The following is a 173,673-nucleotide window of genomic DNA, read 5'->3' as shown; positions in this document are numbered from 1 at the left end:
GTCTGAAGCCGGGGCGTGGGCCATCCATGGCCCACTCTCCGCACTCCCCCCGCCAACCACCTCCCGCACCACCGTCGTCGGCTTCGGCTGGTTTGGAAAAGCGTTTGCGCTGGACCATTACTGCGTGCTGCGTGCTGCGTGCTGCGTGCTGCGTGGTGGTGCGGGTGCGCGGGTGTGTGCGCGTCGCTGTGTCGTGCAGCTCGAGATGCCCGCCGCGCCGTGCACGGAAGTGCGGCCGTGCGCTGGGGCGAGGTGTCCGTGGGTGTGTCGACGGCAGGGCGGGGGCCGGCCTTCCGCAGGGCACCGTACGGGCAGGAGTGCATGGGAGCGGCCAGGCCTGCGCCGATGCGTCCTGCAGCACGGACCGCATGGGTCCCCGACAACGAAGCCGCGCGCCCCACGTACGCGGCGCGGGTTGCTGCGGGGTGGGTGTGGACAGCGCACATGGATGTGCGCGGTAGCCGCTTCAGCCATGGATGGCTGATGCGGCGGTCCACACCCACCCCGCAGCGACACGCTCACACCCGCAGCCGACAGCCCGCGCGGCTCGCCCGCACAGAGCCCGAAAGAAAACGCCCCGGATCAACCGGGGCGCGTGATGCTTACCAGCTCAGGACGACCTTCCCTGATTTGCCGGACTCCATCAGGTCGAACCCCTTCTGGAACTCGTCCGCCGGCAGCTGGTGGCTCAGCACCTTGTGCAGCGGGAAGCCCGACAGCACCAGCTGCGTCATCTTGTACCAGGTCTCGTACATGCGCCGGCCGTAGATGCCGTGCAGCGTCAGGCCCTTGAAGATCACCCGGTCCCAGTCGATGCCCGCACCCTTGGGCAGCAGGCCGAGCAGGGCGACCTTGCCGCCGTGGTACATGCAGTCGAGCATGTCGTTGAAGGCGGCCGGGTTGCCGCTCATTTCCAGGCCGACGTCGAAGCCGTCCATGTGCAGCTCGGACATCACGTCCTTGACCGAGGTCTTGCTGACGTTGACCACGCGCGTGGCGCCCATGTCGGCGGCCAGCTTCAGGCGGAAGTCGTTGACGTCGGTCACCACCACGTTGCGCGCGCCGATGTGCTTGCAGATGCCCGCGGCCATCACGCCGATCGGGCCGGCGCCGGTGATCAGCACGTCCTCGCCGACCACGTCGAACTCCAGCGCGCAGTGCGCGGCGTTGCCGTAGGGGTCGAAGAACGCGGCCAGTTCGCTCGGGATCTGGTCGGGGATCGGCCACAGGTTGCTGGCCGGCATCACGATGTACTCGGCAAACGCCCCGTTGCGGTTGACGCCGATGCCGACCGTGTTCGGGCACAGGTGCTGTTTGCCGGCACGGCAGTTGCGGCACTGGCCGCAGACGATGTGGCCTTCGGCCGAAACGCGCTGGCCGATCTCGTAGCCGGTCGCGCCCGGGCCCAGCTTCACCACCCGGCCCACGAACTCGTGGCCGATGGTCAGGCCCTGCGGGATGGTGCGCTGCGCCCACTCGTCCCAGAGGTAGATGTGCAGGTCGGTGCCGCAGATGGCGGTCTTCTCGAGGCGGATCAGGACCTCGTTCGCGCCGGGCTCGGGGACGGGGACCTCTTCCATCCAGATGCCCTTGGCGAGCTCGCGCTTGACCAGCGCCTTCATGGTGGTCGGGAGGGGGGGCTGCTGGAGCTGCGACATGGGCGGGCCGGTCAGGTGGGTCGAAACCGTGATTGTACCGCCGGCCGGGGCCGTGCCCGTGGCCGTGACCCCCGGCATTTGCGCCCGCCTAGCGCGCCGGCCTATGGTCGCGGGCTGTCCAGCCCAACCGGAACGCCATGCGCCCGAGTCCCGTCGCCGCCGCCCTTGCCGCCCTTCTGCTGTCCGCTCCCGCCGTTGCCGACGAAGGCATGTGGCTGCCGTCCCAGCTGCCCGAGGTCGAATCGGCGATGCGCGACTCGGGCTTCCAGGGCGATCCCGGGAGCCTGTCCGACCTGTCGAAGCCGCCGATGAGCGCCGTGGTCTCGCTGGGCGGCTGCACCGCGAGCTTCGTGTCGCCGAAGGGGCTGGTCGTGACCAACCACCACTGCGCGCACGGCGCGATCCAGCTGAACTCGACGCCGGAGAACAACCTCATCGTCGACGGCTTCAACGCCGCGACCATGGCCGACGAGCTCTCCGCCGGCCCGGGCGCCCGGGTGCTGGTGACCGATCGCTTCGAGCGCATCACCGACCGCATCCTGGCCGATGCCCGTGGCGCGACCGGCCGCGCCTACCACGACGCCGTCGAGGCCGCCTCCAAGGCCGCCGTCGCAGAGTGCGAGGCCGAAGCGCCCGGCTACCGCTGCAGCGTGGTCGACATGTACTACGGCACCGACTTCCACCTGGTGCGCCAGCTCGAGATCCGCGACGTGCGCCTGGTCTACGCGCCGCCGGACGCCATCGGCAGCTACGGCGACGAGATCGACAATTTCATGTGGCCGCGGCACAGCGGCGACTTCACGTTCTACCGTGCCTACGTCGGCCCCGACGGGAAGCCGGCGGCGTATTCGCCGGACAACGTGCCGTTCAAGCCGGCCGCGTGGCTGACGGTGTCGACCGATCCGCTGGCCGAGGGCGATTTCGCCATGCTCGCCGGCTATCCCGGCCGCACCTTCCGCCACCGCACCGCGGCCGAGTTCGCCGACCAGGTGGAGTGGCAGCTGCCCTCGCGCGTGGAACTGATGTCCGCGCTGCTGGCGGCGATCGAGCGCGGCTCGGCCGGCAGCGCCGACGCCGGGGTGCGCTACGCCGCCCAGGTGGCCAGCCTCAAGAACACGCTCAAGCGCGCCCAGGGCGAACTCGACGGCCTGCGCCGCAGCGATGCGGTGGCCGAGCGCCGCCGGCAGGAAGCCGCGATGTCGGCCTGGCTCGCGAGCCAGCCGGACGCGGCCGCGACGCGCGCCGACATCGACGCCGCGTCGCGGGTGATCGCGTCCGCGCGCGCCACCCGCGAGCGCGACCAGCTCTTCGGCCTGATGCAGGCGCAGACCCAGCTGCTGGGCGGCGCGATGCGGCTGCAGCGCCTGGCGCTGGAGCGCGGCAAGCCCGACGCCGAGCGCGAGGGCGGCTACCAGCTGCGCGACGAGGCCCGCATCGAGGCGGCGCTGCGCCAGGCCCAGCGGCGCTACGCGCCGGAGGTGGAGCGCGCGATCCTGTCCGAACTGCTGGCGCGCCACCGCGCGCTGCCGGCCGACCAGCGGGTGCCGGAGATCGAGCAGGTGTTCGGCGCCGACGCCGCGGCCGCCGACGCGGCGCTTGACACGCTGTACGCGGACACCGTGCTGGCCTCGGAGGACGAGCGCCTGCGCCTGCTGGCGGCCGCGCCGGCCGAGGTGCAGGCCTCCACCGATCCGCTGATGCGCGCCGCCGCCACCCTGCTGCAGGCAGTGCTGCGCTTCGAAGACGGCGACAAGGCCCGCGCCGGCGAACTGCTGCGCCTGCGCCCCGCCTACATGCGCGGGATGATCGGCCACGCACGCAGCGAGGGCAGGGCGGTCTACCCCGACGCCAACTCGACGCTGCGGGTGAGCTACGGCCGCATCGAAAGCCTGCAGCCGCGCGATGCGGTCAGCTGGGCGCCGCTGACCACGGTCGAAGGCATCGTGGAAAAGCACACCGGCGTGGCGCCGTTCGATGCGCCCGGCCCGCTGCGCGACGCGATCGCGCGGCGCGACTTCGGCGCCACCGCCGATCCCGGCCTGGGCACCCAGACCGTCAACTTCCTCACCAACCTCGACACCACCGGCGGCAACTCCGGTTCGCCGGTGATGGACGCGCGCGGCCGCCTCATCGGGCTGAACTTCGACAGCAACTGGGAGGCGGTCAGCGCCAGCTGGAAGTTCGACCCGCGCTACAAGCGCGCGATCCACGTCGATGCCCGCTACATGCGCTGGATCATGGCCCGCGTCTATCCCGCGCCGCAGCTGCTGGCCGAGATGGGCCTCCCGCTCGACGGCGCCGACCGTGGCCCGGCGCCGGCCGCCGCCGCGGGCCGCTAGACTCGGCCCATCCGTTCGACCCCCTTTCCACACCGCACCAGGAAACCAGACATGGGCAAGACCGTCCTCGCCACCGCAGCGGCCGCCTTCGTGGCCGCCATCGCCAGCCCCGTCCCCGCGCACGCGGGCGAGGGCATGTGGGTGCCGCAGCAGCTTCCGGAGATCTCCCGGCCGCTCAAGCGCGCCGGCCTGAAGCTGAAGCCCGAGCAGCTGGCCGACCTCACCGGCGACCCGCTGGGCGCGGTGGTCTCGCTCGGCGGCTGCACCGCGAGCTTCGTTTCGCCGCAGGGGCTGGTCGCCACGAACCACCACTGCGCGTACGGCGCCATCCAGCTGAACTCGACGCCCGAGAACAACCTGATGCGCGACGGCTTCTACGCCGGCGCCATCGGCGACGAGATCAGCGCCGGCCCGACCTCGCGCATCTACGCGCTGGAGTCGATCGAGGACGTGACCGACCGCGTGCAGCAGGCGGTGGCCGCGGCGCCGGACGCGCTGGGCCGCACCAGGGCGCTGGACGCGATCGAGAAGTCGCTGGTGGCCGCGTGCGAGGCCGAGGACGGCTACCGCTGCCGCCTGTACAGCTTCGCCGGCGGCAACACCTATCGGCTGTTCAGGAACCTCGAAATCCAGGACGTGCGCCTGGTCTACGCCCCGCAGGGCAGCGTCGGCGCCTACGGCGGCGAGGTCGACAACTGGATGTGGCCGCGCCACACCGGCGACTTCGCGTTCTATCGCGCCTATGTCGGCAAGGACGGCAAGCCGGCGCCGTTCGCGGAAGACAACGTGCCCTACCAGCCGAAGCAGTGGCTGCGCTTCGCCGACGAGCCGCTGCGCGAGGGTGACTTCGTGATGGTGGCCGGCTACCCGGGCCGCACCGCGCGCTACGCGCTGGCCAGCGAGTTCCGCGACACCCAGGACTGGCAGTACCCGACCATCGTCCGCCACTACAAGGCGATGCAGAAGATGGTGGCCGAGGCCGGCAAGGCCAATCCGGACATCGAGGTGAAGTACGCCAGCACCATGCGCGGCTGGGAGAACGTCTACAAGAACTACGACAGCCAGCTCGCGGGCTTCCAGCGCACCAACGCCATGGCCACCAAGGAACAGCAGGAAGCCGCGGTCCTGGCCTGGGCGCGCGAACAGGGCGAGGCCGGCCAGCCGGTGCTCGATGCGCACGCGAAGCTGCTCGAGCTCAACGAAGCCAGCCGCGCCACCCGCGACCGCGACCTGGTGTTCAGCCAGTTCAACGGCACGGGCATCCTCGCCACCGCCATCCGCGGCTACCGCCTGGCGATCGAGCGCGAGAAGCCCGACGCCGAGCGCGAGCAGGGCTACCAGGAGCGCGACCTGCCGACCCTGGAGGGCTCGGTGCGGCAGATGGAGCGTCGTTACGTCAAGGAGATGGACCGCGGCCTGCAGCGCTATTGGCTGGACGAATACGCGAAGCTGCCCGAGGGCCAGCGCATCGAGGCCCTGGACGAATGGCTCGGCGGCCCCGGCGACAAGGCCATCGACGGCGCGCTCGACCGCCTTGGCCGCAGCGAGCTGGCCGACGGCACCGACGCGCGCCTGAAGTGGCTGCAGGCCGACCGCAGCGCCTACGAGGCCAGCAAGGACCCGGCGATCCGCTACGCGGTGGCGGTGATGCCGACCCTGCTGGCGCAGGAGGCCGAGCGCAAGGCCCGCGCCGGCGACGCGCTGCTGGCGCGCCCGGTCTACCTGCAGGCGGTGGCCGACTACAAGGCCAGCAAGGGCGAGTTCGTCTATCCCGACGCCAACTCCTCGCTGCGCATCACCTTCGGCAACGTCAAGCCCTACACCAAGCTCGACGGCACGCCGCAGAAGGCGTTCACCGTGCTCGAGGAGATTCCCGCCAAGGACACCGGCGAGGATCCGTTCGACGCGCCGAAGGCGCTGCTGGACGCCGTGGCTGCCAAGGAGTACGGCGGCCTGGCCGATCGTCGCCTGAAGTCGGTGCCGGTCAACTTCCTCGCCGACCTCGACATCACCGGCGGCAACTCCGGTTCGCCGGTGCTCGACGCGCACGGCAAGCTGGTCGGCCTGGCCTTCGACGGCAACTGGGAATCGGTGGCCTCGAACTGGGTGTTCGATCCGGTGATGACGCGCATGATCTCGGTCGACCAGCGCTACATGCGCTGGATCATGCAGGAGGTCTATCCGGCGCCGCGCGTACTGGCCGAACTGGGGCTGGAGCCGAAGCGGTGAGGATCCTGCTCGCCCGCCACGGCGAGACCGAGTGGAACCGCGCCGGCCGCTACCAGGGGCAGGAGGACATCCCGCTGTCGGACACCGGCGCCAAGCAGGCGCTGCGCCTGGGCGAGCGCCTGCACGACGTGCGCATCGACCGCGCCGTGGCCTCGCCACTGGCGCGCGCCTACGACACGGCGCGCCTGGCGCTGGGCGAGGCGCGCGCGGACATGCTCGAGGTCGACCAGGGGCTGATGGAAATCGCCCACGGCAGCTGGGAAGGCAAGCTCGCCAGCGAGATCCGTGAAGCCGACCCGGAACGCCTGGCCGCCTGGCGCGATACCCCGGACAAGGTGCAGATGCCCGGCGGCGAATCGCTGAAGCAGGTGCTCGAGCGCGCCTGGCCGGCGTTCGCCGCCGCCTGCGAGGGTCTCGGCCCCGAGGACACGCTGCTGGTGGTCTCGCACGACGCGGTCAACCGCGTGCTGCTGTGCCGCGTGCTGGGGTTGCCGCTGTTCCGCCTGTGGACCTTCCGGCAGGCGCCGGCGACGCTCAACCTGCTGGAAGGTCCGGATCCGCAGCATCTGGACGTGGTGCGCCTGAACGACTGCGCGCACCACACCCTGCTGTTCGGCGAAGCGGTGCACCGGGCGCTCTGAACCATGGCGACATCGCGAACCCTGCAGGACTGGCTCGTCGACATCGAGGGCCGGCATCCGCGCGAGGTCGAGCTTGGGCTGGGGCGCGTGGGCGAAGTGGCTACGCGGCTCGGGCTCGGCCGGCCGGCACGCTTCGTCGCGACGGTGGCCGGCAGCAACGGCAAGGGCTCGACGGTGGCCTTCATCGAGGCCATCGCCGCCGCCTCGGGACTGCGCGTGGGCGCCTACACCTCGCCGCACCTGCTGGCCTACAACGAACGCGTGCGCATCGACGGCCGTGACGCCGGCGATGCCGCCCTGGTGGAGGCCTTCGAGGCGGTCGAGGCCGCGCGCGGCGACACCTCGCTGACCTACTTCGAGTACGGCACCCTGGCCGCACTGTGGCTGTTCGCGCGCGCGGACCTGGACCTGGCGGTGCTCGAGGTCGGGCTCGGCGGGCGCCTGGACGCGGTCAACCTGGTCGACCCCGACGTCGCGGTGATCACCACCGTCGACCTCGACCACCAGGACTGGCTGGGCCACGACCGCGAGGCGATCGGCGCGGAGAAGGCCGGCATCGCCCGCGCCTGGACGCCGCTGGTGCTGGGCGAGGACGACCCGCCGTCGAGCGTGCTCGGCCACGCCTACGCCATCGGCGCCTCGGCGATCCGCGCCGGCAGCGACTACCGCTTCGGCCGCGACAAGGATGGCGACGGCTGGTGGTGGCGCGAGCCCGGATTCGAGCTGGCCCTGCCGCTGCCCGGCCTGGCGGCGCCCGCGCAGCTGCGCAACGCCGCCGCGGCGATCGCGGCGCTGCGCGCGCTGGACCTGGAGATCGATGATGGCGCCTGGGCGCGCGGCGTGGCCGCGGCGCGGGTGCCGGGGCGACTGCAGCGCTTCGAGCACGCGGGCGTGGAGGTGCTGGTCGACGTCGGGCACAACCCCCAGGCGGCGCGCGCGCTGGCCGACTGGCTGCGCGCGGCGGCGCCCGCGCGCACGGTGGCCGTGTACGGCGCGCTCGCGGACAAGGACGCGGCCGGCGTGGTGGCGGCGCTCGCGGACGGGGTCGACGCCTGGCATCTGGCGGGAACCACCGCCGCCGGCAGCCGTGGCCGCGATGCCGATGCGTTGGCAGCCGCGCTTGCCGGCAGCACGGCCGCCGGCGCGTCGCGCCATCCCGGCGTGGAGCAGGCGCTGTCCGCGGCGCTGGCCGATGCCGGCGCCGGCGGGCGCGTGCTCGCCTTCGGCTCGTTCCACGTCGCCGGTGCGGCGCTGGCGTGGCTGGCTGCCGCAGGTTCAGAAGCGGCGACCGACGCGGCCGTATAATTCCCCGGCCTTCCCGCTGCCCGAGCGCCCATGGATTCCGGACTGAAACAGCGCCTCATCGGCGCCGCGGTATTGATCGCCCTGGCCGTGATCTTCCTGCCGATGCTGGTGCAGGGCCCGGCGCCCGACAGCGGCGTGTCGGACCTGTCGATGCAGGTGCCCGACGCGCCCTCCGGCGACTACGTCACCCGTGACCTGCCGCTGGTCGCGCCGGCGGCGACCGGCAGCTCCGGCCTGCTGGCCGACGATGGCAGCCTGGCGACCGTGGACACGGCGACCGCCCAGCCCGCGGGCGACGTCGTCTCCGAGGACGCCGCCGACCTCGCGTCCGGCGTCGAGACCGCACCGCTGCAGGACACCGCTGCGGTGGCGCAGCCGCTACCGGCACCGATGCCCGGGGACACCCGTACGACGGACACCGCCGCTGCAGCGCGCGAAGCGGCCGCCGAGCGGGCCAGGCTGGCCGCGGCCGAGGCGGCGAAGCCGGAGCCCCCCAAGCCTGAACCTGCCAAGCCGGAACCCGCGCCGCAGCCCGCACCCCGCCTTCCGCCCGCGACCGCCGGCGGCGACTACGCGGTGAACTTCGGTGCCTACGGCAGCCGCGGCGACGCCGGCACCGTGGTCACCCGCCTGCGCCAGGAGAACCTGCCCGCGTACGTCGAAGAAACCCGCGTCGGCGGACGCGACGCCTGGCGCGTGCGCATCGGCCCGTATGCCACCCGCGCCCATGCCGAAGCGGCGCGGGTGCGCGCCGGCAGCATCGGTTCGCGCGCGCAAGCCACCGTGGTCGCGCTCGATGCCGCGGCGCCCGCGTCCGGCGGCACGACGTCCGCGGCGGCCGCGCCGCCCACCCGTGCGCCTGCCGCCGCGACGCCCGCAGCCGCTGCGCCGGCGCCGGCCGAGGCGCCTTCCGGTGCCTCGTCGACCGGCTTCGCGGTGCAGCTGGGCGCGTTCGGCAGCGCCGCCGATGCCACCGCGCTGCGTGACCGCCTGCGCGCGGCCGGCATCACCGCCTTCACCGAGACCGTGCAGACCGACAAGGGCGCGCTCACCCGCGTCAAGGCCGGCCCGGTGGTGACGCGTGCCGAAGCCGACCAGCTCAAGGCGCGGGTGAAGTCCAGCGTCGGCATCGACGGCCTCGTGCGCTCGCATCCCTGATTCCTCCGCTCCACCCTGACCTGGAAAGACCCCCATGTGCGGCATCGTCGGCATCGTCGGAACCACTGAAGTCGCAGCCGCGCTGTACGACGGCCTGACGGTGCTGCAGCACCGGGGGCAGGACGCCGCCGGCATCGCCACCGGCAAGGGCACCCGCCTGCGCGTGCACAAGGGCAACGGCCTGGTGCGCGACGTGTTCGACGCCGAGGCCATGGCCCTGCTCGACGGCCGCGTCGGCATCGGCCACTGCCGCTATCCCACCGCCGGCAGCGAGGGCCACGACGAGGCCCAGCCCTTCTACGTCAACTCGCCCTACGGCATCGCGCTGGCGCACAACGGCAACCTCATCAACACCGACGCGCTGCGCCAGGAAATCTTCGAGACCGACCGCCGCAACATCAACACCGAGTCCGACTCGGAGGTGCTGCTCAACGTCTTCGCGCACGAGCTCGACGGCCAGCGCGGGCTGACGCCCGATGCCGCGCTCAACGCGGTCGAAGGCGTGCACCGGCGCGCGCGCGGCGGCTATGCCGCGGTCGCGCTGGTGCTGGGCCTGGGCCTGGTCGCGTTCCGCGATCCCAACGGCATCCGACCGCTGGTGCTGGGACGGCGCGAGACCGACGCCGGCACCGAGTACGCGGTGGCCTCGGAATCGGTGGCGCTGGACATCCTCGGCTTCGAGCGCATGCGCGACGTCGCACCGGGCGAAGGCATCGTCATCACCGCGCGCGGCGAGCTGCATGCGCGCCAGTGCGCGGAGCCTTCGGACAGCGCGCCCTGCATCTTCGAGTACGTCTATTTCGCGCGCCCGGACTCGATGATCGAGAACATCTCGGTGCACAAGGCGCGCATGCGCATGGGCGTGACCCTGGGCGAGAAGATCCTGCGCGAGCGCCCGGACCACGACATCGACGTGGTGATCCCGATCCCCGACACCTCGCGCGACTCGGCGATGGAGCTGGCCAACGTGCTGGGCGTGAAGTACCGCGAGGGCTTCGTCAAGAACCGCTACGTCGGCCGCACCTTCATCATGCCGGGGCAGGGCGAGCGCGCGAAGTCGGTCAAGCGCAAGCTCAACCCGATCCCGCTGGAGTTCCGCAACCGCGTGGTGCTGCTGGTGGACGACTCGATCGTGCGCGGCACCACCTCGAAGCAGATCGTGCAGATGGCCCGCGACGCCGGCGCGCGCAAGGTCTACCTGGCCTCGGCTGCGCCGCCGGTGCGGCATCCCAACATCTACGGCATCGACATGCCGTCGGTCGAGGAGCTGGTCGCGAACGGCCGCAGCGAGCAGGAGATCGAGGCCCTGCTGGGCTGCGACTGGCTGGTCTACCAGGACCTGGCCGACCTCGAGGCGGCCGTGGCCGGGCACAAGTTCCCCGGCAAGACCTTCGACAGCTCCTGCTTCAGCGGCGAGTACGTGACCGGGATCGATCCCGGCTACTTCGAGCGCCTGCGCCAGCTGCGCTCAGACGAGGCGAAGAAGAAGCGCCGCGCGGGCGCCTGAGCGCGTGGCCGGCTCGCTGTTCGACGCCGCGCGCGACTGCCTTGCCGCGGCGTCCCCGGACGACAAGGTCGCGGCCACGCACGCCGCCGCGCTCGCGTTTGACCAGGGCCTGCTGGTGACCGATGCCGGCGCGCCGCCGCCGGAGCCGATCCGCATGCCGGGCCGCCCGGAGCGCCCGCGTCTGGTGCATCCGCGCGAGCTGCCGCGCCGCGGCTTCGGCAGCACCGAGGGCCGCGCGGCCTTCATCCACGCCATCGTCCACATCGAGCTCAACGCCATCGATCTGGCCTGGGATGCGGTCTATCGCTTCCGCGACATGCCGGCGGAGTACTACGCCGACTGGGTGCGGATCGCGAACGACGAGGCGCGCCACTTCGGGATGCTGCGCGCGCGGCTGGCGGAGCTGGGCCATGCCTACGGCGACTTCGACGCCCACAACGGCCTCTGGGAGATGTGCGAGAAGACCGCGCACGACGGCCTGGCGCGCATGGCGCTGGTGCCACGGGTGCTGGAGGCGCGCGGCCTGGACGTGACCCCCGGGATGATCGTGAAGCTGCGCGCGCTGGGCGACGACGCCACTGCGGACATCCTGGAGGTGATCCTGTGCGAGGAGGTCCCGCACGTCGCCGCCGGCAGCCGCTGGTTCCGCTGGCACTGCGAGCGCCGCGGCATCGACCCCGAGCCGAAGTTCCGGGAACTGCTGGCCGAGTACGCGCGCGCGGTGCTGCACGGGCCGTTCAACGTCGATGCGCGGAGTGCGGCGGGCTTCAGCGAGGACGAGCTGGCGGCGCTGCAGCAGCTGTCTGCCTGAGCCCAGGCCTGCATCCGCAGCCCAGCCCCTCCCCGTAGGAGCAGCTACAGCTGCGACCACGCCGCCGCCGGGTCCCGTGGTCGCAGCTGTAGCTGCTCCTACAGCTGCTCCTGCAGGGGGGCGAGGCCTTCCAGCCGCATTCCCGCTGCATCCACCCGCAGCACCGACCCCTGCTCGTACCAGTCGCCCAGCACCACCCGCTTGCGGGCGCGACCATCGACGTCGAGCGTGTGCACGGCCGGCCGGTGGGTGTGGCCGTGGATCAGCAGGTCCACGTCGTGCTCCCGGAACACCGCCTGCACCGCCGCCGGTGCCGCGTCGGTGATCGTCTCCATCGTCCCCGCATCGCGCAGCTCGCCCTGCCGCGCCTGGCTGGCCGCGCGGGCCTGCTGTGCGAAGGCCAGCCGCGCGGCCAGCGGCTGGGCGAGGAACTGTGCCTGCCAGCGCGGATCGCGCGTCTGCGTGCGGAACTGCTGGTAGGCGACGTCATCGGTGCACAGGGTGTCGCCGTGCATCAGCAGCGCCGGCCGCCCATGCAGGTCGATCCGCGCCGGATCGGCCAGCAGCCTCATCCCGGCGCGCTGCGCGAAAGCTTTGCCGACCAGGAAGTCGCGGTTGCCGTGCATGAACAACACCGGCACGCCGCTATCGGCCAGCGCCTTCAGCTTCGTTGCGACGAACGCTCCGGTTTCCGACGGATCGTCATCGCCCACCCAGGCCTCGAACAGATCGCCAAGGATGTAGAGCGCCTCCGCGCCGCGCGCCTCGCGGTCGATGAATTCGCCGAACAGGCGGGTGATGTTTGGTCGTTCAGGATCGAGGTGCAGGTCGGATATGAAAAGCGTGGTCATTCCCGGATTGTAAGCAGCGGGCGGCCGGTGGCGCCGAAACGCTAGAATCGCCGGTCACCTGGCCAGCACCGAACACCCCATGACCGTCCGCACCCGCTTCGCCCCCAGCCCCACCGGCTACCTGCACATCGGCGGCGCCCGTACCGCGCTGTACTGCTGGCTCGAGGCGCGCCGCCGCGGCGGCCAGTTCATCCTGCGCATCGAGGACACCGACCGCGAGCGCAGCACCCAAGCCGCGATCGACGCCATCCTCGAGGCCATGGACTGGCTGGGCCTCGACTACGACGAGGGCCCGATCTACCAGACCGCGCGCGTCGAGCGTTATCGCGAGGTCGCCGAGCAGCTGGTCGCGTCCGGCCAGGCCTACTACGCCTACGAGTCGAAGGACGAGCTCGACGCCATGCGCGAAGCCGCCATGGCCAAGGGCGAGAAGCCGCGCTACAACGGCGCCTACCGCGACCAGGGCGCGCCGTACCGCGACGACCCCAACCGCGTGATCCGCCTGAAGAACCCGCTCGACGGCGTCGTCGCCTGGGACGACAAGGTCAAGGGCCGCATCGAGATCAGCAACACCGAGCTCGACGACCTCGTCATCTTCCGCCCCGACGGCTACCCGACCTACAACTTCGCCGTGGTCGTCGACGACCTCGACATGGGCATCACCGACGTCGTCCGCGGCGACGACCACGTCAACAACACCCCGCGCCAGATCAACATCTACCGCGCGCTGGGCGCCGAGGTGCCGGCGTTCTCGCACCTGCCGATGATCCTGGACGAGCAGGGCGCCAAGCTCAGCAAGCGCACCGGCGCGGCCGACGTCATGCAGTACCGCGACGCCGGCTACCTGCCGCACGCGCTGCTGAACTATCTGGTGCGCCTGGGCTGGTCGCACGGCGACCAGGAGATCTTCTCGATCGAGGAGATGAAGTCGCTGTTCGACCTCAAGGACGTCAATGCCAAGGCCTCGCGCCTGGACATGGCCAAGCTGGGCTGGCTCAACCAGCAGTACCTCAAGGAGGACGCGCCTGGCGACGTGGCGAAGCATTTCGAATGGCACCTGCGCGAAGCCGGCTACGACCTCGCCGCCGGCCCGGCGCCGGCCGACGTGGTGCTCGCCCTGCGCGATCGCGTGCAGACGCTGAAGGACATGGCCGAGCGCGCGGCGGTGTGGTTCCAGCCGCTGACGGAGTACGACGACAAGGCCGTCGCCAAGCATCTCAAGCCCGAGGCGAAGGCACCGCTGGCCGAGGCGCGCCATCGCCTGGATGCGCTGCCGGAGTGGACCGTCGACGCGATCGCGGCCGCCCTGCAGGCCACCGCCGAAACGCTCGGCCTGGGCATGGGCAAGGTCGCGCAGCCGCTGCGCGTGGCGATCACCGGCACCCAGGTGAGCCCCGACATCGCGCACACGGTGTACCTGGCCGGACGCGATGAAGCGCTCGGCCGCATCGACGCCGCCATCGCGCTCATCCCCGCGGCTTGAGTCGCCGGTCGATCGCCACCATCATCGGGGCATGGCCGCGCATGCCTGCACCGATCCCAAGCACCACGTCCACGACGGTCCCGCCTTCGTGGCCGCGGTGGAGCGTGCCTGCCGGGACCGCGGGCTGCGCCTGACCCCCATCCGCGCGCACGTGCTGGGCCTGATCGCGGACGCCGGGCAGCCGCTCAAGGCCTACGACCTGCTCGACCGCGTCCGCGGCGGCGACGGCCCGGGCGCGGCGGGGCCGCCGACGGTGTACCGCGCGCTCGACTTCCTGCTCGCCAACGGCTTCATCCACAAGCTGCAGTCGGTCAACGCCTTCGTCGCCTGCCACCATCCGAGCACTGCGCAGCACTCGGTGCCGTTCCTGATCTGCGATGCCTGCCACGCGGCGGTGGAGCTGGAGGACAGCAAGATCGTGGCCGCGCTGGACGAACGCGCGCGCGCGCTGGGGTTCCGGCCGCGGGCGCAGACGCTGGAAGTGCACGGCACCTGCGCGGACTGCGCGGCCGGGACGTCCGCCAGCGGCTGAATCCCGCCGCGCGGCGGGATGCAGCGGCCGGTGCCGCGCCGGGAAACGACTCAGGCCTGGAACAGGGGCCCGGTGCCGCCGGGAAGCGCGCCCTCCAGCCGCAGCAGGAAGGCCTTCGTCGGCAGCCCGCCGCCGAAACCCGTCAGCGAACCGTCGGCGCCGATCACCCGGTGGCAGGGCAGCACGATCGGCAGCGGATTGCGGCCGTTCGCGGCGCCCACGGCGCGCGTGGCCGAGGGCCGGCCGATGCGCTGCGCGAGGTCGCGATAGCTCCAGGTCTCGCCGTAGGGAATGTGCGCCAGCGTCAGCCAGACCTCGCGCTGGAACTCCGTGCCGTCAGGCGACAGCGGCAGGTCGAAGTCGCGGCGTTCGCCGGCGAAGTAGTCCTCGAGCTGGCAGCGGGTCTCGCGCAGCACCTCGCTGTCGCCTTCGGTCCAGTCCTCGCCGGCTGGTGGCGTTCGCGGCGGCGGGAAGTCGATGCGGCGCAGGCCGTCGTCGTCGGCAGCCAGGGTCAGGACGCCGATCGGCGTCGGCATGTGCATGAAGCGGATGCTGCCCATCAGGTTGTTCCTCGCATGAAGTCTTTCCAGAGGTGGATCACCGCGTAGGCGCGCCACGGGCGCCAGCGCTCGGCGCGTGCTGCGGTGGCCTTCTCCGTCGGCGCGGCGCCGCCGTCCGCGAGTGCCTTGCGCAGCACGAGGTCGCCGAACGGGAACGCGTCCGGATGCCCGAGCGCGCGCATGGCGATGTACTGCGCCGTCCACGGGCCGATGCCGGGCAGCGCCACCCAGCGCGCCGCGAATTCATCGAGCCCATGCTCCGGCCTGAAATCGACGCGCCCGTCCAGCAGCGCGGCCGCGACGCCGCGGACGGTCGCGGCGCGCGCGCGGGTGAGGCCGATCGGCTCGAGGTCGGCCCCGGCCAGCGACTCCGGCGTCGGGAACAGGTGCTCGAGTCCGTCGCCGAAGGGTTCCGGCAGCCGCTCGCCGAAGCGCTGCGACAGCCGCGTGGCCAGGGTGCGCGCGGCCGCGACGCTGACCTGCTGGCCCAGCACCGCGCGCACCGCGATCTCGAAGCCGTCCCAGCCGCTCGGCAGGCGCAGGCCGGGGCGCAGCGCGAGCAGCGGCCGCAGGCGCGGATCGGCGGACAGCGCGTCGGCGATCACCTGCGGGTCGGCGTCGAGGTCGAACATCCGCCGCAGCCGCTGCACCACGTCCAGCAGGCGCGCGGCCGGCACGGCGTGCAGCTCCAGCCTCAGCGCGTGCTCGCCCGGCCAGGGCGAGACGCGCAGCCAGCCGTGGGCGCCGTCGGGGCCGGCGATGACGCGAGCGTAGGCCGCATCGTCCACGCGTTCGACGCCGGGCAGGGCGCGGCCGCGCAGGAAGTCGAGCATCGCGGCGAAATCGTAGGGCGGGCGATAGCCCAGCCGCAGCGTGAGCGTGTCGCCGTCGGCGCGCGCGGCCACGCCCGGCTGCCGGCGCAGGTCGCGCGGCGGCATGCGGTAGGCGTCCTGGAACGCGGCGTTGAAGCGACGCAGGCTGCCGAAGCCCGCGGCCATCGCGACCTCGGTGACCGGCAGCGCGGTTTCGGTGAGCAGCTGCTTCGCGAACAGCAGGCGACGCGTGCCGTGTACGCCGACCGGCGGCGCGCCCAGGCGCTCCACGAACAGCCGGCGCAGCTGGCGTTCGCCGAGGCCGACGCGCGCGGCCAGCCGTGACAGCGGTGCATCGGCCAGCGCGCCCTGGTCGATCAGGGTCAGCGCACGCGCGATCGCGGCGTCGCCGCGGCGCCAGGTACCGTCGGACGGCGACAGCTCGGGCCGGCAGCGCAGGCAGGGCCGGTAGCCGGCGGCCTCCGCGGCGGCGGCGTTGGCGTAGTAGCTCACGCGCTTCGCGTACGGCGCCGGGCACACCGGGCGGCAGTAGATGCGGGTGCTGTGCACCGCGGTGAAGAACAGCCCGTCGAAGCGCGGATCGCGGCTCCGGCGCGCCTGGTCGCAGGTGTCGGGCGGTGGCAGGGCGGGCCGGGACATGCAGCGAGGCTAGCACCGGTCCGGGGCCATTGACTGGCCGTTTTCGGACATCAGCGCCGGGAGGGCCACGGTGGGCCCGCCCGGACGCGGGCTAGAACAGGATCCGCACGCCGGCGCTCACGCCTCGGCCCGCCTGCGGCGCCAGGTCCTTCAGGAACGAGGTGTGCACGCGCGCCTCCTCGTCGAGCAGGTTGCTGCCGTTGAGGAACAGCTCGACCGCGTTGCCCTTGGCGGTATCCATGTGCCAGGCGACGTTCGCGTGCACCAGGGTGTAGCCGGGGGTGGCCGTCTCATGCGCCGCCACGTCGTCCTGGCGGGCATGGCGCACCGCGCCGAGCCCGGCACGCCAGTGGTCCCCGGCCCAGCGCAGCTCCGCGCCCAGGCGTGCGGGTGCGATGCGCGGCAGGTGGCCATCCAGCGCCAGCTCCGCTACGTAGTCATGGCCGTGGTCGCCATGCGGCACCGACACGTCCACCGTGCGCGTGCCGTCGCCATCCAGCCGGCCGCGGACGACGTCGCCGAACACACGCGCGGTCCAGGCGCCGCTGTCGTTGTCGATGAAGGTCCATTCCGCCTCGACCTCGCCGCCGGTGAAGCGCGCATCGGCCTGGTTCCAGGCCCGCACGTCGAACCCGCCGTCGACGATCCCGGTGTCGGCCAGGTAGATGAAGTCGCGGTAGCGCACGTGGTACAGCGAGGCGCCCACGCGCAGCGGCCCCTGGTGCCAGTGCAGGCCGATCTCGGCGCGGTTCGCGGTTTCGACGTCGAGCGTGGGGTCGCCGAGCTCGTGGCTCTGCGTCGCCACGTGCAGGCCGCTGGAATACAGCTCCTCCGCCGTGGGCGAGCGCTGCGCGCGGTCGAGCCCGAACGAGAGGTGGACGTCAGGCGAGAGGTCCCAGCGCGAGGCCAGCGACAGGCTGGTGGTGCTGAAGTCGCGCGATGGGCCGGCGTCGGCCGCGATGTCGATGGCGTTGCGGTCGTGGCGCAGGCCGAGCTCGAGGCTGGCCGCCCCGAAGTCGCGCTCGCCGATCCAGAACAGGCCGGCATCGCGCGACTCCGAATCCGGCACGAAAGCCTCCGCGCCCACGGCGGCGAAATCGCGCTGCGACCACTGCAGGCCCAACGCGCCCTCCCAGCCGCCGAGCGGCCGGTGCGCCAGCTCCAGCCGGCCTTCCACCGTTTCGTTGTCGAACACGGTGCCGACGGCGGCGCCTTCGTATTCGGTGTGGGTGTAGTCGGTATGCGCGACGCGGGCGCGCAGGCTCTGGAACGGACCGAGGTCGTCGAGGCCGCCGCGCAGCTCCGTGCGACGCTGGTCCATCACGATGTGGACGCCGCCGTGGTCGTCGCCCTCGTGCTCGCCATGGTCATGGCCATGGTCGTGACCGTGCCCGTGCCCGTGGTCGTCTTCGGCATGCACGTGGCCGGGCACGCCGTAGCGCGTGTTGAACAGGCTCTGGCCGATGCCGATGAAGCCCCTGTCGCCCACCCAGGACAGGCCCAGGGCGCCGCTGTCGGTGCGCACGAAGCTGTTGGGCAGGGTGCCGCGCGCGTCCTCGTGGTCGCCTTCGTCGTGGTCATGGTCATGGTCATGATCGTGGTCGTCATGGCCGTGGGCATCGCGCAGCACCGCGCTTTCGGCGTAGCCGGGGATGTCGATGTCGCCGGTTTCGCGGTGCAGGGCGTCGATGTGGAACACGAGCCGTCCGGACGCCGAAGTGCCGTCCAGCCGCACCATGCCGGTGCGCTCGTCGTTGACGCTGCCGGCGCGCAGCTCGGCGCGGCCTTCCAGCGGGCGCGACGTGGCGGCCTCGGGAATGCGCCCGTCGACCACGTTGACCGCACCGCCGATGGCGCCATTGCCGTACAGCAGGCTGGCCGGTCCCTTCAGCACTTCGATCTGGGTGGCGAGGAAGGGCTCGATGCTGACCGCGTGGTCGACGCTGACCGTCGACACGTCGCCGGCGGCCAGTCCGTCGCTCAGTACCTGCACGCGTGCGCCCTCGAGGCCGCGGATGATCGGCCGGCCGACGCCGGCGCCGAAGAACGAGGACTGCACCCCGGGCAGGCGCGAGACGGTTTCGCCGATCGACCCGGCCTTGGCTTCGTCCAGGCGTTCGCCGGCCAGCACGGCCACCGGGCGGGCCAGGTCTTCGGCGGTGCGGGCGAGGGGATTGGCGCGGACGGTGAGGGCATCCAGGTCGGTGACGCCGTGTTCGTAGTCATGGTCATGGGCGTGCCCGGCCGCGTCCCCGGCGTCCTGCGCGATCGCGGGCGGGGTGGACAGGGCGAGCAGCAGGGCGGTGGCGAGCAGGGCGGGGCGGGGCGGGAATGAAGAAGGCATCGGAATCACGTGCATGGGTTCGGATGGAATGTTATATTGTTTCAACTTCGACGCCACCCAACCAATTACATGGCTACAGACTGCAAGCTCGACAGGGCCGACCGGATCGGTTTCGCGGCGTCCTTCCTGTGCGCGCTGCACTGCGCGCTGCTGCCGCTGGCGCTGGCGCTGATGCCGACGCTGGGGCTGTCCGTCGGCGGCTGGGTCGACATCGACCAGGCGGTCACCGTGTTCGCGACCCTGCTCGGCTGCACCACGCTGGCCATCGGCTGGCGCCGCCATCGCGCCTTCCGCGCCTGGATGCTGCTGCTTCCGGGTCTGGTACTGGTCTGGGTGGGTGCCTTCAGCCCGCTGCACGACCATGGGCCGCTGCACGCCGGGCTGATGACCGTGGGCGGGCTGATGATCGCCGGCGCGCACCTGCTGAACCTGCGCCTGACCCACGCCGCGGCGGCGTGCCCGCCGGCGTGAAACCCGCGCCCGTGCTAGGATGCGCGCCCTGTGGCGTGCAAGGGCGCGCCCACCGAACGATACGAATCCAGGAGCATCAGATGGGCAAGGGCGACCGCAAGACGGCCAAGGGCAAGCGCTACAACTCCAGCTACGGCAACGCCCGCAGCAAGGCCACCGACAAGGCGACCGGCTCGGCCGCTTCGCCGGTCGCGAAGAAGGCCGCCGCGAAGACCGTGGCCAAGGCGCCGGCCAAGAAGGTCGTGGCCAAGAAGACCGTCGCCAAGGACTGAGTCCCGGCTGCCAGCGTCACCTGCGAAGCCCCGCGACCAGCGGGGCTTCGTCGTTTCCGGGGCCGGAATCCATCCGGGCCTCGAACCCTCCAATGCCCGGATCTCCCTCGCCCCTGGATCCCCCTCGCCTCTGTAGGAGCAGCTACAGCTGCGACCGGCATTCTCCGCGGCCCCGGTCGCTGTAGCTGCTCCTACAGGAATCAGGGAATCAGGGAATCAGGGAATCAGGGGCGGTGGTCGCGGTCAGCGCTTCGCGCCGGCCTCGATCTCGGCCCAGACCCGCATCAGGTTGCCGCCGAGGATCTTGCGGATGTCTTCGTCGGAATGCCCGCGTGCCTGCAGGCCGGCGATGAAGTTGGGGAAGTCGGCCACCGTGCGCAGGCCCTCGGGCAGCTCGCCGTCGACGCCGTCGAAATCCGAGCCGATGCCGACGTGGTCGACGCCGATGAGCTTCACCGCGTAGTCGATCTGGTCGAGCACGTCGCTGATCGGCGCTTCCACCTTCGGGTGGTCCTTCTCCCACTGCGCCTCGAAGGCCTTGCGGTCCAGCGGCGGCTCGCCGGCGGCGACGCGTTCCGCGCTGCGGCGGTCGAAGGCCAGCGATTCGCGGAACCAGTCGCGGGTGTTGGCCGCGGCCTGCGGGTTGACGAACGCGGTGCCGAACGGGATCTGCACCACGCCGCCCTTGGCCGCGATCAGCTTCGCGAGTTCGTCGCTCAGGTTGCGCTCGAAGTCCGGCGTGAAGTGGCGCAGCGCCGAGTGGCTGGCGATCACCGGCACGGTACTCAGTTCGATCGCCTGGCGCGTGGCCTCGTCGGAGATGTGCGAGACGTCGACCATGATGCCGAGCCGGTTCATTTCGGCGATCACCTCGCGGCCGAAGGGGCTCAGGCCGTTCCAGCGCTTCTCCACCGTGTACGAGGAGTCGGCGATGCGGTTGTTGCCGCTGTGCGCGAGGGTGATGTAGCGGACGCCACGCTGGTGGAAGAACGCCAGCTGCGCGAGGTCGTCGCCGATCGGGCCGCCGTTCTCCATGCCCAGCGGCAGCAGCACGCGGCCGCCTTCGAGCAGGCGCTGCGCGTCGGTGGGCGAGGTCAGGATGGCGAAGCGGTCGGGATGGCGCGCGACCAGCGCCTCGATCGCGTCGATCTGCGCGTTGGCGGCCTGCCAGGCGCTGCCGGCCTCGTCCTGGCGCGCGGAGGTGTAGATCGACATGAAGGCGATGTCCAGGCCGCCTTCGCGCGCGCGCGGATAGTCGAATTCGCGGTCGGGCGCCGGCCCGCCGAGGTCGGCCCAGCTCGAGACCAGCACGCCCGGCGCGTCGATGTGGGTGTCGACGATCAGCGCGTCGGCGGCCAGCGCACGGGCCGCGTCGGTGGCCTGGGCCAGCGCGGCGGCGGGGGCGGCGAGTGCGAGCGCGAAGGCGCAGGCGAGGGCGTGGCGGTGCTGGGGGCTTGGCATCGGGCGGTCCTGTGGGGTTGATGGTTGACTGTGGCGGATGGCGGATGGCGGGAATTGGGGGCGGGTCGCAGCTGTAGCTGCTCCTACAGGAAACACCTCGACACTCCACTGTAGGAGCAGCTACAGCTGCGACCGCCCCTCACCGGATGAAGGCCATGGCCCGCGCCATCAAACCACCCTGCGCCCGCCGCAATGGACGGAGGCGACCAGGTCGCCACCCAGCCAGTAGCACAGCGCCGCCGGCTCGCGCACGCGCCAGCGCACGAAGTCGGCGCGCAATCCGGTGCGCAGCACGCCGCGATCGCCCAGCCCCAGCGCGCGCGCGCCGTGCACGGTGGCGCCGCGCAGCGCTTCGGCAGGCGTCAGGCGGAAGTGCGTGCAGGCCAGCTGCATGCCCTGGCGCAGCGACATCAGCGGCGAGGTGCCGGGGTTGCAGTCGGTGGCCACGGCCATGGCCACGCCGGCCTCGCGGAAGGCGTCGATCGGCGGCAGCGTCGTCTCGCGCAGCACGTGGAAGGCGCCCGGCAGCAGCACCGCGACGGTGCCGGCCGCGGCCATCGCGCGCACGCCGGCGGCCGACGTGTGTTCGACGTGGTCGGCCGAAAGTCCGCCGAACTCCGCCACCAGCGCCGCGCCGTCGCCGTCGCTGAGCTGGTCGGCATGCAGCTTCACCGGCAGGCCGAGTGCGCGTGCGGCTTCGAACACGCGGCGGGTCTGCGTGCCGGTGAAGCCGATGCGCTCGCAGAACGCGTCGACCGCGTCGACCAGGCCTTCGGCGTGCAGGCGCGGCAGCCAGTCGCAGACCGCATCGATATAGCCGTCGGCATCGCCCGCGAACTCCGGCGGCAGCGCATGCGCGCCGAGGAAGGTGGTGCGCACCGGGACGCCGAGCGCGTCACCGAGCGCGCGCGCCACGCGCAGCATCTTGCGCTCGTTGGCGAAGTCCAGGCCGTAGCCCGACTTCACCTCGAGCGTGGTCACGCCGTCGGCGACGAGCGCGCGTGCGCGCGGCAGCGACTGCGCCAGCAGCTCGTCTTCCGACGCGGCGCGGGTGGCGCGCACCGTGGACACGATGCCGCCGCCGGCGCGCGCGATGTCCTCGTAGCTGGCGCCGGTCAGGCGCTGCTCGAATTCGGATGCGCGGTCGCCGGCGAACACGAGGTGGGTGTGGCAGTCGACCAGGCCCGGCGTGACCAGGTCGCCGCCGGCATCGATCACGGCGGCCGCCAGGTCGGCGGGCGCGGCGGGCAGGGCGTCCATGCGGCCGGCGAAGACGATGCGGCCGTCGCGCCAGCCCAGCGCGCCGGCTTCGATCAGCCCGTATCGTGACGCGCCATCCCTGTCGTCCGACGGAGCCGCAGCGGAGCCGCCATCGTCGGTCGCCGCGTCCAGCGTGGCCAGGCGCGCCCCAGTGAGCAGTCCGTCCCAGCGCTCAGCGGCCATCGCGGGCTCCGGCGTTGTCGTCGTCGTGCGGATGCGGCATGGAGCGGACCTCGTCTGGCGTCGACGCGGTAGCCTATCGCACCCCGCCGCCGGATCGCCCGCCATGACCGCCACTTCCACCCGCGACGCTGCCGCCATCGTCGAGCCGGTCGACGGCGGCTGGCGGCTGCCCGGCATCGCCAACCTGCATTCGCACGCCTTCCAGCGCGCGATGGCCGGGCTGGCCGAGCGCCAGACGCACCCCGAGGATTCGTTCTGGACCTGGCGCGAGACGATGTACCGCATGGCCGGCCGCTTCGATCCCGACACGCTGCATGCGGTGGCGAGCCAGCTCTATGTCGAGATGCTTGAGGCCGGCTACACCACGGTCTGCGAGTTCCATTACCTGCACCACGCGCCGGACGGCCGGCCCTACGACGACCCGGCGGCGATGTCGCGCGCGCTCGTCCAGGCCGCGCGCGACACCGGCATCCGCCTGCTCCTGCTGCCGGTGCTGTACATGACCGGCGGCTTCGACGGCCGCCCGCTGGGCGAGCGCCAGCGGCGCTTCGGCCACGACGTCGACGGCTACCTGCGCCTGTTCGAGGCGCTGCGCGCGGAGCAGGGCGACATGCTCCACGTCGGCTGCGCCCTGCACAGCCTGCGCGCGGTGCCGCCCGACGCCATGCGTGCGGTGCTGGCCGCGCTGCCGGCCGATGCACGCATCCACATCCACATCTCCGAACAGGTGGGCGAGGTGCAGGACTGCCTCGCCATCCGCGACCGGCGTCCGGTGGAATGGCTGCTGCAGAACGCCGGCGTCGACGCGCGCTGGACCCTGGTGCACGCGACGCATCTCAACGACTGGGAAGTGGCCGGCATCGCGAAGAGCGGGGCCACCGTGGCCATCTGCCCGACCACCGAGGCCAACCTCGGCGACGGCCTGTTCCGCCTGCGCGACTTCCTCGATGCCGGCGGCGCCTGGGGCATCGGCTCGGACTCGCACATCTCGGTGTCGCCGGTGGAGGAGCTGCGCTGGCTGGAGTACGGACAGCGGCTGGCGACGCACCGGCGCAACATCGCGGTGTCGCCGGCCTCGTCGAGCGTGGGCGGCACGCTGCTCGCCGGCGTGGCGGCGAGCGCCGCCGATGCCACCGGCTTCGCCAGGGTCGCGGACGCGGATGCCGTGGTGCTCGACGGCGCTTCGCCGCTGCTGGCCGGCGCCACCGCCGCGGACGTCGCCGACCGCTGGATCTTCAGCGGAAACCGCAGCATGGTGCGCGACGTGCACGTGGGAGGGCGGCGGGTGGTGGCCGGCGGCGTGCACCGCGATCGCGATGCCGCAGCGGCGGGCTGCGCGCGCGCCATGGCCACGCTGCTGCGCGATTTCTGACCCGAAGCGCGCGCCGTGAGGCGCTCCGGTCAGACGATCGGCGGCGCCACCGCGCGCCAGGCGTTGGCGATCACCGAGGTCACCGCCGAATAGACCTCCTGCAGCACGCGCTCGACCGGGTCGACGAACTCGTGCCGGTAGTCCGCGCGTGCGTCGATCTGCGCCTTCAGCGGCCCGATGTTGTGCGCGTCGCCGATGTTGGACAGGCCCGCGGGATTGTTGAACTGGATGTGGGTGCCGAGCGTGTCGGGCAGCATGTCGATGATGGGCATCTGCCGCTGGGCGAAGGTCGCGAAGTCGCCGTCGATGCTGTAGTGGCGCATCTGGCCCTGGTCGGCGCGGTGCCGGACCACCACCGGATCCAGCCCGTGCTGGCGCAGCACGTTGTCGTGCACGCCCTGGGCGCTGAAGGTCACCGCGGTGCTGCCGGTGGCGGCCGCCGCGATCGAGGCCAGGCCGCCGCCCAGCGAGTGCCCGGTGTAGACCACGTTGTCGCCACCGAAGGCGTGCTCCACCTGGTGCGCGAGCGTGACCGCGTTGTCGTACTGCCGCGTCTGGAAGCCGGCCGACTGCGCGATCACCGTGCCCACGTCCTGCACGCCGCCGGTGTCGTTGCCGGCATAGGCCACGACGTAGCGGCCATCGCCGTCGGTGTAGATGCCAGCCTCCATGCCATCGGCGTACAGCAGCCCGGCGTCGATTCCCGCGGCCTGCAGCTCGCCGTCGCCCATGCGCGTCCAGCCCGGCGCGTCGCTGCGCGAGTACACGGCGCCGGCGACGTCGGCCATGGCGCCGTCGAAACCCCACTTCGGCTCCGCCCCGCTCACCGACTGGTCGAAGCCGCCGTCGCGCCCGGGCACCTGGCCGCGCGAGGGATTGAACTCCGCCTGCACCTGGCGCAGGAACTGGTCGGCAGCGCGGATCGCGTCCTGGATGAGGGGCTGGAGCATGCGGCGGGTCCCGTTGCGGTGGCGTGCGCCGAGTCTCCGGAGGCCGCCAGGCCCGGACAAGCTGGGGCGGGACCCAGCCTGGATGGGGGTCACGCTTCGGCACGGCTTGGGGATTACCCCATGTGGCGCGGCCGCCGGCGCTGTGGCCTCGTGGCGGCACCAGGGGGCCACGAACGACACGGGACGGGAGAGTCCATGAACAAGTTGATGTTGCCGGCCGCAGCCCTGCTGCTGGCCGCCGCGGGAACGGGGTACGCCGGTCTGGCGCATGCCGGCGGGCAGGGGAGCAGCCTCCGCGCGGAGGCGAAGGCACAGGATCTGGAACGGCGCGAGGCACTGGCGCGGCAGGCCCGCGAGCGGGCCGCCTACCCGGCGTACTTCGCGCGAGCCTACGAGCACTACGACACGCTGCCGCGCGGCGTGCTCGAGGCGATCGCGTTCGCCGAAACGAACTGGACGCATGCGCAGCCCGATCCGCACGAGAAGTCCGGGCACCGCCACATGCCGGCCTCCTATGGCGTCATGGGCCTGTACCGCGGCGAGGGCTTCGCCAACCAGGTCGCCGAGGGCGCGAAGCTGCTGGGCGTGAGCGAGCGTCTGGTGATGTCCGATCCGGAAACCAACATCCTCGCCGCAGCGGCGCTGCTGGCGCGCGCGGCGAAGCAGGACGGCCACCAGGTGCGCGCCGACGGCGGCGTGGAAGCCATGGCCGGCGCGCTGGCACGCTACGCCGGCTACGGCCCGGGCGATGGCAACATCCAGGGCTTCGCGCGGCAGAGCTTCGCCTACGAGGTGCTGCAGACCCTTTCGCGCGGCGTGGAGGCCGACGGTGTGCGCATTCCCGCCATGCCGGTGGAAATGGCGCGTGCGTTCCCGCGCGAGCGCCTGGCGCTGCTCGGCGCTCCGGCACTGCGCATGGATCACGGCGCAGACACCGTCACCGCCATCGACGAAGCCGCTGCGGCCCCGGCGCCGCTTGCCGCCGTCCCGCGCGCGGCGGCGAAGGCCGGCGACGTCGGCCGCGCCGCGCTGGACTTCGGCGAGGCGATCTGGAATCCGGCGCACTCGAGCAACTACAGCACCGCCGGCAACGGCCGCTCGGCGGTGATCATGCACACCATCGAAGGCAGCTATGCCGGCGGCATCTCCTGGTTCCAGAACCCGGCGGCCAATGTGTCGGCGCACTACGTGGTCCGCCGTTCGGACGGACAGATCACCCAGATGGTGCGCGAGCACCACCAGGCCTGGCACGCGGCGTACCACAACCACTACACCATCGGCATCGAGCACGACGGCCGCGCCGGCGACGCCGGCAACTGGACGTCCGCGATGGTGAACGCGTCCGCGCGCCTGACCCGGAGCATCTGCGCGCGCCAGCCGGTCAACTGCGCATCGGCCTGGAAGGGCCCGGGCTACGACTACTGGCAGGTCGTGCCCGACAGCGTGCGCATCAAGGGCCACGGCATGCTGACCAGCAACCAGAACCGCTACGACCCCGGCCGCTACTTCCCGTGGGCGAACTTCTACACCCTGATCAACGGCGGCTCGCCGCCACCGGCGACCGCGCCGACCTACTGGGTCGACACCCACGCCGCCGCGCCGGGCTTCCCGTCGCCCACCAGCACCGCGCAGAGCGGCACCCTCAACCGCGGCACGCACTATGTCTACTGCAAGGCCTGGGGCCGCGAGATCCGCAGCGGCACCGCCTTCAACCGCTGGTGGTTGAAGACCGACCTCGACGTCGGCCCGGCGGGCCAGTACGTCTCGGCCTACTACCTCTCGCGCTGGGGCAACGACGAGGCGCGCGACAACGACGGCTACGACATCCCGCGCTGCGACCTGCTGCCATACGGAAAGATCGGCGAGAAGTACTACGCGATGGGTGGCGTGCGCAGCCACCTGGGCGTGCCCGAGCTCGCCGAAGCCGCGGCCCAGCTCGGCGGACGCTTCCAGCAGTTCCGCAACGGGATGATCCTGTGGCACGCCGACGCCGGCGCGTTCGCGGTGCACGGCCGCATCCTCGACGGGTATCGCGCCACCGGGTCGGAGACGCGCTGGGGCTTCGCGCTGATGGACGAGCTCGATGCGGCGGTGTCGCCGGTGTCGGGCCAGCGCGGCCGCTTCCAGTACTTCGAGGACGGCCTGTTCCTGTGGACGGCGGCCACCGGCGCGCATCCGGTGCACGGCGCGATCCTCGCGCACTTCGAGAACAACGGGCGCGAGGCCGCGTTCGGCTATCCGAAGTCGGCGGAACAGGCGCACGGCAGCAACGGACGCAAGCAGGCGTTCGAACGCAGGACGCTGTACTGGACGCCCGAGCGGGGCGTCTGGGCCGAATAACCGGCCCGGGGGGGGGGGGGGGCGCCCCCCCCGCGACGCGGGCAGGATGTCCCGGCCGCGCGATGCGGCCGGATGAAAATTTCCGGCGGCCGCTGCGACTAATCCTTTCGAGACACATGCTGGAAGGCGTTCGCACGGAATGGACAGGGACACGGCGTTCACCGCCATGGTCGGGGAGAATCGCGGCGCACTCGTGCGCCTCGCACGGCGCTACGCCGGCCCCGACGACTGGCAGGACCTGCTGCAGGAGATACAGCTCCAGCTCTGGCGCAGCTTCGACGCCTTCGACGGCCGCTCGCAGCGCTCCACCTGGCTGTACCGCGTCGCGCTCAACACCGCGCTGAGCCATGTGCGCAAGCCGCGCCGTGACCACCGCCCGCTCGACGAGGTCGCCGAGCCGGGCGACGGCGGGCACGCGGGCGATCCGCTGCACGTGCTCGACGACTTCCTCGCCATCCTCGATCCGCTCCAGCGCAGCGTGCTGCTGCTCGACCTGGAAGGCCTGCCGCGCGAGCAGGTGGCCGAGGTGCTGGGGCTCAGCGTCAATGCCGTGGCCGTGCGCATGACACGCCTGCGCCACCTGTTCGAACAGCTTTTCGTGGAGGGTTGAACATGGACTGGGACAAGCTGAGGAGCGAGTGGCGCGAGGCAACGCCGGAGGCTTCGATGATGGCGGCCGAGGAGTTGCGTGCGCGCGACCGCTCGCTGTGGAAGCAGGTCAGGCGGCGCGACCTGGTGGAGACGGTGGCCGCGGTGATCGTGGTGGCCTTCTTCTCGCTGGTCGTGATCGGTGCACTGGCCGAAGGCGAGTGGCTTCAGGTCGCATCCGCGCTGCTGATCGCGTCCTGGGGCGCCTGGCTGCCGTTCAAGCTCCGGCAGGCACGCCGGGCTGCCGAGCCGGACAGGCCCGGGGCGCCGACGCTCGACTACCTGCGGCAGCAGCGCCACGCCTCGCTGCTGCAGGCGCGGATGCTCGAGCGCGTCTGGCTCTGGTACCTGACGCCACCGGCCATCGGCATCATCGGGCTCAGGCTGGCGCAGGACGGCCCCACCGCCGGGTCGCTCGCCTACCTCGGTGTGATGCTGGTGCTGTACGTGGGGCTGGCCTGGCTCAACCGCTGGACCGCGCGCACCCGGTTCCGCGCCCACGCCGACGTGCTGCAGCGCCAGATCGACGAACTGACGGCCAATGGCGGCTGAGCCGGTCACATCCCGTGCCGCACCCGCATCACCGTCTGACCAGGCATTTCCCAGGGAGAACCACATGAACACACGGACCTCGATCCTTCCGCTGGCGGCCGGCATCGCGCTGGCGGTCTCGTGCAGCGTCCACGCGTCCGATGACGCAACGCTGTCGGCGCTGGTCGACCAGCGCCTGGCCAATGACCGCACCGGCGCCTGCATGGCGGTGGCGGTCCTCGACAAGGGCGCGGTGTCGCGCGCCTTCCGCTGCGCGAAGGCAGGAGACGCCGCGCGCATCGGCGCCGACAGTGCCTTCGAGATCGGCTCGGTCAGCAAGACCATGACCTCGACCCTGCTGGCCGAACTCATCGTGCAGGGCAAGGGTTCGCTCGACGATCCGCTGTCGACCTGGCTGCCCGAGGGCACGGTGGTGCCGGAGTTCGAGGGCCAGCCGATCCTGCTTCGCCACGTGGTGACCCACACCAGCGGGCTGCCGGCGCTGCCCTCGCGGATGGGCACGCCGAATCCCGGCAACCCCTATGCCGCGCTGACGCCCGACGACCTGCTGGCATCGCTCGGGGACGCGACCCTGTCGCGTGCGCCGGGCACGCAGTTCGAGTACTCCAACTTCGCCTCGATGGTGCTGTCGCTGGCGGTGGCCCGTCGGGCCGGCGTCGACTTCGAGACCCTGCTGCAGCAGCGCCTGTTCGAGCCGCTGGGGATGAAGGGCGCCCACGTGGGCCTCGCCCGGCGTCCGGAGGGCGTGCGCGCGGCCGGCGGGCACACCGCCAACGGCCTGCCGACGCCGGCCTGGACCTTCGCCGGCGATCTCGCTGGCGTTGGAGGCGTGCGAGCAACGCTGGACGACATGGTGCGCTACGTGCAGGCCAATCTCGATCCGTCCGCGACGCCGCTCGCGGAAGCGATCGAACTGGCGCAGACGCCGCTCAGCGAACAGCCGCCGATGGCGATGAACTGGATGCTGCTGCCGGTGGCCGGACGCACGGTGCTGGTGCACGAGGGCGGCACCGGTGGCTTCTCGTCCTTCGTCTCGGTCGACCGCGAAGCACGGCGCGGCGTGGTGATCCTGTCCGACACGTCCTGGAGCGCGGTCGGCAACCTGGGAAGCCTGGGCCTGCACCTGGTCGACGCCTCGTTCCCGCTGGGCAGCCCGCGCACGGTCGAGGCGCCGCCGCAGGCGCTGCTCGACGGCCTGGTCGGCGAGTACCAGCTGCAGGGCGCGATGAAGATCAGCCTGCGCCAGCGCGACGGCACGCTGTTCGCGCAGGCGGAGGGGCAGCCGGAGTTCGCGCTTGGCTACGACAGCGAGGGCGACTTCTTCCCCGGCGTGGTGGATGCGCTGCTGAAGCCGCAGCGCAAGGCCGATGGCAGCCACGTCTTCACCTGGATGCAGGGCGGTGGCGCGCTGCCGGCGACGCGGCTGGATGGGCCGGGTGCCGCGGCGCCGCGACCCGCGCTGGACCCGGCGGCGCTTGCGGGCTACGCCGGCGAGTACACGCTGATGCCCGGCTTCGCGCTGACCGTGCGGGCGCGCGACGGCGGGCTGTTCGCCCAGGCGACGGGACAGGGCGAATTCGCGCTCGACGCCGCCGGGCAGGACCGGTTCGAAGCCGCCGCGTACGGCATCGAGATCACGTTCAAGCGCGGTGCCGACGGCGAAGTCGTGTCGCTGGACCTGCACCAGGGCGGCGGGGTGCTGAGCGGCCCGCGGAAGCAGCGGTCGCGCCGCGCACCGCTGTCCAAGGTTCCGGCGGACGCGCGGTGCAGTGGCCGCATCGCTACCATGGGCGCATGAACCAGACATCCTTCCACGACATAGGCACCCCGGGCACTCCCTGGGGCGCCGCCGAAAAGACCGCCTGGCGCGAGCGCCAGCAGCGCCAGCGCAGCTACCACGACGAGGTCGTCGCGGCGATCGACGCCCTGCGCGACCGCTTCGACGTCGAGCAGTACGGCGAGCTCGACTACGGTGATGACGGCCGCTACCCGCTGTTCGCGCTGCGCAGCCGGAACTGGGACGAGGCGCTGCCCGTCGCCCTGGTCACCGGCGGCGTGCACGGCTACGAGACCAGCGGCGTGCACGGCGCGCTGCGCTTCGCACGCGAGGACGCGGCGGCCTATGCCGGGCGCGCCAACCTGCTCATCGTCCCCTGCGTCAGCCCCTGGGGCTACGAGCGCTTCCAGCGCTGGAACGCGGATGCCGTCGATCCCAACCGCTCGTTCGTGGCCGACAGCCCGGCCGGCGAATCCGCGGCGCTGATGGCGCTGGTGGCCCCGCTGCGCGGCCGCGTGCTGATGCACATCGACCTGCACGAGACCACCGACAGCGACGAGAGCGAGTTCCGCCCGGCGCTGGCCGCGCGCGACGGCAAGCCCTTCGAGCCCGGCACCATCCCCGACGGCTTCTACCTGGTCGACGACAGCCGCAACCCGCGGCCGGCGTTCCAGCGCGCGATCAACGACGCGGTCGCGCGGGTGACCCACATCGCCCCGGCCGATCCCGACGGCACCCTGATCGGCTCGCCGGTGGTGGCGCCCGGCGTGATCGAATACGACGTGGTCGGGCTGGGGCTGTGCGCCGGCGTGTCCGGCGCGCGCTACACCACCACCACCGAGGTCTATCCGGACAGCCCGCGCGCCACGCCGGAGCAGTGCAACCAGGCACAGGCCGTGGCCGTGCGCGCCGCGCTCGACTTCGCGCTGGCGCAGCACATCACCCGCATCGACGCCGGCCCGCGCATGTCCGAGGCCTGCATCCACGGTGGCATCGTGCATCTCGCCGGGCAGGTGCCGGAAACCGCCGGTGCAGGCATCGAGCAGCAGACGCGCGAAGTGCTCGAGGCCGTCGACGCCCTGCTCGCGCAGGCGGGCACCGACAAGACCCGCGTGCTGCGCGCGCAGATCTACCTGGCGGATCTCGCCGACTTCGACGGCATGAACCGCGCCTGGGATGCGTGGGTAATGCCGGGCCAGGCGCCGGCGCGCGCCACCGTGGAGGCGCGGCTGGCCGACGCGGACTGGAAGGTGGAGATCGTGGTGACCGCGGCGCTCTGAGCGCCGCCCGCGGGCCGCGCTGCTTCAGCGCGGCCCGGGATGCGAGCGCTGGTTCCGGAACGGGTTGCCGCGCACGAGGGCAGCGGGAAGCCGCCCCGGATGTGCCTCAACGCAGCGTGGCCTCGCGACGTGCGGGCAGCAGCGCCGCGGCGTTGCCGTCGTGGTCGGCCGCCGGGATCCCCAGCAGCCGCGTCATCAGCGGATACACGTCGACGTTGTCGATCGGATCGATCACGGCCCCTTGGCGGAACGCCGGCCCGCTGGCGATGAACACCGCGCGCATCGACGGCAGCGCCGGGTCGTAACCGTGCGAGCCGCGCGTGCCGCCCTGCGCGCGCGCCTCCAGCATCCGCGGCGGCAGTGCGTCCCAGCCCTCGTCCATCTGGCAGACGATGGCGGGGATGCGCGGATGCGTGCCGTAGTGCCAGCGTGCCGGGAGTTCATCGCGGCGCCAGCACTCGTAGTGGTCGTGGCGGCCGAGCAGGCGTGCCTCCACTTCGGCCTCGAAGCCGGGATTGGGCTGCACCTGGACCACCTGGCCGATGCTCGACAGGCGCGCCTGCTCCATCGTGACCATGTCGCTGACGGAGAGCTGCTGGCCTGCCGGCACCGGCGCCATCCCGTGGTCGGACACCAGGATAATGTTGGTGTGCTCCAGGCGGCCGCCACGCGCGAGCTGGTCGAGGAGCTGGCCGATGGCGGCGTCGATCTCCGCCAGCGCCGCGCGCGCCTCGTCCGAATCCGGGCCGTGCGCGTGCGCCGCGCTGTCGACGGCGTGGAAATAGAGCGTTGCGAGGCGCGGACGCGTGGCCTCCGGCTCCAGCAGCCAGCCGCCGACGGTCGCGGCGCGCTCGGCCGCCGGGATCGACTCCTCGTACAGGTGCCAGCGCGTGGGCCGCACGCCCGCGACTTCGGCTTCCGAGCCCGGCCAGAACATCGTGGCCGTGGGCAGGCCGGCCTTTTCAGCGCCCACCCAGATCGGCTCGCCGCCCCACCAGTCGCTGGTGCCGACGGCGTCGCGGTCGGAGAGGCGGAAGGTGCCAAGTTCCTCGTCGTGCATCGAGTTGTGGACGATGCCGTGGCGGTCCGGGCGCAGTCCGGTGGCGATCGTGTAGTGGTTGGGGAAGGTGAGGCTGGGGTAGGAGGGCGTCATCCAGCGCGCCTGGACGCCGGTGGCGGCGAGTCGGGCGACGTTGGGCGAGTCGGTGGGGTTGATGCGGTCGGGATGCAGGCCGTCGATGGAGATCAGCAGCAGTGCGTCCGGGGCCGCCGTGGATTGGTGCTGGCCGTCGAAACGAGGGGGCGCCGGCTGTCCGGGCGTGGTGCTGCAGGCAGCGAGGGAGAAGGCGGCGGCCAGCAGCACGGCAAGCCTTGCCGTGGATCGTGCGTGTGGTTGCATGCGGCCATGATACGGCGACTGCATGACGGCTTCGCTCCGGGACCGGGATCTGAAAGCGTCGTAGGACTTCTCCGTTCTCTGGCCGAAGTCACACAAATGCCACAAAAACCGTATTGAACCGCACTTCGTCCGCGGTTAGCGTTCAGCCATGGCGCGAGGGGAGGCATCGCGCAGTCCGCAGCGGAACGCGGCAGAAAGGGGTACCACGGCCGAGGACAAGGATCGTTCTGGCCTCTTCATTTCGATGACGGAAACAGGCCAGGGAGGGTGGCATGGGCAGGAAGCCCTTTTTATTCGTCTGCGCTGTTGCGGCCACGGTGGTGGTGATGTCCGCCGGCACCGGCTGCGCCAGCCGCGAGGCGCGCGACTTCGGGGGCAGGTGGACGCCCGCGAACCAGTATGCGGCGGCGACCGAAGCGATTCCGCTGGTGGGGGCGCCGGTGTACCAGGCCTCGCCGATGGACGGGACGCTGCGCAACCTGTTGATGCGCTGGGCCCGTGACAGCGGCAGCGAACTCGACTATCGGCATCCGGCCGACTTCACCCTGCACCAGCCCGTGCGCGAGGTGCGTGCGCAGAACCTGCCCGATGCGCTTGCGCAGCTGGCACGCGCGTTCGGCGGACAGGGGCTGCTGCTGCGGATGGAGGGCAACCGGGTCGTGGTGATGGCACAGGCCACCGCGGACGGCTGACCGGCGCCTGGCGTGGCGCTCCAACAACATTGCATGGATTGCAGAATGTCCAAGGACAAGCGGCCGGGGCCGGCGAGCAGGGAAGCGATCGCCCGCGCGGTGGACTACGAGACCAGCATCGCCGACCTGGCGTGTCGAAGCGAGCGTCGCGCCTGGCGGGTGGCGGCTGTGGCCTCGATGCTGGCGCTGCTGCTCGGGGCAGGCTACCTGCGGGTCATGCCGCTCAAGGAGCGCGTGCCGTTCCTGGTCATGGCCGACGCGTCCAGCGGCAACGCCACCGTCGCGCGGCTGGACGAGGACTTCCGCCACAAGAGCGTCAGCGCCAGCGAAGCGATCGCGCGCGCGAACGTGGCGGGCTTCATCAGCCTGCGCGAGTCCTACGACGTGGCGATGATGAATCTGCGCGACTGGCGCGCGGTGCACGCGATGTCGGCGCCGGAGGTCGGGAAGGAATACGCCGCGCTGCATGCCGCCAACAATGCGGACAGCCCGTTCAATACCTGGGGGCGCAGCCGCGCGATCCGCGTGCGGATCCTGAGCATCCAGCTTCTCGATGGGCCGGATGGCGCGCCTGGCGGCGCCACCGTGCGCTTCCAGCGCAGCGTGTACGACAAGGCCAGCGGTGCGACGCGGCCGCTGGACAGCCGCATCGCCACGCTGGGCTTCACCTACAACCTCGCGTTGCGCATGGACGAACCGGACCGGCTCGAGAATCCGCTGGGGTTCCAGGTCACCAGCTACCGCGTCGACACCGACTATGCGCCGCTGCCACCCGCGGAAAGCGAGCCTGCGGTATTCGGGCCCGACCCCTTCGTGGCAGACAGTGACCTGCCGGAGGCAACGCACGCGAACGTCGGCGGAGTCGCCACGGAAGGAGCCAGCCAATGAGGCACGTCATCGCCGCGCTTGTCCTGTGGATGTGCCTTCCGCTCGCGTGTCCCGCCGCGATGCAACCGGCCAGTGCATCGCCGCAGGTCGATACCTTCGACTACGTGCCCGACGGCATCTACCAGGTCCGCACGGCGCTCGGCATCACCACCCAGATCGAGCTCGACCCGGCCGAGGAGATTCTCGATTTCAGCGCCGGCTTCAGCGCTGGCTGGGACCTGACGCGCCGCGGCAACGTGTTCTACCTGCGCCCGCGCGACGTCGACGTGGACACGAACATGCTGGTGCGGACGCGGGCGCACTCCTACATTTTCGAGCTGAAGGTCGTGGCTGCCGACTGGACCAGCCTCGAACAGGTGCGGCGCGCAGGCGTGCAGTACAGGATCGGCTTCCGCTATCCCGCCGATGCCGCCTTCGCGCAGCCGGAAGAGGAAATGCCGGCCGATGCCGGGCAGAGCACCGTGCTGGCCGGGGACAGGGCCTACCACTTCGATTACGACGTCGCCGCCCGCCGCGCACCTGCCTGGCTGGTCCCGATGCATGTCTACGACGACGGTCGCTTCACCTACCTGCGCATGGGAAGCCATGCGTCGCTTCCCACCGGCACCTTCCCGGCCGTGTTCGGCCGACGGAGCCGGAATGGCGACGAGTTCGTGGTCAACACCACGGTCGAAGGCGACGTCCTCGTGGTGCATGGCACGTATCCGTTCCTGGTCGTGCGCCACGGACGCGAGGTGGTGGGACTGAGGAGGAACGCGCGATGACCGCAACCGGCAGGGATGATTCGGTGGGCCAGGGACACTACGCGGCGCGCCAGGCCGGGCCCGACCTCGATGCCGCCGCGCCGGTGCTTCGCGCCGAGGATGTCCAGCGCCTCAACCGCAAGGCCCTGGTGTTCCTGGCCGGCATCGTCCTGCTCCTGGTGTTGGCCATCGTCGGCATGCTTCGCGCGGCGGGTGGCGACGATGCCGGCACCGCCGGCCCCCGCGCGCAGGATGTCGTGATCCCAGACCTGCCTCGCGTGGGAGCGGCTCCAGTGCCTCCGCCGGTGCCGCCGATGGCGATGGAGCCTGTGCCGGTCGTGCCCCTGCCGCCGCCGGCGTCGAATGCGCCGTCGTGGAGCGGGCCTGCGCTCGCGCTGCCCCAGCCGCCATCGGGACCGGGCCTGCGCGAACGGCGGAGTGCCGGGGCCGAAGCCCCGCAGGCGCATGACCCCTACATGCAGGCGATGCTCGCGGGGCTGCCAGGCGCCGAGCCAGCCGAGGCTGCCGGTCCGCCCGGAGCCGCGACGACCGCCGCGAGGCCGATCGCCCGTCCGGATGCGCTGCTCGTGCGCGGCACCTACATCCGCTGCGTGCTGGAAACGCGCATCGTCACCGATATACCCGGCTTCACGTCCTGCGTCGTCACCGAGCCGGTCTACTCGATCAATGGCCGGCGCCTGCTGCTGCCGAGCGGTTCCAAAGTGCTCGGACGCTACGACGCCGAGCCCAGGGGGCCGCGGGTGGCGGTGGTCTGGGACCGGATCACCACGCCGGAGGGCATCGACATCAGCATGGCCAGCCCCGGCGTGGACGGGCTGGGTGGTGCGGGCCATCCCGGGCACTACAGCGCACACTGGGGCTCGAGGATCGGTTCGGCGCTGCTGGTGAGCCTGGTCAGCGATGCATTCAAGTACGCGGCGGCCAAGGAAGGGCCGGCAGGCGCCGTGATCGGCGAGGGTGGCGTCGTGGTCAGTTCGCCCTACGAGAGCAGCACCGCGCGCACGATGGAGCGGCTCGCCAACCAGGCGCTGGACACCCGGCGGCCGCCGACGGTGACCATCCAGCAGGGAACCCTGCTCAACGTCTACGTTGCCCGCGACGTCGACTTCTCGGCCGTGGTGGCGCGGCTGTGACGGTCGCCGGAGCCCTTGCAGCGACCATGGGGGCGGGCGATGCCTTCCTCGAGTACCAGTACCAGGTGCTCGGTATCGACGCTTACATGACCGCGCCGGACATCACCGAGATCTGCATCAACCGCCCCGGCGAGGTCTGGCTGGAGCGCAGCGGGGGCTGGCAGCGTGTGGATGTCCCGGGCCTGAGCTTCGAGCGCGCACGCCAGTTCTGCACCGCCGTGGTCAACGAGAGCAATACCGGGCAACGCATCACCGACGCCGAACCGGTGGTCTCGCTGACCTTCCCGACCGGACAGCGGGCGCAGTTCGTGATCCCGCCCGCCTGCGAAGCGGGCGCCGTGTCGATCACCATCCGCCTGCCGTCGCGCAAGCTCCGGCGACTGGAGGACTACGAAGCGGAGGGCTTCTTCGCGTCGATCCGGGCCAGCGGGGCCGATGGCACGCGCGATGCCGGACTGCTGGAACTGCACGCCGCGGGCCGGCATGCCGAGTTCTTCCGGCGTGCGGTCCAGCTGCGGCGGAATATCGTGGTTTCGGGCGCTACCGGCAGCGGCAAGACGACGTTCATGAAGGCGCTGGTCGAACACATCCCGGCCGACGAGCGCCTGGTCACCATCGAGGACGCACGCGAACTCTTCATCAGCCAGCCGAACGCCGTGCACCTGCTGTACTCCAAGGGCGGCCAGGGCACGGCGAAGGTCACCGCCAAGTCGTGCATGGAGGCCTGCCTGCGGATGAAGCCGGACCGGATCATCCTCGCCGAACTCCGCGGGGACGAGGCCTTCTACTTCATCCGCAACTGCGCATCAGGCCACCCGGGGTCGATCACGAGCTGCCACGCAGGCAGCACCTCCCAGACCTGGGACCAGCTCGCGCTGATGGTGAAGGCCTCGGACGAAGGCGCGGGGCTGGAGTTCGACACGATTCGGCGGCTCCTGGCGATGACGATCGACATCGTTGTCCACGTCAGCGCGCAGGGTGGACGCCGGTGCATCACCGGGATCGAGTTCGGCAGCGGTGCTTCGGCCGGGGGGCAGGCATGATCCCCGGGCTTGAAATGCTGGCCTGCCCGGACCTGGCGGTACCGATGGCCGTGATGGAACACGTGGTGGGCGTGGAATCCTCGTTCAATCCGTACGCCATCGGGGTTGTCGGCGCGCGCCTTGCCAGGCAGCCGCGCAGCCTCGGGGAAGCGGTCGCGACGGCGGAACATCTCGAGCGCGGGGGCTACAACTTCTCGCTGGGCCTGGCGCAGGTGAACCGGCACAACCTGGCGAAGCAGGGGCTGGACAGCTACGAGAAGGCCTTCACGGCGTGCCCGAACCTCGCGGCCGGCGCGCGGATCCTTGCCGACTGCCATGCGCGTGCCGGCGGGGACTGGGGCAAGGCCTTCAGCTGCTACTACTCCGGCAACTTCGTCCGTGGCTTCCAGGACGGCTACGTGCAGAAGGTCCAGGGTTCGATGCAGCGGGCAGGCGTGGTCCCGGCCACGGAATCCCTGACGGCCATCCCGCTGGCCGGCCGGCGACCCGTGGAAGCGCGTGGTGCAGGCGTCGCCAGCCTGCGCGAGCGCCGTTCCATGCCGGCGGCGCTGGTGGCTGCGCAGGTCCAGGGCGATGCGGATGCCGACGTGCCCGCGGGGACGTTCTCCCCGCCGCCGGCGCCAATGCCCTCGACGCAGCCGTTCGTGCCGCACGTGACCGGCCCGCGGCCAGTACCGCCCAATTCGGCAACGGGCGATCCGCCGCGCTCAGGGTCCGGCAGTCAGGCGCGGGACGCCGCCTTCGTCTTCTGACATACCGCCGCGACAGGGAACGCGGCACCCAGCCACCACCAACGCAAGGACGCATCATGGACACCCGCACACACCGTAGCCGCTCCATCCGCTCCATCGGCCGCCATGAACGCCGCCGGCCCGGCACGCGCATCGCGACCGGAGGCCTGGCCGCCACCTTGGCCGCCGCGCCCGCCACAGTCCTTGCGCAGGCCTTTGGCGGCGCCGACGCCAAGGTCTGCGGCTTCTTCGACAACGTCAACGGCCTGCTCAACATGGCCTCGATCGCGGTGGTCACCATCGCCATCATCTTTGCCGGTTACCAGATCGCCTTCGCGCACAAGCGGATCTCGGACGTGGCTCCGATCCTGGTCGGGGGTCTGCTGATCGGCGCGGCGGCACAGATCGCGCGCATGCTGCTCGGACCGGAGGCGGGCGAGTGCACGGCGATGCTCGACGCCGTGCTGCCCGTGTTCCATGCGTAAGGACGTGCTGTTCCGCGGCTGCACCCGGCCGGCGATGTTCTTGGGGGTGCCTTACGTGCCGTTCTTCATCGGCGCCGGGGCCTGCCTGTTGCTCGCGGTGTACGTGAACCTGCTGCTGCTGGCGCTGATGCCGCTGGTGATCCTCGGCATGCGGCAGATGGCCAGGCGCGATGAGATGGTCTTTCGGCTGTTGGGCCTGCGCTGGCAGGTCCTCGCCAGGGTGCGGAATCGCGGGATCCGCGGGGGTGACTGGTCGTTCTCGCCGATCGCAGGCCGTGCGCCCGGAGGGCGCGGATGAATGCCCAGGTCGCCGACGCCGCGGTTGCCGGCTTCGTGCCGCTGTCGAGCCATGTCGCCAGCGACGTGGTCAAGACCACCGGGGGTGACTACCTCGTCGCGTGGCGGCTTGCCGGGCTGCCGTTCGTCGGTCGTGAGGAGTGGGACCTGGAGCACCGGCACGCCACCTTCAACCGCATGCTGCAGACGCTGCGAGCACCGGATTTCGCCAACGTCGCGTTCTGGACCCATGACATCCGCAGGCGTGGGCGCATCGAAGGGGGCGGACGCTTCGCAGGCGTCTTCAACCAGGAACTCTCGGACGCCTACTTCCGCAAGCTGGAAACGCAGGATTCGCTGCAGAACGAGCTCTACCTGACCCTGCTTTACCGGCCCGTGGTTGCGGGTCGCCGCCTGGCCGAGCGGTCCGCCGATCTGGACAGGCTGGCCGCGGCGGAGCAGCAGGCGGTCGGCCGGGTGCGCGAGCTTGCCGGCAACGTCGAAGCGGTGCTCGGGGACTACTCCCCGCGGCGCCTCGGCATGTACGACCGGGACAACGGGGTCGCGTTCTCCGAGGTGCTGGAGCTGTATGGCTACATCCTCAACCGCCTGGACGAGCCGGTTCCGGTGCTGCCCGCGCCGATCGCCGACTATCTCTCCGTGAGCCGGCATACGTTCTCGGCACGGACCGGCGATTTCGTCGTCGCGCTTCCGGACGGCGGCCACGAGTACGGGGCCATCCTCAACATCAAGGAGTACACGGACGCCACCTGGCCCGGAATCCTCAACGGACTCAAGTACCTCGGCTTCGAATACGTGCTCACCCAGTCCTTCAGCCCCATGGGCCGGCAGGACGCACTGCGGGTGCTCGACCGCACGAAGGGAATGATGGTGTCCTCCGGCGACCGCGCGGTCAGCCAGATCGCCGAGCTCGACCAGGCGATGGACCAGCTCGCTTCGGGGAACTTCGTGCTGGGCGAGTACCACTTCTCGCTGGCCGTTCATGCCGCCACCCAGGACGCGCTGTCCCGGCACGTCGCCGAGGCCCGCGCGGAGCTCTCGAACGCCGGCTTCGTGTCCGCGAAGGAGGATCTTGCCGTCGCATCGGCGTTCTATGCCCAGCTTCCCGCCAACTGGCGCTACCGGACGCGCCTGGCCAACGTCAGTTCGCTGAACTTCCTCGGACTCTCGCCGCTCCACAACTTCGCCAGCGGAAAGCGCAGGGGAAACCCGTGGGGCGACTGCGTGACCACGCTGCAGGCCAGCAACGGCCAGCCCTACCACTTCAACTTCCACGCCACGCATCCCGGCGAGGATTCGCTGGGCGAGAAGGCGCTGGGCAACACGCTCGTGATCGGTAAGTCCGGCACCGGCAAGACGGCCCTGGTGAACTTCCTGCTGGCGCAGTCGCAGAAGCTCGATCCCGCCCCGACGGTGTTCTTCTTCGACAAGGACCGCGGGGCCGAGATCTTCGTGCGCGCCTGCGGCGGCAACTACCTGGCGCTGGAGAACGGCCGGCCGACCGGCTTCAATCCCCTGCAGTGCGAGCGCAGCGACGCCAATGCCCAGTTCCTGGCGGACCTGGTGAGACTGCTCGCGGGCAAGCCGGCGTACACCGCGCGCGAGGACGAGGACATCTTCCGCGCCATCGCCGGCCTGCTGGACACGCCCATGCACCTGCGCAGCATGGCCAACCTGCAGAAGAGCCTGCCCAACATGGGCGACGACGGCCTCCACGCGCGCCTGCGCAAGTGGACCGCGGGCCACAGCCTGGGCTGGGTATTCGACAACCCGGTGGACACGATCGACCTGTCGCGCTCGAACATCATCGGTTTCGACTACACCGACCTCCTGGACAACGCCGAGGTCAGGGTGCCGGTGGTGCGCTACCTGCTGCACCGGCTGGAAGGGATCATCGATGGCCGTCGGCTGGTCTACGTGATGGACGAGTTCTGGAAGATCCTGGACGGCGGCGGCGCGCTGAAGGAGTTCGCGCGCAACAAGCAGAAGACCATCCGCAAGCAGAACGGGCTCGGGATCTTCGCGACGCAGAGCCCGGAGGATGCGCTGGCCAGTGACATCGCGGCCGCACTGGTCGAACAGACCGCGACGCTCGTGCTGCTGCCCAATCCCAACGCCAGCCGCCGGGACTACGTGGAAGGACTGAAGCTCACCGAGGCCGAGTACCGCGTCGTCGTCTCGCTCGACGAACGTTCGCGGAGCTTCCTGGTCAAGCAGGGGCACGCGTCGGCCGTCTGCAGGCTCGACCTGGAGGGACTGGACGACATCCTTGCCGTGATCTCGGCCTCCACGGACAACATCGCGGTGATGCACGAGGTGGTCGCCGAACAGGCGGCCGAGCGGGGCGTGGCGCCGGACGCGCTGCGCCCGCAGGACTGGCTCGGGGCGTTCCAGGCGCGACGCAAGGGCAGGCGGCCATCCGGGACCGCCGACGGACACGGCGGCAGCTGATTCAACCCAGGGAGAGGGACATGGACGACAGGGAAGTCGCAGGGGCAGGGACGCCCCGCCTGCGGGTGGCGGGGCTGGTGCTGGGCGTGTGCGTCGGGCTGGCGGCGTGGCCGGCGTCCGCGCAGTGGGCGGTGGTGGATATCCCGCACACCGTCAAGACCGCGCTGGGCTGGGTGGCCCAGTACCAGCAGATGATCGAGGACTACAAGCGGCAGGTCGAACAGCTGCAGACGCTGGACAAGCAGTTCGAGCAGGCGCTGGTGACCGGCGAGGCCTATGCGGGCGGCAGCAGCCACCGCGAGAACTTCCAGCAGGTCGAAGAGGATGCCGGCGTCGACGAGCGTTGTGGAACGGCATCGCCGAAGAATCCAAAGGGCGTGGAGCTGCACGCCTACTGCGTGTCCATCGTGCGCACCGAGAACCGCCGTTTCAACGCACTGGTGGCGATGCTGGACGACGTGAACGAGCGTGACCGGGAACTCCGCGAGGCCTATGCCGAGCGCGGCGGGATCCAGCCGGAGGAGGAGGGCAAGCTCGCGTCCAACACCAATCGCATCCTCTCCATCCAGGGCCAGCTGCAGAACGACGTCCAGAGCGGCGAGCGGTTGATGTCGGCCTACGACACCGCGTTGCGCGCGCTGCGCGACAACCATGTCCGCGTGGCCAACGAGGCCCTGGAGGGTTCCGGAGCGGGCGCGGTCGCGCAGGGCGTGATGCTGAAGCTTGCGCTTAGGGCCGCCCGCGAGCGGGACCGGTAGGGGCGCGGGCGTGGCGATCGAGAGCGTGGCCTGGCTGGCGGTGGCCGGAATGGACTGGGCGCAGGCCCAGGGCCTGCCCAACATGGTCTTCTTCCAGGAGATCAACGGTTTCCTCGATGCCGAGATCGGCGAGTTCGCGGGGAACCTGCTGGGCCGCGTGGTGACGGTCGCCGGCAGCGCGGCGCTGACCCTGCTCACGTTCTGGATCCTGGTCCAGGGCTATCGCATCGCCACGGGGTTGTCCCGGGAGCCGATGATGGCGCTGGTGGGGGATGCGCTGAAGGCCGTGCTGGTGATCGGCATCGCGACCGGCGCGGCGGCCGGCGCGGGCTCGACATACCGCGTGCTCACCGACGGACTGGGAGAGGCCGTGTCGCAGATGGTGACCGGAGACGAAGAGGGCGGCGCCTACGAGGACATCGACCAGGTGCTGGCAATCATGCAGGTCGCGCTCCAGGTGATCGATTCCATCGACGGCGGCGGCGACCTGCTCACCGAAGAGCGCAAGTCGCGCGCGATGTGGTTTGCAGGCGTCGGGCTCGGCGGTCCGGCAATCATCGCCGCGGCCATGCTGCTGTTGAACAAGGTGGCCATCGCGCTGGTGGTGGGGCTGGGGCCGCTCTTCATTCTTTGCCTGCTGTTCCGGGCCACGCGCCAGCTGTTCAGCAAGTGGCTGTACTACGGGCTGGGGACGCTGTTCTCGCTCGCACTGCTGACGGTGATGGTGACGCTGGCCCTGGACATGCTGATCGCTGTGGGCCTGGCGTTCTGGGTGGCCGACTGGCTCACCGGCGCGCCGCAGGAGAGCCTGGTTTCGATGGCGATGCAGCAGGGAGGCATGGGCCTGATCCTGACCATGCTCATCGTCAGCGCCCCGCCAATGGCGGCGATGTTCTTCAACGGAGTGCTGGGCCAGTTCTCGCCCTACAACGCGGTCGGCGTGGCGACCGGCGGCGGTGCGGCCCCGCCGCCGGGTTCGGGGCTGCCACCCGGCGTGGTCGGACGCGGCGGCTGAGATTCCGGGTTCCGTCCGGCCGCCGGGTTTCGGCTAGAATCGGGCCGCATCCCCGGGAGACAGGTGGCCCGCGCCAACGCGCCGGCCGAGCGTGCGACATGGACACTACCTCCGCCCATTGCTGATCCCGCCCGCGGCCGATTCCGGAAGGCGCCCGCGTGGCGCCTTTTTCATGCCCACGGGCGCCGGCCAAGGCCACTGCCCGAACCCACCAGACACCCCACCGCCATGATCACCATCACGCTCCCCGACGGCAGCCGCCGCGAGTTCGACGCCCCCGTCACCGTCATGCAGGTCGCCGAGTCCATCGGCCCGGGCCTCGCCAAGGCCACCGTGGCCGGCAAGGTCGACGGCCGCCAGGTCGACGCCTCCGACCTCATCGACCACGACGCCAGCCTGCAGATCCTCACCCCGAAGGACGCCGAGGGCGTGGAGATCATCCGCCACTCCTGCGCGCACCTCGTGGGCCACGCGGTCAAGCAGCTCTACCCGGACGCCAAGATGGTCATCGGCCCGGTGATCGAGGACGGCTTCTACTACGACATCTGGCGCGCGCAGCCGTTCACGCCCGACGACATGGCCGCGATCGAGGCGCGCATGCGCGAGCTGATCGACACCGAATACGACGTCATCAAGCGCATGACCCCGCGCGACGAAGTCATCGAGACCTTCAAGGCCCGCGGCGAGGACTACAAGCTGCGCCTGATCGACGACATGGGCCCCGAGGTCACCGCCATGGGCCTGTACCACCACCAGGAATACGTGGACATGTGCCGCGGCCCGCACGTGCCCAACACGCGCTTCCTGAAGGCCTTCAAGCTGCTGCGCACCTCCGGCGCCTACTGGCGCGGCGATGCCAAGAACGAGCAGCTGCAGCGCATCTACGGCACCGCCTGGGCCGATGCCAAGCAGCTCAAGGCCTACGTGCAGCGCATCGAGGAGGCCGAGAAGCGCGACCACCGCCGCATCGGCAAGCAGCAGGAGCTTTTCCACCTGCAGGAAGAGGCCCCGGGCCTGGTGTTCTGGCACCCCAAGGGCTGGGCGCTGTGGCAGGTGGTGGAGCAGTACATGCGCGGCGTCTACCGCGCCAGCGGCTACGGCGAGGTGCGCTGCCCGCAGATCCTCGACGTCAGCCTGTGGCAGAAGTCCGGCCACTGGGACAACTACAAGGAGAACATGTTCTTCACCGAGTCCGAGAAGCGGACCTACGCGGTGAAGCCCATGAACTGCCCGGGACACGTGCAGGTCTTCAACCAGGGCCTGCACAGCTACCGCGACCTGCCGATCCGCTACGGCGAGTTCGGCAGCTGCCACCGCAACGAGCCCTCCGGGGCGCTGCACGGGATCCTGCGCGTGCGCGGCTTCACCCAGGACGACGGCCATGTGTTCTGCACCGAATCGCAGATTGAGCAGGAGGTCACCGACTTCCACGCCCAGGCGATGAAGGTCTACGCCGATTTCGGCTTCACCGACGTCCAGGTCAAGCTGGCCCTGCGCCCCGAGTCGCGCCTCGGCGACGACGCCACCTGGGACAAGGCGGAGGCCGCCCTGCGCGGCGCGCTGTCGGCCGCCGGCGTGGAGTGGCAGGAGCTGCCGGGCGAGGGCGCCTTCTACGGCCCGAAGATCGAATACCACCTGCGCGACGCCATCGGCCGGACCTGGCAGCTGGGCACGATGCAGGTCGACTTCATGATGCCGGGCCGCCTGGGCGCCGAGTACGTCGACGAGAACAGCGCCAGGCGCACCCCGGTCATGCTGCACCGCGCCATCGTGGGCTCGATGGAGCGCTTCATCGGCATCCTGATCGAGCACCACGCCGGCGCCTTCCCGGCCTGGCTGGCCCCGGTCCAGGCGGTGGTGGCGAACATCACCGACGCCCAGGCCGACTGGGCCGCCGAGGTCCGGAAAACCCTTGCGGATCAAGGGCTCAGGGTCGAATCGGATTTGCGCAACGAGAAGATCGGCTATAAGATCCGCGAGCACACGCTTGCGCGCGTGCCGTACCTGCTCGTGGTGGGGGACCGCGAGAAGGAACAGGGCGCGGTCGCCGTCCGCACGCGTGCAGGGGAGGACCTGGGTTCGATGCCGCTGGCCGATTTCACGGCCCGCCTGCACGCGGAGCGGGGTCCCTGAGTATCATGTAGCCCGGTGCCTGCCATGCGGCAGGCGCCTTGGGTCCCGGAAATGGGCCCAGCCAGAAGTGCCACCCACGGAGATCGCAATATCAGTACCCCGGACAAGCAGAACCGCAGGAACCTCGAAATCCGCGTCCCCCGCGTACGCGTGATCGGCTCGGATGGCGAGATGGTCGGCGTGCTTTCGCGCGACGAGGCCATCGCCATGGCCGAGGAAGAAGGACTAGACCTTGTCGAGATCCAGCCCAACGCCGATCCGCCGGTCTGCAAGATCATGGACTTCGGCAAGTTCCGCTTCGAGGCGCAGAAGCGCGCCAACGAGGCCAAGAAGAAGTCGAAGCAGGTCGAGATCAAGGAAGTGAAGTTCCGCCCGGTGACCGACGAGGGCGACTACCAGATCAAGCTGCGCAAGATGCGCGGGTTCCTCGAGGAAGGGGACAAGATCAAGGTCAACATCCGCTTCCGTGGCCGCGAGATGAGCCACCAGGAGCTCGGCCGCGGCATGGCCGCGCGCATCGAGGCCGACCTGGGCGAGGACATCGTGATCGAGTCCCGGCCGCGCCTGGAAGGCCGCCAGATGGTCATGATGATCGCGCCGAAGAAGAAGTGAGCCCGCGCGCCGCCCGGCGCGCATGGGTCGCCCAGGCCGCCCGAGCCCCCTGATTTGCAGACAGAACCCCATGCCGTGCATAATGCGCGGCTCGGTCCGCATGCCTTGTGCATACGGACCGGTTGGACCCGCCACGGCGCCCCTGGGGCCGCGGCCATCAAACCGGCAAGGGCAGGACGGAAAGCGTGGCGCAGGCCACCGCCCGGGCCAGTAGCGAAGCACCGACAAGGACACAGCAATGCCCAAGATCAAGACGCATCGGGGCGCGGCCAAGCGCTTCCGGAAGACCGCTTCCGGCAAGTACAAGGCTGGCCACGCCAACCGCAGCCACATCCTGACCAAGAAGGCGACGAAGCGTAAGCGCAACCTCCGCCAGACGAACCACATCCCGGCGTGCGACTCCGGTCGTCTCGACCGCATGCTGCCGTATCTCTGAGGAGGACTGAACCATGGCACGAGTCAAGCGTGGCGTGCAGGCGCGCCGTCGTCACAAGAAGGTCCTCAAGCAGGCCAAGGGTTACTACAACGCGCGCCGCAAGGTCTTCCGCGTTGCCAAGCAGGCCGTCACCAAGGCCCTGCAGTACGCCTACATCGGCCGCAAGCAGAAGAAGCGGAATTTCCGCTCGCTGTGGATCACCCGCATCAATGCCGCGGCCCGCATCAACGGCATGAGCTACAGCCGCTTCATGAACGGCCTGATGAAGGCCGGCATCACCCTCGACCGCAAGGTGCTGGCCGACATCGCCGTGCACGACGCGGCGGGTTTTGCCGCGCTGGCCGAGAAGGCGAAGGGCGCGCTCGCAGCGTAAACCTGCCCGGCGCCGTCCTGCCGACGTTGTGGGAGCAGCTACGGCTGCGACCGGCAATCCGGCGAGAACGGGGTCGCAGCTGTAGCTGCTCCTACAGGAGCGCTAGGCGGAAAGAGGCAGTCGATACACGCATGGGGAAGGGCGCAAGTCCTTCCCCATGTTTCGTTTACGGCCCGGGAAAGGGCCCCCGATGGTGCTCCGATGACCGAGATCGAATCCATCCGCGAGCAGGCGCTCGCCGATATCGCCGCAGCCGCGAGCCCCGACGCCGTCGAGGGCCTGCGCGTGGCGCTCCTGGGCAAGAGCGGCAGCGTCACCGCGCAGCTGAAGTCGCTGGGCGCGCTGCCGGCCGACCAGCGCAAGGCCGCGGGCGAAGCCATCAACCGCTCCCGCGACGCTATCGGCGAGGCGCTGGCCGCGCGCAAGGCAACGCTCGACGCCGCCGCGCTCGACGCCCGCCTGGCCTCCGAAACCATCGACGTGACCCTGCCGGGCCGCAACGGCGAAGCAGGCGGCCTGCACCCGGTCAGCCGGACCATGGAGCGCATCGCCGACATCTTCGGACGCCTGGGCTACGAGCTCGCCGACGGCCCCGAGATCGAGGACGACTGGCACAACTTCGAGGCCCTGAACTTCCCGCCGCACCATCCGGCGCGGGCCATGCACGACACCTTCTACTTTCCCGACGGGCGCCTGCTGCGCACCCACACTTCGGGCGTGCAGGTGCGCTACATGCAGGACCTGCTTGCCCGCGGCGGCCAGCCGCCGCTGCGCATGATCGCGCTGGGCAAGGTCTACCGCAGCGACTCCGACCAGACCCACACGCCGATGTTCCACCAGTGCGAGGGCCTGCTGGTCGACGAGCACGCGAGCTTCGCCGACCTCAAGGGCACGCTGTCGGAATTCGTCCGCGCCTTCTTCGAGCGCGACTTCGAGATGCGCTTCCGCCCGAGCTACTTCCCCTTCACCGAGCCCTCGGCCGAAGTCGACATCGCCTGGGCGCAGCCCGACGGCAGCACCCGCTGGCTGGAGGTCCTGGGCTGCGGCATGGTGCATCCGAACGTGCTGCGCGCGGTCGGCATCGACCCCGAGCGCTACAGCGGCTTCGCCTTCGGCCTGGGCGTGGAGCGCTTCGCGATGCTGCGCTATGGCGTCGACGACCTGCGCAGCTTCTTCGACAACGACCTGCGCTTCCTGCGCCAGTTCGCCTGACGCGCCAGCGTCAGTCCTTCGACCCTGACAACCGGGTGTTGCGATGAAATTCTCCGAGAACTGGCTGCGCCAGCACGTGCCGACCACGGCCACCCGCGACGGGCTGGCCGCGACCCTGACCGCGATCGGCCTGGAGGTCGAAGAGGTCACGCCGCTGGGCGAGGCGCTGGACGGCGTGGTGGTGGCGCGCATCGTGTCCGCCGAAAAGCATCCCGAGGCCGACCGCCTGCAGGTTTGCCAGGTCGATGCCGGGGCCGCGGGCATGCTGCAGATCGTCTGCGGCGCGCCGAACGCGCGCCCCGGCCTGGTCGCGCCGCTGGCGACCATCGGCACCACCGTCGGCGAGCTCACGATCAAGGCCGCGAAGCTGCGCGGCGTCGAATCGAACGGCATGCTGTGCTCGGCGAAGGAGCTCGGCCTCGACGCCGACGCCTCGGGCCTGCTCGAGCTGCCCGGCGACGCGCCCCTCGGCGCGCCGCTGGCCGGTTACCTCGGCCTGCCGGACGCCAGCTTCGAACTCAAGCTCACGCCCAACCGCGCCGACTGTTTCGGCATCCGCGGCATCGCCTTCGACGTGGCCGCGGCCTGCGGTGGCGAAGTGGCCGCGCTCGACGCCGCGCCGGTTCCGGCCGCCAGCGAGGCCACGGTCGACGTGCGCCTGGAGGCGGGCGCCGACGCCCCGCGCTACCTCGGCCGCGTGATCGAGGGCGTCGACGCCGCCCGCGCCACGCCGGCGTGGATGGCCGAGCGCCTGCGCCGCAGCGGCGTGCGACCGGTCTCGCTGCTGGTGGACGTGACCCAGTACGTGATGCTCGAACTCGGCCAGCCGATGCACGCCTACGACCGCGGCCTGCTGAAGGGCCCGGTGGGCGTGCGCCGCGGCCGCGCCGGCGAATCGCTGAAGCTGCTTGATGGGCGCGAGGCCGCGCTCGACGACGGCTTCCTGGTGATCACCGACGCCGACCGCCCGGTCGGGCTGGCCGGCCTGATGGGCGGCCACGACACCCGCGTGACCGATGCGACCCGCACGGTTTTCCTCGAGGCTGCGCACTTCGCCCCGGCCGCGATCATCGGCCGCGGCCGCCGCCTGGGCCTGCACACCGATGCCGGCCACCGCTTCGAGCGCGGCGTCGACCCGGAGCTGCCGCGCACCGCGATCGAGTACGCCACGAAGCTCGTCCTCGACATCGCCGGCGGCTCGCCGGGTCCGGTCACCGAGGCCGTGCTGCCCGAGGCGCTGCCGCGCCCGGCGAAGATCGTGCTGCGCCGCGCCCGCCTCGCCCGCGTGCTGGGCGTGGACATCGCCGATGCCGAAGTCGAGCGCATCCTGCGCGCGCTGGGCCTGGGCGTGGAGGCCACGGCCGAAGGCTGGACGGTCACCGCCCCGACCCGCCGCTTCGACCTCGCGATCGAAGAGGACCTGGTCGAGGAAATCGCGCGCATCCACGGCTACGACGCCATCCCGACCACGCTGCCCGGCGGTGCCACGCGCCTGGTGGCGCCGACCGAAGGCCGCGTGCCCGAGCGCGACCTGCGCCGCGCGCTGGCCGGACGCGGCTACCTGGAAGCGATCAACTACGCCTTCGTCGACGCCACGCTGCTCGCGCGCTGGCAGGCCGACGAGGCCCTGGTGCCGCTGGCCAACCCGCTCAGCGCCGAACTCGGCGTGATGCGTCCGCGCCTGCTGCCAGGGCTGGTCGACGCGCTGGCGCGCAACGCCGCGCGCCAGCAGGGGCGCGTGCGCCTGTTCGAACTCGGCAAGGTGTTCAGCGCCCGGGCTGGCGAAGCCCCGCTGGAAACCCCGCGCATCGCGGCCGTCGCCAGCGGTGACGCCCTGGCGGAGCAGTGGGGCGTGCCCGCGCGCCGGGTCGACTTCCACGATCTCAAGGGCGACCTCGAGGCACTGGCCGCGCTGTCGGGTGCACGGCTGGAGTTCCGCGCCGCCGCGCCGTCGTGGGCACATCCGGGGCGCGCCGCCGAGGTGCTGCGCGACGGTAGCGTGGTGGGTGCGATCGCCGAACTCCATCCGCGGCTTCAGCAGGCGCTCGACCTCGACCATCCGGTGGTGGCCTTCGAGCTCGACCTGACCGCCATCACCGCGCGCGCGCTGCCGCGGGCGGGCACGCTGTCGAAGTTCCCCTCGGTGCGCCGCGACCTCGCGTTCATCGTCGCCGACAGCGTGTCCTGGGGGGAGCTGGAAGCGACCGCCTCGGCGGCGGCCGGCCCCTTCCTGAAGGCCCTGCACCTGTTCGACGTCTACGCCGGGAAAGGCGTGGAAACAGGATTCAAGAGTGTCGCCATGGGCTTGATTCTGCAGGACGCATCGCGCACGCTGGTCGACCGCGACGTGGATGCGGTGGTGGCCTCGGTCACCGATGCCGTCGCGGTCGCGCATGGAGCGCGGATCAGGGGCTGAGGAGACTGGCGGCATGGCGTTGACGAAGGCTGAAATGGCTGAGCGGCTCTACGTGGAGGTCGGCCTGAACAAGCGCGAGGCGAAGGAGTTCGTCGACGCGTTTTTCGACGCGCTGCGCGAGGCGCTGCAGGGCGGCCGCCAGGTCAAGCTGTCGGGCTTCGGCAACTTCGACCTGCGCCGCAAGAACCAGCGCCCCGGCCGCAATCCCAAGACCGGCGAGGAGATCCCGATCTCGGCCCGTACCGTGGTCACCTTCCGCCCCGGCCAGAAGCTCAAGGAACGCGTGGAAGCGTACGCGGGAGGCACCCATGCTTGACCCCGGCAGCAACCGCGAACTCCCGCCGATCCCGGCCAAGCGCTACTTCACCATCGGCGAGGTCAGCGAGCTCTGCGACGTCAAGCCGCACGTGCTGCGCTACTGGGAAACCGAGTTCCCCAGCCTCAGCCCGGTCAAGCGCCGCGGCAACCGCCGCTACTACCAGCGCCACGACGTGCTGATGGTGCGCCAGATCCGCGGCCTGCTGTACGAGCAGGGCTACACCATCGGCGGCGCGCGCCTGCGCCTGGAGGGCGAGGACGCCCGCCAGGAATCCGCGCTCAGCACCCAGATCGTCCGCCAGGTGCGGATGGAGCTGGAGGACGTGCTGCAGCTGCTGCGGCGCTGAGCACGGTGAAAGTTTCGATGCCGCGCGGCTCCCATCGGGGCGCCGCGGCGGCTATAATTCTCCGACCGGGGTATAGCGCAGCCTGGTAGCGCACTTGTCTGGGGGACAAGTGGTCGTCGGTTCGAATCCGGCTACCCCGACCATCTCGAACACGAAGCCCGCCTCGCGCGGGCTTCGTGCTTTCCGGCGCCGGGAACCTTCGGGGCGCGCCGTGTTCCAACCGCGTCATCGCCCTCAGGGAGAGTGGAGCATGCGGGGAAGGCAGGCGGGAATCATCGTGCTCTTGGCGTTGTGCAGCGCGACCGCCACCGGCGCGCGCGCGGTGCCGCCTGCGGCCGCCGCGACGGCGCGGCCAGCCATCGTGGGCGGGGAGGAGGGCTCCGGGGCTGCCCCGGACCGGGGCATCGTCGACCTTGACGCCATGGTGGTGTCCGGTGCCCAGCCGGGTCCGGGCATGTGGAAGGTGCGCAAGGGCGACCATGTGCTGCACATCCTCGGCACGGTATCGCCTCTGCCGAAACGCATGGACTGGAGTTCCGCCGACGTCGAGGCCGTGATCGCCGGCTCGCAGGTCGTGATCGGGGCGCCGTCGATCGCGGTCGATGCCGACGTCGGGTTCTTTCGCGGCATGGCGCTGGTGCCGGCGATGCTCCGCGCCCGCAACAACCCGGGCAAGCGGCCGCTGCGCGAGGTGGTGTCGCCCGAGCTGTACGCGCGCTGGGAAGTCCTGAAGGCGCGCTACATGGGTCGCGACCGCGGCGTCGAGAAGCGCCGGCCGCTGCTGGCCGCGCAGGCGCTGTACGAGGCGGCGCTCGACAGGTCCGGGCTGCGGATGGGCGGCGTCGTCGGTCCCGTCGTGCGCAGGGCGCGCAAGGCTGGCGATGTCCCGCTGGTCGAGACCACGGTGCGGCTGACGGTGGAGGACCCCAAGGCGGTGCTCAGGGAGTTCGCCGAGAGCGACCTGGCTGACCGCGAATGCTTCGCCGGCACCATGGACCGGATCGAGACCGACCTCCACAACATGCGTGCGCGAGCCAATGCCTGGGCGGTCGGCGACATCGACGGGTTGCGCGCGTTGCCCTACGAGAACCACTACGCGAGCTGCCAGGAGGCGCTGACCGGCAGCGCGCTGGCGCGGCGGCTCGGCATCGCCGACCTGCCGCGCCGCGCCGGCGAAGCCTGGCTGGAAAACGTGGATGCGGCGCTGGCCGAGCACCCGTCCAGCTTCGCGATGCTGCCCATGCACCAGCTGCTCGGCGCGGACGGGATGCTGGAGAAGCTGGCGGCCCGTGGCTATGCCATCGAGGCGCCCTAGGGACGCCTGCGGCCGACCTCAGCCGGTCGCGCCCAGTGCCTCCCCCGGCGACAGCACCAGGCGATTGCGGCCGCCGCGCTTGGCCTCGTAGAGCGCCGCGTCCGCCTCGTGGATCCAGTCCTCGATGCGCGCGTGCCCGCGGTCCGCCAGCGCGATGCCGATGCTCACGGAGTGCCCGTGGCCCGGCGCCTCCGCGAGCACGATCGCCTCGACCGCGGCCCGGTAGGCTTCGGCCAGCCGGGCGGCCTCCCCGAGGCCGGTGGCGGGACAGACCACTGCGAACTCGTCGCCGCCATAGCGGCCGGCGATGTCGCCCGGGCGCAGCAGCGCGCGCAGCGCGGCACCGGCGGCCCGCAGCAGGGCGTCACCGGCAAGGTGGCCGCTGGCATCGTTGACGCGCTTGAAGCCGTCCACGTCGATGAGCAGCAGGGCCGCAGGGCGATCCAGTGCGTGGACGTCGTCGAGCGCCAGGGCGGCGTCGCGCTCCCAGTGGCCGCGCAGCGCCAGGCCGGTGACCCGGTCGACGCGGCCGAGCAGGTCGAGCTCGCGGTTCTTCTGCACCACCTTGCGCACCAGCTGCTGCCGCCCGAGGCTGACCAGTCCGGTGTGGATCAGCAGCATCGGCAGGCAGGCCAGGATCACCGCGGTGCTGGAGGTCGGCTCGAAGGCGAAGCCGGTGGCCAGGCCGCCGGCCAGCAGGGCGGCCAGGGAGACCGGAAGCGTCCGGCGGAAGATCCCGGGCACGTCGGAGTTGACCTTGTCGGCGGCCGACAGCGCCACCAGCAGGACGCTCGGCAGCAGGTTGAAGTGCAGCAGTGGCACCCAGAGGGCGGCGATCGCGGAATCGGCCAGCAGGTTTCGCTGTTCGGCCTTGAACGGATCGGCGCTCCGCTTCGCGAGCTGGTAGGCGAGGTGCGGCCAGGCCAGGCCGGTGAGCGCGCACAGGATCCAGCGCAGCGGCCCGGCCTGAAGTTCCCAGAGCACCATCGCCATCGCAAGCGCGCCCAGTCCCATGCCGAGCATGCGATAGCGGTAGATGCGCCTGGGCAGCGCGGCGCGTGCGCGTGGCGAGCCGAAGACCGTCGCCTGCGAGGCTTCCGTGCCCGATGGTCCTGTCTTCACTGGCCCTCCCCCCGGTCGGCCGCCCGGCAGCGGCGCGCCGGATGCCGGGAGTATAGACGCAGGGGAGCGGTGTCAGCCCGCCGCGCTGCGCGCACCGGCCGCGTCCGCCTGGCCGGCCTGCGGCCAGCGTTCGAGCACGGCGGCGCGGATCCCCGCGGCGTCGATGCCGGCTTCGGCCAGCAGGTCCTCGCGGCTGGCATGGTGCTGGAAGGCGTCGGGCAGGCCGAGGTGCAGCACCGGCAGCAGCACGCGCTCGGCGGCCAGCAGCTCGGAGACGCCCGAGCCGGCGCCCCCGGCGACCACGTTGTCCTCGGTGGTCACGAAGCCTTCGTGCGTGCGGGCGAGTTCCAGCACCAGGTCGCGATCGAGCGGCTTGACGAAGCGCATATTGACCACGGTGAGGCCGAGTTCGGCGCCCACCGCCTCGGCAGCCGGCACGGTGGCGCCGAACGCCAGCAGCGCGATGCCCGTGCCCTGGCGGCGCAGCTGTGCCTTGCCGATCGGCAGGGGGTCGAGCGAAGCGTCGATCGCGGTGCCGGGGCCGCTGCCGCGCGGATAGCGCACGGCGGCCGGGCCTTCGAAGCGGAAGCCGGTGGACAGCATCTGCCGGCACTCGTTCTCGTCGGCCGGCGCCATCACCATCATGTTCGGGACGCACCGGAGGAAGCTCAGGTCGAGGTTGCCGGCGTGGGTGGCGCCGTCGGGGCCGACCACGCCGCCGCGGTCGATCGCGAACAGCACGTCGAGGCCCTGGATCGCGACGTCGTGCACCAGCTGGTCATAGCCGCGCTGCAGGAAGGTCGAATAGATCGCGACCACCGGCTTGGCGCCTTCGCAGGCCATGCCGGCGGCGAGCGTGACCGCGTGCTGCTCGGCGATGGCGACGTCGAAGTAGCGCTCCGGGTACTCCTTCGAGTAGCGCACCAGGCCCGAGCCTTCGCGCATCGCCGGGGTGATGCCCATCAGCTTCGGTTCGGCGGCGGCCATGTCGCACAGCCAGTCGCCGAAGACGTCGGTGTAGGTCGGCTTCTTCACCGCGCCGGGCTTCTTCACCACGCCCTGGTCGGGGTCGAAGGGGGAGACCGCGTGGTAGCCGATCTGGTCGCCCTCGGCGAGCTCGTAGCCCTTGCCCTTGGTGGTGATGACGTGCAGGAACTGCGGACCCTTCAGGCCGCGCACGACCTTCAGCGCCGAGACCAGCGCCTTCATGTCGTTGCCGTCGATCGGGCCGGTGTAGTGGAAGCCCATTTCCTCGAACAGCGTGGACGGCAGCAGCATGCCCTTCCAGTGCTCCTCCCAGCGGCGCACGAAGCGCGCGGGCGGGCCGTTCCGGTCGCCGAGCAGCTTCTTGCCGCCTTCGCGCAGGGCGTTGAGCGTCTGGCTGCCGGTGGCGCGGCCGAGCATCTTGGTCAGGCCGCCGACGTTCTCGCTGATCGACATCCGGTTGTCGTTGAGGATCACCAGGATGTCGGGCTCGGGCTCCATGCCGCCGGCGTGGTTCAGCGCCTCGTAGGCCATGCCCGCGGTCATCGCGCCGTCGCCGATCACGGCCACCACGCGGCGGTCGTCGCCGGCGCGCGCCGAGGCGATCGCCATGCCCAGCGCGGCCGAGATGCTGGTCGAGGAGTGGCCGACGCCGAAGGTGTCGTACTCGCTCTCCTCGCGCTTGGGGAAGGGCGCGACGCCGTCCTTCTGCTTGACGGTGTGGATGCTGTCGCGGCGGCCGGTCAGGATCTTGTGCGGATAGGCCTGGTGGCCGACGTCCCAGACGATGCGGTCGCGGGGCGTGTCGTAGAGGTAGTGCAGGGCGGTGGTCAGCTCGACCACGCCCAGGCCGGCGCCGAAGTGGCCGCCGCTGCGGCCCACGGATTCGATGAGGTAGGCGCGCAATTCGTCGGCGATCGCGGGCAGCTCCGCTTCGTCGAATTCGCGGAGGCGGGCCGGGCTGTCGATGCGCGCGAGGCGCGGATGGCGCGTGGAGTCGATCATCCGCGCATTGTAAGACGGTGCGGCGTACCGCGGCGCATGTACGCCGCCGGGCGGCCTCCGACCCTGTTCAGCGGTTGCGCAGGCGGCCCAGCAGTCCGCCGCGTGCCTTCACTGGTTCCTCGGCCACGGGCGGCGCCTCGACCACGGGTTCGGCGAAGCCGGTGGCGAGATTGGCGTTGATGAAGTCGGCAACGTCGGGTTCGGGCACGCCGCTGGCCTGCGCGATCTCCGGCAGCGTCGCCGGACCCTTCATCATCTGCGTGGCGATGCGGAAGTGGCGCGGGTATTCGCGCTCGGTCTGCGGCCACTTGTTGAGCTGGAAGCGGTCGGAGGCGCTGAATCCGGGCAGCAGTTCGCCCTTGCCCGCGAGCAGGCCGCCCAGCCAGCGCAGGCGGGACAGCGGCTGCGGGGCACCGGCGGCCGCGGATTCGCGCAGCCAGGTGGCGTCGTCGACCTTCTCGAGTTCGTCCCGGGCGATGACGCCTTCGAAGCAGCCGGCCACCGGCTTCAGCGCCGTCGGTCCGTGCCAGGTGTCGGTGCCCGCATCGATGAGCAGCACGGTGCCATCGGCGCCGCGGCAGCGCACGCGCCCGGCAAGCACGCCCGGCCGCAGCCAGGCGGCCAGGTCGCGTCCGGCGTCGACGCCGGCGGGCGGGGACTGCGGTTCCGCTTCGTCCTTCGCGACGGCTGCGTTCGCGGGCCCGGACACCGGGGCTGCAGCCACGGCCTCGGGAACGCCGGCTTCGCGAGCGTCGGGTTCGACTGCGGCGGGTTCGACTGCGGCGGGCTCGGACTCCGCGCGGGTCGCTTCCGACGGACCCGGGACGGGCTCGGATTCGGGCCCTGCTGCCGACGGAGAGACGGACGCGGCTTCGGACGACGTGGCCGGCGCGGGCTCGGCAGCCGGAGTGGCCGACACGGCCGGGCGCGCTTCGCCAGCGGCCTGCAGTCCGATGCCGGTGCTGCGCGCCACGTCGACCAGCAGCTGCATCAGCTGCTCCACGTCGAAGGGGCGGCCGAGCCGGAAGTCGGTCTGCGTCCGCGGCGCTGAGGTCAGTCCGATCACGTGGCGGCCAGCGGCGTGCAGCCGCAGCCAGCTCATCGGACCGTACATGCTGTCCATGTCGACCACGACGTGGCCGGCCTCCGCGTCGGGGACCAGCGACCAGTGACCGCCGAGGCGCGCGTTGGCTTCCTGGAAGGCGGCCTTGAGGGCGGCTTCGGTGGCTGGATCCATCCCGGTCAGGCCGAGGGTCAAGGACATCGCGCGGCATTCCCGACGGTGGTGAGTCGGGGAGTGTTGCGGAGGCCGCCACCTGCGTCAACGCGCGCTGGACGGCACTTCCGGCTTCTATGCGTCACCTGCTGCGGTGTTTGGTGACGCGTGTCGCGATCGCACTGCGAACTGCTGCGCTGCGACTCTCAGTGTCCGCGGCGCTTCGGCAGCTGGCTGGACAGGAACGCCATCTGGTCGGCCAGGATGTTGCGGTTGGAGAGGATCAGGTGCTCGATCCAGCTCGGGCGGTACGGCACCGCCAACAGCGGCATCGAGGCCTGCGTGGGCGTCCGGTTGCCCTTGCGCGAGTTGCAGGCGAAGCAGGCGGTGACCACGTTCTCCCAGATGTCGGCGCCGCCGCGCGAGACCGGATGCACGTGGTCGCGGGTGAGCTGCTGGCGGGGGTGGCCGCGCCCGCAGTACATGCACAGGTGCTGGTCGCGCGCGAACAGCGCGCCGTTGGTGAGCGCCGGCGTGGGGTCGATGGCCCGGGCGTGGGCCTGGCCGCGCGCGGCCACGATCGGGTGGAGTTCGACCAGGCTGCGCAGGCCGGTCGCGCGGCTGGTGCCGCCGCGCACCGCCAGGCAAGGCTGCCCGAGGGTCCAGGCCACCGCGCCGCGCACGTAGAGGCAGGTGGCTTCCTGCCAGCTCATCCAGTCGAGGGCGCGCCCGTGCGCATCCAGGGCCAGCAGGCGTACGCGTCCCAGCGCCGGGACCCCCGTGCCGGCCACCTGCCGGGACGCCGGCGCTGCCGGGGGTTCCATGCCGCTGACAAGGCGTAGCCGCGCTCTGTCGGGTTCCATGGGAACAACAGCTTATACGCCCATGGTGACAGCTTGTGTAGCGGCGCGACCTCAGTCGCCGAAGCTGTCGGCGTCGAGCGCCATCAGCGGGCCGGCGCCAGCGCGGATCGCCTCGGCATGGGCCAGCGTGCGCGGCAGGATGCGGGCGAAGTAGAACCGCGCCGTTTCGCGCTTGGCGTCCTTGAACGCCGCGGGCATCGACGAGTCCCGGGCGGCCGCGCGCGCGCGCAGCCACCAGTACGCCAGCACCACGTAGCCGGAATAGAAGAGATAGTCCCAGGAGGCCGCGCCGAGCTCGTCGGGATTGTCCGCGGCCGACTGCAGCATCCCGGTGGTGAGCGCGGTCCACTCGCCGCACTTCGCGCGCAGGGTGGCGATGTCGGCGGCGAGTTCGGCGTCTCCTTCATGCGCGGCGCAGAAGGCTTCGACCTCGGCCAGGAACAGCTTCAGGCCGGCGCCGCGCGAAGAGGCGGTCTTGCGTCCCACCAGGTCCAGCGCCTGGATGCCCGTGGTTCCTTCGTAGAGCGTGGTGATGCGGGCGTCGCGCGCCAGCTGCTCCATGCCGTGCTCGGCGATATAGCCGTGGCCGCCGAAGCACTGCAGGGCGTTGTAGGTGTTCTCGATGCCCCACTCGGTCTGGCAGGCCTTGGAAATCGGGGTGAGGAAGCTCACCAGGGTCTCGGCGCGCTCGCGCTCGGCTGCATCCGCTGCGTGGCTGGCGACGTCGAGCAGGCTGCCGGCGTGCATCGCCAGCATGCGGCTGCCTTCGGTCAGCGCCTTCACCGAGAGCAGCATGCGGCGCACGTCGGGGTGGACGATGATCGGATCGGCCGGCTTGTCCGGGCACTTTGGTCCGGTGAGCGCGCGCGACTGCAGGCGCTCGCGCGAATAGCGCAGGGCGTTCTGGTAGGCGCGTTCGGACAGGCCGATGCCCTGCAGGCCGACGCCCAGGCGCGCGGAGTTCATCATGGTGAACATGGCCTTGAGCCCGCCGTGCGCCTCGCCGACCAGCCAGCCCTCGGCGCCGTCGAAGTTCATCACGCAGGTGGCCGAGCCCTTGATGCCCATCTTGTGTTCGATCGAGCCGCAGCGCACCGCGTTGCGCTCACCCACGCCGCCGTCGCGGCCGACCTTGAACTTGGGGACCACGAACAGCGAGATCCCCTTCGCGCCGGCCGGGGCGCCGGGCAGCTTGGCCAGCACCAGGTGGATGATGTTGTCGGTGAAATCGTGCTCGCCGGCGGTGATGAAGATCTTGGTGCCGGTGATCGCGTAGGCATCGTCGCCGACCGGCTCGGCGCGGGTGCGCAGCAGGCCGAGGTCGGTGCCGCAGTGCGGCTCGGTGAGGCACATCGTGCCGGTCCAGCGGCCTTCGATCAGCGGCTTGAGGAAGACCTCGCGCTGCCAGTCCTGGCCGTGCTGGCGCAGCGCCTCGACCGCGCCGTGCGAGAGCAGCGGGAAGTTGCCCCAGGCCAGGTTGGCGCCGTTGATCATCTCGCTGACCACCGTGCCGACCAGGTGCGGCAAGCCCTGGCCGCCGTGCTCCGGCGCGGCAGTGAGGCCTGGCCAGCCGCCATCGACGTACTGTGCGTAGGCGGCCTTGAAGCCCTCGGGCGTGGTGACGTCGCCGGTCGCGGCGTCGTGGCGGCAGCCCTGCTGGTCGCCGACGGCGTTGAGCGGCGCGAGCACGCTGCCGCTGAAGCGCGCGGCCTCCTCGAGCACGGCGTCGATCACGTCCGGCGTGGCGTCGGAATGACCCAGCCGGGCGAACTGTGCCTGCGCGTCGAGCACGTCGTCGAGGACGAAGCGGAAGTCTGCAAGCGGGGCGGTGTACTGGCTCATGGGCGGGGAGGATCCTGTCTGTCTTCGATGGGGCGCGCTCAGCGCAGCACGCCCGCCAGGCCCGGGGCAGGGCTCAGCGCGCTCTTGCGCTTCACGGGGTAGCTGCGGGCGCCGCCGCGGTCGGCGGGGGCCGCGCTGATCGTGCCGTCCAGTGCGTAGTCGACGCCGCGGCCGGCGGCGAGCGCGTCGGCCAGGAGCATGCGGGCGCCGGATGCAGGCTGCATGCGCACGGCGACCACGTCGGCCGATTCCGGTCCGATCTCCAGTCCCGGCGCGTCGGCCAGCGTGCCCGCGGCCTGGTCGCCGACGGTGACCTGGAGCTCGACCGCGTCGAAGCGCATCGGCACGCTGCTGTAGTTTTGCAGGCGCAGGCTGAGCGACCAGCTGCCGTCGGGCTGCACCGCCAGCTCCTGGATGCTCGCGGCCGGCTCGGACACGCGGCGCGCGGGACCGCTGGAGCAGGCTGCCGCCAGCGCGACGACCAGCGACAGGACCAGGAGGGTGATTCGACGACCCATTGCTGTCTCCGGGGAGGACTCGCCGGAGCATAGCACCGCTCGATACGGTGGCGGATGGTGCGCGTCAGCCGATGCGCAGCGCGATGCCCAGCGCCGGAATCTCGGCCGGTTCGCCCGCGAGGTCCGCCTGCAGCAGCGGGCGCTCGTCGAGATAGCGCGGAGGCAGGCGAAGCTCCAGCATGGTGCCGCGCGCCACGGCATCGAGGCCGGGGATCTCGGGCTGTTCGTGGCCGCGGTGCAGCAGCACGGCCAGCCGCAGCAGCACCGACAGCTGGCGCGCCGCCGGCAGCAGGCGGTCCGGGAGCGCCTCGAACACGTTCTTCGGGACCTTGCGCCGGTGCGCGCGCACCAGCGCGGCCAGGAATTCCTGTTCCTGGCGCGAGAAGCCGGCGATGTCGGAGTGCGCGAGGATGTAGGCGCCGTGCACCTGGTACTGGCTGTGCGCGATGGTGAGGCCGAGCTCGTGCAGGCGCGCGGCCCAGGACAGCATGAGGCGGTCGTCGGGCGTCAGCTGCCAGGCGGGCGCGACCAGGTCGAACAGCCGCAGCGCGCTGGCCTCCACGCGCAGCGCCTGCGCCACGTCGATGCCGTAGCGCTGCACCAGCGCGTCGACCGAAGCCTCTCGCGGGTCCTGGTCGCCGGCGCGGCCGACGAGGTCGTGGAGCACCCCTTCGCGCAGCGCCGCCTTGCTGACCGCCATTCGCTGCAGGCCCAGGCTGGTGAACGCCGCTTCCAGCACCAGCAGTCCGCCGGCGATGATCGGCCGCCGTTCGGCCGACAGCCCCGGCAGATTGATGTCGTCGACGTGGCCGGCACGCAGCAGCGCGTCGCGCACCACGGGCAGGGCTTCGGCCGTGATCGCGCCCTTGGTGAGCTTCATCGCCGCGCAGATCTCGCCGATCGCCTTGTTGGTGCCGGAGGCGCCGATCGCCTCCTGCCAGCCGAGGCTGCGGTAGGTCGCGGCGAACTGCTGGAATTCCACCGAGGATTCGATCAGGGCGTCGCGCCACTTGCGCCGCGACAACCGGCCGTTGCCGAAGTAGCGCAGCGTGCCCGCGACCGCGCCGAGCTGCACGCTCTCGCGCTCCAGCGTTTCGAAGCCGCGGCCGATGATGCATTCGGTCGAGCCGCCGCCGATGTCGAGCACGAGGCGGCGGTGGCCCGGCTTGGGCGGCTGCGCCTGCGCGACGCCGAGGTAGACCAGGCGGGCCTCCTCGCGTCCGGCCACCACTTCGATCGCATGCCCGAGCGCGGTCTCGGCCGGCATCAGGAAGGCCTGCGGCGCCGCCAGCCGGCGCACGGTGTTGGTCGCCACCGCGCGCACGCGGTGCGGCGGGATGTCACGGATCCGCTGGCCGAAGCGCGCCAGGCACCGCAGCGCGCGCTGCCGCACCTCGGCATCGAGGCCGCCGCGCGCGTCGAGGCCTTCGGCCATGCGCACGGTCTCGCGCAGGCGATCGACGATGCGCAGCTGGCCGAGGGTGTAGCGGGCCACGACCATGTGGTAGCTGTTGGAGCCGAGGTCGATGGCGGCGAGCATGTCGCCGTCGGCCAGGGGCTGGCTCTGCGATGCCGCGGCGATCGCCGCGCTCATCCGCAGATCCCCGCCAGCAGGGCGGACTGCGCCGAATGCGGAAGCTCGCCGTCGACCGGCGACACCTGCACGTAGCTGCCGTCGGCCTGCAGTTCCCAGGCGTTGGTGTTGTCGTCGAGGTAGGTCTGCAGCGCTTCGCGATAGACGCGCGCGGCGATCGCTGGGTCGAGGATCGGGAAGCAGGTCTCGACCCGGCGCAGCAGGTTGCGTTCGAGCCAGTCGGCGCTCGCGCACCAGGTCTCCGGGGCACCGTCGTTGCCGAACCAGTACACGCGGGTGTGCTCGAGGAAGCGACCCACGATCGAACGCACGCGGATGTTGTCCGAGACCCCCGGCACGCCGGGACGCAGGGTGCAGGCGCCGCGCACGACGAGGTCGATCCGCACGCCGGCCTGCGAGGCCGCGTACAGCGCACGCACCACCTGCGGCTCGTTGAGGGCGTTCATCTTGGCGATGATGCGCGCCGGCCGGCCGGCGGCGGCGAGGCGCGCCTCGCGCTCGATGCGTTCCAGCACGCCGCCGTGCAGGGTGAAGGGCGACTGCAGCAGGCGCTCCAGGCGGATCGCAGGCGCAAGGCCCGAGATCTGCTGGAAGATCTGGTGCACGTCGCTGCCGACGTCGGGATCGGCGGTCATCAGGCTGAGGTCGGTGTACGCGCGCGCGGTGCCGCTGTGGTAGTTGCCGGTGCCCATGTGCACGTAGCGGCGCAGGCGGCGGCCCTCGCGGCGCACCACCAGCAGCATCTTGGCGTGGGTCTTGTAGCCGACCACGCCGTAGACCACCTGCACGCCGGCGTCCTGCAGGCGGTCGGCCAGGCCGAGGTTGGCCTCCTCGTCGAAGCGCGCGCGCAGTTCGACCACCACGGTGACGTCCTTGCCGTTGCGCGCGGCCTGCACCAGGTGCTCGACGATCGGCGAGTCGCGCCCGGTGCGGTACAGCGTCTGCTTGATCGCCAGCACGCCCGGATCGGCCGCGGCCTGCTTGAGCAGTTCGAGCACTGGCGTGAACGCGTCGAAGGGGTGGTGGAGCAGCACGTCGCCGGCGGCGAGGCGCTCGAACATGGCGTCGCTGCCGGCCAGCTGGCGCGGCTGGAAGGGCGGGAACTTGAGCTCCGGCCGGTCGGCCTCGTTGTAGACCTGGATGACCCGGTTGAGGTTCACCGGCCCGTTGATGCGGTAGACCGCGTTGTCCGGCAGGTCGAAATTGCGCAGCAGCTCGCGCACGATCGGCTCGGGACAGTCGGCGGCGATCTCCAGCCGCATCGCGCGCAGGTAGCCACGGCCGACCAGCTCGTCGCGCAGCGCCAGCGCCAGGTTCTCGACCTCGTCCTCGTCGACGATCAGCTCGGAGTTGCGGGTGACGCGGAACTGGTAGGCGCCGCGCACGGCCATGCCCGGGAAGAGGTCCTCGACGAATTCCGACAGCATCGCCGAGAGGAACACGAAGTCGTGCTCGCCGCCGGAGACGCGCTGCGGCAGGCGGATGATGCGCGGCAGCGAGCGCGGCGCGCGGACGATCGCCAGGTGGCCGCTGCGGCCGAACGCATCGCGGCCCCTGAGCACGACCACGAGGTTGAGCGACTTGTTCAGGATCTTGGGGAACGGGTGCGCGGGATCCAGGCCCAGCGGCGACAGCACCGGCAGGATCTCCTCGCGGAAATAGGCGCGCAGCCAGCGCCGCTGGCGCGCGTTCCAGGTCTCGCGCGCCAGCACGCGGATGCCGGCATCGGCCAGCGCCGGGCGCAGGACCTCGTTCCAGCAGGCGTACTGCGCGTCCACCAGCTCGGCGGTGCGCTCGTGGATGCGGCGCAGCACGGTCACCGGCGAAAGGCCGTCGGGCGCCAGCGGGACGTCGAAGTCCTGCGCATGGCGCACCGTCGCGGCGCGGATCTCGAAGAACTCGTCGAGGTTGGTGCAGGAGATGCACAGGAAGCGCAGGCGCTCGAGCAGCGGGATCGTGGCGTCCTGCGCCTGCGCGAGCACGCGGAAGTTGAAGTCGAGCTGCGACAGCTCGCGGTTGAGGTAGAGCGACGGATCGCGCAGGAGGTCCTCGGCCTGCGGCGGCGCGACCACGGCGGGCGCGGCGGCATCGGCCGGGGTCTTCGCGCGGCGCGCGCGCGGGCTACGCGTGCTGCCGGGAGGCGTGCTGGTCTTGCGGGTGCTCATGGGGGTCCTTTCCGCGCGGGACGATGCGGTCCGCGCCGAAGCTGCAGGTGAAGGTGCTGCCGCGGCCGACCTCGCTGGTGATGTCCAGGCGGGCCTGGTGCAGCTGCAGGACGTGCTTGACGATGGCGAGCCCGAGGCCGGTGCCGCCGGTCTCGCGGGTGCGGCTGCTTGAGACGCGATAGAAGCGCTCGGTCAGCCTTGAAATATGCGACTCGGGGATGCCGTAGCCGCTGTCTTCCACCGACAGCGTCGCGCCGCCGCCTTCGGCCGGGGCGAAGCGCACGGCGATGCGTCCGCCGCTCGGGGTGTAGCGCACGGCATTGGCGACAAGGTTGGAGAACGCGCTGTGCAGCTCGCGGCCGGAGCCGAGCAGGTCGACGCCGGCCAGGTCCTCGACCACGATCCCGTGCCGTCCCTGGCTGAGCGCCTCGGCCTCGCGGCGCAGGGTGGACAGCATCGGCCCCATCGCCACGTCCTCGTCCTCCAGCGCGTCCTGGGCCTCCAGCCGCGACAGCGCCAGCAGGTCTTCGACCAGCTGGGTCATGCGCTGCGACTGTCGCCGCATCTCGCCGATGATCGGCTCCCACTCCTCGTTGTCGGCGGGGTCGAGCATGTCGAGGTAGCCATGGACGACGGTCAGCGGCGTGCGCAGTTCATGCGAGACGTTGGCCACGAAGTCCCGGCGCACCTGCTCCAGGCGCATCAGCTTGCCGACGTCGCGCGCCACCAGCAGCCACAGCGCGTCGGAGTAGGGGATCAGGCGCAGGCTGATGCGGATCGACGGGTCGGCGGGCGAGGCGGCGTCGACGATGGGCTCGGCGTGGCGCCCGGCGCTGAGCCAGTGCGAGATCGGCAGCGGCTGCAGCCGTTCGACCAGGCTGGCGCCCTTGTCGCGTGGATAGTCGAGGCCGAGCAGGCGGCCGGCGCCGGCGTTGCACCAGATCAGGCGCTGGGTGTTGCGGTCGACCACCACCAGCGCGTCCGGCAGGGCGGTGGCGACGGCGCGGTAGGCACGCATCATCTCCACCAGCCGGCGTTCGCGGCCACGCACTTCGGCGCGCGCGCGATGCAGCAGGCGCTCGACGTTGGCCCAGGCCCCGCCGCCCGACCGCGGTGGGGGCAAGCGCACGCGCGCTTCGAGCAGGTGCGAGATCCGGCGCAGGCGCAGCAGGTGCGCGGCCAGCAGCGCCAGGGCCGCCAGTGCCAGCGCCGGCCAGGGATGGCCTACGGCCAGTCCCGCGAGCACGGCGGTGCCCAGGACCACGGCCAGCGTGGCCAGGGTCCGCTGCCAGGGTGTCTGGAGGGTCGGCGGCATGCCGCCAGTCTAGACCGAGGCGGAGAATCGGTAACCCGCGCCGCGCACCGTCTGCACCATGGTATCGAGGCTGAAGGGCTCCAGCGTCTTGCGCAGGCGGCGGATGTGCACGTCGACCGTGCGTTCCTCCACGTACACGCTGCCGCCCCAGACATGGTCGAGCAGCTGCGAGCGCGTGTAGACGCGGTCGGGATGGGTCATGAAGAAATGCAGCAGGCGGTATTCGGTCGGGCCGATCGAGACCGGCTCGTCGCCGGCGAACACGCGGTGCGCGGCGCCGTCGATGCGGAGCCCGCCCACCACCACGCTGCCGTCCTCGTCATCGTCGCGCGAGCGGCGCATCACCGCGCGGATCCGCGCCAGCAGTTCGCGCGCGGAGAACGGCTTGACCACGTAGTCGTCGACGCCGGCCTCGAGGCCGCCGACGCGGTCGTTCTCCTCGCCGCGCGCGGTCAGCATGATGATCGGGACTTCGCGGGTCAGCGACTCGCGGCGCCAGCGGCGCGCCAGCTCGATGCCGCTGGTGCCGGGCAGCATCCAGTCCAGCAGGATCAGGTCGGGCACCCGGTCGGCGATGGCTTCCTGGGCCTGCTGGGCATCGCCGGCGTGGACCGGCTCGTAGTCGCCCTTGCGCACGGCGAAGGCGACCATGTCGCGGATGGCGGGTTCGTCATCGACGATGAGGATGCGCTTCTGCACGCGGTCACCGCTCGCTTCTGGGGGTCGGGGCCATTAGACGACGGTTTGGTGACAGTCCGGTGACACTGTCACGAGGCGGCCCGCAGTCCCTACTTGCGCAGGTCGGGATCGCGGATGCCCTGGCGGCGGAGTTCGAGCACGGTCGGGGTGATGGCGGCGATGCGGGCGTCGATGCGCGCGCGGGCGTAGTAGTCCAGGTCGTCGCGCCGGCGCAGGGTGTTGAGCTGCATCAGGGCCTGTTCGGCGCGGCCGTTCAGGTAGGCGCTCTCCGCCCAGGCCTCGCCCGCGCGTACCGGGTCGCCGGCGATCTCGCTGGCGCGGGCGAAGGTGCGCTGGAACACCGGGTCGTCCCCGGACGCCGCCATCAGCGGCCTCAGGATGTCCTGGGCGCGGCGGCCCGCCTCGGCGTTGTTGCGCTCGGCCAGGACCTCGGCATAGGCGAGCACCACCGCGCGGTTGCGCGGCATGCGCCGGACCAGCGCCTCGAAGCGGGCGTCGGCGGCGGCGTGCCGGCCCTGGCGGGCTTCGGCCTGGGCCAGCCCGAGCAGCAGCCAGGTGTCGTCGGGATGCGTGGCCAGCAGCGCCTCGAAGCCGCGTGCCGCTTCGGCGCCGCTGCCCGCGAGCAGCTGCGCCACCGCGAGCCCGTAGCGCTGGGCGTCGTCGAGCGGGGCGGAGCGGCCAAGCCGGCCGTATTCGGCGATCGCCTCCCGGGGGGTGTTGGCGCTCAGCACGCGCAGGCGCTCGCGGACCCAGCCGAACCGGATCGTGCCGTCGGTCGCGCCGGCTTCGCCGTGCCCCGGACCCGGGCGCAACCCCGGTGGCAGCAGGAGGCTGTTCCCGGCCAGGCCGCCGGTGGCGAACGAACCTGCCTGGTGTCCGCGGTACTGCTCGGCGAGCTGCCGCGTCTCGCTGATGCGCGTGGTGGTGACCGGATGCGTGCGCATGTAGTCGGGCAGCCGCTCGCGTTCGCCGCCCTGGTTGGTGCGCGACATCGCCTGCATGCGTTCGAACATGCGCGCCATGGCCGCGGTGTCGTAGCCGCTGCGCGACAGCGTGCGCATGCCGAGGCGGTCGGCCTCGGACTCGTTGGAGCGGGTGTAGTCGATCTGCCGCTGCAGGGCGAGGCCCTGCAGGCTGGCGATGGCGGCCATGCCGGCGTCGCCGGAGGAGCTGCCTCCGCTCTGCGAGGCCACGGCCACGGCGCCCAGCATGGCGAGCAGGAGCGGGATGCTGTCGCGCTGCGCGCGCTCGACGCTGCGCAGGACGTGCGCCTGGGTGACGTGGGCGACCTCGTGGGCGATCACGCCGGCCACCTCGTCCTCGGTCTCGGCCGCCAGCACCAGGCCCGCGTTCGTGCCGATGTAGCCGCCGAGGGTGGCGAAGGCGTTGATCGAGCGGTCCTTCATCATGAAGAAGGTGAAGGGCTGGGCCGGCTGGTCGCTGGCGGCCGCCAGGCGGTTGCCGAGGCCGCGCAGCCAGGTGTCGACCAGCGGATCGTCGAGGACGTAGTCGTAGTGGCGCAGCTGCGCCAGCAGCATCTGGCCGTACTCCTCCTGCTGCGCGGGTGCGAGCAGGGTGTCGGCCGAGGATCCGATGTCGGGCAGGCGCTGCTGCGCGGCCGAGGGCGCAAAGGCGAACGCGAGGACCATGGCGATGGCGGCGGAAAGCGGGCGCATGCGGATGTGCGGTCGGGTCCTGGGAAGGCTGGAGACAGGATGCGGGCGGCGCCGGCGCGAGGAGTGAATACCGCGTTAATCCGCATGGCCGCGACGCTGCGGCCCGCGCCTGCGGGGTGGCTTTCACGCGTCGGGGCCGCACAATCGGACCATCGCCACCCCCGCAAGTTCCCGGAGACCGACTTGAACGAGCAAGCCACCCCCCAGATCACGATGTACACGAGCGCCGTGTGCGCCTACTGCGTCGCCGCCAAGAACTTCCTGCGCAGCAAGGGCCTGGACTGGTCCGAGGTCCGGGTCGACCTCGACGCCGCCGAGCGCGAGCGCATGGTGGCGCGTGCCGGACGCACCTCGGTGCCGCAGATCTTCGTGGGCGACGTCCACGTCGGCGGCTACGACGACATGATGGCCCTGCACCGCGCCGGCGGCTTCGAGCCGCTGCTGGAAGGGAAGGGCGCATGAGCGACGACCGCGTCCGCGCCTTCACGGAATTCCGGGAGCGCATGAACGAACGGATCCTCGCCGAGCCCAACCAGGTGGTGCGCCGCTTCTTCGCGCTCGATACCCAGGCCTACCAGGCCGGGGTGCTGGACGTGGCGACCAAGGAGCTGCTGGGCCTGGTGGCGTCGCTGGTGCTGCGCTGCGACGACTGCATCAGCTACCACGTGGCCAAGTGCCGCGACGCCGGGGTCGGGCGCGACGCGATGTTCGAGGCCTTCTCGATCGGCCTGGTGGTGGGCGGCAGCATCGTCATCCCGCACCTGCGCCGTGCGGTCGACTTCCTCGACCAGCTCGAGGCCGGGGCCGAGGCGCCGGCGGAGCATGCGCACGGCTGAGGCCCGGGAGCACGGCGACGGCCAGGCCGCTCCGTAGCGGCCCCGCTCCGGCAGGGCGGGGCCGCTTTTGGCATAATTGGCTGCTGCATTCCGTCCCACGACGCCCCGCATCGCGCCCGGCGTCCCCCCTGCATGGACCCCACTTCAATGACCCAGACAATCACGGTCATCCGCGGCGATGGCATCGGCCCGGAGATCATGGACGCCACCCTGCACGTGCTCGACGCGATGAAGCTCGGGCTGGTGTACGAAGAGGCCGATGCCGGCCTGGTGGCCCTCGAGAAGCACGGCGAGCTGCTGCCGCAGGCCACGCTGGATTCCATCGGCCGCAACAAGGTCGCGCTGAAGAGCCCGCTCACCACGCCGGTCGGCGGCGGCTTCTCGTCGATCAACGTGCAGCTGCGCCGCCACTTCGACCTCTACGCCAACGTGCGCCCGGCCACCTCGTTCCCGAACACGCGTTCGCGCTTCACCGAGGGCGTGGACATCATCACCGTGCGCGAGAACACCGAGGGTGCCTATACCGCCGAAGGCCAGGAAACCGCGCCCGACGGCAGCTGGGCGGTCTCGATCACCCGCAACACGCGCAAGGGCTCCGAGCGCATCGTGCGCTACGCCTTCGACCTCGCCCGCAAGGCCGGCCGGAAGAAGGTGACCGTGGTGCACAAGGCCAACATCCTGAAGTCGACCTCGGGCATCTTCCTCAACGCCGCGCGCGACGTGGCCAAGGAATACCCGGACATCGAGTGCAACGAGATGATCGTGGACAACACCTGCATGCAGCTGGTGATGCGCCCCGAGCAGTTCGACATCATCGTGACCACCAACCTGTTCGGCGACATCATCTCCGACCTCTGCGCCGGCCTGATCGGTGGCCTGGGCCTGATCCCGGGCGCCAACATCGGCAAGGACGCTGCGATCTTCGAGGCCGTGCACGGCTCCGCGCCGGACATCGCCGGCAAGGGCGTCGCCAACCCCTGCGCCCTGCTGCTGGGCGCGGCGCAGATGCTTGAGCACATCGGCATGGTCGACGAGGCGGCGCGGCTGCGCGCGGCCATCGTCGCCACCCTGGAGGCCAAGGACTCGCTGACCCCCGACCTCGGCGGCACGGGCACGACGATGTCCTTCGCGAAGGCGATCGCGGGCCGCGTGGCGGCCTGACCCATCGCCTGCGCAGGCAGGCCCCGGGCGGATATGGAACGGGCGCTTCGGCGCCCGTTTCGTTTCTGGAACGCCGGCATCCCGGCGGGCGCCTCGACAGCGCTGGCCCACGACCGCCACAATCGCGAATCCCTTCATGCGGATAAAGCGATGGAAACCCGTCCCAGCGCCGTGGCGCTGACCCCGCTGCTGCTGTTCCTGGCGCTGTTCTTCGGCAGCGGCCTGTACTTCACCCTGCAGGGCGAGGACATGGGCTTCTACCAGCTGCGCGCACCCGTCGCGATCCTGCCGGCGCTGGCGCTGGCGGCCTGGATCGCCCATCGCCGCGGCGTGCGCGCCGGCGAAACCCTGCTGCGCGGCATGGGCGACCCGAACATCATGACCATGTGCCTGATCTTCCTGCTGGCGGGCGCCTTCGCCTACGTCTCGCAGGCGATCGGTGCCGTCGACGCGGTGGTGGCGCTGGGCATCGGCGCGGTGCCGTCGGCGCTGCTGCTGCCCGGGCTGTTCGTGGTCGCGTCGCTGATCTCGCTGGCCATCGGCACCTCGATGGGCACGATCGCGGCGGTGGTGCCGATCGCGCTCGGCGTGGCCGACGCATCGGGCCTGGACCGCGCGCTGGTGCTGGGGGCGGTGATCGGCGGCGCCATGTTCGGCGACAACCTGTCGGTGATCTCGGACACCACCATCGCCGCGACCCGCAGCCAGGGCGCCGAGATGCGCGACAAGTTCCGCGAGAATTTCGCGATCGCGCTGCCGGCCGCGCTGGTGACCATCGCCCTGCTGGCGTTCCTCGGCGAGCCGGCGCCGGTGACGACGGACGAGCCGGCCTCGGCCTGGCTGGTGCTGCCCTATGTGCTGGTGCTGGTGCTGGCGCTGAGCGGGCTGGACGTGATCCTGGTGCTGGGCATCGGGCTCGCGCTGGCCGGCATCTCCGGCATCGCCCTGTCTCCGGGCTACGACGTGGTGCACCTTGCCGGCGACATCTGGACCGGCTTCGAAGGCATGACCGAGATCCTGCTGCTGTCCCTGCTGATCGGCGGTGTCGGCGCGCTGATGAAGGCCGCCGGCGGCCTCGAGTGGCTGGCGCGTGCGATCGCGCGCTTCGCCCGCGGACATACCGGGCGCCGCACCGGCGAGTTCAGCATCGCCGCGCTGTCGGCGACCGCGGACGTGTTCACCGCCAACAACACGGTGGCGATCCTGGTCAGCGGCGATGTCGCCCGGGACATCGCGCAGCGCCACGGCATCAGTCCGCGCAGGGCAGCCAGCGTGCTCGACATCTTCGCCTGCGTGCCCCAGGGCATCCTGCCCTACGGCGCGCAGATCCTGCTGGCCGCCGGCCTGGCCTCGGTCTCCCCGCTGGCGCTCGCCGGCACCGTCTTCTACTGCTGGATCCTGGCCCTCGTCGCCATGGCCTTCATGGCCTGGCCGCGGCGCGCGGACGCCCCGGCGGCGAGCCCGACGCGCGCGGCCTGAGCACCTTCCCGGGCGTTGGCGGGGGCGTGGGAAGCAGATGCCTTGCCACGGATGACGCGGATGGACGCGGATCTACACGGATAGAGCAGGAGCTTCCTTCAGTTTGATCCCGGAACACCGCGTCTGCAGCGGGCTGAAGCCCAGGCGGGTCGCAGCAGTTGCTGCTGCCAGGTTTCCGGCCGCTCCCCGAGCCACGGTTGCCCTCCTGCAAAAAACAGCTCTTGCCCTATCCGTGTAGATCCGCGTCCATCCGCGTCATCCGTGGCAAAAGCTTTTCCTTTCTCCCGGCAAAAAAAGCGAAGGGCGCCCGACAAGGCGCCCTTCCTCTCACTGCATGTGCGGGAGGCTCAGTCGCGCGACTGCAGCTTCGCCAGCAGGCGCAGGAATTCGATGTACAGCCAGACCAGGGTGACCATCAGGCCGAAGGCGCCGTACCACTCCATGTACTTCGGCGCGCCCTGTTCGGCACCGGCCTCGATGAAGTCGAAGTCCAGCACCAGGTTCAGCGCGGCGATCACGATCACGAACAGGCTGAAGCCGATGCCGACGATGCCGTTGTCGTGGATCATCGGGATGTTGATGCCGAAGAAGCCCAGCACGATCGTCGCCAGGTAGACCAGCGCGATGCCGCCGGTGGCCGCGACCACGCCCAGCTTGAAGTTCTCCGTGGCCCTGATCCAGCCCGAGCGGTAGGCGAAGAGCAGGGCGAACAGGGTGCCGAAGGTCAGCATCACCGCCTGCAGCACGATGCCTTCGTACAGGTGGTTGTAGAGCGCCGAGATCGCGCCGAGGAAGAAGCCCTCGACCAGGGCGTACAGCGGCGCGGTGACCGGCGCCCATTCCTTCTTGAACACCGTGACCAGTGCCAGGACGAAGCCGCCGATCGCGCCGCCCCACATGTAGACCGAGAAGCCGGGCGCGAGCTCGCCGGGGGCGGCGAACGCCTGGCTCCAGGCGAAGGCCGCCGTGAGCACCGTCAGGAGCAGCAGGAACGCGGTCTTGTTGACCGTGCCGTTGATGGTCATCGCCCCGGCGTCGCGGGAGACGACGGTGCCGCTGCCGAGGTCGAGGAACGTGGAGTCCGACAGGACCGGATTGCCGCTGCGCATGAAGTCCCCCCAAGGGTTCGATGAAAGGTGCCGGCCCCGAGGATACACGGGGTGCGCGGCGTGCATCTGCAGGGGGTGGTGCGAAAGGGGGGACTCGAACCCCCACGCCTTGCGGCACTGGTACCTAAAACCAGGGCGTCTACCAATTCCGCCACTTTCGCATCGGCCCGGGGTGGGCCCGGGCAAAAAAAACGCCCGGCGGTGCCGGGCGCTTCGGGTTTGGTGGGCCGTCAAGGATTCGAACCTTGGACCTATTGATTAAGAGTCAACTGCTCTACCAACTGAGCTAACGGCCCCGAGCGGGAAATGGTACCAAAGCGCTGGCCGGTCGATCAACACCCGCCGGCCAGGCGGGAAAGCTGGGGTGGAAGACGGGATTTGAACCCGCGACCCCCGGAATCACAATCCGGTGCTCTAACCAACTGAGCTACATCCACCACTGGGTGCCGCCGGCAGTGCCGGGGGCCGGCCATTGTAGCGGCTCGATGCGAAAAGTGCGACGTGCGCGTGGGCAGGCCTGTGGCGCGCCCGGCAGGACTCGAACCTGCAACCACCGGCTTAGAAGGTTGGAGCAGTCAGTCGGGAATTCAACGCGTTAGGCGTCCTGATAATCAGGAGCCCGGAGCCGTTGAGCGCCGCTGCAGCGCCTTGCGGACGGAATTGTCAGGAGCCTGCGGAGCCCGTTTCAGGGTCCGCGGCGGCCTCCACTACCGGCACGTCATGGTCGTACACGTGCACCATGGCGAGCGTCTTGTGGCCGCTGGCCAGCTGCTTGTCGCCGTGGTTGCCGGGGGTGTCGGTCACGCCGCGGTGCTTCAGGCCATGCAGGCCGAACCGGTCCGCCTGGTCGATCGTGCCGGCGGTGACTGCCGCGCGCATCATCTTGCCCCACGCGGTGTTGAAGCCGGCCCTGGTCAGCTGTGTGCCGTCCTCGCTGACGAACAGCGGCCGTTGCTCGGCGTGGATCGGCGTCGGGAATCCGCGGCGCGCCCACACCTCGCGGCGATACGCCTGCAGCGTGGTGATCGCCTCGCGCGTGCGGGCGCCCAGCCGCACTTGGTTGTCGCGGCTGCCCTTGCGCCGGTTGGTGAGCAGGAGCTCGCCGTCGGCGTCGACCAGGCCGTCATGCAGGGTCAGCACCTCGATGCCGCGCAGGCGCGCCTGGTAGGCCAGCTCCATCGCCGCCCACAGGTAGGGTGGCTGGCGACCCTTCTCGCGGGCACCGAGCGCGCCACAAGCCTTGGCGTAGGCCTGGACGGCACGGAAGGCGACGCGGCTGGGCATGCGATGGTCGGCCACCTCGGCCACGGCCTTGACGCCCTTCGCCGGATTGGTCTGGCAGTGCCCGTGCTCGATCCCCCAGCCGAAGGCCCGGCGCAGGTAGCGCAGCCAGTGGTTGGCCTTCGTCGGGTATCCGGGAACGGCTTCGCGCCCGGCCTCGGCCGGGACGCCGTCGGCGATGCGGTCGACCAGGGCGCGGATGAAGGGCGGCCCGATGCGGTCGACGAGGATTTCGCCAAGCGGGCCGGATTTCGACTGGTAGGCCTTGATGGCCTGTGCGTAGGCCGCGTAGTGCGTGCGCGTGCTGGCCGCCAGCGTCTTGAAGTCGCGGTGCGCGTGGAAGGCGTCGAGCACGAAGGCCACCGTGCCCTTCCTGGCGCCGCCGGCGCGCGCTTCGGCGATCGCGTGGAGGTCGGACAGTCTGGCGCCGCGCTGCGCCACCACGCGGGCCCGGGTGCCGCCCTCCGGCTTCGGCTCGCGCACGTACCAGCGGCCGTTGCCGCTGCGGTCCCACAGGATCCCGGGCGGCAGCTTCGTCTGGTCGATGTGCGCCGGGATTGTGGGGTCGTGCTTGCGGGGGCGGCCGCGGGCCACGTCAGCGGATCTCGTTGACCCGGGTTACCCGGCCGTCGTGCACCGTGAAGTTCACCTGCTTGTCGCGCAGGTAGTATTCCCAGCGCTCGCCCACGGCGGCGCCGCGGTGGTTCTCGATGGTGACGATCCGGTCCGGCTGGCCGCCCTTCTGGATCAGCACGGCGGTGCTGTCGCCGGTGCTCACGATGCCGCGCGAGAACGCGAAGCTGTCGAAGGCCTGGGCCTGGAAAGCGGCGAGGGCCAGCAGGCCCGCGAGGATGAAGCGCATGGTCTCTCTCCCTAGAACGCGTCGGCGCCCAGCTTGTCGTCGTTGGCAGCGGGGCGGGTGAGGCCGATCGCCGCGTTGAAGGCGTCGACCGTGGTGATGATGCCGCCTTCGGCATCGTAGGTGTAGTTCAGCCCGATCTTCCGCGCCCAGCGCTCCACGGTGGCCAGGCGCGGGTTCGCGCCGGGCTTGCAGAGCTCCTGGAGGTCGTGGAACTGGAGGATCGGGCCGATCATGGTCAGGCGGCCAGCCGCTCGGCGCGGGCTTCCAGTTGCTCCGCCCTGTCCGCGAAGCCCTCAACTCGCCTTGCCACCTCCGCCCTCAGCGCCTCGATCTCGGCGTCCTTTGCAGCGGTGGCGTGGGCGACGCAGGCGCGGGCGTAGGCGTGTGCTTCCTCGCGGAACTCGGATTCGGTCATGAAGTCGCCCTGCCACTCTGGCATCGGCAGCAGATCCTCGTTACTGCTCATCGGTCGGCTCCTACTGCCGCGCGGGCTTGCTGCAACGCCTGCTCGATCTGCGCCAGCGCGTCGCGGGCCTGCCCTGGCCACAGCGCGCCTGTGGCGATGTTGTTGGCGAGATTTTCGGCGACCGCCGCCACCACGCGCAGCGGTGCCACGGCGTCTCTCTTACTCACGGTCGGAGCCTCCGGGCTGGGCGGCGAGGGCCATGTCGATGGCTTCGCGCCACGTGTCGGCGCAGAACTCCTCACCATCGTCCGCGCGGATCACGCGCCGCATAACCTCGCGGCCGCCGGTATCCCAGTCGGCGCAATGTGCGCGCCCATCGAGCCAGTCAAGCCGCCGCGTGTCAGCCCCATCCGCGGCTGCGGGCTGCTGGGCGAGGGCGGCCTCCTGCACGAGCCGAATCAGCGCGTCGAAGTCGCCTCCATGCTCAGCCAAGTGCGCCGCCACTTTGTCCAAATCCACCCCCACGGGCGCGCTCAGTGCAGGGCAACACTGCTCACACCCCGGCAAATTCCAACCTCCGCAAGCGCCGCATTGGGTAGCGCCATCAGAGCGAACCCCCACGGGCGCGCTCGGGGGTGCGGTGCGCGCAGCAAGGGCCGAAGCCGCCGCCTCAATGACCCGCGCCTGCACGGCGTTACCGTTCTTCCGGAGCTGAGACGCAATCGCCCGGAGCAGAAGGTCGTGATCCTCGTCCCACACCTTCCTGTCGCCCTGCGCCTGCGCCTCGGCAGGGGGCTGGGGCGCGCTCATGCGGCTTTCGCCGTGCGCTGGATGTCGGCGAGCGCAGCCTCGAGGTCCGCCACACGAGTCTTCGCGTACCGCAGGTCGACCTGGTCCAGGCGCCACTGGCGCGCGCGGTCGCGGAAGGCTGCAGCGTTGATCTCGTTGCCGTTGGCGAGTTCGACGTCGGCCACGCGCTCGAGGAAGTCGGGGCCGCTGATGCTGTTGGTCGTGTCCATGGTCAGTCCTGGCAGTCGTCCGGGTGGGTGAAGAGCTTCGTGACGTCGAGGCACTCGATCCGGCCGCCCTTGCGCTCGAACTCGGCGATGTCGGCGGCCAGGCGGGCGCTCGCGGCGCGTCGGGCGTTGAAGGTCGGATCGGTGATGGCGATCGGCGCGAGGAAGTTGCTCTCGGCGCGCCGCGGAGCGGCGGTGCGCTTCGCGGCGGCCAGCGCGCTGATCGCCTTGGCGGCCTCGCGCGTGGGCGGCGGTGCTGCCGGGTTGCGGCGGGGGCGCGTGGTGGCAGTGGCCTTGGCCCTGGGCACCGCGGCGCGTGGCTTGGCCGTCGCCGCACTGCGCCCTGTTCCCGGCGCCCTGCGCCGGTCGATCGTGGCCATGCCGCGTGGCCAGAAGTAGTGCACGCGGCCCGTGCCCGCGCCCAGCCGGGCGATCGCGCCGCGGCTGGCCATCGACGTCATCGTGGCGGAGAACACGTCGACACTGGCGCCCGGCTCGACGGCGTCGCGGGTCTCCCGCGCGGTGAACGCCTCGTTGCAGTGCTTCGAGAGGAACTCGCGGATCAGCTGAGTGCGGCCGGAGCCGTGTACGCCCCGGGCCATCAGTCGCAGCCTCCGCCCACTTCGCCCGGCCGCCCCGGGGCGGTGAAGTCGCGCCAGTGCACCCAGCCGCGCTCGGGGCAGTGGAAGCCCCACTCGCGCACCGTCGGCCCGAACAGGAACAGCGTGACGCACGGCACCTTGACCGGCTGCGCGTCGTCGTTGGCCGCCCCGGCCAGCAGTTCCTGAAGCTCGATCCGGTGCGTGTGGCGCGTCGGCAGGAAGCGCAGGCTTCCGGCTTCCCAGGCGCGGCGCTGGTGGATGCCGCCATCGGCGATGGTGTGCTCGATGTAGGCGCCGTCCAGGATCAGGCTGCAGGCCCAGCTCGGGTGATCGTGGAGCGCGCGGTCGTCGTCGTCGCGCAGGAACATGTGCACGTAGAGGTTGGGCAGCACGCGCGCCACGGCGGCCTTGGCGCTGCGCCAGGCGGTCGGGTCGGCTTCGGCCTGCTCGCGCCAGCGGCGCCACGGCGTGACGTACCAGCGCAGCAGGTAGGGGCCGCCCAGGGCGTCCTCCCCGACGATGAAGTCGGGCCAGCGGGCGAAGATGTAGCGGTTGCGCGCCCAGGTGAGGGCGTGCTCGGCGATGCCGGGCATATGCAGGTGCATCAGCCGACCCTCGCCTGCCGCGTGGGCGCCAGCAGTTCGGCCAGGGCGCGGAGGCCCTTGTCGGTGAGGCTGGCGCCGCTGGAGAACGGCCCGTGCAGCTGCACCAGCCACTCGTTGTTCATGGCGCGGACGGTGCGCATGGTGATGGGCGCGGCGTCGCGCGCGGCCACGCCGGCGGCGCGGTAGCCGCCCGAGCAGCGGACCAGTTCGCGGGTGGGGCTGGCGGCGAACGCGCGCAGGGCTTCGGCGACCTTGGGTGTGATGTGCATGCGGAGGCTCCTGGAGGTCAGGCGGCTGCGGCCCGGGCGCGCTCGGCGGCCAGTCGCAGGGTGGGAAGGGCGGTGATGTCGACGAGGTCCGCCTGCACGCACCAGGCGAGCTCGGCGAGGCGGGCGGAGGGGTGGATCTGCGTGGACACGCCGCACCGCGAGCACTCCACGTGCCACGCCCGCGCGGGCGTGCCGAGCAGCCGCAGATCGCCGCACACGCGGCCGCGGGCTTCAATCAGGTGCGGCGCATGGCCGCAGGTGGAGTGGGGCGCCAGCGGGCGCCGCGGCTTGATGGCCACGAGCATCATCGGGCGGGCTCCTTTCGCGGGGCCTTGCGGCGGTCGGGGAGGGAACCGTCGGCGTGCATGCGGCCGAGCTCGGTCTGGAAGTCGCGGGCGAGCTCGTCGAGCGGCGCGAGCAGCCGCGCGACCATGGCGTCGGTCTCGGCCTGCACCTGGGCGGGCTGCCGCACGCGGAACGCGGCCAGGGCCTTGGCGAAGCCGGTCATTGCGCACCGCCCAGGCGCATCAGCGCGATCGGGATGACCACCAGCCAGCCGACCACGCCCCATGCGAACAACGCCTTGCGGGCGAGCGGCTCGACCCAGCTGGCCGGGTCGATCTGGTGCTCGTGTCCGGGCAGCGTCGGGCGCTCGGCAGCACCGGGCCACGGGCGCCAGTCGGGGACGCCGGACAGGTCGGAGTTGCCGGTCAGCACGCCGGTGGCGTCGGTGGCGTGCTCGGGCTGCGCCGGGGTGTCGGGGAGCGTGCGGGCGTTCATGCCGTCACCTCCGGTGAGCCGGTGTCCAGGCCGAGGGTCTTCGAAGTGACAGCGCTCCAGACCCGGAACCCGGCGGCGAATAGCACCTCGGCGGGCTCGCGCCCGAGCCAGCTGGCCCACGCGACGCCGTCTTCGAGGATCGCCGCCGCGTACGCGGCGCGGCTGACGAGCCGCTCCTTCTGCCACGGCTGGAGATCGCCCCACTCGACATGCCCGTCGCCGTCGCAGCCTTCGCACTCGCGCTCATGGCCGCAGCAGCTGCACTCGTCGACGCCTTCGCCATCACAGGTGGGGCATTCCACCTTCATGTCGGCCGGCCTGTTGGCGATCTGCTCGTCGCGCCACGCTTCGAAGCTCATAGGCCTGAAGGACGCGCTCATCGCGCACCGCCTTGCTGAAGCTTCGCCAGGCGGTTCTCTTCGCGCCGGCAGGCGGCGACGATGCCCTTCCACTCGCGGGCTTCCCCGGAGCGGAGGTACAGGTCGAAGCGGCCCGCGGCCGTCTCGCGCCCGTCGATCTCGGCATCGAGGGCCTGGTGGGCACGCTGATGCGCAACCCGGAAGGCGGCCTCGGCCGAGAGCTTGGCCATGTGCACGTGGTAGGCGCGCTTCACCAGCGCCACGGGCGGCTGGGGCGCGCTCACAGCGGGCCCCTGCGGAACCTGTCGCGCTGCGCGCGGCGCGGGTTGAGGCTGGGGCTGTTCGCTGCCCGGCCCGGCCACGCGGCGGCGTCGCTATGCCGCTGCTCCGCGCTGAGCGCGATGTCTTCGTTGGCGCGGCTGATCAGGGTGGCCAGCATCACGCCGGCGATCAGGGCCACCAGCGAGGCGGCGGCGAAGCCCTGCCAGAAGGTGGGGTTGGTCAGTGTGTCCAGCAGTTCGTGCACGGCGCACCTCCTCGGATTCGAAGAGGGCGCCGGCGGGTCGAGCTCAGGCCAGGGGAGGGGCCGTCGCAGCCGGAGGGGAGGCCGGCGTGGCGACCCGCCGGTCGCCCGCCCCGGGGCGTCCGGGGCATGCACACCTTAAGACCCCTTAAGCGTAGAAGTCAAGCGGCCTTAAGTCCTGATCCGCCAAAATGTCCCCAAGGAGGGCGAATGGACACTTCAGCAGGGATTGCGGCCGGGCATGGCGCCGACAGCAGCTTCTGGCAATCGCCGCGCGGTGTTGCGCGAACGGCGCGGCGCGCGGGCCGGAGAATCTTCCAGATCGAACTCCCGGTCAGCCGCACGACCGGCGAGGTGTACGCCTTCGTTGGCGCACGCGTAGCGACTGCATCGCTCGCCGCCGACGCTTCGCTCGACGGCATCGAGGCGGAAGGCTGGGTGCTGGTGCACGCCGGCTACGTCTACCGCCCGCTGTCAGCCTCGACGCGGGACAAGTTCATGTTCTCGGGCCAGCAGGAAGCCATGACCGGTGAGCTGGTGGGCGTATACGTCTTCCGCGCCACCGAAGGCGAGCCACCCACGTTCGGGGACGCACCGGCTGGACTCGACGAGGGCGGCGGGCGCGAGACCTTCCGCGCCTTCTGATCAGCGTGCGACGGGGCAGTCCGGTGGATCGAAGCCTTCGCGAGCACAGTCCTCGAGCATGACCAGGCGCTCGTGGGCGAGCGCGACCTGGTCGTCGTCAAGGCTCGAAAGGCTGGAAGCGCCGAGGCCGTCCAGGAGCCGCTGGATCTCGGCAATCCACCCGTAGCTGGTCGCGATCCGGTTGATCGCGCGGATCTGCCGGGCGCGTTCGCTGTCATCAAAGGCGGGCAGGGGGTCGTTGGCCGCGAAGGATTGGAAGCGCCGCCAGGCATCGTCTTCCCCCGGGCCCTTGGGAGGCTCGACCGGAACGGCCTCGGAAATGATCTGGCGAAGGCGTGACACCTTGGCCTGCAACTCACGATCGCGCATGGGCTCCCCCTGTGCGGCGTCAGGCCGCTGCGGCGAGGACGAAGCGCAGCACCTTCGCCCGGGGCAGTCCCTCCTCGAGCAGCTCGAAAGCTACTTTGGCGATCTCGCCGAGCTTGGAGGGTGGCAGCGTCTTCCCGTGCTTGCCGAGTTCGGCGAGGGCGTCCGTTGCCAGCTGGAACGCGAGGGTGAGGGTGTCGGGTTGCAGATCCTGAGACCTGTAGGCGGGCACCGACTCATGAATGGAATTAGTTCGAGACGGTTCACCGAGAAGCAGCTCCCGGGGGTCCATCTCCACGGCGTCGGCGATGCTCAGCAGCATGGTGGCCTTCACGTGGTCCGGGGAGATCTTGTCCCCCAGCCAGTTGCTGACCGTGGCCTCCGTGGTGCGCGCGCGCCTGGCCACCTCGGCAGCGTGCAGGTCGAGCTCCCCCATGCGGCGGGCGAGGCGGGTTCCGATGGATGCGGAAGGCATACGCCAGCTTAAGACGCCTTCACTCAAGTGGGCTTGACTCTGCACCTTAAGACCCCTTAAGGTTGGGCCAGCCATGAACAACATTACGAAGCGCCAGCTCCGGGTCGCCCTGCGCGATCCCGATGGGTCCGACCTCAGCGACGCCGATCTGGCCCGCTGGTTCGGCATCAGCCAGTCGGCTGTCTCGCAGTGGGAGGAGGACGCCCCGATCCCGCGCCTTCGCGCGCTCGAGGTGGCGGTCAAGCGTCCCGATCTGCTGCCGGGGCAGGTGGCCTGAGTGGCCGGCTTCCGCACGCCGGAAGAGCAGGGCCACGACGTCCCCCGGACCCCGGGTGACGTGCCAGGTGCGCAGCGCTTCAAACCGTATTCCGTCCATGCCGACAGCCTGACTGCCGGCGCTTTCGCTTTCCACGTTCGCAGGGGGCATCGATGAACGTTGCAGACGCCGCGCATGCGTGCGTGCACGCCTATCCGGGAGGTGCCGAGTCACTGGCCCCGCGCTTGGGTATGCGTGCCGCCGTGCTCAACAGCAAGGTCAACCCGAAGACCACCACGCACCACCTGAGCCTGGCCGAGGCGTCCCGCATCATGGGCCTCAGCGGCGATCTGCGGATCCTCCACGCGCTGGCGGCCGAGCACGGCCAGGTGGTGGTCTCGCCGGCCGGCGCGGAAGACGCCTGCGACATGGCCGTGCTCGAGGCCATCAGCGCCCTGTGGTCGCGCAACGGCGACCTGGGCACGGCCGTGCACACCTCGCTGGCCGACGGCGCGCTCACGCAGTCCGAGCTGGCGCAGATCCGCACGGCGGCCTATGCGGTGCAGCAGCGCATGGCGTCCCTGCTGGAGCGGCTGCAGGCCATGGCCGAGCCGGAGGGCAGCGTCGATGCCTGACTTCATGGATGCCGTGCAGGACCGCGTGCTGGCCGAGACCGAGGCCGCCGTGGCCGCACAGACCCAGCGGGCGCAGGGGCGCACGCATTGCGCCGCCCACGACTGCGGCGAACCCATCAGCCCCGAGCGCACCGCGCTGGGCGCCCAGTTCTGCATGGACTGCCAGCGCGGTGAGGAAGCACGCGAGGTGCACTTCCGCACGTGGGGCAGGCGGTGAGCCGTGGCCACCTGGGCCGGCCCGCGCCGAGTGACGCACGCGCCGCCGAAGCCCGCCTCGATGCGGGGCATGGCCGCGGCGCTGGCCGTGCTGTCGGCACCCGTGACGGAGCAGGGCAGCGATGCACTGCTGGCCGAGCGCGAGCGGTTGGCGCGCGAGGCGGAAGCCACGGCGCGCAGGCAGGGCGAGCTGCGGCTCGGGACTTCGGCCTCGTGAGTTCGCGGCCCCGCACCCCCTCGCCCCCGGGTGAGAGGAATGATCGCGCTGCGATTGCAGGGGCGGGCGTGCGCGGGGGCGTCGCCTCTGTCTCGCCGCCTCGTTCGACGGCCGGGCGCGGGTCCTCCTGGGGTGCAGCGGACGCGGGTAATGGCGGCCGCAATTGGTGGGTAGTCAGTGCCGGCGGGAGTTACTGAAATGGGCACGAACTACGATGACGTGCTGCGCCAGCTCACCGCCTTCGGCCTGATCCTCGACCGCGGCGGCCTGGAGATTGGCCGCATGGTCCGCTGCAAGGTGGAAGGCGGCGGCCGCGAGAAGCGCGGCTGGTACATGCTCCACGAATTCCCGAAGTCGGACGGCACGCTGCTGATCGTCGGCAGCTACGGCGTCTGGCGCGGCAACGAGAACAACGCCCAGAAGATCGAGCTGGGCAAGGCCGATCCGCTCACCGCCGACCAGGCCGCCGCGCTGAAGCGCCGCCTGGCCGAGGACCGCAAGCGCATCGAGCTGGAGCGCGCGCGCGAAGCCGCCCGCGCCGCCGAACGCGCCCGCAAGGCCTGGGCGGTTCTGCCTGCCGAAGGCGAGGCGCCGTACCTGAAGCAGAAGGGCGTCGGCGGCCACGGCCTCAAGTTCACGAAGAACGGCTCGGCCGTGCTGCCCATCGTCGACACCGGCGGCAAGATCCACGGACTGCAGTTTCTCCGCACGGCGGCCCAGGCCCGCGAGGCCAATCGGCCGGCCAAGGAGTTCTGGCCCGCCGGCCTGGCGAAGAAGAGCCACTTCCACCTGCTCGGCCACGCGCCGCAGTGGATCGTGCTGCTGGCCGAAGGCTATGCCACGGCCGCATCGCTGTACGAAGCCACGGGGCTGCCGGTGGCCTGCGCCTTCGATGCCGGCAACCTGCTGCCGGTGGCCGAGGCGCTGCGCAAGCGCTACAAGCGCGCCCGCATCCTGGTGTGCGCCGACGACGACCTGTTCGGCACCTGCCAGGCGCGCGCCGAAAATGGCACGCGCTGCGCCGCGCGCGTGGTGCTGACCGAGCACCCGGCCACGTGCCCGGAGTGCGGCCAACCGCACCGCTGCGACAACGCGGGCATCAACGCCGCCGGAGCGGTGGCCGTCGCCGTGTCGGGGGCCTGGCTGAAGCCGGCGTTCCACGATGAGGCGGCGCGGCGCGAGAAGTTCATCTCGTCCGGCCGCAAGGATTCCGACTTCAACGACCTCCACGCGCTGGAGGGGCTCGCCGCCGTGGGCGCGCAAGTGCGTGCCCGCCTCTCGGAATTGCAGTGGGATGCTCCAAAACCGCGCGCCGTTTCTTCCTCCACACCAGGGGGCGGGGCGGCCAAGCTCAAGCCGATCCAGTACGTCGACGAGCTGCTGTCGCGCTACTCGCTGGTGTACGCCGCCGGCGGCGCCGTGTTCGACCGGCAGGAGCACTGCCTGCTGCCGATCACCGACATGCGCAACCTCTGCATCCGTCCGGACGTCCACAAGGCGTGGATGGAGCACGGTGACCGCGACGTGGTGCGCCAGGAGGAGGTGGGCTTCGACCCGGCCTGCAGCGACCCCAGCGTGACCTGCAACCTGTGGGGCGGCTGGCCCACGTCGCCGAAGGCCGGCAAGTGCGACAAGCTGCTCGAGCTGCTGGCGTACATGTGCAGCGGCGAGCGCAACAGCCGCGAGCTGTACGAATGGGTGCTGCGCTGGGTGGCGTATCCGATCCAGCACCCCGGCGCGAAGATGAAGACCACCATCGTGGTTCACGGGCCGCAGGGCACCGGCAAGAACCTGTTCTTCGAAACGGTGATGGCGATCTACGGCAAGTACGGCCGGATCCTCGACCAGGACGCCCTGACCGACAAGCACAACGACTGGGCCAGCCGGAAACTGTTCCTGATCGCCGACGAGGTGGTGGCCCAGGCGCACCGGTTCGAGGTCAAGAACAAGCTCAAGACCCTGATCACGGGCACGTGGATCCGGATCAACCCGAAGCACATCGCCGCGTACGACGAGGCGAACCACGTCAACCTGGTGTTCCTGTCGAACGAATCGATGCCGGTGGTGCTCGAGGAAGACGATCGGCGCCACTGCATCATCTGGACGCCGCCGAAGAAGCCGAAGGAGTTCTACGCCGAGCTGCTGGCGGAGATCGACGCCGGCGGCGCCGCGGCGCTGCACGACTACCTGCTGCACCTGGACCTGGGCGACTTCAACCCCGGCACCCTGCCGCCGGAAACCGCGGCCAAGCGCGAGCTGATCGACCTCGCGCAGGACAGCCCGGTCGAGTTCATCGATGCCGTGTTCCGCCGCGACGTGGCCAACACCATCGTCGACGTCGGCGGGAAACCCGTGGTGCCGGCGGGGCTGACGCAGGACTGGTTCGACATCTACCGCCACTGGTGCTCCCAGGTGGGCGTGAAGCCCGCCTCGCTCAAGCGCTTCGTCAACGCGCTGGAGAAGAAGCGCGCCTACCGGGCGGACCGCAAGCGGTACATGACCTGGCCGGAGTACGGCGTGCCGACGAAGGTCGGCCCGCACAGCGTGCTGCTGCTCGGGAACGAGGCTCCGGAGGGCGAGGACGAGGCCGAGTGGCTGGGCAAGCACGTGGCGGCGCTGCGCGCGAAGTCCGGCGACCAGAGGGCGTCGCGATGATGGCGGCCGTGGCTGTGCGGGCACGTCCCCGCACCAGTGCGGGGACCTGTGCGGGCAGAAATGGCGTCATTGCTGGCCTGTGCGGCCTGTGCGGGCACTTCGCGCGCCCGCGTATGGGAGTACCGGCCAGCCAGTGCGGGCACCCGCGCGCGCACATGCGCGCACGTGGGGCGCACGCCGCACAGGCCGCACAGGCCGCACAGACGTTGCGCATCAGGCACTTGCGGGCGGCCGTCCCCGCACAGGTCCCCGCACAGCCGGCCGCGACCCCGCACAGGGCCGATCGCGCGCGCGCGCACGACTTCCTGACCCTGAATCCTGAAAAGAAGATTGAAGGAGGCCGCCTCCATGGCTGAGCCGCGCGAGCTGCCCGCGACCCTTGGCTTCCGGGCCTTTGCCGACCTGCAGGGCTGGCGCCCCAGCTACATCACCGAGCTCAAGGGCAAGGGCCACCTGGTGCTGACCGACGACGGCCGCCAGGTGCGCGTGCCGGAGTCCCTGGCCAAGCTGGCCGCCCTCCGGGACCCGTCCAAGATCGGCGTGAAGGAGCGCCACGCCGCGGCGCGAAATGTCGCGCGGACTTCTTCCTCCACCCCGGGCGGCGAGGGGCAGGATGCGGCGGACGTGGCGCCGCCCACTTTCGTGCCTGACGACCCGCACGCCAAGCGTCGCGCCAAGGCGCTGGCCGACCAGGCCGAAGCCGCTGCCCGCAAGGCGCTGCGCGACGAGCAGGTGGAGCTGGGCGAGCTGATCCAGCGCGAAGACGTGGAGCGCGTGCTGGCAGACGCCGCTACCCGCCTGCGCACCACGCTGGAGAATGTGCCGGCTACCCTGGCGCCGGAGCTGGCCGCCACCACCGACGAAGCCCGCTGCCGCGTGCTGCTGGCCAACGCCATCGAGCACGCACTCGAAGATCTGTCGCGCAAGTTCGCCGTGGCGGGGAAGGGCGCATGACCTTCGCCGCCGCCGAGCCCATCGTCGCCAACGTCCTGGCGCGCTCGCTCGCCCCGCGCAAGCCCATGCGCGTCAGCGAGTGGGCGGCGCGCTACCGCGTGCTGTCCAGCAAGGGCAGCCAGGAGCCGGGTCCGTGGCGCAACGACCGCAACCCGCTGCTGGTCGAGATCATGGACTGCTTCAGTGCGCGCAGCCCGGTGCGCGACGTGGTGGCGCGGCTGCCGATCCAGTTCGGCAAGTCGGAGCTCGAGGTCAACATCCTCGGCTACACCATGTGCGAGAACCCGATGCCGATCATCGTGGCGCTTCCGGCCGAAGTGTCCATGAACAAGTGGATCGACCAGAAGCTCAACCCGCTGATCGAAGAGACGCCGGCCATCCAGTCGGTGATGACCAGCCTGTCTAGCCGCGAGGCGTCGAACCGCCGCAGCTTCAAGGATTTCCAGGGCGGCCAGCTGTACGTGGAGCACGCCGGCGCGCCGGTGCGCCTGAAGTCCACCAGCGCCGGCCTGGTGCTGGCCGACGAGTTCTCCAGCTTCGCGAGCCTGCTGAAGTCCGGCGACGACCCCAGCGAGATGCTGGACGGCCGCACCTCGGCGTTCCCGTCGAAGTACAAGCGGCTGAAGGTGGGCACGCCCGAGATCGCCGGGCGCTGCCGCATCAGCGAGCTGTACGACAAGAGCGACCGCCGCCTGTGGTACGTGCCGTGTCCGGAGTGCAGCCACGAGCAGCCGCTGCAGTGGGCCGGCCTGATGTGGACGCCGGACGGCTCGCAGTGCTGGTACGTCTGCCGCGAGTGCGGGGCGGCCATCGACGAATACCAGAAGACCACCATGATCGCGAAGGGCGGCTGGGTGCCCGAAGAGCCCGGTGCGCTGATCCGCGGCTACCACGCCAACGCCCTGTACTACCCGATGGGCCTGGGCCCGCGCTGGCACGAGCTGGAGCGCATGTGGCGCGATGCCCAGGGCGACAACGCGAAGCTGAAGACCTTCATCAATGACCGCTTGGCCGAGCCGTGGGAAGACCCGGCGATGCGCGGCGTCAAGTTCAACGTGATCGAGGACCGGGCCGAGCCGCTGCCGCTGCGCCCGGTGCCCGGCTGGGTGCTGGCCGCCACCGCCGGCATCGACACGCAGGACAACCGCCTGGCGGTGCAGATCGTCGGCTGGGGCAAGGGCATGACGTGCTGGCCCATCGACTACGTGGAGCTGCCGGGAGACCCGGCCGACGACGAGGTGTGGACCGCGCTGGTGGAGCTGCTGAGCCAGCCGATCGAGCACGCCAGCGGCGCGGTGCTGCGCGTGGAGTGCAGCGCCCAGGACATGCTCGGCCACCGCACCGAGGCGGTGAAGGCCTTCGTGCGCTCGCGCCGCCTGCGCCGGCATATCGCCATCTTCGGCGCCACCGCCAACACCGCGCCGCCGCTGGGCAAGGCCAAGCTGCAGGACATCAACTGGCGCGGTCTGGTCGACAAGCGCGGCGTGCACGCCTACCCGGTCGGCACCGTGGCCATCAAGCACCACCTGTTCGGCCTGCTCTCGACCGACGCCGACAAGCCGGCCGAGGACCGTCGCGTGCGCTTCAGCGACCAGCTTTCGCGCGAGTACTTCGGCGGCCTGGTGAGCGAGACCTATGACCCGAGGAAGAACCGGTTCGAGCGCGTGCGCGGCGCGCCGCGCAACGAGCCGCTGGACACGTGGGTGTATGCCTACGCGGCGGCGCTGCACCCCGAGCTGCGGATGAACCGGTGGACGCGGGCGCAGTGGGATCTCCGGGAGGCGCAGCTCCTGGCCAGCGCCGGCAAGGTGGCGTTGGCGGATTCCCGTGAAACACCGGCGGGGGCGCTCCCCGCCGCGGCGCCCGATTCCCGTGGAACACCGATCCGACGGCCTCGGGCCGGCATCACGACGCGTGACGGGTGGGGCCTGTGAGCCGCGCGGTTGCCACCGCCGAGCAGCTGCGCGCCAAGATCACCGATGCGCTGATCCGCGACGTCGGCGTGAGCGAGCAGATGGCCCAGCCGTTCGTGGACTCGATCCTGCGCTGCTTCGCCGGCGAGCAGCCGTACTTCCCTGCGGCACCTCGCGAGTATCCGGTGCCGCACATTCGCGCGGCGCTGGAGTCGGGCGCGCCCGTGAAGCGGGTGATGCGGGAGTTCGACGTCTCGCGTTCCACGCTCCACAAGTTGTTCCCCGGAGGCCTGCCGCGGCCTGAAATCGCATCGGAAGAGGGGTGATTCCGCGGTTTCATTGAAAGTGCGGACAAATTAGTTTTTGGTCCCTTTCAAATCAGTAACTTGCAAAGGGGGTTGTCCGCGGTTTCATTTAGTCCGCGGACACCGACATCGCCACGCTATACACATGGCGACGGCGCAAGAGATGTTGGTGTTCTACACCGATGCGGAGATCGCGGTCCTGAAGGGCCAGCGGGTCCGCTTCGGTGAGCGCGATCTCACGCGCGCGGACCTGGCCGAGATCCGCGCCGGCCGCCGCGAGTGGCAGTTGCGCGTCGACGCCGAAGGCCGCCGCGGGCGCTGCGGCTGGGCCACGGCCGACTTCGGTGGTACCACGTGAGCAGCGCCGTGATCGCCCGCAGCCGCCTTTCGGCTGCCGTCGCGACCGATCGCGCCACGCAGGCGGCGCTCGCGGTCGCCCGCCGCGCCGAGGTCAAGGCCCGTGCGCACGAAGTCACCCGCCCTTCGCGCGCCCGCAAGCTGGCGCGCGACTGGGGCAGCGGCAACACGATCGTCGGGATGGACGCGCGGCAGCTGCGCGACCAGGCGCGCCACCTTGAGCGCGATCTCGACCTCGCCGACAACGCGCTCAACATCCTGGTGCAGAACACCGTCGGCAGTGGCATCGACGTGCTGGCTGCGCCGCGCCTGCCGGGCGAGCCGATCAATCGCGACCTGGCGCTGCAGCTCGACGACCTGTGGGATGCGTGGTGGGACGCGCCGGAAGTCACCGGCATGCACGACTACGGCGCCTGCCAGCAGCTGCTGGCGCGCACGTGGTTCCGTGATGGGGAGAGCTACTACCAGGACCTGATCGGCCCCGTGCCGTTCCTGCAGCACGGCAGCGTGGTGCCCTACAGCATCGAGATGATCGAGCCGGACCTGATCCCGCTCGATATGACCGATCCGGGCCGCAACATCCTGCAGGGCGTCGAGCGCAACGCATGGGGCCGGCCTGTCGCCTTCCACGTCTACAAGACGCACCCGGGCGACCGCATGGGCTGGTCGCAGGAGACCAAGCGCGTCAGCGCCGACATCCTGCACGGCATCCACAACATCAAGCGCCTGCACCAGGTGCGCGGCCTCAGCGTGTTCGCGTCGTCCATGTCGCGTTTCGAGGACGTGAAGGACTACGAAGAGTCCGAGCGCATCGCCGCCAAGGTGGCTGCCTCGATGTGCGCCTTCATCAAGAAGGGCAACCCCGAGCGCTACGGCGCGAACGCCGGCAGCTCCCTCACCGGCGAGATGATCGTGCCTGATGGCGGCCTGGACCGCGATCTCCGCTTCACCCCCGGCATCGTCTTCGACGACCTGCTGGAAGGCGAGGACATCGGGATGATCGCGAGCAATCGCCCGAATCCGAACGCGGCCGCCTGGCGCAAAGAGCAGCTGCGCGCTGCCGCCGGCGGCATCGGCGTCAGCTACAGCAGCCTGTCGCTGGACTACGACGGCAGCTATTCCGCCCAGCGCCAGGAGCTGGTGGAGAAGTGGATCGCCTACCAAATGCTGTCCGAGCGTTTCATCGCCATGGGCGTGCGCAAGCAGCGCGTGCGCTTTGTCGAGGCCGCGGTGCTGGCCGGGCGCGTGCGCCTGCCGCGCGGGTGGGAGCTGCGACACCTGGCCGCCAGCACTTACGTGCGCCCGGTGATGCCGTGGATCGACCCGCTGAAGGAAGCCTATGCCCGCGGCGAGGCGGAGGACCGTGGCTGGACGTCGCCGCAGGCCAACACGCTGCAGTACGGCAACAACCCGAATGAGGTGGCCATGCAGACCCGCGACTGGAACGCGCAGCGCGAGGCGGTCCTGCCGGCGCCGGCCAGCGCGCCTGCCGGCCCGGCCGCGGCCGCCGCGGCGGCCATCCGCGCTTCGCTCACCGCATCGATGCTGAGGGACTGAACTGATGAACAAGACCGCACTCGCGCTGGCGATCCTGGGCACCTGCCACGGAATGGCCGCCGTCACCGCCGATGCCGGGGAAGGCAGCCTTTCGCCCAGCTACATGAAAGTCACCGCGCTCGCCAGCGGCGTGGCCGAGGTGATGATCTACGGATCCATCGGCGAAAGCCTGTGGTGCGATTCCGTGTCCGCGCGGCAGCTGGCGCAGGACATCGCCGCCATCAACGCCGCCACCATCCACGTCCGCATCAACAGCGAGGGCGGGGTGGTGCCGGACGGCATCGCCATCTACAACGCGCTGCGCTCGCACCCGGCGCGCAAGATCGGCTTCGTGGATGGCCAGGCGGCCTCCATCGCCGGCGTGGTGCTGATGGCCTGCGACGAGGTGGTGATGTACGCCACGTCGCTGTTCATGCTGCATGCGCCGTCCACCATCGGCATGGGCAATGCGAGCGACTTCCGGGAGTTCGCGGACACGCTCGACACGCACTCGCGTGCCATGGCCGAGGCCTATGCCGCCAAGACCGGCAAGCCGGACGAGATCGCCGGCCTGCTCGGCGATGGCCGCGACCACTGGTACACCGGCGGCGAGGCCGTCGAGTTCGGTTTCGCCGACCGCGTCGAAGCGAACGAGGCCGCCGTCGCTGCCGAGTCCCTCCGCGTGGTGGCCATGGCCAGCTATCTGGCCGCCGTCGCCAATGCACCCGCACCTGTCACCGCCTGCCTCCGCGGGCACATCACCGCGGCCCTGTCGCCCACCGTCTTCGCCTCGCTTCCCGAGGTGTCACAGCAGGCCGTGATCGGCCAACTCGAGGATCCCACCATGAAGCAGCACTACAACGAACTCCGCGTCCTCGCGTCGGCTGCGCCGGCGTCCGCGTCGGCCGGCGCGCCACAGGCCAGCGCGGCACCGGCCACTCCGGCCGCGGTGCCGGCCGCCCCCGCCGCCCCGGTGACCGCCGCGGCCCCGGCGCCTGTCGCGGCCGCTGCGCCTGACGCGGTCACCGCGGCGCTGGGCGCCATCCGCGCCCGCAACGCCGAGATCCGCGCCATGGCGCAGCCGCACATGGGCAATGCCCAGGTCAGCGAGTACGTCGCGCGCGTGATCGACGAGGCGGACCCGGCCGTGACCGCCGACAACGTCGGCCGCCACGTGCTGGCGCTGCTGGCGCAGGGCGCGGCTCCGCTCGCCGGCAACATCACCGCCGTCGCCGGCGGTGACCAGCGCGACCTCACCCGCTCGGCGATGGCCAATGCCCTGGACTCGCGCGCCGGCCTGGTGCAGGCCACGGGCGACAACCCGTACCGCGGCCACACCCTGGTCGATCTGGCGCGCGAGTGCGTCACCGCCGCGGGCGTGAACACCCGCGGCATGGACCGCATGCAGATCGTCGGCACGGCGTTCACCCACTCCACGTCGGACTTCCCCGGCCTGCTGGGTGACGCGGCCCGCCGCTCGGTGCTGCGCGGCTACGAAGAGGCCGAAGAGCAGATCGATGCGTTTACCCGCGCGGTCAGCGTGCCTGACTTCAAGCCGACCAACCTCGTGGGCCTGGGCGCGTTCTCGGACCTGCTGGTCGTGCCGGAGGGCGGCGAGTTCAAGTACGGCACCTTCAGCGAGCAGTCGCAGGCGATGAAGATCGTCACCTACGGCCGCCTGTTCTCCATCACGCGCCAGGCCATCATCAACGACGAGCTCGGCATCTTCAGCGAGGTGCCGCGCAAGCTCGGCCAGGCCGCGCGCCGCACGATCGCCAAGGCGGTGTTCGACCTGATCAACAGCAACCCGATCCTCCCGGACGGCTTCGCGCTGTTCAGTGCCGAGCACGGCAACCTGCTCACCGGGTCGGCGATCAGCACCACCAGCGTCGACGCCATGCGCGCGGCGATGGCGAAGCAGAAGGACAAGGACGGCAACCGCATCCGCGTGCCGCTGAAGACCCTGCTCACCCCGATCGCGCTGGGCGGCCTGGCCCGGACGGTGCGCGAGAGCCAGTACGCGGTCGACGGCAACAAGAACCTCACCACGCCCAACATCGTCCGTAACACCTTCGACGTGGTCGACGACGCGCGCTTCGACGATGCCGATCCGGCTGCGTGGTACGGCGTGGCGGCCTCGCAGTTCGTCGACAGCATCGTGGTCGGCTACCTCGACGGCAACCAGACGCCGTATCTCGAGCAGGAAGAGGGCTTCACCGTCGACGGCGTGGCCTGGAAGGTGCGCCTGGACGCGGCGCCGGCGATCGCCGACTACCGCGGCATCTTCAAGAACCCCGGCGCGTGACGGGAAGGGGGCGGCGGTGGGCGTGAGCCCGCCGCCTCCCCGGTCTCGCAGCACAAGCCATCACCCCGCACTTCCGGAGAAAGACCATGAAGAACGCATTCCAGGACGGCCGCGTGCTGGACGTGACGCTCGCCGCCGATGTCGCCAGCGGTGGCGTCGTCTTGCAGAACCGCCTGCTCGGCATCGCCGTCACAAACGGCAAGACCGGCGACACCATCGCCGCGCACGTCGAGGGCGTGTTCACCCTGCCGAAGCTGAGCACCGCCGTGATCGCCGTGGGCGCGCCCGTGACCTGGGACGTCAGCGCGGGGCAGATCATCACCGGCGCGCCGGCCAACGGCGACCTGGTGGGCTTCGGCTACGCGGTCGAAGCCGCGGCGAATCCGAGCCCCACCGTGAAGGTGCGGCTCTGCCCCGGCGCCGGCGCCATTCACAGCGCCTGACCTCTCTCCCTCCCGTCCGCGCGTCCTGTGGCCAGGCGCGCGGGCGGGCAGGGTCTTCGAACACTCGGATGCTCCCATGACCGACCGCTTCCACATCTTCATCGAGCGCGTGCTGGCCCACGAGGGCGGCTACGTGTTCGACAAGCGCGACCCCGGCGGCGAGACGAAGTGGGGGATCAGCAAGCGCAGCTATCCGGCGCTGAACATCAAGGCGCTCACGCGCGACCAGGCGGTGGCCATCTACCGCCGCGACTTCTGGGATGCCCAGCAGCTCGGCAAGCTGCCGCAGGCCGTGGCCTTCCAGGTATTCGATGCCGGCGTGAACCACGGCACCGGCAACGCCGTGCGCTGGCTGCAGGCCGCCGCCGGCGCCGCGGCTGACGGCCTCATCGGCCCGCGCACCCTCGCCGCGGTGCGCGCCGCGGACCAGAACGATCTGCTGCTGCGCTTCAACGCCGCGCGGCTGGACTTCTACGCCTCGCTGTCGACCTTCGCCACGTTCGGCCGCGGCTGGGTGCGGCGCGTGGCCGGCAACCTGCGGCACGCCGCCGGGGACAACGCGTGATGGACCTGCAGAGCCCGGGCGGTGGCCGCATGCACTTCGTCCTGGGCGCGGTGGAGCGCTGGGTGGTGGGCCTGGGCGCAACGGCGCTGGTGGCGCTGATCGGCCTGCTGTACGTGGGCATCACCACCAAGATCGACGAAGGCAGCCAGAACACCAAGGCGCTCACCGCGACCGTCGGCCAGGTGGTCACGCAGCAGGCCGTTACGAACGGCCAGGTGGCCACGCTCACCCAGCAGCTCAGCGACGTGCCGCGACTGACGCGCGACGTGGCTGAAACCAAGGTGCGCGTGGATCGGCTGGAGCAGGACACGAAGGAGCTGCGCCAGCTCCAGGGGCTGAAGCGATGAACGGCGATGCACCGCACACGCCCTGCGCCTCGCCCCGCTGGGACTGGTCGTGCCTGTGGGTGCGGATCTCCACCTGGCTGGCCATCGCCTCGGCCGCGGCCACGGCGGGGCTCGGCGCGTACGCGCTCATGCCGGAGCGCGCGCAGGCGTTGTTCCCGGACTGGGCGCTCATCGCGCTGGGCGCGGTGGCCGTGGGCTCGGCGATGGCCGTGCCGGTGGCCACCAGCTTTCGCCAGCGCGGCCTGGAGACGCGGCGATGACGCCGGGCACGTGGGCTGCGCTCAAGTGGGGCGGGATCGCGCTGGCCGTGGCCCTGCTGTTCTTCTGGGTGCGCGGCCTGGGCTACGACGCCGGCCAGGCGGCTGGGGTGGCGCTCGGCGACAGGGACCGCGCGCAGCTGTCCGCCCGCCTCGCCACCGCCCAGTCCGACGCCGCCGCGTGCGGCGCCACGCTCGGCCGCGTGAACCAAGAGACCGCCCGGGCCATCCGGGAGGCGGACGCCCGCGCCGCGGCCGGTGCGTCCGCGGCTGCCCAGGCCGCGGCCGCCGCCCGCGATGCCCAGGAAGAGGCGGCGAGGGCTTCCGGGGCCCTGACTGCTGCCAAGCGCCTGCCCACCTGCCGTGCCCAACTGGAGATGCCGCTGTGCGACGACATCCCGCTGCTCTGATCGCCTGCCTGGCGCTGTTCGCGCTGTTCGCGCTGGCCGGCTGCAAGACCACGGAGCCTCAGCGCGTGGTGGTGCCGGAGATCGTGACGGTGCCCGTGCGCGAGTACGTGCCCGTGCCGGACGAGCTCACGCGCGCCTGCCCCGAGCAGCGCGCCGAGCAGCGCACCGTGGAGGCGGTGGTGCAGGCGTACAACGCCAACATCGTCGCGCTGCGCCAGTGCAACCGGCAGCTGCGCCTGATCAGGGCGCTGGAGGCCGGCGAGCCGTGAGCCAGCGCGCCTTCCTCGCCGAATTCGATGCCGACCTGCACTGGGCCTTCGCCGGCGCCGGCATGGCCGACAACGGCGTGTACACACCGCCGGCGCCGCTGCCGCCCGTCGACCCTGACGCGCCGCCGCCGGCCGCCATGTCGTGCTCGGTCTACGTCGACCGCGACACGCAGACCCTCGGCGAAACCCGCCAGTTCAAGTCCGGCCGCGTGGAGGTGTCCTACCTGCTGGCCGCCATGGCCGAGCCGCCGCGCAAGGGCGGCCGCCTGCTGGTGGACGGCGACACCTACATCAACGACGACGAGATCAGCAACGACGGCTCGCTGAGCCGCTGGGTGGTGCGCCGTGGCTGAAGCCGCTGCCGCCAGCTGGCTGCTGTTGGAGTGCCTGCAGGAGCGCGTGCAGGGCATCACCCGCGCCGCCGGCTTCATGACCGACCTCGGCACCGGGCCCGTGGTGCTGGATGACGACACGCTCGACGACGACACGCCCGGGACGGTGATCCAGGCCGGGCTGATCAGCGTCACCAGCTCCAGCGGCAGCGCCGTGAACTTCGACATGGACATCACCGTCGAGTTCAGCGTGAAGCGCGACAGCGCCGCCGGCGCCCAGCACGGCGTGCAGCAGATGCACCGCTGCCTGCTCGATCTCGCGCGCGCGCTCCTGTTCAAGGACCTGCGCGAGCTGCCGCGCTTCGTGCGCACCTTCGAACAGACCGGCGCCCAGCTCGCCACTGGCGACGACGAGCGCGGCGCCACGTACCTCGTTGCCCAGGTCACCGCACGGGCGGGCCTGACGCAGATCCACCAACCCGCCACCTGAGGAGAACACCATGCCCGCACCCGCAGTCACCAAGTTCGGCGGCGACGTCCGCCTGTGGCGGAAGACCGCCCTCGGCGCCCTGATCCCCGTGATCCTGGAACCCAACGACCCCACCGGCAACCAGCCCATCGAAGCCAACGCGATGGTCTTCAGCCGCGAGGAAGGCGAGACCATCGAGATCGCCTCCAAGCGCCGCGGCACCCGCTACAACCAGCCGATCTACTCCGAGCAGGAGCCCGGCACCACCAGCATGGCGCTGACCCTGCTGGAAGTGCCGCCGCTGATCCTGGGCCGCGTGCTGTTCGGCGAGGCCGCCACCGAGGTGACCGTGGCTGCCGGCACCGCCACCTCCGCGCCCGTCACCGGCATCGTGAAGGACCGCCCGGTGCAGCTGCCGCACCGCTACCTGTCCGACACCGTCGCCCCGGTGGTGGAGAAGAACGGCACGCCGCTCATCGCCGGCACCGACTACACCATCGACTACCGCCGCGGCCAGATCATGTTCCGCAGCGCGGCGGTGAGCGCCGGCGATACCGATGTCACCATCAGCTACTCCTACGCCGGCTACACCTACATCGACATCGCCGGCGGCGGCACGCCCACCGAGACCTTCTATGTCACCGGCGACATGGAGAACCGCGTCACCGGCGACGACGGCGAGCTGGTGGTGTACGAGTGGCGCGCAAGCGTCGACGGCGAGGTGGACCTGTTCGGCAGCGAGCCGATCAGCCCGACCCTGACCGGCCCGTGCATCGTGCCGGCCGACCAGGAGGCGCCGTACAACTTCCGCGTGATCAAGGCTGCGGCCTGACCTTGCGCGCGGCGGCGGCCAGCTGGGGTGGGGCGTCGGCACCGTGGGTCAGCCCGGTGCCGGCGCTTCTTTGCGCGTGCGGTGAGGGGGCGCGCTGATGGCGCGCTTCACGCTCAGCCAGGCTCGCGCGTCCAACCGCGCCGCCGTGCAGCGGCTGCAGGCCGCGCTGGAGGGTTACAGCCCACGCCAGCTCGAGCAGGCAGGCAGCCGCACGCTCGCAGGCGCGCGGCGCCGCTTCGAGCCCGCGGCCAAGCGCATCATCCGCGGCAGCTACAACGTCAAGGCCAGTGAGCTGTCCGGCAAGTTCCGCGTGCTGACCGGCGGCGACACCGATGGCGAGTACATCGCCCTGCAGGCCGACACCCGCGCCACGCCGCTGATCCGCTTCGCCGGCCGCTGGGGCGGTCGCGCGCGCGTCAACGGCAGGTGGGCGCAGTCGGCCAGTGCCCAGATCCGCCGCGGCGGCCGGAAGATTTACCTGTCCGCCTTCATCGCCACCCTCAACGGCACCCGCCGGATGGTGGTGCGCCAGCTGCAGCGCGATGGCGGCGGCAAGCGCGACCCGCGCAACCGGCTGCGCAGCCTGACTGGCCCCAGCCCCTACCAGATGCTCGAAGGCGACCAGGACGCGAACGCTCGCGCCGTGGCCGACGAGGTCAATGCCTTCATCGCGCGTGAGCTGCCGCGGCAGCTGCGTCTGCTCAGGAAGACCCGCTGATGGCCGTTCGTAACGTCCTCGAGGAGAAGATCCGCCTCTACGTGGAGGCCGCCGGCGACGAGGAGCTGAAGCGACTGGTCGAAGGCCTGGGCGACCTTGGTGACGTCGCCGACGAGCAGGCGGGCGTGGCCCGCAAAGCCATGCAGCGGCTGGCCGACGCGATGGACGCGATCGGCAAGGTGGATGCGTTCGACAAGCTCAAGCGCTCCGTGCAGGCAGCGGAGACCGAGCTCGAGGAGGCGCAGCAGGCCGCGCAGCGCCTGTTCCGTGAAATGGCCGGCGCCGAGACCACCAGTCCCAAGGCCAAGCGCGAGGCCGAAGCCGCAGCGCGGCGAGTCAACCAGCTGACCGACGCGGTGCAGCGCCAGCGTCAACAGCTGCAGGCGCAGCGCGGCGACCTCGCTGCGGTTGGCATCGATACGCGCCGGCTGGGCACCGCACAGGGCGAGCTGCGGCGCCAGATGGGCGAAGCGCGCACCGCGCTAGCCTCGGCGGCGCGATCCGTCGGTCAGTACCGCAGCGCGGCGACCAGGGCCGCCGCCGACGTGCCCGCGGCGAACGAGCGCATCGCCCGCAGCTACGACGGCATCGGCGGCGCGCTGCAGCGCCTGCGCGGCCTGGCCGCCCCGGTGCTGGCGCTGCTGACGTTCCGCAGCGCGGCGCAGGGCGTCAAGGCGCTGGGCGACGTCCAGCAGCAGCTGGAGAACGCGCGCCGAGCGATGGCAGAGCTGTACGGCAGCCAAGAAGAGGGCAACCGCGTCTTCGGCCAGCTGGAAGTGCTGGCCAAGCGCAATGGGCTGGCCATCGGCGACATCGTGGAACAGGCCAAGCGCATGAAGGCGTTCGGCATCGACCCCCTCAACGGGTCCCTGCAGGCGCTCGTCGACCAGAACGCCGCCGCCGGCGGATCCATGCAGGACCTGGAAGGCAAGGTGCTGGCCGTCGGCCAGGCCTGGGCCAAGCAGAAGCTGCAGGGCGAGGAAATCCTGCAGCTGGTGGAGCGCGGCGTACCAGTCTGGGACCTGCTGCAGAAAGCCACCGGCAAGAACGTCCAGGAGCTGCAGAAGCTCAGCGAGAAGGGCGAGCTGGGGCGGCAGAGCATCGCCGCGCTGATCGAGGAAATCGGGCGGGCGAACGAGGGTGCCGCCAGCCGTTCGCTCGGCACGCTGTCCGGTCTGCTGTCGCAGGCGTCGGCTCGCTGGCTCCAGTTCAAGCAGGACGTGGTCGAGGCCGGCCTCGGGCAGTACCTGAAGGACCAGCTGGCCTCGATGCTCGGTGCCACCGGCGACATGGCCGGGCTGGCGAAGCGGGTATCGGACGCGATCATCGGCTCGATCGAGGCGCTGAAGCGCTTCGGCCTGCAGCTGGCTCCGGTCGCCAAGGCCATCGGCACCGGCACGATTGCCCTGGGCCGGCACGCCGAGGCGGTGCTCTACCTGGCCAAGGTCTACGCGGTGCTGAAAATCGCTCAGCTCGCTGGCCAGTTCTCCGCGCTGACGCGCGCCAAGCTCGCTGACGCCGTCGCCTCGGATGCCGCCGCCGCCGCCGCCGGGCGGCATACGGCCGCCACCACGGGCCTCGGTGGCGCGCTCTCGCGACTCCCGCGCCTGGTGCGCATCGGCATCGCCGTCGCCGGCGTCGACTGGGCCATCCAGCAGATGGTCGAGCTCGGCCGCGTTATGGAGGAGCGCCAGGCCGCAGCCCAGCAGGTCGAGGCCTACGAGCGCGGCCAGCGCCAGCTGCAGCAGGAACAGCTGCTGCTGGGCCGCCAGCTGCAACAGGTGTACCGCGAGTACTCCGGCACCGCCGTGCAGAGCGCGGCGCAGCTCAACCAGATGACGCGCGACCAGGCCGCGGCGTACCAGTTCGCGCTGGCGAACGCGCGGCAGTACTACGCCGGCGTGATCCGCGAGGCGCGGGCCGCGGCGGACTCGCAGGCCGAGGCCGCGGCGCTGGAGCAGTGGAAGGCGCTCGGCCTCGCGCAGGAGCAGGCGAAGGCCCGGCTGCTGGACCTTGACCGCGCGGCGGCTTCGTCGCAGGGCGTGAAGCGCTTCGTGGCCGATGCGTCCGAGAAGTTCGACGAGCTCACCGGCAAGGGCAAAACCGCCGCCGCGGCGATCAAGGGTGCGTTCGACGGCATCGACCTGGGATCCGCCGACGGCCTGCAGAAGGCGGCTGGCCTGATCGAATCGATCGGCGTGCGCGGCACGGCAGCCGGCAAGGCCATCGAGGACGAGCTGACGAAGCGCCTCGCCCAGCTGTCGGCCGAAGAGCTGACGAAGGTTGAAGCCGCCGCCACCCGCGCCTTCGCCGCCGGTGCACGCGAAGCCAAGATCATGGCCGACGCCATCGATGGCGCCCGACTCAGCAAGCTGGGCGTGGACCTCGACGCGATCCGTACCGGGTTCTCCAAGGCCGGCCGCGAGGTCACCACCGCCTTCGCCGACATGGTGGCCGACCTCGGCACCCTCGGCCTGACGGCCGAGCAGCGCAGCGCCGCCGTTGCCCAGGCCTTCGACAACGCCTTCCGCCAGACGAGCACGAAGCAGGAGCTGCAGGCGCTGAAGGCCTCCCTGCAGGACGCGCTGAATGCCGGGCACATCGGCTTCGAAGAGTTTCAGCGTCGCGTCGCGCAGGTGGACGCCCAGCTGGCCCAACTGGCCGGTACCGCCGCGGCCGTCCCGGCCGCCATGGGTGACGGCCTCGCGCGCCTCGGCGGCCAGCTGCAGGACGTCGCCGGCGCGGCCGAAAGCGCCACCGACCAGATGGCCAAGGGCGTCGACGGCGTCGCCAAGTCCAGCGAGAAGGCCAGCCAGGAGACGCAAGGCTTCGGGGTCGCGCTCGACGGCCTCAGCGACGAGCTGATCAAGGCCTACTTCGCCACCAACCGCTACGTGAACACCGTGAGCAGCGGAATCTGGTCGGACGCCATGAACCGCATCACCGCCGAGGCCAACGCCCAGGCGGAAGCCCTCGCGCGCCTCAACGACGAGTACGACAGGGAACTCGCCAAGCAGGACCCGCTGGTCGAGGCCATGGAGAAGCTGAAGGCCCAGTACCCCTACGTGCAGGAAGCCCAGCTCCGCGCCACCGCCGAGAAGCAGGCGCGGCTGGAGGAGCAGAAGCGGCGCGCCCGGGACGAGGCCCAGGCCCTGCGCGACGAGGCGCGGCGCGAGCGGGATGAGGCGATCGCAGCTGCTCAGGGACAGGGCGGCGGGTCCACCGGTCCGGTGCGCAGCGCCGCCTTGGTGGAGCGGCGCGTGGCGTTCGACGTCCGGACCGACGAGGGCGAACGCACCATCGAGGTTCCCGAAGACCAGGCCGAGATCGCCATGTCGATCTTCCAGGAGCTCCGCCGCGCTCAGCGCATGTCGACGCGCGCGATCGCCCGTGGGGTGCGCCGATGACGACGCTGGGCGCGCTCGAGCTTCCGGAAGACCTCCGCTGGTCGGACGAGTACAGCTGGCTGCCGACGGCATCGCAGGTTGAGGTCGCCTGCAACGGCGCCCTGTGGGTGGAGGAGAGCGCCCAGCTCGCCGGCCGGCCGATCACCCTGGAGAGCGGCACCGACACGTCGACGCGCCACTGGGCCCTCGCCACCCGCGCCACCGTCGACGCCCTGCGCGCCATGGCCGCCGTGGTGCAGGCGGCGCCGCTGGTCCTGGCCCTCGAGGACGGCCGCAGCTTCAACGTCCGCTTCCGGCATCACGACGGTGTCGCCGTCGAGGCGCGCCCTGTGCGCCACATCGTCCCGCACCAGGCGGACGACCTCTATCACATCACCCTTCGCCTCATGCAGGTCTGACGAATGTCCGAGATCAAGCTCTTCCGCCCCCAGCGGCTGACTGACAACCCCGACGGCGGCGGCCTGGCCACGGCCACCGTGGTCGTTGACGGCGAGGTCAACAACGTCTTCGACGACATCAGCCGGATCGACCGCGTCAACGGCGAGCTGTCGCTGCGCAAGGTGTTCGCGATCGCCGACACCGAGGACACCGAACTATTCTCGGACCTGCACGCCATCGTCCAGGCGCCCCCGCTGGACCCGCGTGTGTCGAGCGTGATCTTCCGCACCAATGCCGGCTGGGGCGACGTGCGCGCCGACGCGCAGAACTACGTCGAGCGCTACCTCGATCCGTCGGTGATCACCCGGATGATCCCCTACGACCGGCAACTGGAGGGGCAGCGCACCGTCCTGGTCTACCAGCGCCCGGAGCTGTCGCTGCCTGAGATCGGAGAGGTCTACGCCCTGGTCAACGATACGGCCGGCGCCAGCGAGTTCTTCCGCGTGCAGGACGTGGACCACGAGGTCCAGACGTTCACCGACGACCGCGGCGACTACACGGCCCGCATCATCACCCTGACCATCAGCCAGCCGCTGTCGCGCGAGTTCGCGGGCAGCCAGCCCAACCGGTTCTTCTCCGCAGCTGGCACGGCCAGCCTCGTGCGCAAGACCATTGCCAGCGACGCGGCGCGCTTCCGCGGGGTGGTGCGACTCGCGCAGGATGCGCCGTCGGGGTCGCTGACGGTGAAGGTCGAGTCGATCTTCTCGCAGCTGGTGCCGGCGGCGACCAGCGAGACCGCGGTGACGGATGCCCCGCCGGCGGGGACGGTGTCGCTGCTGGCGGCGGCGGTGAATCGCATCACCGCGTCGGATACCTCGATGGCCAACTGGGTGTTTCCGACCTCGATCGAGCCGGGTTCGATCACGTACTCGGGTTCCGCGGTGGGTTCGGATGATGGAGCCGGCCGTCTGGTTGGCTCCAGCGGCAATACGGCGGGCTCCGTGGACTACGTCCAAGGCACCGCAACGTTCAGCAGCGTGCCTGGCACGGTCAACTTCACCTATCGGCCAGCGGCGGCGGTGTCTGCCGCGGCGCACACGGAGATCATCCCGGTCACGCTGAGCAACCGCGGCTACGTGTATCCCTTGACCCTGCGGCCCATCCCCACGGCGGGGTCGCTTTCGGTGAGCTTCCGCGCCCAGGGGCGCTGGTACACCCTCCAGGACGATGGCAGCGGCGCCCTGCGTGGCGACACGGGGGTCGGCGTGGGCTCGATCAACTTCCAAACCGGCACGGCGTCCGTGTCGCTGGGCGCGATGCCGGACGTCGGGTCGGCCATCGTGTGGGCATGGGGCACCGGGTCGGAGTACGAGATCCGGACGGGCGACGTCGAGATCGAGCCGCCGAGGTTCCGATTCCAACTCGGCGAGGGCCACTGCGAACCCGAGACGTTGCAATGGTCCTGGACCGCCGGCGGGACGCCGCGCACGGCCACGGCCGGTGCGGATGGCAGCATCACCGGCGACGCCACCGGCCGGGTGATACACGCCACCGGCGAGGTGCTGCTGCGCCCTGCCGTGTTGCCGGACAGCAATACGCTGTTCACCGCGGACTATGAGTCCGGGACCACCACCACCGAGGTCTTCACGCCGAGCGCCGGCGGCGGCTCCGTAGTCCTGACCCTGTCCAGCCTGCCTCGCCCCGGATCGACGGGTCTGACGTTCCAGGCGTTCGGCGAGGGCAGGTACGGGGAAACGCTGTCGACCCAGATCCACCTGCTCGACGACGGGGCTGGAGGTCTTCTGGACGCTGCCGGGGCCCCTGTGCCGGGCGGCAGCATCGTCTACGCAACTGGCGTGGTCACGTTCCCCACGACCTACATGACCGCCAGCGCGGAGATGATCCGCGGCGACTATGCCGGCACACTGCCAACGCGTGTGGCGGCCGTTGACACCGGGCGATACGGGCTCGGAAGCCGGCTGGTCAGAAAGATCATGGGAGCGACATCGGTCAACGTCCTGGCCGGATTCATCAACGGCTCGGCCGTGTCCGTGACCTACAAGGCCGACGATGTCGTCGACGCCCAGGTGACCGAGTCCCACGAGGCGAATTCGCTCGAGTTGGATCTGACACCGGGAACGCGCAACAGGATCGTCCCCGGCGGCCTGAACTTCCACTTCAACGGCCGCACATACTTCGAGCGCGCCGGCAACCTCTACTTCGGCTCCGACAGCCGCGCTGGCTCCGCGACCCCGGCAGGAACCCTCGACCACATCACCGGCATCGCGTCGATCACGTCCTGGCAGGGCGGCTCGGCGCCCTCCCTCACGATCCGGGCACTCCTGACGGAGGTGGCGACGATCCCGGTGTACGTCGTCAACGGCCGTACGCCCGGCGCGCCCCTCCGGCCTGGCACGTTCACCATCCGGGCCATCCGCGCCCGCGACAGCGTGGAAGTGATGGCCACGTCCGATGCCAACGGGAACCTGACGGCGTCGGGAGTCCACGGTGTGGTGGACAGCGTCAACGGCGTCTTCAGCGTGGGCTTCGGTGCGTACGTGTTGGACAGCTCTCTCTCTCCGGAGGAGCGGGACGAGCCCTGGTACGACATCGAATTCGTCGACGACGACGGCTACATCTGGCGGCCCGAGGAAGTGCTGCCGAACTCCGTCCGCTTCAACTGCGTGGTGCAGGTATCGCTGCCGATCGACCCGGCGATCATCAAGGTCAACCCGGTGCGCCTGCCGATGGATGGGCGGGTGCCGGTGGTGCGCGCTGGCGACACCCTGGTGATCCACGACCCGCAGCCATACTCGCTACCGAACCCGCTGACGCCCGGCGGCACGATCACCCTGCCGCGGGATGGGCTGGCCAGCGTTGCCGTGTACGACCAGGCCGGTCTGGGTGTGCCGCTCAGCTTACTCGGGGAGGTCGACCTCGAGGCGGGCGAGATCACCCTCGCAAATCCGCTCGATCTGGATGGCTACGACATGCCCCTGGTTGCCATCCATTCGGTCGAGGACATGGCGCTCTGCCTCGACGCCCAGATCACCGGGGACGTCTCGATCGCGCAGCCGCTGACCCACGACTACACCGCCGACAACAGCCTGCTCAGCACCGCCCTGATCCTTGGCGATGCCCAGGCCCGCTACGAACATCTGTTCGCACAGAACACCTGGACCGGTGTCTGGAGCAACGATCTGATCGGGTCTCCTCCCAGTGGTGGCGCCCAGTACAACGACGCGCTGTTTCCGCTGCAGGTCGTCAACAGGCACGCCATCACCGAGCGGTGGCGGCTGGCATTCACCAGCTCTACGGCGTTCAACATCATCGGCGAGGGGCTCGGCGTCATCGGCACCGGCACCACGTCGACCGGCGCCGCGCCGCCCAACCCGGCCACCGGAGAGCCGTACTTCGTGATCGAGGCTGCGGGGTTCGGTTCTGGCTGGGCCAATGGAAACAACCTCCGCTTCAACACCGTGGCTGCTGGCGGCCCGATCTGGGTCGCGCGCACGGTCCTGAGCGGGCACGGAACGCACGACGACGACCGGATCCGCCTGCAGACCCGCTGGGACAAGGACTGAGCCATGGCCGATCCCGCGACCAACACGAGTTATCCGGGCAGCTTGGACCTGCTGCCCGAGATCGGCCCCAACGACAAGCAGAATGACCCGGACCTCGAGCACGACGTGGTCCACGACAAGGCGAATGCCGTGCTCAACGCGCTGCAGGCCCTGGTGGGGTTCACCGGAGACACCGCCGAATCCGGGTCTGTTCTCGGCCGCCTCCTGGCTCTGGAGAGCGGGGGGCTGCTGGATGTGATCAGTGAGCCTTCGGCGTTCACCGCCGACCCGGCCGCGCATGCAGGCCGGCGCCGGTACATCCGCGCTGGCGGCGATGTCACCTTCGACAGCGCCAAGAGCTACGTGATGGGACAGGTGTTCAACATCCGCGCGACCGCGGCGATGGAGCTGTTCGGGACGGGCGTTACGCTGTCGCCCACAGCTGGCGGGACGTTGGAGCTGGATGCCGGCATGGCGGTCACGGTGGTGATGACCAGTGCCACGACGGCCGACGTGATCGGCCTGACGGTGGCAGCATGATGCTGGGCATGTTCGCGGCGGCTGCAGGTTTCAGGGGCGTCGCTCCTGTGGTCGAAATTGTCCCGGAGCAGCAGCAATACTCCGTCGCAGCTACGAAAACGACTTTCGATATCCAGCCGACGGACGGGCGCGCGCATCTGGTCGACAACGCCTTTTCTTCTCTCGCCGGACTGGTGCCGCAGCAGCAATCGGGAACGACCACATTGGTCCCTGGAGGGGTACAGATCAGTGGAACAATCAACCAATACACCCAAGGCCCGGTGCCAGAGGCGCCACTTCAGTTTATTTCAATAGATGTCAATGAAATCAGCACGGTAACGTCTGGTTACAACGCCCCCGTCGTTGGGTGGGTCATCGACAATACCAATCATGTGCTGGCGGCATGGAACCGTGATAACGGCTTGCTGCAGCTGTTCATTAAAAAGAACGATGTCAATACATTTGTGGGTTCGGTGAACCTGACGACCGTGGTCGGCTCCAGATCAAGTGTGCGCATCGGCATTGGTATGAACAGCGATAGCGTTTCTGTGTATTACGATATTGGAGCTGGCTGGGTTGTGGCCGTATCGGCCTACGGCATTCTGTCCCGGTTCAACATCCAGTCTCCGGCAGTTCTGGCGACAATGAAGCCATGCTTCGGGGTTCGAAGTACCCCCGTGTCTACTTGGAGCTTCTCGCGCTTTACGGTCGGCGCGCTCGGCACTTGTGGCATGCGAGATATTCGCCCCGTCACGCATCCGGACGGCTCCCCAGTTGTTCGGGGCAACAAGCTTGTATTCTCTGCGCACACGTTCGATGTGACGAGCAACGGGTTCCTTTCGATATGGGAACTTGACTTGGTCACCTACGCTGCTACACAGATCAGCAGCTTCCAAGGAACTCGAGGCGGCGTGTTCGAACGTGATGTCGCGGCTCACGTGGTTATGAACTCGGAAGATAGTTTCGACATCTACGCGGGCACCTGGGGCGAGCGTGCGCGGCCTGGTGGCACCATCACCAGCATTTGGTACTCGACGAGCAAGCGGATTCTTGATGGTGGCATCCATAACATTGGGACGGCCGTCCCGATGGTGCTTCCCGGGATGCTCACGTCGGAGTACGGGGCATATGACACGCATATCGTTTTTGATGGCAGCCGCTACCTGTGCGCGTACACGATCACTGAGAGGCACGACTTCTCTGGATCGCCGTTCTATAGCGCGGTCGCCGAATCGGTAGATAGGGTCACGTGGACATTGGTCTGGTCCGATCCGACCCGGCAGAGGTACGAGGGAAACTCTGCCCTGAAGGCGGGCGGCGCATGGTGGTATCTGAGCGGTGGCGAAACCAGCATGAATATCCACGATGCAGCGGGCAACTACATCGGCAAGCTGGATGGTGCTCATGACGGAAGACCAACAACCCAGCCTTGGCCTTCTGTTGTGCCTGTTGGCGACGTGTACATCATGCTCTCATTCGACGGCGTAGTTAAACCGCCGTCCTCCAGGTGGGGAAACCTTGTCGTGAAGACGGCCCCGAGATTCGCATGAAGCTTTCGAGCGCGGGGGTACGGCCAGGCATTGCCACCCCCCAGCAGAACCCCCTACACATCGGCCGTGCCGCGATGGTCATGCCGTTCCCGGCGGTCGTCTAGGGAGGCTGGCATGGGTGAGCTCACCAACAGCTACCGCACGCCTGCAGCGTATCGATCCGCTGCGAACTACCGCCGTGGTTACCTCGCTGGTCAGGGCTATCGCTCGGGGCTGCCCTACCGGCACCCTGGCCGTTACCGTGGGCATGACACGGCCTCCGGCGTTCCCGCGCCCAGCCTCGTCGCCGACGGTGGCCTCGCCTGGGAGAGTGGCACGTCGGGGAGCGTACCCACTGCGCTCGTGGCCATCGACCCGGCGGCGGTGGCTAGCAGCGAGCGCCTTCCTTGGGGCGCGCTGGATCCCGCGTCCGCCTACGCCAGTCTGGTGACCCTGACGCGCGATGGCGAGAGCGCCGGCGCGGCCCTCCCTTGGGCGGAGACGTCGGACCGGAGCGGCCGCATGACATCCATGCCGACCTCCGCCATGGCCGCAGGCGGGAGGGGCACGGCCGTGGCCTGGGAGGACACGCGCATCCGCAAGGCGCGTCTGGCCGCGCTGGCGTGGTCCGCCGTTGACGCGCACTCCGGCGGTCTCTCCCTGCCGTGGAAGCGCTACCTCGCCCACGCCGCGGCCGCCTCGCTGCTCTGGCGCCGCGTGGCCGAGCAGGGTGGCTATGTCGCGCTCCCCTGGTCCCCGATCGCCGCGCGCTCCAGCTCCACCGTCATCGTCTGGCCGCCGACGCCGCCCGTCGACGACGACACCATCCTTGTCCCCGACCTTCCGGTGTACGTGATGCTCCCGACCATGACCGCCGTCCGCCTGCCGGACCGCACGCCGCTGCCGCTCCTGTCGACCTCCCTGCAGGAAGAACGCGGCGGCTACACTTGGTCCTTCAGCGCGCCGATGCACCGCGAGGGATTGGACCTGGTGAACCCCGACGACGGCTCGCTGCCGGAGATCGAAGTCACGATCAACGGCTACGTGTGGACGCTGGTGGTCGACGCCTACGACGACAATCGCCGCTTCGGCAGCAACACGGTGAGCCTCCGTGGCTACAGCACTTCGGTGCTCCTGGCGGCGCCGCACGCGCCGACGCGGACGTACACCGCGCCGGCGGACCGAACGGCCGCCCAGCTCGCGGAGGAGGAGCTCCCGCCGGGGTGGACGCTGGTCTGGGATGCGGTTGACTGGCTGGTGCCGGGCGGCACCTTCAGCTACGCGGACCTCGCGCCCATCGAGGCGATCGCGCGCCTGGCCAGCGCCATCGGCGCGTCGATCGAGAGCGACCCGGCCACGCGGCAGATCCGCGTGGCGCCGGGCTACCCGGAGAGCCCGTGGCAGTGGGCCAGCGAGGCGCCCTATGCGGTGCTGCCCGCCGGCGTGCTGGCCAGCGGCTCGAGTACCTGGAAGGGCGGCACCAATGCCGATGGCGTCTACGTGTACGCGCAGAACGCCGGCAGCGGGGCCTTCGTGAAGCTGGCCGGCAGCGCCGGCGCGGTGCAGGTGCCGATGGTCGTGGATCCGCTGCTGGTGCACGCGGACGCCCAGCGGGAGCGCGGCCGCCAAGAGCTTGCCGCGGCAGGGCGTGCGCGCACCGTGCAGCGCACCGTGCCGCTGTTCCCCACGCCGGCGCCGGAGGGGATGCCTGAGCTCGGCGTGGTGCGCACGGGCGTGCTTCTGGAGGTCCAGGACACGGACGAGACCTGGGTGGGCATGGTGGTCGGCGTGCGCATCGACGCGCAGCGGCAGGGCAGGGCCCTTAGCGTCCGCCAGCACCTGACGATCGAGAGGCAGTACCGATGAGGCTCTGGGAGGAATTCGAACAGCTCTCGGCGGACCCCCTGCTGGTCGCCCAGGTGATCGCGCACAACGCCGACGGCACCAGCACCGTCCAGTTCCCCAACTCGTCGACGCTGAAGGTGATGGGGCAGGGCGTGGGGGTCGGGGATTTCGCGTTCATCCGCGGCGGCGAGATCCGAGGCGAGGCGCCGCCGGTGGTTCCCGTCACTTTGGAGGTCTAGTTCTTCCTGCGACGCGCGCCGCCGCCTGCGCCACGATCTTGCTCCGAGAAGGATATGTACGCGGCTACGCCGCCGCTGTTAGTCTGCACCGAGCCATGGGCGGAAGCGGCTTCGTTCTTAGGGGGCGGTGTGGGGATAAAATTTGGGAACTTCCTGTTGCTGCTCACCAGGCAGTCTCGCGCCCTGCAAAGGTCCGGCGATGCCTATTGGAAGCGTGCACGGGACACCTATCACGCTCCTCCTGAATTTTACGCTGAGCGGGAACGCGCACTCAGAGAGATTCTCGGACCACTAGGGGAGATCGGGCTAGCGATTGACGTCGGCTGCGGCGACGGGCGCTATTCGCGCGTGATTGCAGAATATGCAGAGTTGGTCCAGGGATTCGACATCTCGCCCTCACTGATAAGCCGCGCCAGAGCGGCTGGTTCGGCAGGGAACGTGGAGTTCAGCGTGGGGACTGTGGCAGAAATTGCCTCCTCCGGCATGGCCGATCTGGTTACTTGCATGGGAGTCACCAGTTGTATCGTGGACCCGGTAACTTTTGACCAGTCCTTGTCCCTCCTTCGCCGGCTCTTGAAGCCAAGTGGGTCCCTTTTAATGATCGATACGCTTTCAACCGGAAGCGATATGCACCGGGCGTACCGTAGCGGCTATGTCGCCCGATATCGCGCCCGCAGTAGCTACGAGCGTGCCATTCAGTGCGGCGGGCTGGAAATAGTTCGGGAAATGGATATGGCCATGTTCGGCGGCGGGCTCGTCAACCGCATGTACCTGCTCCGAAAGCATGCCAGTCATAGCGCACAGCAACTGGACGCTGCAGGCTGACGCGAACGCGAGATCACTGGCGAAGTGTCGCCACGGGTTCCGGCGTGGGTAAAGGCATTGCGACGACGGTGGACCGGGGGATTATCCGACTCCGGTGATCAGCTCAAGGTGGCAACCTGTCTCCTCCAGCAACGCGCCCCACGTCATCGTCCCGCGCGGGCCTGCAACGGCAGGCCGCTGGTACTCTCGCCCCACGCCAGCAACGTCCGGCTCAGGCGCGCCCACAATGCGGTGCAGCCACTACCGCCGGGCGGGCGTCGCTGGATGCGGCGCTGCTGGCGGCCTCAACCCCGGTCGCAGGGCTCGTCATCGCCGGGGATCAGGCCCGCGTCCCGCAGGATGCACTGCAGCTCGGACCAGATGTGCTCCCGGTGCTCGCCGGCGGACTCGAGGATCTCGTCGGCGACCCCGGCGAAGGCTTCCATCTGGTCGGCCTCGTCCATGGCCAGGATGGCGGGCATGTGGCTGCGCAAGGCTGAGACTCGCGCTTCGAGCTCGGCCAGGTCGACCAGTGCTGCGGGCGCCTCGATCGGCACGTCGTCGAGTTCCGGCGGCGCTGCATATCCGTAGTCGTCGGCCATCGCCCTGGACTCCAGCAGCTCGTCCTCGAGCTCGGCGCGCTCGGCTTCGTCTGCGGCCCGGGCCAGCAGCGCGGCCTCCTGCTCTCCGAACCACGCCCAGAACTGGCGCCGCGTCTTCCCGTACCAGTTCGCGTGCCGGAACCCGGCCCGGAAGCCCTCAATGGCGTCTCGCATCTCGTCGCGCATCACGCTGCCTCGCGGTGTTCGTAGTAGGGGCGTTCGCGATCGTCGAGGATCGCGTAGATCGCCTTCGGGTCTGCGACCGGATTGAGCCAGGCCTCGAGGTTCTCGGCCCGGATGGGGATGATGCATCGATCGTGTCCGGCGGCGGCGACCTCCGGCGGCGGCTCGTCGGTGATGGCCGCGAAGGACAGCAGCTCCTCGCCGTCCTTGCCGATCCAGCTCGACCACAGGCAGGCGACCAGCATCTCGCTGCCGTCCTGAGGGCGGAACTCCAGCACGGTGTCCTGGCCGTCGCGCTCCACGTGCTCGTAGAAGGCGCGCGCCAGCACCACCCCGTGGGTCTTGCCGAACAGGCCGCGCCAGAAGCCCTCGAGGTTGTCCCGGCGGGCGTTGTAGGTGCCAGGGAACTTGCGGTCGTAGAACTCGGGCTTGCCGGCCGGCCGGCACTGGTAGCGCATCGGCAGCACCACAGGTCCGCCGTCCTGCCACATCATCACGGGCGCGTAGTAGCCGGGATAGATCCTGCCGTCGCGCGGCTTCGGGTCCTTGCGCCGCAGGTTGGCCAGCCGGTCCTCGAGCTGGGCCACCTTGTTCGTGCCGATGCGCACGTCGTCGGTGGCTTTCTTCGTGAGCCTCACCGCGAGCGAGGCCTCGCCTTCCGCAACACGCCGCTGCTGCTTGTCCAGCTCGCGCTCGGCCTCGGCGCCGGTGGTTCCCGTGATACTAGAGGTGTGACCAACGCCGGCGGCCCCCGGGATCCAGGTTTGGGCTGGTGCCCGACCTAGGTGCCGTCGCAGGATCAGAGACGGCAGCGGGGAATCGTGGGGGCTGGCCACCAACGAGAACCGACATGCCCCGCTACCGCACCATCTCCTGTGACTACTGCGGCTTCATGCAGCTCAAGCGCGATCGCGAGTGCGAGGGGTGCGGCCGGCTGACCCGCCGGGAGCGGCGCCTCTGGATTGCCAAGTCGATCCAGGTCGGCATCGTGCTGGTGGTCGGCTTCGTGTTCTACGCGAGGGTGAAGGGGCTGGTTCCGGGCTGAGGGTCGTTCGCGAAGATCCCCGGCAGCTTGTTCGGAGTTCTCTGACTGACAGTCCTTCGCTTTTGGTAGACGCTACACCCACGCCAGCAACGCCCGGCGCTCGCGCGGCCACTACCTGCACGGTCCGGCTGCAGCAGTCCACCCGGGCGGGCGTCGCATGGATAGCGGCGCTGCTGGCGACTTTGCAGCTAGAAGATAGATGCTCTTACTGAGCAGCCGCGCGTACTACGCCCTCACGGAGGCGGCAAAAATGCACGGACATTTTCAGGACCAAGGCCCAATGGCCTCGATCGGACAGCACAGCAAGGCGTTCGCAGTGGCCGGCATTGAGGATATCCGCGCTTGCTGAGAATGCTTGATCCAGCATCGCGAGACAGTCCTCCTCCAAGCCCGCACCTGCTTCAACGAAGAAGACGCGTGTACTTTCATTGAGTCGAATGCTTTGGACGATGCTGTTAATGCGATCTTGAGGCAGCCCACCATTCGTGAGCATGCGCTCGAAGGCCGAGATGCGAACTACTGGAACATAGGTCACATGTGCCCGGTAGTCGCGCGCGTTCTCTTCGGCTATGTCGCACGTGTTTGATAAGAGCATCGCGCGCGCAGGCCGTGCGGCCGCATGGCCATCAGCGCTAATGCGAACAATAGGAAGCCCTGACCAAATGTCTCCCTGCAGACGGGGGATCTCGTGATGCGCCGCGAGGAAGCCGCGGCCTTCCTGAAGCTTTTGGATCTGCCGGACTACTTCCTTTAAGTCGTCTTCTGCCAGCTCAGGCGCGAACAAAGCGCGAGCGTGTTCAATCGTCAATGGCACAACGACTAGTCCAGATAATCGAACAGATCCCGCGAGATGATCTGTTGCACGTCAGCCGGCAACGGATTCTCAATTGCGGCCAAGGCAACCAAAGTTGCGGCGAACATGGCGGCATCGCCAGGGCGGGGTGCAGACACCTGCCGAATCGTGACTGACGAAGAGGACACGCTGCGCAGCGGCGACAAATAAGCGTGCTCCGGCTCTCCGTTGTAAGTAGGTGGTGCAAATGGCGTAGTGGCTGTCCACATCGCGCCAAGAGCGGCTAAGGTACCGCCACGAACGATGTTTGTCCCTAGATTATGCATAAAGAGCCCCCCAGCTTTTTAGTGCCTTATCAGTCACAGCGCCTAGAAAAACTTGCTTTGCAATTTCGTGTGCCTCGTCAATGAGGAGGCCACCGCGCGTCACAAAGTCGGAAAGATCGCAATTACTCAATACGTCAACGTCGAGCACCGTGCCTGGCCGAGGTGCGGAACTCGGGCTAATCTGGGAATTAACTTGTGCGTGAGTGACAACCTGCAAGATCTCGAGAAAGTTCGGTCGTGCCGTTTGCATTACTAAGTGCAAGCGCTGGTCTTGGAATTGGGTATCACCCAGTTCAACTTTCAGGCGCAGCAATTCATGCAGCGGAGTGGCAGGGTCATCAATAATGTTGATGAATTTAATGGACACGCGCTCCACCTTGTTCAGCGCACCTACTTCTTCCAGAGCAGCCCATAGCTCAAAAATGCGTTCTCGGAAAGTTTCCCAGTTTTGGTATTCGGACAGCACACTCACGGATGCGACCCGATCTCCCAACCCAATGCTCTCCTTCTCACCGACAAATCGAATCCAAGGAACATATTGCAGGTTGGGATCAGCTGCTCTGATCGGGCTTGGCACATCTGCAACGGGCTGGCGCTGCATCTCCGGATAGCGGGCGCGAAGATTCGGGTACAACAACCCAGGAAGCATGTCGGCTGGCACCCCCTCTGGTTGTGCGAACCGCACCTCACAGGTGGCTTCTACAATTGGAGGATGGGTCAGCCGTAGTGGAGCGCCACGCATCAAGTGTCCGTACTGAACGCTCATTGCAGTCGGCGGGCCTCAAGTGTGATTTTTCAGGATGTCTGGACCCATACCGCGATAGTTCCGCGGATGAGCCTCAAAGACGGTAGTCGAGCGACTTTATCTCGGCCTATGAGACTGTCAACAAGCGTCGGATTCGTGCCCACATATAGGACGCCGTTGAGTGCGCGACCACAACATATTGTGGCCGTATCATTGGCGTGTGAGACAGGTGCCTGTGAGTTGCGCTGCCGACTGCTCACGTCATGGCCAGTCAGCGGCAGTCTCAAGCTGCTTCGCGATGCTCGTAATAAGGGCGTTCCCTGTCATCCAACACCCGATATAGGTCCTGGACGGAGCTGGTGTCCGGAATCAGCCAGAGGTCCAGGTTCTCCCTGCGGATCGGGACGATGCACCGGTCGTGGCCGGCTGCGGACACCTCGAGCGGCGGATCGTCTGTGATCGCGGCGAACGAGAGCAACTCCTCGCCGTCCGGGCCGATCCAGCTCGACCACAGGCAGGCCACAAGCATCTCGCTGTGGTCCTGCGGCCTGAACTCCACAACCACGTCCTTGCCCTCGCGCTCCACGTGCTCGTAGAAGGCGCGCGCGAGGACCACGCCGTGGGTCTTGCCGAACTGGCTTTTCCAGAACCCCTGGAGATTGTCACGGCGGGCGTTGTAGGTGCCCGGGAACTTGCGGTCATAGAACTCGGGCTTGCCGGCAGGCCGGCACTGGTAGCGCATCGGCAGTACCACAGGAGCGCCGTCCTGCCAGACCAGCACGGGCGCGTAGTAGCCCGGGTAGATCCTCGAGTCGCGGGGCTTGGGCTCCTTGCGCCTGAGGTCGACAAGCCGCGCCTCGAGTTGCTCGATCTTGTTGCTGCCGATTCGCACGTCGTCGGCGGCCTTCTTCGTGAGCTTATCGGCAAGGGCGGCCTGGCCGTCGGCAACCCGCCGCCGCTGCTTATCCAGCTCGCGCTCGGCCTCGGCGATATCCTGCGCGATCCAGAAGCGCACCGCGTCACGCAGCTGCGCCGCCTCCGGCGACGGATCCGCGGCCGCGGCGTCGCGCATGCCCTTCGGCCACTTCGGGCGCTTGCCCTTGCCGGGATCGGCCATGGCCTGAGCCGTGAAGTCCTCGAGCGAGACGCTCGCACCGAACTGGCGCACATAGCGCCGGTAGTCGGCCTCGATCAGAGCGGAGTAGCACATGGCGGCGAACAGGGGCGGGCGGGACACCGAGGTTACGCCGGGTCACCGTCTCAGTTCGTGAGCGCCGAGGGCCTAGGATTGCTCCCATGCTGCCCACCGCCTTCATCTGGAAGGACCGCTACCAGCACGCCAAGGGCGAGCTGGCGCTGCTCTGTCAGGGGAAACAGGTGGCGATGCTGATGCGCCGCGCCGATGGCGGATGGGTGGCTCGTCTGTGGGCGCATCGACCGATCACGGCGCCCCTGGTGTCCCGGCCGTGCTTGAGCTTCGAGTCCGGGAAGGCAGGCCTTGAAGCGTGGGCGCGGCGTCACGCGGAACGCATCCGGCGCGAGATCACGGAAAGCACTGCCGGGGGACAGCCCGGCAGTGCCGGCTCTCCTACCGCTTCTTTCCCTTCGGCGCCGCCGGGCGCTGAGTCAGCGCCGATCCCGCCGCCGTCTTCGCATCCTTGCTCGAGGTTCGGTTACTGAGCACCTTCGACGCCGCGGTGCCCGCCTTCTTGCCGGTGGTCTCGTTCTTGGCCATTGGTTGATCCCCCTGCGGCGTTTTCGAATGCAGGCCATCGCCGCCTGGCCTGCCGCCTGAGAGTGCGCCTACCTCGTGGCGCCTTCAAGGAGCGGTGCCGGGAGGCGCAGCACGCCGGAGACGTCAGCGGATCTCGTCGACCCGGGAGACGCGGCCGTCGTGAACTTTGAAGTTCACCTGCTTGTCGCGGAGGTAGTACTGCCAACGCTCGCCGATCACGGCGCCGCGGCTTTTCTCGAGGTTCACGATCCGGTCTGGCTTCCCGCCCTTCTGGATCAGGACCGCGCCGCTGTCGCTCTCCGCCACCTCGCCGGGGTGCTGCGTCTCCTCTGCCACCCAGTCGCGGAACGCGGAACGGAACCCGTGCACGGTGAAGGGCAGGCCGAAGCCCTTCGGGGCCGGCTTCTACATAAGATCGAGCATGGCGGCGATCGAAAGCCCGAATGGCATGGACTCGCCGCGGCGCGCGCAGAGGATGGCCAGCGCCGCCGGCACCAGTACACGCAGATTTGCGACGCACGCTCCAGAATTGTCGGGAGATTAATCAGGAGCGTCTCGCTCGTTCCGCGTAAGTCATTGACGCGGCTGGCGCGCCCGGCAGGACTCGAACCTGCAACCACCGGCTTAGAAGGCCGGTGCTCTATCCGGTTGAGCTACGGGCGCGGGGATGGTCGGGGTAGAGGGATTCGAACCCCCGACATCCTGCTCCCAAAGCAGGCGCGCTACCAGACTGCGCTATACCCCGACGGACGCGGCCCGGAGCCGGTGGAATGGCGGGCCACGGGGCATTGTCGGGAGCGCCCCGGATGGTGTCAACGCGCAGTGCTGGCGGCAGCGGCGGGATTCCGCCAAAATATCCCGTTCCGTCGCCGGACGCGGGCACTGCCCGGCAGGCCGGCCAACCAGACAACCAGAGCACGCGGCAACGGCCGCGGCGGCAGGAGTGGGTATGCAAGTTTCAGTCGAGACCGTCGGCAACCTCGGGCGCAGGATGACCATCAACCTGCCGGCCGATCGCCTCCAGGAACAGGTCGGCGGCCGCCTCCGCGAGATCGCCCGCACCGCGCGCATCAAGGGCTTCCGCCCCGGCAAGGTGCCCGCGAAGGTGATCGAGCAGCGCTTCGGCCAGCAGGTGCGCGGCGAAGTCCTCGACGGCCTGCTGCGCGAAGGCTTCGACGGTGCCGTGCGCGACAACGCGCTGCGCATCGCCGGCCAGCCGAAGATCGAGCCGGCCGAAGGCGACGAGCTCGCCTACGTCGCGACCTTCGAGGTGGTGCCGGACTTCGGCGACCTCGACGTGTCCGGCCTCAAGGTCGAGCGCGCGGTGGCCGAGGTCACCGAGGAAGACATCGACCGCATGATCGAGAACCTTCGCCAGCAGCGCCGCAGCTGGTCGGCGGTGACGCGGGCCGCGAAGGAAGGCGACGCGGTCGACATCGAAACCTGGTCCGACGTCGAGGGCGAGCGCCTGCCCGCCGAGGGCGTCGAGCGCGGGGTGTCGGTGATCGGCTCCGGCGCGATGCTGCCCGACATCGAGCAGGCGCTGGTCGGCATGTCCACCGGCGACGAAAAGGACATCGAGGTCGCGTTCCCGGCCGAGTGGCGCGTGCCGCAGCTGGCCGGCAAGACCGCGAAGGTGCACCTCAAGGCCGAGCAGGTCTCCGAAGCGGTGCTGCCCGAGGCCGATGCCGCGTTCATCAGGAGCTTCGGCGTCAAGAGCGGCGAGATGGAGCAGTTCCGCGCCGACATCCGCACCAACCTCGAGCGCGAGCTGAAGGGCGCGCTGATGAACCGCCTGCGCCGCGCCGTCGGCGAGCAGCTGGTCGAGGCCTTCGCCGGCGTCGAGCTGCCGCCGAACCTGGTCGAGCAGGAGGCCCGTGCGCTGGTGGCGCAGGTCGCCGAGCAGAACCGCCGCCAGGGTCGTCCCTCGCAGCCGCCGGCCAACGCCCACGAGAACTTCATGGAGCCGGCGCGCAAGCGCGTGCTGGTCGGCCTGCTGGTGGGCGAGGTCGCCCGCAAGCACCAGCTGGTGCTGGACCGCAAGCGCCTGGACGAGACCCTGCGCCTGATCGCCTCGACCTACGAGGAGCCGCAGCAGGTCATTGACTTGTACCGGAACGATCCCCAGCTTATGTCGGGACTGCAGAACCGGGTGATGGAGGAGCAGGTGATCGACTGGATCGCCGAGCGCGCCGAGCACACCGACAAGCAGCTGACCTTCCAGGAAGCGATCGCGCCGCAGGCGTGACGCTTCCGCTGACACGGGACTGAAATGAGCATCGAGACCAAGGCCCTCAACCTCGTGCCGATGGTGGTCGAGCAGACCAGCCGCGGCGAGCGCGCGTACGACATCTATTCGCGCCTGCTGAAGGAGCGGGTGATCTTCCTGGTCGGCGGCATCGACGACCACGTCGCCAACGTGATCGTGGCGCAGATGCTGTTCCTCGAGGCCGAGAACCCCGAGAAGGACATCAACCTGTACATCAACTCGCCCGGCGGCATCGTCACGGCGGGCATGGCGATCTACGACACGATGCAGTTCATCAAGCCCGACGTCAGCACCATCTGCGTCGGGCAGGCGGCCAGCATGGGCGCGCTGCTGCTGGCGTCCGGCGCGGCGGGCAAGCGCTACGCGCTGCCGAACTCGCGGGTGATGATCCACCAGCCCCTGGGCGGCTTCCAGGGACAGGCGACGGACATCGAGATCCACGCCCGCGAGATCCTCTCGATGAAGCAGAACCTGAACGCGATCCTGGCGCGCCACACCGGCCAGTCCATCGAAACGGTGGCCCACGACACCGAGCGCGACAACTTCAAGAGCGCCGAGGCCGCACGTGAATACGGCCTGGTCGACCAGGTCCTCGAGCGCCGGCCGGAAGACTCCATCCAGCCCGCCTGACCGGGCGGCCGACCGGCCACTCGGAGCCGCGGCCAGCCCGCGGCAACCCGGCCCCGCCGCGCTTGCGGCACGGGGCCTGGGTGCTATTCTCGACCCGACTCCCCCCGATTCACCGATTGGCGAAGGCATGACCGAAGACAGACAGGGCCGCTCCGGCGACAGCAGCAAGATCCTCTACTGCTCGTTCTGCGGGAAGAGCCAACATGAGGTCCGCAAGCTGATCGCGGGCCCGAGCGTGTTCATCTGCGATGAATGCGTGGAGCTGTGCAACGACATCATCCGCGAGGAGCTCGAGGAGAAGGCCCAGAGCGCGCGCAGCTCGCTGCCCAAGCCGAAGGAGATCCTCGAGGTCCTCGACCAGTACGTGATCGGGCAGCAGCGGGCCAAGAAGACGCTCGCCGTGGCGGTGTACAACCACTACAAGCGCATCGAGAGCCGCCAGAAGAACGACGACGTCGAGCTCGCCAAGTCCAACATCCTGCTGGTCGGTCCCACCGGTTCCGGCAAGACGCTGCTGGCCGAGACCCTGGCGCGCATGCTCAACGTCCCGTTCACGATGGCCGATGCCACGACGCTGACCGAGGCCGGCTACGTCGGCGAGGACGTCGAGAACATCATCCAGAAGCTGCTGCAGAAGTGCGACTACGACGTCGACAAGGCGCAGCAGGGCATCGTCTACATCGACGAGATCGACAAGATCTCGCGCAAGAGCGAGAACCCGTCCATTACCCGCGACGTGTCCGGCGAGGGCGTGCAGCAGGCGCTGCTGAAGCTGATCGAGGGCACCGTGGCCAGCGTGCCGCCGCAGGGCGGGCGCAAGCATCCGCAGCAGGAGTTCCTGCAGGTCGACACGCGCAACATCCTGTTCATCGTCGGCGGCGCGTTCGCGGGCCTGGACAAGATCATCCAGCAGCGTTCGACCGAGGCCGGCGGCATCGGCTTCGGCGCCAAGCTCAAGAGCAGCGAGCGCAAGGCCGAGGTCGGCAAGGTGCTGGCCGACGTCGAACCCGAGGACCTGATCAAGTTTGGCCTGATCCCCGAGTTCGTCGGCCGCCTGCCGGTCGTCGCCACGCTCGAGGAGCTGGACGAGGCCGCCCTGGTCAAGATCCTCTCCGAGCCGAAGAACGCCATCACCAAGCAGTTCCGCAAGCTGTTCGAGATGGAGGGCGTGGAGCTGGAGTTCCGCCCGGACGCGCTGTCCGCGATCGCCCGCAAGGCGCTCAAGCGCAAGACCGGCGCGCGCGGCCTGCGCACCATCGTCGAATCTGTGCTGCTGGACACGATGTACGACCTGCCGTCGCAGGAGAGCGTCAGCAAGGTGGTGGTGGACGAGTCGGTGATCGAGCACAAATCCGATCCCTACCTGATCTACGAGACGCCGGCCGCGCCGGCCGCCAAGGCCGCCTCCGGCGACTGAGTTCCCGGCGGGGGCCCTGCGTGGTTCCCGGCCGTCGACGTTCGACCTTTGTCCAGCCTGCAGGAGCGGCCATGGCCGCGCCCGCCCCATGCATCGGGTATTGCGGGTCCCGCGCCGGCAGATCGGGTGGACCAGGTCGTCGGCGTGGTCGTTCCTGTACGGCCTGGCCCGGCTTTTCCCAGCGCAAGCTGAACGTGGCACAGGCGCCGCGCCAGCGGTGATCGACGCCGTCCGCACCGCTTGCAAGGACCCCCGGCGGGCCCCATAACGGGAGCCATGCGGCCACCCGCCGCCCGCCATTCCAGGAGTCCCGATGAGCACCTCCCAGCCCACCACCATCGACCTGCCGGTCCTGCCGCTGCGCGACGTCGTGGTGTTTCCCCACATGGTCATCCCGCTGTTCGTCGGCCGCGACAAGTCGATCCGGGCGCTGGACCTGGCGATGGAGGGCGACAAGCAGGTCCTGCTGGTGGCGCAGAAGTCCGCGGAGACCGATGACCCGGGGGCCGACGACCTGCACCCGGTCGGCACGCTTGCCCAGGTGCTGCAGCTGCTGAAGCTGCCCGACGGCACCATCAAGGTGCTGGTGGAAGGCGTCGCGCGCGCCACCGTCGAGTCGGTGCGCGAGGTCGACGGCGCCCTGTCGGGCACCGGCGCGGTGGTCGAGCCGGTCGAGGACCGCGAGCCGCGCGAGGTCGAAGCGATCGCGCGCTCGCTGATGGGCCTGTTCGAGCAGTACGTCAAGACCAACCGCAAGCTGCCGCCGGAGCTGCTGCAGACGCTGGCCGGCATCGACGAGCCCTCGCGCCTGGCCGACACCGTCGCCGCGCACCTGGGCGTGCGCCTGGCCGAGAAGCAGCGCCTGCTGGAGACCTTCCCCACGGCCGAGCGCCTGGAAATGCTGGTCGGCCTGGTCGACGGCGAGATCGACGTGCAGCAGATGGAGAAGCGCATCCGCGGCCGCGTGAAGTCGCAGATGGAGAAGTCGCAGCGCGAGTACTACCTCAACGAGCAGATGAAGGCGATCCAGAAGGAACTGGGCGACATGGACGACGCGCCCAACGACCTCGAGGAGCTTGCGCGCAAGATCGCCATTGCCGGCATGCCCAAGGCGGTGGAGACCAAGGCCAGGTCCGAGCTCAACAAGCTCAAGCAGATGTCGCCGATGGCGGCGGAAGCCGCGGTCGTGCGCAACTACCTCGACTGGCTGCTCGGCGTGCCGTGGAAGAAGCGCAGCAAGGTGCGCAAGGACCTGAAGCTCGCGCAGGACGTGCTCGATGCCGACCACTACGGCCTGGAGAAGGTGAAGGAGCGCATCCTCGAGTACCTCGCGGTGCAGTCGCGCGTGTCGAAGATGAAGGGTCCGATCCTGTGCCTGGTCGGCCCGCCGGGCGTGGGCAAGACCTCGCTGGGGCAGTCCATCGCCAAGGCCACCAACCGCAAGTTCGTGCGCATGTCGCTGGGTGGCGTGCGCGACGAGGCCGAGATCCGCGGCCATCGCCGCACCTACGTCGGCTCGATGCCGGGCCGCATCGTGCAGAACCTCAACAAGGCCGGGGCGAAGAACCCGCTGTTCGTGCTCGACGAGATCGACAAGATGTCGATGGACTTCCGCGGCGACCCGTCCTCGGCGCTGCTGGAAGTGCTGGATCCGGAGCAGAACAACGCCTTCAACGACCACTACCTGGAAGTCGACCTAGACCTGTCGGAAGTGATGTTCGTGGCGACGTCCAACTCGCTCAACATCCCGGGCCCGCTGCTCGACCGCATGGAAGTGATCCGCATCCCCGGCTACACCGAGGAGGAGAAGATCAGGATCGCCATGCGCTACCTGCTGCCCAAGCAGGTCAAGGCCAACGGCCTGCGCGACGGCGAGCTGAAGGTCGCCGAGGAAGCGGTGCAGGACATCGTCCGCTACTACACGCGCGAGTCGGGCGTGCGCGGGCTCGAGCGCGAGATCGCCAAGATCTGCCGCAAGGTGGTCAAGGAGATCGCGCTCGCCGGTCCGCAGAAGAAGAAGGCGCGCGCGGTCAGCGTGACCTCGAAGAACCTCGACAAGTACCTGGGCGTGCAGCGCTATGACTTCGGCCGCGCCGAGCAGGACAACGAGATCGGCCTGGTCACCGGGCTGGCGTGGACCGAGGTCGGCGGCGACCTGCTGCAGATCGAGTCCACGCTCGTGCCGGGCAAGGGCCAGCTGACGCTGACCGGCCAGCTGGGCAACGTCATGAAGGAATCCGCGTCCGCGGCGCTGTCGGTGGTGCGCGCGCGCGCCGAACGCCTCGGCCTCGAGCTCGACTTCCTGCAGAAGCACGACGTGCACGTGCACGTGCCCGACGGCGCCACGCCCAAGGACGGCCCCAGCGCCGGCATCGCGATGGCGACCTCGCTGGTGTCGACGCTCACGAAGGTGCCGGTGCGAGCCGACGTGGCGATGACCGGCGAGATCACCCTGCGCGGCAAGGTGACCGCGATCGGCGGCCTCAAGGAGAAGCTGCTGGCGGCGCTGCGCGGCGGCATCACCACGGTGATCATCCCCGAGGAGAACCGCAAGGACCTGACCGACATCCCGAAGAACGTCACCGACGGCATGAGGATCGTGCCGGTGAAGTGGATCGACGAGGTGCTGGATCTCGCCCTGGAGCGTCCGCTGCCGCCGGTGAAGCAGGCCGGCGCGGTGGTCGCGCAGCGCGCGCGCGCGCCGCGGAAGCCGTCGTCGCGCGCGGCTGTCAAGCACTGACGGAGCGCACGCTTTTCTTGCGTGGGTGCGGGCGCGCTGGTATAAAGTCGCGCTCGCATCGACGGCCCCGCGCCGCACGCGATCCCGGAGCCGCCGGCGGCGAACACCGCCCGCAGGCCCGCCACCACACGAGCGGCCTTGTGCTGCGCAGGAGCACCGAATAGATGAACAAGAATGATCTGGTCCAGGCCGTTGCCGACGAGGCCAACCTGTCCAAGGCCGATGCCGCGCGTGCCGTCGACGCCGTGCTGTCGTCGGTGGGCACGGCCCTGAAGCAGGGCGACACCGTCGCGCTGGTCGGCTTCGGCACCTTCCAGGTCAAGGAGCGCGCCGCGCGCACGGGCCGCAATCCGCGCACGGGCGAAGAGATCGCGATCGCCGCTTCGAAAAATCCTGTGTTCAAGGCTGGCAAAGCGCTGAAGGATGCAGTAAACTGAGCAACTCCGCTGGGGTGCTTAGCTCAGCGGTAGAGCGTCTCCCTTACAAGGAGAGGGTCGGGGGTTCGATCCCCTCAGCACCCACCACCGGGGATTGACGCTCGCAACAAGGTTCGACAACGCGGAGTGGTAGTTCAGTTGGTTAGAATGCTGGCCTGTCACGCCGGAGGTCGCGGGTTCGAGTCCCGTCCACTCCGCCAGTCACACCAGGAAGGCGCCCGAAAGGGCGCCTTTCTTCTTTTCCGGTCCACGGGGCCGCTGCGTCCGGGCATGCGCTAGACTGCACGGCTACGTCCAACGCGCGCCCTGACATGCTGCAAGCACTTCGAGATAAGACCTCCGGCTGGATCGCCGTGGTGATCGTCGCGATCCTCGCGATCCCGTTCGCCTTCTTCGGCATGGAGCAGTACCTGTTCCAGAATTCGGCAAGCTATGCCGCGAAGGTCGAGGCGCCGCCGTCATGGTGGCGCTCCGCGCCCGACGTGTGGCCGGTGCGCAAGGCGGTATGGGTGTCGCGCGAGGTGTCGCCCGAGGAGTTCCGCAACGAGTTCGAGTTCGCCCGCCAGCGGGCGCGCGCGGCACAGGGCGAGGCCTTCGACGCGCGTGCGTTCGAACAGATGGACAACAAGCTTGCGGTCCTCGACCAGCTGGTCGACCGCGCCGTGCTCGGCCTCGCCGCCGAAAGCGCGGGCGTGGCCGTGGGCGACGACCAGGTGCGCGAAGTGCTGCAGGCGATGCCTGAGTTCCAGGTCGAAGGCCGCTTCGATCCCCAGCGTTACCAGATGCTGCTGCAGTCCCGGGTCCCGGTACAGACGCCGCGCCAGCACCAGGACGACCTGCGCGCGCGCCTGCAGATGCTGGTGCTGCCCAGCCGGGTCGCCGCGACCGCCTTCGTCAGCGAGGGCCAGCTGGCGCGCACCATGGAGCTGCTGGGCCAGCAGCGCGACGTCTCCGTCGCCATGCTGCCGGCGCCCGCGGCGGATACCGGTGCCGTGTCCGCCGCCGAAATCCAGGCCTGGTACGACGCGCATCGCGCCGAATACCGCGCGCCGGAGCAGGTCTCGATCGAGTACGTCGAGATCACCGCCGACGCCGTGCCCGCTGCGCAGCCTGCCGACGAGGCCACGCTGCGCGCGCGCTACGAGCAGGAGAAGGCGCGTTTCGTCGAGCCTGCACAGCGCCTGGTCTCGCACATCCTGGTGCGCGCGCCCGAAGGCGGCGACGCCGGTGCGCGCGACGCGGCCAAGGCGCGCGCGGACGCCATCGCGGCGAAGGTGCGGGCCCCCGGTGCCGACTTCGCGGCGATCGCCCGCGAGGAATCCGACGACGAAGGCTCGAAGGCCGCCGGCGGCGACCTCGGCTGGATCGAAGGCGGGATCATGGGCGAGAGCTTCGACCAGGCGGTCGCGTCGGTCGAGCCCGGCGTGCCCAGCGAACCCGTCCTGACGGATTTCGGCTGGCACGTGCTGCTGGTGCGCGAGGTGCGCGAAGGCCGCGAGGTCGGCTTCGAGGAGGCCCGCGCCGAGCTTGCGGCCGCGCAGGCGGTGACCGACGGCGAGCGCGCGTTCAACGATCTCATCGGCCGCCTGGTGGACCAGGTCTACCGCAACCCGAGCTCGCTGGCGCCGGCTGCGCGCGAAGCGGGCCTGCCGGTGCAGAAGGCCGGTCCGTTCGTCCGCGGCGGCGGCGAGGGCATCGCCGCCAACGAGCAGGTGCAGCGGGCTGCTTTCTCCGAGGCGCTGGTGCAGGACGGCACCGTCAGCGATCCGATCGAACTGGCTCCGAACCACAGCGTGCTGATCCGCGTCACCGCGCACGAGCCCGAGCGCGAGCGCCCGCTGGCCGATGTGCGCGACGAGGTGGTCGCGGCCATCCGCGCCGATCGCGCCGCCAAGGCCGTGCTCGCCGAGGCCGACGCGGCCGTGGCCGAGGTCGCCGGCGGCAAGCCGCTGGCCGAAGTCGCGGCGGCGAAGGGATGGATGCACATGCCGATGCCCGGGACGCCGCGTGGCATGCCGATGCCGTCGGCGGAGGCCAACGAGGCGATCTTCGCCGCGCCGGTGCCGGCCGAAGGCAAGGTCTCCGCGGGCCGCGTGCTGCAGGCCGACGGCAGCGTCGTGGTCTATGCCGTCGAGAAGGTCATCCCCGGCGACGCCGCGGCGGCCAGCGCCGAGGAGCGCGCGATGCTGAAGACGCAGCTGGAGCGCATGGCCGGCGACGAGGACGCGATGGCGATGATGCGCGCGCTGCGCCAGCGGATGCGGGTGACCACCGTGGAAGCGCGCCTGTAGCGCACCGGGCCGCGGCGACGCCCGCGGCCGCAACGGACACGAAAAAGCCCGGCACTGCCGGGCTTCTTCGTGTCCGGGCAGGCCGGCCGCGACGATGCGCGGCGGGCCTCTCCGATCCGGCTATCCGGCCGTGGCCTCGCCGGGGGCAGGCTCTTCCAGCCCGGTCATGCTGACGATGTTGTAGCCGCCGTCGACGTAGGTGACCTCGCCGGTCACGCCCGATGCCAGGTCGGAGCACAGGAAGGCGGCGACGTTGCCGACGTCCTCGATGCTCACCGTGCGGCGCATCGGTGCGTGCGCTTCGACGTGGCCCAGGATCTTCCGGAAGCCGCCGATGCCCGACGCCGCCAGGGTCTTGATGGGGCCGGCCGAGATCGCATTGACGCGGATGCCCTCCGGCCCGAGGTTGTAGGCCAGGTAGCGCATCGTGGCCTCGAGGCTGGCCTTGGCCACGCCCATCACGTTGTAGCTGGGCAGGGTGCGCACGGCGCCCAGGTAGCTCAGCGTCAGCACGGCGCCGTTGCGGCCCTGCATCAGCGGGCGCGCGCCCTTGGCCAGCGCCGCCAGCGAGTAGGCGGAAATGTCTTGGGCGACCGAGAACGCCTCGCGCGACAGGCCGTCCAGGAACTGCCCTGCGATGGCTTCGCGCGGTGCGAAGGCGATGGCGTGGACCAGGATGTCGAAGCCGTCGGGCCAGTGCCGGCCGAGGTCGGCGAACAGGGCGTCGATCTGCGCGTCGTCGGTGACGTCAAGCGGGAACGAGGGGCCACCGCCCAGGCGCGAGGCGACATCCTCGACGCGCGACTTGAGCTTCTCGTTCTGGTAGGTGAAGGCCAGCTCGGCGCCCTCGCGGTGCATGGCCTCGGCGATGCCGTTGGCGATGGAGCGCTGGCTGGCGATGCCGGTGATGAGTGCGCGCTTGCCCTGCAGGAATCCCATGGTGTGTTCGACCCGGTGGAGTGGGCCGGCTAGTTTGCCACGCCGGCCGCCGCCGGGGCCGCCGCCATGGGGACCAGGGCCTTGTGGCCGCGCGGCACCTTGCCGGAGAGCGCGGGGTTGAGCCGGCGCAGGTGCGCGGCGTCGAGGGCGTTGCGCCTGGCATAGCCGTCGAGGCCCGCGGGCTCATCGGCCAGGTCGACCGCCACCAGGCGCGCCACCGGACGGTCGAGCGAGCGGGTCCAGGCCGGGTCGCCGCCGGCCTCGACCATCAGGCAGGACAGCGCATGCAGCTTGCGCACGTAGGCGCGGGTGATGCCCGAGAGGCTTTCCAGCCCCTCGGGGTCAGCATTCGCGGCGCGCTGGCCGTGGCGGCGCAGGGCGCCCAGCACGCGGTACTCGCCGGCGTTGAAGGCCATGACCGCGAGCCTCCAGTCGCCGGCGAACATGCCGTGCAGCGTCTTCAGGTAGCGCACCGCGGCGCGGGTGGCGTCGACCGGCGACAGGCGTCCGTCGTAGCCGCTGCGGACCGGGATGTCGTGGTTGCGCGCGGTGACCGCGATGAACTGCCACAGCCCCGCCGGGCCGCTGCCGCTGCGCGCGCCGGGGCGGTAGCCGCTCTCGACGAAGGGGATCAGCGCGTACTCGGTCGGCAGGTGGGCGGCGCGCAGCGCCTCGACCACGTAGCCGAACAGCGGCAGCACCTCGCCCTCGCCGGAGACGAGCTGCCCGGGCACGTGCGCGAAGTGCGCGCGCCAGCGCGGGCTGGCGTCCTCGCAGGCCGGCTGCGCCAGGCCTTCGACGAAACGGTCGTAGATGGCGGTGCCGCTGGTGGCCCCTGCCGGCGCCGGGACCGCGGCGGCCTGGCCGGCCGCTGCCGGGACCGCCGAGGCCTGGCCGCCCGACGCGGGGACGGCCGTGGACGTGGCTCCGGCGACCGGGGCCGTGGCAGTCGTCGTGATCGCGGTCGTGCTGGTGGCCGTGCCGCTGTCCGATACGTCGGCGACCGCGTCGGCGGCCGCCACCGGTCCCGCGGCCAGCGCCATCAGCAGCGCCCCCGCGGCGAAGCTGCGCGCCCTCATGCGCGGAATCCGTCCTTCCAGCGCCGCAGCGCGGCGAAGGCATCGACGCGCGCCAGCACGTCTTCCCCCGACCAGGCCGCGATGGCGGCGCGCACAGCCGGCGCATCCACGCGCAGGAAGGGGTTGCAGCTGCGCTCTTCGGCGAGCGTGACGGGAAGCGTGGGTCGGGAATCGTCGCGCAAGGTGGCCACCTCTTCGCTGCGGCGCGCGAGCGCCGGGTTGTCGGGGTCGACCGTCCGCGCGAAGGCGGCATTCGACTGTGTGTACTCGTGCCCGCAGCACACCAGGGTGTCGCCGGGCAGGGCTGCCAGCCGGTCGAGCGAGGCCAGCATCCGGGCCGGCGTACCCTCGAACAGCCGGCCGCAACCGAGACTGAACAGCGTGTCGCCGCAAAACAAGAGGCCATGGCCGTGGAATGCGATGTGGCTCACGGTATGGCCGGGCACCGCCAGCACATCGAAGGCGTGGCCGGCGACCTCGACCCGGTCGCCGTTGCCGACCCGGCGGGTGGCAACGGGGATGCGTGCCTCGTCGGGCGCGACGACCTCCAGTCCCGGCCAGCGCTCGCGCAGCGCCGTCACGCCGCCGATGTGGTCGTCGTGGTGGTGGGTCAGCAGCACGGCATCGGGCCGCCACCCGCCGGCACTGGCGGCGGCCAGCACCGGCGCGGCGTCGCCGGGATCCACCAGCAGCGTGCCGCGGCCGGACTGCGCGGGCAGCCGCCAGATGTAGTTGTCGGCGAACGCCGGAATGGGAATGGGAGCCATGGGCGGGGGCGCGTGGCGGGAACCTGGCGTCTAGAATGGCGACCATGCCGCTCCGTTCCCGCTCCGGTCAACCCGACGCTGCCCAGGCTTGGTTCGCATCCAGCGAAGGCGCGGCCCTGCTCCAGAGTGAGCACGACGCCATCGCCGGTGCGCTGGCGGAGCGGCCCGCCCAGCACTGGCTGTGGCTGGCGCCGCTGCCGCCGGAACGTCCCGAGGGCGGGCGGGGGGTCGCGCTCTATCCACGCGGCGGCCGCTTCGGCGGCGACGTGTCCTGCGGCCTGCCGCTGCCGCTGCCCAGCGAGGCTTTCGGCACGGTGGTGCTGCAGCACGTCGCGATGCCGGCCGCGGCGGGCAGCATGCTGCTGGAGGAAGTCGAACGCCTGCTGCTGCCCGGCGGCCGCGTGCTGCTGTTCGGGCTCAATCCGCTGTCGCCCTACCGGTGGCGCTGGCGCGGCCATGGCCTGCGCGCCGCCGAGCCGCTGTCGTGGCGGCGCCTGCTGCGCCGTGCCGGCCTCGAGCCGGGGGCGGTGTCGGAAGGCATGGGCCCGCGCTGGGAGCCGGTGGCCGATGCGCGCCGCCAGGAGGGCGCCGGGCTGCGCGCGGCCTACCTCCTGCGCGCGGACAAGCGCAGCCTGCCGCTCACGCCCATCCGTCGGCGGCGCCTGCTGCCGGTGGCGCCGGGGGCCGCGACGGCATGAAGGCGGTCGAGGTGCATACCGACGGGGCCTGCCTGGGCAACCCCGGCCCGGGTGGCTGGGCGGCGCTGCTGCGCTACGGCGCGCGCGAGCGCGAGCTGGTGGGCGGCGAGGTGGACACCACCAACAACCGCATGGAGCTCATGGCCGCGATCGTCGCCCTCGAGACCCTGACCGAGGACTGCGTGGTCACGCTGCACACCGACTCCCAGTACGTCCGCAAGGGCATCACCGAGTGGATGCGCAACTGGGTCCGCCGCGGCTGGAAGACCGCCGGCGGCGATCCGGTGAAGAACCGCGACCTCTGGGAACGCCTGCACGCCGCCACCGGCCGCCACCGCGTCGACTGGCGCTGGGTGAAGGGCCACTCGGGTGATCCCGACAACGAGCGCGTCGACGTCCTTGCGCGCAACGAAGCCATCCGGCTGCGCGCCGCGGCGCGCTGAGCCCGCACCCTCCGTCCACCTGGAAGCCACGACCACCGATGCGCCAGATCGTCCTCGACACCGAAACCACCGGCCTGGAATGGCGCAAGGGCAACCGCGTCGTCGAGATCGGCTGCGTTGAACTGGTCGAGCGCCGGCCGACGGGACGCACCTGGCACCAGTACATCCATCCCGACCGCGAATTCGAGCCGGGCGCGCAGGAAGTCACCGGCCTGACGCTCGACTTCCTGGCCGACAAGCCCCGGTTCGCCGCGATCGCCGACGAGTTCCTCGACTTCATCGAGGGCGCCGAGCTGGTCATCCACAACGCGGCGTTCGACGTCGGCTTCCTGGACTACGAGCTGTCGATGCTCGATGGCCGCGGCCGGATCACCGACCGCGCCACGGTGCTCGACTCGCTCGAGCTGGCGCGCCAGCGCTTCCCCGGCCAGCGCAACTCGCTCGACGCGCTCTGTCGCCGCCTGGGCGTGGACAATGCCGCCCGCCAGCTGCACGGCGCGCTGCTCGACGCCCAGCTCCTGGCCGAGGTCTATCTGGCGCTGACCTCGGGCCAGACCGAACTGGGCCTGGCCGGCCCGGCCATGCCCGAGCCTTCGGTGGTGCGCATCGACCTGCCGCGCCCCGGGGCGCTGGCCCCGCGGCCGCGCGTGGCGGTGGATCCGGTCGAACTCGAGGCGCACCTGGCGCGCGTCGCCGTGATCCGCGGACGCGCCGGAACGGCGCTGTGGGACGAGGTCGGCGCGCCCGCCCTCGAGGCCACCGCCCCGTAGCCACGGCTGCGGCCCGATCATTGCGGCCCCGCGGCGCCGGCGCGTCATGCGCCGCGCCGGCGCCTCAGTGCCGGCGGACCAGCACCACGGTGACGTTGTCCGAGCCGCCGCCGTCCAGCGCCGCGGCCACCAGCCCGTCGACGCACTCCTGCGCGCTGCATTCGCCATGCGCCAGCACCCGGGCGATGGCGCGGTCGTCCACCTCCTCGGTCAGGCCGTCGCTGCACAGCAGCAGCTGCATGCCGGGGCTGAGCTCGCCGGACATGGTCTCGACGTTGAGGGACTGCGGATCGGTCACGCCCAGCGCCTGGGTGACCACGTTGCGCTGCGGATGGCTGCGCGCCTGGTCGATGCTGATCGCGCCCTGGGTGATCAGTTCCTGGACGTAGCTGTGGTCCTGCGACAGCTGCGCGAGCTTGCCGTCGCGCCACAGGTAGACGCGGCTGTCGCCGACCCAGGCGACCTCGAAGCGGCTGCCCGTCACCCGCGCCGCGACCACCGTGGTGCCCATCGGCAGGGCGTCCTGTCGCCTGCGCGAGGCGCCGATGATCTCCTCGTCGGCGATGCGGATCGCCTGGGCGAGCGGCGTCCCCTGGCGGGTCTCGCGCACGATCGCCTCGCGCGCCAGCGCGCTGGCGACCTCGCCGTACTCGTGTCCGCCCATGCCGTCGGCGACCAGCCACAGGCCCAGCTCGCTGTCGCCGTAATAGGTGTCTTCGTTGAGTTCGCGTCGGAGGCCGACGTGGGTGAGATGGCCGAATTCGATCATGCGCTGGCCGCGGCGGTTCCCGGGTGGGCTGGATGGAACAACGGAAGCGGCGGGCGGCGGAGGTCAGCGGGCATGCAGTGCGGGCGGCGGCGGAATCGGATGTGGGGATGGTATACGCGGTGTGGACGGCGCGTGGGATTGGTCGATGGTGTCATGCGCGGGGAGGAATGCGCGCGGAGGAGCATGCGCGGCGATGTGCGTGGGGTGGAGCCCGGCAGTGCCGCGCTGCGCTGTCTTCCGTGGCACCTGGCCGGTGGGGATGGCCCGGCCTTTGGCCGGGCGCCCTGCGGCGCTGGCGCGCCGTCGGGTCGAACCGGAGGGTTGAATCAGATTCCCCCTCTCCGCCAGATACGCAAAACGCCCCTTTCGGGGCGCTTTGCGTATCTGGCGGAGAGGGGGGGATTCGAACCCCCGAGGCGCTATTAACGCCTGCCTGATTTCGAGTCAGGTACATTCAACCGCTCTGCCACCTCTCCGGGGTGTCCCCGACCGCGAGGCCGGGGGCGCAATGATACGGGCCGCGGGCAGCGGCGACAAGGCGAAGCGCTACACTGGCCGGCCCCTCCGACGCCCCGGCGGTCCCCGATGTCCGAAATCACCGTCCCCGTCTCCTTCGGCGAGCTGCTGGACAAGATCTCGATCCTGCAGATCAAGTCCGAGCGCATGAGCGACGAGGCCAAGCTGGCCAACGTCCGCCGCGAGCTGTCGGCGCTGGAGAAGACCTGGATGGCGCACCCCGCCGCCGGCGGCGATGTCGCCCGCCTGCGCGCGGATCTGAAGGCGGTCAACGAGCGGCTCTGGGACATCGAGGACGAGGTCCGGCTGAAGGAGAAGGCCGGGTCCTTCGACCAGGCCTTCGTCGAGCTGGCGCGCAGCGTGTACATGCAGAACGACGAGCGCGCGCGGATCAAGAAGGCGATCAATCTCGCGCTGGGCTCCAGCTACGTCGAAGAGAAGTCCTACCAGGACTACCGGAGTGGTTCCGAGGGCTGAACGCCGCCCCGGGCTCAGCGCGGGTGGTCGGCGCGGTAGCGCTCGAAGGCGCCGATCGCATCGTCCACGCTGACCAGGTCCATCACGCCCTCGCGCTCGATCTTCGTGCCCCAGCGCAGCGCCGACGCCGGCCGCCGCAGGTACAGGCGCGCGGCCTCGTCGTAGCGGTCGACGCAGTAGCGGCGGTCGGAATAGGGACCGCTGCGCGCGGGGTCGGTCGCGGCGTGCAGGCCCAGCACCTTCGTGCCCATGGCGTTGGCGATGTGGGTCGGGCCGGAGTCGGGCGTCATCACCAGGTCGGCGCGCTCCAGCAGCGCCGGAAGCTGCTTCAGGGTGTCCTTGCCGACGAGGTCGAGCAGCGGCACGCCGGCCCGGGCGAGGATCGCGTCCGCGGTGTCGCGTTCGAGCTGGCTGCGGCCGCCGCACAGCACCACGCGCCAGCCCTGCGCCACCGCGTGCGCGGCCACGGCGGCGTTGCGTTCCGCGCTCCAGTTGCGCAGCGGGTGGCTGGAGCAGGGGGAGACCACCAGCGTCGGGCGGCCGTCGTCGGGCCACTGCGCGTGCGCCCATTCGCGGGCGTCGGCGGGCACCGGCAGGCTCCACTCGATGCGGTCCTGGTGCAGGCCCAGCGGCCGGGCGAAAGCGCCCAGCACGTCCAGCACGTGGCCGTCGGCGATGGCCGGGATGCGTTCGTTGACGAACAGGCCATGGAGCTCCTTCGAGCGCGCGCGGTCGTATCCGATCCGGCGCCGCGCCCGCACCGCGCGCGAAAGCAGGTTGGCGCGCAGCGCGAGCTGCATCAGCAGCAGCGCGTCGAAGTCGCGGCCGGCGAGCTCGCGGCGCAGCGCGCGCATGCCCTCGCGGCCGCTCTTCTTGTCGTGGACGATGAATTCGACGCCCGGCAGGCCCTCGAGCAGGCGCTGCTCGCCCTTGCCGATGATCCAGGTGAGCGCCACGTCCGGCCAGGCGCGCCGCAGCGTGTGCACCAGGGGCAGCACGTGGGTGACGTCGCCTAGCGCGGACAGGCGCAGCAGGCAGATCGAGCGCGGCGGATCGGGTTGTGGCTGCAAGCTTGCTAGACTCCGGCGGATGGCAGTGTTCGACGCCGCCGAGAGCCTGACGCCGTTCCGCGCCGGTCCCGGAGGACGCGGCGCGGGCTCGATTCTGTTCGACCGGACGCAGCTGCGGCAAGCCGACCCGCGCTGGTTCGATCCCGGGGCCTGGGGCCCGCGCGCGGTCCCGGTGTCCGGCAGCGGCCGCGGCGGGGCCTGGTTCATCGACGACACCAGCAACGGGCCGACCGTGCTGCGCCACTACCTGCGCGGCGGCCTGGTCGCGCCGCTCAACCGCGACCGCCACCTCTGGCGCGGCGCCAACCGCGCGCGCAGCTTCGTGGAGTTCCGGCTGCTGCGCGAACTGCTCCGACGCGGCCTGCCCGTGCCGCAGCCGATCGCGGCCTCCTACGTGCGCGACGGCCTGACCTATACCGCCGCCATCCTGATGCAGCGTCTGGTGGGCGTGCGTTCGCTGGCCGACCTGGCCGCCGCCGATCCCGCGACCGTGCCATGGGCGGAGACCGGCCGGCTGGTCGCGCGCTTCCACCGCGAGGGCCTCGACCATGCCGACCTCAACGCGCACAACATCCTCTACGACGAGGCCGGCAAGGGCTGGCTGATCGACTTCGACCGCGGCCGGATGCACATCCCCGAAACCGCCTGGCGCGAGCGCAACCTGGCGCGCCTGCAGCGCTCGCTGCTCAAGCTGCGCGGCGCGCGCGACGAAGCCGACGTGCGCGCCGACTTCGCGCGCCTGCGCGCCGGCTACGACGCGCAGTGGGACAAGGGCTTCTGAGCATGGCCTGGACGCTGCGCTTCCAGGGCGTGGGCAGCGCGTCGGCGGTGGCGCTGGGCTCGCCGATGGCGACCATCGAGCGCGACGGCGCGCCGTGGCTGGCGATCGACTGCGGCGCCGAAGGCCTGACGGCGTACCTCGCGCACTACGGCGAGCCGCCCCCGGCGATGTTCGTCACCCATGTCCACCTCGACCACGTCGCCGGCTTCGAGCGCCTGTTCGTGGCCAACTATTTCGATCCGGCGCGGCGCGGGCGGATGCCGCTGTACGTGCCGGTCGACGTGCTGCCGCTGCTGCACCGGCGCGTGGCCGCCTACCCGAATGCCCTGGCCGAAGGCGGGGCGAACTTCTGGGACGCCTTCCGCGTGGTGCCCGTCGGAGATGCCTTCTGGCATGACGGCGTGCGCCTGGAGGTGTTCGAATCGCGCCACCACTGGCCGCGCACCGCGTTCGGCCTGCGCCTGCGCGGCAGCCTGGCCTGGACCGGCGATACGCGTCCGATCCCGGAGGTCCTGGCGGCGGCGGCCGGCGAGGGCGAGCTGGTCGCGCACGACTGCGGCCTGGTGGGCAATCCGTCCCATACCGGCATCGATGACCTGGAGCGCGAGTACCCTCCGGAACTGCTCGCACGCTGCGTGCTCTACCACTACGCCAGCGAGGCCGACGGCGAGGCGCTGCGCGCACGCGGCCATCGCGTCGCGCGACCAGGGGAGGCGTTCGCACTCGCCGAACCCCGGCTGCACCCGGCGCCGGCATCCTGAGGAGGTGGGTGGCAGCCCCGCCGACTGGCCTCGGCACCCGCGTCGATCGATACCGTTGCTGCCTTCCGGCCCTGGCGGGGTTTTCGACCTAGCGTCGCGAGGGGCCGACGGGGCCACCATGGAAACCTGCTGGCAGGCCCTTGCGGCGTGCCCCTGGAACTGGCGGAGAGAGGGGGATTCGAACCCCCGAAGCGCGGTTTAGACGCTTACACACTTTCCAGGCGTGCTCCTTCAACCACTCGGACACCTCTCCGCACCTGGCCCGGACGTCATGCCTGCCTTGGCGCGGCGCACGGGGCCGGCAATTCTAGCGCTCCGCCGCCTGTATCGACAAGGAACCATCGCGGAGGCGCCGAACGCCCGCCCGCCGCGTGGCAGAATGTCCCTCATGTCCTACCTCGTCCTCGCCCGCAAGTGGCGCCCGAAGCGGTTCGCCGAGCTGGTGGGCCAGGAACACGTCGTCCGCGCCCTGGTCAACGCGCTCGATTCCGGCCGCGTCCACCACGCCTTCCTGTTCACTGGCACCCGCGGCGTGGGCAAGACCACGATCGCGCGCATCTTCGCCAAGAGCCTGAACTGCGAGCGCGGCGCGTCCAGCGACCCCTGCGGCGAGTGCGAGACCTGCCAGGCCATCGACGCCGGCCGTTACATCGACCTGCTGGAGATCGACGCGGCGTCGAACACCGGCGTCGACAACGTGCGCGACCTGATCGACAACGCGCAGTACATGCCCTCGCGCGGCCGCTACAAGGTCTACCTGATCGACGAAGTCCACATGCTCTCGAAGGCGGCGTTCAACGCGCTGCTGAAGACGCTCGAGGAGCCGCCGGAGCACGTCAAGTTCCTGTTCGCCACCACCGACCCGCAGAAGCTGCTGGTAACGGTGCTGTCGCGCTGCCTGCAGTTCAACCTCAAGCGCCTGGAGGAGGAGCAGATCCGCGGCCAGATCGCGAAGATCCTCGGCGCCGAGGGCATCGAGGCCGAGTCAGGCGCGGTGCGCCAGCTGGCGAAGGCGGCCGACGGCAGCCTGCGCGACGGGCTGTCGCTGCTCGACCAGGCCATCGCCTACAGCGGTGCCGGCACCGGCGCCGCCCTGACCGACCAGGCGGTCGCGACCATGTTGGGCTCGGTCGACCGCACCAGGGTGGCGGCGCTGCTGTCGGCGCTTGCGCAGGAGGACGGCGCCGGGCTGATGGCGACGATCGAGGTGCTGGCCGGATTCTCCCCCGACTGGGGCGGCGTGCTCGATGCGCTGGCCGAAGCCCTGCACCGGATTCAGGTGAAGCAGCTGGTGCCGGGCAGCGAGGTCGAGGCCGACGGCGTCGACGTCGATGCGCTGGCCGCGTCGCTGCGTCCCGAGCTGGTCCAGCTCTGGTACCAGATGGCGGTCTCCGGCCGCCGCGACATCGCCCTCGCGCCCAGCGCGCGCGTCGGCTTCGAGATGAGCCTGCTGCGCATGCTCGCGTTCCGGCCGGGCGAGGGGGGAATCGGTGCGTCGCCGGCGGCGGGCGGAAGTGCCGCCAGCGGCGCCGGTGCGGGGGCGGGTTCGGGGCGGTCGGCCGCTGCGGCCGCGCGCGCGGCGCTTGAAGGCGCGGCTTCGGCACGCGCCGACGTGCCCGCCCAGCCGCCAGCGCCGACATCGTCGCCTTCGCCGGGTCGCATCCCGGACACCGATGTCCGGGCGCAGGATCGCGCGCCGGCACCGGCAACCCCCACTTCGGCGCACAAGCTGTCGATGCCGCCGCCCGCGCCTTCGCCGGTCGTGCACCAGCCCGCACCTGCGCCTGCGCCGTTCGACGATGCGCCGCCCTGGCCGGAAGCGCCGGCGCAGCGTGCCGAAGCGCCGCGCGCGTCCGCCGTCGCTGCCGCCCCCGCGCGCCCCGCGCCGCGACCTGCCGCCGCGGCAGCATCGGTTTCGCCGGCGCGGGCGGAGGCGACGGCCGCGTCGCTCGATGCCGGAACCTGGCCCGACCTGGTCGCCGCGCTGGACCTCCGCGGCCCGGTGCGCGAGCTGGCCGCCAGCTCGGCGTTCATCGCGCGCGAGGGCGAGGTGCTGCGCCTGTCGCTGCCCGAGTCCGACGACCACCTGCGCGCGCCCTTCCTGGTGCAGCAGCTGGCGGCCGCGCTGGGCACTCGCTGGGGCGCGCCGCCGCAGATCCGTTTCGAGGCCGGCGCGCCCTCCGGCGAGACCCTGCACGCGCGCAACGAGCGCGTGCGCGACGAGCGTCAGGGCGCCGCCGAAGCCGCTTTCCACAACGATCCGCACGTGCGCCGCCTGGTGGAGCAGGGCGCGCGCCTGGTGCCGGATTCGATACGACCGATCCAGGAACAGGAGCACTAGACATGCGTGGAAACATCGCCCAGCTGATGCAGCAGGCGCAGAAGATGCAGGAGAACCTGCAGAAGGCGCAGGCCGAACTGGCCAACATCGAAGTCACCGGCAGCGCCGGCGGCGGCATGGTCAGCATCACCCTCAGCGGGACCAAGGAGTGCCGCAAGGTGCGCATCGACCCGAGCGTGCTGTCGGACCCGGAGATGGCCGAAGACCTGATCGCCGCCGCCTTCAACGACGCCAGCAACAAGGTCGACGCCGAGTCGCAGGCGAAGATGGGCGCGGCCACCGCCGGCATGCCGCTGCCGCCCGGCATGAAGATGCCGTTCTGATCCAGGGCCCGGGCAGCCGTATCTCCGCATGAGCGTCCCCCTCCTCGAACAGCTGGTCGAGGCCTTCCGGGTGCTGCCCGGTGTCGGCCAGAAAACGGCGCAGCGCATGGCCTACCACGTGCTCGAGCGTGGCCGTGACGGCGGCCGGCGCCTGGCCGAGGTGCTGGGCGAGGCGGTGGAGAAGATCGGCCACTGCGAGCGCTGCCGCGACTTCAGCGAGACGCCGCTGTGCCCGACCTGCGCCAGCGCCTCGCGCGACGCGCAGCTGCTGTGCGCGGTGGAGTCGCCGGCCGACCGCCTGGCGATCGAACAGGCCACCGGCTACCGCGGCCTGTACTTCGTGCTGCAGGGCCGGCTCAGCCCGCTCGACGGCATCGGTCCGCGCGAGCTCGGCCTGCACCAGCTTGGCGAGCGCCTGGCGCAGGGCGAGGTGCAGGAGCTCATCATCGCCACCAACCCGACGGTGGAAGGCGAGGCCACCGCGCACTACCTGGCGCAGCTCGCGCGCCAGCACGGCGTGCGCCCGAGCCGTCCCGCGCACGGGCTGCCGCTGGGCGGCGAGCTGGAGTACGTCGATCGCGGCACGCTGTCGCACGCCTTCGGCAGCCGCGGCGAGATGGCCTGAGGCCGGCGGCCGGCGTCGGCCGCGGCGGCGTGCCGGTCGAAGCGAAGCGCTACCATCGCGGCAACGTCCGCTGCCAGGTCTTCGCGATGAGCACCATCTTCCACCGCATCATCAAGCGCGAGCTTCCCGCCGACATCGTCTACGAGGACGAGCACCTGATCGCGTTCCGCGACATCGCGCCGCAGGCGCCGGTGCACGTCCTGTTCGTGCCCAAGGTGGACGTGGCCACCTTGAACGACCTGCAGGCCGGGCAGGCCGAGGTCGTCGGCCGGCTGGCGCTGGCCGCGGCCGCGTATGCGAAGAAGGAAGGGTTCGCCGAAGACGGCTACCGCATCGTCATGAACTGCAACGACGACGGCGGGCAGACCGTGTTCCAGATCCACCTGCACCTGCTGGCGGGCGCGCCGCTCGGGCGCTTCGGTACGCCCGCCTGACCGGCCGGCTTACCAGTAGCCCCACCACGGCCACGGCGCCGGCCGCGTGATCAGGCTGCGCTCGCGCTTGGGCCACAGGTAGACGATGTCCGCGTCCACCAGCGGGAAGCGGTAGCTGTAGCCGCCGATGCTGCGGCTCTCGTGCCCGGCCAGGCGCCCGGTGAAGGTCACTTCGCGGTTCACCTCGAACACCGCCGGATCGTAGAAGCCGGCGCGGCAGGCGATGAAGCGGCCGCCGGTGTCGTCGCTGGCCCAGTACGGGCGGCCGTAGTGGTCCAGACGCGTGGATACCATCTCGAAGCAGGTGCTGTCGGCGCGCGGCTCGACCTGGACGATGCGCCCGCCCCAGCGCACGGGGCTGCCGGTGGCGTCGGTTCCGGCGGCATCGCGCGGCGTCAGCGCGGCGTATTCGCCCTGCAGGGGCTTCGGCTGAGACGCGCATGCGCCGAGCAGCGCGACCGCGGCGAGGGCGAGAAGGGTGGTGCGCATGGGAATCTCCGTTGGGGTCCGGGCGTCGGCCGCGCTCACGGCCGGTGGGCGCGCAGGTCGCGCAGCAGGTCGCGCGCCCCGTCCTGGGCCGGAGCGTAGCGCCAATCGTTGAAGCGCGCGGTGAGCGGCAGCAGCGACGCCGAGCGCGGGCGCAGCGCGACCACGCGCGCGGCCCAGTCGGAGGCCGTCTCGTGGCGGTGCCGCGCCAGCCCCAGCCGCGCGTAGCGGGCGCCGAGCCGGTGCCAGGCGCGGAGCACCGGATCGCGCTCGCGTTCGCCGCGGGCCACCATCCAGAGCATCGCGGCTAGCGCCAGCCCGGCGACCAGCGCGAACAGCAGCACCAGCTGGCGGCTGCCGAGGTCGCCGCCGCCGAAGGCGTGCAGCAGGCGCTGCTGGCGTCCGGCGTCGAAGCCCAGCACCAGGTCGTTCCAGCCGCGGCGCATCCAGTCGCCGATGTCGACCATCGGCGCGAGCGCCTGCAGTCCGCCGGGGCTGCGCGAAGCGCGGTCGGCGACGGTGTCATAGATGCGCTCGGGTGCAACCGCGGCCGTCGGATCCACGCGCACCCAGCCGCGCTCCGGCAGCCAGACCTCCGCCCAGGCGTGGGCATCGGAATTGCGCACGATCCAGTAATCGCCGAAGGGATTGCGGTAGCCGCCGACGTAGCCGGTCACCACGCGCGACGGCACGCCGGCGGCGCGCATCAACACCACGAAGGCGCCGCTGAAGTGCTCGCAGAAGCCCTGCTTCTGCTCGAACAGGAATTCGTCGACGGCGTGGCGGCCGAGCAGCGGCGTGGTCAGCGTGTAGCCGAACTCGCCGCGGATCCATTCCAGCGCGCGATTGGCGATCGCGGCATCGGCCTGCGCGCCGTCGCCGGCCTCCGCGCGCCACTGCCGGGCGAGCGCGACGGTGCGCGGGTTGAAGCCCTCGGGCAGGCGCAGGGCGGCCTGGCGGAGGACCGGGCGCAGCCCGGCGTCGAACGTCCTCGGCGCGGCCGACTGCATGCGCCAGCGCGTGATCGCGGTCAGCGGGCGTCGCGTGGACAGGGTGTGGTCGTAGCCCTGCTGCACGCCGTCCGGCGCGGCCAGCGGCAGCTCGAGCGCGACCAGCATGCGGCGCTCGGTCGGCTCGACCTCGAGCTCGTAGCGGTATCGCGTGGGGCCGTGTTCGACCGCGGCCGGGGGCAGGGCGCTGAACCAGCGCGAGGCGCTCCACTCGCGGCCGTCGTAGTCCAAGAGCACGGGACCGCGCCAGTACATCTCCGAGGTCGGCGGCGCGACGCCATCGAAGGTGGCGCGCAGCGCGGGACGGTCGTCGACCATCATGTCGACCCAGTCGCCGGGGCGCATGGTGTCGGACAGGCCGGTGCGGGTGATCGCGCGCTCCGGCACGCCCCACAGCGGGGTGGCCATGCGCGGGAACAGCCAGAACGCGGCCAGCGCCAGCGGCAGCCCGATCGCGACCATGGCGCCGACGCGGCGCAGGCGCTCGCGCGGGCGCAGCGCGGCGGTCTCGCCGCTTTCCAGCTCGGCCAGCCGGAGCATGGCCGCCAGCGCGAGCAGGGCCGCGGCCAGGCCCAGCACCAGGCTCACCGGTCCCTGGTCGAGCAGGAAGGTCGCGAACGGCGCGAACAGGGCGAAGCCGAGCAGGCTGCGCGCGTCGCGCAGGCTCACCAGCTCCATCGGCTTGAGCGCAAGCATGGCCGCCAGCAGGGCGCAGCCGGTGTCGCGCCCGAAGGAGAAGCGCGACTGCGCCAGCACCAGCGCGACCACGGCCAGCGACAGCGCCAGGCGCAGGGGCGCCGGCAGCCGGTGCCACCAGGACAGCGCGCCCACCACCGCGGACACCGCCGCCAGGGCCACCGCCAGCGGCCCAGGCAGCTGCAGCAGCAGCGGCAGAAGGCAGGCCGCGGCCGCGGCCAGCGTCCAGGCGCGGGCCTGGGGATCGAGCGGGAGGCTCCGCGCCGGCTCAGCCATCGTGCGTCCCCGCGCCGGGGTCCGCCGGCGGCAGCAGCGCCAGCGCGCGCAGGCAGGCGTGGCGGTGTGCCGGGCCGCTGGCCGGACCGATCGCCTGGCGCGGGAGCTGCAGGCGGTAGCGGCGGCCTTCGCGCTCGGCCTCGTCGACCCAGCGCGCCAGGCGGCGGATGCGGTCCTCATGCGCCAGCACGAGCGTCGACCAGTCGAGCACGACGTCCGCGCCCTGCGGCTGCTCGTACTCGCGCACCAGCAGCGCGCCATGGCGTGCGGAGGGCTTCCAGGCGATGGCGCGCCGCGAATCGCCGCGGCGGTAGGCGCGCAGGTGGTGGACGTCGTCGCCCGCGGGATGCAGGCGTGCCTGCGCCGTGTCTCCGGCGCCCAGCGGCAGCGGCGGTCCGTCGGCTTCCGGTCGCGGATACACCAGCAGCGGCGCCGAGGGCCAGGCGTAGGCCCAGGCGCGCGCGATGCCGAGCGGGCGCGTGGTGGACACGGTGATCCGCCCCGGGTGCAGCCAGCCGCGGCGCCGCGTCGGCAGGGCAAGTCGGGCTTCGCCGGCGCCGTCGACCAGCGACGCCGTGGCAATGGCGTCGCCGAGCCGGAGCCGCAGGCCTCGGCGCGCGCGCGCCGGATCGGCGCGCAGGTGCACGCGCAGCGCCATCGGCGATCCGGCCGCGACCGGCTCGGCGTCGACCGCCGTCACCGCCAGTCCGGACAGCTGCAGGTGCGCGGCGAACAGGCTGGTGTTGGCCGCCCCGCCCAGCAGCAGCGCCAGCAGCAGGGCGGGATTGTTGTTGTAGTTGAGCGCGCCGACCAGCATCACGGCCAGCAGCACGACGAAGAACGCGCCGAAGGCGGTCGGCAGGACGTAGATGCGGCGGCGATCGAACGCCACCGGCAGCGGCTCGGGCCCGCGCGGCCGCGCCAGCGCCTCCAGGCGCGCCCGCAGGCCGGACAGCCGCCCGCGCGCCACGGTCAGTCGACCGCGACGGCGTGCAGGATCGCCTGTGCCAGCGCCGCGGCGTCGCCGGCGTCGGCATCGCCCACCAGGCGGTGTGCGGCGACCGCGCCGAACAGGGCCTGGATGTCGTCGGGCAGGACATGGCCGCGGCCGAGCAGCAGCGCGTGCGCGCGCGCCGCGCGCAGCAGGGCGATGCCCGCGCGCGGCGACAGGCCCACGCGCACGCCGGCGTGGTGCCGGCTGCGTTCCAGCAGCGCCTGCACGTAGCGCACCAGCGCGTCGCTGGCATGCACGGCCAGCACGGCCTCGCGCAGGCGCAGCACCTGGTCGGCGCCGAGCACGGGCGCCGCCTGCGCGATCAGGTGGCGGCGATCGCTGCCGGCCAGCAGCGCGCGCTCGGCCTCGGGATCGGGATAGCCCAGCTGCAGGCGCAGCAGGAAGCGGTCGAGCTGGGAATCCGGCAGCGGGTAGGTGCCGGCCAGGTCGACCGGATTCTGGGTCGCGATGACGAAGAACGGCCGCGGCAGCGCGTGGGTCGTCCCGTCCACGGTGACCTGGTGCTCGGCCATGGCCTCGAGCAGCGCGCTCTGCGTGCGCGGCGGCGCGCGGTTGATCTCGTCGGCCAGCAGCACGTGCGCGAACACCGGCCCGGGATGGAAGCTGAAGCCCCCGCCCTGGGCCTCGTAGACCGACACGCCGACGATGTCGGACGGCAGCAGGTCGGAGGTGAACTGCACGCGCTGGAAGCCGAGGCCCAGGGTCGCGGCCAGGGCGTGCGCCAGCGTGGTCTTGCCCAGTCCGGGCAGGTCCTCGATCAGCAGGTGGCCGTCCGAGAGCAGGGCGGTGAAGGCGAAGCGGACCGCCTGCTGCTTGCCCAGTACCAGTGAATTCACCTGCGCCTGCGCATCCTGCAGGGCCGTGCGCAGTGCGTCGGGTAGCATGTCCGGATTTGCGGACTGGGCTGTCATGCCGGGCTCCGTGTGGCTCGGTCGAAGTGTAGCGAGGTCGTTGCAGGATGCGGGAAAAGATCGATGCGCGCGCGACATTCGTCGCGCTCTGGTGCGCGCTGCTGCTGCTCAAGGCCGTGGTCGCCGCGCGCCTGCCGCTGTTCGTGGACGAGGCGTTCTACTGGCAGGAGAGTCGCCACCTGGCGTGGGCGTATTCCGATCTTCCCGGCCTCACCGCGTGGCTGATCCGCATCGGCACCACCGTCTTCGGCGAAGGCACGCTGGCGCTGCGCATGCCGTTCCTGCTGCTGGCCTCGCTGGTGCCGTGGCTGGTGGTGCGGGTGACCGCGCGCGAGTCCGGCGAGCGCCACGGCTGGCTCGCGGGCATCGCCACGCTGCTGCTGCCGCTGTCGGGCTCGCTGGGCCTGATGGCGCTGCCGGACACGGCGATGGTGCTGGCCACGCTGCTGTGCCTGGACGCCGGCGCGCGCCTGCTGCGGGGCGTCGGCTACGGCGCCGCGCTGCAGCTCGCGCTGGGGCTCGCCATCGGCGCGCTCAGCCATTACCGCTTCGCCGCGGTGATCGGCGTCGGCGCGCTCGCGCTGCTGGCGCTGCCGCAGGGCCGGCAGGCACTGCGCGACCCGCGGCTGTGGATCGCGATCGCCTTCGGCATCGCGGCGTGGACGCCGCTGCTGGCCTGGAACTTCGAGAACGCCGAGGCCGGCCTGCGCTTCCAGCTGGTCGACCGCCATCCCTGGGCCTGGCAGTGGGACGGTATCTGGTTCATCGCGATCCAGGCGCTGCTGGCCACGCCGCTGCTGTTCGTGGCCCTGCTGTGGGCCGGAGCCCGTGGCCTCCGCGACGACAGCGGGCCGGTGCGCTTCATCGCGCTGTGCGGCGGGCTGGTGGTGCTGGGTTTCTTCGTGCTCGGCTTCTTCGCCGACACCGAGCGCGTGAGCTTCCACTGGCCGCTGCCCGGGCTGGTCGCGCTGCTGCCGCTGCTGCCGACCCTGCTCCTGGCCTGGCCGCGCTGGCTGCGCGTGCTCACCTGGGCAGGCGCGGGCCTCGGCCTGGCCGCGGTGCTGGGCTATTACGCCTTCGTCTCCGTGCCCGACCTGCGCGCGCGCACCGCGGCGATGAAGTGGTACCCGTCGAATTTCGCCGGCTGGGACGTGCTCGCCGACGGCGTGCGCGAGGTCCGCGACGGCATGCCCGAAGGCACCCGCGTCGTGGCCGACAACTTCAAGGTGGGGGCCGAGCTGGGTTTCGCGCTCGACGATGCCGCCATCGAGGTGCTGGAGCATCCGGTCAACCGCCAGCACGGCCGCGCCCCGCAGCTGCGCCTCTGGAACCTGGAGGCCACCGGCGCCACCGATCTCGGCGGTCCGGTGCTGCTGGTGATCGCGGCCAGCGAGGTCGAGTACAAGCACCTGCTGCTGCGCTACCACGCGCTGTGCCGCCGCTTCGGTCCGCTGCCGCCGCCGCGCGTGCTCAACGTCGACCACGGCCGCACCCGCTTCCTGCTGTTCGCCATCGAAGGCGGGCCGCGCGACCCCGGCGCGGCGTGCACGCTCCCGGCGATGGCCTGGGTCGACGCCCCCGTGGCGAATGCCCGGGTCGGCGGCGACTTCACGGTCCAGGGCTGGGCCTTCAAGGACGGCGTCGGCATCGAACGCGTGGAGATCCTGCTCGACGGCCGCGTGGTCGCCGAGGCCACGTACGGGCTCCCCAGCCCCGGCGTGGCGCGGTACTGGAAGATCTCCACCGATCCGGGCCATCCCGATGTCGGCTTCTCCGCCAAGGTCGAGTTGCCGCCGGGCAGCGAAGGCACGCACTGGCTCGGCCTGCGCCTGCACGGGCGCGACGGCAGCGTCGAGGACTGGTCGGAGCAGCGTATCGAGGCCTCCCGCGAGGCCCCGCGCTGAGGGATCAGGGCAGGGCGAGGCCCGATTCGCGCAGCAGGCGCGCGGTGGCGATCAGCGGCAGGCCCACCAGTGCGGTGGGGTCGCCGGTCTCGATGGCGTCGAAGAGCGTGATCCCCAGGCCCTCCGACTTGAAGCTGCCGGCGCAGTCGTAGGGCTGCTCGAGGTCGACGTAGCGTTCGACCTCGCCCGGTGCGAGGTCGCGGAAGCGCACCACGGTGGTGTCCAGGGCGCTGGCCACGCGACCGTCCACCGCGACCGCCACGGCGGTCCGGAAGGCCACGCTGCGGCCCGACATCGCCATCAGCTGGGCGACCGCCGCTTCGCGTCCGCCCGGCTTGCCGAGCGGACGGCCGTCGAAGTCGGCGACCTGGTCGGAACCGATCACGCAGTCACGCGGCCGCTGAGTGGCGACCGTCGAGGCCTTGGCCACGGCCAGTCGCAGGGCCAGTGCCTGCGGGGTCTCGTCCGCCAGCGGCGTCTCGTCGACCTCCGGGCGCACGGTGTCGAAGGGCCACCGCAGCCTCGCCAGCAGCTCGCTGCGATAGCGCGAGGTCGAGGCCAGTACCAGGCGTGGCATGGCGCTCACGGCAGCGGCGCCCGGGCGCGCTCGATGCGGCCCAGCTGGTGGTCGATGCGCGAGCGGGCGGCGTCGATGGAGTCGCGCACGGCGTCGAGCTGGCCGGTGGACGCCGATGAGCCGTGCTGCTGCAGCCACAGGCGCTGGCGCAGCATTTCCTGCATGGCCTCGCGCACCGGGTCGGCGCCGTCCCCGGCCACCGCCTCGATCTCGCTGCGCGCGGTGCGCAGGCGGGCCTCGAGGGCATCCGCGGCGTCAAGCACGCCGGCGAGCGCCCGCCGGTGGCGGTCGTGGCCACTGCGCCGGCGGAAGAGGAGCCAGGCCGCCAAGGCCACGGCGATCGCGATCAGCAGCGGTATCAGGCTCAATCGCGGGTCTCCGGTGGGGCCCCGCAGTCTGCCGCGGGACCCTCGCGCGAGGCAAATTGCCCGCGGCGACAAGGGTTTGCCGGGATGCCGGCGGTTTGACATGGGTGCATCCGAGGCATAACATTCCGCGGCTTATGTCCGCAGACGTGCCCGAAGTACTCGACGCCTGGCGCATGGTCGCGGCCCGTCGCGAGTTCGCCGGCCGCCTGCCGTTGTCCGCCCTGCCGCGCCTGCGCGAGCTGTTGGTCGACGCCGAGGGCGACGTGGCGTTCACGCTGTCCTTCGACCGCGACGCGCTGCGGGTGCCCTACGTCGAACTGGGGATCGAGGCGCAGCTGCCGCTGCTCTGCCAGCGTACGCTGCAGCGCTTCGTGCATCCGGTGGCGGTGGTGCAGCGGCTGGGGCTGCTGCGGGCGGGGGACGAGGAGGCCGAGGTCGCCGAGGCCGCGCTGCCGGAGGGCTACGAAGTCCTCGAGGTGGGCGAGGACGGCGCCATTCGCCCCGCGGACCTGGTGGAGGATGAGTTGATCCTGGCAGTGCCGGTGGTGCCGGTGTCGCCCGGATCGGAAAGCGTCGATCGTGACTGGCCGGTCACCGACGACGAGGAGGCGCAGGCCAATCCGTTCGCGGCACTGGCGGCGCTGAAAAAGAACACGTGATGTACCCGATCGTCCCGATCGTCCCGATCGTCCCGAATTCGTTGCTGGAGCAATCCCATGGCTGTTCAGAAGTCCCGAGTGTCCCCCTCCCGCCGCGGCATGCGCCGTGCCCATGATTCGCTGAGCGCGAAGCAGCTGTCGACGGACCCGACCTCGGGCGAGACGCACATCCGCCACCACATGACCGCCGACGGCTTCTACCGCGGCCGTCAGGTCATCGTGCCGAAGACCCGCGTCGTCGAAGAAGACTGATTCGCGAAATGAGCGAATCCCCCGTGCCGCGCGTGTACGCGCGCATCGCCGGAACCGGCAGCTACCTGCCGGCCAAGGTCCTGACCAACGACGACCTGGCGAAGTTCGTCGACACGTCCGACGAGTGGATCGCCGCGCGCACGGGCATCCGCCAGCGCCACGTGGCCGCCGAGGGCGAGACCACCGGCGACCTGGCCGTGCATGCCGCCCTGCGCGCGCTGGAAGCGGCGGGCACCGATGCCTCGGAGATCGAGCTCATCGTGGTCGGCACCACCACGCCGGACCTGGTGTTCCCGTCCACGGCCTGCCTGGTGCAGGCCCGGCTGGGTATCGCCGGCTGTCCCGCGTTCGACGTCAACGCCGCCTGCTCGGGCTTCATCTTCGCGCTCAGCGTGGCCGAGAAGTTCATCGCCTCCGGCTCGGTGAAGACCGCGCTGGTGATCGGGTCGGAAACGCTCACCCGCATGGTCGACTGGAGCGAGCGCACCACCTGCGTGCTGTTCGGCGACGGCGCCGGCGCAGTGGTGCTCAAGGCCGACACCGAGACCGGCATCCTCAGCACCCACCTCCACGCCGACGGCGCGAAGAAGGAACTGCTGTGGAACCCGGTGGGCGTGTCGGTCGGCTTCAAGGAAGGCGAGAAGAACGCCGGCGTGCGCATCAACATGGCCGGCAGCGACGTCTTCAAGCACGCGGTCAAGGCGCTGGACGCGATCGTCGAGGAGACGCTCGAGGCCAACGGCATCGACCGCCACGAGATCGACTGGCTGATCCCGCACCAGGCCAACCTGCGCATCATCGAAGCCACGGCGAAGCGCCTGGACATGCCGATGGAGCGCGTCGTCGTCACCGTCGACCGGCACGGCAACACCTCCTCGGGCTCGGTGCCGCTGGCGCTGGACGAAGCGGTGCGCTCGGGCAAGGTCGAACGCGGCCAGCTGCTGCTGCTGGAAGCCTTCGGCGGCGGCTTCACTTGGGGCTCCGCGCTGCTGCGCTACTGAGCCACGCCGCACCGTTCCACGCAAGGGCCGCGCATGTCGCGGCCCTTTGTTTTTTTGGGGCGTGGCGGGAGAACTTTTTCATCCGTGGTAGTGCTTTCGCTCCATCAACCCATCCGGCGATCGCGACGATGTCAGGCGGGGCGGGATTGGCGTCAATACGGGCGGGTACAGACGGAGCGGGGGGTTCGCGCTTATCATCGCCCGGCTTTTTTCGAATGGATGTGCGCGTGACCGGTTCCCAGCTTGCTTTCGTGTTTCCCGGCCAGGGTTCGCAGTCGCCCGGCATGCTCGCCGACCTGGCCGAGGTGCATGCGGTGGTGCGCGAGGCCTTCGCCGAAGCCTCCGAAGGCGCGGGCGTCGATCTCTGGGCGCTGTCGCAGGACGCGGCCGATGGTCGCCTCGACCGCACGGAGTTCACGCAGCCGGCGCTGCTGGCGGCCGGCGTCGCGACGTGGCGCGCATGGCAGGCGGCCGGCGGCGCGATGCCGTCGCTGCTGGCCGGCCACAGCCTCGGTGAGTACTCGGCGCTCGTGGCCGCCGGCGCGCTGCCGCTAGCCGACGCCGCGCGCCTGGTGCGCCTGCGCGGCCAGCTGATGCAGGACGCCGCGCCGGCCGGCACCGGCGCGATGGCCGCGGTGATCGGCGCCGAGGACGCGCTGGTGCGCAAAACCTGCGCGGAGGCATCGGCTGACGACGTGGTGGTGCCCGCGAACTTCAACTCGCCCGGCCAGGTGGTGATCGGCGGCCATGCGGCCGCGGTCGACCGCGCGCTGGAGCTGCTGGCCGCGAAGGGCGTGCGCAAGGCGGTCAAGCTTGCCGTGAGCGTGCCCTCGCACACCCCGCTCATGCGCGAGGCCGCCAACCGCCTGTCCGAAGCCATGTCCGGCCTCGCCTGGCGCGATCCTTCGCTGCCGGTGGTGCAGAACGTCGATGCCGAAGTGCACGAAGGCGTGCAGGCCATCCGCGATGCGCTGGTGCGCCAGCTCTACCTCCCGGTGCAGTGGACCGGCTGCGTGCAGGCACTTGCCGGCCGCGGCGCCACCCGTATCGCCGAGTGCGGCCCCGGCAAGGTCCTGACCGGCCTGGCCAAGCGCATCGACAAGACCCTCGACGCCCGCGCGCTCGGCACCGCTGCCGACTTCGACGCGGCGCTGGCGGAATGGAAGAGCTGATCTTTTGCCACGGATTTGCGCGGATCACGCGGATTTACGCGGATAAGGCAGGAGCAGGGTGGTTCGCTGCAAGCATGGGCCCATGCGCTCTTCTTTTTTTTTGCTCTATTCGTGTAAATCCGCGTGATCCGCGTTCATCCGTGGCAAACGCTTTTGACTGACACAGGCAGGAACGATATGACCCAGGAACTGAAGGGCGAGATCGCGCTGGTCACCGGCGCCAGCCGCGGCATCGGCGCGGCGATCGCCGACGAACTGGCCGCGCGCGGCGCGACGGTGATCGGCACCGCGACCAGCGAGGGCGGCGCGAAGGCCATTGGCGAGCGGCTCGGCGCGCAGGGTGGCCACGGCCGCGTGCTCGACGTGTCGGTGGCGGGCGCGGTCGAGGCACTCATCGAGTCCATCGGCAAGGACGTGGGCGCGCTCTCGATCCTGGTCAACAACGCCGGCATCACCCGCGACAACCTGCTGATGCGGATGAAGGACGAGGACTGGCAGGCCATCCTCGACACCAACCTCACCAGCGTCTACCGCAGCAGCAAGGCGGTGATGCGCGGGATGATGAAGGCGCGCAAGGGCCGCATCATCAACATCGCCTCGGTGGTGGGCGTGACCGGCAATGCCGGCCAGGCCAACTACGCCGCGGCCAAGGCCGGCATCATCGCGTTCTCGAAGTCGCTGGCGAAGGAAATCGGCAGCCGCGGCGTGACCGTGAACGTGGTCGCGCCGGGCTTCATCGCCACCGACATGACCCGTGACCTGCCCGAGGACGCGAAGGCGGCGATGTCACAGCAGATCGCGCTCGGCCGCCTCGGCGAGCCTTCCGACATCGCCCGCGCCGTCGCCTTCCTGGCCGGCCCGGACGCCGGCTACATCACCGGCGAGACCCTGCACGTCAACGGCGGGATGTACATGCCGTGATGCACCCGGGCGCCAAGCCCTTGAATCGAAAGGGGAGCCGACGGGCAGTACCGCCCCGGACCGAATCCCTTACACTACCCACCGCAACAGCCTCCACCGGAGCCAACAACACATGAGCAGCATCGAAGAGCGCGTCAAGAAGATCGTCGTCGAACAACTGGGCGTCAAGGAAGACGAGGTCAGCGCAAGCGCCTCCTTCGTCGACGACCTGGGTGCCGATTCCCTCGATACCGTCGAACTGGTGATGGCCCTCGAAGAAGAGTTCGAGTGCGAGATCCCCGACGAGGAAGCCGAGAAGATCACTTCGGTGCAGCAGGCGATCGACTACATCAAGGCCCACGTCAAGGCCTGATCGCCGGCGGCGCGGATGCGCCGACCGAATGCACAACCCGGGGCCGCTGATGCGGCCTCGGGCGTTTCCGGCGCGCCGTCGCGGCGCGCATCGCACAGCACGCACAACCGTCCGGAGTCCCCATGTCCAAGCGTCGCGTCGTCATCACCGGCCTCGGCATCCTGTCGCCCCTCGGCAATGACCTGGCTTCGTCCTGGCAGGGCATCGTGGACGGCCGCTCGGGCATCGGCCCCATCACCAATTTCGACGCGTCGGCGTTCGCCACGCGCATCGCCGGCGAGGTCAAGGGCTTCGATCCCACGCAGTGGATCGCGGCCAAGGACGTCAAGAAGATGGACCCCTTCGTCCATTACGGCGTCGCCGCCGCGATGATGGCGCTGCAGGACGCGGGCCTGGACGTCGCGGCCGATCCCGAGCGCGTCGGCGTGGCCATCGGCGCGGGCATCGGCGGCCTGAAGGGCATCGAGGAAACCGCGATCAAGTGGCATGAGGCCGGTCCGCGCAAGATCTCGCCGTTCTACGTGCCCAGCACGATCATCAACATGATCGCCGGGCAGGTGTCGATGATGACCGGCGCCAAGGGTCCGAACATCGCCGCGGTCACCGCCTGCACCACCGCCACGCACAACATCGGCCTGGCGATGCGCATGATCCAGTACGGCGACGCCGACGCGATGATCGCCGGCGGCGCCGAGTTCGCCACCACCCCGACCTCGCTGGGCGGCTTCTGCGCGATGAAGGCGCTGTCGACCCGCAACGACGATCCGCAGCGCGCTTCGCGTCCCTGGGACGAGGGCCGCGACGGCTTCGTCATGGGTGATGGCGCCGGCATCCTCGTCATCGAGGAGTACGAGCGCGCGAAGGCGCGCGGCGCGCGCATCTATGCCGAGCTGGCCGGCTTCGGCATGAGCGGCGATGCCTACCACATGACCGCGCCGAGCGAGAACGGCGAGGGCGGCGCGCGCTGCATGGTCGCCGCGATCCGCGACGCCGGCATCGATCCGTCGGCGGTCGGCTACATCAACGCGCACGGCACCTCGACCCCGGCCGGCGACCTCGCCGAGACCATGGGCATCAAGAGCGTGCTCGGCGAGCATGCGCGCAAGGTGATGGTCAGCTCGACCAAGTCGATGACCGGCCACCTGCTGGGCGCCGCCGGCGGCGTCGAGGCGGTGTTCTCGGCGATGGCGCTGCACACCGGCGTGATTCCGCCGACCATCAACCTCGACAATCCTTCGGAAGGCTGCGACCTCGACTACGTGCCGCACACGGCGCGCGAAGCGCAGGTCGACGTCGCGATGTCGAACTCGTTCGGCTTCGGCGGCACCAACGGCAGCCTGGTCTTCCGCCGCATCTGATCCACGGCGCCGCCCCGACGGGCGGCGAGGCCCGCACATGACCCACGTCCGCGCGCTGGCGCACGGCTTCGACCTGCTCGCGCTGCAGCAGCGTGCGCCCGCGCGCTATCCGCTGCTGCTGGAATCGGTGGCCTCGGGCACCGCGCACGGGCGTTGGGACATGCTGCTGGCGGCCGATGGCGGGCGCCTGGTGCTTGGTCGCGATGGGCGGGTCCTGCGCGAAGGCGTTGCCGCTGGTGATGCCGGGATCGGCGGGATCGATGCCGCGGAGGCGGACGACAGCGTGCCCGGCCGGGATGCTGCACCTCCCGGGCGCCACGCCGTCGACCACGATTTCCTGGACGCCCTCGACGCCGACTGGCGGGTGCTTCGTCGACCGGCGGACGCGTCCCCCTGGCCCTTCCAGGGCGGCTGGGCCCTGCTGCTGGGCTACGAGCTGGCCGCGCAGGTGGAGCCGGTGCTGCGCCTGCCGGCGGCACCGGGCGCGCTGCCGGTGGCGGTGGCCTGCCGCTGTCCCGCGGCCGTGCTGCGCGACTGCGTCAGCGGCGAGATGGTGGCCGTCGCCGAGGACGGCGCCGAAGTGCTGCTGCAGGCGCTGCTGGACGACGTGGCGATGCTGCTGCAGCCGGTGCCGGCTGGAGCGGGCGGCACGGCGTCCGCGCGCGATGCGCCTGTGCCCAGTGCCCAGGCCGGCGCGATGGCGGGAGCCGGCGAGGCCGCGGGTCCGACCGACGACGCCCGCTGGCCTCGACTGCTCGAATGCGCCGAAGCCCCCGGCGAGGCCTACACCGCCGCCGTCTCCCGCGCGCTCGACTACATCCGCGCCGGCGACGTCTTCCAGGTCAACCTGTCCCGCGGCTGGCAGGCGCGCTTCGACGCGCCGCTGGCGCCGGCCGCGCTGTACGAACGCCTGCGCCGCGCCAATCCGGCGCCCTTCGCCGGCCTGTTCGACCTGGGCGAAGCCGGCGCCGTGGTCAGCGCCTCGCCCGAACGCCTGGTCTCGGTGCGCGGCGACCTGGTCGAGACCCGCCCCATCGCCGGCACCCGTCCGCGCCTGCCCGGCGACGACGACGCCGGCCGCATCCGCGAGCTGATCGGCCACGCCAAGGAGCGCGCCGAGCACGTGATGCTGGTCGACCTCGAGCGCAACGACCTCGGCCGCGTCTGCCGCGGCGGCAGCGTCGAGGTCGACGAGCTGATGGTGGTGGAGAGCTACGCGCACGTGCACCACATCGTCAGCAACGTGCGCGGCCGCCTGCGCGACGACGCGACCCCGGGCGCGGTGCTGCGCGCGGTGTTCCCGGGCGGCACGATCACCGGCGCGCCGAAGGTGCGCTGCATGGAGATCATCGCCGAGCTGGAGGGCGTCGGCCGCGGCGCCTACACCGGCGCGATGGGCTGGCTCGACCGCAGCGGCGACCTCGACCTCAACATCCTGATCCGCAGCGCCGAAGTGGCGGGCGACACGCTGCGCTTCCGCACCGGCGCCGGCATCGTCGCGGATTCGGACCCTGCGCACGAACTGGACGAGACCCGCGCCAAGGCCCGCGGCATGCTGCAGGCGATCGGTGCCTGACCGGCGCCACGGTCGGCACGGTATCCTTCGGCGCATGCATCCGACCCCCGATCACCGCCCCGCGCGGCGCGTGCCATGAAGGCGCTCAAGCGCATCGTCCTGGTCCTGTTCCTGCTCTCGGCGCTGGTCGCCGGTGCGGCGGCCTGGTGGGCCTGGAGCAGTTACCAGGACTTCGCCAACGCACCGCTGGCGGGCGTCGAGGCCGGCGACAACCTGGTCGTCGAGCGCGGCGACACGCTGCGCAGCGTGGTCGCGCGCCTGCGCGAACAGGGCATCGACGCCGGCCGCGACCTGGAATGGCGCCTGCTCGCGCGCCAGCTCGGCACCGGCGGCCGCATCCAGGTCGGCGAATACGCGCTCGAGCCCGGCATCACCGCCGGCGAACTGCTGCGGCACATGCGCGACGGCAAGGTCGTGCGCCACCACTTCACCATCGTCGAAGGCTGGAACATCCGCGAGCTGCGCGCCGCCCTCGGCCGCGCCACGCCGCTGGTGCAGACCCTGCACGAGGTCGACGACGCGGCGCTGATGGCGATGCTGGGCCGCGAGGGCGTGCATCCGGAAGGCCGCTTCCTGCCCGAGACCTATGCCTACGACCGCGGCGACACCGACGTCGACCTGCTCGAGCGCGCCGCCGACGACCTCGACCGCGCCCTGGCGGCGGCGTGGGAGGCGCGCGCCGACGACCTGCCGATCGATACGCCGGAGCAGGCGCTGGTGCTGGCCTCGATCGTGGAGAAGGAGACCGGCATCGCCGAAGAGCGCCCGCTGATCGCGGGCGTGTTCACCCGTCGCCTGCGTATCGGCATGCGCCTGCAGACCGATCCCACGGTCATCTACGGCATGGGCAGCGCGTATGCGGGCAACATCCGCCGCAGCGACCTGCAGGCCGACACGCCGTACAACACCTACACCCGCGACGGCCTGCCGCCGACCCCGATCGCGATGGCCGGCGCCGATGCGCTGCGCGCGGCGACGCAGCCGGAGGAGGGCGATGCGCTGTACTTCGTCGCCGTCGGCGACGGCAGCGGCCGCCACGTGTTCTCGCCTTCGCTCGAGGCGCACAACGCCGCCGTGCGCCAGTACGTGCAGCGCTACCGCGAACGGCACGGGCCGCGATGAGCGCGCTGCCCCTGCATCCGCGCTTCGTCTCGCTGGAAGGCGGCGAGGGCGCCGGCAAGACCACGGTGCTGGCCGCGCTGCGCGCTGCGCTCGAGGCCGGCGACCGCGAGGTGGTGGTGACCCGCGAACCCGGCGGCACGCCGCTGGCCGAGAAGATCCGCGCCCTGCTGCTGCAGCCCGACGACGAAGCGGTGGCGGCGGACACCGAGCTGCTGCTGATGTTCGCCGCGCGCGCGCAGCACGTGCGTACGACGGTGCTGCCGGCGCTGGAGCGCGGCGCCTGGGTGCTGTGCGACCGCTTCACCGATTCGAGCTACGCCTACCAGGGCGGGGGGCGCGGGCTCGATGCGGATTTCATCGAGGCGCTGGAGCGTCGCGTGGTCGGCATCCGTCCCGGCCTGACCCTGCTGCTCGACCTCGACGTCGCGCAGGGCCGCGAGCGCATCCAGGGCCGGGATCCACGGCCGGACCGCATCGAGCGCGAGCGCGCGGCCTTCTTCGAGCGCGCGCGCGCGACCTTCCTGGCGCGGGCCGCCGCCGAGCCGCAGCGCTTCCGCGTCGTCGACGCCTCGCGCGCGGTCGAGCAGGTCGTGGCCGACGCGGTCGCGGCCCTGCGGGCCTTCGCGGAGAGGGCATGAACGACGACCTGCCGCTCGCGCCCTGGCAGCAGCGCATGCACGACCATGCGGCCACGGCGATCGATGCCGGGCGCATGGGCCACGCGCTGCTGTTCTGCGGCCCGGCGATGCTGGGCAAGCGCCTGGTCGCCGAGCGGCTTGCGCAGCGCGTGCTGTGCCTGTCGCCGGACGCCGCCGCGCGCCCCTGCGGCCAGTGCCGGTCATGCGCCCTGTACCGCGCGCGCGCGCAGAAGGATCCGGTGGAGCAGCGGCCCGACGGTTCGCCCTCGCATCCCTGGGGCCACCCCGGCCATCCCGATGCGATCTTCGTCGGCCATGCGTGGCGGCTGACGCCGTCGCCGCCGCGGCAGCTCACGGTCATCCCGGTCGACCAGGTGCGCGAGCTGTCGGCGCGCCTGGCCACCACGCCGCAGTACGGCGATGCCAAGGTGGCGATCATCGACCCGGCCGACGACATGAACGAAGCCGCCGCCAACGCGCTGCTGAAGACGCTGGAGGAGCCGGTGCCGGGCCGCTACCTGTGGCTGCTGAGCGCGAATCCCGCGCGCCTGCCCGCGACCATCCGCAGCCGCTGCCAGCGCCTTGAGTTCCGGCTCCCGCCGGCGCACGAGGCCGTGGCCTGGCTGCGCGCGCAGGGACACGCCGACGGCGCCGCCGCGGAGGCGCTGACCGCCGCGCGCGGCCATCCCGGCCTGGCCGACGCCTGGCTGCGCGACGGCGGCATGGCGCTGCGCCGCGAAGTCGCGGCCGACCTGTCGAAGCTGGCGGGCGGCAGCGCCTCGCCGCTCGAGGTCGCCAAGGCCTGGACCGCCGACGAGCAGGCCACGCAGCGCCTGCTGCACGCCGCCGACGTGGCCCGCGACGAGGCCACCGGCTTGACCGATCCGGCGCGAATCCGGAAGCTGGCCGCCTGGTTCGACAGCGCCAACCGCACGCGCGAACTGCTGCGCAGCACGGTCCGCGCCGACCTCGCGGTGGTGGACCTGCTGCTCGCATGGCGCGACGCCGCGGGCGGGAACGCAAGTGGAGTGACGCGATGAGTGCAACCGGTGGCGGCGCGCGGCAGGGCATCCTGTCGCTGGCGGTCAAGGACAAGGCCCAGCTGTACGCGGCCTACATGCCGTATCTCAAGCACGGCGGCATCTTCGTGCCGACGACGCGGCGCTACTTCATCGGCGACGAGGTCTTCGTGCTGCTGACCCTGCCCGAGTCCAGCGAGCGCCTGCCCGCAGCCGGCAAGGTGGTCTGGGTGACGCCGCCCGGCGCCCAGGGCAACCGCACCGCCGGCATCGGCGTGCAGTTCGCCGACACCGCCGAGGGCGAGAACGTGAAGGGCCGGATCGAGACCCTGCTGGCCGGCTCGCTGAACGCGGACAAGGCCACGCACACGATGTAGCGCGGCCGGCGGATGCCCTGTCCGAGCCGGCGCGTGCGCCGCGTTGGACCGGACGTCCCCCGACCATCCGGAGGCCGCCATGGCCGCTCCGCGCGCTCTTCCCCTGTCCTGCCTCGCGACCCTGCTCGCGCTGGCCTGCATCGGCTGCCGGCAGCAGCCTCCCATGGCGATCGAAGCGCCGGTGTCGCCCCCGGAGATGGCCCTGATCGGGGCCGTGCTGCTCGACGGCCTCGGCGACTACAGCTTTCCCGTCACCAGCGACCATCCCGAAGTGCAGCGCTGGTTCGACCAGGGACTGGCGCTGGCCTACGGCTTCAACCACGACGCCGCCGAGCGCGCCTTCCTCAAGGCCACCGAGCTCGATCCCCGCTGTGCGATGTGCTGGTGGGGCGCCGCGCTGGTGCTGGGCCCGCACGTGAACGCGGCGATGGATCCCGCCGACAGCGCCGACGCCTGGACGCGGCTGCAGCGCGCCGTCGCGCTCGCGCCGTCCGCCAGCGCGCGCGAACAGGCCTTCATCACCGCCCTGTCGGCGCGCTATGCGGAGCAGCCGCTGGAGGATCGCCGTCCCCTGGACGAGGCCTATGCCGCCGCCACCCGCGTGATGGTGGCGCAGCGCCCGGAGGACCCCGACGCCGCCGTGCTGCACGCCGAGGCGCTGATGGACCTGCAGCCCTGGGACTACTACGACGCGGCGCTGCGGCCGACGCGGTGCTGGCCAACCAGCGCGCGATCGAGGCCGACGACGCCTACCTCGCGATCTGTCGCGGCAACGTCCAGGGCGTGTACCCGCTGGGCTACGTCCCGCACAACCACCACTTCCTGTGGTTCGCCGCCAGCATGGAAGGCAACAGTGCGCTCGCTGCCGAAGCCGCCCGGCACACCGCCGAGCGCACCGGCCTCCCCGACCTGATGCGCCAGCCGGGCTATGCCGGCCTGCAGCACTACTGGATGACGCCGTGGTTCGAACGCGTGCGCTTCGGACGCTGGGACGACATCGCCGGCCTCGCCAATCCGGCGCCGGACCTGCCCTACGTCACCGCGATCTGGAGCTGGGCGCAGGGCGTGGCCGCGGTGCGCCAGTCGCGCCTGGACGACGCCGACCGGCACCTGGCGGTGCTGCAGCCGCTCGCCGCCGATCCGGCGATGGACGCGCTGATGGTCTGGGACCGCTATCCGCTCTCGCACGCGGTGCGGATCGCCGAGCGCTCGCTTGCCGCGGAGCTTGCCTCCGCGCGCGGGCAGCACGACGCGGCCATCGCCGCGCTGCGCGAGGCGGCGGCGATCGAGGACGCGATTCCCTATGACGAGCCGCCCGGCTGGCACGCGCCGGTGCGGCACTCGCTCGGCGCCGTGCTGCTCGCTGCGGGGCGCCCGGCCGAGGCCGAGGCCGTCTATCGCGAGGAGCTGCGCCGCAACCCCGGCAACGGATGGTCGCTGCACGGACTCGCGGACAGCCTCCGCGCGCAGCGCAAGCGCGAAGGGCTGGCCGACGTCGAACGCCAGCTCGCGGCCGCGTGGCAGCACGCCGACATCCGGCTGACCGCCTCGCGGCTGTAGGGGATCAGCGCCGCAGCGCGGGCGAGTCCCAGCCGGGACGCGGCGCGAAGCGGTCGCCGTGGGTTGCCTGCAGGGCCTTGAGCCGCAGCAGCACCGCCTCGGCGCCGGTCTCGCGCACGTACTGGATCGGGCCGCCGCGGAAGGGCGCGAAGCCGGTCCCGAAGATCACGCCGGCGTCGAGCAGGTCGCCGTCGGCGACCACGCCCTCGTGCAGCGCCGCCACCGCCTCGTTGACCAGCGGCAGGATCAGCCGGTCCTCGAGGTCGGCCGGGGCCTGGTAGTCCTTCGGCACCTCGGGCTTCTTCGCCTTGCCGTCTTCCCAGGCGTACAGGCCCTGGCCGTCCTTCTTGCCGCGCCTGCCGGCCTCCGGCGGCGTGGACAGCGAGGCCGGGATCGGCAGCCCGAGGAACGGTGCCAGCTCCGCGCCGACGCCCGCGGCCACGTCCAGGCCCACGGTGTCGATCAGCTCGATCGGCCCCATCGGCATGCCGAACCTCACCGCCGCTCGGTCGATCACCGCGCCCGGGATGCCTTCGGAGTACGCGGTCGCGGCCTCGAGCATGTAGGGGAACAGCAGGCGGTTGACCAGGAAGCCCGGCGTGCCGGCCACCGGCACCGGCAGCTTGTCGATGGCCTTGCAGAAGGCGGCCAGGCGGCGCTCGGTCTCCGGGTCCATGGCGTCGTGGCGCACGATCTCCACCAGCGGCATCAGCGCCACCGGATTGAAGTAGTGCAGGCCGGCGAACTGCGCCGGACGGGCGAGGCCGGTCCGCAGCTCGTGCAGCGGGATCGACGAGGTGTTGCTGGTGAGGAGCGCATCCGGCTTCAGCGCCGGTTCGATGCCCGCGTACAGCGAGCGCTTGGCCCCGGGCTGCTCGATGATCGCCTCGATCACCAGGTCGGCCGTCGCCACGCCGTCGCCTGCGAGGTCGGACTTCAGCCGCGCCGCGACCTCCGGGCGCTTCGCGTCGACCTTCACCTTCTTCGCGAACAGCTCCTGCGCGCGCGCCAGGGCCTTGTCGATATAGGTCTGCTCGCGGTCCTGCAGCGTGACCTCGAAGCCCTTCAATGCCGACCAGGCGGCGATGTCGCCGCCCATGACCCCGGCGCCGACGACGTGCACGCGGGAGATGCCGCTGTCCTTGCCGCCCAGGCCCTTCAGCCGCTCCTGCAGGAAGAACACGCGCGTCAGGTTGCGCGCGGTCGGCGTGCCGGCCAGCTTCACCACCGACTTGCGCTCGGCGGCCAGCCGGGCCTGGATGCCGCCGCCGCTGCGGCGCCAGGTCTCGATCAGCGCGTAGGGCGCCGGGTAGTGCTCCTTGCGGGCCTTGCGCGCCACCTGCTTGACCAGCATCGGCGCCATCAGCTGCCGCACCGGCCAGGTGTTGGTGGCCCAGCCCATGAAGCGCTGGCGGAACGGCCGCTCCGCGCCCGTCAGCGCCACGTCCACCGCGGCGTCGAGCAGCTGCGCGGGATCGGCCACGCGGTCGACCAGGCCGATGGCCTTCGCCGCGGACGCCGACAGCGTGCGGCCGGTCAGCATCATGTCCATCGCCGCCGGCGTGCCCACCAGCCGCGGCAGGCGCACGCTGCCGCCCCAGCCGGGATAGATGCCCAGCTTCACTTCGGGCAGGCCGATGCGCGTGGACGGGTCGCTGCTGGCGACGCGGTAGCGGCAGGCCAGCGCGATCTCGGTGCCACCGCCCATGCAGAAGCCGTGGATGGCGGCCACGGTCGGGCAGGGCAGTTCGGCCAGGCGCTGGAACACCTGCTGGCCGCGGCGGATGGAGTCGCCGATCGTGCCCTTGGCATCGAACTCGGCGAACTCGCGGATGTCGGCCCCGGCGATGAAGCCCTTGGCCTTGCCCGAGCGCAGCACGAGGGCCTTGGGCGGATCCAGCGCCAGGCGTTCGAGCAGGGTGTCGAGTTCGACCAGCACGTCCTGGGCGAAGGTGTTGACCGACTCGCCGCCGCGGTCGAACGTCAGCAGGACGACGCCGTCGGGGCGCTGCTCGGCGTGCCAGTGGCTGAAGCGCAGACCATCGAGTCCAGCGATCATGCGGAACCATCCGTGCGGGTATGGGAACTGCCTATGATCCAGAGTCCCTTTCGCCGCCGTCAAATCGGCGCCAGGGCGGGGCGGCGGCTTGCGGGAGGCTGAACCCGGCCCCAGATCATCGTGCAGGGCGGAACTTTCCGCCTGCGTGAAGGTCACATCCGGTCCCAGGGCCGGTTCCCAGGAGAGTGCCGGCCCATGGTCGAGATCGACAGCAGCCAGCTTGACCAGGACCTCGTGCGCCGCGTGCAGCGCGGCGACATGGCTGCGTTCGACCTGCTGGTGCGCAAGTACCAGCACCGTGTCGCCGCGCTGGTGGGCCGCTACGTCCGCGACTGGAGCGAGTGCCAGGACGTCGCGCAGGAGACCTTCATCCGCGCGTACCGGGCGATCGGCAACTTCCGCGGCGACGCGCAGTTCTACACCTGGCTGCACCGGATCGCGGTCAACACCGCCAAGAACCACCTCGTGGCCAGCAACCGCCGTCCGCCGACCGACGACATCGATCCCGACGACGCCGAGCACTTCGACGTCGCCACCGGCCTGCGCGACCACGACACGCCGGAACGCGAGCTGATGCGCCAGCAGATGGAACAAACGGTGCTGCGCGCGGTCCAAGCCCTGCCCGAGGAGCTGCGCACGGCGATCACGCTGCGCGAGGTCGAAGGGCTGAGCTACGAGGAGATCGCCGCGCGCATGGACTGCCCGATCGGCACCGTCCGCTCCCGGATCTTCCGGGCCCGCGAGGCGATCGACGTCGAGCTCAAGCCGCTGATGGACAACGAGGCCGCGCCCGAACGCGCGGCGCGATGAGTACGAGATGAGCCACCCCAACGACGACATCGACATCGAATTCCAGCCCGAACCCGACAGGCTGTACGCCCACAACCGCCGGCAGCTGTCGGCGATGCTGGATGGCGAGCTGTCGCCCGACCAGGCGCGCTTCATGCTGCGCCGGCTCCAGCACGACGCCGAGCTGGCGGCATGCTGGGAGCGCTGGCAGGTCTGCGGCGACGTGCTGCGCGGCGGCGGCCACGCGCTGCTGCCGGCGGACTTCTCGAAGCGGGTGGCGGAGGCGATCGCGGCACCCGCTGCCGACGCCGTCGCGACGGCCGCGGCGCCGGTTACCGCGCCGCACCGGTCGCACCGGCTGCTGCGCTGGGGCGGCGGCGCGCTGGCCGCTTCGGTGGCGCTGGTGGCGCTGTTCATGGCCCGCCAGATGCCGTATGCCCAGGCACCTGCAATGGTCGAGGCGACGGACGATGCGCGTCTGGCACCGGCGATGGTCGACGCGGCGCCGCGCGTGCCGGCGGATGCCGGCGAGGTCGCGCTGGCCGTGGCACCGGAGCCGGCACCGGCACCGGCCCGGTCCGGTGACGCGCCCGCGCTGCTGGCCGCGGCGGCTCCGGTGGCGATTGCCGTGGCCGAAGTGCCGCGGCGTGCCGCCCAGCGCAGCGGCACCCGCAGCCAGTCCCAGCGTGCCGCCCTGCGGCGGACCGATCGCGTGGATGCCCCTGTGCGCACCGCGGCCGCCGCGGTGCCGCGGCCGGTGATCCCGGCTGCGTCGATGCCTGCGACGGTCACGCCCGGGAGCGGTCTCCAGGCGCTGGCCGGCCTGTCCCGGGCCGGCACGGACAGTGGTGGCGATGCGCTGTTCGGTGGGCCGGCCGCGGTGGCGCGTCCCTGGCCGCGCGCCGTGTTGCCGGGCCTGTCGCGTTCCCAGCCCTTCGCCGCCGGCTACGGGCTGCCGCAGCAGGCGGAGGCCTTCGCGCCGTTCCAGCCACGCCTGGATGGATCGCACGCCGCGTTCCCGGCGCAGGCCGCGCCCCGCCCGGACGTGCCGCGCGGCTCCGCGCACGAGGCCGCGGACGAAGCCGCGGCCGAAGCCGCGACCGCCCAGCCTTCCGGCGACTGATCCCGCCTGCAGACCCTTCTCTTTCGATCCTATCGTCGAGGTTACCGACTTGATGAAATCTCCCGTCTTCGCCTTCGCCCTGGTCGCCCTCACCGCGGCCGGCACCGCCGCGGTCGTGTTTCCCGCCGCCACCGCCCAGTCCCCGCAGGCCCAGGCCGCCAGCGCGCCCCCCGCGGCGCCGCTGGTCACCGGGCTGCCCGATTTCACGCGGCTGGTCGACCGGGTCGCCCCGGCCGTGGTGAACATCGAGGTCATCGTCGGGTCGCGTGACACCCGCCAGGCGCAGCAGCAGCTGCCCGACGACATGCCCGAGTTCTTCCGCCGATTCTTCGGCCCCGGCTCGCCGTTCCCCGGCATGCCCCAGGATCCCGGCGGCCGCGGCGGCCTGTCGATGGGCAGCGGTTTCCTCATCTCGGCCGATGGCTACGTGATCACCAACCACCACGTCGTCGACGGCGCCACCACCGTGCGCGTGACCCTGCCCGACCGTCGCGGCTTCGACGCCGAAGTGGTGGGCAGCGACGAACAGTCCGACGTCGCCCTGCTCAAGGTGGACGCCAGCGGGCTGCCGTTCCTGCGCGCCGGCAAGGCCGCCGACGTGAAGCCGGGGCAGTGGGCGGTCGCCATCGGTTCGCCCTTCGGCTTCGACCAGTCGGTCACCGCCGGCATCGTCAGCGCCGTGGGGCGCGCCAACCACTACGCCAACCAGCGCTACGTGCCCTTCATCCAGACCGACGTCGCCATCAACCGCGGCAATTCCGGCGGTCCGCTGCTGAACACCAGCGGCGAAGTGATCGGCATCAATTCGCAGATCTTCTCCAACTCCGGCGGCTACATGGGCGTGAGCTTCGCGATCCCGATCGACGTGGTCATGAACGTCGCCGACCAGCTCAAGGCCACCGGCCAGGTGCGCCGCGGCCAGATGGGCGTGCAGGTGCAGGAGATCCGCCCCGAGGCCGCCAAGGGCCTGGGCCTACCGGACACCCGCGGTGCGCTGGTGGCCGACGTCATCGCGGGCGGCGCGGCGGCCAGGGCTGGCATCGAGCGCGGCGACGTGATCCGAGAGGTCGACGGCGTGCGCATCAACCAGTCCAGCGACCTGCCGCCGATGATCGGCGCCAAGGCGCCGGGCAGCCGCGTGGCCGTGAAGGTCTGGCGCGAGGGCCGCACCCGCGACCTCACCGTGACCCTGACCGAACTCGACGAGGGCATCGCCGCGGGTCCGCAGCGTCCGGGCGCGGGTGCGCCGGCGGCGAAGCAGAGCAATCCGCTGGGCATCGTCGGCAGCGAACTTGGCGCCGAGCAGCGCCGACGCCTGGATCTCGGGCCGGACGAGGGCGTGGCCGTGGCCCGGGTCGAGGGCCTGGCCGCGCGCAGCGCCGGCATCCAGCCGGGCGACGTGATCCTGCAGGTGGGGCGCGTCAACGTCGCCACGCCGGCCGAGCTCGACCGCGAGCTGGGCAAGGCCAAGGCTGGCGAGACGGTGATGCTGCTGGTGCGCAACCGCAGCGGCGGCACCCAGTTCATCGCGGTGACGCCGAGGAACGAGTCGAAGTAGGCTTCGTTCCGGCCGCCCCCCCTTCTCCCGTAGGAGCGCCATAACTGCGACAGACGGTCCGGGTCGCAGCCATGGCTGCTCCTGCGGCGGGGGCGGGCCCACGCGCCGGCACGGCGGCTCCCCCGGGCTGTGCGACAATATCCCGTTCGATCGCCCAGCCCCGACACGGGGCCCCAGACTGCCGCCCATGCCTCCCGAATCAATGCGGAACATCCGCAACTTCTCCATCATCGCCCACGTCGACCACGGCAAGTCGACGCTGGCCGACCGCATCATCCAGCTCTGCGGCGGCCTGACCGCGCGCGAGATGGAAGCGCAGGTCCTCGACAACAACCCGATCGAGCGCGAGCGCGGCATCACCATCAAGGCGCAGTCGGTGTCGGTGCCGTACACGGCCCGCAACGGCGAGACCTACCACCTCAATTTCATCGACACCCCCGGCCACGTCGACTTCTCCTACGAGGTCAGCCGCTCGCTGGCCGCCTGCGAGGGCGCGCTGCTGGTGGTCGACGCCGCCCAGGGCGTGGAGGCGCAGTCGGTCGCCAACTGCTACACCGCGGTGGAGCAGGGCCTGGAAGTGGTGCCGGTGCTCAACAAGATCGACCTGCCTACGGCCGACATCGAGCGCGCCAAGGCCGAGATCGAGGCCGTGATCGGCATCGACGCCAGCGACGCGGTGGCGGTCAGCGCCAAGACCGGCCTGAATGTGGAAGAGGTGCTGGAGGCCATCGTCCACCGCATCCCGCCGCCGCAGCCGCGCGACACCGACAAGCTGCAGGCGCTGATCATCGACTCCTGGTTCGACAACTACCTGGGCGTGGTGTCGCTGGTGCGCGTGATGCAGGGCGAACTCAAGGCCGGCGCGAAGATGCTGGTCATGTCCACCGGCCGCACCCACCAGGTCGACAAGGTCGGCGTGTTCACGCCCAAACGCAAGGAGACGCCGTCGCTGCGCGCGGGTGAGGTGGGCTGGATCAACGCCTCGATCAAGGACGTGCACGGCGCGCCGGTGGGCGACACGCTCACGCTCGCCGGCGATCCCGCCCCGCATCCGCTCCCGGGCTTCCAGGAAATGCAGCCGCGCGTGTTCTCGGGCCTGTTCCCGGTCGACGCCGACGACTACCCGGACCTGCGCGAGGCGCTGGAGAAGCTGCGCCTCAACGACGCCGCGCTGCGCTTCGAGCCGGAAAGCTCGGAGGCCATGGGCTTCGGTTTCCGCTGCGGCTTCCTCGGCATGCTGCACATGGAGATCGTGCAGGAGCGCCTGGAGCGCGAGTACGACCTCAACCTGATCAGCACCGCGCCGACCGTCATCTACGAGATCCTGATGACCGACGGCGAAGTGCGGCCGCTGGACAACCCGGCCAAGCTGCCGCCGGTCAACACCATCGACGAGATCCGCGAGCCGATCATCCGCGCCAACATCCTCACGCCGCCGGACTACGTCGGCAACGTGATCACGCTGTGCGAGGAGAAGCGCGGCAGCCAGGTGGGCATCAACTACCTCGGCAGCCAGGTGCAGGTCAGCTACGAGCTGCCGATGGCGGAAGTCGTGCTGGACTTCTTCGACCGCCTGAAGTCGGTGAGCCGCGGCTATGCCTCGCTGGACTACCACTTCGTGCGCTTCGAGGCCGGCCCGTTCGTGCGCGTGGACACGCTGATCAACGGCGACAAGGTCGACGCGCTGTCGATCATCGTCCACCGCAGCCACGCCGATCGTCGCGGCCGCGACCTGACCGAAAAGATGAAAGACCTGATCCCGCGTCAGCAGTTCGACGTCGCGATCCAGGCCGCCATCGGTTCGCAGATCATCGCCCGCAGCTCGGTCAAGGCGCTGCGCAAGAACGTGCTGGCCAAGTGCTACGGTGGCGACATCAGCCGCAAGAAGAAGCTCCTGGAAAAGCAGAAGGAAGGCAAGAAGCGCATGAAGCAGGTCGGGCGCGTCGAGATCCCGCAGGAAGCCTTCCTCGCGGTGCTCCAGGTGGACAACAAGTGACGGCGGCCCACGGGTCCGCCGCGGACGGGGTGCGCGCATGAAGTGGTTCGAACTCGGCCTGGTCATCCTGACCTTCGCCTCCGGCCTCGTCTGGCTGCTCGACCGGCTGTTCTTCGCCAAGGCGCGCAAGGCGCGCGCGGGCCTGCTCGACGAGGACCGCGAGCCGGTGGTGGTGGACTATGCCCGCGCCTTCTTCCCGATCCTGGCGGTGGTGCTGGTGCTGCGCAGCTTCGTGGCCGAGCCCTTCCGGATTCCCTCGAGCTCGATGATGCCGACGCTGCTGATCGGCGACTTCATCCTGGTCAACAAGTTCGCCTACGGCCTGCGCCTGCCGGTCAACAACAGGAAGGTGGTCGCGATCGGCCTGCCCGAGCGTGGCGACGTGGTGGTGTTCCGCCCGCCGGCGCACCCGGACCAGGACTGGATCAAGCGCGTGGTCGGCCTGCCCGGCGACCGCATCGCCTACCGCGACAACGTGCTGTACGTGAACGGCGAAGCCTCGGCGTACCAGCCGATCGGCGCCTACGTCGGCAAGGGCCGCGGCGAGGACATGACCGGCGCCAGCCTGCTGGCCGAGGACCTCGGCGGCGACGGCCGCCACGAGGTGCTCGAGATCGACAGCCCGCTGTTCGCGCACCACGGCGTGGGCGAGTGGACGGTGCCCGAAGGCGAGTATTTCGTCATGGGCGACAATCGTGATAGAAGCGACGACAGCCGCTTCTGGGGCACGCTGCCGGAGACGCAGCTGCGCGGCAAGGCGTTCCTGGTGTGGATGAACTTCGACAGCGCCGCCGGCGGCGTCGACTTCGACCGCATCGGCACGCGCCTGTAACCACGCCGGGAGGGGCCTGGCGCCACAATGACCAACCGCATCGGGGATCGAGGGGAGAGGGCAATGAGGAATTCGCAACGCGGCATCACCCTGCTCGGGTTCATCATCGTGCTGGCGGTCGTGGGCCTGTTCGCCTACGTCGGCATGAAGCTGTTCCCGATGTACTCGGAGTACTACAGCGTTCGCTCGGCGATGAAGGGCCTGGCCAGCGAGCCGGGCATCGGCAACACCGACCCGCGCAAGATCCAGGACCTGTTCTTCCGCCGGCTGTACATCAGCTACTCGGAGAACGTGAAGCCCGAGCACGTCAAGATCAAGCGCGTCGGCGCCGGCTGGCAGATGGACGTCAAGTACGAGGTCCGCAAGCCGCTGATCGCCAACCTCGACGTCGTGGGCAAGTTCGAGTCCACGCAGATGCTGACCAGGACCGGTGCGGTCGACTGATGCCGATGCGCGCATCGCGGGGCATGTGTTCCGCGATCCCGCGCTGCTTGCACAGGCGCTGACGCACCGCAGCGCCGGGGCGCCGCACAACGAGCGCCTGGAATTCCTCGGCGACGCGCTGGTGGGGTTGGTGGTGGCCGAGGCGCTGTACCTGCGATGGCCGAAGGCCGACGAGGGCGCGATGACCCGCGCCCGCGCCGAGCTGGTGCGCGAGTCCTCGCTGGCGCGGATCGCGCGCGACCTGGACCTCGGTGCCCGGATCACCCTGGGGCCCGGCGAGATGAAGTCCGGTGGCCACCGGCGCGATTCGATCCTGTCCGACGCGCTCGAGGCCGTGGTCGGCGCGATCTATCTCGACGCCGGCTTCGAGGCCTGCCGCAGCGCCGTGATGCCGTGGTTCGAGGCGCAGCTCGCCGCGCTGCCGGCCGGTGGCATCGGCAAGGATCCCAAGACCCGGCTGCAGGAATGGCTGCAGGGTCGCCAGCGCCCGCTGCCGGCCTACGAACTGGTCTCGGAGAGCGGCGAGGAGCACGCCCGCACCTTCCACGTGCGCTGCCTGCTGTCCGATCCCGCGCTCGAGGCCGAAGGCAGCGGCAGCTCCCGCCGCGCCGCGGAACAGGACGCCGCCGCGGCGATCCTCACCCAACTGGAACCCCTGAAGCCATGAACTCCCCAGCCGCCAGCCGCAGCGGCGCGGTCGCCGTCGTCGGCCGGCCGAATGTCGGCAAGTCCACCCTGGTCAACGCGCTGGTCGGCGCCAAGATCAGCATCGTGTCCAACCGCCCCCAGACCACGCGCCACCGCCTGCTGGGCATCGCCACCTTCCCGGGCGGCCAGCTGCAGCTGGTCGACACGCCCGGCATCCATCGCGGCGAGCGCAGCCAGTCCGCGACCGCCATGCACCGGATGATGAACCGGGCCGCGCGCGGCGCGCTCGAAGGCGTCGACGCCGCGGTGCTGGTGGTCGAGGCCGGCCGCTGGGACGAGGAGGACACGCTCGCCTACGAAGCCCTGCGCGAAGCGAAGGTGCCGGTGGTGCTGGTGGTCAACCAGGTCGACCGCATCCGCGAGAAGGCGAACCTGCTGCCCTACCTGCGGCAGGTGGTCGAGGGCCGCGACTTCGCCGGCGTGCATCCCGTGTCGGCGCTGAAGCGCACCGGCCTCGACGCGCTCGTGGCCGAGCTGCTGGCGCTGGTGCCCGAAGGCGAACCGGCCTACGGCGAGGACGAGATCACCGACAAGAGCCAGCGTTTCCTGGCCGCCGAACTGCTGCGCGAGCAGCTGATGCGCCAGCTCGGCGCCGAGCTGCCGTATGCCACCACGGTCGAGATCGAGTCCTTCAGCGAGGAGGCGACGAAGTCCGGCCCGATGATGCGCATCGGCGCGGTGGTCTGGGTCGAGCGCGACGGCCAGAAGGCGATCGTGATCGGCAAGGGCGGTGCGCGCCTGCGCGAGATCGGCAGCAAGGCGCGGCTGTCCATGGAGCGCCTGTTCGGCTGCAAGGTCTTCCTCGAAACCTGGGTGCGGGTGCGCGCCGGCTGGTCGGACGACGAGGCCGCCCTGCGCAGCTTCGGCTACGACAAGTAGGAGCCGCTCCTACAATGGCGTGATGCGGATCCTTGGCGAGCACGCCTTCGTCCTCCACGCGCGGGCCTGGCGCGAGACCAGCCTGCTGGTGGAAGTGCTGTGCGCGGAGCATGGTCGGCTCGGGCTGGTCGCGCGCGGCGTGCGCGGGCCGAAGCGGCAGGCGCTGCGCGCGGCGCTGCAGCCGATGCAGCACGTCCGCTTCGACGCCGTGCTGCGCGGCGAACTGGCCCACTTGGCGACCGCCGAAGCCCTCGACGCCGCACCGCGCCTGCAGGGCGAGGCGATGCTGTCGGGCTTCTACGCCAGCGAACTGGTGCTGCGGCTGGCGCCACGCCAGGATCCGCAGCCCGAGCTCTACGCCGCCTACGGCCAGCTGCGCGCGCGCCTGGGCGAGGGCGAACCGCTGGCGTGGACGCTGCGCCGCTTCGAACGCGATCTGCTCGAGGCGATCGGCGTCGGCCTCGACTACGCCCACGAGGGCGACGGCGACCCGGTGGATCCGGCCGCGCGCTACCGGCTGGACCCGGGCCATGGCCCGGTACGCGTGCGCGGCGAGCGCGGCGGCGAGCGCGACCGCACCGCCACCGGGCGCGCCCTGCTCGGGCTGGCCGCGGACATCGCGCCACCTACCGAAGAACTCGGCGGGCTGCGCCGCGTGCTGCGCGAAGTGCTCGAGGCGCACCTGGGCGGCAGGCCGCTGGCGTCCTGGCAGCTGCTGGGCGACCTGGGCCGCATGACCCGTCCGGCGCCTCAGGGCGACAGCAGCTCCTGAGCCGCGGCGTCGAAGCCGTCCACGGCCGCATCCGAGTCCGGCGCCGCCTGCAGGGTTTTCACCGCTGCTTCCAGCCGCGCCGCGCCGACGAAGCCGCAGCTCGCGCGCAGGCGGTGCAGGGCATCGCGCAGCGCGTCGCTCCGGCCGCTCCGGGCCGATGCCATGACCTGGCCGTGCGCCGCCGGCAGCTCGGACAGGAACAGCTGGCGCAGCGCGTCGACGTGCGCGCGCTCGCCGTTGAGCGCACGCAGCGCGGCGTCGTCGTCCCAGGCCTGCGTGCAGGATCCTTCGCCGGGCTGTCCCGGGCCGGCCTCGGCCACGCGCAGCGGCGTGCGTCCGGCCATCGCGCCGGCCAGCGCCGCGCGCAGCGCCGCCGCGGCCAGCGGCTTGACCAGCACCGCGTCGAAGCCGGCCCGGTGCAGGCTCTGGTGCAGGTCCGCGTCGCGCGCTGCGGTGTGGGCGATGGCCGGCGTCTGGAGGCCAAGGGCGCGCAGTTCGGCCAGCAGGCCGGCGCCGTCGCCGTCGGGCAGGTGGGCGTCCACCAGCCAGAGGGCGTAGGCGATGTTGGTCGCCTGGGCCCGCGCCGCGGCGCGCGAACCCACGGTGTCGACGTTGGCCGGGAGCGCCTCCGCGGCGGCGCTCAGGAACGCGGCCGTGGTGGGGTCGTCCTCCACGAGCAGGATGCGTGGTTTCATCGGCGCGTCCCCTCCGGTCGCTACTCTGGCTGCCATGCCCGCGTGGATCTTAACCCTGCTCGTCCTGTTTTCGCTGCTGCACGCCGGCGGGGCGGAGGCGCGCGTGCTGGTGGCAAAGATGGCGAAGGTGTCGACGCCGGTGGCGACGCTGGAAGGCGTCGAGGTGCGGCTGGACTGGCCGGCGGACGCCGCGACCGGGGACCTGCGCATCACCGCCCGGCGCGCGCGGGCGCCGGACCTGGGACAGGACCATGAATCGCTGGCCTGGCGCTGCCCGTTGCGCCGCGACGGACGCGGCGGCTGGGCCTGCGACGGCGAACTGAGGCAGGGCGGCGGCGCGCCGCTGCGCCTGGCGCTGGCGCTGCCGCCGGAGGGGATCGACGCCGCGCTGTCCGGCCCGGGCGGCGCGCGGCTGGCGCTGCGCCACCGCGCCGCCGCCCCCGACGCCTTCGACATCGAGATCGCGCGCGTGCCGGTGGCCTGGGCGCAATCGCTGGCCGAAACCGCGTGGGCGGGCGTGCGGCTCGGCGACGGGCGCATCGACGGCCACATCGACCTGCGCGTTCCCGACGCCGGCCCGATGCGCCTGCAGGGCGAACTGGCGCTGGCCGGAGGCGCGTTCGACAGCGCCGACGGAACGCAGGCCGGCGCCGGGCTGGGCGCGCGGCTCGCCATCGACTGGCTGGCCGCCGACACGGGGCCGCTGCTGGCGATCGAGGGCCGGCTGCTCGGCGGCGAACTGCTGTTCGGCAGCGGCTACGTCGTGCTGCCGGAGACGCCGGTCGGCGTGCGCCTGCGCGCGCAGGGCCACGACGCCGGCTGGGCGATCACCTCGTTCTCGGCCGAGGACCCCGGCGTGCTCGACGTGCACGGCAGCGCCGACGTCGCCTCCGGTGGCCTGCGCGCGCTCACCCTCGGCCTGCGCAGCGCCGACGCCTCGCAGCTGCCCGCGCGCTACCTGTCGGGCTGGCTCGGGCAGGCGGGCCTGGGCGGGCTGGCCATGTCCGGTGCGCTGGATGTCGATGCCGTGGTCGCGGACGGTGCGCTGGCCGGCCTCGACCTGCGCGCGCGCGCGCTCGACATCGCGGCACCCGACGGGCGCTTCCGCTTCGACGGCCTGGACGGCGACGTGCGCCTGGTGTCGGCGGGCAGCGCCGACAGCGAACTGCGCTGGCGGGCCGCGGCGATCGGCGCGATCCCCTTCGGTCCGGCGCGCCTGCCCTGGCGCAGCAGCGGCGGCGAGCTGCACCTGCGCGAAGGCGTCGATATCGACCTGCTCGGCGGTCGGCTCGACATTCCCGCGCTGCGGCTGCGCCCGGCCGGGAGCCACGGCCCGCTGCTGGTGGAAGGCGCGCTGGCCGTGGAGTCGCTGGACATGGCCACGCTGGCCTCGGCGCTCGGGCTGCCGGCGTTCCCGGGCACGCTCAGCGGCCGCATCCCGTCGGCGCGCTACGTCGGCGACCGCCTCGACTTCGACGGCGGCCTGGTGGCCCGCGCCTTCGACGGCGAGGTCCGGGTGTCGTCGCTGGCGATGGAGCGGCCCTTCGGCGTGGCGCCCACGCTGCTGGCCGACATCGACCTCGACGGGCTCGACCTGGAAGCCCTGACCGGCGTGTTCGACGTCGGCGGCATCAGCGGCCGGCTGCACGGGCGGATCCACGGCCTGCGCCTGGTCGACTGGGAGGCGGCGGCGTTCGACGCGGAGCTGCATACCGAACCGCGCCGCGGCGTCCGCCAGCGCATCAGCCAGCGCGCGGTGCAGGACATCTCCAGCGTCGGCGACGCCTCGTTCACCGCCAGCCTGCAGGGCCGGCTGCTGGCCCTGTTCGACGACTTCGGCTACCGCCGCATCGGCATCTCCTGCCGGCTCGCCAATGGCGTCTGCACGATGGCCGGGCTTCAGCCTCGCGGCAGCGGGTTTGTTATCGTCGAGGGCGCCGGGCTGCCGCGCCTGGACATCGTCGGCTACAACCGGCGCGTCGACTGGGACACCCTGGTCGAGCGCGTGGCCGCGGCAGGTTCGGGCGAGGTTTCGCCCGTGTTCGACTGACCGTCCGAGGAGGACTGCATGCGCTGGACCGGACTGCCCTTCGTCGCCGCGCTGGCGCTCACCGCCTGCGTCACCATCAACGTGTATTTCCCCGCAGCCGAGGCCCGCGAGGCGGCGCGCGAGTTCGTCGAGAACGTGATCGGCGAGGAGGGCGCGGGCACCGCGCCGGAGGTGCCGGCGGACGATCCCGGCGGGATGCCGGGCGGGATGGCGCTGGAGGGCGGCGCGACCGGCCGCGGCCTGGCGTTCGACCCGTGGATCCTGCTCGGCATCGCCCCGGCACACGCGCAGACTCCCGACATCACCATCCGCACGCCGGCGATCCAGGCGATCCAGCAGCGCATGGAGTCGCGCTTCGCGTCCACGCTGCGGCCGCACTTCGACAGCGGTGCGCTGGGCTTCGGCAGCGACGGTCTGGTGGTGGTGCGCGACGCCGGCTCGCTGCCGCTGAAGGACCGGGTGGCGGTGAACGCCGCCGTCGCCGACGACAACCGCGACCGCAACGCCGTCTACCGCGAGGTGGCGGTCGCCAACGGCCATCCCGAATGGGAGGCCCAGATCCGCGAAGTGTTCGCCAGGCAGTGGATCGCCAGCGCGCGCCCCGGCTGGTGGTACCAGCAGGCCGGCAGCTGGAAGCAGAAATAGCCAGCACCCTGCAATCCCTCCTGTAGGAGCAGCTACAGCTGCGACCGCCCCCAGGGATGTCCGCCGCGCCCGTTTGAGACAATGGCCGGCCCACCGCACCGGCAGCAGCACATTGGCACGCATCGACAAGACGCCCTTCGAGACCGTGATCCTCGGACTCGGCCATGACGGCCGCGGCATCGCGCAGCGGCCCGAGGGGCATCCCCAGGCCGGCAAGCCGCTGTACATCGCGGGCGCGCTGCCGGGCGAGCGGGTGCTGGCACGGCAGGTCCGGCGCTGCCGCCGCTTCGACGAGGCCGAGGTGCTGGAGGTGCTCGACGCCTCGCCCGACCGCGTCGAACCGCGCTGCCCGCACTTCGGCACCTGCGGCGCCTGCAGCGTCCAGCACCTGGCGCCGGAGCGGCAGGTCGAAGGCAAGGCGCGGATGCTGGCCGATTGCTTCGAGCGCGCCGGGGTGGCGCCGGAGGCCACGCTGCCGCCGCTGACCGGCGCGGCCTGGGGCTATCGACGCAAGGGCCGGCTCTCGGTGCGCCGCGTGGAGAAGAAGGACCGCACCCTGGTCGGCTTCCGCGAGCGGGATGCGCGCTTCGTCGCCGAACTCACCGAGTGCCACTCGATCGTGCCGCAGGTCGGCCTGCACCTGCAGGCGCTCTCGGCGCTGGTCGACAGCCTCGAGGCGCGCAGCACCATCCCGCAGATCGAGTTCAGCGCCGGCGATGACGCGACCGCGCTGGTGATCCGCCACCTGGAGCCGCTGGGCGAGGGCGACCGCGCCGCGCTGATGGCGTTCGCCCGCGAGCACGGCTTCTGCATCTACCTGCAGCCGGGCGGCCTCGACACCGTCGCGCCGCTGTGGCCGGAGGCGCCGCGGCTGTCGTTCCGCCTCGCGCCCTGGGACGTCGAACTGGACTTCGAGCCGCTGGACTTCATCCAGGTCAACGCCGACCTCAACGCGAAGATGATCGCGCACGCGCTGGCGCTGCTGGACGTGCAGCCGGGCGAGCGCGTGCTCGACCTGTTCTGCGGCCTGGGCAACTTCAGCCTGCCGCTGGGGCGCCACGCGGCCGAGGTCGTGGGCGTGGAGGGCGACGCCGGGCTGGTGGCGCGCGCGCGCGCGAACGCCGCGCGCAACGGCATGGCGCACGTGCACTTCCACGCCGCCGACCTCACCACCGACCTCTCCGCCGAGCCGTGGATGGTCGGCGGCTTCGACCGGCTGCTGCTCGATCCCGCGCGCGCGGGTGCGCTGGAGGTGCTGCAGCAGCTGCCGCTGGACGGCCTGAAGCGCATCGTCTACGTCAGCTGCAACCCGGAGACCCTGGCGCGGGACGCGGCCTATCTCGTCGATGGACGCGGCTGGCGGGTGCGCGCCGCGGGCGTCATGGACATGTTCCCGCACACCACGCACGTGGAATCGATCGCGGTGTTCGAGCCGGCGTGAATGCCGGGGGAGCTGCATCGGGCCCCGCGTGTGCGGGAGTGGACATGGCCGCGATATGCTGCCGGGCCGGGTCGCGGCCATGGCCGCTCCCACAGTTGCAGGGCACGTGCTGATGGCGATCGAGATCGAACGCAAGTTCCTGGTCACCGGCGACGGCTGGCGCGACGCCGCGCACGCCGTGGTGCCGATGGCGCAGGGCTACCTCAACGACCAGTCGTCGATGGACGAGGGCCGTCAGCGGGCCTCCGTGCGCGTGCGCCTGGAGGGCGACGCCGCCTTTCTCAACATCAAGTCGCGCGAGCTCGGCCACACTCGCCAGGAGTTCGAATACCCGCTGCCGGTGGACGAGGCGCGCGCGCTTCTGGACCTGTGCGTCGGCGGCCTGGTCGAGAAGCGCCGTCACCTGGTGTGCCACGGTGCGCACCTGTGGGAGGTCGACGAGTTCCTCGGCGACAACGCCGGCCTGGTCGTGGCCGAGATCGAACTGGGCAGCGCCGACGAGGCCTTCGAACGCCCCGCCTGGGCCGGCAGCGAAGCCACCGACTGTCCCCGCTACTACAACCTGGCCCTGGCCGCCCGCCCGTACTCGCTGTGGAGCGATGCCGAGCGCGCGGGCCCGGGCACCTGAGGAGAGACTCGCATGCTTGTCATCGGCGTCGCCGGAACCGGACTCACCGCGCAGGAGCGCGACTGGCTGCAGCACGATGCCTGCGCCGGCGTGATCCTGTTCACCCGCAACTTCGCCTCGCGCGCGCAGGTGGCCGAGCTGTCGCAGGCCATCCGCGAAGCCGCGCCGCGCCCGCAGCTCATCTGCGTCGACCAGGAAGGCGGTCGCGTGCAGCGCTTCCGCGAGGGCTACAGCGCGCTGCCGCCGCTGGAGGTCTTCGGCCGCGACTACGCCCGTGACCGCGAGGGCGCGCTGGCCCGCGCCCGCGAGCACGCCTGGCTGATGGCCAGCGAGATCCGCGCCACCGGCGTGGACCTCAGCTTCGCGCCGGTGGTCGACCTCGGCCGCGGCAACCTCGCCATCGGCGACCGCGCCTTCTCCGACGATCCGCAGGTCGTGGCCGCCTTCACCCGCGCCTACGTCGAAGGCATGCACGAGGCCGGCATGGCCGCCACGCTCAAGCACTTCCCCGGCCACGGTTCGGTGCTCGAGGACACGCACTTCGACGACGCCGTCGACGACCGCCCGCTGGAGACGATCCGCGCCGAGGACCTGGTGCCCTTCGTCGCCGGCATCGAGGCCGGCGCCGACGCGGTGATGCTGGCGCACGTGGTCTATCCGCAGGTCGCGCCCGAGCCCGCCGGCTACTCGCCGCGCTGGATCAACGACATCCTGCGCCAGGAGATGGGCTTCCGCGGCGTGGTCTTCTCCGACGACATCGGCATGGCCGCGGCGCACGGCGTTGGCGGGATCAAGGCGCGCGTCGATGCGCACCTGGACGCCGGCTGCGACGTGGTGCTGGTCTGCCATCCGGAACTGGTCGAGGAATCGCTGGCGGCGGCCGAGGGTCGCGCGCTCAACACCATGGCGCTGGCCGGCCTGATGGGCCGCGGCGCGCTGGGCTGGGACGGCCTGCTCGCGGATGCGCGCCACGGCACCGCCTCCACGCGCCAGGGCGGCGGGGTGGTGGCATGACCGCGCCCACGCTCGCGGCGGTGCTCGCTGACGCCGACGTCATCCACGGTCGGGAAGTGCTCGAAGCCGCGATCGCCACCATGGCCGACGCCATCCGCGACGAATACGCCGGCGACGAACGCCCGCCGCTGTTCGTCACCATCATGCACGGCGGCATGCCCTTCGCCGCGCAGCTCGCCTTCGCGCTCGGCGAGCGCGGCCTCGACGTCGAGTTCGACTACCTGCACGCCACCCGCTACCGCGGCGGCACCACCGGCTCGCGCCTGGCCTGGCTGCACCGTCCGGCGACGTCGATGCGCGGCCGCCGCGTGATCCTGGTCGACGACATCCTCGACGAGGGCCACACGCTCAAGGCCGTGACCCGCTGGTGCGAGGACGAGGGCGCGGCCGACGTGCGCGTCGCCGTGCTCGCGACCAAGGTGCACGACCGCTGCGTGGACGGCGTCTGCGCCGACTGGTCGG

176 protein-coding genes, 10 tRNA genes, 1 other RNA gene and 2 pseudogenes (1 of these 189 running past the window's edge) are annotated in these 173,673 nt (G+C 70.9%); 122 read left to right on the top strand and 67 right to left on the bottom strand.

Annotated elements, in window-relative coordinates; genetic code table 11:
* Positions 1-602: 602 nt before the first annotated feature.
* The gene (gene tdh, locus H9645_RS04145; protein WP_191728480.1) at positions 603-1,622 is read right to left on the bottom strand and encodes an L-threonine 3-dehydrogenase; all 1,020 of its coding nucleotides are present in this window, start codon (positions 1,620-1,622) and stop codon (positions 603-605) included.
* 173 nt (positions 1,623-1,795) lie between these two features.
* Here tdh and H9645_RS04140 point away from each other — a divergent pair, with 173 nt between their 5' ends.
* Genes H9645_RS04140 through H9645_RS04110 form a run of 7 tightly spaced genes read left to right on the top strand, consistent with a single transcriptional unit; the run spans position 1,796 to position 11,648 of the window.
* A complete protein-coding gene (locus tag H9645_RS04140) occupies positions 1,796-3,997 on the top strand; it encodes a S46 family peptidase (protein ID WP_225217934.1) in 2,202 nt (733 codons plus the stop codon).
* Positions 3,998-4,048: 51 nt separating this feature from the next.
* Positions 4,049-6,226 carry a S46 family peptidase gene (locus H9645_RS04135; RefSeq protein ID WP_191728413.1) on the top strand — a complete coding sequence of 726 codons (2,178 nt, stop codon included), beginning with the start codon at positions 4,049-4,051 and terminating at the stop codon, positions 6,224-6,226.
* Positions 6,223-6,867 carry a histidine phosphatase family protein gene (locus H9645_RS04130; protein WP_191728412.1) on the top strand — a complete coding sequence of 215 codons (645 nt, stop codon included), beginning with the start codon at positions 6,223-6,225 and terminating at the stop codon, positions 6,865-6,867. The genes H9645_RS04135 and H9645_RS04130 overlap by 4 nt, the downstream gene beginning before the upstream one ends.
* A 3-nt stretch (positions 6,868-6,870) precedes the next feature.
* Positions 6,871-8,172 carry a bifunctional tetrahydrofolate synthase/dihydrofolate synthase gene (folC, locus tag H9645_RS04125; RefSeq protein WP_191728411.1) on the top strand — a complete coding sequence of 434 codons (1,302 nt, stop codon included), beginning with the start codon at positions 6,871-6,873 and terminating at the stop codon, positions 8,170-8,172.
* Between the two features lie 30 nt (positions 8,173-8,202).
* Positions 8,203-9,330: an SPOR domain-containing protein gene (locus H9645_RS04120; RefSeq protein WP_191728410.1), complete on the top strand. Its 1,128-nt coding sequence runs from the start codon at positions 8,203-8,205 to the stop codon at positions 9,328-9,330.
* Between the two features lie 34 nt (positions 9,331-9,364).
* On the top strand, positions 9,365-10,837 hold the full coding sequence (gene purF / locus H9645_RS04115) for an amidophosphoribosyltransferase (protein WP_191728409.1): 1,473 nt from the start codon (positions 9,365-9,367) through the stop codon (positions 10,835-10,837).
* 4 nt (positions 10,838-10,841) lie between these two features.
* Positions 10,842-11,648 (top strand): ferritin-like domain-containing protein, encoded by an 807-nt coding sequence (locus H9645_RS04110; protein ID WP_191728408.1) that lies wholly within the window; start codon positions 10,842-10,844, stop codon positions 11,646-11,648.
* Positions 11,649-11,746: 98 nt separating this feature from the next.
* Here H9645_RS04110 and lpxH read toward each other — a convergent pair whose 3' ends face one another.
* A complete protein-coding gene (gene lpxH / locus H9645_RS04105; RefSeq protein WP_191728407.1) occupies positions 11,747-12,499 on the bottom strand; it encodes a UDP-2,3-diacylglucosamine diphosphatase in 753 nt (250 codons plus the stop codon).
* A gap of 79 nt (positions 12,500-12,578) precedes the next feature.
* On the opposite strand from lpxH, the gene gltX reads away from it, so the two are divergent.
* Positions 12,579-13,982, top strand: coding sequence for a glutamate--tRNA ligase (gene gltX / locus H9645_RS04100; protein ID WP_191728406.1), 1,404 nt, complete (start codon positions 12,579-12,581; stop codon positions 13,980-13,982).
* A 31-nt stretch (positions 13,983-14,013) separates the two neighbouring features.
* Positions 14,014-14,514, top strand: a complete 501-nt coding sequence (locus H9645_RS04095) for a Fur family transcriptional regulator (protein ID WP_191728405.1) — start codon at positions 14,014-14,016, stop codon at positions 14,512-14,514.
* 50 nt (positions 14,515-14,564) lie between these two features.
* On the opposite strand, the gene H9645_RS04090 is transcribed toward H9645_RS04095, so the two are convergent.
* The 3 genes from H9645_RS04090 to H9645_RS04080 form a co-directional block, all read right to left on the bottom strand.
* On the bottom strand, positions 14,565-15,074 hold the full coding sequence (locus H9645_RS04090; RefSeq protein WP_191728404.1) for a methylated-DNA--[protein]-cysteine S-methyltransferase: 510 nt from the start codon (positions 15,072-15,074) through the stop codon (positions 14,565-14,567).
* Positions 15,074-16,546 carry a DNA-3-methyladenine glycosylase 2 family protein gene (locus H9645_RS04085; RefSeq protein ID WP_191728403.1) on the bottom strand — a complete coding sequence of 491 codons (1,473 nt, stop codon included), beginning with the start codon at positions 16,544-16,546 and terminating at the stop codon, positions 15,074-15,076. Before H9645_RS04085 ends, H9645_RS04090 begins: the two co-directional genes overlap by 1 nt.
* Positions 16,547-16,637: 91 nt before the next feature.
* Positions 16,638-18,890 carry a TonB-dependent receptor gene (locus H9645_RS04080; RefSeq protein WP_191728402.1) on the bottom strand — a complete coding sequence of 751 codons (2,253 nt, stop codon included), beginning with the start codon at positions 18,888-18,890 and terminating at the stop codon, positions 16,638-16,640.
* Positions 18,891-18,959: 69 nt separating this feature from the next.
* Between H9645_RS04080 and H9645_RS04075 the strand changes: the two genes are divergently transcribed.
* The gene (locus H9645_RS04075) at positions 18,960-19,361 is read left to right on the top strand and encodes a MerC domain-containing protein (RefSeq protein WP_191728401.1); all 402 of its coding nucleotides are present in this window, start codon (positions 18,960-18,962) and stop codon (positions 19,359-19,361) included.
* An 80-nt stretch (positions 19,362-19,441) separates the two neighbouring features.
* Positions 19,442-19,633 (top strand): 30S ribosomal protein THX, encoded by a 192-nt coding sequence (locus H9645_RS04070; RefSeq protein ID WP_191728400.1) that lies wholly within the window; start codon positions 19,442-19,444, stop codon positions 19,631-19,633.
* Positions 19,634-19,876: 243 nt separating this feature from the next.
* Here H9645_RS04070 and H9645_RS04065 read toward each other — a convergent pair whose 3' ends face one another.
* Both H9645_RS04065 and hutI read right to left on the bottom strand, forming a co-directional pair.
* On the bottom strand, positions 19,877-21,094 hold the full coding sequence (locus H9645_RS04065) for a dipeptidase (protein ID WP_191728399.1): 1,218 nt from the start codon (positions 21,092-21,094) through the stop codon (positions 19,877-19,879).
* Between the two features lie 168 nt (positions 21,095-21,262).
* Complete coding sequence (hutI, locus tag H9645_RS04060) at positions 21,263-22,537, bottom strand: imidazolonepropionase (RefSeq protein WP_191728398.1); 1,275 nt, start codon at positions 22,535-22,537, stop codon at positions 21,263-21,265.
* A gap of 103 nt (positions 22,538-22,640) precedes the next feature.
* Here hutI and H9645_RS04055 point away from each other — a divergent pair, with 103 nt between their 5' ends.
* Positions 22,641-23,909, top strand: a complete 1,269-nt coding sequence (locus H9645_RS04055; protein ID WP_225217933.1) for a formimidoylglutamate deiminase — start codon at positions 22,641-22,643, stop codon at positions 23,907-23,909.
* Between the two features lie 29 nt (positions 23,910-23,938).
* Here the strand turns inward: H9645_RS04055 and H9645_RS04050 are convergent, their stop codons facing one another.
* The gene (locus H9645_RS04050; RefSeq protein WP_191728397.1) at positions 23,939-24,859 is read right to left on the bottom strand and encodes a Tle-like phospholipase domain-containing protein; all 921 of its coding nucleotides are present in this window, start codon (positions 24,857-24,859) and stop codon (positions 23,939-23,941) included.
* Between the two features lie 195 nt (positions 24,860-25,054).
* Here H9645_RS04050 and H9645_RS04045 point away from each other — a divergent pair, with 195 nt between their 5' ends.
* The 6 genes and pseudogenes from H9645_RS04045 to H9645_RS14150 all read left to right on the top strand — a co-directional run bounded on the left by H9645_RS04045 (position 25,055) and on the right by H9645_RS14150 (position 31,456).
* Entirely contained in the window at positions 25,055-27,199 is a 2,145-nt protein-coding gene (locus H9645_RS04045; protein WP_225217932.1) for an N-acetylmuramoyl-L-alanine amidase, read from the top strand.
* 139 nt (positions 27,200-27,338) lie between these two features.
* Entirely contained in the window at positions 27,339-27,809 is a 471-nt protein-coding gene (locus H9645_RS04040) for an RNA polymerase sigma factor (protein ID WP_191728395.1), read from the top strand.
* 2 nt (positions 27,810-27,811) lie between these two features.
* Complete coding sequence (locus H9645_RS04035) at positions 27,812-28,399, top strand: hypothetical protein (RefSeq protein ID WP_191728394.1); 588 nt, start codon at positions 27,812-27,814, stop codon at positions 28,397-28,399.
* Positions 28,400-28,463: 64 nt separating this feature from the next.
* The gene (locus H9645_RS04030) at positions 28,464-30,197 is read left to right on the top strand and encodes a serine hydrolase (protein WP_191728393.1); all 1,734 of its coding nucleotides are present in this window, start codon (positions 28,464-28,466) and stop codon (positions 30,195-30,197) included.
* Positions 30,194-31,108 (top strand): annotated as a pseudogene (locus H9645_RS04025) (M14 family metallopeptidase); the annotation flags it as partial. The gene H9645_RS04030 and the pseudogene H9645_RS04025, both read left to right, overlap by 4 nt.
* 6 nt (positions 31,109-31,114) lie before the next feature.
* Complete coding sequence (locus H9645_RS14150; RefSeq protein WP_318240489.1) at positions 31,115-31,456, top strand: RidA family protein; 342 nt, start codon at positions 31,115-31,117, stop codon at positions 31,454-31,456.
* Positions 31,457-31,562: 106 nt separating this feature from the next.
* Here H9645_RS14150 and H9645_RS04020 read toward each other — a convergent pair whose 3' ends face one another.
* Complete coding sequence (locus H9645_RS04020) at positions 31,563-32,855, bottom strand: alkaline phosphatase family protein (RefSeq protein WP_191728391.1); 1,293 nt, start codon at positions 32,853-32,855, stop codon at positions 31,563-31,565.
* A 272-nt stretch (positions 32,856-33,127) separates the two neighbouring features.
* Between H9645_RS04020 and H9645_RS04015 the strand changes: the two genes are divergently transcribed.
* The 21 genes from H9645_RS04015 (at position 33,128) to H9645_RS03915 (ending at position 52,274) form a co-directional block, all read left to right on the top strand.
* A complete protein-coding gene (locus tag H9645_RS04015) occupies positions 33,128-33,547 on the top strand; it encodes a toxin co-regulated pilus biosynthesis Q family protein (protein ID WP_225217931.1) in 420 nt (139 codons plus the stop codon).
* A 45-nt stretch (positions 33,548-33,592) separates the two neighbouring features.
* Positions 33,593-34,435 carry a VirB8 family type IV secretion system protein gene (locus tag H9645_RS04010; RefSeq protein ID WP_191728390.1) on the top strand — a complete coding sequence of 281 codons (843 nt, stop codon included), beginning with the start codon at positions 33,593-33,595 and terminating at the stop codon, positions 34,433-34,435.
* On the top strand, positions 34,432-35,199 hold the full coding sequence (locus tag H9645_RS04005) for a TrbG/VirB9 family P-type conjugative transfer protein (RefSeq protein ID WP_425490192.1): 768 nt from the start codon (positions 34,432-34,434) through the stop codon (positions 35,197-35,199). Before H9645_RS04010 ends, H9645_RS04005 begins: the two co-directional genes overlap by 4 nt.
* A complete protein-coding gene (locus H9645_RS04000) occupies positions 35,196-36,332 on the top strand; it encodes a TrbI/VirB10 family protein (protein WP_191728389.1) in 1,137 nt (378 codons plus the stop codon). Before H9645_RS04005 ends, H9645_RS04000 begins: the two co-directional genes overlap by 4 nt.
* Positions 36,333-36,358: 26 nt before the next feature.
* Positions 36,359-37,375, top strand: a complete 1,017-nt coding sequence (gene virB11 / locus H9645_RS03995) for a P-type DNA transfer ATPase VirB11 (protein ID WP_191728388.1) — start codon at positions 36,359-36,361, stop codon at positions 37,373-37,375.
* Entirely contained in the window at positions 37,372-38,127 is a 756-nt protein-coding gene (locus H9645_RS03990; RefSeq protein WP_191728387.1) for a lytic transglycosylase domain-containing protein, read from the top strand. Before virB11 ends, H9645_RS03990 begins: the two co-directional genes overlap by 4 nt.
* A gap of 56 nt (positions 38,128-38,183) precedes the next feature.
* Positions 38,184-38,591: a TrbC/VirB2 family protein gene (locus H9645_RS03985; RefSeq protein ID WP_191728386.1), complete on the top strand. Its 408-nt coding sequence runs from the start codon at positions 38,184-38,186 to the stop codon at positions 38,589-38,591.
* Entirely contained in the window at positions 38,584-38,889 is a 306-nt protein-coding gene (locus H9645_RS03980; protein WP_191728385.1) for a VirB3 family type IV secretion system protein, read from the top strand. The genes H9645_RS03985 and H9645_RS03980 overlap by 8 nt, the downstream gene beginning before the upstream one ends.
* The gene (locus H9645_RS03975; RefSeq protein WP_191728384.1) at positions 38,886-41,339 is read left to right on the top strand and encodes a VirB4 family type IV secretion/conjugal transfer ATPase; all 2,454 of its coding nucleotides are present in this window, start codon (positions 38,886-38,888) and stop codon (positions 41,337-41,339) included. The genes H9645_RS03980 and H9645_RS03975 overlap by 4 nt, the downstream gene beginning before the upstream one ends.
* 20 nt (positions 41,340-41,359) lie before the next feature.
* Complete coding sequence (locus H9645_RS03970) at positions 41,360-42,097, top strand: hypothetical protein (protein WP_191728383.1); 738 nt, start codon at positions 41,360-41,362, stop codon at positions 42,095-42,097.
* Between the two features lie 10 nt (positions 42,098-42,107).
* Positions 42,108-43,112 carry a TrbL/VirB6 family protein gene (locus H9645_RS03965; protein WP_191728382.1) on the top strand — a complete coding sequence of 335 codons (1,005 nt, stop codon included), beginning with the start codon at positions 42,108-42,110 and terminating at the stop codon, positions 43,110-43,112.
* A gap of 228 nt (positions 43,113-43,340) precedes the next feature.
* The gene (thrS, locus tag H9645_RS03960) at positions 43,341-45,245 is read left to right on the top strand and encodes a threonine--tRNA ligase (RefSeq protein WP_191728381.1); all 1,905 of its coding nucleotides are present in this window, start codon (positions 43,341-43,343) and stop codon (positions 45,243-45,245) included.
* Between the two features lie 51 nt (positions 45,246-45,296).
* On the top strand, positions 45,297-45,857 hold the full coding sequence (infC, locus tag H9645_RS03955) for a translation initiation factor IF-3 (protein ID WP_191728380.1): 561 nt from the start codon (positions 45,297-45,299) through the stop codon (positions 45,855-45,857).
* 238 nt (positions 45,858-46,095) lie between these two features.
* Positions 46,096-46,293 (top strand): 50S ribosomal protein L35, encoded by a 198-nt coding sequence (rpmI, locus tag H9645_RS03950; protein ID WP_055249161.1) that lies wholly within the window; start codon positions 46,096-46,098, stop codon positions 46,291-46,293.
* A gap of 13 nt (positions 46,294-46,306) precedes the next feature.
* Positions 46,307-46,666: a 50S ribosomal protein L20 gene (rplT, locus tag H9645_RS03945; RefSeq protein WP_133000809.1), complete on the top strand. Its 360-nt coding sequence runs from the start codon at positions 46,307-46,309 to the stop codon at positions 46,664-46,666.
* Between the two features lie 201 nt (positions 46,667-46,867).
* Positions 46,868-47,878, top strand: a complete 1,011-nt coding sequence (pheS, locus tag H9645_RS03940) for a phenylalanine--tRNA ligase subunit alpha (RefSeq protein ID WP_191728379.1) — start codon at positions 46,868-46,870, stop codon at positions 47,876-47,878.
* Between the two features lie 43 nt (positions 47,879-47,921).
* Complete coding sequence (gene pheT, locus H9645_RS03935) at positions 47,922-50,294, top strand: phenylalanine--tRNA ligase subunit beta (protein ID WP_191728378.1); 2,373 nt, start codon at positions 47,922-47,924, stop codon at positions 50,292-50,294.
* A gap of 13 nt (positions 50,295-50,307) precedes the next feature.
* Positions 50,308-50,610 (top strand): integration host factor subunit alpha, encoded by a 303-nt coding sequence (locus H9645_RS03930; RefSeq protein WP_189496773.1) that lies wholly within the window; start codon positions 50,308-50,310, stop codon positions 50,608-50,610.
* Positions 50,603-50,959: a MerR family transcriptional regulator gene (locus H9645_RS03925; protein WP_189496771.1), complete on the top strand. Its 357-nt coding sequence runs from the start codon at positions 50,603-50,605 to the stop codon at positions 50,957-50,959. Before H9645_RS03930 ends, H9645_RS03925 begins: the two co-directional genes overlap by 8 nt.
* Positions 50,960-51,025: 66 nt before the next feature.
* A tRNA-Pro gene (locus H9645_RS03920) sits at positions 51,026-51,102 on the top strand.
* A gap of 107 nt (positions 51,103-51,209) precedes the next feature.
* Positions 51,210-52,274, top strand: a complete 1,065-nt coding sequence (locus H9645_RS03915) for a TraB/GumN family protein (protein ID WP_191728377.1) — start codon at positions 51,210-51,212, stop codon at positions 52,272-52,274.
* Between the two features lie 18 nt (positions 52,275-52,292).
* Here H9645_RS03915 and H9645_RS03910 read toward each other — a convergent pair whose 3' ends face one another.
* The 11 genes from H9645_RS03910 to H9645_RS03860 all read right to left on the bottom strand — a co-directional run bounded on the left by H9645_RS03910 (position 52,293) and on the right by H9645_RS03860 (position 67,273).
* Positions 52,293-53,396, bottom strand: coding sequence for a diguanylate cyclase domain-containing protein (locus H9645_RS03910; RefSeq protein WP_191728376.1), 1,104 nt, complete (start codon positions 53,394-53,396; stop codon positions 52,293-52,295).
* Positions 53,397-53,468: 72 nt separating this feature from the next.
* Positions 53,469-55,385, bottom strand: coding sequence for a 1-deoxy-D-xylulose-5-phosphate synthase (gene dxs / locus H9645_RS03905; protein ID WP_191728375.1), 1,917 nt, complete (start codon positions 55,383-55,385; stop codon positions 53,469-53,471).
* A 67-nt stretch (positions 55,386-55,452) separates the two neighbouring features.
* Positions 55,453-56,649: a hypothetical protein gene (locus H9645_RS03900; RefSeq protein WP_191728374.1), complete on the bottom strand. Its 1,197-nt coding sequence runs from the start codon at positions 56,647-56,649 to the stop codon at positions 55,453-55,455.
* A 158-nt stretch (positions 56,650-56,807) separates the two neighbouring features.
* Positions 56,808-57,464: an HNH endonuclease gene (locus H9645_RS03895; RefSeq protein WP_191728373.1), complete on the bottom strand. Its 657-nt coding sequence runs from the start codon at positions 57,462-57,464 to the stop codon at positions 56,808-56,810.
* Positions 57,465-57,515: 51 nt separating this feature from the next.
* Positions 57,516-59,306, bottom strand: a complete 1,791-nt coding sequence (locus H9645_RS03890; protein ID WP_191728372.1) for an acyl-CoA dehydrogenase C-terminal domain-containing protein — start codon at positions 59,304-59,306, stop codon at positions 57,516-57,518.
* Positions 59,307-59,344: 38 nt separating this feature from the next.
* On the bottom strand, positions 59,345-59,824 hold the full coding sequence (locus tag H9645_RS03885) for an LEA/WHy family protein (RefSeq protein ID WP_191728371.1): 480 nt from the start codon (positions 59,822-59,824) through the stop codon (positions 59,345-59,347).
* 64 nt (positions 59,825-59,888) lie between these two features.
* Positions 59,889-61,418 (bottom strand): Ppx/GppA phosphatase family protein, encoded by a 1,530-nt coding sequence (locus tag H9645_RS03880; RefSeq protein WP_191728370.1) that lies wholly within the window; start codon positions 61,416-61,418, stop codon positions 59,889-59,891.
* The gene (gene ppk1 / locus H9645_RS03875; RefSeq protein WP_191728369.1) at positions 61,415-63,583 is read right to left on the bottom strand and encodes a polyphosphate kinase 1; all 2,169 of its coding nucleotides are present in this window, start codon (positions 63,581-63,583) and stop codon (positions 61,415-61,417) included. Before ppk1 ends, H9645_RS03880 begins: the two co-directional genes overlap by 4 nt.
* On the bottom strand, positions 63,540-64,898 hold the full coding sequence (phoR, locus tag H9645_RS03870) for a phosphate regulon sensor histidine kinase PhoR (RefSeq protein WP_191728368.1): 1,359 nt from the start codon (positions 64,896-64,898) through the stop codon (positions 63,540-63,542). Before phoR ends, ppk1 begins: the two co-directional genes overlap by 44 nt.
* Positions 64,899-64,907: 9 nt before the next feature.
* On the bottom strand, positions 64,908-65,597 hold the full coding sequence (gene phoB / locus H9645_RS03865) for a phosphate regulon transcriptional regulator PhoB (RefSeq protein WP_191728367.1): 690 nt from the start codon (positions 65,595-65,597) through the stop codon (positions 64,908-64,910).
* 89 nt (positions 65,598-65,686) lie between these two features.
* On the bottom strand, positions 65,687-67,273 hold the full coding sequence (locus H9645_RS03860; RefSeq protein ID WP_191728366.1) for a M48 family metalloprotease: 1,587 nt from the start codon (positions 67,271-67,273) through the stop codon (positions 65,687-65,689).
* A gap of 213 nt (positions 67,274-67,486) precedes the next feature.
* Between H9645_RS03860 and grxC the strand changes: the two genes are divergently transcribed.
* The 4 genes from grxC to H9645_RS03840 all read left to right on the top strand — a co-directional run bounded on the left by grxC (position 67,487) and on the right by H9645_RS03840 (position 70,749).
* Positions 67,487-67,735, top strand: coding sequence for a glutaredoxin 3 (grxC, locus tag H9645_RS14145; protein ID WP_225218000.1), 249 nt, complete (start codon positions 67,487-67,489; stop codon positions 67,733-67,735).
* On the top strand, positions 67,732-68,109 hold the full coding sequence (locus H9645_RS03850) for a carboxymuconolactone decarboxylase family protein (RefSeq protein WP_191728364.1): 378 nt from the start codon (positions 67,732-67,734) through the stop codon (positions 68,107-68,109). Before grxC ends, H9645_RS03850 begins: the two co-directional genes overlap by 4 nt.
* A 147-nt stretch (positions 68,110-68,256) precedes the next feature.
* Positions 68,257-69,270: an isocitrate dehydrogenase gene (locus H9645_RS03845; protein WP_191728363.1), complete on the top strand. Its 1,014-nt coding sequence runs from the start codon at positions 68,257-68,259 to the stop codon at positions 69,268-69,270.
* Between the two features lie 33 nt (positions 69,271-69,303).
* A complete protein-coding gene (locus H9645_RS03840; RefSeq protein WP_343218347.1) occupies positions 69,304-70,749 on the top strand; it encodes a Na+/H+ antiporter NhaC family protein in 1,446 nt (481 codons plus the stop codon).
* 347 nt (positions 70,750-71,096) lie between these two features.
* Here the strand turns inward: H9645_RS03840 and H9645_RS03835 are convergent, their stop codons facing one another.
* The 20 genes from H9645_RS03835 to H9645_RS03740 form a co-directional block, all read right to left on the bottom strand.
* Positions 71,097-71,858 carry a Bax inhibitor-1/YccA family protein gene (locus H9645_RS03835; RefSeq protein ID WP_189496739.1) on the bottom strand — a complete coding sequence of 254 codons (762 nt, stop codon included), beginning with the start codon at positions 71,856-71,858 and terminating at the stop codon, positions 71,097-71,099.
* 76 nt (positions 71,859-71,934) lie between these two features.
* Positions 71,935-72,019: transfer RNA gene (locus H9645_RS03830), tRNA-Leu, on the bottom strand.
* Positions 72,020-72,078: 59 nt separating this feature from the next.
* Positions 72,079-72,154, bottom strand: a tRNA-Lys gene (locus tag H9645_RS03825).
* A gap of 64 nt (positions 72,155-72,218) precedes the next feature.
* Positions 72,219-72,295, bottom strand: a tRNA-His gene (locus H9645_RS03820).
* 226 nt (positions 72,296-72,521) lie between these two features.
* On the bottom strand, positions 72,522-73,733 hold the full coding sequence (locus H9645_RS03815; RefSeq protein WP_318240486.1) for a site-specific integrase: 1,212 nt from the start codon (positions 73,731-73,733) through the stop codon (positions 72,522-72,524).
* Position 73,734: 1 nt separating this feature from the next.
* On the bottom strand, positions 73,735-74,001 hold the full coding sequence (locus H9645_RS03810) for a hypothetical protein (protein WP_191728361.1): 267 nt from the start codon (positions 73,999-74,001) through the stop codon (positions 73,735-73,737).
* Between the two features lie 11 nt (positions 74,002-74,012).
* Positions 74,013-74,234, bottom strand: a complete 222-nt coding sequence (locus H9645_RS03805) for a hypothetical protein (protein WP_191728360.1) — start codon at positions 74,232-74,234, stop codon at positions 74,013-74,015.
* Positions 74,235-74,236: 2 nt separating this feature from the next.
* A complete protein-coding gene (locus H9645_RS03800; RefSeq protein WP_191728359.1) occupies positions 74,237-74,467 on the bottom strand; it encodes a hypothetical protein in 231 nt (76 codons plus the stop codon).
* Positions 74,464-74,634 carry a hypothetical protein gene (locus H9645_RS03795; RefSeq protein ID WP_191728358.1) on the bottom strand — a complete coding sequence of 57 codons (171 nt, stop codon included), beginning with the start codon at positions 74,632-74,634 and terminating at the stop codon, positions 74,464-74,466. The genes H9645_RS03800 and H9645_RS03795 overlap by 4 nt, the downstream gene beginning before the upstream one ends.
* Complete coding sequence (locus H9645_RS03790; RefSeq protein WP_191728357.1) at positions 74,627-75,217, bottom strand: hypothetical protein; 591 nt, start codon at positions 75,215-75,217, stop codon at positions 74,627-74,629. Before H9645_RS03790 ends, H9645_RS03795 begins: the two co-directional genes overlap by 8 nt.
* Positions 75,214-75,426, bottom strand: coding sequence for a hypothetical protein (locus H9645_RS03785; RefSeq protein ID WP_191728356.1), 213 nt, complete (start codon positions 75,424-75,426; stop codon positions 75,214-75,216). The genes H9645_RS03790 and H9645_RS03785 overlap by 4 nt, the downstream gene beginning before the upstream one ends.
* A 2-nt stretch (positions 75,427-75,428) precedes the next feature.
* Positions 75,429-76,025, bottom strand: coding sequence for a hypothetical protein (locus H9645_RS03780; protein WP_191728355.1), 597 nt, complete (start codon positions 76,023-76,025; stop codon positions 75,429-75,431).
* On the bottom strand, positions 76,025-76,630 hold the full coding sequence (locus H9645_RS03775) for a hypothetical protein (RefSeq protein ID WP_225217929.1): 606 nt from the start codon (positions 76,628-76,630) through the stop codon (positions 76,025-76,027). The genes H9645_RS03780 and H9645_RS03775 overlap by 1 nt, the downstream gene beginning before the upstream one ends.
* Positions 76,630-76,899, bottom strand: coding sequence for a hypothetical protein (locus H9645_RS03770; protein WP_191728354.1), 270 nt, complete (start codon positions 76,897-76,899; stop codon positions 76,630-76,632). The genes H9645_RS03775 and H9645_RS03770 overlap by 1 nt, the downstream gene beginning before the upstream one ends.
* A gap of 17 nt (positions 76,900-76,916) precedes the next feature.
* Entirely contained in the window at positions 76,917-77,207 is a 291-nt protein-coding gene (locus tag H9645_RS03765) for a hypothetical protein (protein WP_191728353.1), read from the bottom strand.
* Positions 77,204-77,407, bottom strand: coding sequence for a hypothetical protein (locus tag H9645_RS03760; protein ID WP_191728352.1), 204 nt, complete (start codon positions 77,405-77,407; stop codon positions 77,204-77,206). Before H9645_RS03760 ends, H9645_RS03765 begins: the two co-directional genes overlap by 4 nt.
* A complete protein-coding gene (locus H9645_RS03755; protein ID WP_191728351.1) occupies positions 77,404-77,679 on the bottom strand; it encodes a hypothetical protein in 276 nt (91 codons plus the stop codon). Before H9645_RS03755 ends, H9645_RS03760 begins: the two co-directional genes overlap by 4 nt.
* Positions 77,676-78,059 (bottom strand): hypothetical protein, encoded by a 384-nt coding sequence (locus H9645_RS03750; protein WP_191728350.1) that lies wholly within the window; start codon positions 78,057-78,059, stop codon positions 77,676-77,678. The genes H9645_RS03755 and H9645_RS03750 overlap by 4 nt, the downstream gene beginning before the upstream one ends.
* Positions 78,056-78,322, bottom strand: coding sequence for a hypothetical protein (locus H9645_RS03745; RefSeq protein ID WP_191728349.1), 267 nt, complete (start codon positions 78,320-78,322; stop codon positions 78,056-78,058). Before H9645_RS03745 ends, H9645_RS03750 begins: the two co-directional genes overlap by 4 nt.
* Complete coding sequence (locus H9645_RS03740; RefSeq protein WP_191728348.1) at positions 78,319-78,564, bottom strand: hypothetical protein; 246 nt, start codon at positions 78,562-78,564, stop codon at positions 78,319-78,321. The genes H9645_RS03745 and H9645_RS03740 overlap by 4 nt, the downstream gene beginning before the upstream one ends.
* A 207-nt stretch (positions 78,565-78,771) precedes the next feature.
* Between H9645_RS03740 and H9645_RS03735 the strand changes: the two genes are divergently transcribed.
* Positions 78,772-79,206, top strand: a complete 435-nt coding sequence (locus H9645_RS03735) for a hypothetical protein (protein WP_191728347.1) — start codon at positions 78,772-78,774, stop codon at positions 79,204-79,206.
* Here H9645_RS03735 and H9645_RS03730 read toward each other — a convergent pair whose 3' ends face one another.
* A complete protein-coding gene (locus tag H9645_RS03730) occupies positions 79,207-79,575 on the bottom strand; it encodes a hypothetical protein (RefSeq protein ID WP_191728346.1) in 369 nt (122 codons plus the stop codon). It lies immediately after the preceding gene.
* Positions 79,576-79,594: 19 nt separating this feature from the next.
* The gene (locus tag H9645_RS03725; protein ID WP_191728345.1) at positions 79,595-80,074 is read right to left on the bottom strand and encodes a helix-turn-helix domain-containing protein; all 480 of its coding nucleotides are present in this window, start codon (positions 80,072-80,074) and stop codon (positions 79,595-79,597) included.
* A 46-nt stretch (positions 80,075-80,120) separates the two neighbouring features.
* Here H9645_RS03725 and H9645_RS03720 point away from each other — a divergent pair, with 46 nt between their 5' ends.
* The 29 genes from H9645_RS03720 to H9645_RS03580 all read left to right on the top strand — a co-directional run bounded on the left by H9645_RS03720 (position 80,121) and on the right by H9645_RS03580 (position 108,343).
* Complete coding sequence (locus tag H9645_RS03720; RefSeq protein WP_191728486.1) at positions 80,121-80,324, top strand: helix-turn-helix domain-containing protein; 204 nt, start codon at positions 80,121-80,123, stop codon at positions 80,322-80,324.
* A 152-nt stretch (positions 80,325-80,476) separates the two neighbouring features.
* A complete protein-coding gene (locus H9645_RS03715; protein WP_191728344.1) occupies positions 80,477-80,938 on the top strand; it encodes a phage regulatory CII family protein in 462 nt (153 codons plus the stop codon).
* On the top strand, positions 80,931-81,155 hold the full coding sequence (locus H9645_RS03710) for a TraR/DksA C4-type zinc finger protein (RefSeq protein WP_191728343.1): 225 nt from the start codon (positions 80,931-80,933) through the stop codon (positions 81,153-81,155). Before H9645_RS03715 ends, H9645_RS03710 begins: the two co-directional genes overlap by 8 nt.
* Before the next feature lie 3 nt (positions 81,156-81,158).
* The gene (locus H9645_RS03705) at positions 81,159-81,371 is read left to right on the top strand and encodes a hypothetical protein (protein ID WP_191728342.1); all 213 of its coding nucleotides are present in this window, start codon (positions 81,159-81,161) and stop codon (positions 81,369-81,371) included.
* 198 nt (positions 81,372-81,569) lie between these two features.
* Entirely contained in the window at positions 81,570-84,026 is a 2,457-nt protein-coding gene (locus H9645_RS03700) for a DUF5906 domain-containing protein (protein WP_191728341.1), read from the top strand.
* Positions 84,027-84,374: 348 nt separating this feature from the next.
* Positions 84,375-84,980, top strand: a complete 606-nt coding sequence (locus H9645_RS03695) for a hypothetical protein (RefSeq protein WP_191728340.1) — start codon at positions 84,375-84,377, stop codon at positions 84,978-84,980.
* Positions 84,977-86,914 (top strand): phage terminase large subunit family protein, encoded by a 1,938-nt coding sequence (locus H9645_RS03690; protein ID WP_191728339.1) that lies wholly within the window; start codon positions 84,977-84,979, stop codon positions 86,912-86,914. The genes H9645_RS03695 and H9645_RS03690 overlap by 4 nt, the downstream gene beginning before the upstream one ends.
* Positions 86,911-87,219 carry a helix-turn-helix domain-containing protein gene (locus tag H9645_RS03685; protein ID WP_191728338.1) on the top strand — a complete coding sequence of 103 codons (309 nt, stop codon included), beginning with the start codon at positions 86,911-86,913 and terminating at the stop codon, positions 87,217-87,219. Before H9645_RS03690 ends, H9645_RS03685 begins: the two co-directional genes overlap by 4 nt.
* A gap of 124 nt (positions 87,220-87,343) precedes the next feature.
* Entirely contained in the window at positions 87,344-87,556 is a 213-nt protein-coding gene (locus H9645_RS03680) for a primosomal replication protein PriB/PriC domain protein (RefSeq protein WP_191728337.1), read from the top strand.
* A complete protein-coding gene (locus H9645_RS03675) occupies positions 87,553-89,112 on the top strand; it encodes a phage portal protein (RefSeq protein ID WP_191728336.1) in 1,560 nt (519 codons plus the stop codon). The genes H9645_RS03680 and H9645_RS03675 overlap by 4 nt, the downstream gene beginning before the upstream one ends.
* A 4-nt stretch (positions 89,113-89,116) precedes the next feature.
* Positions 89,117-91,396, top strand: coding sequence for a ClpP-like prohead protease/major capsid protein fusion protein (locus tag H9645_RS03670; RefSeq protein ID WP_225217928.1), 2,280 nt, complete (start codon positions 89,117-89,119; stop codon positions 91,394-91,396).
* 86 nt (positions 91,397-91,482) lie between these two features.
* Positions 91,483-91,839: a DUF2190 family protein gene (locus tag H9645_RS03665; RefSeq protein ID WP_191728335.1), complete on the top strand. Its 357-nt coding sequence runs from the start codon at positions 91,483-91,485 to the stop codon at positions 91,837-91,839.
* Between the two features lie 76 nt (positions 91,840-91,915).
* Positions 91,916-92,404 carry a glycoside hydrolase family 108 protein gene (locus H9645_RS03660; RefSeq protein WP_191728334.1) on the top strand — a complete coding sequence of 163 codons (489 nt, stop codon included), beginning with the start codon at positions 91,916-91,918 and terminating at the stop codon, positions 92,402-92,404.
* Positions 92,404-92,751 carry a hypothetical protein gene (locus H9645_RS03655; RefSeq protein ID WP_191728333.1) on the top strand — a complete coding sequence of 116 codons (348 nt, stop codon included), beginning with the start codon at positions 92,404-92,406 and terminating at the stop codon, positions 92,749-92,751. The genes H9645_RS03660 and H9645_RS03655 overlap by 1 nt, the downstream gene beginning before the upstream one ends.
* Positions 92,748-93,011 carry a hypothetical protein gene (locus H9645_RS03650; RefSeq protein WP_191728332.1) on the top strand — a complete coding sequence of 88 codons (264 nt, stop codon included), beginning with the start codon at positions 92,748-92,750 and terminating at the stop codon, positions 93,009-93,011. Before H9645_RS03655 ends, H9645_RS03650 begins: the two co-directional genes overlap by 4 nt.
* The gene (locus H9645_RS03645; protein ID WP_191728331.1) at positions 93,008-93,418 is read left to right on the top strand and encodes a hypothetical protein; all 411 of its coding nucleotides are present in this window, start codon (positions 93,008-93,010) and stop codon (positions 93,416-93,418) included. Before H9645_RS03650 ends, H9645_RS03645 begins: the two co-directional genes overlap by 4 nt.
* Positions 93,394-93,687, top strand: a complete 294-nt coding sequence (gene lysC / locus H9645_RS03640) for an Rz1-like lysis system protein LysC (RefSeq protein ID WP_318240485.1) — start codon at positions 93,394-93,396, stop codon at positions 93,685-93,687. Before H9645_RS03645 ends, lysC begins: the two co-directional genes overlap by 25 nt.
* Positions 93,684-94,040 carry a hypothetical protein gene (locus H9645_RS03635; protein WP_191728330.1) on the top strand — a complete coding sequence of 119 codons (357 nt, stop codon included), beginning with the start codon at positions 93,684-93,686 and terminating at the stop codon, positions 94,038-94,040. Before lysC ends, H9645_RS03635 begins: the two co-directional genes overlap by 4 nt.
* Positions 94,033-94,509, top strand: coding sequence for a hypothetical protein (locus tag H9645_RS03630; RefSeq protein WP_191728329.1), 477 nt, complete (start codon positions 94,033-94,035; stop codon positions 94,507-94,509). The genes H9645_RS03635 and H9645_RS03630 overlap by 8 nt, the downstream gene beginning before the upstream one ends.
* A 10-nt stretch (positions 94,510-94,519) precedes the next feature.
* Positions 94,520-95,320, top strand: coding sequence for a phage tail tube protein (locus tag H9645_RS03625; RefSeq protein WP_191728328.1), 801 nt, complete (start codon positions 94,520-94,522; stop codon positions 95,318-95,320).
* Positions 95,321-95,417: 97 nt separating this feature from the next.
* Positions 95,418-96,038 carry a hypothetical protein gene (locus H9645_RS03620; RefSeq protein ID WP_191728327.1) on the top strand — a complete coding sequence of 207 codons (621 nt, stop codon included), beginning with the start codon at positions 95,418-95,420 and terminating at the stop codon, positions 96,036-96,038.
* Positions 96,038-99,445 (top strand): tape measure protein, encoded by a 3,408-nt coding sequence (locus H9645_RS03615; RefSeq protein WP_191728326.1) that lies wholly within the window; start codon positions 96,038-96,040, stop codon positions 99,443-99,445. Before H9645_RS03620 ends, H9645_RS03615 begins: the two co-directional genes overlap by 1 nt.
* Entirely contained in the window at positions 99,442-99,843 is a 402-nt protein-coding gene (locus H9645_RS03610) for a hypothetical protein (RefSeq protein ID WP_191728325.1), read from the top strand. Before H9645_RS03615 ends, H9645_RS03610 begins: the two co-directional genes overlap by 4 nt.
* Before the next feature lie 3 nt (positions 99,844-99,846).
* On the top strand, positions 99,847-103,407 hold the full coding sequence (locus tag H9645_RS03605) for a hypothetical protein (protein WP_191728324.1): 3,561 nt from the start codon (positions 99,847-99,849) through the stop codon (positions 103,405-103,407).
* Positions 103,408-103,410: 3 nt separating this feature from the next.
* Positions 103,411-103,926 (top strand): hypothetical protein, encoded by a 516-nt coding sequence (locus H9645_RS03600; RefSeq protein ID WP_191728323.1) that lies wholly within the window; start codon positions 103,411-103,413, stop codon positions 103,924-103,926.
* Positions 103,923-105,455, top strand: coding sequence for a hypothetical protein (locus tag H9645_RS03595; RefSeq protein ID WP_191728322.1), 1,533 nt, complete (start codon positions 103,923-103,925; stop codon positions 105,453-105,455). The genes H9645_RS03600 and H9645_RS03595 overlap by 4 nt, the downstream gene beginning before the upstream one ends.
* Before the next feature lie 510 nt (positions 105,456-105,965).
* Complete coding sequence (locus H9645_RS03590; protein ID WP_191728321.1) at positions 105,966-107,300, top strand: hypothetical protein; 1,335 nt, start codon at positions 105,966-105,968, stop codon at positions 107,298-107,300.
* Positions 107,297-107,518: a hypothetical protein gene (locus tag H9645_RS03585; protein ID WP_191728320.1), complete on the top strand. Its 222-nt coding sequence runs from the start codon at positions 107,297-107,299 to the stop codon at positions 107,516-107,518. The genes H9645_RS03590 and H9645_RS03585 overlap by 4 nt, the downstream gene beginning before the upstream one ends.
* 156 nt (positions 107,519-107,674) lie before the next feature.
* Entirely contained in the window at positions 107,675-108,343 is a 669-nt protein-coding gene (locus H9645_RS03580; RefSeq protein ID WP_191728319.1) for a class I SAM-dependent methyltransferase, read from the top strand.
* A gap of 284 nt (positions 108,344-108,627) precedes the next feature.
* On the opposite strand, the gene H9645_RS03575 is transcribed toward H9645_RS03580, so the two are convergent.
* Both H9645_RS03575 and H9645_RS03570 read right to left on the bottom strand, forming a co-directional pair.
* On the bottom strand, positions 108,628-109,098 hold the full coding sequence (locus H9645_RS03575) for a hypothetical protein (protein ID WP_191728318.1): 471 nt from the start codon (positions 109,096-109,098) through the stop codon (positions 108,628-108,630).
* A gap of 11 nt (positions 109,099-109,109) precedes the next feature.
* On the bottom strand, positions 109,110-109,745 hold the full coding sequence (locus H9645_RS03570) for an SOS response-associated peptidase family protein (RefSeq protein WP_318240484.1): 636 nt from the start codon (positions 109,743-109,745) through the stop codon (positions 109,110-109,112).
* Positions 109,746-109,957: 212 nt separating this feature from the next.
* Between H9645_RS03570 and H9645_RS03565 the strand changes: the two genes are divergently transcribed.
* A complete protein-coding gene (locus tag H9645_RS03565) occupies positions 109,958-110,152 on the top strand; it encodes a hypothetical protein (protein WP_191728316.1) in 195 nt (64 codons plus the stop codon).
* A gap of 205 nt (positions 110,153-110,357) precedes the next feature.
* Here H9645_RS03565 and H9645_RS03560 read toward each other — a convergent pair whose 3' ends face one another.
* From H9645_RS03560 to H9645_RS03530, 7 genes are all read right to left on the bottom strand, one after another.
* Positions 110,358-110,960, bottom strand: coding sequence for a hypothetical protein (locus H9645_RS03560; RefSeq protein WP_191728315.1), 603 nt, complete (start codon positions 110,958-110,960; stop codon positions 110,358-110,360).
* A gap of 303 nt (positions 110,961-111,263) precedes the next feature.
* Entirely contained in the window at positions 111,264-112,037 is a 774-nt protein-coding gene (locus tag H9645_RS03555; RefSeq protein WP_191728314.1) for a TIGR04255 family protein, read from the bottom strand.
* Positions 112,038-112,299: 262 nt separating this feature from the next.
* The gene (locus tag H9645_RS03550) at positions 112,300-113,226 is read right to left on the bottom strand and encodes an SOS response-associated peptidase family protein (RefSeq protein ID WP_191728471.1); all 927 of its coding nucleotides are present in this window, start codon (positions 113,224-113,226) and stop codon (positions 112,300-112,302) included.
* Between the two features lie 378 nt (positions 113,227-113,604).
* Entirely contained in the window at positions 113,605-113,751 is a 147-nt protein-coding gene (locus tag H9645_RS03545) for a hypothetical protein (RefSeq protein ID WP_191728313.1), read from the bottom strand.
* A gap of 123 nt (positions 113,752-113,874) precedes the next feature.
* A complete protein-coding gene (locus H9645_RS03540; RefSeq protein ID WP_191728312.1) occupies positions 113,875-114,120 on the bottom strand; it encodes a hypothetical protein in 246 nt (81 codons plus the stop codon).
* A 217-nt stretch (positions 114,121-114,337) separates the two neighbouring features.
* Positions 114,338-114,414, bottom strand: a tRNA-Arg gene (locus H9645_RS03535).
* Between the two features lie 5 nt (positions 114,415-114,419).
* Positions 114,420-114,496 (bottom strand) — tRNA-Pro (locus tag H9645_RS03530).
* Positions 114,497-114,700: 204 nt separating this feature from the next.
* Here H9645_RS03530 and tig point away from each other — a divergent pair.
* The 8 genes from tig (at position 114,701) to H9645_RS03490 (ending at position 123,535) form a co-directional block, all read left to right on the top strand.
* Positions 114,701-115,999, top strand: coding sequence for a trigger factor (gene tig, locus H9645_RS03525; RefSeq protein WP_191728311.1), 1,299 nt, complete (start codon positions 114,701-114,703; stop codon positions 115,997-115,999).
* 24 nt (positions 116,000-116,023) lie between these two features.
* The gene (gene clpP / locus H9645_RS03520; protein WP_189496735.1) at positions 116,024-116,650 is read left to right on the top strand and encodes an ATP-dependent Clp endopeptidase proteolytic subunit ClpP; all 627 of its coding nucleotides are present in this window, start codon (positions 116,024-116,026) and stop codon (positions 116,648-116,650) included.
* A gap of 127 nt (positions 116,651-116,777) precedes the next feature.
* Positions 116,778-118,067, top strand: coding sequence for an ATP-dependent Clp protease ATP-binding subunit ClpX (gene clpX / locus H9645_RS03515; protein ID WP_191728310.1), 1,290 nt, complete (start codon positions 116,778-116,780; stop codon positions 118,065-118,067).
* Positions 118,068-118,380: 313 nt separating this feature from the next.
* Positions 118,381-120,807: an endopeptidase La gene (gene lon, locus H9645_RS03510; protein WP_191728309.1), complete on the top strand. Its 2,427-nt coding sequence runs from the start codon at positions 118,381-118,383 to the stop codon at positions 120,805-120,807.
* 164 nt (positions 120,808-120,971) lie between these two features.
* On the top strand, positions 120,972-121,244 hold the full coding sequence (locus H9645_RS03505) for an HU family DNA-binding protein (RefSeq protein WP_191728308.1): 273 nt from the start codon (positions 120,972-120,974) through the stop codon (positions 121,242-121,244).
* A gap of 12 nt (positions 121,245-121,256) precedes the next feature.
* Positions 121,257-121,331, top strand: a tRNA-Val gene (locus tag H9645_RS03500).
* Between the two features lie 36 nt (positions 121,332-121,367).
* A tRNA-Asp gene (locus H9645_RS03495) sits at positions 121,368-121,444 on the top strand.
* A 111-nt stretch (positions 121,445-121,555) separates the two neighbouring features.
* Positions 121,556-123,535: a SurA N-terminal domain-containing protein gene (locus H9645_RS03490; RefSeq protein WP_191728307.1), complete on the top strand. Its 1,980-nt coding sequence runs from the start codon at positions 121,556-121,558 to the stop codon at positions 123,533-123,535.
* Between the two features lie 120 nt (positions 123,536-123,655).
* On the opposite strand, the gene H9645_RS03485 is transcribed toward H9645_RS03490, so the two are convergent.
* The 3 genes from H9645_RS03485 to gloB are packed head-to-tail and all read right to left on the bottom strand — an operon-like array spanning position 123,656 to position 126,320.
* On the bottom strand, positions 123,656-124,474 hold the full coding sequence (locus tag H9645_RS03485; RefSeq protein ID WP_191728306.1) for an enoyl-ACP reductase FabI: 819 nt from the start codon (positions 124,472-124,474) through the stop codon (positions 123,656-123,658).
* 29 nt (positions 124,475-124,503) lie between these two features.
* Positions 124,504-125,553 (bottom strand): lytic transglycosylase domain-containing protein, encoded by a 1,050-nt coding sequence (locus H9645_RS03480; protein WP_225217927.1) that lies wholly within the window; start codon positions 125,551-125,553, stop codon positions 124,504-124,506.
* Entirely contained in the window at positions 125,550-126,320 is a 771-nt protein-coding gene (gene gloB / locus H9645_RS03475) for a hydroxyacylglutathione hydrolase (RefSeq protein ID WP_191728305.1), read from the bottom strand. Before gloB ends, H9645_RS03480 begins: the two co-directional genes overlap by 4 nt.
* Positions 126,321-126,364: 44 nt before the next feature.
* Here gloB and H9645_RS03470 point away from each other — a divergent pair, with 44 nt between their 5' ends.
* From H9645_RS03470 to dnaQ, 3 genes are read left to right on the top strand one after another with little or no spacing between them, the layout of a single operon-like run.
* Positions 126,365-127,018, top strand: a complete 654-nt coding sequence (locus tag H9645_RS03470; RefSeq protein ID WP_191728304.1) for a hypothetical protein — start codon at positions 126,365-126,367, stop codon at positions 127,016-127,018.
* Positions 127,015-127,461: a ribonuclease HI gene (rnhA, locus tag H9645_RS03465; RefSeq protein ID WP_191728303.1), complete on the top strand. Its 447-nt coding sequence runs from the start codon at positions 127,015-127,017 to the stop codon at positions 127,459-127,461. The genes H9645_RS03470 and rnhA overlap by 4 nt, the downstream gene beginning before the upstream one ends.
* 38 nt (positions 127,462-127,499) lie before the next feature.
* Complete coding sequence (gene dnaQ / locus H9645_RS03460) at positions 127,500-128,231, top strand: DNA polymerase III subunit epsilon (RefSeq protein WP_191728302.1); 732 nt, start codon at positions 127,500-127,502, stop codon at positions 128,229-128,231.
* A 64-nt stretch (positions 128,232-128,295) separates the two neighbouring features.
* Here the strand turns inward: dnaQ and H9645_RS03455 are convergent, their stop codons facing one another.
* Positions 128,296-129,000 (bottom strand): PP2C family protein-serine/threonine phosphatase, encoded by a 705-nt coding sequence (locus tag H9645_RS03455; protein ID WP_191728301.1) that lies wholly within the window; start codon positions 128,998-129,000, stop codon positions 128,296-128,298.
* Positions 129,001-129,385: 385 nt separating this feature from the next.
* Positions 129,386-129,476, bottom strand: a tRNA-Ser gene (locus tag H9645_RS03450).
* Between the two features lie 109 nt (positions 129,477-129,585).
* Between H9645_RS03450 and H9645_RS03445 the strand changes: the two genes are divergently transcribed.
* Complete coding sequence (locus H9645_RS03445) at positions 129,586-129,993, top strand: DUF6165 family protein (protein WP_191728300.1); 408 nt, start codon at positions 129,586-129,588, stop codon at positions 129,991-129,993.
* Between the two features lie 14 nt (positions 129,994-130,007).
* On the opposite strand, the gene H9645_RS03440 is transcribed toward H9645_RS03445, so the two are convergent.
* A complete protein-coding gene (locus tag H9645_RS03440; RefSeq protein ID WP_225217926.1) occupies positions 130,008-131,063 on the bottom strand; it encodes a glycosyltransferase family 9 protein in 1,056 nt (351 codons plus the stop codon).
* 19 nt (positions 131,064-131,082) lie between these two features.
* Between H9645_RS03440 and H9645_RS03435 the strand changes: the two genes are divergently transcribed.
* Together H9645_RS03435 and H9645_RS03430 are read left to right on the top strand one after the other, a co-directional pair.
* A complete protein-coding gene (locus H9645_RS03435) occupies positions 131,083-131,844 on the top strand; it encodes a 3-deoxy-D-manno-octulosonic acid kinase (protein ID WP_191728299.1) in 762 nt (253 codons plus the stop codon).
* Positions 131,845-131,846: 2 nt separating this feature from the next.
* Positions 131,847-132,605, top strand: a complete 759-nt coding sequence (locus tag H9645_RS03430; protein ID WP_191728298.1) for an MBL fold metallo-hydrolase — start codon at positions 131,847-131,849, stop codon at positions 132,603-132,605.
* A gap of 14 nt (positions 132,606-132,619) precedes the next feature.
* Here the strand turns inward: H9645_RS03430 and ffs are convergent.
* An RNA gene (ffs, locus tag H9645_RS03425) (signal recognition particle sRNA small type) lies at positions 132,620-132,716 on the bottom strand.
* A 49-nt stretch (positions 132,717-132,765) separates the two neighbouring features.
* Positions 132,766-132,858 (bottom strand) — tRNA-Ser (locus tag H9645_RS03420).
* Between the two features lie 135 nt (positions 132,859-132,993).
* Here H9645_RS03420 and dnaX point away from each other — a divergent pair.
* The 4 genes from dnaX (at position 132,994) to H9645_RS03400 (ending at position 136,328) form a co-directional block, all read left to right on the top strand.
* Positions 132,994-134,946 (top strand): DNA polymerase III subunit gamma/tau, encoded by a 1,953-nt coding sequence (gene dnaX, locus H9645_RS03415; RefSeq protein WP_191728297.1) that lies wholly within the window; start codon positions 132,994-132,996, stop codon positions 134,944-134,946.
* A gap of 2 nt (positions 134,947-134,948) precedes the next feature.
* Entirely contained in the window at positions 134,949-135,269 is a 321-nt protein-coding gene (locus H9645_RS03410) for a YbaB/EbfC family nucleoid-associated protein (RefSeq protein ID WP_191728296.1), read from the top strand.
* A 28-nt stretch (positions 135,270-135,297) separates the two neighbouring features.
* On the top strand, positions 135,298-135,894 hold the full coding sequence (gene recR, locus H9645_RS03405; RefSeq protein ID WP_191728295.1) for a recombination mediator RecR: 597 nt from the start codon (positions 135,298-135,300) through the stop codon (positions 135,892-135,894).
* Between the two features lie 86 nt (positions 135,895-135,980).
* Complete coding sequence (locus H9645_RS03400) at positions 135,981-136,328, top strand: histidine triad nucleotide-binding protein (protein ID WP_191728294.1); 348 nt, start codon at positions 135,981-135,983, stop codon at positions 136,326-136,328.
* A gap of 9 nt (positions 136,329-136,337) precedes the next feature.
* Here H9645_RS03400 and H9645_RS03395 read toward each other — a convergent pair whose 3' ends face one another.
* From H9645_RS03395 to H9645_RS03380, 4 genes are read right to left on the bottom strand one after another with little or no spacing between them, the layout of a single operon-like run.
* Positions 136,338-136,817 (bottom strand): Slp family lipoprotein, encoded by a 480-nt coding sequence (locus H9645_RS03395; RefSeq protein WP_191728293.1) that lies wholly within the window; start codon positions 136,815-136,817, stop codon positions 136,338-136,340.
* A 35-nt stretch (positions 136,818-136,852) separates the two neighbouring features.
* A complete protein-coding gene (locus H9645_RS03390; protein ID WP_191728292.1) occupies positions 136,853-138,796 on the bottom strand; it encodes a transglutaminase TgpA family protein in 1,944 nt (647 codons plus the stop codon).
* A complete protein-coding gene (locus H9645_RS03385; protein ID WP_425490190.1) occupies positions 138,789-139,766 on the bottom strand; it encodes a DUF58 domain-containing protein in 978 nt (325 codons plus the stop codon). Before H9645_RS03385 ends, H9645_RS03390 begins: the two co-directional genes overlap by 8 nt.
* Before the next feature lie 2 nt (positions 139,767-139,768).
* Positions 139,769-140,722, bottom strand: coding sequence for an AAA family ATPase (locus H9645_RS03380; RefSeq protein WP_191728291.1), 954 nt, complete (start codon positions 140,720-140,722; stop codon positions 139,769-139,771).
* Between the two features lie 47 nt (positions 140,723-140,769).
* Between H9645_RS03380 and H9645_RS03375 the strand changes: the two genes are divergently transcribed.
* On the top strand, positions 140,770-142,626 hold the full coding sequence (locus H9645_RS03375; protein WP_191728290.1) for a glycosyltransferase family 39 protein: 1,857 nt from the start codon (positions 140,770-140,772) through the stop codon (positions 142,624-142,626).
* Between the two features lie 4 nt (positions 142,627-142,630).
* Here the strand turns inward: H9645_RS03375 and H9645_RS03370 are convergent, their stop codons facing one another.
* Together H9645_RS03370 and H9645_RS03365 are read right to left on the bottom strand one after the other, a co-directional pair.
* Positions 142,631-143,203, bottom strand: a complete 573-nt coding sequence (locus H9645_RS03370) for a Maf family protein (RefSeq protein ID WP_191728289.1) — start codon at positions 143,201-143,203, stop codon at positions 142,631-142,633.
* A gap of 5 nt (positions 143,204-143,208) precedes the next feature.
* The gene (locus tag H9645_RS03365) at positions 143,209-143,571 is read right to left on the bottom strand and encodes a hypothetical protein (RefSeq protein ID WP_191728288.1); all 363 of its coding nucleotides are present in this window, start codon (positions 143,569-143,571) and stop codon (positions 143,209-143,211) included.
* 134 nt (positions 143,572-143,705) lie between these two features.
* Here H9645_RS03365 and H9645_RS03360 point away from each other — a divergent pair, with 134 nt between their 5' ends.
* The 14 genes and pseudogenes from H9645_RS03360 (at position 143,706) to H9645_RS03295 (ending at position 155,578) form a co-directional block, all read left to right on the top strand.
* Entirely contained in the window at positions 143,706-144,230 is a 525-nt protein-coding gene (locus tag H9645_RS03360; RefSeq protein WP_191728287.1) for a YceD family protein, read from the top strand.
* A 57-nt stretch (positions 144,231-144,287) separates the two neighbouring features.
* Positions 144,288-144,482, top strand: coding sequence for a 50S ribosomal protein L32 (gene rpmF, locus H9645_RS03355; RefSeq protein ID WP_189496675.1), 195 nt, complete (start codon positions 144,288-144,290; stop codon positions 144,480-144,482).
* Between the two features lie 8 nt (positions 144,483-144,490).
* On the top strand, positions 144,491-145,483 hold the full coding sequence (locus H9645_RS03350; protein WP_191728286.1) for a beta-ketoacyl-ACP synthase III: 993 nt from the start codon (positions 144,491-144,493) through the stop codon (positions 145,481-145,483).
* 227 nt (positions 145,484-145,710) lie between these two features.
* A complete protein-coding gene (gene fabD / locus H9645_RS03345) occupies positions 145,711-146,655 on the top strand; it encodes an ACP S-malonyltransferase (protein ID WP_318240483.1) in 945 nt (314 codons plus the stop codon).
* Between the two features lie 177 nt (positions 146,656-146,832).
* Positions 146,833-147,576, top strand: a complete 744-nt coding sequence (fabG, locus tag H9645_RS03340; RefSeq protein WP_191728284.1) for a 3-oxoacyl-ACP reductase FabG — start codon at positions 146,833-146,835, stop codon at positions 147,574-147,576.
* A gap of 112 nt (positions 147,577-147,688) precedes the next feature.
* Entirely contained in the window at positions 147,689-147,928 is a 240-nt protein-coding gene (gene acpP / locus H9645_RS03335; RefSeq protein ID WP_133000863.1) for an acyl carrier protein, read from the top strand.
* A 122-nt stretch (positions 147,929-148,050) separates the two neighbouring features.
* Positions 148,051-149,286 (top strand): beta-ketoacyl-ACP synthase II, encoded by a 1,236-nt coding sequence (gene fabF, locus H9645_RS03330; RefSeq protein WP_191728283.1) that lies wholly within the window; start codon positions 148,051-148,053, stop codon positions 149,284-149,286.
* Positions 149,287-149,620: 334 nt separating this feature from the next.
* A pseudogene (locus tag H9645_RS03325) lies at positions 149,621-150,862 on the top strand (chorismate-binding protein); the annotation flags it as partial.
* 75 nt (positions 150,863-150,937) lie between these two features.
* The gene (gene mltG / locus H9645_RS03320; protein ID WP_191728281.1) at positions 150,938-151,984 is read left to right on the top strand and encodes an endolytic transglycosylase MltG; all 1,047 of its coding nucleotides are present in this window, start codon (positions 150,938-150,940) and stop codon (positions 151,982-151,984) included.
* A complete protein-coding gene (gene tmk / locus H9645_RS03315; RefSeq protein ID WP_191728280.1) occupies positions 151,981-152,622 on the top strand; it encodes a dTMP kinase in 642 nt (213 codons plus the stop codon). Before mltG ends, tmk begins: the two co-directional genes overlap by 4 nt.
* Entirely contained in the window at positions 152,619-153,662 is a 1,044-nt protein-coding gene (locus tag H9645_RS03310) for a DNA polymerase III subunit delta' (RefSeq protein ID WP_191728279.1), read from the top strand. Before tmk ends, H9645_RS03310 begins: the two co-directional genes overlap by 4 nt.
* Positions 153,659-154,018: a PilZ domain-containing protein gene (locus H9645_RS03305; protein WP_189496658.1), complete on the top strand. Its 360-nt coding sequence runs from the start codon at positions 153,659-153,661 to the stop codon at positions 154,016-154,018. Before H9645_RS03310 ends, H9645_RS03305 begins: the two co-directional genes overlap by 4 nt.
* Before the next feature lie 79 nt (positions 154,019-154,097).
* Positions 154,098-154,931 (top strand): hypothetical protein, encoded by an 834-nt coding sequence (locus H9645_RS03300; RefSeq protein WP_191728278.1) that lies wholly within the window; start codon positions 154,098-154,100, stop codon positions 154,929-154,931.
* Positions 154,859-155,578 (top strand): tetratricopeptide repeat protein, encoded by a 720-nt coding sequence (locus H9645_RS03295; RefSeq protein WP_191728277.1) that lies wholly within the window; start codon positions 154,859-154,861, stop codon positions 155,576-155,578. The genes H9645_RS03300 and H9645_RS03295 overlap by 73 nt, the downstream gene beginning before the upstream one ends.
* A 4-nt stretch (positions 155,579-155,582) precedes the next feature.
* On the opposite strand, the gene H9645_RS03290 is transcribed toward H9645_RS03295, so the two are convergent.
* Entirely contained in the window at positions 155,583-157,637 is a 2,055-nt protein-coding gene (locus tag H9645_RS03290; RefSeq protein ID WP_191728276.1) for a 3-hydroxyacyl-CoA dehydrogenase NAD-binding domain-containing protein, read from the bottom strand.
* 195 nt (positions 157,638-157,832) lie between these two features.
* On the opposite strand from H9645_RS03290, the gene rpoE reads away from it, so the two are divergent.
* The 9 genes from rpoE to recO all read left to right on the top strand — a co-directional run bounded on the left by rpoE (position 157,833) and on the right by recO (position 166,738).
* Complete coding sequence (gene rpoE, locus H9645_RS03285; protein WP_191728275.1) at positions 157,833-158,447, top strand: RNA polymerase sigma factor RpoE; 615 nt, start codon at positions 157,833-157,835, stop codon at positions 158,445-158,447.
* Positions 158,448-158,454: 7 nt separating this feature from the next.
* The gene (locus H9645_RS03280) at positions 158,455-159,549 is read left to right on the top strand and encodes a sigma-E factor negative regulatory protein (RefSeq protein ID WP_191728274.1); all 1,095 of its coding nucleotides are present in this window, start codon (positions 158,455-158,457) and stop codon (positions 159,547-159,549) included.
* Between the two features lie 52 nt (positions 159,550-159,601).
* Complete coding sequence (locus H9645_RS03275; RefSeq protein ID WP_191728273.1) at positions 159,602-161,107, top strand: Do family serine endopeptidase; 1,506 nt, start codon at positions 159,602-159,604, stop codon at positions 161,105-161,107.
* Positions 161,108-161,309: 202 nt separating this feature from the next.
* Positions 161,310-163,103 (top strand): translation elongation factor 4, encoded by a 1,794-nt coding sequence (lepA, locus tag H9645_RS03270; RefSeq protein WP_189496929.1) that lies wholly within the window; start codon positions 161,310-161,312, stop codon positions 163,101-163,103.
* A gap of 37 nt (positions 163,104-163,140) precedes the next feature.
* Positions 163,141-163,935, top strand: a complete 795-nt coding sequence (gene lepB / locus H9645_RS03265) for a signal peptidase I (protein WP_191728272.1) — start codon at positions 163,141-163,143, stop codon at positions 163,933-163,935.
* A gap of 63 nt (positions 163,936-163,998) precedes the next feature.
* A complete protein-coding gene (locus tag H9645_RS03260) occupies positions 163,999-164,379 on the top strand; it encodes a DUF4845 domain-containing protein (RefSeq protein ID WP_189496645.1) in 381 nt (126 codons plus the stop codon).
* Positions 164,366-165,046 (top strand): ribonuclease III, encoded by a 681-nt coding sequence (gene rnc / locus H9645_RS03255; protein WP_191728271.1) that lies wholly within the window; start codon positions 164,366-164,368, stop codon positions 165,044-165,046. The genes H9645_RS03260 and rnc overlap by 14 nt, the downstream gene beginning before the upstream one ends.
* Complete coding sequence (gene era / locus H9645_RS03250; RefSeq protein ID WP_191728270.1) at positions 165,043-165,966, top strand: GTPase Era; 924 nt, start codon at positions 165,043-165,045, stop codon at positions 165,964-165,966. The genes rnc and era overlap by 4 nt, the downstream gene beginning before the upstream one ends.
* A 22-nt stretch (positions 165,967-165,988) precedes the next feature.
* Positions 165,989-166,738 carry a DNA repair protein RecO gene (recO, locus tag H9645_RS03245; protein ID WP_225217925.1) on the top strand — a complete coding sequence of 250 codons (750 nt, stop codon included), beginning with the start codon at positions 165,989-165,991 and terminating at the stop codon, positions 166,736-166,738.
* On the opposite strand, the gene H9645_RS03240 is transcribed toward recO, so the two are convergent.
* Complete coding sequence (locus H9645_RS03240) at positions 166,717-167,433, bottom strand: response regulator (RefSeq protein WP_225217924.1); 717 nt, start codon at positions 167,431-167,433, stop codon at positions 166,717-166,719. The genes recO and H9645_RS03240 overlap by 22 nt on opposite strands.
* 34 nt (positions 167,434-167,467) lie before the next feature.
* Between H9645_RS03240 and H9645_RS03235 the strand changes: the two genes are divergently transcribed.
* The 6 genes from H9645_RS03235 to H9645_RS03210 all read left to right on the top strand — a co-directional run.
* Entirely contained in the window at positions 167,468-169,483 is a 2,016-nt protein-coding gene (locus H9645_RS03235) for an intermembrane phospholipid transport YdbH family protein (protein ID WP_191728267.1), read from the top strand.
* 18 nt (positions 169,484-169,501) lie between these two features.
* A complete protein-coding gene (locus H9645_RS03230) occupies positions 169,502-170,128 on the top strand; it encodes a YdbL family probable chaperone protein (RefSeq protein ID WP_191728266.1) in 627 nt (208 codons plus the stop codon).
* A gap of 112 nt (positions 170,129-170,240) precedes the next feature.
* A complete protein-coding gene (gene rlmD, locus H9645_RS03225) occupies positions 170,241-171,569 on the top strand; it encodes a 23S rRNA (uracil(1939)-C(5))-methyltransferase RlmD (RefSeq protein ID WP_191728265.1) in 1,329 nt (442 codons plus the stop codon).
* Positions 171,570-171,681: 112 nt separating this feature from the next.
* Complete coding sequence (locus tag H9645_RS03220; RefSeq protein WP_191728467.1) at positions 171,682-172,197, top strand: CYTH domain-containing protein; 516 nt, start codon at positions 171,682-171,684, stop codon at positions 172,195-172,197.
* A gap of 12 nt (positions 172,198-172,209) precedes the next feature.
* Complete coding sequence (nagZ, locus tag H9645_RS03215; RefSeq protein WP_191728264.1) at positions 172,210-173,211, top strand: beta-N-acetylhexosaminidase; 1,002 nt, start codon at positions 172,210-172,212, stop codon at positions 173,209-173,211.
* Positions 173,208-173,673, top strand: the 5' portion of a protein-coding gene (locus H9645_RS03210; RefSeq protein WP_191728263.1) for a hypoxanthine-guanine phosphoribosyltransferase. It continues 95 nt past the right edge of the window; 466 of the gene's 561 nt are visible here — the first part of the coding sequence; it begins with the start codon at positions 173,208-173,210; the stop codon falls past the right edge of the window. Before nagZ ends, H9645_RS03210 begins: the two co-directional genes overlap by 4 nt.

Origin of the sequence: Luteimonas colneyensis, assembly GCF_014836665.1 — a bacterium.
GTDB classification, from domain to species: Bacteria; Pseudomonadota; Gammaproteobacteria; order Xanthomonadales; family Xanthomonadaceae; genus Luteimonas; species Luteimonas colneyensis.
The sequence above is the reverse complement of the archived record's forward strand: the minus strand, read 5'-3'. Positions and strand labels throughout refer to the sequence as shown.

Excerpts from the sequence above, each read along its gene's own strand:
- H9645_RS03395 (WP_191728293.1), bottom strand. The coding sequence starts at position 136,817 with ATGCGCACCACCCTTCTCGCCCTCGCCGCGGTCGCGCTGCTCGGCGCA.
- lon (WP_191728309.1), top strand. The coding sequence starts at position 118,381 with ATGAGCACCTCCCAGCCCACCACCATCGACCTGCCGGTCCTGCCGCTG.
- H9645_RS03845 (WP_191728363.1), top strand. The coding sequence starts at position 68,257 with ATGACCCAGACAATCACGGTCATCCGCGGCGATGGCATCGGCCCGGAG.
- H9645_RS03785 (WP_191728356.1), bottom strand. The coding sequence starts at position 75,426 with ATGGACACGACCAACAGCATCAGCGGCCCCGACTTCCTCGAGCGCGTG.
- rpmF (WP_189496675.1), top strand. The coding sequence starts at position 144,288 with ATGGCTGTTCAGAAGTCCCGAGTGTCCCCCTCCCGCCGCGGCATGCGC.
- H9645_RS03220 (WP_191728467.1), top strand. The coding sequence starts at position 171,682 with ATGGCGATCGAGATCGAACGCAAGTTCCTGGTCACCGGCGACGGCTGG.
- folC (WP_191728411.1), top strand. The coding sequence starts at position 6,871 with ATGGCGACATCGCGAACCCTGCAGGACTGGCTCGTCGACATCGAGGGC.
- H9645_RS03555 (WP_191728314.1), bottom strand. The coding sequence starts at position 112,037 with ATGAGCGTTCAGTACGGACACTTGATGCGTGGCGCTCCACTACGGCTG.
- acpP (WP_133000863.1), top strand. The coding sequence starts at position 147,689 with ATGAGCAGCATCGAAGAGCGCGTCAAGAAGATCGTCGTCGAACAACTG.
- H9645_RS03375 (WP_191728290.1), top strand. The coding sequence starts at position 140,770 with ATGCGGGAAAAGATCGATGCGCGCGCGACATTCGTCGCGCTCTGGTGC.
- H9645_RS03615 (WP_191728326.1), top strand. The coding sequence starts at position 96,038 with ATGGCCGTTCGTAACGTCCTCGAGGAGAAGATCCGCCTCTACGTGGAG.
- H9645_RS03565 (WP_191728316.1), top strand. The coding sequence starts at position 109,958 with ATGCCCCGCTACCGCACCATCTCCTGTGACTACTGCGGCTTCATGCAG.
- H9645_RS03880 (WP_191728370.1), bottom strand. The coding sequence starts at position 61,418 with ATGAGCGCGGCGATCGCCGCGGCATCGCAGAGCCAGCCCCTGGCCGAC.
- hutI (WP_191728398.1), bottom strand. The coding sequence starts at position 22,537 with ATGGCCGCTGAGCGCTGGGACGGACTGCTCACTGGGGCGCGCCTGGCC.
- fabG (WP_191728284.1), top strand. The coding sequence starts at position 146,833 with ATGACCCAGGAACTGAAGGGCGAGATCGCGCTGGTCACCGGCGCCAGC.
- H9645_RS03350 (WP_191728286.1), top strand. The coding sequence starts at position 144,491 with ATGAGCGAATCCCCCGTGCCGCGCGTGTACGCGCGCATCGCCGGAACC.
- H9645_RS03765 (WP_191728353.1), bottom strand. The coding sequence starts at position 77,207 with ATGATGCTCGTGGCCATCAAGCCGCGGCGCCCGCTGGCGCCCCACTCC.
- H9645_RS04065 (WP_191728399.1), bottom strand. The coding sequence starts at position 21,094 with ATGCCAAGCCCCCAGCACCGCCACGCCCTCGCCTGCGCCTTCGCGCTC.
- H9645_RS03305 (WP_189496658.1), top strand. The coding sequence starts at position 153,659 with ATGAGTGCAACCGGTGGCGGCGCGCGGCAGGGCATCCTGTCGCTGGCG.
- H9645_RS03915 (WP_191728377.1), top strand. The coding sequence starts at position 51,210 with ATGCGGGGAAGGCAGGCGGGAATCATCGTGCTCTTGGCGTTGTGCAGC.
- H9645_RS03730 (WP_191728346.1), bottom strand. The coding sequence starts at position 79,575 with ATGCGCGATCGTGAGTTGCAGGCCAAGGTGTCACGCCTTCGCCAGATC.
- H9645_RS04135 (WP_191728413.1), top strand. The coding sequence starts at position 4,049 with ATGGGCAAGACCGTCCTCGCCACCGCAGCGGCCGCCTTCGTGGCCGCC.
- pheS (WP_191728379.1), top strand. The coding sequence starts at position 46,868 with ATGACCGAGATCGAATCCATCCGCGAGCAGGCGCTCGCCGATATCGCC.
- H9645_RS03480 (WP_225217927.1), bottom strand. The coding sequence starts at position 125,553 with ATGAGGGCGCGCAGCTTCGCCGCGGGGGCGCTGCTGATGGCGCTGGCC.
- rplT (WP_133000809.1), top strand. The coding sequence starts at position 46,307 with ATGGCACGAGTCAAGCGTGGCGTGCAGGCGCGCCGTCGTCACAAGAAG.
- H9645_RS03590 (WP_191728321.1), top strand. The coding sequence starts at position 105,966 with ATGCCGACCTCCGCCATGGCCGCAGGCGGGAGGGGCACGGCCGTGGCC.
- gloB (WP_191728305.1), bottom strand. The coding sequence starts at position 126,320 with ATGGCTCCCATTCCCATTCCGGCGTTCGCCGACAACTACATCTGGCGG.
- recR (WP_191728295.1), top strand. The coding sequence starts at position 135,298 with ATGAGCGTCCCCCTCCTCGAACAGCTGGTCGAGGCCTTCCGGGTGCTG.
- H9645_RS03240 (WP_225217924.1), bottom strand. The coding sequence starts at position 167,433 with ATGAAACCACGCATCCTGCTCGTGGAGGACGACCCCACCACGGCCGCG.
- H9645_RS04035 (WP_191728394.1), top strand. The coding sequence starts at position 27,812 with ATGGACTGGGACAAGCTGAGGAGCGAGTGGCGCGAGGCAACGCCGGAG.
- H9645_RS03810 (WP_191728361.1), bottom strand. The coding sequence starts at position 74,001 with ATGCGCTTCATCCTCGCGGGCCTGCTGGCCCTCGCCGCTTTCCAGGCC.
- virB11 (WP_191728388.1), top strand. The coding sequence starts at position 36,359 with ATGGGGGCGGGCGATGCCTTCCTCGAGTACCAGTACCAGGTGCTCGGT.
- H9645_RS03485 (WP_191728306.1), bottom strand. The coding sequence starts at position 124,474 with ATGGGATTCCTGCAGGGCAAGCGCGCACTCATCACCGGCATCGCCAGC.
- H9645_RS03380 (WP_191728291.1), bottom strand. The coding sequence starts at position 140,722 with ATGACAGCCCAGTCCGCAAATCCGGACATGCTACCCGACGCACTGCGC.
- clpP (WP_189496735.1), top strand. The coding sequence starts at position 116,024 with ATGAGCATCGAGACCAAGGCCCTCAACCTCGTGCCGATGGTGGTCGAG.
- H9645_RS03710 (WP_191728343.1), top strand. The coding sequence starts at position 80,931 with ATGCCTGACTTCATGGATGCCGTGCAGGACCGCGTGCTGGCCGAGACC.
- H9645_RS03595 (WP_191728322.1), top strand. The coding sequence starts at position 103,923 with ATGATGCTGGGCATGTTCGCGGCGGCTGCAGGTTTCAGGGGCGTCGCT.
- H9645_RS03445 (WP_191728300.1), top strand. The coding sequence starts at position 129,586 with ATGTCCGAAATCACCGTCCCCGTCTCCTTCGGCGAGCTGCTGGACAAG.
- H9645_RS03230 (WP_191728266.1), top strand. The coding sequence starts at position 169,502 with ATGCGCTGGACCGGACTGCCCTTCGTCGCCGCGCTGGCGCTCACCGCC.
- thrS (WP_191728381.1), top strand. The coding sequence starts at position 43,341 with ATGATCACCATCACGCTCCCCGACGGCAGCCGCCGCGAGTTCGACGCC.
- H9645_RS03470 (WP_191728304.1), top strand. The coding sequence starts at position 126,365 with ATGCCGCTCCGTTCCCGCTCCGGTCAACCCGACGCTGCCCAGGCTTGG.
- H9645_RS04000 (WP_191728389.1), top strand. The coding sequence starts at position 35,196 with ATGACCGCAACCGGCAGGGATGATTCGGTGGGCCAGGGACACTACGCG.
- H9645_RS03410 (WP_191728296.1), top strand. The coding sequence starts at position 134,949 with ATGCGTGGAAACATCGCCCAGCTGATGCAGCAGGCGCAGAAGATGCAG.
- H9645_RS03645 (WP_191728331.1), top strand. The coding sequence starts at position 93,008 with ATGACGCCGGGCACGTGGGCTGCGCTCAAGTGGGGCGGGATCGCGCTG.
- H9645_RS03370 (WP_191728289.1), bottom strand. The coding sequence starts at position 143,203 with ATGCCACGCCTGGTACTGGCCTCGACCTCGCGCTATCGCAGCGAGCTG.
- H9645_RS04010 (WP_191728390.1), top strand. The coding sequence starts at position 33,593 with ATGTCCAAGGACAAGCGGCCGGGGCCGGCGAGCAGGGAAGCGATCGCC.
- phoR (WP_191728368.1), bottom strand. The coding sequence starts at position 64,898 with ATGCCGCCGACCCTCCAGACACCCTGGCAGCGGACCCTGGCCACGCTG.
- tig (WP_191728311.1), top strand. The coding sequence starts at position 114,701 with ATGCAAGTTTCAGTCGAGACCGTCGGCAACCTCGGGCGCAGGATGACC.
- H9645_RS04005 (WP_425490192.1), top strand. The coding sequence starts at position 34,432 with ATGAGGCACGTCATCGCCGCGCTTGTCCTGTGGATGTGCCTTCCGCTC.
- H9645_RS04120 (WP_191728410.1), top strand. The coding sequence starts at position 8,203 with ATGGATTCCGGACTGAAACAGCGCCTCATCGGCGCCGCGGTATTGATC.
- H9645_RS03490 (WP_191728307.1), top strand. The coding sequence starts at position 121,556 with ATGCTGCAAGCACTTCGAGATAAGACCTCCGGCTGGATCGCCGTGGTG.
- H9645_RS03900 (WP_191728374.1), bottom strand. The coding sequence starts at position 56,649 with ATGTCCTTGACCCTCGGCCTGACCGGGATGGATCCAGCCACCGAAGCC.
- H9645_RS03295 (WP_191728277.1), top strand. The coding sequence starts at position 154,859 with ATGGAAGGCAACAGTGCGCTCGCTGCCGAAGCCGCCCGGCACACCGCC.
- H9645_RS04050 (WP_191728397.1), bottom strand. The coding sequence starts at position 24,859 with ATGCTCCAGCCCCTCATCCAGGACGCGATCCGCGCTGCCGACCAGTTC.
- H9645_RS03620 (WP_191728327.1), top strand. The coding sequence starts at position 95,418 with ATGGCGCGCTTCACGCTCAGCCAGGCTCGCGCGTCCAACCGCGCCGCC.
- tdh (WP_191728480.1), bottom strand. The coding sequence starts at position 1,622 with ATGAAGGCGCTGGTCAAGCGCGAGCTCGCCAAGGGCATCTGGATGGAA.
- H9645_RS03655 (WP_191728333.1), top strand. The coding sequence starts at position 92,404 with ATGGACCTGCAGAGCCCGGGCGGTGGCCGCATGCACTTCGTCCTGGGC.
- H9645_RS03750 (WP_191728350.1), bottom strand. The coding sequence starts at position 78,059 with ATGAGCGCGTCCTTCAGGCCTATGAGCTTCGAAGCGTGGCGCGACGAG.
- H9645_RS03985 (WP_191728386.1), top strand. The coding sequence starts at position 38,184 with ATGGACACCCGCACACACCGTAGCCGCTCCATCCGCTCCATCGGCCGC.
- lpxH (WP_191728407.1), bottom strand. The coding sequence starts at position 12,499 with ATGACCACGCTTTTCATATCCGACCTGCACCTCGATCCTGAACGACCA.
- H9645_RS04020 (WP_191728391.1), bottom strand. The coding sequence starts at position 32,855 with ATGCAACCACACGCACGATCCACGGCAAGGCTTGCCGTGCTGCTGGCC.
- H9645_RS03790 (WP_191728357.1), bottom strand. The coding sequence starts at position 75,217 with ATGAGCGCGCCCCAGCCCCCTGCCGAGGCGCAGGCGCAGGGCGACAGG.
- H9645_RS03695 (WP_191728340.1), top strand. The coding sequence starts at position 84,375 with ATGGCTGAGCCGCGCGAGCTGCCCGCGACCCTTGGCTTCCGGGCCTTT.
- H9645_RS03310 (WP_191728279.1), top strand. The coding sequence starts at position 152,619 with ATGAACGACGACCTGCCGCTCGCGCCCTGGCAGCAGCGCATGCACGAC.
- tmk (WP_191728280.1), top strand. The coding sequence starts at position 151,981 with ATGAGCGCGCTGCCCCTGCATCCGCGCTTCGTCTCGCTGGAAGGCGGC.
- lepA (WP_189496929.1), top strand. The coding sequence starts at position 161,310 with ATGCGGAACATCCGCAACTTCTCCATCATCGCCCACGTCGACCACGGC.
- H9645_RS04055 (WP_225217933.1), top strand. The coding sequence starts at position 22,641 with ATGACCGCCACTTCCACCCGCGACGCTGCCGCCATCGTCGAGCCGGTC.
- H9645_RS04030 (WP_191728393.1), top strand. The coding sequence starts at position 28,464 with ATGAACACACGGACCTCGATCCTTCCGCTGGCGGCCGGCATCGCGCTG.
- H9645_RS03260 (WP_189496645.1), top strand. The coding sequence starts at position 163,999 with ATGAGGAATTCGCAACGCGGCATCACCCTGCTCGGGTTCATCATCGTG.
- H9645_RS03780 (WP_191728355.1), bottom strand. The coding sequence starts at position 76,025 with ATGGCCCGGGGCGTACACGGCTCCGGCCGCACTCAGCTGATCCGCGAG.
- H9645_RS03430 (WP_191728298.1), top strand. The coding sequence starts at position 131,847 with ATGGCCTGGACGCTGCGCTTCCAGGGCGTGGGCAGCGCGTCGGCGGTG.
- H9645_RS04140 (WP_225217934.1), top strand. The coding sequence starts at position 1,796 with ATGCGCCCGAGTCCCGTCGCCGCCGCCCTTGCCGCCCTTCTGCTGTCC.
- H9645_RS04095 (WP_191728405.1), top strand. The coding sequence starts at position 14,014 with ATGGCCGCGCATGCCTGCACCGATCCCAAGCACCACGTCCACGACGGT.
- dxs (WP_191728375.1), bottom strand. The coding sequence starts at position 55,385 with ATGATCGACTCCACGCGCCATCCGCGCCTCGCGCGCATCGACAGCCCG.
- H9645_RS03610 (WP_191728325.1), top strand. The coding sequence starts at position 99,442 with ATGACGACGCTGGGCGCGCTCGAGCTTCCGGAAGACCTCCGCTGGTCG.
- H9645_RS03800 (WP_191728359.1), bottom strand. The coding sequence starts at position 74,467 with ATGAGCAGTAACGAGGATCTGCTGCCGATGCCAGAGTGGCAGGGCGAC.
- H9645_RS03755 (WP_191728351.1), bottom strand. The coding sequence starts at position 77,679 with ATGAACGCCCGCACGCTCCCCGACACCCCGGCGCAGCCCGAGCACGCC.
- H9645_RS03835 (WP_189496739.1), bottom strand. The coding sequence starts at position 71,858 with ATGCGCAGCGGCAATCCGGTCCTGTCGGACTCCACGTTCCTCGACCTC.
- H9645_RS03400 (WP_191728294.1), top strand. The coding sequence starts at position 135,981 with ATGAGCACCATCTTCCACCGCATCATCAAGCGCGAGCTTCCCGCCGAC.
- H9645_RS03625 (WP_191728328.1), top strand. The coding sequence starts at position 94,520 with ATGCCCGCACCCGCAGTCACCAAGTTCGGCGGCGACGTCCGCCTGTGG.
- nagZ (WP_191728264.1), top strand. The coding sequence starts at position 172,210 with ATGCTTGTCATCGGCGTCGCCGGAACCGGACTCACCGCGCAGGAGCGC.
- H9645_RS03885 (WP_191728371.1), bottom strand. The coding sequence starts at position 59,824 with ATGGGTCGTCGAATCACCCTCCTGGTCCTGTCGCTGGTCGTCGCGCTG.
- gltX (WP_191728406.1), top strand. The coding sequence starts at position 12,579 with ATGACCGTCCGCACCCGCTTCGCCCCCAGCCCCACCGGCTACCTGCAC.
- H9645_RS03775 (WP_225217929.1), bottom strand. The coding sequence starts at position 76,630 with ATGCACCTGCATATGCCCGGCATCGCCGAGCACGCCCTCACCTGGGCG.
- purF (WP_191728409.1), top strand. The coding sequence starts at position 9,365 with ATGTGCGGCATCGTCGGCATCGTCGGAACCACTGAAGTCGCAGCCGCG.
- recO (WP_225217925.1), top strand. The coding sequence starts at position 165,989 with ATGCGGATCCTTGGCGAGCACGCCTTCGTCCTCCACGCGCGGGCCTGG.
- H9645_RS03585 (WP_191728320.1), top strand. The coding sequence starts at position 107,297 with ATGAGGCTCTGGGAGGAATTCGAACAGCTCTCGGCGGACCCCCTGCTG.
- H9645_RS03360 (WP_191728287.1), top strand. The coding sequence starts at position 143,706 with ATGTCCGCAGACGTGCCCGAAGTACTCGACGCCTGGCGCATGGTCGCG.
- H9645_RS03290 (WP_191728276.1), bottom strand. The coding sequence starts at position 157,637 with ATGATCGCTGGACTCGATGGTCTGCGCTTCAGCCACTGGCACGCCGAG.
- ppk1 (WP_191728369.1), bottom strand. The coding sequence starts at position 63,583 with ATGAGCACCCGCAAGACCAGCACGCCTCCCGGCAGCACGCGTAGCCCG.
- H9645_RS03930 (WP_189496773.1), top strand. The coding sequence starts at position 50,308 with ATGGCGTTGACGAAGGCTGAAATGGCTGAGCGGCTCTACGTGGAGGTC.
- H9645_RS03280 (WP_191728274.1), top strand. The coding sequence starts at position 158,455 with ATGAGCCACCCCAACGACGACATCGACATCGAATTCCAGCCCGAACCC.
- H9645_RS04070 (WP_191728400.1), top strand. The coding sequence starts at position 19,442 with ATGGGCAAGGGCGACCGCAAGACGGCCAAGGGCAAGCGCTACAACTCC.
- H9645_RS03600 (WP_191728323.1), top strand. The coding sequence starts at position 103,411 with ATGGCCGATCCCGCGACCAACACGAGTTATCCGGGCAGCTTGGACCTG.
- H9645_RS03895 (WP_191728373.1), bottom strand. The coding sequence starts at position 57,464 with ATGGAACCCGACAGAGCGCGGCTACGCCTTGTCAGCGGCATGGAACCC.
- H9645_RS04090 (WP_191728404.1), bottom strand. The coding sequence starts at position 15,074 with ATGGGCAGCATCCGCTTCATGCACATGCCGACGCCGATCGGCGTCCTG.
- rnhA (WP_191728303.1), top strand. The coding sequence starts at position 127,015 with ATGAAGGCGGTCGAGGTGCATACCGACGGGGCCTGCCTGGGCAACCCC.
- rpoE (WP_191728275.1), top strand. The coding sequence starts at position 157,833 with ATGGTCGAGATCGACAGCAGCCAGCTTGACCAGGACCTCGTGCGCCGC.
- H9645_RS03770 (WP_191728354.1), bottom strand. The coding sequence starts at position 76,899 with ATGCACATCACACCCAAGGTCGCCGAAGCCCTGCGCGCGTTCGCCGCC.
- H9645_RS03545 (WP_191728313.1), bottom strand. The coding sequence starts at position 113,751 with ATGGCCAAGAACGAGACCACCGGCAAGAAGGCGGGCACCGCGGCGTCG.
- H9645_RS03890 (WP_191728372.1), bottom strand. The coding sequence starts at position 59,306 with ATGAGCCAGTACACCGCCCCGCTTGCAGACTTCCGCTTCGTCCTCGAC.
- H9645_RS03455 (WP_191728301.1), bottom strand. The coding sequence starts at position 129,000 with ATGATCGAATTCGGCCATCTCACCCACGTCGGCCTCCGACGCGAACTC.
- H9645_RS03860 (WP_191728366.1), bottom strand. The coding sequence starts at position 67,273 with ATGCGCCCGCTTTCCGCCGCCATCGCCATGGTCCTCGCGTTCGCCTTT.
- H9645_RS03665 (WP_191728335.1), top strand. The coding sequence starts at position 91,483 with ATGAAGAACGCATTCCAGGACGGCCGCGTGCTGGACGTGACGCTCGCC.
- H9645_RS03760 (WP_191728352.1), bottom strand. The coding sequence starts at position 77,407 with ATGACCGGCTTCGCCAAGGCCCTGGCCGCGTTCCGCGTGCGGCAGCCC.
- H9645_RS04085 (WP_191728403.1), bottom strand. The coding sequence starts at position 16,546 with ATGTCCCGGCCCGCCCTGCCACCGCCCGACACCTGCGACCAGGCGCGC.
- H9645_RS03575 (WP_191728318.1), bottom strand. The coding sequence starts at position 109,098 with ATGCGAGACGCCATTGAGGGCTTCCGGGCCGGGTTCCGGCACGCGAAC.
- H9645_RS03980 (WP_191728385.1), top strand. The coding sequence starts at position 38,584 with ATGCGTAAGGACGTGCTGTTCCGCGGCTGCACCCGGCCGGCGATGTTC.
- H9645_RS03605 (WP_191728324.1), top strand. The coding sequence starts at position 99,847 with ATGTCCGAGATCAAGCTCTTCCGCCCCCAGCGGCTGACTGACAACCCC.
- H9645_RS04015 (WP_225217931.1), top strand. The coding sequence starts at position 33,128 with ATGGGCAGGAAGCCCTTTTTATTCGTCTGCGCTGTTGCGGCCACGGTG.
- dnaX (WP_191728297.1), top strand. The coding sequence starts at position 132,994 with ATGTCCTACCTCGTCCTCGCCCGCAAGTGGCGCCCGAAGCGGTTCGCC.
- H9645_RS04040 (WP_191728395.1), top strand. The coding sequence starts at position 27,339 with ATGGACAGGGACACGGCGTTCACCGCCATGGTCGGGGAGAATCGCGGC.
- H9645_RS03390 (WP_191728292.1), bottom strand. The coding sequence starts at position 138,796 with ATGGCTGAGCCGGCGCGGAGCCTCCCGCTCGATCCCCAGGCCCGCGCC.
- H9645_RS03505 (WP_191728308.1), top strand. The coding sequence starts at position 120,972 with ATGAACAAGAATGATCTGGTCCAGGCCGTTGCCGACGAGGCCAACCTG.
- H9645_RS03650 (WP_191728332.1), top strand. The coding sequence starts at position 92,748 with ATGAACGGCGATGCACCGCACACGCCCTGCGCCTCGCCCCGCTGGGAC.
- H9645_RS03720 (WP_191728486.1), top strand. The coding sequence starts at position 80,121 with ATGAACAACATTACGAAGCGCCAGCTCCGGGTCGCCCTGCGCGATCCC.
- H9645_RS03735 (WP_191728347.1), top strand. The coding sequence starts at position 78,772 with ATGGACACTTCAGCAGGGATTGCGGCCGGGCATGGCGCCGACAGCAGC.
- grxC (WP_225218000.1), top strand. The coding sequence starts at position 67,487 with ATGTACACGAGCGCCGTGTGCGCCTACTGCGTCGCCGCCAAGAACTTC.
- fabF (WP_191728283.1), top strand. The coding sequence starts at position 148,051 with ATGTCCAAGCGTCGCGTCGTCATCACCGGCCTCGGCATCCTGTCGCCC.
- H9645_RS03690 (WP_191728339.1), top strand. The coding sequence starts at position 84,977 with ATGACCTTCGCCGCCGCCGAGCCCATCGTCGCCAACGTCCTGGCGCGC.
- H9645_RS04075 (WP_191728401.1), top strand. The coding sequence starts at position 18,960 with ATGGCTACAGACTGCAAGCTCGACAGGGCCGACCGGATCGGTTTCGCG.
- H9645_RS03435 (WP_191728299.1), top strand. The coding sequence starts at position 131,083 with ATGGCAGTGTTCGACGCCGCCGAGAGCCTGACGCCGTTCCGCGCCGGT.
- H9645_RS03660 (WP_191728334.1), top strand. The coding sequence starts at position 91,916 with ATGACCGACCGCTTCCACATCTTCATCGAGCGCGTGCTGGCCCACGAG.
- lepB (WP_191728272.1), top strand. The coding sequence starts at position 163,141 with ATGAAGTGGTTCGAACTCGGCCTGGTCATCCTGACCTTCGCCTCCGGC.
- H9645_RS03700 (WP_191728341.1), top strand. The coding sequence starts at position 81,570 with ATGGGCACGAACTACGATGACGTGCTGCGCCAGCTCACCGCCTTCGGC.
- pheT (WP_191728378.1), top strand. The coding sequence starts at position 47,922 with ATGAAATTCTCCGAGAACTGGCTGCGCCAGCACGTGCCGACCACGGCC.
- clpX (WP_191728310.1), top strand. The coding sequence starts at position 116,778 with ATGACCGAAGACAGACAGGGCCGCTCCGGCGACAGCAGCAAGATCCTC.
- era (WP_191728270.1), top strand. The coding sequence starts at position 165,043 with ATGAACTCCCCAGCCGCCAGCCGCAGCGGCGCGGTCGCCGTCGTCGGC.
- H9645_RS03925 (WP_189496771.1), top strand. The coding sequence starts at position 50,603 with ATGCTTGACCCCGGCAGCAACCGCGAACTCCCGCCGATCCCGGCCAAG.
- H9645_RS03235 (WP_191728267.1), top strand. The coding sequence starts at position 167,468 with ATGCCCGCGTGGATCTTAACCCTGCTCGTCCTGTTTTCGCTGCTGCAC.
- H9645_RS03550 (WP_191728471.1), bottom strand. The coding sequence starts at position 113,226 with ATGTGCTACTCCGCTCTGATCGAGGCCGACTACCGGCGCTATGTGCGC.
- H9645_RS03715 (WP_191728344.1), top strand. The coding sequence starts at position 80,477 with ATGAACGTTGCAGACGCCGCGCATGCGTGCGTGCACGCCTATCCGGGA.
- H9645_RS03990 (WP_191728387.1), top strand. The coding sequence starts at position 37,372 with ATGATCCCCGGGCTTGAAATGCTGGCCTGCCCGGACCTGGCGGTACCG.
- H9645_RS04080 (WP_191728402.1), bottom strand. The coding sequence starts at position 18,890 with ATGCCTTCTTCATTCCCGCCCCGCCCCGCCCTGCTCGCCACCGCCCTG.
- mltG (WP_191728281.1), top strand. The coding sequence starts at position 150,938 with ATGAAGGCGCTCAAGCGCATCGTCCTGGTCCTGTTCCTGCTCTCGGCG.
- H9645_RS03970 (WP_191728383.1), top strand. The coding sequence starts at position 41,360 with ATGGACGACAGGGAAGTCGCAGGGGCAGGGACGCCCCGCCTGCGGGTG.
- infC (WP_191728380.1), top strand. The coding sequence starts at position 45,297 with ATGGGCCCAGCCAGAAGTGCCACCCACGGAGATCGCAATATCAGTACC.
- H9645_RS03840 (WP_343218347.1), top strand. The coding sequence starts at position 69,304 with ATGGAACGGGCGCTTCGGCGCCCGTTTCGTTTCTGGAACGCCGGCATC.
- dnaQ (WP_191728302.1), top strand. The coding sequence starts at position 127,500 with ATGCGCCAGATCGTCCTCGACACCGAAACCACCGGCCTGGAATGGCGC.
- H9645_RS03275 (WP_191728273.1), top strand. The coding sequence starts at position 159,602 with ATGAAATCTCCCGTCTTCGCCTTCGCCCTGGTCGCCCTCACCGCGGCC.
- H9645_RS03670 (WP_225217928.1), top strand. The coding sequence starts at position 89,117 with ATGAACAAGACCGCACTCGCGCTGGCGATCCTGGGCACCTGCCACGGA.
- H9645_RS04045 (WP_225217932.1), top strand. The coding sequence starts at position 25,055 with ATGAACAAGTTGATGTTGCCGGCCGCAGCCCTGCTGCTGGCCGCCGCG.
- rpmI (WP_055249161.1), top strand. The coding sequence starts at position 46,096 with ATGCCCAAGATCAAGACGCATCGGGGCGCGGCCAAGCGCTTCCGGAAG.
- H9645_RS03850 (WP_191728364.1), top strand. The coding sequence starts at position 67,732 with ATGAGCGACGACCGCGTCCGCGCCTTCACGGAATTCCGGGAGCGCATG.
- H9645_RS03680 (WP_191728337.1), top strand. The coding sequence starts at position 87,344 with ATGGCGACGGCGCAAGAGATGTTGGTGTTCTACACCGATGCGGAGATC.
- H9645_RS03805 (WP_191728360.1), bottom strand. The coding sequence starts at position 74,234 with ATGATCGGCCCGATCCTCCAGTTCCACGACCTCCAGGAGCTCTGCAAG.
- H9645_RS03975 (WP_191728384.1), top strand. The coding sequence starts at position 38,886 with ATGAATGCCCAGGTCGCCGACGCCGCGGTTGCCGGCTTCGTGCCGCTG.
- H9645_RS03300 (WP_191728278.1), top strand. The coding sequence starts at position 154,098 with ATGGCCGCTCCGCGCGCTCTTCCCCTGTCCTGCCTCGCGACCCTGCTC.